A 230,686-nucleotide genomic window follows, 5' to 3' on the forward strand; every position below is an offset into this window, starting at 1 on the left:
ACGCGACCTGGTGGATCCGTCAGGCGATCACTCGCGCCATGGCCGACCAGGCCCGCACGATCCGCATTCCGGTGCACATGGTCGAGGTCATCAACAAGCTCGCCCGCGTGCAGCGTCAGATGCTGCAGGACCTGGGCCGCGAGCCCACCCCCGAGGAGCTGTCGAAGGAACTCGACATGACCCCGGAGAAGGTCATCGAGGTCCAGAAGTACGGTCGCGAGCCGATCTCGCTGCACACGCCCCTCGGCGAGGACGGCGACAGCGAGTTCGGTGACCTCATCGAGGACACCGAGGCCGTCGTGCCGGCCGACGCCGTCGGGTTCACGATGCTGCAGCGTCAGCTGGAGAGCCTCCTCGACTCGCTGAGCGAGCGCGAGGCGGGCGTCATCCGCATGCGCTTCGGCCTCGGCGACGGCCAGCCGAAGACGCTGGACCAGATCGGTGACACCTTCGGCGTGACCCGCGAGCGGATCCGCCAGATCGAGTCGAAGACGATGGCGAAGCTTCGCCACCCGAGCCGCTCCCAGTCGCTCCGGGATTACCTGGAGTGATGGGCGAGAACATGGCAGAGGCGAATCCCAACAAGCACCTCGAGATCACCGTTGACGGCGTCGCGTACCAGCGCATTCCGATCAAGACGCGCGTGGTCATGCCCGATGACGACCTGAACGCGTTCGTCACCGAGTACGTCCCGGCCGGCACCTTGCGCGACGGCGACATCCTCTTCGTCACGGAGAAGATCGTCGGCATCACGCAGGGCCGGTCCTACCTGGTCGAGGACATCCACCCGCGCAAGCTGGCGTACTTCCTCTCGAAGTACGTCACGCGCACGCCCTACGGCATCGGACTCGGCATGCCCGAGACGATGGAGATGGCGCTGCGTGAGTGCGGTACGCCGAAGATCCTGCTCGCCGCCGCGGTCGCGGCCGTCACCAAGGCGTTCGGCCGCAAGGGCGACTTCTACCGCATCGCCGGGCCCAAGGCGCGCGCGATCGACGGCCCCACCAAGGGCACGATCCCGCCGTACAACAAGTCCGTCGTGCTCGGCCCGGATCGCCCGGAGGGCGTCGCGAAGGACCTGCGGTCTCTGCTGTCGACGACCGCCGACATCGCGGTCGTGGACATCAACGACCTGGGCGGCAACATCCTCGGTTCGACACTGTCGAAGGCAGAGGAGGACCGCCTGGTGCGGATCCTCAAGGACAACCCCCTCGGCCAGGGCCACGAGTCCACGCCGATGGGCATCATCCGCCGCGCCTGACCGCACCCACCCCCTCCGCGAATCACCCAGGCACGTCCGAAACCTCCCGCGTTGCGGGGTGTCTCGGACGTGTCTGCGTGTTTCGCGTTACTTCTTGAGGGAGAAGCCGACGGCCTTCTCGTAGTCGGCGAGGAGGCCGGTGCGAACGCCGGACACGGACGGCTTCATCTGGAACACCGACGAGTTGTGGTTCGCCTCGATGATCGCCGGGCCGTCCGGGGTGATCGCGACGTCCCAGCCCACGTACGGCGTGTGGGGCAGGCGGTGCGAGAGCTTCTCGACGAGCTCCACGGACTCGCGGTACATGGGCACGCGGAAGCCCTTGATCGGCACCTTCGTGGCGGGGTGCTCGAGGAACGCGTTGGAGTTCTTGTCCACGGCGCCGTACATCGCCACGCCGTCCTCATCGAGCATCGTGAACATTCCGCCACCGGCGAAGTTGTCGATCACGCCGCCGTTGCCCATACGCAGCACGGCGGCGATGACATGGAACGTCCCCGCCTTGTCGAGGTAGGTGATCAGGCGGATGGTGTTCACGCTGCGGGGGTAGAGGCGGGCGAGTTCCGGGTGCTGCACCAGCACGGCCTCCACGAGCGTCTGCTTGTCCGCGATGAGCTGCGCGCGCCAGGTCGCGACATCCGGGATGTCCGTGGCGTCGAACTTGGCGATGCCCGCGCCGCCGAAGCCGTCCGCGGGCTTGGCGATGACGGACGGATTCCGCTGCAGGAATGCGGTCAGCTCGTCCTCCGAGGCGGCCGCGGCATCGATCCACTCGCGCCCGGTGACGTCGGCGAAGTCCGTGAGGAACTGCTTCTTGTCCTCCATCGCCTGGCGCGACTCGGGGCCGTTCAGCGTCGCGGACAGGCGGTACGCCTTCGGGTGGGTCATCCAGGTGCGGCGCTCCGCGGCCTTCAACGTGCGGATGTCCCAGACCGCGTAGTCACGGAACCCCATCTCGTAGCGCACCGAGCACCAGAGCATGTCGGCCATGATGATCGGCAGCGGCGCCTTGCTCACCCGCTTGGTCTGTTTGGCGAATTCGACCACGTTCGACCCACGGACGTGGAGAGCGCGGTCGACGAGGTACTTCACGCGGAGGGAGAGCTGACCCATCCGCCCAGTCTATCGACGGGCGGAACGTCGCCCCGGTCGCGTCCAGGGTGAGCCGATAGAATCTTCGACGGTCCCCGAAGCCTCGAAAGGCGGCTACTCACCCCATGCAGATCGACGTCAAGGCTCGCGCCCGCTACTTCGCCAACCGGATCGCCCGCTTCAACCCGAAGCGCATCTGGGACCTGGCGAGCAAGATCGGCAAGGAGCACAAGCGCCACACGCTGCCGGTGTTCGTCGACATGCTCTGGTGGGCCGCCTTCCACGACACCGCGTTCATCGACTACTACGAGGCGGACTTCGCGTCCCTCAAGCCGGCCGAGCGCAAGACGTTCATGACGAGTCTGATCCAGCACCACATCGCGCTGAAGGTGAACGACCGCGAGGCTGCGGAGACGTTCGCGTCCAAGATCACGTTCAACAAGACGTTCGAGCGGTTCCTCGGCCGCGAGTGGCTGGACCTGTCCGCATCCGACGCCGCGGGCCTGCAGGCATTCGCCGCCAAGCATCCGACGATCATCGCGAAGGTCCCGATCAGCCGCGAGGGTCACGGCGTCTTCCGCTACGACACCACCGAGATCACCGACTGGCAGCGCTTCTACGACGAGCTCGTCGGCGGCGGACAGCTGCTGGTGGAGGAGCAGATCGTCCAGCACCCGTACCTCGCCGAGTACTGTGCGGGGACGGTGAACACCACGCGCATCACGTCGTTCTTCGACGGCGAGAAGGTGCACCTCCTGGTCCGCGTGCAGAAGTTCGGTCGCGGTTCGGTCTCCGACCAGTTCAGCTGGGGCGGCTTCTTCACCATGCTGGACGAGAACGGCCATTCCGTCGGCCGTGGTCACCAGGGCAAGAACGACACGTTCTACGAGGTCCACCCGGAATCGAAGAAGTCCATCGTCGACTTCCAGGTTCCGCTGTGGGATCAGGTCGTCGCGCTGATCGATGAGGTCGCCCGCGTCATCCCGGAGGTTCCGTACATCGGGTGGGACGTCGCGGTCGGACCGAACGGCCCGCTGCTGATCGAGGGCAACTGGATCCCGGGGCTGTACGAAACCCGCGTGCTCGCCACCGGCATCCGCACCGGCAGCCGTCCGGCGCACGAAGCCGTGATGAGCTGGTGAGCCGTACGCATGACCTCGTCATCGACCACGGCTGACCTCGTCGGCCGGACTCACCCGATCGCGCGCGTGTCGCGCTCCGCGGTGGAACGCAATCTCTCCGGACACCCGCGCGAGGTGTTCGTCGACCTCCGGCATGACGGGTGGGGGCTCGGCGCCGAGCTGCTCGAGAGCGTTGCCCGCGAGAAGGGCCTCGCCGGTGCGATGACGGACGACGGCCCCGTCGCCTTCACCGGCGAGGTGCCGGAGTCCTTCGCCGTGATCACGCCGGGCCTGACCGCCGGCACCCTGTCCGGCGCCGTCCCCGCGCTCACGCTCGTGGGCCGGGTGCTCGGCGTGAAGCCGCTGCTGACGGGCGAGGGGGTCTCCTATGGCTACGTGCACCGGGCGAGCACGGACACGCGCGTCGCGCTGGTCACCGGAGGCTACGCGCAGGGCATTCTGCGCTCTCTCGGCTCGCAGCTCAGCGTGCTGGTCGCGGGGGAGCCGCGTCCGATCGTGGGCCGCGTCGCGATGGACGTCTGCGTCGTCGACATCGGCGACCTCGACGTGGCGATCGGCGACGAGGTCGCGTACCTCGGCGATCCGGAACGGGGTGAGCCGGCCATCCAGGAGTGGGTGGCCCTGACCGGGCTGAGTCCGGAGGAGCTGCTGGTGTCGATCGGCCGCCGCGCGCGGCGGGAGGTCGTGGCATGACCGCCGAATTCATCGTCGACCTGGCCGCATTCGCCGCCAACGTCCGTGCCGTGCGTGAGCGCGTCGCGCCCGCCGAACCGATGCTCGTGGTCAAGGACGACGCCTATCGGCACGGCCTCGCGGCCATCGTTCAGCGTGCCATCGTCGAGGGCGTCTCCTGGATCGGCGCGCTCGATGTGGTCACCGGAATGGCCGTCCGCGAGCTCGCGGGTGCGCAGCCGCGTGTCTTCACGTGGATGCTCGCCGGTCCGGACGACGTGGCGGACGCCCTGTCCGCTGATCTCGACCTCGGCGTCGGATCCTCCGCACTCCTGGAGGACGTCGCGACCGTGGCCGCGCAGCGCGGGACCATCGCGCGGGTGCATCTGAAGATCGACACCGGCCTGCACCGCAACGGAGTCCGACCGGAGGACTGGCCGGCCGTCGTGGCGCGTGCCGTCGAGCTGGAGCAGGACGGCCTGCTGCGCATCGTGGGCATCTGGTCACACATCTCGGAAGCCTCCGACTCTGACGACGATGACGCACGAGTGGCCTTCGACGCCGCGGTGACCGCCGCACGCGCGGCCGGCCTCGCCCCCGACCTGCTCCACCTCGCGGCGAGCGCGGCCGCGTTCGCCCGGCCGGAGTTCCGCTACGACATGGTTCGCATCGGGGCGTTCCACTACGGCATCCGGTCGACCGACGGCCCCTCCGACGCCGAGCTCGGTCTGACGCCCGTGGGGGCGTTGCACGCTCCGGTGCGTCGCGTCGGTCCGGTGGACGTCATCGTCGACGCCGGGTTCACGGACGGCCTGCTGTCCACGGCGGCCGGGAACCTGCACGCGGCCACCGCGGCCGGTCGGCAGCCGGTGACGGCGATCGGAGCGGACACGCTGCGTCTGCCGCTGGCCGAGGGGATCGAGCCGGGCCAGACCGTCACGCTGTTCGGGGCTGACGGGGCGGATTCCGCCACGGACCTCGCCGAGCGCATCGGCACGATCGGCGAGGAGGTCGTGCTGCGCCTCGCGCCGGACGTTCCGCGCCGCTACATCGGCTGACGCGCAGCGCGGAAACGAGAAGAGCCCCGGCAGCGGCCGGGGCTCTTTCACATCTCGGTCGGCTCAGACGACCTCGGCGAGGCGGGCGGTCTCGTCGTGCCAGGTGGTCGCGATCGCGCGGAGCTTCTCCTCGTACTTGCGGCCGTGGTGCGCGCAGAACAGCAGTTCGGAGCCGTTCACCTCGGCGGCGATGTAAGCCTGTGCACCGCAGGAGTCGCATCGATCGGCGGCCGTGAGCCGGTAGGCGGCGGGTTCCGTGGCTGTGGTCATCGTGGTCATCGCAGTGCCTCCTCGGGTCGAAAACTCACGCATCGGGTTCATTCATACAACCACGTGATCATGACAGTTCGGTCCGATGCCGGGGTGTTTCGCTCACCGCGTACGCCTCGCGCGCGCGGGCGCGCCTGCGCAGGCGCGCGAGGCGCCGCACGTAACATGGGAAGACCATGACGAGCGAGTACTCCGCGCATCACCTGCAGGTTCTGGAAGGCCTCGAGGCCGTCCGCAAGCGTCCCGGAATGTACATCGGGTCCAACGGCTCGCCGGGCCTGATGCACTGCCTGTGGGAGATCATCGACAACTCCGTGGACGAGGCCGTCCAGGGCAACGGTGAGCAGATCGACATCGTGCTGCACGACGACGGTTCCGTCGAGGTCCAGGACCGCGGTCGCGGTGTTCCGGTCGACGTGGAGCCGCGCACCGGCCTGACCGGTGTCGAGGTCGTCTACACGAAGCTGCACGCCGGCGGAAAGTTCGGCGGTGGGTCCTACGCCGCCTCCGGTGGCCTGCACGGCGTCGGCGCGTCCGTCGTCAACGCCCTCTCCGAGCGCCTGGACGTCGAGGTCGATCGCGACGGCAAGACGTACGCGATGTCCTTCCACCGCGGCGAACCGGGCATCTTCGCCGACGGTGGTGACCCCCGTCCGGACGCGCCGTTCACTCCGTTCGAGAAGGGGAGTGAGCTGCGGGTGGTCGGAAAGGTCCGCAAGGGGGTCACGGGCACGCGGGTGCGCTACTGGGCGGACCGGCAGATCTTCACGAAGGACGCCGCGTTCCAGATGCCGGAGCTGGAGACGCGCGTCCGCCAGACGGCATTCCTCGTCCCCGGTCTCGGCCTGACCGTCCGCGACGAGCGGGAGGAGAACGTCAACGAGACGTCGTACCGCTTCGACGGCGGGATCTCGGAGTTCGTCGAGTACCTCTCCCCGGACGCGCCCGTCACGGACACCTGGCGGCTGCAGGGCTCGGGGAACTTCCGTGAGACCGTGCCGGTGCTGCAGGCGGACGGCTCGATGCGGGCCACCGAGGTGGAGCGCGAGTGCGCCGTCGACATCGCGCTGCGGTGGGGGACCGGCTACGAGACCACCACTCGCTCGTTCGTGAACATCATCTCGACGCCGAAGGGCGGGACACACCAGCAGGGGTTCGACCAGGAGCTGCTGAAGGTGCTGCGCAAAGAGGTGGCCGCCAACGCCCGTCGCCTGAAGGCCGGGACCGACAAGCTGGAGAAGGACGACGTGCTCGCCGGCCTCACCGCCGTGCTGACCGTCACGCTCCCGGAGCCCCAGTTCGAGGGCCAGACCAAGGAGGTGCTCGGCACCCCGGCGGTGAAGCAGATCGTGGCCAAGGTCGTCGGGCAGGAGCTCGGCGCGCGGTTCTCCTCCAGCAAGCGCGACGACAAGAACCAGGCCAACCAGCTGCTGGACAAGGTCGTCGCCGAGATGAAAGCCCGTGTCTCGGCGCGTGCCCACAAGGAGACCCAGCGCCGCAAGAACGCGCTCGAATCCTCCTCTCTGCCGGTCAAGCTCGTCGACTGCCGCTCCAACGACGTGGAGCACAGCGAGCTGTTCCTGGTCGAGGGTGATTCTGCGCTCGGCACCGCCAAGGATGCGCGCAACAGCGAGTTCCAGGCGTTGCTGCCGCTGCGCGGCAAGATCCTCAACGTGCAGCGGGCGTCGGTGTCGGACATGCTCTCCAACGTCGAGTGCGCCGCCATCATCCAGTCGGTCGGCGCGGGTTCCGGACGCACGTTCGACATCACCCAGGCGCGCTACGGGAAGATCATCCTGATGAGCGACGCCGACGTGGACGGCGCTCACATCCGGACGCTGCTGCTCACGCTGTTCTTCCGCTACATGCGCCCGCTGGTGGATGCCGGTCGGGTGTACGCGGCCGTGCCGCCGCTGCATCGCGTCATCATCATGAACCCGGGCTCGAAGCCCAACGAGACGGTCTACACGTACTCGGAGAAGGAACTCCACGCGCTGCTGACCAAGCTGACCAAGGCCGGTCGGCGCTGGCAGGAGCCGGTGCAGCGGTACAAGGGCCTGGGCGAGATGGATGCCGAGCAGCTGGCGACGACGACCATGGAGAAGGGCGGCCGCCTGCTGCGTCGGGTCCGTCTGCAGGACGTGGAGGAGGCGAACCGCGTCTTCGAGCTCCTGATGGGCAACGACGTCGCGCCGCGCCGGGAGTTCATCATCGATTCCGCAGACCGCCTCTCGCGCGAGTCCATCGACGCCTGACGCGGCCCTCGCGCCGTTCGAGGTACGGTCGATTATCGCGAATCGGTAACGGATCCGACGAATGTCGGTATGTCGTATTGTTTTGGACAGTGTGTATTTTCTAGTCTCATCCCAGACTCACCATCGGTGGGTGCTGGCGCGGTAGCCCCCTCCTCTCCCGCGCTGAGGGAGAGCCATGACCCGTTGGGCCCGTGCGCGCCGCTGGATCGTCGCGTCCGCCGTCACCGCGATCGTCGCGTCCGGCGTCGTCGTCACCGCCACGACCGCCTCCGCGGTGACCATCAACGGCGTGCAGACGCGCTTCGCCATCGATGGGAATCTGTCCGGCGCGAACGACTGGGACAGTCTCCCGTACGGTCCGGACGGGAACTCGACGGGCATCCTCGCGCACGATCGCACGGACGAGGTCTGCGACGGGATCTACTTCACCGAGAACGGTGAAGAGGTCAAGAAGGACGCGACGGCCTTCCCCGGTAGTCAGACCATCGACGACTACGCGTCCTGGACGATCGGCACCGCCAACGTCAACAAGAAGAGCGACCTGTGTCGTTCCGGCAGCGCGTGGGAGATCGTGCGCGTCGGGACCCAGGAGCACGTCATCCTCTACCAGTACTGGACCCGCGCGCCGAAGGCGACGGGTGACATGACGATCTACCAGATCCTGGAGGCCGGGCCGGCCGGTCCGACGGGTGACCTGCTGCTGCAGTACGACTTCAACCCGGCGGGCGCGTCCGTGCTCACCGGGGTGCAGCGCTGGACCGCGCAGGGCTGGGTGAACGATGCCAACGCGATGGCCTACGTGGCCGCCGTGGGCGCGAACCCCGACGGTGGGGGAAACCCGGCGACCTTCGGTGAGGCGGCGTTCGACCTCACCGCGGCCGGGATCCTGCCGGAGAACGCGTGCGCGTCCGTGGCGGCGGGACCTGTCGTGACGCGTACCGGTAACAGTGCCAACGCCCAGATGCAGGACTACCTCGGCCCGAAGCAGCCCCTCACGATCGGCAACTGCGGCGAGCTCTCGGTGACCAAAGCCGGGCCGGACGCGGTCGCCGACCGGGACTTCACGTACGTGATCGACCAGGGCGACGGCGCCGTCGTGCACGATGCGACTCTCGCCGGTGCGGATGCGACCGGAACCGCCGTCAGCGATACCGACTCCTCCACCGCCTCGATCACGGCGACGATCCGGATCGGGCAGACGCACACGTGGCGCAACGTCATCGGCGAGCCGGACTACCGCGTCACCGAGACGGCGCTGCCGGCGGACGTGTTGCTGAAGAGCATCGTCTGCACGTACCAGGACATCTTCCAGGTCGGGACGCCGACGCACGAGGTGGTGCTGTACGAGAACGGTGCCGCGACCGGTGCGACCTTCCCCGTCTTCCCGACCGCGTCCGGAGCCGACGCGCCCGCGTGCGTCATCACGAACCAGACCACCTCCCTGACGCTGGTCAAGGATCTCGAGAACACCTACGACCCGTCCGCCACGGTGGCCGACTTCCCCCTCACGGCGCGGCTCGGCGGCACGGCCGTGATCGACGGCGCGGTTTCCGGTGACGCGGCCGCGACGGCCCTGGTCGCGCCGGGCACCTACGCCCTGTCCGAGACGAATCTGGCGGGCTTCACCGCCGGCGCATGGACGTGTGACGCCGGCACCGTCGCCGGGGCGAATGTCGCGATCGCCGCCGGCGAGAACGTGACGTGCACGATCACCAACACGGCGCGTCCGGCGACCCTCACGCTGACGAAGACGGTCGTGAACGACTGGGGCGGCTCGGCCCTGGACACCGACTTCACCCTCACCGCGAGCGGACCGACTCCGCTGAGCGGTACCGAGGGCAGCACGGGCGTCACGAACGCGCCGGTCGCGGTCGGCACGTACACGATCGGCGAGGATGCGTTGCCGGGCTACACGCTCGACGCGGTCACGTGTGCCGGCGGCACGTTCGACTCGGCGACCAACGAGGTCACCGTCGCCGCCGATGACGTGGTGTCGTGCGAGCTCACGAACACGGATGTTCCCGCGCACCTGACCCTGGTGAAGGTCGTGGAGAACACCGGCGTCGGGCAGGAAGTCGCCACGGCGTGGACCCTGTCCGCGTCACAGGGCGACGCCGCGGTGCTCAGTGGCAAGACCGGCACGAGCGACGTGTCCGGGGACGTCGCGGTGGGCACGTACACGCTCGCCGAGGACGGTCCGAGCGGGTACGTCGCGAGCGACTGGGTGTGCGTGGGGAACGCCACCCCGGTGAGCGGGGAGAAGCTCACGCTCGCCGCGGGCGAGGACGTGACGTGCACGATCACGAACACCGACGTCGGCGCGCGGCTCACGCTCACCAAGACCGTCGTGAACGACTGGGGCGGATCGGCCGTGGACACGGACTTCACCCTCATCGCGACCGGTCCGGCCACCCTGCGGGGCACTGAGGGGTCGGCGAAGGTCACCGACGTGGCGGTGCCGCTCGGGACCTACACGATCGGCGAGGAGGCCCTGCCGGGTTACCGACTCGACTCCGTGACGTGCGACGGTGGGACCTTCGACGCCGAGACCAACCGGCTCACGCTGGCCGCGGACGATGACGTCAGCTGCGAGCTCACGAACAAGGACATTCCGGCGGAGCTGACCCTGGTCAAGATCGTGGACAACGCGTGGGGCGGCACCGAGCTCGAAACCGCGTGGACGTTGTCCGCGTCGCGGAACGGTGACGCCGTGCTGAGCGGCACGACCGGAACGGCGGACGTGACCGGCACCGTGGCGATGGGCACCTACGCGCTCGCCGAGACGGGCCCGGGCGGCTACACGTCCGGCGGGTGGGAGTGCGTCGGGAACGCCGCACCCCTGGTCGGCGCGGACGTCACCGTCGCCGCCGGCGAGAAGGTCACCTGCACGATCACCAACACGCATCGTCCGGCGCACCTGACCCTGACCAAGACGGTCGTGAACGACTGGGGCGGTTCCGCGGGGGACACCGACTTCACCCTCACCGCGGCCGGACCGACGCCGCTGCGCGGTGCCGAGGGCGACGCTGAGGTCACCGACGTCGAGGTCTCCGCCGGGACGTACACGATCGGCGAGGAGGCACGGGACGGTTACCGCCTCGAGTCGATCGCGTGCGATGGCGGCTCGTTCGACGCGCAGACGAGGCAGGTCACGCTGGTGGCTGACGATGACGTCACGTGCGAGGTGACGAACAGCGATGTTCCCGCGAACCTGACCCTCGTCAAGGTCGTGGACAACTCCTGGGGTGGCACCGAACTCGAGACCGCCTGGACCCTGTCCGCCTCCCAGCAGGGTGTAGCCGTGCTGAGCGGTCGGACCGGAACCGCGGACGTGACCGGGGACGTGGCGGTGGGAACGTACACGCTCGCCGAGGACGGCCCCGCCGGATACGTCGCGAGCGACTGGGTCTGTGCGGGCAACGCCACCGCGATCAGCGGTGACGAACTCACCGTCGGCGCCGGGGAGCGCGTCACCTGCACGATCACGAACAGCGACGTCGCGGGAACCCTCACGCTGGTGAAGAAGGTGGACAACGCGTCCGGTGGCAACGCCGCAGCGACGGACTGGACGCTGACCGCGACGGGGCAGAGCTCGCTGTCCGGTACGACCGGTGCCGGCACCGTGACCGCGGTTCCCGTCCTCGCCGGCGACTACGTGCTGGCGGAGCAGGGCGGACCGATCGGGTACACCGCGGGGGACTGGACCTGCACCGGCAACGCCACCGCGATCGACGCCGCCACCGCGACGGTCACCGTCGCTCAGGGTGAGGACGTGGTCTGCACGATCACGAACACCGCGGCCCCCGTGGACCTCGGGATCATGAAGGACGATGGTGGGATCACCGCCGTCCCGGGCCAGACGTTCGACTACACGATCACGGTGCGCAACGTCGGTCGGCGCGATGCCGACCTCGCCGAGCCGGTGACCGTCACCGATCAGTTGCCCGAGCACTTCTCGTTCGCGGGCGGCGACGACCGCTGCTCCGCGAGCGGACGCGTCGTGACGTGCGACATCGATCCGGCGCTGCTGCCCGCCGGTGGCGAGCCGGTCGTCCTGACGATCACCGTGACGGTGGCCGCCGACGCACCGGCCGGGACGTACACGAACACCGCGACCGTGGACACCGAGGACGACCCGGCTCCGCCGACGCCCGAGTGCCCGGCCGGCGAGCCTGCGCCGGGAGCGAACGTCGACTGCACCCACACCCCGGTCGTGCCCGTCGACCCGGTGGCCCCCGGCCTGGCGATCACCAAGGTCGGCCAGGAGGAGCAGTCCGCCGGGGCGTGGACCGACACGGACGGGAAGGTCTCCTACGGGCAGACGATCCGGTATGTCGTCTCCACCACCGCGACCGGTACGGGGGAGCAGACGGACGTCGTCGTCTCCGACGTGCTCGATGACCGCCTCCGCTACAGCGTGGACGCGGTGTGCAGCGGCGTGGACGCGTGCACGACCGGCTGGGATGCCCCGACGCGCACCGTGACCGCGAATGTTCCGGTCCTGCAGCCGGGCGAGACGATCACCCTGATGTTCACCGTCCGGATGCCCGAGGCCCCGGCGCTGAAGCCGGGGGAGTCGGCGTCCGTCACGATCGACAACATCGCGACGGCGCGCTCGACGGAAGTCCCCACGGTGACCTCGCCGCGCGTCCGCGTGGCCGCGGAGATCATCGAGCCCACGCCGTCTCCGTCGCCGACGCCGACCGTGTCGACGTCGCCGACGCCGAGCCCGAGCCCGACGCCGACGTCCACGCCGAGCCCGAGTCCGACACCGACGCCCACGCCGAGCGTGACGCCGACGCCCACCGCTACGGCGACGCCCACGCCGACGCCGTCCGCCACGCCGACGCCGACCGCCACGCCGACGCCGTCCGCCACGCCGACGCCGTCCGCCACGCCGACGCCGACCGCCACGCCGACGCCGACCGCCACAGCGATCCCGACGGCCACGCCGTCCGCGACGCCGACTGCGACGCCCTCCGTGACACCCTCTGCGACGCCCACGGGCACCGCCACGCCCACGGAGGCTCCGGTGCCGACGACGCCCCAGACGCCGAGCGCGACGGCCGGTCCGGCGCTTCCGGACACCGGACAGCACATCGACGGTGCGCTGCTCTGGGCGGCCAGGCGCGGGTGGGGTCAAGCCATTCAGGGCTTCGGACCTCGGGAACGCCGTCGGTCACGCGGATGCTCCAGCCGTTGGTGTCGAGGAACCGGTGGTGGTTCCAGCACAGGAGGACGCCGTTGTGGATGCTGGTGGGGCCGCCGTCCTTCCACTCGGTGACGTGGTGGTATTCGCACCAGCGTGCCGGGGTGTGGCATCCCGGGATGATGCAGGTGCGATCCCGGAGCGCGATCGCACGGCGCTGGGTGGCGTTGAAGATCCGGTCCGTGATCGTGGTCGCCAGCACACGTCCGTTCCTACCGGTGATGACGCGCTGAATCTGACCGATGCACGCGGTGTGGGCGGCGACGGAGACAGGCACGAGGGCGTCACTCCCGGCCCCGTCGACTCCACGGAGCCGGGCGCATCCGGTTCCAGTGGCGAGGTCGTGCTCGGTGACGTGGACGACGAGCGTCGGGGCGGCGCCGCCGATGACGGGCAGGTCGGAGGACGCGGCGACGTTCAGCGCGGTAGCGAACGCGTCGTGGCGGCGCTGCCCGATGGTTCGCGGGTCATGAATGAGTTCGTCGTCGGAGGACTCGGTGAAGCGGACGCCGGCGGGCTTCCCGCGCGGGTTGGTGATCGCGTCGATGACGGTCTGCAGTTGGGCGGCGACTTCGGGGAGGAGCCGACCGTGGAGGGACACGACACCGTCGCGGGTGCGTCCGAAATACAGCACCCGCATCCGCTGGGCGCGATCCTCGTCCGGGACCGCCCCGTCCTGGTCCAGCGCTGCGGCCCACGCCGCCGCGTGGACTCGGAGTGTGTCGACCACCGCCGGCACCGCTCGCCGCATCTGTGCGGCGGGGCCCTCCACCGCGGGGGCACCCCAGTCTCCTGCCGCGGGGGTGGGATTCTCGGTGAGGATGAGGTCGTCCGCATCGTCCGTGGCGACGAGTGCGAGGGCCTGGTCGGCCGCGCTGAGGTGGTCGGCGGGGACGCGGTCGCGGATCGCGTCGAGAGGTGCGGCGGCGGCGCTCAGCCCGTCCGCGCCGATCCGGCCCGACAGCAGGGCCTGACGCAGCGCGGGGAACCGCGCCGGGCGGCGGCCACCGGTCAGCGCGGGCTCTTCGCGGACGTACTTCCCGAGCCGTGACCACTGCGCGACAGTCGCCGGTGCGGCACCAGTGGTCCGTTGCATCAGCTCGTTGACGTTGTGGCATCCGCAGGCGACGCTGATCCGGTCCTTCCCGGACCCGGCCGAGCGCTGATCGGCCTCGGCGGTGGCGACGATCAACGCCGCTTCGGTGGAGCGCAGGAGCGCTCCGGCTTCGATCGCGAAGTCGAGAAACTCGGGGCCGCTCGTCGTGCGGATGGTGTTCTCGTGGAGGACTTCGGTGAGGGCGTCGATGGTCGCCGCCATCAGCGCCCGGGCCCGCTCCATCGAGGTTTCCATACCCCGATTTTACTCCCGAGCAAGGCCTACCTCGAGGTTGATAATCCCAGTTCAGTAGTGTTTTCCGCACCCCGGCAGATCATCGCAGTAGCCCGAGCTATGCCGCCGGTTCGCGGGTCACGAGAAGCCATACTTTCGCCTCTCGGAAGCGTGTCGAGGCCACGCGTCGTGTCTTGTTGCGCTGGGGCGTGGAGGAGGCGAGCCGATGTGTGGGAGGTAGGGATCCATCGTCCACAGCTGTAGGAAACCCGGCGGTCTCGGTTCGTGAGGTGGGAGCGGTGTTCATCTCGCTGGCGCTCGCTGATCGGGAGTCTCCGCCGTCGTCAGCCGCGGAGGTCCTCGGAGGCGATGCGCCACCGGTCTGTGCGCCGGAGGACCGTCCGTCCGCGACCGGAGCCGGAGGCGGGGGAGCCGTCGATCGTCCCCGTCCAGTGGAAGGCATAGGACACGACGGCCTCGTCACCGTGGATCGCCAACGACTCATCCGAGATCCGGTACTCGTCATCCGGAATGCGAGAGAAGACCGCGCCGGTCGCGGCGACGATCGCCGGTCGGCCCCGGTGCGTTCCGTCGGTGAAGTGGAAGACCGCATCCGCGGCGATGAGGTCATCGAGCGCGGCCAGATCGCGCGCGGCGAGCGCCGCGATGTACCGCGCCAGCACTGCGGCCGGATCGCCCGCCATCACTCCTCGACGAGGTGCGCGGCCGTGCCGATCGTGGTGCCGACGAAGCCGACCACCGCCTCGAGCGGGGTGCCGGACGCATCGCGGCGCGCGCCGCCTTCGGGAAGCGTGCGCACCGCGCCGTCGGTGCCGATCGCGCGCGGCGACGGGCCGGCCCAGGCGAGCGTCAGGCGATCCTCACCCTTCAGCAGCGACTGCGCGCGAACACCACCGGTGGCGCGACCCTTACCGGGGAACTCGGTGAAGTCGCTGACCTTGGCCCGTCCGGTATCGGTGCCTGCGAGGACTGTGTCGCTTCCGGAGATCGTGACGACCTCGGTCGGCTCGTCGGGAGAGACGACGCCGAAGAAGATCACCTCCGCCTTGGCGCTGAGCTTCATACCCGCCATGCCGCCGGCCGGCGCCCCCTGCGGCCGGACCGATGCGGCCGAGAAGTGCAGCAGCTGCGCATCGCTGGAGACGAAGACGAGCTCGGTGTCATCCGGAGCGGGAGCCGCACCCACGACGACATCCTTCGGCTTGAGCGCGATGATCTCCAGCTCCGGACGCACGGGCATCGCCGACGGGACGATGCGCTTGACGATGCCGTCGTGCGTGCCGAGGGCGATCGGGGTGTCCTCGTCAAAGCGGAGCAGTGCGATCACGCGCTCCTTCTTGTCCGCGAAACCGAGATAGTCGGTCAGGCGCACGCCGGCGCCGAGCTGGATGGACGCCGGGGGCACCGAGGGCAGATCGACGGGGGAGAAGCGCACGAGCCGGCCGAGGTTCGTCACGGCTCCGATCTCACTGCGGGTGGTCGTCTCCAGCGTCGTCAGAATGGCGTCGTGCTTGCTCCGCCGCTTCGGCGCGATGAGCTCTGCACCGCCCTCGCGGTCCACGCGGACGGCGCGTCCGGACGCGGACAGGAACAGTGTCGTGGGTGCATCGGCGATCTGCAGCTCGACGGGAGCCTTGGCCGAACGGGTCTTCGGCGGCGCCGCGTTCAGCAGCAGCGTGCGACGCGGCGTGCCGAGGGACTCCGCGACCGCGTCGAGCTCCTTCGCGACCTGGCCCCGCAGCAGCACGTCGCTGCCCAACAGTTCCTCGAGCGCGGCGATCTCGGCGCGGAGCTTGTCCCGCTCCGCCTCGAGCTCGATGCGGCTGAACTTCGTCAGGCGCCGCAGGCGCAGCTCGAGGATGTACTCGGCCTGCAGCTCGGACAGATCGAAAACCTGCTGCAGGCGTGTGCGGGCGGTCTCGCTGTCATCCGACGTGCGGATGACCTGGATGACCTCGTCGATGTCGAGGATGGCGATGAGGAGACCATCGACGAGGTGCAGGCGCGCCTGCCGCTGCGCGAGGCGGTACTTGCTTCGGCGCGTGACGACCTCGATGCGGTGATCCAGGTAGACCCGCAGGAGCTCCTTCAGCCCGAGCGTGCGCGGCTGACCGCCGACGAGCGCGACGTTGTTGATGGAGAACGAATCCTCGAGGGGTGTGACCCGGTACAGCTGCTCCAGCACCGCGGCCGGATCGAAGCCCGTCTTCACGGTGATCACGAGCCGCAGCCCGTGCGTGCGATCGGTGAGGTCGGCGACGTCGCTGATGCCCTGCAGCTTCTTGGCGTTGACCGCGTCCTTGAGCTTCTCGATGACGCGCTCCGGACCGACCTGGTACGGCAGCTCGGTCACGACGATGCCGGTCTTGCGCGGACCGAGCGACTCGATCGAGCTCTTCGCCCGCACCTTGAAGGCGCCGCGACCGGTGCTGTAGGCGTCCTTCACGCCGTCCAGGCCCATCACGATGCCCCCGGTCGGGAAGTCCGGGCCGGGGATGAACTCCATCAGGTCCTCGGTCGTGGCGTCCGGGTTCTCCAGGAGGTGGATGGCGCCGGCGACGACCTCGATGAGGTTGTGCGGGGCCATGTTCGTGGCCATGCCGACGGCGATGCCGGCGGCCCCGTTGACGAGCAGGTTCGGGTAGGCCGCCGGCAGGACGGCGGGCTGCTGGAACTGGCCGTCGTAGTTCGGGATGAAGTCGACGACGTCCTCGTCCAGGCTCTCCGTCATCGCCAGCGCCGCCGGTGCCAGGCGCGCCTCGGTGTAGCGGGCCGCAGCGGGACCGTCATCGAGGGAACCGAAGTTGCCGTGTCCGTCCACGAGCGGCAGGCGCAGGGCGAACGGCTGCGCCAGGCGCACGAGGGCGTCGTAGATGGCACTGTCGCCGTGCGGGTGCAGCTTGCCCATCACATCGCCGACCACGCGCGCGCTCTTGACGTGGCCGCGGTCCGGGCGCAGGCCCATCTCGGACATCTGGAACAGGATGCGCCGCTGCACGGGCTTCAGGCCGTCGCGTGCGTCCGGCAGAGCGCGGGAGTAGATGACGGAGTACGCGTACTCCAGGAACGACCCCTGCATCTCCGAGGAGACGTCGACGTCCTCAATGCGCTCGACGATGGGCTCGGTCGCGGTCGACTTCCGTGGCATGCAGTCAGCTCTCCGAAGGCTTCGGTCCAGATCGCGGCCCCCGGCGGGACGCTGCGGGAGCCGCTTGTGGGAGGATGGCCCCGATGTCCTTCATGCTACCCGCCGCCCCCGCGCACGCTCGGAGCATCACCGGGGTGGCGTCGGATGTCGTGCGGGCGCTCCGCGGTGCGGGGCCGTTCGGATCCGCGCGCTCGGCCGTGCTCTGCGTCATCGATGGTCTGGGCGCCCTTCAGCTGCGCGGGAACGCCGGCCACGCACGGCACCTGTCCGGCATGATGCACAAGCGGGACGTGGCTCGCTCGGTCTTCCCGTCCACGACGGCCGCGGCGCTGACGTCGCTGCTCACCGGCGCAGATCCGGGACAGCACGGCCTGGTCGGCTACCGGGTGCTCGACCCGGCCTCCGGCGCGGTGGTCAACCCGCTCTCCGGATGGGTCAGCGACGGCATCGACCCGGCCACGTGGCAGCGTAGCCGCACCGTCTTCGAGGAAGCGACCGCGGACGGCATCCGTTGCTTCGCCGTCGGTCCGCGCGAGTACGACGGATCCGGGTTCACCCAGGCCGTGCTCCGCGGCGCGGAGTACGTCGGGGAGGACGTCGTGAGCGAGCGGGTCCGCGTCGCCCTGGCCCTCGCCGCACAGCATGAGGGTGCGCTGATCTACTGCTACATCCCCGAGGTGGACAAGGCCGGTCACCGGCATGGTGTCGCCTCCCCGCAGTGGCTCGCGGCATTGGAGGACGTCGATGCGGCCTTCGCGGCGGCGGTGCCCGCCCAGGTCGGACTCGTGGTCACCGCCGACCACGGCATGATCGATGTGCCACGGCACCGGCACGTTCTGCTCGGCGTCGGAGATCCGCGCTGGGATGGCGTGGCTCAGCTCGGCGGAGAGCCGCGGATGATGCACGTCTACGCGCGGCCGGATGCGGACATCGAGCGCCTCGCCGCGATCTGGCGGGCGGAGGCGCAGACCACCGCAGACGTTCTCACGCGCGACGAGGCGATCGCGTATGGCCTTTTCGGTGCGGTCGACCCGGAGGTGACACCGCGAATCGGTGATCTGCTGGTGGTCACGCGCGGCACCTGGGCGTACTACGACGACACGCTCACGGATAAGCGCGCGATGCGGATGGTGGGCCAGCACGGCTCGGTGACACCGGAGGAGACGGTGGTTCCCCTCATCCGTGCCGGTGCGTTCACCGGCTGACGCGCGGTCTCAGTCGTCGGAGCGGGCGCCGAAGACGATGTCGTCCCACGACGGCATCGACGGGCGTCCCTTGCGGCGCGCGTTGCGGTCGGAGCGCTCTGCGGCGTGCTTCTCCGCCACGATCTCCTCGTCATCCCCGGACTCGTCCACCTGGAACAGATTCACCGGAGCGGGCGACGGCGTGTGCGTCGGAGGAGCGAGCGGTCCCGGTGCAGCGGTCAGTTCAGATTCTTCGGTCCCGGGGGCGGACTCGCGCTGGCCCCGACGGCGGCGCAGCGCCTCCAGGAGGTCGGCGGTGTCCGGGTTGGCCGTCGCGGCCGGTTCCGGCGCACGGCGGGCGGCGATGTCCGATCCGCGCGCGGCGCGAGCGTCCGCGGCGTCCTCGGCGGCGTTGGTCTCCGGAGCGGGCTCGGGCAGGCGCCGCGGTCCGAAGGCTCCGCTGTCGAAGCGCGAGTCGTCCTTCCACGACGGGGTGTCCAGCGCGCGCAGGCGCGGAATCAGGCCGTCCGGCAGCGAGCCCTGACGGGACAGCTGCGTGGCGGCGGAGTTCTGCGGCGAGAGAGTGCTGCGGCGCGGGTCGAACCCCCAGCGCGCGTCGTGCTCGACCTCGCTCGCGATGAACTCGAGCTTGATGGTCCAGCCGTTCTCGTCCTTCCAGCTCGTCCAGCGCTCTCCGCCGGCTTCGAGCTCGGCGAGCTTGGCGCGGATCGCGGTGCCGAAGCTCAGGGTGCCGTCCGGCTCCACCTCGGTGCCCATCAGGACCGGGACCGCCAGGGCCTGGCCGACGACGTGCTCACGCTCGGCGAGCACGGGGCCTTCGTAGCGCTCGACGTCCTCGATCGAGGTCTCCAGCAGCTCAGCGACGTCGGCCGCGCTCATGCCGGCGCGGATGTGCGACTGGATCTCGCGCGGGCTCGCGCGCGGCGCGTCCGGCTTGTCGCCGCGCAGTCGGGCCTTCTTCAACTCGCTGTGCAGGACGTCATCGATGGCGAGTGTGAAGCGCTCCCCGCCTTCGGCGACCAGGACGAGTCGGGTGTCCTCGGTTCCGATGATTGTGAGCTGTTCCATGAAGGCGCCTCTCGTTTCCGCGTGCCTGTCGTCATCGTCGCATGCGCCGTGGGCGGAACTCGGGAATACCGCGGGCGTGCCGCGAGTTTCACCGGCGATTGACCACAGCGTGAACGCTGGGCGAACTCGCATTTGCGAATCTCGTCCGCGTCATGCAAACTATGGCCGCCTGCATCGCAGGCGCACCCCCACACCAACGGAAGAAGAGATACCAACCGTCATGGCCACCGATTACGACGCACCCCGCAAGAACGAGGACGAAAGCGAGTCGATCGAGGCCCTGAAGGAGCGAGTGCCGGACAAGACGGCGGGCTCGATCGATGCCGAGGACGCGGACAACCCGTCAGGCTTCGAACTGCCCGGCGCGGACCTGTCGGACGTCGAACTCGACGTCGTGGTCCTGCCCGCTCAGGAGGATGAGTTCACCTGCGTGAGCTGCTTCCTGGTCAAGCACCGCTCCCAGCTCGATCACGAAACCGCGGACGGCCCGATCTGTCGGGAGTGCGCTGCCTGAACAGAGGCAGCACGAATGGCCGCTGCAAGGCGGTCCGGTGTCCGGGAGGACACCACCCACACCGGAGTGGGATCGACGGGATCGGTCACTGCGACCGTCACCACTCCGTCGATCCCGCCCCGGATCAGATGCCAAGCCCGCGCATCGAGGTTCTGACCTCGAGCAGCGCGGGCTTCTTCACGCGTGAACGGCTTCGGGTCGGCCAGAAACCGCACCGGGATGTGCGCGCGGCCCGCGCGCAGTTCGCCGCCGGAGACCTCCACGACGGGGGAGAGGGCGATCAGAAGTGCGATCACGGCGAAACCGACCGCGACGCCGATCCCCAACGCGATCGTCGGCTCGACGCGAACGAACACGAGGGTCACCATGGGCACCAGAGCGATGGCGGCGGCCAACATCCACAGCGACGGGGTGAGTCGTTCGCGGTACAGGGGCCTCGTGCTCATCGTGCTCTCCGAGTTCTGCATTACCCTCGTGGGGTGACTGATTCCGTGGACGTCCTCATTGTCGCACCCGAGCCCCCGAGCTACGCCCACCCCGGCGACGCCGGCGCGGACCTGCGTGCGGCCGAATCCGTGCGCCTGGAGCCCGGTGAGCGCCGTGTGGTCGGCACCGGTGTGCGCATCGCTCTGCCGGACGCCCACGCCGCCTTCGTGGTTCCGCGCAGCGGCCTGGCCGCCAAGCACGGCATCACGATCGTGAACACGCCCGGAACGGTCGATGCCGGTTACCGCGGTGAGATCAAGGTCTGCCTGCTCAACACGGACCGCGAGGCGGCGTTCGAGATCGCCCCCGGCGACCGCATCGCGCAGCTGATCATCATGCCGGTCACCCGTGCCACCTTCCTCCCCGTTGACGAGCTGCCTGACAGCGCGCGCGGCGAGGGCGGGTTCGGTTCGACGGGTGTCGGCAGCAAGACTGGAGTGAACGCATGAGTGATGACACCACTGAGGATGCCGGCAAGTCGGCGCCCGAGGACCGCAGCGAGTCCGGACCCTTTGACGAATCCGAGGCGAACCCCGTCCGCCCGTACATCGACCTCGGCGGAATCAAGGTGCTGCCGCGGGAGGGGCTGAATCTTCGCCTGGAGGTGGAGGAGCAGACCAAGCGCATCGTCGCGGTCGGTCTGGACTATGCGGACTCGTCGTTGCAGGTGCAGCCGTTCGCGGCTCCCCGCTCGAGCGGGCTGTGGCACGAGACGCGAAGCCAGATCATGGACCAGGTGCGGGCGCAGGGCGGCCGCGTCGAGGAGCGCGAGGGCCCGCTCGGTCCCGAGCTGCTCGCCGAGGTCCCGGTCATGGCCGGGGACGCCTCGCAGATGCGCCTCGCGCGCTTCGTGGGCGTCGACGGCCCGCGCTGGTTCCTGCGCGGAGTGATCGGTGGCAAGGCCACCGGTGACCTCGAGGCGGCGGCGCAGGTCGAGGACCTCTTCCGCTCCATCGTGGTCGTCCGCGGTGGGACGCCGATGCCGCCGCGCGACCTCATCCCGCTGAAGATGCCGGCCGCGCCGGGCACGGCGTGACCACGAACGAGCCCGCCGACCCACAGGCCGGTGCCGCGTCTGACGCGGTGGCGACCCCACTGGACCCGCCGGCTCCGGCCGACCCCACGGCGTCCGAGGTGCTCGCCGCCGCGCTCGGTGGTGCCGCGCGCAAGGCGGGCCTGGATCCCGCCGCGCATCAGAGCACGGGCCACCTCGTCTGGGCGGCCATCGGCGGCTGGCGCGGCGTGGCCGAGTCGATCATCCCCACGCTCGCCTTCGTCCTGGCCTACACGCTGTGGCCGGGGGAGGGTTGGGGAAAGCTCCTGCCTGCGGTGATCGTCTCGGTGGGGCTGGCGCTCGTGTTCTCGCTGATCCGACTCGCGATGCGTCAGACCGCCGCCGCCGCTTTCGGTGGTCTCGTCGCGGCCGTGGTCGCCGCCACGATCGCGCTGATCACGGGCAACGCCGCGGACACGTTCGTCGTCGGGTTGATCACGAACGCCCTGTACGGCACCGCCATTCTGGTATCCGTCCTGGTCGGCTGGTCGGCGATCGGAATCATCGCCGGGTTCCTCATGGGCGATGCGACCTCCTGGCGGCGTTCCAAGCGCAAGCGCCGTGGCTTCTTCTGGCTCGGGCTGGCGTGGGCGGGTCTGTTCTTCGTCCGCCTCGCCGTCCAGCTTCCGGTCTATTTCGCCTCGCACGCCGACGGTGCGGCGGAGGGGACGGTCGCGCTGCTCGGGACGCTCAAGCTCGTCATGGGCATTCCGCTGTTCGCCGCGCTCATCGCGGTGACCTGGTTCGTGGTGCGACGGCTGTACCACCGCCGTGTTCCGGCGCCCGCCCGGGAGGAATCCGAACCCGCCGAAGGGTGAAGTCCGGTGCACGTCGCGCGTGGTAGATTTATCTTGACGTCAAGATAAATTCGGGACCTGTTGCGAACTCCGTCCGCGGCGCAGACTGTTAGGTGGACCTTCCTGGTCCTCGGCCGTCTCACGCTCCAAGATGGATGCAGCGGTGACGAACGACGCTAAGGAGAGAACCTCGTGTCAACGGTGAACAGCTTCGGTGCACAGAGCACCCTGACAGTCGGCAGCACCGACTACGAGATCTTCCGGGTGGACCAGGTCCCGGGTTACGAGAAGCTTCCCTTCAGCCTCAAGGTGCTGCTGGAGAACCTGCTGCGCACCGAAGACGGTGCGAACGTGACCAAGGAGCAGATCCAGGCCCTGGGTTCGTGGAACCCGGACGCCGAGCCGGACACGGAGATCCAGTTCACGCCGGCGCGCGTGGTCATGCAGGACTTCACCGGTGTGCCCTGCATCGTGGACCTCGCCACCATGCGTGAGGCCGTCACGGCCCTCGGCGGCGACCCGAGCAAGATCAACCCGCTCTCGCCGGCTGAGATGGTCATCGACCACTCCGTGATCGCGGACCTCTTCGGTCGTCCGGACGCCATCGAGCGCAACGTCGAGATCGAGTACGAGCGCAACGGCGAGCGCTACCAGTTCCTGCGCTGGGGCCAGACCGCGTTCGATGACTTCAAGGTCGTCCCGCCGGGAACCGGCATCGTCCACCAGGTCAACATCGAGCACCTGGCCAAGGTCATCTACGACCGCAACGTCAACGGCGTGCTGCGCGCGTACCCGGACACCTGCGTCGGCACCGACTCGCACACCACGATGGTCAACGGCCTCGGCGTGCTGGGCTGGGGCGTCGGTGGCATCGAGGCCGAGGCCGCGATGCTCGGTCAGCCCGTCTCCATGCTCATCCCGCGCGTGGTCGGCTTCAAGCTCACCGGTGAGATCCCGGCCGGCGTGACCGCGACGGACGTCGTCCTCACCATCACCGACATGCTGCGCAAGCACGGCGTCGTCGGCAAGTTCGTCGAGTTCTACGGCAAGGGCGTCGGCTCGGTGCCGCTCGCCAACCGCGCCACCATCGGCAACATGTCGCCGGAGTTCGGCTCCACCGCGGCCATGTTCCCGATCGACGACGTCACGCTGGACTACCTGCGCCTGACCGGTCGCGACGAGCACGCCGTCGACCTCGTCGAGGCGTACGCCAAGGAGCAGAAGCTCTGGCACGACGCCGACAACGAGCCGAAGTACTCCGAGTACCTCGAGCTCGACCTGTCCACGGTCGTCCCCTCGATCGCCGGCCCGAAGCGCCCGCAGGACCGCATCCTGCTCAGCGAGTCGAAGTCGCAGTTCGAGAAGGACATCCTGAACTACGCCACGCCCGACCAGACGGCCGACGTCGTCGACCTCGACAGCAGTGGCTCGTTCCCGGCCAGCGACCCGGGCTCGGTTCCGGGCGAGGAGAACGAGACGCTCGAGGCTGAGGTCTACCTCTCCAGCGGTGCCCCGGCCGCCTCGTCGAAGCCGGTCAAGGTCACGACGCCGGACGGACAGAAGTACGTCCTGGACAACGGCGCGGTCACCCTCGCGGCGATCACGTCCTGCACCAACACCTCGAACCCCTCGGTCATGCTCGCCGCCGGCCTCCTGGCTCGCAACGCGCTGAACAAGGGCCTGAAGCAGAAGCCGTGGGTCAAGACCACGCTCGGCCCGGGCTCGAAGGTCGTCACCGACTACTACGAGAAGTCCGGTCTGGACAAGGCGCTCGAGGGCCTCGGCTTCTACACCGTCGGCTACGGTTGCACGATCTGCATCGGTAACTCCGGTCCGCTGATCGAAGAGGTCTCCACCGCGATCAACGAGCACGACCTCGCCGTCACGGCGGTCCTGTCCGGAAACCGCAACTTCGAGGGTCGCATCAGCCCCGACGTGAAGATGAACTACCTGGCCTCGCCGCCGCTGGTGGTCGCCTACGCTCTCGCCGGTTCGATGCACTTCGACTTCGACAACGACGCGCTCGGCCAGGACGCCGACGGCAACGACGTCTTCCTGAAGGACATCTGGCCCTCGCCGGATGAGGTCCAGGAGGTCATCGATTCGTCGATCTCGCGCGAGCAGTTCATCAAGCAGTACGCCACCGTCTTCGAGGGCGATGACCGCTGGAAGAACCTCCCGACGCCGGACGGCGCCGTGTTCGAGTGGGACGAGCAGTCCACGTACGTCCGCAAGGCCCCGTACTTCGACGGTATGTCGATGGACCTGACCCCGGTCAAGGACATCACCGGTGCCCGCGTCATGGCGACCCTGGGTGACTCGGTCACGACCGACCACATCAGCCCGGCCGGAAACATCAAGGCCGGCACGCCCGCCGCGCAGTACCTCACCGAGCACGGTGTGGCGCAGGAGGACTTCAACTCCTACGGCTCGCGCCGTGGAAACCACGAGGTCATGATCCGCGGCACGTTCGCGAACATCCGCCTGAAGAACCAGCTGGTTCGCGCCGTCAACGACGGCACCGAGGTCGAGGGTGGCTTCACCCGCGACTTCACGCAGGCCGACGCTCCGCAGTCGTACATCTACGACGCGTGCCAGAACTACGCCGAGCAGGGCACCCCGCTCGTCGTCTTCGGTGGCAAGGAGTACGGTTCCGGCTCGTCGCGTGACTGGGCGGCCAAGGGCACCAGCCTGCTGGGCGTCAAGGCGGTCATCACGGAGAGCTTCGAGCGCATCCACCGCTCGAACCTCATCGGCATGGGCGTCGTCCCGCTGCAGTTCCCGGCCGGACAGTCGTGGACATCGCTCGGCCTGGACGGCACCGAGATCGTCTCGATCGAGGGCCTGGAGGCGCTGAACGAGGGCACCACGCCGAAGACGGTGAAGGTCACCGCCGCACCGAGCGAGCACTCGCCGGCCGGCAAGGAGACCGTCACGTTCGACGCGGTCGTCCGTATCGACACCCCCGGTGAGGCGGATTACTACCGCAACGGCGGCATCCTGCAGTACGTGCTGCGCTCGCTCGTCTGAGCCTGACTCACAACGAAACCCCCGGTGCCTCGGCGCCGGGGGTTTCCGTCGTTCTGCGTCCCGTGCGAGGAAGGCACCTCGAGTTCCGGTACGCTGACGCCACCACCATGAGGTGGCCACGTTCGGATCCGGGGACGAGTGCCATGACTGCGAGAAGACGTTTCATGTACGGGCTGGTCTCGATGGCGACGGCGGCGATCGTGGTCGGGGCATCCGCATCTGCGGCTTCTGCCGCGGACGGAGAGTCGCCGTTGCCCGATCTGGGCGCTCGGATGAAAGCCGGCATGTTGCTGCGGGCAGACGACCCCTCCCCGGACGTGAAACCGGGTGTCCTCGAAGCGCTCGCATTCCGCCTGACCGAACCGGGAGCAGCCCTCGGGTACGGGGTCGCCGATGTCACCGGGGTTGCGTACAGCACGGAGACCGGCCGCGCAGTGATCCTCACCTCCGACTCTTCGAGCATCGACGGTCATCGCGGGAAGGACGGGCTCTCGACCATCACCGTCGATGGGGTGCGATTCGAGATCGCGTTCGAGGAAGCAGGAGTGGCACGAGCGGGCTTCCAGCATTCTCGAGACGATATTTCTCCCGACTGGTTCGGCTGAATCCGTCTGCGGCCGACAGCGGCGCGGGGGTTCCGGGTGATCTCGGGCTCCAACGGCTTCGGATGTTTCGCGGCCGCGGCGGCTAGACTGAAGTTTCGTTCCGGGCGCCAGAGCAGGCCCGGGAGGGGAGTAGACGCATGGCGATCCTGCCGTCCATCTCCGGGCCGCGAGACCTGGATGCGCTGTCCAACCGACAGCTGGAACAACTGGCCGGAGAGATTCGTGGATTCCTCGTCGAGAACATCGCGAAGACCGGTGGGCACCTGGGTCCGAACCTCGGTGTGGTGGAGCTGACGATCGCCCTGCACCGCGTGTTCGACTCCCCGAACGACCCGTTCATCTTCGACACCGGACATCAGTCGTATGTCCACAAGCTCCTCACCGGACGCCAGGACTTCTCCGATCTGCGCTCGCGCGGCGGACTGGCGGGCTATCCGCAGCGCTCGGAGAGCGAGCATGACGTGGTGGAGTCCTCGCACGCGTCCAGCTCGCTGAGTTGGGCGGACGGCATCTCGCGCGCCTTCAACCGCACCGGACGGGCCGACCGGCACGTGGTGGCCGTGGTCGGCGACGGCGCCCTCACCGGCGGTATGACGTGGGAAGCGCTGAACAACATCACCGACGACAACGAGCGCAACCTCGTGATCGTCGTGAACGACAACGGCCGCTCATACGCGCCCACGATCGGGGGCATGTCGCGGTATCTGAACCGCGTCCGCACCGCCGCGGCGTACAAGGATCTGCACCACAAGTCCGACCGCCTGTTCCGGCTGTTCGGCCCCATGGGCCGGGCGCTCTTCCGCGGCGTCCGCGGTGGCACGCACGGTTTCCTGTCGCGCTTCACGAACAACGAGGCGCTGTACTCCAACCTCGACATCAAATACCTCGGTCCGATCGACGGGCACGACCTGCCGGACCTGATCGAGACGCTTGAGATGGCCAAGACGTTCGGGGCCCCGGTGATCGTGCACGTGATCACCGAGAAGGGCCGTGGCTACGACCCGGCCCGCAATGACGAGGCCGACCAATTCCACGCCGTCAACCCCATGGACCCGGCCACCGGCGACCCGCTGAAGGCGTCTCGTGAAGGGTGGACCGACGTCTTCTCCGACGAGCTCGTGAAGGTCGGCGCGGCGAACGAGAAGGTCATCGCGATCACCGGTGCGATGCTGCGGCCGACGGGGCTCGCGCCGTTCGCGGAGCGATTCCCGGATCGCGTGTACGACGTCGGCATCGCCGAGCAGCACGCCGTCACCGCTGCGGCGGGCATGGCCTACGGCGGTCTGCATCCCGTGGTCGCTCTGTACGCCACCTTCATGAACCGCGCCTTCGACCAGGCGCTGATGGACGTCGCCCTGCACCACGCCGGTGTCACGTTCGTGCTCGATCGCGCCGGAGTCACCGGTCCGGACGGTCCCAGCCATCACGGGATCTGGGACCTGGCGATGCTCCAGATCATCCCGCGCATCCGCATCAACGCGCCGCGCGATGCGGCACGCGTCCGCGAGGCGTTGCGCGAGGCCGTCGCCGTCGAGGACGCGCCCACCGTGATCCGCTACCCGAAGGGTGCGGTCGCCCCGGAGCTGCCGGCGATCGAGCGGCTCGCCGACGGGGTGGATGTCCTCTCCCGCGGCGATGCGGAGGACGTGCTCCTGGTGGGCATCGGGTCCTTCGCGCACCTGGCGATGGACGTCGCCACTCGTCTGAAGGCCCAGGGAATCGGGGCCACCGTCATCGACCCGCGCTGGGTCGTCCCGGTGGCCGACTCCGTGGTCGAGCTGGCGCGAAGCCACCGCCTCGTCATCACGATCGAGGACGGCATCCGCGTCGGTGGCATCGGCACCCGCATCCGTCAGGTGCTGCGCGAGTCGGGCGTCGACACCGCCGTGGATGAGTTGGGCCTGCCGGACGAGTTCATCGATCACGCCTCGCGCGAGGAGATTCTCGCGGACGCGGGCCTGACGGCCGCCAAGATCGCGCAGGATGTCGTCTCGCAGGTGCTGGGCACCCGGATTCCGGTCGCGCGGCAGAACGCCGACGGGACACTGTGGACCGGTCAGATCCCGACCACGCAGACGGGCTCGCTGCCGACGCAGCCGGGGCAGACCGGTATCGTCCGCTGAGACTCAGCGCAGGACGTCGCCCTCGATGGCTCGGGCGGCACGGACGCGGATCCAATCGCCGAGCAGGCCGACGCTGTCCGGCATGACGTCATCGGGATGCTCGTCCAGCAGCGTGACGAGTTCGTCGAGGGGCATCCACCGGCCCTGGACGACCTCCTCGGCCTGCAGTCGGGGTTCCTGGTCCGAGACGGTCCAGTAGAGGAAGCCGCGGTACGTGGTGTGATCGTCGGCGTAGTCGCCCTCGCCGATCTTGGTCAAGGGTGTGGTGATGCCGAGTTCCTCGGCGGTCTCCCGCGCCGCAGCCGCGTCGGGATCTTCGCCGTCCAGCAGCACGCCGCCGGCGGCGAAGTCCCACCGGGAGGGGTAGAGGTCCTTCGTCGCGGTGCGCTGATGCACGTAGACGCGTCCGGCGGGGTCGAACAGCACGCACGCCGTCGCGCCGTGCCGCAGGTTGTGGCGGCGCATCACCGAGCGTCGCACGGACCCGTGCGGGTGACCGTTCTCGTCGTACAGCGCCACGATCTCGTCCATGTCACCAGTATGCGTGCGTGACGCCCGGTACCAGCCCATCGCGCAGGCCGCCCCCGCCACCCCCCCCCCCCCCGCGGAGCAGGTCCGCGGAGCAGGTCCGCGGAGGTCAGGTGCGGCGAGTCATGACTCGCCGAGGGCCCCGACGTCGGTGAGGAGCTCGCGCAGCGCGCGCTTGACCGGCGGGATGCGCAGAGCCGGCAGACCGAGGCCGAGCAACGACGTGCCGCGCTCGACGAGACGCTTCGTGCGCGCGTGGCCGGGGGAGCGGTCCTGCACCCACGCCAGGGAGGCCAGCAGATTCGCTCGGTAGAGGGCGGCCGGCAGCAGCTCGGCGATGTCCTTCGGGATCTTGTCGGAGGTTCCCGCGACGACGTCGTTGAACGTCGCCAGGAAGGCGTCGCGCGCCTGCGCGGACGGTCCGGACAGCGGGCTGGCGTCGCCACCCGGTTCGATCGCGGCGACGAGGAACTCGTTCGCGTGCTCGCCGTACGGCTCCAGCTGACGCAGGGACTCCAGGATCACGATGCGCACGCGGGCGGCCAGCTTGCCCTTCGCGGCGAGCTGCGGGCGGACGGCCTCGGCGTGGGCGTTCGCGACGTCGACGTAGAGCTCCTGGATCAGGTGGCTCTTGCTGGGGAAGTGGTAGTACGCCGACCCCACGGAGATCCCGAGCTCATCGGCGAGGTAGCGGATCGTCGTGGCGTCATAGCCGCGCTCCCGGAAGGACGCGATCGCCGCCTCCCGGATCGTGGCACGCGTTCGATCGCTCTTGCTGATGTGCTCCTCGGCGCTGGTGTCCTCGCTCATGGGCATCCCTTCGTCACCATAGTGAACGTGTTCAGTTTATCGGAAGGTGGCGCCTGGGCGATATGCCACGCGGACGAACGACACGGGCCGCCTCCCGCAGGAGACGGCCCGTGTCGAGGTTCGGATCAGCGACCCGCGATGCCCCGGATCACCGGAGTGTGGAACGTGCCGTCGAAGACGCGCTCGGAGGCGCCTTCGCGGTCGAGGTACGGCGAGATGCCGCCGTCGATGAACGGGTAGCCGGCACCGAGGATCAGGCAGAGGTCGATGTCCTCGACCTCGGGAACCACGCCCTCGTCCAGCATGACCTTGATCTCCTCGGCCATGCCGTCCTGCACACGGCGCAGGATCGTGGCCTCGTCGACACCGGAGCCGGAGACCGCGCCCTTGAGCACCTTCTCGGCGGCCTTGGTGAAGCCGACGACGCGACCGCCCTTGTCCTTCTCCACGACCTGGTCGAGCTCGGCCAGCTGGTGGAAGTTCTCGTTGGCGTAGAAGCGCTCCGGGAACGCACGCACCATCGTGTCCTGCACGTGGGCGGCGACCTTCCATCCGACCAGGTCGATCAGCTGGAACGGGCCCATCGGCAGGCCGAGGGGGCCGTAGGCCTTCTCCACCTTCTCGACCGGCGTGCCCTCGTAGACGGCACGCGCGGCCTCGCCCATGACCTTGGCCAGCAGACGATTGACGACGAAGCCCGGCGCGTCCGCGGTGAGCACCGCGCTCTTGCCGAGGCCGCGAGCCACGACGAAGGCCGTGGCGAGCGTCTGCTCGTTCGTGTTCGGCGTCTTCACGATCTCGATCAGCGGCATCACCGCGACCGGGTTGAAGAAGTGGAAGCCGACCAGGCGCTCCGGGTGAGCGAGCTTGGAACCGATCTCCTCGACGGACAGAGACGAGGTGTTCGTGGCGAGGATCGCGTCCTCGGCGATGATCGGCTCGATCTCGGCGAACACCTGCTGCTTGACGCCGGTCTCCTCGAAGACCGCCTCGATGACGAAGTCGCAGTCGGCGTACTCGGTCTTGTCGACGGTGCCGTGGATGAGGCCGCGCAGCTTGTTGGCGGTGTCGCCGTCGAGCCGACCCTTGCCCTCCAGCTTGCCGATCTCCTCGGTGATGTACGCCAGACCCTTGTCGACGCGGGCCTGGTCGATGTCGGTGATCAGCACCGGCACCTGCAGCTTGCGGACGAACAGCAGAGCGAACTGGCTGGCCATCAGGCCCGCACCGATGATGCCGACCTTGGTCACCTTGCGGGCGAGCTTCTTGTCCGGTGCGCCGACCGGACGCTTCGCGCGCTTCTGCACCAGGTCGAAGGCGTACATCGACGCGGCGAACTGGTCGCCGGTGACGAGCTCGGCGAGAGCCTCGTCCTCGCGGGCGAAGCCGTCCTCGCGGTTGCCCGACTTGGCCTTCTCCAGCAGCTCCAGCGCCTTGTACGGCGACTTCGGCACGGTGCCGATCTTGGATTCGAGCATGCCGCGCGCCATCTTGATGGCGATCGGCCACTTGGTCAGGCGCTCGATCTTGCCCGGCTCGTTCTTGCGCTCGACCTTCGTCTTGCCGCCGAGGACCTTGTCGGCCCAGGCGAGCGAGTCCTCGAGGTAGTTCGTGGCCGGGAAGATCGCATCCACGATGCCGAGGTCGAACGCCTGCTGGGGCTTGAGCATGCGGTTCTGCTTGAGCGGGTTCGAGATGACCACCTCAAGGGCGTTCTCGATGCCGATCAGGTTCGGCAGCAGGTACGCGCCACCCCATCCGGGGATGATGCCGAGGAAGACCTCGGGCAGGGCGATGGCCGCGGCCGACGCGTCCACCGTGCGGTAGTCCGAGTTCAGGCCGATCTCGAGTCCGCCGCCGAGGGCGAGGCCGTTGATGAACGTGAACGAGGGGACACCCACGTTCTTGATCGAGCCGAGCACCTTGTGGCCGAGCTGCGCGATCATCCGCGCCGCCTCGACGGAGGGGATGTTGGCGACCTCGGACAGGTCCGCACCGGCGGCCAGGATGTACGGCTTGCCGGTGATGGCGATCGCGTCGATCTCCTTCTTCGCGGCGCGCTCGGCCAGACCCTGCAGGACGCCGTCCAGCTCGGTCAGGGTGACCGGGCCGAGCGTGTTCGGACGCGTGTGGTCGCGGCCGTTGTCCAGCGTGATCAGCGCCAGCGTCCTGCCCGAGGGCAACCGGACGTCGCGCACGCGCGAGTGCGTGACGACCTCGTCCGCGGAGAACGCCAGCAACGGGGAGAAATCGATCTTCGCGTAGTCGGTCACTTCTTCTTCCCGTCGTAGTGGGGGTTCTCCCAGATGACAGAGCCGCCTTGACCGAGACCCACGCACATCGCGGTGAGGCCGTAGCGGACCTCCGGGTGCTCGGCGAACTGCGCCGCGAGCTGGATCATCAGGCGCACGCCGGATGCGGCCAGCGGGTGGCCGAGCGCGATCGCGCCGCCCCACGGGTTCACGCGCGGATCGTCGTCGGCGATGCCGAAGTGATCCAGCAGAGAGAGGACCTGGACGGCGAACGCCTCGTTCAGCTCGAACGCACCGATGTCGTCGATGGTCAGGCCGGCGCGCTTCAGCGCCTTCTCGGTGGACGGTACGGGGCCGAGGCCCATGACCTCCGGCTGCACGCCCGCGAAAGCGAACGAGACGAGCTTCATCTTCGGCGTGAGACCCAGCTCGCGCACGGCGGAGCCACCGGCGAGCAGCGACATCGTGGCGCCGTCGGTGAGCGGAGAGGACGTACCGGCGGTGACGCGACCGTGCGGGCGGAACGGCGTCTTGAGCGTCGCCAGGCCCTCCATGGTGGTCTCCGGGCGGCGTCCCTCATCCTCGGTGGCCAGGCCCCAGGCGCCGTCCGCGTCGCGCACGGCGACGGAGACGAGGTCGGGCTGGAACTTGCCGGCGTCGTAGGCGGCCTGCGCCTTGCGCTGGCTGAGCATGCCGTACCGGTCGGCGCGCTCCTTGGTCAGCTCCGGGAAGCGGTCGTGCAGGCGCTCCGCCGTGATGCCCATGTTCAGCGCGTCCGCGGAGACCAGCTTCTCGGTGAGGAATCGCGGGTTGGGGTCGACGTCGCCGCCCCCCAGCGGGTGCCGACCCATGTGCTCGACGCCACCGGCGAGGGCGAGGTCGTACATGCCGTACCCGATCGATCCCGCCATCGTCGTCACCGACGTCAGCGCGCCCGCGCACATGCGGTCGATCGCGAAACCGGGGACGGTCAGGGGGAGTCCGGCGAGGATCGCGCCGGTCCGACCGAGGGTCAGGCCCTGGTCGCCCTCCTGCGTCGTCGCGGCGATCGCCACGTCGTCGATGCGGTCACCCGGCACGCCGGGGTTGCGCTCCAGGACACCCGTCATCGCCTTGACGACCAGGTCGTCCGCGCGCGTGTTCCAGTACATGCCCTTCTCGCCGGCGCGCCCGAACGGGGTTCGCATGCCGTCGATGAAGTAGACGTCCGAATTCTCGGCCACCTTGCCTCCAAGCTCGTGAGATTGAGTCCAGCGTATGACGGAACTCAGGTTCACCGGAACCGGGTGAGGCGTTTCCTACGAATCGGTCGCGGCGTCCTGGGAAGAGCCTTGCACGCTTTCGACAAAGGCACGCGAAATCAGAGGAGCCGTTTCAGCGATCTGCCACGAACGGGCACCGAGATCGGCGAGAGCCTGCGAGATGGCTGTGACGTCATCACCCGGGTGGTCCCACGAGATCCGACGCAGGAAATCCGGGGTGAGCAGGTTCTCCGTCGGCATGTTCAGCTCTTCGGCGTGCGCCTCCACGGCGGGTCGCGCCTGCTTGTAGCGCGCATCGGCCGCCGGGTTCCGGTCGGCCCAGACCCGGGGCGGCGGCACGGAGTCGGAGTGCGAGAGACGGTCCGGCGGGAGGGTGGTGACGGCACGTCCGGCCTCGATGGCGGCCCACCAGCGGTCCAGCTGCGTGCGGCTGGCGCGACCGTTGAACTCCTTGTTGCCGGCCAACTGCGCCTTGCTCTGCGGGTCCGAGCGGATGGCGGCGACCAACGAGCGGTCCGGGACGAGGCGCCCGGGCGCGATGTCCTGTTCCCGCGCGAAGTCCTCGCGGGCCTGCCACAGTGATCGCGCGATGGCGAGATTGCGACGGCCGCGCAGCGTGTGCAGACCGCTCAGCCGCCGCCAGGGGTCCTCGCGGGCGGGGCGTTCCGGTTTGTCCCGCGCCGCGGCGAACTCCTCGCGAGCGAACTCCGTCTTGTGCTGCTGATCGAGCTCGGCGACGAGCTTGTCGCGCAGGTCGATGAGGTGGACGACATCCAGCGCGGCGTACTCCAGCCACGACTGGGGCAGCGGACGGGTGGACCAGTCGTCCGCGGAGTGCGCCTTCGCCAGCACGATCCCGAGCTCCTCTTCGACGATCGCGCCGAGACCGACGCGCTCGTGCCCGAGCAATCGCGCGGCGAGCTCGGTGTCGAAGATGACCGCCGGGTACAGCCCCAGTTCGTGCAGGGAGGGAAGATCCTGGCTCGCTGCGTGGAGGACCCACTCGGTTTCGCCGAACGCATCCTGGAACGAGGTGAAGTCTCCGATCGCCGGCGGATCGAACAGGAACGCCCCGGCGTCACGCCGGAACACCTGCACGAGGTACGCGCGCTGGGAGTACCGGAAGCCGGACGCCCGTTCGACGTCCACTCCGAGCGGTCCCTGTCCGCGCTGCAACGCCTCGATCGCTTCGTGGAACCCCTCGGCCGTGTCGATCACACGGTACTCAGTCACGCTCACCTCGCCTCGCCCCGAACACGGCGATCTTCTCCGAACCGGGAGGGAGGCCCGCCAGCATGCAGACCAGCTCCGCCCACGCTTGCACGTGGCCGTCGACCGCACCGGACGGAGACCATGACGCGCGCAGTTCGATCTGCGCGCCGTCACCCTCCTCGGCCAACGACCCGAACCCTCGGGAGAGGGTCTTCGTGGCCGTGCCCGACTCCGAATGATACTCCGCACCGTGGGCGGCGAGGGCATCGGTCAGCCACGACCAGGCCACTTCAGCCAGCAACGGGTCGGTGCCGATCTCCTGCTCGAGCGGAGCCTGCGCGAAGCAGACGATGCGCCATGGGCCGCCCCAGGCCTCCGGGGAAGCGGGGTCGAACAGCAGGATGAAACGCCCTGTTCCGTACAGCGAATCGCCGTGATCGTCGGGGCGGACATCGCCGGCGAGGGTCATCGAATACGGCGCCAGGCCCCCGGGAGCGGGGATCTCGCGCACGGTGAAGTCCTCGCGGTGCGTCACTGCCCGCAGCATGTCCCGTGCTTGCGCGAAGATCGCGTCAACCGGAGATTCGTCCGCCACGGAGACAGACTAAAGTGAGACAGCGATGAACAATCCCAGGCGCGCCGCTTCCGCTCGCTCGGCGGTCGGGTTCCGGATCGCGATCGGAGCCCTCGCCGGAGCTCTCACTCTCGTGCTCGGCTCGATGGCCGCGCTCACGACGGTGATCGCACGCCGCGTGGTCGTGCCGACCCCGCGCGCTCGCGACACCCGCATCCTCGACCTCGACGTGAAAGCGCAGACGATCACGCTCTCGCGCACCGCGGACACCGAACTGCCCGGCCGGTACGGGCTCTTCACCGGCGGCACCATGCCGTATCTGAAGCTCGGCTCGATCCTCTCCGAGAACGCCACGACGGTCACCCGGAAGCTGCTCACCGAGGTGGACAGCGGAGCCAAGCTCGAGCGCGAGGCGTCCTTCAGCGGGTGGTACTACGACGCGCCGGACCAGCTGCATCTGCCGTACCAACCCGAGCTGATCGGCACCCCACTCGGACCGTGTCCGGCGTGGCTGTTCCCGGGCGGTGACACCTGGGTCATCCAGGTGCACGGCCGTGGAGCGGCGCGCGCGGAGTGCCTGCGCGCGGTCCCGCTGTTCCATGACGCCGGGATCACCTCGTTGGTCGTGTCCTACCGCAACGACGGCGAGGGCCCCCGGAGCCGCACCGGGACCTACGGCCTCGGCGCGACCGAGTGGCGGGATGTCGACGAGGCGCTGGGCTACGCGCGGCGGCACGGCGCGAAGCGGGTGCTGCTGATGGGCTGGTCCATGGGCGGCGCGATCGCTCTGCAGGTGGCCACCCGATCCGCGCACCGCGATCTGATCGCCGGACTCATCCTCGAATCGCCCGTCGTGGATTGGCGTCCCGTGCTGACCTACCAGGCGCAGGCGAACGGCATCCCGAGCGCGGTCGGTGACCTGGCCGTCGCAGCTCTCGGTCAGGACTGGTCAGCCAAGGCCGTCGGTGCCGATCACGCGATCCCGTTCGATGCCCTCGACATCGTGGCCCAGGCGGAGTCGCTGAAGCTGCCGATCCTCATCCTGCACTCCGACGACGACGGATTCGTGCCCGCGACGGCGTCGCACGCCCTCGCCGAAGCCCGGCCTGATCTGGTCAAGCTGGAGACCTACGCGGTGGCGCGGCACACCAAGCTGTGGAACTACGACCAGGCGCGCTGGGACTCGGACATCAGCGGCTGGCTCGCCGCGAACGGCTTCACGCCGAAAGCGTGAGCCGCAGGTAGGAGAACCCCGCACCGTCGACGGCGTGCGAGGCGACCGTGCTGTGCTGCGGGTTCCGCAGACTGACGAACGGCGCATCAGACGGCGTGAGCACGGGAGCGACCGTGATGCACGCCTCCTCGATCACCCCGGCGCGCACGAACGAACTCGCCAGCATCGGACCGCCCTCGCAGACGATCCGCGGCAGGTTCCGCTCCACGAGCGCCGCGACCACGTCGCGCGGACTGACCAGTCCGCCGCCGATGACGGCCGGGAGCGGCACGATCTCCGCGTCCAGGCCCGCCGTGTGCTCGCGCACCCGGGCGGCGGCGTCGGCGGGGCAGAGCCGGGATGGGCGGGGAGCGTCATCGCGTGCCTGCAGGGTGTGGCCACGGAGGTCACCCGACCCGGCACGACCGCGACGGCGTGCGCCGTCGGGGCGACGTACCCCCTCCGCGCCGCCCCCGGCGCGCACGAACGACCTCGCCAGCATCGGCCCGCCCTCGCAGACGATCCGCGGCAGGTTCCGCTCCACGAGCGCCGCGACCACGTCGCGCGGACTGACCAGTCCGCCGCCGATGACGGCCGGGAGCGGCACGATCTCCGCGTCCAGGCCCGCCGTGTGCTCGTCGTCCCGGTCGGCGGCGTCGGCGGGGCAGAGCAGGATGGGCGCGGGAGCGTCATCGCGTGCCTGCAGGTTGTGGCCACGGAGGTCACCCGACACGGTCACGACCGCGAGTCGTGCGGCCGTCGGGGCGACGTACCCCTCCGCGCGGACGGACTGCGCTCCCACGACCACCACGTCCGATGCGCGGCGGATCACGCCGAGCACCGCGCGGTCCACCCGGCTGGTGAGACCGTCGCTGGTGCCGTCCGCGCCGGTGGCGGCACCGGTGAGGCTCGTGATCATGTTCAGTCGGACCCGGGCGGGGGAGTCGTACCAACGCGCCAGGGCGTCACGCGCTCCGTCGGCGGCCAGGTCGATCTCGTCGTGCTCGGGGAGCACTCGCACCAGCGTGCCCGGCGCGAGCATCAGTCGCGTCCGGACTTCTGTCGAACCTGGCGCTTGGCGCGCAGGAGCATTCCGGTCATCCCGGCCAACCGCAGTGGCGAGACCGCCCGAGTGAGTCCGAGCGTGTGCGGAAAGTCCTCCGGCACGCTCAGGACGTCGTCCACGCTCAATCCGCTGAGGCCCTGCACGAGGATGCTGGCGAAGCCGCGGGTCGTGGGCGCCTCCGCTGGAGCGGTGGCGTGCATCCGCACGGTGTCGCCGTCCACCTCGAGCAGGATGTACACCGGGGACTGGCACTCGACGACACGCTCGGCGAGTTCCGGGTGCTCGGCCAGCTCCTCCGGAACCGCCGGCAGGTCGCCGGAGAACTCCAGAAGCAGTTGCAGGCGGTCGGGCTCGTCGAGTTCGAGGAACTCGTCGCGGATGTCGGCCAGGGAAGTGGGAAGCCGGGTGTCACTCACCCGTCGATTCTTCCACGCGCCCCCGGCCGACGGGTCCGGTCAGTGGGTCGGGGCGTCTCCGGCCTCGGGGCCGGTGGCGATCGGAACGCCCACGAGGTTGCCCCACTCGGTCCAGGAACCGTCGTAGTTGCGGGTGTTCTCGAATCCCAGGAGATAGGTCAGAGCGAACCAGGTGTGCGAGGACCGCTCGCCGATCCGGCAGTAGGCGATCACGTCGTCGCCGGGGGTCAGGCCGGCACCGTCCTGGTACAGCGCCTCGAGCTCGGCGCGGGACTTGTAGGCGGCGTCCTCGGCGACCGCGCGGGCCCACGGCACGCTCTGCGCGCTCGGAATGTGACCACCGCGCAGGGCGCCCTCCTCCGGGTACGCCGGCATGTGAGTGCGTTCGCCGGTGTACTCCTCGGGCGAGCGGACATCGATCAGCGGGTTGCCGAAGTGCGCCAGCACGTCGTCGCGGCTGGCGCGGTAGGTGGTGTCGTCACGCTCGACGACGGGGTATTCGGTGGCGGCGCGCTCGGGCTTGGCGGTGGTGAGCTCGCGGCCCTCGGCGATCCACTTGTCGCGCCCGCCGTCCATGAGACGAACGTCCGTGTGGCCGAACAGCGTCAGCACCCACAGCGCGTAGGCGGCCCACCAGTTGGTCTTGTCGCCGTACACCACGACCGTGTCGTCGCGGGAGATGCCCTTGCGCGAGAGGATCTCGGCGAACGCGGCACCGTCGACGAAGTCGCGGCGGACGGGGTCGTTGAGTTCGGTGTGCCAGTCGAGTTTGACCGCGCCGGGAATGTGTCCGGTCTCGTACAGCAGCACGTCCTCGTCGGACTCCACGATCACGAGTCCCGGGGTGTCCAGGTTCGACGCCACCCATTCGGTGGTCACGAGACGTTCCGGGTGCGCGTACTCGGCGAACTTGGCGGACGAGGTGTCGAACTCGACGGACACGTGATCTCCTTTGTCGGGACGTGATGAGGGGCGAACGGCGTAGGGTTGAGCACGTCCCCTCCGAGCCTAGAACCGCTGCGAAGAGCGCGCACGTTTTCGTAAGACAAAGACACAGGAACATATGACGGCCACCGCCCGCACGACCTTCGTGCACCTGACCGACCGGAATCCGCAGCTCTCCGGTGCCGAGATGGTCGCCTCCCTCGTCCCGCCGCCGCAGTTCGACGGTGCGACGTTCGACACGTACCGCACCGATGCCGAGTACCCCTCGCAGCAGGGCGCGAAGGATCTGCTGGTCCGGTTCTGCAGCGGCGGCGGCACGGTCAAGCGCGGCGGTCTGTTCTCCCGGCGCAAGAACGCCGAACCCGAGATGAAGCCGGGCGTATACCTCGACGGCGGATTCGGTGTCGGCAAGACCCACCTGCTCGCGGCCACCTATCACGCGTTCCCGGCGAACCGGAAGTACTTCGGATCCTTCATCGAGTACACCGCCCTGGTCGGCGCCCTCGGCTACCGCAACGCGGTGGATCTGTTCCGCGGCTCGGGCCTGCTGTGCATCGACGAGTTCGAGCTGGACGATCCGGGCGACACCATGGTGATGACGCGCTTCCTCGGCGAACTCGTCGCGTCCGGCACCAAGGTGGCCGCCACGAGCAACACCCCGCCGAACGCCCTCGGTGAGGGGCGATTCGCGGCGCAGGACTTCCTGCGCGAGATCCAGGCGATGTCCGACGCCTTCCAGACCGTGCGCATCGACGGCGTGGACTACCGCCAGCGCGCGATCGACGGCACCTCCATCACGCTCGATCAGGGCGCGTACGACGCGGCCCTGGCTGAGGCCGCCCGCGGCGGGGCGGCCTCGGACGACGTCTTCGATGACGTCATCCGCCACCTCGCCACGGTGCACCCGTCCCGCTACATCCGTCTCGTCGAAGGCTTGAACGCCGTCGGTCTGCGCGATGTCCGCCAGCTCACGGACCAGTCCGAGGCGCTTCGTTTCGTCGCGCTCGTGGACCGCATCTACGACGCCCAGACCCCGGTGCGAGCCACCGGCCTCGGGCTGAACGACGTGTTCAGCGAGGAGATGCTCGGCGGCGGCTACCGCAAGAAGTACCTGCGCGCGGTGTCCCGCCTGAACGCGCAGACGCACGCCTGACCTGCCGGGGCGGCTCTACGCCTCACCCCACCCGTGATCCGCGGTCGTCGGAAGGCGCGGCCGGCGCGTCGAAGGAGAAGGGCATTCCGAGGACCTCACGCAGCCGGGCCGCGTAGGGCTCTCGCTCCTCCGGCGCAACCCATCGGGACTGATCGTGGCGCCGATAGAGGTCGTCGGCCTCGTGGCGTGGGAAAACGTGCACGTGAAGGTGCCAGACGTCTTGATCTCCGGCCGGCTCGTTATGTTGCCGGATCGACGTTCCGTCGCATCCATATGCCGAGCGAATGGCCACCGCCACGCGCTGCGTCAGCTCCCACACGGCCTGCCCGTCCTCCGGCGTGAGTCCATAGATGTTCTCAACGTGCGCGCGCGGAATCACGAGAACGGCTCCCGGATTCCCGGGCCACCACTTCGGTGCGATGCGCGCGAACGCACGCTCCGTCACCGCGACGACGTCAGACGGCACGTTTCGCTCATCGAAGATGCCCCGCTGAAGTCCGCAGAAGGGACAGGGGTAGGCATCTGGTGCGTGAGTGACGGAGAGCACGGACGATTGTCCCACGCGGACCCGCTGCCACCGAGGCTAGCCTCCCCGCGTCATGCGCCCGCCCGAAACCCTGCCGTCTGAATGCGACCCATTACATGAGATCCGACAGCGTGCCGCGAAACACGACGTTCACGTGAGCGTCCGGTTCGTAACGGGCCCGAAATCTGCGTGTACCCGCCCTGGAAATCTGCTGGGAACAGACTGGCGGCATCCCGGCAGGGTAGCCACCCCCGGGAATCACTCCCCCCGGATGGAGCCTGACATGGACAGTGGCAACCTGGCATGGGCGGTCACCGCGACCGCACTCGTGCTCTTCATGACGCCCGGCGTGGCGTTCTTCTACGGCGGGCTCGTGCGGGCCAAGAGCGTCGTGAGCATGATGATGCTCTCGTTCGGCGCCATCGCTCTGATCGCGGTGCTGTGGATCCTGTACGGCGCGAGCATGAGCTCGGTTGACGCGCCGTGGGACTTCTCGGGCAATCCGTTCGCCGACTTCGGTCTGGCCGCGGCGAACTCGGACAGCATGGTGAGCCTCGCGTACGGCGCCACCTTCGCCATCATCACGGTCGCGCTGATCTCCGGTGCGATCGCGGACCGCGCCAAATTCGGCGCGTGGATGATCTTCGTGGGCGTGTGGGGAACCCTGGTCTACTTCCCGGTCGCGTCCTGGGTCTGGGGCGGTGGCTGGGCGATGTCCCTCGGCCACATGATGGGCCTGGACCACACCGTCATCGACTACGCGGGCGGGACGGCGGTGCACATCAACGCGGGTGCGGCGGCCCTCGCCCTCGCCCTCGTGCTCGGCAAGCGCATCGGCTTCAACAAGACGATCAACAAGCCGCACAACGTGCCGCTGGTGATGCTCGGTGCCGCGATCCTGTGGTTCGGCTGGTTCGGCTTCAACGCCGGCGCTGAGGGCACCGCGGGCCTGCTCGGAACGGGGGAGAGCCGCGTCGGACTGATCGTGATCAACACGCTCGGCGCCACCGCCGCCGCGATCCTCGGCTGGCTGGTCATCGAGAAGCTCCGCAGCCGCAAGAGCACGTCCGTCGGAGCCGCGTCCGGTGCCGTCGCGGGGCTCGTGGCCATCACTCCCGCTTGCGCCGACCTGACGCCCGGTTGGGCTCTGCTGCTGGGCGTGGTCGCCGGCGTCCTGTGCTGCCTGGCCGTCGAACTGAAGTGGAAGCTCGGTTACGACGATTCCCTCGACGTGGTCGGCATCCACCTGGTCGGCGGCATGCTCGGCACCCTGTACCTGGGCTTCTTCGCGACCCGCACCGGCCTGTTCGTCGGTGGCGACATCTCGCAGCTGTTCATGCAGTTCGTCACGGCGTTCGCCGTGCTGATCTACTCCTTCGTCGTCGCCTACGCGGTGGGCTGGATCATCGAGAAGACGATCGGTTTCCGCGTGAAGAGCGAGGACGAGGTCGCCGGCATTGACACCGCCCTGCACGGCGAGGAGGGGTACCTCCTCGCAGACCGGGTCTGAGCCCCCCAAGGCCCGGTCCGGCGGGGCGTCGTGTGAGGCGGCGCCCCGCCTTTCTCATGCGCCGGATAGGGTGAGGCGGTGAGTTCGTCCCGTTCCTTCCTGTCCCTGCTCGGCAATCTCGCGGGGCAGGTGATCCGGTCCGTGGTGTCGAACCGCACCTCATCGCCCTCCGGGCCGACCCGTCAGCCGACGACGCCGCGTTCGTCCGGGACGACGACGGCACCGAAGCCGAAGCCGACGTCCGGGGCGAAGCGGCCGTCCGGTGGGACGGCGTCCGAATCCGGCGACCTCATCGCCGCGCACGCCGCGGAACTCGCCGCCCGGGAGCGTCTTCTGGAGGGCGATCCCACGCCGGGCCAGCTCGGCGCGACCGCGACCATCGAGGTGCCGCCGCCGGCCGCGAACGCGCTGACGGTCACGTATGCGCCGGAGAAGGACGGCGATCCGGACGCAGGCGAGGTCGTGTGGACCTGGATTCCCTACGAGGAGGCGGACGGCCGTGGCAAGGACCGGCCGGTGCTCGTGATCGCCCGCCACGGCCGCGACCGCGTGTACGTCGTCCGGCTCACGAGCAAGTCCCACGACGGCGACCGCGACTACCTCTCGATCGGCTCGGGTGCGTGGGATTCGAAGGGCCGCGAGAGCTGGGTCGACATCGACCAGATCTACAGCGTGCACGTCGAGGGAATGCGCCGCGAGGCCGCCGTCCTGGACCGAACCCGCTTCGACACCGTGGCCGCCGCCCTGAAGCGCGCCCACGGTTGGTCCGCCGCCTGAGACACCGGATCGCGTATCGCCCTCCATCCTCGGGTGTGCAGGACATCCCGGGCCGCGCAGGAACGGAGAAGCGCCGGATGCGCGGAGGGCCGTATCGTCTCAGATATGACCCCCACGAAGAGCACGAAGTCCGGATTCACCTCTGAGGAGCGCGCGGCGATGCGTCAGCGCGCGGCGGAGCTGAAGGCGCAGGAGCGCAAGGGCAAGACCGCGGCCGAGAAGGCTGAGATCGATCGCCAGGATCTCCTCGACGCGATCGCCGGGATGGGGGACGAGGACCGGGTCCTGGCCGAGGCGCTCGATGAGATCGTGACGACGTCCGCGCCGCAGCTCGCGTCGAAGACCTGGTACGGCTTCCCGGCGTACACCCGGGACGGCAAGGTCGTGCTCTTCTTCAAGCCCGCCGCGAAGTTCAAGGACCGGTACGCGACGCTCGGCTTCGAGACCAGCGCCGCCCTCGACGACGGCGACATGTGGCCGACCTCGTTCGCCCTCACCGCCGTCGGCGACGCGGAACGCGCACGCATCACCGAGCTGGTCGTCCGCGCCGCCGGGTGACGCCCGTGACCACGGGCCCGGTGGCCGAGCGAGACCCCGGGGGTGGCACAGGCGAGCATGCGCGTGTCGTCGCCTGGTCGACGGAGCTTCGAGCCGTTCACGAACGGCTGCGTCAGGCACTCCGCGTCGCGCAGGAGGAAGCCGCGGCGGGGCGAGCATCGGAGTCCGCCGGCCGGGAGCTCCTCCTGTTCTGCCACGGCTTCTGCGCGGCGTTGACGGGACATCACGAGGGCGAGGACCGGGAGCTCTTTCTCGGTCCGCTCTGACGGATCAGCCCACCGAGCTCACTCCGCCGGCAATCCCACCTTGGGCTTGGCCCAGGACCGACCGCGGGTGTCCTTGAGGATGTCGTACTCGACGTCCACGTGCGGCTCGATCGCGCTGTACTTGTCGTTCGGCGCGCCGATGATCAGCTGGAAGCCGAGGCCGCGCCACGCGCCGATCGCGCGCTTGGTGAAGTGCGCGTCGGCCTTGATCAGCGCCTCATCGAGGAACACCGGGGCGTACCGCGGTCGCTCCGACCCGGCGTCGCCGAGCTGGTAGCGCAGGGCCGCGCCGACGATGAAGGCGATCAGTTCCTGCGACTCGCCGCCGGACTTCTCACCGATGTGGTCGTACAGCGCGACGTGCTCGCCGCTGTCCGCCCGTACCCGCTCCGCGCTGACGCGGACGTGATTGCGCACGTCGATCAGCTCCGCGAAGTCCGGTGCGGAGCGACGGATCCGGTCGATCAGGCGCGCCATGCGCTGGTAGACGACCTCGCGCTCGGTCGGAGTGCTCGCCGTGTCGACCAGAGCCCGGACGGCGCGCAGCTCCTTGCGGAACCGCCGACGCACTTCGGACTGGCTCTCCCGCGGCGTGATCTGCAGTCGGTGGTCATCGTCGTAGAAGTCCAGGTCGCGCATGATCGCGTTGATCGGCTCGATGCGTTCTCGGATCTCCCGCAGGGAGCGGTTGAGCGTCGAATCCAGGAGCGTCAGATCGTTGCCGGACAGCTGCACCAGGCTGTCGCGCCACTCGGTGCGCAGCTCGTGCAGACCGCTGGTCTCAAGGTCGGTGAGGATGCGTTCGAAATCGAGGAAGGACGCGTCCGGGTCGGCCAGCAGGTTGGGATTCGGCCACTGGTCCAGGAAGGACTCGAGCGTGCGGCGCAGGCCGTCGCGCTGCTCACCGAGCGTGTCCTGCGCGGCGCGCTGGTCTTCGATCAGGCGCCGGGAGGCCTGGCTGAGGGCCGCGTCGAAACGCTTCAGCACCTCGCTCGGAGCACCTTCCGCGGACGTCCCCGCGTCGTCGAAGCGCTCGTCGAGGTAGGCGCGCTGATCCAGGCTGAGCGTTCGTGCGGATTCCTCCGCGGACTCCAGCGCGACGACCGCAGCATCAACCTCGTCGGTGATCGTCTCCCATGACACCGCCAGCCGCGCCTGCTCGGTCTTTGCGCTGCCGACCTTCTCCCGCAGCAAGGTGGCGGTCGCCTTCTTCGCGGCGATCTGGCGCTGCAGGTCGGTGATCCGGGGGTTTCCCTCGGCGACCTCGCCGAGCACCGTGTCCCAGCGCGCGATGTCCGCCTCGACCGTGGCCAGGTCCACCTGATCCCACGTCGTCTCTCGCACGCGGGCGTATGCGGCAGTGCGCTCCTGGAGAGAGTCCATGGCCGCGACGGCGACGGCCACCACGTCCTCCGCGTCCGCGAGTGCACCTCGTGCGGAGCGGATCTGCGCGTCCAGCTCGTCCACGCGTCGACTCGTCGAGAACCCGAGGACGTTGGCACGGCCGTGGCCACCGTGCGCGCCGCGGTCGCCCTCGGAACTCTGTCCGGTGATCGTCAGCGCGCGCCGATGGCCGGCGAGCTCGGCGGCGGAATCGACGCAGACGAACCCGAAGCGGTCTGCCAGCTGGCCCTGCAGCCACCCCGTGAAGGGGCTGCGCTTGTGGTCGAGGCGACCGGGGAGGGTGCGCGGGTCGGCGGCCGGGCCGTCCGCGAGTCCGGTGCGGGCGCCGACGTAGTGCAGCCGGTCAGCGGAGCGCACCGAATCGATCGCGGCGCGGAACGCGGGCAGGTCGTCGGTGTCGATCAGCAGCGTGGTGGCGAACCCGCCCAGGGCGAGGTTGAACGCACCGCGCCACGGTTCGAACTCGGTGCGCACCTCGATCAGCTCGGCGACGAAGGGGAGGTCCTCGGACGTCAGCCCGGCGGCGGTCGCGAGGGCGTCGCGGGCGTCGCGCAGGCGCTGGGGGATGTTGTCCTGGCGCTCGGACACGGCCGCCCGCTCGACCTCGGCGGCCGTGAGCGCCGAGCGATGGGCGTTGCGGGTGCCGACGGCGGCGGCCCAGTCATCGCGGACGCGCGCGGCTGCGGTGGCGTCGTCCGCGGCGTCACCGGCGGCGCGGAGCAGGGCGGTGAACTCCGCCTGGGTGTCGATTCGCGCGTCCAGCACGCGCAGGGCGTCGGCGAGGCGATCACGCTCCTGGCGGACGCGCGTCGCGGCGGCCTCGGCGCGGCGGAGTTCGCGACGTGCGGCGTCCAGGCGGTCGCCGCCCTCGGCGCGGATCAGGTCCGTGAGGCCCTCCACCTCCGACTCGGTGGCGGCGGCCAGCGCCTCGTGCTCTCGAACCACGGCCTCGGCGGCCAGAGTGCGCGAGCGCAGCTCGGTCTCGACCTCGCGCAGCAGAGTCAGGCGACGCTCGTCCCGCCAGAGCGAGGCGAGGGAGTCGGCGTCGGCGAACTGGCCGATCGCGTCGATCAGGCGCAGCCGCTCGGCGGCGTCCTCGATGCGGACCCGCATGTCCCGGATCGGGGTGAGCGTGCGCACCTGGCGCTCTGCGGTCAGCATGCGGGTGCGCGTGTCCTCGAGCCCGTCGAAGTGAGACACGACGGAGTCGGCCACGGCGAGCGCCTCCGGCTCCTCCAGCACCATGCGCTTGTAGAGATCATCGACGGTGGTGATCTGCTGGCCGGCCTGAATGCGGGCGAGAAGGCTCATCGCCTTCGCCCCGGCACCGGCCGCGCCGATGCCGAGCACGCCATGCAGTCGGGCGGAGAACTCCCGGTCGGTGGGCATCGTCTCCAGGCCGGTGGCGCGGACGGCGGAATCGGCGAAGTGGTCGCGGGCGGCGCTCTCCAGGCTCGCCAGATCGAACGGCCCCGCGATGGTGGCACGCACGCGGACCGTGTCATCGACCACCCGCGCCGCGGCGGGGATGTACCAGGCGCGCACCGCGGTGAAGCGGGAGCCGTCGTGGTCGAGCCAGGTCATGGCGATGGCCGTCCAGGTGTCGGTGCCGTCGCCGCGCAGCACCCGGACCTTCGTGCCCTCCGCCGTTCGGGACTCGTCCAGCTTGCCGCGACCGTAGGAGAGGATATTGCGCTGCTCCACGCCGCGCGGCTTGCCGACCACGGCGCCGTTGGACGCGCCGTTGAACGGGGTGGTGTGCGGCATCATCAGGGCGATGTACGCGTCCATCAGGGTGGACTTCCCCGATCCGGATCCGCCGCAGAGCAGCGTGGCGGCGGGGGAGAAGCGAACCCGATGCGCGCCGTCGTAGCCGCCCCAGTTCACCAGCTGCAGTTCGTCTGCGACCCACTGCTGGCCCCGGGAGGCAGCCGGGATCAGTCCGAACAGGGTGTCCAGCATCGTCACAGCGCGACCTCGTTCTCGTCGGTGTCGTCTTCTTCCTCAGCGGCGGACGGGTCCGCGGCCTGCTCGGTCAGCCAGTCGCGGAGCTCGCGCAGACGGGTGGCGCTGAGCAGCACCTCCACGAGCGGACTGATCAGGAAGCGTCCCTCGGACTCCTCCTCGAGCAGGCCCTCCTGACGCAGGCGCGCGATCGCGCTTCGGATGGTCTTCTGCCGCCGCGCGGTATTGCCGTGCGAGGCCGGGAAGTAGGTCAGCACGGTCTGCTCGATCTCCTCGACGTCCACGCGCGCGGACCCCTCGCCGGCCGTGGTCTCGCGCTGATGGACCGTGCGCAGGTGCACGAGCACGAGCGTCTCGGCCCGCGAGTACGCCTCGTCGCGGAGCAGGATCGGGATCTCCAGGTCGTCCGAGCGCACCTGCTCCTTATAGGCGACGCCGCGGGCGTGGTCCACGACGAGCCGAATGAACAGGTCGTTCAGGCGCGATTCGATCGTGGTGCGGTGCTCCATGAGCACGTTCCACTCGGGGCGGTTCTTGCTCGCGAGCAGGAACCGGCGCTGCAGGAGACGGACGAGCACGCGCCGGACATCGGGATCCAGGACGCCGCGGTCGCCGGCGAACACCTCGTCGGCGTCGTGCTCCATCGCGACGGGCGCGATGAATGCTTCAACCTCGGTCTCTGTCGTGTCCTCAGTCATCCTCAGGCTCCTTCGTGGTGCGCGCGGTGACGGCCCCGAACGCGAATCGGCGGCTGGTGCCGTCCGGACGGCGGGCCTCGGCGATCGAGACCTCCGCCCCTTCGCTCATGCCGTTGCGGTGCGCGATCTCCAGCAGACCCAGCAGGTCGACCGGGCGTCGAGTGTCCTCGTCGGCACCCGCGAATGCGGCGGCCAAGTCGAAACGGTCGCCGAGCGTCGCGACGTAACGCTCCAGCTCCGGGTAGTGCGGGCCGCCCCACGCGCGACTGTCGTCGTCGGTGAACTCGACCTCGTCGGCCTCGGTCAGGGGCGCCGGCTCCGCGACCGGACGCAGGTCGTGGAGCGTCTGGCGCAGATGCCCGGTGTCGGCGACGGCGAACGTGTGCACCGGATCGACGCGCTCGGTCGCGCCGCCGTGCTGCATCAGGGTCTGCATGCCGCTCATCACGGAGCGGAGCAGGTCGTCGATCTGCCGGTCCCGGACCGGGTCATGCGTACGCACCTGCGCCGTGATGACCTGAGAGGCACGGCGCTGCGCGGTCAGGACCTTCTGCACACCCTGCTCGACGTGGCGGCCGATGGCGTCGAGGTCGGAGCGCTGCGCGGTGTCCAGCAGGCGCGAGAACGGCTGCGTGAGGACGGACTGCAGGTGCGTGGCGAGCCGCTCGATCTGGTCCGGGTCCCCGATCAGGCGGAGCGCACCCTGGAAGGCGCGGCCCTCGGGGGTGGACTGCATGACGTGGCGGCCGCGCTCGAGGTACTCGCGCAGGACGTCGCCCGTGGGGCGGACGTCGCGGCGCAGTTCTGCGACGACGTCGCGCTGCATCGCGGTGATCGATTCAGCGACACGGGCGAAGTCCGCCGGGAGCTCGCGGCCGAGGTGGAGCACGTTCTCGGCCTCTTCGAGCAGCTGCTCGTCCTCGACGGGCTCGGCCTCGTCGGCCTCCAGTCGGGCGATCTCCGCGTCGAGCGCGTCGCGCTCCTCGTGGAGCAGGGCGATGCGGTGCTCCGGATCGGTGGCGGAATCGCGCGCGAGGCGGTCCACGGCCTCCAACAGGGTGCGGACGCGCGAGCGGGAGACGCGGGCGCGTCCGCCGCCGGCGCGTCCGGCGATCTCCAGGGCGCCGACCGCGTGCGCGGTCAGGCGATACGTCTCCACGTCGCCCTCGATCTGCGGCGCGAGCCAGCCCACGCGGACCCAGTACCGACAGATCTCGCGCGCGGTGCCGCTCGGCAGGTGGCGGTCGGCGGCGTCCGTGCTGCGCAGTTCCTCGAGCGCCTCGCCGATCTCCGCGTGCGCATCGGCGACGGCGACAGCCGGTCGGTCCGGCGTGAAGACGACGGAGAGCACGGCGACGACGAACGGCGCGTAGCGACCGTGCAGCAGGTCGAGCATGGGGTTTCGGAACGCGGCCGCCGAACGCTGATAGGCGGCCTCCGCGCGGGTCGGGGGCATCCTTCCCAGTTTATTCGCTCGCGCGGCACGGGCCGTTCCGTCCTCCGGTTCGCTGCGTGGGCTCGCCTCTGCGGGCGGCTGGTACCTATCCCGGGGTGTGCTCGCGGCCGTATCGTGGGCGCACACCCCTGGAGGCACCGATGTCGAGGACGCGCGAGCGGAGTTCCCGGTACCGGGCGGCCACCCTGAGCGGGGCCGTCCTGCTGTTCGGGTTGACGGCGTGCACGGGTCCCGCGCCGACCTCCCCGGAACCGTCGCGCCAGCCCGTCTCGTCGTCGGCGCCGGAGAGCCTCTCCGCGTCCGCCGCGGAGCCAGTAGCCGATGTGCCCGCCACGATCGCGGAGGATCTCGACGCCCCGTGGTCGCTCGCGTTCATCGACGATCGGGCGCTGGTGAGCGAACGGGACTCGGGGCGCATCGTCGAGGTTTCCGCGAGCGGTGCGGTGCGCGAGGTCGGTGTGATCGCGGACGTCGCCGCCGGTGGGGAGGGGGGCCAGCTCGGTATCGCCGTCCGGGAGGGGTTCCTGTACGCCTATCTCACGACGGCCGACGGCAATCGCGTCCAGCGGCAGCGACTCTCCGGCGGTGCGGGGGCGTGGGCGCTCGGACCGCCCGAAATGCTGCTGACCGGCGTGCCCGCCGCGCGGAACCACAACGGTGGCCGCATCGCATTCGGCCCGGATGGGAAGCTGTACGTCACGGTGGGGGACGCCGGGAATCGGGCTGCGGCGCAGGAACTCGACTCCCTCTCCGGGAAGATCCTTCGGATGGAGCCGGACGGCGCGGTGCCTGCGGACAATCCGTTCCCCGGCTCCCTCGTCTACAGCCTCGGCCATCGCAATCCGCAGGGGATCGGCTGGGGTCCCGACGGCACGATGTACGCCAGCGAATTCGGACAGGACACGTGGGATGAGCTGAACGTCATCGCGGCCGGACAGAACTACGGCTGGCCGGTGGTGGAGGGCATCGCCGGAGACGCTCGTTACGTCGACCCCGTGCAGCAGTGGGCTCCGGCGGAGGCGAGCCCCAGTGGCCTGGCGGTCACTGATGAGGCCATCGTCATCGCCAACCTGCGCGGGCAACGGTTGCGGACGGTGCCGCTCGATGATCTGGGCTCATCGGTGGAGAGCTTCGTGGGGGAGTACGGCCGGCTGCGAGATGTCGCCGTGGCGCCGGATGGAACGCTGTGGGTGGTCACGAACAACACCGACGGACGTGGGGATCCGCGCCCGGGAGATGATCGGATTCTCCGCATTCCGGTCCCGAGCGCGTGACGGGGGTGGGACCGTCGGTGCAGACGACGAATCCCCCGGATCTCTCCAGGGGATTCGCGGTGATGGTGGGCGATGCCGGGCTCGAACCGACGACCTCTTCCGTGTGAAGGAAGCGCGCTACCAGCTGCGCCAATCGCCCATCTGTCCTTGCGGACTCCACGATACTAACGTACTTTCCGGGCCGTCCCGTGCACCGTCCGGGCGCCCGGGCGCGTCCTCGGGGGACCTGCTGCGGGACACGCGCGGGGGTGGGTGAGATTTGCGGCCCGCTCGATATCGGGTAATGTAGTTCGAGTCGTCAGGGCGGAAGTTCTGAAGGCGATGCGGATGTAGCGCAGTTGGTAGCGCATAACCTTGCCAAGGTTAGGGTCGCGAGTTCGAGTCTCGTCATCCGCTCGAGTGCGAGTCTCCCTCCGGGGGGAAACGCCACGTGGTTACAACCACAACGGTGGCGTGGCCGAGTGGCTAGGCACCGGCCTGCAAAGCCGTTTACACGGGTTCGAATCCCGTCGCCACCTCGCATGACACAACTGAACAGCCCATTGGGCGCGATTGGCGCAGCGGTAGCGCGCTTCCCTGACACGGAAGAGGTCACTGGTTCGATCCCAGTATCGCGCACAGACGAAAACCCCCGGCTTGCCGGGGGTTTTCTTGTTTCTCGGGTTGCCCAGAACGAACGGACCGACTCGCGCAGCCGCCGGCAACAGGGGCGCCTCGCCGGCGCAGTGACGCGGCAGCCCTTGCATGCGAGTCGGGCAAAGGGTTCCTTCCCCTGGGCCGGTCGCGGTGTAATCTGTAACTACAGATATACCGCGCCACGCAGCGCAGCAGACAAGGAGCCGCACATGTCCACGATCTTCGATGACCACATCATCGGTGCCCCGTACGAGCGTGTGTTCTTCGAGCCGGGCGCGGAGCTGCAGTACGTGCGCAACTACATCGACCTCCTCGGGGGAACGGTCGAGTACGACTTCCGCATCGCTGAGTACTTCAGCCTGCGCGTGATCGGTCTGCAGTCGCCGCTCGGCAACGTCTCGCTCGTGGCGATCGCCGCAGAGGATCGCGCGAAGCTGCCTGCCTTCATCCAGAACACCAACACGATGTTCGTCGTCGACTCCATCGACGCGGTCTACGACAAGGCGCGGGCCGCGGGCATCCCGATCCTGCAGCCGCGTACGGAGAACATCATGGGTGCGCAGGGGCGCCTGGAGATCGCGCCGGGGTACATCCTCGAGCTTGCCGAGGCTACGAACGAGAGCCTCTTCCACCCGGATGTCGAGGCGATGGGACTCCCGGCGTCTCGATGATGTCGACGGCACCTTTCGCGCGATGACGCGGGCCAGCCGTACCTGATCGCAGGGTGGATCAAGACTGCGCCAGACGCTTCGTGCGCATCACCCGCTGGCCGACGACGGCGCTGTGCTCCGCCACTCGGTGGTGAGGTGCGGTCCGTTGATCGTCAGGGGATGAGCAGGATCTTGCCGATGTGGTCGGAGGACTCCATGAGGCGGTGCGCTTCTGTGGCTTCGGCGAGTGGGAAGGTCGTGTGCACGATGGGGCGGATGGAGCCATCGGCGACTCGCGGCCACACGTGCTCGCGCACGTCGGTGACGATCGCCACGCGCTCGGCGAGCGGGCGGGCGCGCAGGCTGGTGGAGCGGATGGTCCCGCGCTTGCGCATCAGGTACCGGAAATCGAGCTCGCCGGGCGACGGGTCCATCGAGGCGATGTTGGCGATGCGGCCGTTCGTGCGCAGGGCGTGGACGTTGCGGGCGAGGTAGCTGCCGCCGACCATGTCGAGGATGACGTCCGCACCTCCGAGGTCGTCCTTCACGCGTTGAACGAAGTCCTCGGTGCGGTAGTTGATCAGCACCTCGGCACCCAGCCGCCGACACGCTTCGAGCTTCTCGAGCGTCGACGCAGTGACGGCCACTCGCGCTCCGAACTCGACACCCATCTGGATCGCCGTCGTCCCGATTCCGCTTGAACCGCCGTGCACCAGCAGGTTCTCTCCGGGTTGCAGGCCGGCGAGCTGGAAGACGTTCGACCACACCGTGCAGACGGTCTCCATCAGCGCTGCGGCATCGGCCAGGGCGACGCCGGCCGGCACCGGCAGAGCCAGCCGGCCGTCGACCACGACCTGCTCGGCGTATCCACCGCCGGACAGCAGAGCGCACACCTCATCACCGACACTGTGGCCGGAACCCGGACCCGCCCACGACACGCGGCCGGACGCCTCCAGGCCGAGCCAAGCCGGAGCACCGGCGGGCGGGGGATAGGCGCCTTGACGCTGGGCGACATCCGCGCGATTGACCCCCGCAGCAGCGACGTCGATCACGATGTCGCCGGGTCCGGGCTCCGGAACCTCGACGTCGACGACACTGAGTACGCTCGCGTCGCCGGGGCTGGTGGCAATGATCGCCTTCATCGGAATCCTCCGGTTTCGAGGGGCGCGCCTGCGCAAATGAGCCGGCGGGCCGATTATCTCGCGCGCCGATGATGCCGTGCCAGCTCCGTCGCGTGGCGGTGACGTGCCACCGAGGAGCGCAGGGTGTCGGGGCGCCGGGCATGGCTCGCGCCAGACCCGGTCAGCCTCAGAAGGGGATCTCGTCGTCGGCGGTGTCTGGGGTGAAGACGACGGTGCGCGGGGGATGGTCGGTGTACGTCGTGCCCAGCGGACTGGTCCATCGGATGATGCCGCCGGGGAGGTTGTCGGCCCTCCACCTCGTGTGGTGCTTGAGCGTGTGATGTCGACGGCAGAAGTGGCCGAGGTTCTGGATGGCGGTGGGCCCGCCCAACGCCGCGTCCACGGTGTGATCGGCATCCGAGCGAATCGCCGGATATCCGCACCCGGGGAACCGGCAGTGCTCGTCTCGGACCCTCAGGATCCGGCGCTGGGCGGCGGAAGGCCGATAGCGGTCCACCGAGAGGACGTTCTGTGAGACGGGGTCGATGAACAGGCGGTCCCAGCCGGGAGCGAGGGCGGCGAGGGAACGGGCCGTGTCGGAATCGATCGGGCCGTGGCCGACGAGCTCGGCACCTGACTCGACGGCACCGGTGAGAACGGGCGTGGGAATGTTCACCTGCACGTGCGCCCGGATCGAAGCGACGGCGTCTCCGGCGGCGGCCGGGTCGGTGGTCAGGAGCAGGTCGGCGAAGACGTCGGCTTCGATCTGTCCGATGGTGCGCTGATCGGGAGCCTCCTCGGCGTCCGTGCGGCGCCGCGTGATGTGACGAGCGAACCGGTTGAGGCGGTCCTTGATGGCGTGCGCGAGAACGCTCGGAACGATCGCGGTGACCTCGCACATGCCGTCTTCGATGTCGCGCGTGAACACGCATCGCTCGTCTCTGGCGGCGCGGTGCCGATCATCGATCGAGCTCGTGCGAGCGCGCTCGGCCGGCATGGCGATCCGCGCGCGGAGCCGGCCGGGGGAATGCTGTTCGGCGATTCCGACGGCGAGTTCGTCGAAGTCCGCCCGCCGAACGTCGTCCTCGATCGGGCCTCCGGCGCGCAGAATCACTCGGGCGTGAGCGAGTGTGATCCGCCCGGCCTCCAGGGCCGCATGGGTGAAGGGGAACCGGTGCACGAGCATCGCCGCGTCGGCGAGCTCGCCCTGGACGTAGCGGTCACTGACTCGCAGGGCGGCCCCGAGCTCGGCGCTCACGTCACGGATGATCAGTTCGTGCTCCTGTGATCGCGCCGACGCCTGCTCGGCGCGGAACTCGGCCAGGTCGAATGCCGCGTCCAGGACGGATGCGCGTCGCGCCTGCAAGCAGGCGATCTGCCTGTCGATGTCCCGCGCGTCCCCGACGATGGCGCCGAGCCGCTCGTCGGAGCCGCGACCGAACTCACCGCCGGAGGGGTGCCATCGGGAGTTGGGATCGGGGGGTTCTGGTTCCCTTGCCATGAGACCATTCTCCCACGACATTCGAATATAAAAACGAACTGCAGTACTCCGCCTTTTTATCCACAGGTCGGCGTCGAGCTCGCTCAATATCCACAGCCGCAACGGTCTGGAGAAGTGAAACGACGCCGGTCGATCTGATCTCCTGGAAGCCGGATTCGGGGTGACGTAACCTGAATCAGGCTCCTTCTCATTCGTAGAGAACTACGAATGAGAAGGAGCCTCGGCGCGCCTTGGTTGCCCGCGACAGCTTTCTACAGCTCGCCGATGACCGCGAGGACGCGCTCGGTGGCAGCGGCATCACCGATGGTGATGCGGATGCCGTCGCCGAGGCGGCGCAGAGAGACCGCGTGGCATGCGGCCGCGGTTTCGACGGCGTCCGGGTCGCGCGGCTCGAACCAGACGAAGTTGGCCTGCGACTCGATCGGCTCTTCGCCCGCAGCGCGCAGCGCATCGGCGATCACGCGACGACCGCGCTGCACCTCGGTGACGTGAGCGGCGAGGCCGTCCGCGTCGGCGAGGACGGACAGCGCGGCCTGCTCGGCGATCGCCGTGACGGCGAACGTCGGGCGGATCCGCCACAGGGCGTCGGCGAGCTCGGGGGAGAGGATCGCGTATCCGATCCGGAGTCCGGCGAGGCCGTACGCCTTGGAGAAGGTGCGCGTCAGCGCGACGTTCGGGTATCGGGCGAACGCGTCGAGGCCGTCGAGCGCGTCCGGATCGTCCACGTACTCGAGGTAGGCCTCATCGAGGACGACCAGCACGTGTTCCGGGACCCGGGCCATGAAGGCGTCGAACGCATCGCGCGTGATGACGGCGCCGGTGGGGTTGTTGGGCGTGCAGAGGATGACCGCGCAGGTGCCCGGTCCGATCGCGTCCGCCATCGCGTCGAGGTCGTTCGCGCCGCCGGTGCTCAGTGGAATCGGACGGCCGCGGGCGCCCGCCACCTCCACGATGATCGGGTACGCCTCGAAGGAGCGCCACGGGAAGACGACCTCGGCACGCTCGCCATCGCGCGGGACGACGGCGTCGAGGATCAGCCGCAGCGCGCCGAGGCTGCCGCTCTCGGTGATGATCTGCGCCGCAGGAACACCGGTGGCCGCAGCCAGGGCGTTGCGGAGTTCGGTCGTGGCGGGGTCCGGGTACCGGTTGAACGCGACGCTCTCGACGAGCGCGGCCCGGGCGGCTGGTGAGAGCCCGTCGGAGCGCTCGTTCGAGGAGAGCTTGAGCGGCGCCAGCCCCGGTACGGCGGGTGCGGGCTTGCCGGCGCGGTACTCCGGCAGGGAAGCGAGCTCCGGACGCGGGGTCGGCGCGGCGCTCATGCAGGGACCGCTTCGCTCTCGAAGTCCTCGTCACCCGTGATGGAGCGATCCGGGACGTACTGGTACTTCTTCGCGAGCGGGTAGTACACCGCGAAGGTGACGATGATCGCGACGATCCAGGAGATGTCCGCCCCTCCCATCGCCGTGGCGATCGGGCCCGTGTAGATGGCCTGGTTCATGAAGGGGAACTGCACCACGACGCCGAGGAAGTAGCAGCCGATCGCGATCCAGTTGAAGGCCCCGTACGGGCCGCGCGCGTCGTAGAGCGCGGGGATGTTCACCTTCTCCTTGGAGACCAGGTAGTAGTCCACGAGGTTGATGACGCTCCACGGCACGAACACGGACAGGAGCGCGAGCACGAAGTTCTTGAACACGGCGAGGAACCCGACCTCGTTGGCGATGATCGCGAGCACCAGGGCGAGCAGCGTGAACGACACGATGACGGCGGTCCGGACGGCCTGCGAGATGCGCACCTGCTTGGTCCAGGCGGTCACGATCGTCATGATGCACATGAAGCCGCCGTATGCGTTCAGCGAGTTGATTGAGAGCTTGTTGATCACGATCACGGCGTAGATGATGATCGCGATGGCGCCGCCGCCGGCGATGCTGCCGAGAGTGCCGACCTGGCTGCCCAGGAACTCACCGGCCCCGACGGTTCCGGCGATCAGGACACCGAGGGTCATCGCCAGCTGCGCACCGATGACCGAGCCGAGGAACGTGGACCAGAACGTCGCGCGGACGGTGGTCTTGCTGGGCAGGTAGCGGGAGTAGTCGGCGACGTACGGGGCGAAGGTCATCTGCCACCCGGCCGCGAGAGCGACGGCGAGCAGGAACGACGACATGCTGAAGTCGACCTGTCCGAACGCGGAATGCACGTCGTAACCGAGGGAGAGGCGGATCGCCACGTACCCGAATCCGAGGGCGCCGATGACTGAGGCGATCTTGCCGACGATGTGGATCAATCGGTAGCCGACGACCGCGACGAACGTGGTGAGCAGGCCGAAGACGATCATGCCGAGGATGGGGATGTCCCACCCGAACATGAGGTTGATCGCCTGGCCGCAGAGCACGACGCCGGTCATCTGGAAGCCCAGGTACATCAGGATCGTGAGGACCAGCGGGAGTGCGGCACCCTTCACTCCGAACTGGACGCGGCTGGAGATCATCTGCGGGACACCGAGGTGCGGACCCTGTGCGGAGTGCAGCGCCATGGTGATGCCACCGATGAGGTTGCCGAGGAAGAGGCCGATGATCGCGGCCGTCGCCTCGGTGCCGAACGTCACGGCGATGGCACCGTCGACGATGGCGGTGATCTGCATGTTCACGCCGAACCAGAGCGTGAACTGGTTGCCGGCGCGACCATGACGCTCGCGCTCGGCACGCGCTCAATGGTGCGGATCTCTCGGGTCAGAACGCCCGGCTCTGGGCTGTTCGCTGCGGTCGTCATCGGCCGGTCCTCCTTGTGGCTGAATGCTCAGCCGTCGCCAGACGTCTCCAAAAAAGGTGGGGGTTGCTGGATATGACGAGGCTACGAATACGCGCGTCCGCCGGGGCTCGAAAACGGGAGGTCCTGTCTGGGATCTCAGACGAACGGACACCGCCTCCGGACGGGGTGTCGGCGGTGCCGCGTAGATTTCCCGCGTGACATCGGTGGGGCAGTGGTGGGCGCGGCGGCAGTGGTCGACGGGGCTCATCGTGCCGTATCAGCAAGGCAGGTTCGGCGAGGCGTGGCGGTCGTATCCGGCCCTCCGGCGGCAGTACCACCCGGAGCTCAACGCCGGAATCGCGCTGTCCCAGATTCCGCCGGCCGCTGACATCCTGGTGCAGTGGGAGTGCGATGCGGGGCACCGCTTCGTCGCGTCCCCGACCGAACAACGGATGCGTCCGGGGCGGGAACGTCGGCGCAGTTCCTGGTGTCCGGAATGTGCCGAGACGGCGGCACCGCGGCGCACGGTCGCGCTACCCATGCGCACGGACGTCACGCGCCCGCGCGAGACCGAACCTCAGGTGCTTCGGGAGCGACGGCCCCGACCGTCACGGCGACTGTGCACCAAGACGCCGGACCTTCCGGCGGGAGAGGCCTTCGTCTCCGCGTGCGCTCCCGCTCCTGCTTCCGCCGTGGAGAGTGAGATGCGGGCGGACCTGTACGCCACCCTGGATCTCACTCCGGGCCTGAACGCGGTGCGCGTCACGCGGCCGTTCTTCGATCACCTCGAGGTGTGGCCGGACCTCGCCCTTCCCGAGCTGAGGATCGCCGTCGAGTACGACTCGACGGGTCGTCACGGGCTGGAGCACGTCGGGAAGAGGGAGGACGCGGATCGGCGGAAGGACCGCGCACTCCGCTGCGTCGGCTGGGAGGTGGTGCGGATCCGCACCGGGGGACTCTTTGCGCTGGGTCCCTTCGATCTCACGGTCGCGGCGTGGAACGCGCGGACCCGCGATCGCCTCATGGACGCGTTCCGTGCGGTCCGGGGCGGGCTCCTCGTGGATGCCTACGTGCGCTGACTTCGGGAGTGATCCCGTCCCGACGGCTCGGCGCACGTCGGGACGGGATGATCTCAGCGGAAGCGGCGGCGGTAGACCAGCTGCGCGGCGACGTACGCGACGACGGTGATGCCGACGGCCCACGCCAGGGCGACCCAGATCGCGGAGCCGACCGGGGTGCCGGCGAACAGGGCGCGAATCGTGTCCACGATCGAGGTGACCGGCTGGTTCTCCGCGAACCACCGCACCGGAGCGGGCATGCTCGCCGTCGGCACGAACGCGGAGCTGATGAACGGCAGGAAGATCAGCGGGTAGGAATACGCGCTGGCGCCGTCAACCGTCGTCGCGGCGAGGCCGGCGACCACGGCGACCCAGGTCAGAGCGAGCGTGAACAGGAGCAGGAGCCCGATGACTCCCAACCAGGCTCCGACGCCCGCGCCGGTCCGGAAACCGAGGGCGAACGCGACGCCGATCACGACCATCAGCGAGACGAGGTTCGCCACGAGGGACGTCAGGACGTGCGCCCAGAGGACGCTGGACCGCGCGATCGGCATGGACTGGAACCGTTCGAAGATCCCGGTCTGCAGGTCCGTCAGCAGGCGGACGGCCGTGTAGGACGTTCCGGTCGCGATGCTGATCAGGAGGATGCCGGGGAGCAGGAAGTCGACGTACGGCACACCGCCGGTGTCGATCGCTCCGCCGAAGACGAAGACGAACAGCAGCATCATCGCGACCGGCATGATCGCGGTGGTGATCACGGTGTCCAGGCTCCGCGTGATGTGGCGAAGAGACCGCCCGAGCAGAACGCCGGTGTCGCCGACGGCGGTGATGGCGCTCATGCCGCCGCCTCCCGCTCGGTCGTGGGGTTCTCGCCGGTCACGGCGAAGAAGATCTCCTCCAGGCTCGGTTGCTTCTCGACGTATTCCACGGTCGCCGGGGGCAGCAGGCGCTTGAGCTCCGCCAGCGACCCGTCCACGATGATGCGCCCGTGGTGCAGGATCGAGATCCGATCGGCCAGCTGCTCGGCCTCGTCGAGGGCCTGCGTCGTCAGCAGGACGGTCGTGCCGCTGGCGGCCAGCTCGCGCACGGCGGCCCAGACCTCGAGGCGCGCCTGCGGGTCCAGCCCGGTGGTCGGTTCGTCCAGGAAGATCACGGCCGGATCGCCGATCAGGCTCATCGCGATGTCCAGCCGCCGCCGCATGCCGCCGGAGTACGTGCCGGCTCGGCGATTGCCGGCCTCCGTGAGCGCGAACCGCGCGAGCAACCGATCCGCCTCGGCGCCCGGATCAGCCAGGTGACGCAACCGCGCCACGAAGGCGAGGTTCTCGCGGCCGGTCAGGATGTCATCCACCGCGGTGAACTGCCCGGTGAGACTGATCGCGGCGCGGACCTCGGCGGCAGCCGTGCGAACGTCGTGTCCGGCGACGAGGGCGGTTCCCGCGTCGGCGCGGATGAGCGTCGCGAGGATGCGGATCAGGGTCGTCTTGCCGGCGCCGTTTGAGCCGAGCAGGGCGTGCACGCTTCCGGGCGCGATCGTCAGATCGACGCCTTCGAGGACGGACACGGAACCGAACGCGCGGCGCAGTCCGCGGGCCTCGACGGCTGCTGCCGTCATGTTCCCTGCTCCTGCTCCGCCTCGGCGACCGCCGTGCGCAGGCGAGCGCGTTTCCGTCATGATCCCTGCTCCCGCTCCGCCTCGGCGACCGCCTTGCGCAGGCGGGCGCGCTCCTTGTCGATCCACACCCGGGCGTCATACGCACGGGCGAATTCCTCCGCGAACGTCACCGGGTCCTCACCCACGACGCTGCGCACGGTCGCGCCGTCCGCGGCGGCGGTCTCCCAGAGGTCCGCCCAGTCCGCGAGCATGCGCACGAGGATGTCCCCGTCGACGATGCCGCTCTGGACCAGGAAGTAGCGCTGGAACGCTTCGGCGGTCTGGCGGTAGGGCTCGGGAAGGGCGGCCAACCGGGCCACGCCTTCGCGGTACTGCTTCTTCTGTTCGAGAGGTCCGGTCAGGGCCTCAATCCACTTCGCGACCATGTCGGTCGACTCCTTCGGTGTCATGGTGCAATTGTGTGATGCGCTCGGAGAGGAAGGCCCAGGTGCGCCAGAACTCTTCGAGGTGGGAGCGGCCGGCGCCGTTGACCGTGTAGACCTTGCGGGGCGGCCCCTTCTCCGACGGAACGCGCTCGACATCGACCAGCCCGCGCTGCTCGATGCGCACGAGCAGCGCGTAGACCGTGCCCTCGGCGAGTTCCGGGAAGCCCTGCTCGCGCAGACGGGCGGTGATCTCGTAGCCGTACGCCGGCCGCTTCGCGAGCACACCCAGCACGATGCCCTCCAGGGTGCCCTTGAGCATCTCGGTCATCTGGTTCGCCACTCTTGCTCCTCTGCGTCACTGAGTACCGGTACAAAGTAACGCTGAGTACCGGGAGGGTCAAGTGATTCGCGAGAAGTCCGACACCTGACGACTCACCCGAGAAGCAGCGGATGCGCGGGGTCGTGCTCGCGGGGCCGTATACTGGGGGAGCTTCCTCGGAAGCGTGCGGATGTAGCGCAGTTGGTAGCGCATAACCTTGCCAAGGTTAGGGTCGCGAGTTCGAGTCTCGTCATCCGCTCCGAAACGAAGGCCCTCGCTCAGCGAGGGCCTTCGGCGTTCCCGGCCTCAGCGGTCGGTCTTCGGGTAGAACAGCCCCGTGCCGTGCTCGCTCAGCACGCGGTAGGCGTCGGCGTAGGTCTTCGGGTCCGGTGAGCCCGGCGCGTACTTCGCCAGGAGCAGACCGAGCAGTCCGCGCCCGGGAGGGGACAGCGGCTTGTCCTTCTCGTCGCCGTCCTTGAGGTCCGACAGCTGCTCCTCCTGCGCCGCCGTGGGGACGTACATCGGGTGCACCTGCGGCCAGCTCGCCGCCGGGCGGGGAGCGCTGAGGTTCGCGACGGAGAGGAAGTCGTTGGACGCGACGTCGCGCTCGGTGAGCGGAAGGAGTCCGTGCAGCCGGCTCAGCGTGGCGATCACGCTGCCGTGATCCATCTGCTCGTGGATGATCGTGCCCGCCTTCGTGTACGCGGACACGGCGACGGCCGGCACGCGCAGGCCGAGCCGGTCGAAGGTGAAGCCCATCTCGCCGGCCCCGGACGCGTCCGGTGGTGTGGCCGCGGGCGGAGGGACATGGTCGTAGGTGCCCCCGTGCTCGTCGAAGGTGATCAGGAACAGCGTGTTCTCCGCGTTCGAGCCGCCCGACGTCGCGGAGGTGCGGATGGCGTCGTAAACGGTGGCCACGAGCTTCTCCCCGGCACGGACGTCGGAGACGGCACTGTTGATCACCGGTGCGCCGTTGACATCCTCGGAGGACACGGTCCCGAACGGCGGGTGGAAGTCATTGTGGTTGTACACCATGCGCGGCTCGATGAACGCGTAAGCGGGGAGGGTGCCGTCGCGGGCGTCGGTGAAGAACTCGTCCATCGTGACGAAGCGGTTCGTCTTCCAGTACTTCTCCAGGCTCGGTGCGTGCAGAACTCCGGTCAGAGACACGAGCTGGGCCTCATCGAAGTAGACCCGCCAGCTGAGCCCGGCGGCCTCCAACCGGTCGAAGATCGTCGGCACGGCGTCAGCGTCGAGCCACTTGGAATAGCCCGCGCCACCGTGGTTGGTCACGAAGCCATGTGAGGTGGACGCGTGGAAGAAGGACCGGTTGGTGTATGTCTGCGACGGGACCCCGCAGAACCAGGCGTCGAACACGGCGAACTCGCGCGCCAGCGTGGACAGCACCGGCAGCTGTTCGGGGGAGAACCCGCCCATGATCTGGTCGACGATCCGCGTCGACGGCTCCGCCCCGCCGGCCAGTCGGCGGCAGTTGATCTCGTAGTCCTTCACGAACCCGGTGAGCTCGGCGGTGTCATCGGCACCCGGCGCGTTGTACGGAGCCTCCCAGGCATGCTTCCAGAGCTCGGCGTTCGCGGCCGGGGACACCGTGCCGTACAGCTGGGTGTTGACGTGCGGGTACTCCTCGCCGGGGTCGGGGTTCGGAGCCTGCATGACCTCGTCGGTGGGTCCCTCGTACACGTGGGCGGCGACGCGGCGTCCACTGCTGCTGACGTTCGCGTGGCTTCCGAAGGCGAGACCGTCGAACGAATCCCCCGCGGGAACGGTCTGCGGCGTGTACAGCCAGCCGAACAGATTGTCGAAGGACCGGTTCTCGCCCATCAGCACGACGACGTGCTCGAAAGCCGGACTGGCGGAGCTGTCCGGAACCGGGGTGGTTCCCGGCGCGGAATCGCTCCTGGTGATCGCGTACGTCCCGAGCCCGCCGACGGCGAGGCCTCCGAGAGCGGCACCGCCGATCTTCAGGAAATCGCGACGACTGCCACCGCGGCGCTCGTCCGGCGCCGGAACGGGTTCTGCCAACGGGGCGTCCTTCCGGGTGACCTGCTCAGTGCAGGAAGATGATCGACAGCGTGGGAACGGCGACCGCCACCACGGCGCCACCGCCCGTCGCCCAGGCTATCCACGCGGGCAGCGGCCGATAGGCACGCCAGTCACGCGCGGCAACGATCGGACTGGTCAGCGGGCCGAGGGGCAGCTTGCCGTCCCACCACATGTAGCCGGCGGCGACGCCGCGGTTCACGTACGCCTCCACCACACCGCGGGCACCCGGTCGGGTCACCTCGTGCCGTTCCAGCATCCGCATGTAGCGCGCATGCAGGGCGTTCAGGTCATCGCGGATCGCGGTGCCGATCGCGAGCGCGTGGGCCTGATGTCCCGCGCGGTCGCGTTTGGTCAGGGTGGGGTCATCGGCCAGGCGCAGCTCTGCGAACGCGCGAGTGAGCAGCGCATCGAGCTGCGCGTGGTACTGCATGAGCGTGTCGCTGTGCGCGCGACCACGCTCGGCCTCGGCGAAACCGGCCGCGAGCCGGAGTCGATCCAACTCGCCGTCGATCGCGGTCAGCATGCCCCGATCGTCCATGCACTCAGTGTACGAACGCGGGCTGTATGGTCGCCAGGATCAGTCGCGTCGGGCGAGGAACCAGTTGATGATCGCGGCGAGCAGCACGAGCGCGGCGGAGATGACCGGGGCGACGAGTGCGACGCCGGTTCCGGCGCGCTCGGCGAGCGCGCCGACGACGGCGGAGGAGATCGACTGGCCGACCACGACGCCGGCGCCGACCATCGTCATCATCGTCGCCGAACGCCCCGGCGGGGTGCGCAGCGTTGCGAACGTGTAGACGGTCACGATGAGCGGGCCGATGCCGATTCCGGCCAGGGCGAGCGCGCCGACCATCGAGGGGACATCGTGCGCTCGGGAGATGAGCACGGCGCCACCCAGCAGAATCGCCGCGAACACCACCCAGCGGTTGCGGATCGTGAAACGCGCCGGCATCAGGGCGACGGACAGCGCGAGAATCGCCGAACCGACGCCCATGACGCCGTAGAAGACGCCCGCGGTCTCGCCCTCGCCGCGGTCGGTCATGAACGCGGTGAGCGAGGTCAGGGTGGAGCCGAAGAAGAAGCCGATCGCCAGCATGCCGAGGATGAGCACCAGCACGCGCGGGCGGAACAGGTCCGACACCGGCGCCGTGACGGTCTCGGGGCTGTGGTGGGAGCGCGGGGTGCGCGCGGTCCGGTGCAGACCGAATGCTCCGACGGCGACGAGGGTGAGGGCGGCTGAGGCGATCAGCGGTGCCGCCGGGTTGAGGGTGGCGGCCAGGACACCGACGATGACCGGGCCGAAGACGAACACGATCTCGTCGACGGATGACTCGTAGGCCAGGGTCGCCCCGAGGGTCTTCGGCTTGCGGATCGTCGAGACGGTGGCGTTGATCATGCCGACGAGCCGGCTGCGCGAGAGGGGTGACACCTGCGGCGCGGTCGCGCCGACGAGCACCGCGACCGCGAGAACCCAGCCGTCGGCCACGTCCGCGTAGGCGATCCACGACATCAGCAGCAGAGCGAGGCTGTTCGCCACGGCGGAGGCCAGAACGACGGGCCGCTGGCCGAACCGGTCCGCGGCCGCGCCCAGCAACGGTCCGATGGCGGCGGTGCCGAGCCCGCACGCGGCGGAGGTGAGACCACCGAGCGCGAGCGAGTCGCGGGCGAACGCGACGAGCGTCAGCACGCCGACGACGTTCATCGCGAACGGCAGACGCGCGAGGAACGCGATCGGGAAGTAGCTGAATCCGGCGGTGCGGATCAGAGACGGCTGCTCCGGTGCGGGCGCGGCATTCGTCAAGGAATCTCCTGGGGATCTCCGCGGCTGTTCGTGCCGCCTTGGCCGCCCGAAGGCGCCAGGTAGATACACCCTGAGGCGCGTGGCCGCGGGGGACACGCCCGACCAGTCTACCGTTCGTCGTGTCGCACGCGCGGGACCGTTCGGCGTGGTCGGGTCCGCGGTGCGGCTCGCGACGAATCGTGGTGAGGCGATGTCGGGGACGAGGTGATCGGCGGAATCTCGAGTACGGTGCGGGTGTGGGCGACCGGGACCTGAGCGAGCGGATCCGTGCAGCGCTGCGCGCGGTGGCGGATCCCGAGCGCGCCCCGGGGCAGCAGGCGTACATGCGCTCGGCGATGCCCTACCTCGGCGTGCGACTCCCGGACGTGCGTCGCGTCACGGGGTCTGCAGCGCACGGCGCAACGCCGGACACGTTGCTGGAGACGGCCGTGGCGCTGTGGGATGCGGCCACGCACCGCGAGGAGCGGTACGCGGCGATGGTGCTCCTGGCGCAGCCGGCGCTGCGGGGAGATGCCCGACTGATTCCGCTGATCGAGCACATGGTGCGCACCGGGGCATGGTGGGACTTCACGGATGACCTCGCGCATCGGATGGCCGAACTCCTGGATGCGGACCCGGACCGGACGGCGGCACTGCTGCGCGGGTGGGCCATCGACCCGGACCACTGGATCCGTCGGATCGCGATCATCGCGCAGCTCGGTCGCCGCGAGCGCGTCGATCACGCGCTGCTCACCACGGCGATCGAAGCGAACGCGGGGGAGTCGGACTTCTTCCTGCGCAAGGCCATCGGTTGGGCGCTGCGGGACCACGCCCGCGTGGCACCGGACTGGGTGCGCACCTTCGTCGCCACCCACGACCTCAGTCCGCTCAGTCGGCGTGAAGCGCTCAGGCATCTCGGGGACTGACCTTGTCCGCGCGCGGCGCGACCGGCACGATGAACGCCGGAGGAGATATGAGCGAACACGTCGACGGCTTCTACCGCCACGGCCTGCGGCGGATGACCGGTCGCAGCACCACCGAGGCCGACCGGGTGGCGTCGCCGCTGGAACTCATCTTCGACCTCGTCTTCGCCGCGGCCTTCGGTGTCCTGGGCGCGCAGCTCGCCGCCGGGATCGCCGCCGGACACGGCGGGTCGGCAGCGGGGGCGTTCGCGTTCGGTGGCGTTGCGATCGTGTGGGCCTGGATCAACTACTCCTGGTTCGCGTCCGCGTTCGACACCGATGACTGGCTGTTCCGGCTCCTGACCATGGTGCAGATGTCCGGCGTCATCGTGCTCGCCATCGGGCTGCCGCAGATGTTCGCTTCGGTCGAGCACGGCGGGGCCTTCGCGAACCAGACCATGGTTGCCGGATACATCGTCATGCGGGTTGCCCTGGTCGCGCAGTGGCTGCGCGCGGCTCGGGCGCCGAAATACCGAAAGGTGGCCCGCACCTACGCCCTCGCCGTCCTCATCGCGCAGATCGGGTGGACCGTGCTCGCCTGGACGCCGCTGACGATCTGGTGGGCGCTCGCGTTCGCGCTGGTGCTCTGGGTGATCGAACTGGCCGGACCGATCGTCGCCGAGTATGCGGGCGGACGTCACGGCGGTGGCTCGACACCGTGGCACGCCCACCACATCGCGGAGCGGTATTCGCTGCTGGTGATCATCACGCTCGGCGAGACCGTGATCGGTACGATCGCGGCCGCCCAGGAGATCACCGCCGAGGAAGGCTGGACCGCGGACTCCGTGGTCGTGATCGGCGCCGGCATCGCGATGACGTTCGCGCTGTGGTGGAGCTACTTCCTCGTGCCGTCCGCTCCCGTGCTCGCGGCGCACCGGGATCGCGCGTTCGTCTGGGGATACGGGCACGCCTTCGTGTTCCTGTCCATCGCCGCGGTGGGCGCGAGTCTGCACCTGATCGGCTACGTCTACGATCCCGAGGTGGCGCTGTCGACGGTCACGGTGATCTCGTGGATCGCCGGATCGGTCCTCGCGTTCGGCGTGTCGATCTACCTGCTGGACACGTGGCTCATCCGTGAGTTCACGTTCAATCCGCTGGTGCAGTCACTGACGATGGGGCTGCCGGTGGTGGCGATCGTGCTGGCGGTGCTCGGCCTGCCGCTCTGGGTGTGCCTGCTGGTGGTGCTGGCCGGTCCGGTGACCATCGTGTGCTCGTACGAACTCGGCGGGTGGCGCGGCATCGACCGGCAGCTGCGGCGCGCGGTGGGGGCCGGTGCGCAGGCGTAGACTGCTGAGATGGATTTCGCCCGGCTGACTCCCGCGACTGCGGTCGCGGTCACCGGCACGCGAACGACCAAGGCCTGAGCGGGCAGGACGCGTGAGCGTCCGAAGCTGAGTCATAACCTTGATCCATCGCCAACCTGGAGAATCTTCGTGTCCGAGAACCCCGCGCCGTCCTATCCCTGCGACGGCTTCGCCCTGTTCACCGACAAGTCCGTCATCGCCATGAGCGTGAACGGTGAGCCGCGCGACCTTGCGACGACCGTCACCGAGCGGGACGTCGTCGAGCCCATCGTCATCTCGAGCCCGGAGGGGATGTCGATCCTGCGCCACTCCACGGCGCACGTCCTCGCCCAGGCGGTGCAGAAGCTGAACCCCCAGGTGGACCTCGGCATCGGCCCGCCGATCACGGACGGCTTCTACTACGACTTCGGCATCGAGACGCCGTTCACGCCCGAGGACCTGAAGGCCATCGACAAGGAGATGCAGCGCATCGTCCGCGAAGGTCAGCGCTTCGTCCGTCGCGTCGTGACCGAGGATGAGGCGCGCGCCGAACTCGTCGACCAGCCGTTCAAGCTCGAGCTGATCGGGCTCAAGGGCGGCGGCGCCGAGGGCGCCGACGTGGAGGTCGGCGAGGGTGAGCTGACCATCTACGACAACGTCCGCAAGGACGGCGAGGTGGCGTGGAAGGACCTCTGCCGCGGTCCGCACGTGCCGTCGACCCGCATGGTCGGCAACGGCTGGGCCCTGACCCGCGTGGCCGCCGCGTACTGGCGGGGCTCCGAGAAGAATCCGCAGCTGCAGCGCATCTACGGCACCGCGTGGCCGACCAAGGACGAACTGCGCGCATATCAGGAGCGCATGGCCGAGGCGGCTCGTCGTGACCACCGCAAGCTGGGCGTCGAGATGGACCTGTTCTCGTTCCCGGACGAGATCGGTTCCGGACTCGCGGTCTTCCATCCCAAGGGCGGCATCATCCGCTACGAGATCGAGGAGAACCTGCGCCGGCACCTGCTGCGCAACGGCTACGACGTGGTCAACACCCCGCACATCACCAAGAAGGATCTCTTCGAGACCTCCGGGCACTTGCAGACGTACGCGGACGGCATGTTCCCGCCGATGCACCTCGATGAGGTCACGGACGAGGACGGCAACATCACGCGGCAGGGTCAGGACTACTACCTGAAGCCGATGAACTGCCCGTTCCACAACCTCATCTACCGTTCGCGCGGCCGCTCGTATCGCGAGCTCCCGCTGCGCCTGGCGGAATTCGGCACCGTGTACCGCTACGAGAAGAGCGGCACGCTGTCCGGCCTCACGCGCGTGCGTGGCCTGACCCAGGACGATGCGCACATCTACGTCGCGCAGGACCAGGTCAAGGAAGAGCTCACCACGAACCTCAACCTGGTGCTCACTCTGCTGCGCGACTACGGCCTGAACGACTTCTACCTCGAGCTGTCCACCAACGAGGTGGGCAACCCGAAGTTCCTGGGTGAGCCCGAGCAGTGGACCACCGCGATCGACACGCTCCGAGAGGTCGCGATCGCATCCGGCCTCGAGCTCGTGGCCGACCCGGGCGGAGCGGCGTTCTACGGTCCGAAGATCTCCGTGCAGGCGCGGGACGCGATCGGCCGCACCTGGCAGATGTCCACGATCCAGCTGGACTTCAACCAGCCGGAGCGCTTCGAACTCGAGTACACCGGGGCGGACGGTGCCAAGCATCGCCCGGTGATGATCCACCGCGCGCTGCTGGGGTCGGTCGAGCGCTTCTTCGCCATTCTGCTCGAGCACTACGCCGGGGACTTCCCGTTGTGGCTCGCGCCGGAGCAGGTCGTCGGCGTTCCCGTTGCGGAGCAGTACGGCGACTACCTGGACGACGTCGTCGCGCAGCTGCGTGCGGCCGGTGTGCGTGCGAGCGTGGATCATTCCGACGACCGCATGCAGAAGAAGATCCGCAATCACACCACCGCGAAGGTGCCGCTGATCCTCATCGCCGGCGAACAGGACCGCGCTGCCGGCACGGTCTCGTTCCGCTTCCGGGACGGATCGCAGGAGAACGGGGTCCCGATCGCTGACGCCATCGATCGCGTCAAGCGCGCGATCGCCGCGCACACGCGCGTGATGACGGGTGCGGACTTCGCATGACCTCTGACGGGGGACTCGAAGACGCCGCCGCATTCGCGGGCGTGCCGGACGAGTTCCAGCGGCTCTGGACCCCGCACCGCATGGTGTACATCCAGGCGGGGCCCGAGCCGCACGTCGCGGACTGCCCGTTCTGCTACGCACCGTCGCAGGACGACGCGAAGACGCTGATCGTGCACCGCGGCAGGACCGCGTACGCGCTGCTGAACCTGTTCCCGTACAACTCCGGGCACCTGCTCGTGTGCCCGTATCGGCATGTGTCGATGTACGACGACGCGACGCCGGAGGAGGTCGCCGAGATCGGTGCGATCACGCAGACCGCCATGCGCGTGCTGCGGAGCGTGGCCAACTGCGACGGGTTCAACCTCGGCATGAATCAGGGGGCGGTCGCCGGGGCCGGCGTCGCCGGTCACCTCCACCAGCACATCGTGCCGCGGTGGGCGACGGACGCCAACTTCTTCCCGATCATCGCCAAGACGAAGGCCCTGCCGCAGTTGCTCGGTGAGATGCGCGACGCGATCGCCGCGGCCTGGCCCACGGACTGAGACGTGCGCGCGATCGCGAAGGGGATGGACCCGGCGATCGTGCGCGCCGTGGACGCACGGCTCGACGGTGTCGAGGCTTCAGCGGGCGTGCGGATTCCCTGGGCGATTGAGAGCGGTTCCCGAGCGTGGGGATTCCCGTCGCTGTTGCGCCAGAGCGAGGCCGCGGCGGACGTTCAGGACGCGGCGGCGGAGTTGATCGCGGTGAAGGCCGTCACCCGGGAGATGGGTGAGGGGACGGTGCCGGGCGTGCTCGATGAGTACGTCGCCGAGATCATCGCGACGGCGGACCCAGAGCCGGGACCCGACCCGCAGCTGGCGCGTCGGAGGGATCGTGCCGAGCACTGGTTCCGCACTGAGATCGCGCGCTGAACGCCTCAGCCCGCAGCGATGTCGTCCGGGAGATGACCGACGTCGAGGCGAGGCCGTCAGTCGCGGAGGAGCGGGCGGGGTGGGGGGCATCCGATCGCGGGCGGCCCCGTAGGAGCTGTCTCTTATACCCCGTAGGATCGAGGGGTTTCCGGCTCACGGGGAGGGTCATGACCGACGAGAACGACGGCGTCGCCGAACCGGTCGAACCGCGGTTTCCGTGGCAGCAGTCCGGTGCGCAGAGCACGTTTCCCTGGCAGCGTGACGCCACTGCCTCGTCGGCGACGTTCCCCTGGCTGGAGCAGTCGAGTGAGGCCGGCCGTCCGCTGTTCCCCTGGCAGCACGAGAGCGAGCCGCCACCGGTGGACCTCGCCGGCGAAGCGGACGATCCCTGGGTGGAGCGCGCGATGCAGACCCTGCGTGAGCACCACCCGTACGCGGGGTTGCCCGACGCCGCGGCGGTGAGTGCGGCATCTGCGGCTTCCGAGCGGGCCGAAGCGGTTCAGCAGGACGCCGCCGCGTGGGCGGCGCGTCAGGATCGAGTCGCGGCGCGCGCGGCCGCGGATCGCGCCGCCGCGGCGCTCTCGCCCGCCGAGGCGCTCTCGCCCGCGGAGGACGCCCGGCCGGTGGGTGCAACCGGCGACTCCGCGCTGGAACGTGCACGCGCTGCCGGGTGCGTGTTCGTCGTCGTGGGGTGCATCATCGCCGGGATCCTGCTCGTGACTTTCCTGAGCAACCGCTTCTTCTGAGCGGGCGCAGCCGATCAGCGGCGGCCCAGTAGGATCGAGGGGTTCCGGCTCACGGGGAGGGTCATGACGGACGAGAGCGATGCCGCCGCGGAGCCCGCCGCACCACGGTTCCCGTGGCAGCAGCCGGGCGCGCAGGGCACCTTCCCGTGGCAGCAGGCGGAGAGCTCACCGCAGCGTCCGCTCTTCCCCTGGCAGCAGGAGGGCGACGCCGCATCCGCCGTGACGCCGCTGTTCCCGTGGCAGACCTCGGGTCCCGCCGCGGCGGCTTCCGAATCGGACGATGCGGCCGCCCTGCCGACGAGCACGACTCAGCAGCAGGCGGAGCACGCGGCGCTGCAGGCTCGGCTCGCGGCCGATGCCGCCGTGCTGCAGGCGCAGCAGACCGCGCAGCAGGCGGCGCAGCGACTGCAGACGCCGGGGCAGTGGACGCCGGAGCAGCTCGCCGCGCAGGCACAGCGGATGGCGCCGCGTCAGGTGCGTCAGGCGCAGCGGCTCGCCGGTGACGTCCAGACACGGACGCGTCAGGTGCAGGCCGTGCGCACTGCGGCCGCGGCGGGCGCGAAAACCGCCGGCACGGTGGGCAAGCGCACGTCCATCGGCTGCGCGGTGTTCCTCATCGTCCTGGTCGCCGCCATCGTGGCACTGCTGGCGGTGGTGCCGAACAGCGGCGAAGGCACGTCGTCCGTGGAGGACACCGACACCGTGGAATCGGAGCCCGCCACTGCGTACACCCCGGTAGCGGCCCCGACGTCCGTCACGCGTGATGACCCGGCGGCCGAGATGCGCTCGGACGCGGAGATCGAGGCGGACCTGGCGGCGTTCCGTGCGGAGCAGGGCATCACCGACGGCGAGATTCTCGTCGAGCCGCGTATGCCTGATCATGAGCAGCTCGTGCAGCGCATCCAGCACTACCCCGACCTCCTGAACCGGCCGGACCAGGTGCTGCCCCTCACCATCGCGGCCTGCGAGATGGGGATCACCGCGGGCGACACGCTGGACAGCAGTGACTACAGCGAGCTCTTCTCCGGCTCGGATGTGGTGGCGGACGCCCTGATGACCGGGTCCGATGAGGATGACACGGTCACGGTCGAGGCGATTGACGCGACCATTCTCATGGGCGTGGGAGCCGTATGCCCGGACTCCTATGAGCTGTGGGAACGGGCCATGGGCTACTGAGGGGAGGCGGACATGGCGAGTGAGGCGGACCGCGACCGGGACGATCCGGATGCGCCACGATTCCCCTGGCAGAGCGCGGAGGCGGAATCGCAGCGGCCCTTGTTCCCGTGGCAGCACGACACCGAAGCCGGTCCGCCGTCGGCTCCGGCCGAAGGGCCTGAGCGTGCGAGCGAGTCCGTGCCGGCTCCGCAAGCCGAGACCGTGGCGGAGCCCGTTGCGGCGTCTGATCGCGAGGTCGAAGCCGTGTCCGCTTCGGAAGCGGAGGTCGGGGCCGAACCTGTCGCTGAGCCGGACTCCGAGATTCCGGAGAGATCCGCGTCCGGGCGGCTCCTTTCCGCGGATGAGCGCGCCGAGGCACGCGAAGCCGTCGACCGGAGGCGGGAGATGGGCGAGCTCTCCCGAGAGGAGATCGACCGGCTGATCCGTGAGGCGGCCACCGCCGAGCAGGAGGAGGGCTCCGAGCCGCGATCGTTCAGCTGGGCCGAGAACCGGAGGTCCGTGACGACATCCGCGCTCGGTCTCGTGCTGGTCGTTCTCGTCGTCCTGATCTCGCGCTGTGACTCCGGCGGGGGTCGGGCCGAGCCCGGGGGTCTCGAGCGGATCGATTCAGCGTACGGCGTCCATCAGGTCATCGATCAGCCGGGCCCGTTCGCGGTCCTCGAGGTCGTGGACCGTGAGTCGCAGGTGGGATGACCCGGCACCCTCCAGATCGAAATCCGCACCGGTTCGCACGAGCCACCCGCGACGCATCAGCCGCTCTGCGACGTCGCGTGACGGCTGGGGCAGGGGGACCCAGAGATTCAGGCCGTCGCCGGCGGTGACCGGCAGTCCCCGCTCCGCGAGTGCGGCGGCGACCGCGGCGTTGCTCGCGGCGTAGTGCCGCCCCGCTTCGGTCAGCTGCGAACGGATCGACGGGTCGGTGAGCTGGGCGTGCACGAGGCGCTGCAGGATGTGACTGACCCAGGTGGTGCCGGGGGAGAGACGCAGCGCCAGGCGGGACGCCGTGTCCGGGTCCGTGGCCGTGACGGCCAGGCACATGTCCGGACCGAGGAACTTCGACACCGACCGCACCAGTGCGAAGCGGCGATGCGCGGGCCCGATCAGCGACTCGTACGGGCGCTGCGACAGGAGCGAGAAGTGGTCGTCCTCGATGATGAGAACGTACGGGTGATCGGCCAGAACGGCACGGAGGTCCGCGGCTCGCGCCGCAGACAGGCTGACGCCGGTCGGGTTCTGCGCGCGCGGGGTGACGATGATCGCGCGGACCCCGGCGTCCAGGGCGGCGCGGAGGCCTGCGACGGTCATCCCCTCGGCATCGACGGGAACGGACACGGCCCGGTAGCCGCCCAGGCGCACCGTGCGGATCGCGGACAGGAAGCAGGGGTCTTCGAGCGCGACGGCATCATCGCGCAGCATCGTGGCCGCGAGCAGTCGCTCGACGGCATCGACCGCGCCGCTGGTGACGCTGATGCGGAGGTCGATTCCGGGGGGAAGGTCCGCCGCCGTCCACTCCTGCGCCCACGCAGCGAGGTCGGCGTCGATGACCGGCTCGCCGTAGAGCACCGGCCGACCGATCACGCGCGGGAGCGCGGCGGACGGGTCCGGGATGAGGTTCGGGTCCGGATTTCCGGTACCGACGTCGTGGAGCACGGTGTCCGCGGCATATCCCTCCTGCGCCACCGGAGAAGGGTCCGCGATCCGGGTTCCGGCGCGCCCCTGAGCCTGGACGATTCCGGCCTGGGCGAGTTGGCGGTACGCCGCCACGACGGTGTTCCGGTTGACGCCCAGCGTTTCGGCGAGCGAGCGGACCGGAGGCAGGGACTCGCCGGCGCGCAGGTGCCCGCGATCTCGGAGATCACGCACGCTGTCCGCGATCTCCGCCGTCGTCGTCCCGGTGATCGTGTCGTGCATGTCTCCGAGTGTACGGCGCAGTGCTATCTTTTGGCCTAGGTCAAACGCAAACTGTGTCTGTCGCGATGCCGCGACACCGTCGAGAGGAAGCCCACCGTGTCCGAATCACCCCGTCCCACCGGCTCGTCGCGCGTCAAGCGCGGACTCGCGGAGATGCTGAAGGGCGGCGTCATCATGGACGTCGTCACGGCCGAGCAGGCGCGCATCGCCGAGGACGCGGGCGCCGTCGCCGTCATGGCGCTGGAGCGCGTGCCGGCCGACATCCGCGCGCAGGGCGGCGTCGCCCGGATGAGCGACCCGGACCTCATCGACGACATCATCGCGTCCGTGTCGATTCCCGTCATGGCGAAGGCGCGCATCGGGCACTTCGTCGAGGCGCAGGTGCTGCAGAGCCTCGGCGTGGACTACATCGACGAGTCCGAGGTGCTCTCGCCGGCCGACTACGTCAACCACATCGACAAGTGGAACTTCGAGGTGCCGTTCGTCTGCGGCGCCACGAACCTCGGCGAGGCGCTGCGCCGGATCACCGAGGGCGCGGCGATGATCCGCTCCAAGGGTGAGGCCGGTACCGGCGACGTGTCCGAGGCGACCAAGCACATCCGCACGATCAGCGGCGAGATCAACGCCCTGCGATCGAAGACGCCGGACGAGCTGTACGTCGCCGCGAAGGAGCTGCAAGCGCCGTACGACCTCGTGCGCGAAGTCGCCGAGACCGGGCAGCTGCCCGTCGTGCTGTTCGTCGCCGGTGGCGTCGCGACGCCCGCCGACGCCGCGATGATGATGCAGCTCGGCGCGGACGGCGTGTTCGTCGGGTCCGGGATCTTCAAGTCCGGCAACCCCGCCGCGCGCGCGGCGGCGATCGTGAAGGCGACGACGTTCCACGACGACCCGGCCGTCATCGCGGACGTCTCACGCGGGCTCGGCGAGGCGATGGTCGGCATCAATGTCGCCGACCTCGCCGCACCGCACCGCCTCGCGGATCGTGGCTGGTAGGCCGCGCGTCGGCGTCCTGGCGCTGCAGGGCGGGGTGCGTGAGCACCTCGACATGCTGCGGGCCGTGGACGCCGAGGGCGTCCCGGTCCGGCGTGCGGAGGAGATCGCGGAGCTGGACGGGCTCGTGATCCCGGGCGGCGAGTCCGGAGTCATCTTCCGGCTGGCGGACACGTTCGGGCTCGTCGCGCCGCTCCGGCACGCGATCGGTGCGGGTCTGCCGGTGCTCGGCACGTGCGCAGGGCTCATTCTGCTCGCGGATCGCATCGAGAATCCCGCGCCCGGCCAGGGGTCGCTCGGTGGCCTCGACGTCACGGTGCGTCGGAACGCCTTCGGCTCGCAGCTCGAGTCCTTCGACGCCGCGGTGTCGGTCTTGGGTCTGGATGCGCCGGTGGACGTGGCGTTCATCCGGGCTCCCGAGATCGTCTCGGTCGGCGCCGGCGTCGAGGTCATCGCCACGCTGCCGGACGGGCGGATCGTCGGTGCGCGATCGGGCCGGGTTACCGGCGTCAGCTTCCACCCCGAGGTCACCGGCGATGCGCGGCTGCACGCGGCGTTCGTCGCGGGGCTCACGGGCCGTCGGGCCGCGGCGTAGGTCCGGCGCCTGCGGTGTCGGCGCGTTGCCCCCTGCGCGGCGGGCGGTGGTGCATACGCTGGCGGACATGCGACTTCCGATCGGTACCCGTGATGTCAGTGCGAGCGGCGGGACGGTCGAGCTCGTCGGCCGGCGGGGTGAGGGCTGGGCGCCGGTCTCCTCCGGCGAGCTGAGCCTGGCGGAGGCCGTCACGCTTCTCGCCGAGGAGGTCCCGGAGACGGTCGATGCCGCGGCGCCGGATGCTCCGCGGTTCTCGCCGGGGGAGGTGGTGCTGTGGAACTACCGGCGCGTCGTGGAGGTGGCACGGGTGATCCGTGACGACGAGCACGCGCTGGTGGTGTGGATTCCGTCCGGCTCCGGGCGCCTGGAGTCCGCACCCGCGGATGGACGCCGAACGCGCGAGGTGTCGTTGGAGGAACGCTTCACAGTGCCATGGGTCATGGCGGAATCAACGTGGCAGGGTCCGGGGCTCGTTCGCGTCGCGCCGCACGGCAAGCCGTGGTCGGTCTGGTTCTTCCGCGATCCCGACGGTGGGCCGGGTGGTGTCTACGTCAATCTGGAGCTGCCGCACCGCCGGGCAGCGGCGACCGGGGATGAGCCCGCGCGGACGTTCAGTCGTGACCTCGTGCTGGACCTGTGGCTCTCGCTGGAGAACCCCGGCTCCGAGGACGTCTGGCTGAAGGACGCCGATGAGCTCGACGCTGCGGTCACGCAGGGGCGGTACTCCGCAGAGCAACGGGAAGCGATCCGCACGATCGCGGACGCGGTCTCCCGCGAGGTCCTCGCGCCGTGGGGGCGGCCGTTGGCGGAGGGGTGGGAGAGCTGGCTTCCCGCGAGGTCCTCGCGCCGTGGGGGCGGCCGTTGGCGGAGGGGTGGGAGAGCTGGCTTCCGACCGCCGCCCTGGACGAGCCCGTGCCGCTGCCCGACACTCCGTCGGTGCGAGCGAACCGGGCGCGCTCGGGGGAGCGGGACACCGACGGCTGACCGTCACCGGCGTGCGGTCGACCCCACGATGGCCGTGGTGCGCTCGATGATCCACGCGCGGTAGCGGTCCTCGGTCCAGCCGGACTGGATGACGAGCTGCTGATAGCCCTCCGGCGAGAGGGTGAAGGACAGCTCGGCGGCAGCCGCGGCGGGGTCGGTCGGGGCCGCGCCGCGAGCGGTCAATTCGTGGACGAGTCGGTCGAAGTCCTGGTGGCGTCGACCGAGGATCCGGGACAGGGCGTCGGCGACGAGCGCGTCGGACAGGCCCGCGCCGACGAGGACGGACCAGAGGCCGTGGCCGCGCGCGTTGGCGTCCGCGATCCGGTCCACGAGGGTCGGCAGGAAGGTGTCGGCCGGGAGGTCGATGACGCCGGTGCCCGTGAGCGTGTCGGCGAGGGAATCGGCGCCCTCGGTGCCGGTGAACGCGAGCTCGAAGCTCGCCACGAGCAGTTCGGCCTTCGTCCCAGCGGCCTTGACGGACTCGGTGGAGACGCCGGCTTCGGTGGCGATCGCAGGCATCGTCGCGGCCGAGTAGCCCCGTGCGGCGAACACCGTGGCGGCCGCTTCGAGGATGCGGAGGCGGGTTTGCGCGGCCTGCTCGTCGCGCAACCGTGAGCGATAGACGCGCGGAGTCTTCTCATTCACTATTGACTACCCCCTGCAGGTGGTGAATACTCGACCAGATCATCCGATCGTAAGAGAGAGTCACCCTGATGTCGAGTCTTCTGATCTGCTCCACCCCCGCGCACGGCCACGTGACGCCCCTGCTCGCGATCGCCCGGCACCTTGTGGCGCGCGGCGACACCGTCAGTTTTCTCACCAGCTCGCGGTACCGAGACCGCGTGCTGGAGACGGGCGCGCGGTTCCTCCCATTGCCCGACGAGGCGGACGTCGATCTCGACGACGCCGCATCGGTGCCGGGTCGGGCCGGGCTGACGGGGACGGCCGCGCTCCGGTTCGACATGCGGAACCTGTTCCTGCGTCCGGGTGCGGCGCAGTACCGGGAACTCGTCCGGCTCCTCGCCGCGGAGCGGTTCGACGCCGTGCTGACCGAGCCGCTGTTCGTCGGTGCTGCGCTGCTCGTCGAGAGGCCCCGCAACGAGCGGCCGCCGGTGGTCGCGCTCGGGATCTTCCCGCTGGGGGTGAAGAGCAGGGACACTGCGCCGTTCGGGCTCGGGATCCCTCCGCGTCCGGGGTGGACGGGTCGCATTCGCAATGCGGTGCTCACGGCTGTGGCGGAGAAGGGTGTGTTCGGCCCGGTCGCTCGCGAGGCCGACGCGTTGGCCCGCCGAGAGGTGGGGCGCGGGTTCGGGCTCTTCTTCCTGGACTGGCAAAGCGGGGCGGACGCCATCGTGCAGTTCAGCGTGCCGGAGTTCGAGTACCCGCGCAGCGACCTGTCGCCGCGGGTGACGTTCGTGGGGCCGCTGCCGGCGCCGTCCGGTCCGGCGCGGGTGCCGGAGTGGTGGGGTGAGCTGGACGGGTCGCGGCGCGTCGTCCACGTCTCGCAGGGGACGATCGCGAACGCGGATCCGACGCAGCTGATGGTGCCGACGATCCGCGCGCTCGGCGATCGGCCGGACCTGCTGGTGGTGGTCTCGACGGGTGGCCGGCCGGTCGCTGACCTCTTGCCGGACCTGCCGCCGAACGTTCGAGCCGCGTCGTACCTGCCGTACGATCGGCTGCTGCCGCTCGTGGACCTGATGGTCACCAACGGCGGGTTCGGGGGCGTGCAGCAGGCGCTGGCGCACGCGGTGCCGCTCGTCGTCGCGGGGCGCACCGAGGACAAGGTCGAGGTGGCGGCGCGGGTCGGTTGGAGCGGGGTCGGCATCGACCTGCGCACGAACACGCCGTCGGCGGCCGAGGTCGGAGGGGCTGTACACCGGGTGTTGAGCGCGCCGCGGTTCCGGGAGCGTGCCGGTGAGGTCGCGGGCGCGATGGCGTCCGCCCCGGGTCTGGCTGGGCTCGATGCGGTGCTTGCGGAGTTGGCGGGGGCGTCGGTCCGGGAGCGGAGCCGGCCGAGCGCGTAGAATGGACGGCGCTGAACGGCCGAGACGAGCGGAGACATATGTCAGGGCATTCCAAGTGGGCGACCACGAAGCACAAGAAGGCCGTCATCGACTCGCGTCGCGCGAAGTCGTGGGCGAAGCTCATCAAGAACATCGAGGTCGCCGCCAAGCTCGGCGGTGCTGACCTCGCGGGCAACCCGACGCTCTTCGACGCGGTTCTCAAGGCCAAGAAGACCTCCGTCCCGAAGGACAACATCGACCGTGCCATCAAGCGCGGCGCCGGAATCGGCGGCGAGTCGGTCGAGTACACCTCGATCATGTACGAGGGCTACGGGCCGAACGGTGTGGCGCTGCTGATCGAGTGTCTGACGGACAACAAGAACCGCGCCGCGGCGGAGGTTCGCACCGCGATGACTCGCAACGGCGGCAACATGGCCGACCCCGGGTCGGTGGCGTACAACTTCGCGCGCAAGGGCGTCATCGTGGTTCCCGCCGAGGGCACCACCGAGGACGACGTCATGATGGCGGCGCTCGAGGCCGGCGCCGAGGAGGTCACGAACGAGGGGGAGACCTTCGAGGTGATCACCGAGGCGAGCGACCTCGTCGCGACGCGTACCGCGCTGCAGGAGGCGGGCATCGATTACGACTCCGCTGACGCCGCGTTCGTTCCGAACCTCAAGGTCGAGATCGACGCGGACACGGCCCGCAAGGTCTTCCGGCTCATCGACGCGCTCGAGGACAGCGACGACGTGCAGAACGTCTACAGCAACTTCGACCTGTCGGCCGATGTTCAGGCCGAGCTGGAGAGCGACGACGCCGAGGAGTGACCGTTCTCTGACGCAGCTCGCGGGCGCCGCCGGACACGTTCCGACGGCGCCTGTGTCGTCTGTGCCGTGCGTCGTGCGCGATTCGTCGATGTCGTCGCGTTCCGCGGTCGCCTCGGGCCTCCGTTGGGTCACGGACGAACGTGGAGTCCCATCGCCGCCGGTGCCGCGTTCCGGCGTGCTCGCCGGTCCGGTCGTTGAGAGGCCGTGAGCGAGACAAGACCTCGCGCCGTGTGGGGTGGAGGTGCCGGCCTCGCGGACCGGCGGGGTCGCCATCGCCGTCGTTGAGTGAGCGTCAGCGGGACCAGACGTCGGTCCGTGGGTGGCGGAGGTTGTCGTGTCGCGTTCCGGCGTTGTCGCGTTCTTTTCGCTTAAGACGACACGGGTTGTCGGGGTGGTTGGGTTCACGTGTCGGCGCACGGATTTCGGGGTGGTTGCGTCGGGTACGCTCGGGATGGCGTGGGTGCGTTGCGTTCGGCGCTGTGGGTTCCGGCGGGGTTGTGTTTTCGGCTTAAGACCGTCCGTCATGGATCGGCTCCCGTCGGCGGGTCGCGTCCGCGAGGCGGTTGCCCTCGCGCCGGTCACGTTCCTGGCGTGGTTCCCTTGCCTGGTCGCGGCGTCAGCGTGCGCGAGTCGAAACGTAAGCGTGGCGGGCGGGGTGGGCGTGGTGTGGGCGGAGTTCTCCCTGGACATCAGGCACCCCGTTTCGGTCGGCCTGCGGCTCTCGGGCCAGTGGGTTGCCAGGATTTCGTGGGGTCGATCCAGTCCGGTGGTCGGACTTCGGGGACGCCGTCGTTCATGCGGATGTCCCAGCCCATGCGGTCGATGAATCGGTGGTGGTGCCAGCAGATCAGCACCCCGTTGTCGACGTCCGTCTGACCGCCGTTGGACCATTCCTTCACGTGGTGGATTTCACACCACCGTGCCGGGGTGTGGCATCCGGGGATCACGCAGGACCGGTCCCGGGCGCTGATCGCTCGGCGTTGGTCGGTGCTGAAGAGCCGCTTGTCGATGGTGAGCTTCACGATCCGGCCGTTGGCGGCGGTGGTGAGGTGTTGGATGGTGCCACAGCATCCGACGTGCTTCGCGGCGGCGAACGGGACCGGCACATCGGTACCCGTCGCATCTGCCCCGGGGATCGTGGCCCAGCCCTCACCGGCACGGACGGTGTCTTCGGTCGCGTGGATCACCAGGACAGGTGCGCCGCCACCGCTGGCCGGCATGTCGGGAGCGTTCGGCACCGCGGCGAGGATGGTGCCGAGAGCATCGTGGTTCCGTTGCGCCATCGTCCGCACATCCGCGTTCTCGTCGGACTCGACGGAGGGCCGGAACTTCTCACCCGCGGGCTGGCCGTGCGGGTTGTTGATCGAATCCAGCAGGACCGAGAGTGCACCTGCAACATCCGGGACGAGTTGACCCGAGACGGGCACGAGACCGTTGCGCTTGACCCCGAGCCGCAGGGCCCGCCCTCGGAACGCCTTCTCCTCTTCATCCTCGGCACCCGTGATGTCCAGGTCTGTGGCCAGGCGGAGAGAAGCGTCGCGGAGGGCGTCGCACATCACCGGCGCACCGGTGGTGGTGGTCATTGCGGCGAGAACCTGGTCAACCTCTGCGAGGTCGGCCGGATCGACGCGGTCCTTGACGTCCCGCAGGGGCCGGGTTGCGGCTTCGAGGCCGTCCGCCCCGATCGCACCAGTGGTCAGTGCCTCGCGGAGGGCGGGGAACTCGGCCGGCTTCTGCTCACCCGAGGACAACACCCGAGCAGGCTTGATGGTCGCGGCCAGGCGGCTCCATCGCTTGACGGTGGTGGGGGCGGCACCCGTGGTGCGTTGCAGGACTTCGTTCGCGGAGCGGCAGTCGGAGGAAACGTCGAAGCGCTCCGCCGTGGCGGAGCGCTTCTCGATCACACCAGTGCCGATCACCAGGGTGGCTTCGACCTGTCGATACAGGTCTCCGACCCCGACCAGGAACCCGAGCATGTCCTCCCGGTCGGCCGTATCGAGGGTGCCGGAAACCAGGATGGAGCGGAGGTCGGCGACGGCGTGAGCCATCGTTTCCCGGGTCCGTTCCATCGTGTTGTTCATAACCCATATTTTACGCCGGGGCACCGACATTCGACGTTGAATATCCCAGGCTGTGGATGGATTTCGGCCCGTGGAAATGAGGTTTCTCTCACCCCGAACCCGCCCCGCAGCACACGCCTTTTCATCTCGCTGACGCTCGTCCAACGATCGTCGGCGCGGCCCCGATATGGAACGCGAGCCGGCGTCCGGAACGCATCCATCCACGGCGCCGTCTTAAGCGAAGGAAGCTGTAGCGACGGCAACGGGAGCCGTGGCGCGAACGGGGGGTGCAGGAACTCTCACGGCTGGCTCCGTCGCTGAGCGGCCGGGGTGGAGAGCGCAAAGGCCGGAGAACACCACATGCTCGACAGCGCCACGGCCTGGATCGCTGCGCGTCGCTGCGCGTCGCCTGCGCGTCGCTGCGCGAACGCGGCGCCCCGCGCGCCTCACTCCCTCTCACCCGGCCCCGCACATACGCTGAATCCGTGACAACGCGCGTGCTCGGAATCGACCCCGGACTGACTCGATGTGGTGTCGGTGTGGTCGACGTCGCCGCGAACCGCAGCGCGCGCCTCGTGCATGTCGGTGTCGTTCGCTCGCCGGCCGATCTCGATCCCGGTCGGCGGCTCTCGATGATCGCGGCGGGCATTCGTGAGGTGCTGGATGAGCACCGCCCCGACGTCGTGGCGGTGGAACGCGTCTTCGCGCAGCAGAACCGCAGCACGGTGATGGGCACGGCCCAGGCCTCCGGCGTGGCGCTGATGCTCGCGGCGGACCGTGGGCTGCCGACGGCGACGCACACGCCGAGCGAGGTCAAGGCCGCGATCACGGGGTTCGGCTCGGCGGAGAAGCTTCAGGTGCAGACGATGGTCGCGCGCGTGCTCGGCCTGAGCGAACTCCCGCAACCGGCCGACGCCGCCGACGCCCTCGCGATCGCGCTCTGCCACGCGTGGCGCTCCGGACCGGGACAGGCCGCGCCGGCCGGCCGTGTCGGGACGCTCACTCCGGCGCAACGGGCCTGGGCTGACGCCGAACGACGCGCGCGCCGGTGACCGGCGGGGGAGTGTCGCTCGAACATCTGTACGACTCCCCGGCTAGGGTGGTCACGTGATCTCGTCCCTGCGCGGCAGTGTGCTGCACGTCTCGTCCGACTCGCTCATCGTCGAGGTCGGCGGTGTCGGCTTCACCGTCGCGGTGCCACCGGATGTCGCGCGCACTTCGCACGCCGGTGACACGGTGGCGCTGCACACGCACCTGATCGTGCGCGAGGACCTGCTCAGCCTTTACGGCTTCGCCAGCCGTGAGGAGTTGGAGGTCTTCACGATCCTGATCAGCGTCTCCGGCGTCGGCCCGAAATCGGCGCTCGGCGTGCTCTCGGCGCTCACCGCCGAGCAGATCGCGGTCGCCGTGGCCAACGAGGACGATACGCCGTTCCGAAAGGTCTCCGGTATCGGACCGAAGACCGCGAAACTCATCACGGTGCAACTCGCCGGCAAGATCGCGCCGCCCTCGCCCGCAGCCGCCGTCGCGTCCGGCGCCGTCGCGCCCGACGTCGCCACCCAGGTCACCACCGCGCTGACCGGTCTCGGCTGGAATGAACGCACCGCTGCGGAGGCGGTCCAGCAGGTCGCCGCCGAGGCGTCCGCCGCCGAACGCGAGAGCGTGCAGGCGTTGCTGCGCCGGACCCTCGCCGCCCTCGGCCCGGGAGCGTCCCGTGGCTGACGAATCTCCGCTCAGCGCCGCCGCGCAGGACGCCACCGAACTCGCGATCGAGGGCGCCCTCCGCCCGGAATCGCTGGATTCCTTCATCGGCCAGCACAAGGTGCGCAAGCAGCTGCAGCTCCTGCTGGAGGCCGCCCGCATCCAGCAGCGCTCGCCCGATCACATTCTGATGTCCGGCCCGCCCGGACTCGGCAAGACGACCCTGGCCATGATCATCGCGCACGAGAGCGGCCGCGCCCTGCGGATGTCCTCGGGCCCCGCGATCCAGCACGCCGGAGATCTCGCCGCCGTGCTCTCGAGCCTCACCCCCGGCGAAGTCCTCTTCATCGACGAGATCCACCGCATGGCCCGCTCCGCGGAGGAGATGCTGTACCTCGCGATGGAGGACTTCCGCATCGACATCATGGTCGGCAAGGGCGCCGGTGCGACCAGCATCCCGCTCGAGCTGGCGCCGTTCACCCTCGTCGGCGCCACGACCCGCTCCGGGCTGCTGCCGAATCCGCTGCGCGACCGCTTCGGCTTCACCGCGCACCTGGAGTTCTACGACGCCGCTGAGCTCGAGCAGGTCGTCGCTCGATCATCCGGCGTCCTGGGTGTGGACCTCTCACCCGAGGCGCGCGGCGAGATCGCGCGACGCTCCCGGGGCACCCCCCGTATCGCGAACCGCCTGCTGCGCCGCGTCCGTGACTATCTGCTGGTGCACGGTGAGGAGCCGGACCTCGCTGCGGTGGGTGCTGCCCTGGAGCTGTACGACGTCGACGCGATCGGGCTGGATCGCCTGGACCGCGCGGTTCTGGACGCCGTGGTGCGCCGGTTCCGCGGGGGACCGGTCGGCCTGTCCACGTTGGCCGTCGCGGTCGGCGAGGAACCCGACACGATCGAGAGCGTCGTCGAGCCGTACCTCGTGCGCATCGGCTTCCTCGGCCGCACTCCGCGCGGCCGGATCGCGACGCCCGAAGCGTATGCCCATCTCGGCGTGCCGCACGCCGAGATGGGGCTGAGGTTCGATGACCTATAATCGCTGGAGGTCTGCGGATCTTCTGCGCACTTCTGCGCCCCCCCAAATCGAAAGGTCTGGCATCCGATGGATTACCTCCTGATCGTTGTCCTCCTCGCGCTCGTCGCGTTCATGTTCTGGAACTCGCGCAAGCGGATGAAGAAGATGAAGGAAGAGCAGGAGGCCAAGGCGCGTCAGACGGTCCCGGGTGTCGAGGTGATGCTCAACGGTGGCATCTTCGGCACGATCGTGTCCTATGACCCCGACGACCTGGACGAGCCGGCGCAGATCGAGATCGCACCGGGTGTCGTCATCCGGGTGCACTCGCAGGCCATCGCGCGCATCATCACCCCTTCTGAGGTCGACGAGACGCCGCTGGATGACGCGGAGGTCGAGCCCGTCGACACGCGCGACACGGCTGCCGATGACCAGACCTTCACCGAGATCGTCGCGGAGGACAAGAAGTACGGCGCGAACACCCCGCCGGTCTCTGAGACCGTCGAGGAGACCCGCCGTCGCCTCGAGGGCGACGACAAGCAGGCCTGATTCCCGCCTCTTCGTGAGGCTCATCCGAGAAAGCTGACCCGTTCGTGGCCACATCCACTCCCGTCCGACACGCCTGGCGTGCGCTCGTCGGACTCCTGGCGATCATCGCCGTCCTTTTCGGCATCAATGCGCTCGGTGTCTACGTGTTCGACAAGAGCTCGTGGGCACCCGAGCTCGGTCTGGACCTGCAGGGCGGCACCCAGATCATCCTGAAGGCGAAGACCGACAGCGGCACACCCACCGCCGACCAGATGAACCAGGCGGTGGACATCATCCGCCAGCGCGTGGACGCGTCCGGTGTCGGGGAGACCGAGATCACCACAGAGGGCGGCAGCAACGTCGTCGTCTCTGTTCCGGGCAACAAGCTGGATGACGCCACGCGCACGCGGATCACCTCGGCGGCTCAGATGGAGCTGCGTGCGGTGATCGCGGCCACCTCCTCTTCGACGACCTCGATCGGCGAGGACGGCAAGCCGACGCCGAATCCGACCGACCCGTCGCTGATCCCGACCCCGACGATCTCACCGACCAACGGCAGCGACATCAACTGGGTCTCCGAGAAGCTGGCGGCCGAGTACGGCGCGTACGACTGCGCGAAGCCGGCCGACGTGTCCAACGCTCCGAAGGACGAGCCGCTGGTCACCTGCGACACCACCGGCACCGAGAAGTACATCCTCGGCCCGGTGGAGATCACCGGATCGGACATCTCCGACGCCTCCAGCGGCGTGAACCAGCAGACCAACCAGAACGTCGTGCAGCTGCGGTTCAACTCGGAGGGCACCACGACCTTCGCCAAGATCAGCCAGCGCCTGTACAGCCTGCAGGACCCGCAGAACCGGTTCGCGTTCGTCCTGGACGGCTCGGTCATCTCCGCGCCGTCGATGAACGGCATCATCACCGACGGCAGGCCCGAGATCTCCGGCAGCTTCACCGCCGAATCCGCGAAGACGCTCGCCGACCAGCTGAAGTTCGGTGCGCTGCCGATCAGCTTCGAGGTTCAGTCGGACCAGACGATCTCCGCCACGCTCGGTTCGCAGCAGCTGCAGATCGGTCTGATCGCCGCGCTGATCGGCCTGGGCCTGGTCGCGGTGTACTCGCTGCTGTCCTACCGCGCCCTCGGCTTCGTGATCATCGCCTCGCTCGCGGTGATGGCCGTGATCACGTACATCACCATCTGCGTGCTCGCTTGGCGAATGGGCTTCCGTCTTTCGCTCGCCGGCGTCGCGGGTCTGATCGTCACGATCGGATTCACCGCGGACTCCTTCATCGTCTACTTCGAACGCATCCGAGACGAGTTGCGCGATGGCAAGTCCGTCACCGGTGCGGTGGAGGACGGCTGGAACCGCGCGAAGCGGACGATCTACATCTCGAAGTCGATCAACATCCTCTGCGCCGTCGTGCTGTACATCCTCGCCGACGCCACCGTGAAGGGCTTCGCGTTCACGCTTGGCCTGACCACCGTGATCGACATCCTGATCTTCATCCTGTTCACCCACCCGGTGATGCAGCTCCTGGCGCGGACGCGGTTCTTCGGCGACGGTCACGTGCTGTCCGGCATGAACGCGAAGGCACTGGGGGCCGTGGCCGCCGAGCGAGCGACGTTCCGCACGGTGGACTCCGCCGCGTCTTCGCGGGGCCGCGCGGCGCGCGACAAGCGCAGCCGTGGTGAGGCCGAACGCCGACAGACGATCGCGGAGCGGAAGCAGGCGGAGGCGCTCGCCGCCCGGAATGCGGGTACGAGCGAGAAGAAGGACAACGACTGATGCGCTCCATGAACCAGCTGGGTAACGACCTCTACACCGGCAAGACCTCGGTCCCGTTCGTCGCGCGCCGCACGCTGTGGTTCGCCATCGCGGCGATCCTGGTGATCGCCTCTGTGCTCGTCGTGGTCATCAAGACGCCGCAGTTCTCCATCGAGTTCACCGGTGGTACGCAGTTCACCGTCGTGGACGTCAAGCACGCCGAAGACCAGGACGTCGCCGAGAAGGCGCTGCAGTCGGTCGTCCCGGACGCGGTCGGCAAGGTGACCACGATCGGTGGCAACTCGATCAAGGTGCAGACCGGCGAGATCAGCACCGCGCCCGGTGCGGACGGCGCCGCGTCGGAGGCTGACCGCGTCAGCGCCGCACTCGCGAAGGCGTACGACGTCCCGGTCGACAACGTCTCCAGCTCCGCCATCGGCGCGAGCTGGGGCGAGGGCGTCACCCGTCAGTCCCTGTGGGGCCTCGGGATCTTCCTCGCCCTCGCCTTCCTGATCCTCGCGCTCTACTTCCGCACCTGGAAGATGTCCGCGGCGGCGATCATCGGTCTGGTGGACGTGCTCGTGATCACCGTCGGCGTCTACGCGCTGTTCGGGTTCGAGATCTCCCCGGCCGCGGTGATCGGATTCCTGACGATCCTCGGGTACTCGCTCTACGACACCACGGTCGTGTTCGACAAGATCCGGGAGACGACCTCGGAGCAGGGGTCGGCCTCGCATCGCACGTTCGGCGAGTCGGTGAACCTCGGTGTCAACCAGACGCTGGTCCGCTCGATCAACACCTCGATCGTCGCGGTGCTGCCGGTGGGTGCGATCCTCGTGATCGGAGCGACCTGGATGGGCGCTCAGACGCTGAGTGACATCTCGCTGTCGATCACCGTCGGCATCATCGTGGCCGCCTACTCGACGCTGTTCGTGGCGGCTCCGCTGTACTCGCTGTTCCGCGAGAACGAGCCGAAGATCCGCGCGCACGACAAGAAGGTTCTCTCCCAGCGTCGCGCCGAAGAAGCCGTCTCCGTCTGATTTCCTCGCCCGCTCACGGGGCCGTAGGATTATCGGAATCGAGCTGGAGGTGAGCACATGACCGAGACGCTCCCTCCCGGCTCCTCGTCACTGCGCTGGACCGTGCCGCGGATCTTCTCGCGGTCGGTCCGTCACGATGACCTGGAGCACCTGCTCCGCACCGTGCGGTCGAATCACCCGAAGGGTGATCTGACGATCGTCGAGCACGCCTACAAGGTCGCCAAGAACCTCCACGAGGGTCAGAAGCGTCAGAGCGGTGAGCCCTACATCACGCACCCGGTGGCGGTGGCGCAGATCCTCGCGGAGCTGGGCCTCGGTCCGCGCGCGGTGGCCGCGGCGATTCTGCACGACACCGTGGAGGACACTGGCTACCCGCTGGAGGACCTCGCCGCCGAGTTCGGCGACGAGGTCGCGATGCTGGTGGACGGTGTCACCAAACTCGACAAGGTCAAGTACGGCGACTCCGCGCAGGCCGAGACGGTGCGCAAGATGATCGTGGCGATGTCCAAGGACATCCGGGTGCTGCTGATCAAGCTCGCCGACCGGCTGCACAACGCCCGCACGTGGGGCTTCGTCCCACCAGAGAAGGCGCGCAAGAAGGCCACCGAGACGCTGGAGATCTACGCCCCGCTGGCACACCGCCTCGGTATCGCGACGGTCAAGAGCGAGCTCGAGGACCTCTCCTTCGCGGTCCTGCATCCGAAGATCTACGCCGAGATCGAGAGCCTGGTCAAGCAGCGCACTCCGCAGCGCGAGCAGCTCGTGCAGAGCGTGATCACCGCCGTCGATGAGGACCTGCGCAACCTGCGCATCAAGGGCAAGGTCATGGGCCGGCCCAAGCAGCTCTACTCCGTGTACCAGAAGATGGTTCTGCGCGGACGAGAGTTCGATGACATCTACGACCTCATCGGCATCCGTGTGCTGGTCGGCACGGTGCGCGACTGCTACGCGGTCCTCGGCGCGATCCACGCCCGGTGGACGCCACTGCCGGGGCGGTTCAAGGACTACATCGCCACCCCGAAGTTCAACCTCTACCAGTCCCTGCACACCACGGTCATCGGCCCCGGCGGGCGCACTGTGGAGATCCAGATCCGCACCCACGAGATGCACCAGCAGGCCGAGTACGGCGTTGCGGCGCACTGGGCCTACAAGGAGCGGATGCGCGGGGGCAAGGGCGACGCCGCGACGACCGCCACGGACGCCGATATGGCGTGGATCAAGCGCATCTCCGACTGGGAGGCCGAGACCGCCGATCCCGGCGAGTTCCTGGACTCGCTGCGGTTCGAGATCGGCGCCAAGGAGGTCTACGTCTTCACGCCGAAGGGACGGGTCATCGGCCTGCCCACCGGCGCGACGACGGTCGATTTCGCGTACGCGGTGCACACCGAGATCGGTCACCGCACGATGGGGGCCAAGGTCAACGGCCGGTTGGTGCCCCTGGAGACCGAGCTGCACTCCGGCGACGTGGTCGAGGTGTTCACGTCGAAGAATCCGGACGCCGGGCCGAGCCAGGACTGGCTGACGTTCGTCAAGTCGACCCGTGCGCGCAACAAGATCCGCGGCTGGTTCACCAAGGAGCGGCGCGAGGAAGCGGTCGAGCAGGGCAAGGAGGCGATCGCTCGCGCGATGCGTCGGCAGAACCTGCCGCTGCAGCGCCTGATGAGCCACGATTCGTTCTCCGAAGTCGCCCAGTCGATGCACTACGAGGACGTCTCCGCCCTGTACGCCGCGATCGGCGAGGGCCACGTTTCGACGCAGTCGGTGCTGGAGAAGGTCACCGCGCTCGTCAACGCGTCCGACCCGGCGACCGGGCCGATCGATCTGCCGACGGTCGGCAAGACCCATCGTCCGCGCAACAGTGACTCCGGCGTGCTGGTCCGCGGTGCCGGGGACATCCTGGTCAAGCTCGCCAAGTGCTGTACGCCGGTGCCGGGGGACGAGATCCTCGGCTTCGTCACGCGCGGCAGCGGCGTGAGCGTGCACCGCGCGGACTGCACGAACGTGAAATCCTTGATGGCTGAGAAGGATCGGCTGATCGACGTGGAATGGGCGCCGACCAGCAAGAGCGTGTTCCTCGTGCAGATCCAGGTGGAGGCGCTCGATCGTGGTGGCCTGCTCTCGGACGTGACGCGGGTGCTCACCGAGTATCACGTGAACATCCTGTCGGCGAGTGTGCAGACCACGAACGACCGTCTCGCGATCAGCCGGTTCGTGTTCGAGATGGGTGACATCGTCCATCTCGACCGCGTACTGAACGCCGTGCGGCGCATCGACGCGGTGTACGACGTGTACCGCGTCACCTCGTCCTGAGCCACTCCTGCAGCGTCTCGCGTGCGGCGCGCGCGCCCGGTCGGCCGGGATTGTCCCGGAACCAGTCCAGCGCCGCGGTGGCGGCCTCCGGAAGGAGGCTCAGCAGCGCGGCGAGCGTCTCCGGATCGCCGGTGTCGGGGCGGGCGAGGTCGGCGACCGTGCGGGCCGGCGTGGTGATGTGCACGCCAGCCATCCGGACGAGGTCGGCCGGGAGGATCTGCAGATCCCGGTAGTCCAGGCGCCAGTCCGGGATCCGGTGCAGGCGGTGGGGACTGCAACGCTGCACCTCCCAGCGCGGCGGCGCTTCATCCAGCGCGCCGTGCACCCACGCGGCGGTGCGGTGGGTTGCCGCCAGCACGTCGCCGAGGACCGGACGGAGTGAACGGGCGCGCATCCACGGGGTGTCGGGGGAGTCAGCGGCGAGGTAGCCCGCGCCGAGCTCGATGAGATGCCCGTCGAGCCGGGCTGCGGCGAGCTCCGTCGCGGAGAGTGCGTCATCCGGGAAGTACACGAAGGTCATCGGCACAGTGTGAGTGCTGCCCGAGGTTCACTGTGCGGTTCTCCACACGGCCGGACACGGCACCGGCCCCGGATCCGAGGATTCGGGGCCGGTCGTCACCGTGGGGTCAGCCGATGGCCTTCAGCCACGCGCGGCGGGCGTCGAGGGCCTCCTGGGCCTCCTTCGCCGCCTTCGCGTCGCCGGAGGCCTTCGCGGCATCGAGCTCGGACTCGAGCTTTTCGATCGCCTCGGCCAGCTGTGCGGCCATGCCGGTCGCGCGGGCCTTCGTCTCCGGGTTGTTCTTCTTCCAGTCGACGTCCTCGCGCGAGCGGAGCGCCTGCTCGATCTTGCGCATGTCGTCGTCGAGGGCACGCTCACGGTCGCGCGGGAAGATGCGGCCGACCTCGTCCCAGCGACGCTGGATGTCGGTCAGCAACTGACGGGCCTTGCGCAGGTCGCTCTCGTCCGGCACCTTCGCGGCCTCGACGAGCAGCGCCTTGCGGGCCTCGATGCGCGGCTCGGACTCGGCCTGCTCGGCGGCGTCGCGCTCAGAGCGTGCGCCGTAGAGCGCGTCTCCGGCCGCCTTGAAGCGGGCCCAGAGGGCGTCGTCGGCCTTGCGTCCGGCACGTCCGGCGCGCTTCCAGTCGTCCAGGAGCGAACGGTAGGCGGGGATGCCCTCCTCGCCGCGGGAGACGAGCGCCTCGGCGCGGTCGACGAGCTTCGCCTTCGCGTCGCGGGCCGTCTTGTGCGTCTCATCCAACTTGGAGAAGAACTCGCGGCGGGCCTTCTCGACCGTGCTGCGGGCGGTGCGGAATCGCTTCCACAGCTCCTGCGCGGACGACTTCGGCAGGCGAGGACCCGTGGACTGGTGCTCCTGCCAGGCGGTGAACAGGTCGTTCAGGTCGGCGGACGTCTGCTTCCATTGCACCGTCTCGGGGTCCCGGGCGGCGAGCGCCTCGGCCTTCTCGACGATGCCGGTGCGGAAGGTGACGGCCTCGGCGACGGCCTCGCGGGCCGCCTGCGCCTCTTCGGCGGTCGCCGTGCTGAGGACGGCGACAAGAGCCTCGAGTCGATCCGTGAGGGTCTTGAGGTCTCCGACGGCCGCGGCGCCGTCGAGCTCACCGAGCAGGTGCTTGGCCTGGCTTGTGAGGTCGGAGGCCGAGCTGCCACCGGCGGAGTGCCGCTGGACGAGGTTGTTGACCTTGAACGCGAGCTCGTCATACTTCCGCTTGAAGTAGGCCAGAGCCTCGGCGGGCGTGCCGTCCGGGTACTGACCGACGACGCGCCATTCCTCGCCCTCGCGGACGGACACGGTGCCCTCGTCGTCGACCCGACCCCACTCCTCGGCGGGAGCGACCGGTGCGGCGCTGCGGGGACGCATCGCGGCCGGCGACGGGCGCGGGCCCGGTGCGGGAGTCGGCGACGGTGCGGCGTCGTCGGCTGCCGGAGTCTCGGCGGCCGGAGTGTTCTCGGCGGGAGCCTCGTCGGGCGGCCGGGGGTCCCCCGCGGGGGGGGGGGCTCCGGGGGGGGGGGGGTCGTCCGCCGGCCGCGGCTCGTCGCCGGGGGGGGGGTCGCCCCCCGCGGGGGGGCGCGGCGGAGTGGTCTCGGCGGGAGCCTCGTCGGCGGCCGGGGTCTCCTCAGCGGCGGGAGTCTCCTCGGTGGCGGGGGTCTCGTCAGCAGCCGGCGTCTCGTCAGCGGCAGGAGTCTCCTCAGCGGCGGGAGCCTCGTCGGCGGCGGGAGTCTCCTCGGTGGCGGGAGTCTCTTCGGTCGCCGGCGCTTCGGACGTCGGCGCCGCGGTCACGTCGTCGGTGCCGGTCGGCTCGGTCTCGGCCGCCGCGGTGTTCGCGGTGGGCTCCTCGGCCGGTTCCGGAGCGGAGTTCGGGGTGGATTCGGTGACAGACAAGGTGTACTCCTTACGCGGCGTGGCCGTGTGGAGGCGGGAAAGGACGCAACCAGCCTAATACGCGCGGACCCCCGCGCGAGGGTCACTCCGCGGTGGACGACTCCGGTTCCGGTGTCGGGGAGCTCTCGGGCGCCGTCGTCGGCGTCGATTCCGGGGTGGGCAGGACCGTGGTCGTGCTCGTCGGTGAGACCGTGGGCACCGGCTTTCCCGGGCCGACACCGAAATACACGGCCTGGCCGACGATGGCGCCGACGACGATCACGCCGCCCACGATTCCGGCGATGATGTTGTCGCGGCGGCGACGGGATACGGCCTCGCTGTGCATGCGCTCCCGGGCCTCGTACACCCGAGCGCGCTCGCGCTGGACGCGGGCCGCGTGCTCCTTGCCCGCTCCCGCCTTGTTTGTCGACGCCACGCGCCACCTCCACAGAGAAGCCTCATGCGCGTGCGCGCACTGCGGACGATCCTACGGAGGCGTCGGGTCCGGACAAAACCGTGGGTTTCCGATGGGACCGGGGTGTCGGCATCGCGGACTAGCCTGGAACGGTGAACCGACCGACCGCGCTGCACCAGGGGCAGACTCCGCTCGCGGTTCGCATGCGTCCGACGTCGCTGGATGAAGTCGCGGGGCAGCAGCATCTCCTGCGCCCCGGTTCGCCTCTGGTGAAGCTCGCGGATCCGGAAGCGGCGGCCGGCGCGGTGTCGGTGATCCTCTGGGGACCACCCGGGACCGGCAAGACGACGCTGGCGCAGGCGATCGCGCGCTCGTCCGGGCGGCGGTTCGTCGAGCTGTCCGCCGTCACGGCGGGCGTCAAGGACGTCCGCGAGGTGATGAAGGAGGCGCTCGACCAGCGCGACCTCTATGGTCGGTCCACGATCCTCTTCCTCGACGAGATCCATCGCTTCACGAAAGCGCAGCAGGACGCACTGCTGCCGGGCGTCGAGAACGGGTGGGTGATTCTCATCGCGGCGACGACCGAGAACCCGTCGTTCTCGGTGATCTCGCCGCTCCTTTCCCGCTCGCTCCTGCTGACGCTGCAGCAGTTGACCGACGAGGACCTCACGATGCTGCTGCGGCGTGCCGTGGAGGATCCGCGTGGTCTGCACGGCACCGTCGCGGTGGACGATGACGCCTATGAGGCGCTGGTGCGGCTCGCGTCCGGTGATGCGCGGCGGGCGCTGACCGGGCTGGAGGCGGCGGCCGCGGTCGCGGAGGCCGACGAGGGGGAGACGCCGCGGGTCACGGCGGACGTCGTCGCTCAGGCCGTCGACCGGGCGTTGCTGCGGTACGACCGCCAGGGCGATGAGCACTATGACGTGATCAGTGCGTTCATCAAGTCCATTCGCGGTTCCGATCCGGATGCCGCGGTGCACTACCTCGCCCGGATGATCGAGGCGGGGGAGGACCCGCGCTTCATCGCGCGGCGGCTGGTGATCTCCGCGGCCGAGGACGTCGGGCTCGCTGACCCGCATGCCCTCACGGTCGCCGTGGCGGCTGCGGATGCGGTTGCGTTCATCGGTATGCCGGAAGGGCGCATCCCGCTGGCCGAGGCGACGATCTACCTCGCCACGACAGCGAAGTCGAACGCGGCGTATGTCGCCATCGACGCCGCGATCGCCGATGTCCGCGGGGGCGGGTTCGGGCGGGTGCCGAAGCACTTGCGGGATGCGCACTATCCCGGGGCGAAGCGGCTCGGGCACGGCAAGGGGTATGTGTACCCGCACGATTCGGAGATCGGCATCTCGCCGCAGCAGTATCTGCCCGACGAACTCGTCGGCCGGCGCTACTACGATCCGAAGCCCCTGGGCGCGGAGCGTGACGTGCAGGCGCGTTTGGAGAAGATCCGCCGCATTCTCGAAGGCTGAGTGATGCGCTCTCGGCGCCGAGCGCGGACGCGGCGTCGGGGTGGTCTGCATCAGGCCCCCGGGACGTTGAGCGGTCCTTCTCGTGCGGCGGCAGAGGACGATGCGGATCACGCGGATGGTGCCGTCGGTCCGTGGGGTCGCGGGTGCCGTTGAGCTGGCGTCAGCGAGACGAAGGGCCGCTCGGTGCGTGGCGGAGTTGTTCGTCTCGCGTTCCAGCGTGGTTGGGTTCATTTCGCTTGAGACGACACGGGCTGGGCGGATGGTGCCGTTCATGCGTCGGCGCGCGGTTCTCGGGGTGGTTGCGTCGGGTGCGCTCGGGGTGCCGTGGGTGGGTTCCGTCTGGCGCTGCGGGTTCCGGCGGCGTTGCGTTTTCGGCTTAAGACCGCCCGTCATGGGGCGGCTCACGTCGCCGGGTCGCTTCCCTGAAGTGGACTTCGTGATGCCGGTCGCCATCTCACCAGCGATCGCCGTCCCGGTTGGTGAGCTGGCGTCAGCGAGACGAAGGGTCGCTCGGTGCGTGGCGGAGTTGTTCGTCTCACGTTCCAGCGTGGTTGGGTTCATTTCGCTTGAGACGACACGGGTTGTCGGGGTGGTTGGGTTCACGCGTCGGCGCGCGGATTGCGGGGTGGTTGCGTCGGGCGCGCTCGGGGTGCCGTGGGCCGGTTCCGTGTGGCGCTGCGGGTTCCGGCATGGGTGCGTTTTCGGCTTAAGGCTGCCCGTCATGGATCGGCTCACGTCGCCGGGTCGCGTCCCTGGGGTGGCCGCAGTGATGGTGGTCGCCATCTCCCTACCGGTCGCCATCTCCCTACCGGTATCAGTCGAGGCTCTTGTCGCCCTCCCAGTACCGCTGGGCGCGCCGATCGCGGTGGTTGAGCGAGCGTCAGCGGGACGAAGCGTCGCAGGGTGTGGGGTGGGAGCGGTGTGGGCGAAGTTCTCCCTACGCATCACGCACCCCGCTTCGGTCGGCCCGTGGCGCGTGGGCCGGTGGGTTGCCAGGATTTCGTGGGGTCGATCCAGTCCGGTGGTCGGACTTCGGGGACGCCGTCGTTCATGCGGATGTCCCAGCCCATGCGGTCGATGAATCGGTGGTGGTGCCAGCAGATCAGCACCCCGTTATCGACGTCCGTCTGACCGCCGTTGGACCATTCCTTCACGTGGTGGATTTCACACCACCGTGCCGGGGTGTGGCATCCCGGGATGACGCAGGACCGGTCCCGGGCGCTGATCGCACGGCGTTGGTCGGTGTTGAAGACGCGCTTGTCGATGGTGAGCTTGACGATCCGTCCGGTGGCGGCGGTGGTGAGGTGCTGGATGGTGCCACAGCATCCGACGTGCTTCGCCGCGGCGAACGGCACCGGCACATCCGTCCCGGTGCCATCGGCTCCGGGGATCGTGGCCCACCCCTGTCCGGCACGAACGGTGTCTTCGGTCGCGTGGATCACGAGGACCGGGGCGCCGCCACCATTGGTCGGCATGTCCGGAGCGTTCGGGACGGCGGCGAGGATGGTGCCGAGCGCGTCGTGGTTGCGCTGAGCCATGCTCCGCACATCCGCATTCTCGTCCGACTCGTCGGTGGGCCGGAACTTCACCCCGGCGGGCTGGCCGTGCGGGTTGTTGATCGAATCCAGCAACACCGAGAGTGCACCGGCAACATCAGGGACGAGCTGACCGGTGATCGGCACGAGCTCATTGCGCTTGACCCCGAGCCGGAGCGCCCGACCCCGGAAAGCCTTCTCCTCTTCGTCTTCGGAACCCGTGAGGTTGAGGTCTGTGGCCAGTCGGAGGGAGAGGTCGCGGACGGTGTCACACATCACCGGGGCACCAGTCGTCGTGGTCATCGCGGCGAGAACCTGGTCAACCTCCGCGAGATCAGTCGCGTCGACGCGATCCTTGATCTCCCGAAACGGCCGTGTCGCGGCTTCAAGGCCGTCGGCGCCGATGGCACCAGTGGTCAGTGCGTCGCGCAGGGCGGGGAACTCGGCCGGCTTCTGCTCACCCGAGGACAACACCCGAGCGGGCCTGATCGTCGCCGCGAGCCGGCTCCATCGCTTGACGGTGGTGGGTGCCGCGCCGGTGGTGCGTTGCATCACTTCGTTCGAGGAGCGGCAGTCGCTCGAAACGTCGAAGCGCTCCGCCGTGGCGGAGCGCTTCTCGATGACACCGGTGCCGATCACCAGGGTGGCTTCAACCTGCCGGTAGAGGTCTCCGACTCCGATCAGGAACCCGAGCATGTCGTCCCGGTCGGCCGTGTCGAGGGTGCCGGAGGCGAGGATGGAGCGGAGGTCGGCGACGGCGTGTGCCATCGTTTCCCGGGTCCGTTCCATCGTGGTGTTCATAACCCATATTTTACGCCGGGGCACCGACATTGGACGTTGAATACCCCAGGCTGTGGATGGATTTCAGTCTGTGGAGATGAGGTTTCTCTCACCCCGATCCAGCCACCCATCTCCCCGTCTTTCGCCTCGCTGACGCTCGCCCAACGACCGAGGCGGAGGGAGCCCGCACTGGCCTCACCCGGCCCGGAATGGGGCACCGAACGCGGATCGCGAGACGGCGTCCGGAACGCATCCATCCGCCGGGCAGTCTTAAGCCGAAACCCAGCCACCCCGACCCTCGAAGCGCGGCGCGAAGAGAACGCGCAGTGACGAGCGCACCCGACCCCGCCACTCTCGGATCCGCGCGCCGACAGGAGAACGCGACCGTCCCGAGAACCCGTGTCGTCATAAGCCAGAAGGAGCCGAGCACGCTGGAACGCGAGGTGTCCACACCCCTGTCCCGACAATCAGAACCCCGGCACCGAGCGCACCCAGCCCGGCCGTTCCGAGATCCGCGCCCCGCAACCATCCACACGACTCGCGCCGTATCAGGCGAAGAGACTCGGCCGTTTCGGCGACGCGACGAACCGCCACATATCTCGGGTGAGACGATCCCGCGACTCTCGACACTGACAAAGAAGAACGTCAAGGCTCGGGGGAGACATGCGACGGTTTGTGATCACATCGCTGGTGCTGGTGACGGCAGGTGCACTCGCCTCAGCATGTGCCGGCGCCGCAGGCGCCGCACACACCGCAGGCGCTGCGCAAGGCCCCGGGACACCGCACGGATCCGAGGCGACGCAGAACGGACTCGTCACGACGCAGTTCCCGGTGATGGTGCTCGACACCGGAGATGGGCCGCAGCTCTGCCTCGGTGCGGTGGCGGATTCCTACCCGCCGCAGTGCGGGGGTCCGGCGCTGATCGGGTGGGATTGGGCCGAGTGGGAGGGCGCCTACACGCTCGTCGACAACGTGATCGACCCGACCTCACGGGATCTGCCGGTCCTGGATGACCGCTTCGGGGAGTTCGTCGTGACCGGAACCTACGACGCGGACGCGTTCGCGCTGACGGTGGTCAGCGCCGTCCCTGCGAAGGAATGGACGGTGCCCCGCCCGTCGCCGGTCCACGCCTTCGAGACTCCGTGCGCGGAGCCGAGCGGCGGCTGGCTGGTGCTCGATCCGGCCCGCACGACATCGCAGACGTTGGACATGGCGGAGCAGATGGTCCGCGCACTCCCGGACTACGTGACCTCCTGGGCGGACGACCGAACGGGCGTCGAAGGGACCTCGGGACCGCTTCGCACGATCTTCAATGTGCGCGTCACCGGGGACCCGGCCGTGGCCGAGGCCGCCGTCCGAGAGGTGTGGGGCGGGATGCTCTGCGTCAGCACGGGGAGGTACACGGCTGCGGAGCTCGAGAGCCTCAGTCAGGAGATGGCGGCCCGGGTGGATAGGCGTGACCTCCTCGGCGTCGGAACCATCGGGACGAACGCCGTGGTCCGGCTCTCTGTCATCATCGACCCGGACCGCGCACTGCAGACCGAACTCGACGAGACCTACGGCGTCGGGGTCGTGGACGTGCAACCGGCGCTGCGCCCGGTCGTTTGACGGCGGCGCGGGCCGCCGCCCGCGCGAACACCTGCGGGTGAGAGAAGAAGGAGAAATCATGCGGAGGATGCTGCTCGCGGTGCTGGTCACGCCGCTCGTGCTCGCAATCGCCGGTTGTGCGACGCTCGCCGCCGCCCCGGGCACAGCTCCGACGACGGCGTCGGCGGAGCCCACCGCACAGCGGCTGACCACGTCCGTACCGGTCACGGTTCTCGAGGCGAATGACGGCCCCCAGCTCTGCACGGGCATGATTCTCGACTCGTTGCCGCCCCAGTGCTCGGGTACCCGGCTCGAAGGGTGGAACTGGGACGACCACGCGGGCCAGTTCTCCACCGCCGGTGGACTCGACGGGGCGACGGCCGTGCCGGACGTCGGTCCCCCGGTCGTGCGGTGGGGCGAGTTCGTCGTCACCGGGACCTACGACCCGCAGCGGGACGTCCTGGCCGTCGACGAAGCGATACCGGCGTCCGAGGCGCCCGCGCCGACGCCCACGTCCGCACCGGCATCACCGGATTCCACCTTCCGCTCGCCCTGCCCGGCGCCGGCGGGTGGCTGGACCCTCGTGGACCCGAAGCGAGCGACCGATGCGGACCTCCAGCGTGCCGAGGAGACCGCGAACGGGTTGCCGAATCTGTCCGTGACCTGGGTCGACACCATCACGCTGGCGGACCCGACCCTCAGCGACCTCGAGGCGACCTACACCGACCCCGCCCGCACGATCCTGAATGTGCGCGTGACCGCGGACCCCGCCGGAGCGGAGGCGGCGATGCGGGCCGTTTACGGCGGCATGCTGTGCATCTCCACCGGCGGACACGCGGCCGGTGAGCTGCAGCGGATCGCCGACGAACTCTGGGCGAACGCGAACAGCGGCACGCTCGGCTCGCCGGGTACGCGCCTGGAGTGGGCCACGCCGGACGACCTGGCGGACCGTGTCGACGTCCAGGTCGTGTATGACGACGGTTCCCTGCAGGCCGATCTCGACGAGCGATACGGTGCCGGCGTCACGGTGGTCTCGTCCGTGCTGCAGCACGTCGGCTGACGACACGCGAGCGCCGGTGCGTCACGCGAGCATCGTGAAGACGGACTCGGCGTTGGTCGCGGCCTTGACGAGGCTCGCGGTGGCCATCGGGGCGAGCGGGGAGTCCTGCGGGCGTCCGCCCCCGGCCAGGAACGCGGCCTGAGCCCGCAACTGCGCGACGACCTCGGTCCGGCGCGGGACGGCCGGTGGCACGAAGCGCTCCACGGCGTCCGCGAGCGCGGTGAGCGCCGGTGGCTCGAGCGCGACGTTCACCCCGGTACTGCAGTGCACCAGGTCCACGAAGACCGTTCCGCCCGAGCCCCGGACACCGAAGACCGCGCGATTGTTGTTGTTCGGGCCGATCGCGATCCGGGTGGCCGAAGCGAGGTCGACCCGGCGACGGAAGACCCACACCCGCGTTGTCGTGATCGACCCGTGGTCTGCGTCCAGCACGGTGCGCGTGGCCAGCATTCCGGCGAAGATCAGGCACAGGACCGGAGTCCCGATGAGTGCCCAGGCGCGATTGGCCGGCTGCGTGACGGCGATGATGACGCCGACCACGATCACGACGCCGAAGATGGCGGCACCGATGAGGGTGGAGGTGCGCGTCTGGGGGAGTCTCAATCGCATGTCCCGTCCCCTCATCCGCCGGCCCTCGTCATTCTCGCCTGATGCCCCGGGACGCGGTAGATGGTCTGCGCTCGGCCTCTGTTAGACTTGATCGGCTCGAACCACAGTTTCGGGCATCCCACACCTTCTGCAGTTCCGTTCGACGCGCCTCGGCGTACGTGTCGTCCGGGCGAGGGAGTGGAGATACGCCCGTGAGTCACGAAAGTCGCGACCACGTCATCGAAAGGAACAACGTCGTGTCGACGAAGTCCCGTACCCGTAGCAAGGCGCGCCTGTCGCGTTCGCTCGGTGTCGCCCTCACCCCGAAGGCCGCCCGCATCCTCGAGAAGCGTCCTTACGCTCCCGGTGAGCACGGCCGCACCAAGCGCAAGCAGGACAGCGACTACGCCGTCCGCCTCCGCGAGAAGCAGCGTCTGCGTGCCCAGTACGGCATCCGCGAGAAGCAGCTTCGCATCGCGTTCAACGAGGCTCGCCGCAGCGAGGGCCTGACCGGTGAGAACCTGGTCGAGCTCCTCGAGGTGCGCCTGGACGCCCTCGTGCTGCGCGCCGGTTTCGCCCGCTCCACCTCGCAGGCTCGCCAGCTCGTCGTGCACCGTCACATCCTCGTCGACGGCCAGCTCGTGGACCGCCCCTCCTTCCGCGTGAAGCCGGGTCAGACCATCCACGTCAAGGCCAAGAGCGAGGGCCTCGAGCCCTTCCAGGTCGCGGCCGCCGGCGGACACGCCGACGTCCTGCCCCCGGTCCCGGGTTACCTCGAGGTCGAGCTGGACAAGCTGCAGGCCAAGCTGGTCCGCAAGCCGAAGCGTGCCGAGGTTCCGGTCACGTGTGAGGTTCAGCTCGTGGTCGAGTACTACGCAGCTCGCTGATCACAGCAACCACAGGAGAGGCGTCGGGGCAACCCGGCGCCTCTTCGCGTCTACGATGGAGGGATGTCGGTGCGTCCGGCATCCTCTGCGAATCGAACGAAGGACGGTCCCATGAAGAAGGTGCTCTGGTTCCTGGTCGGCATGGCCGCGGGATTCGTCGCCGCGCACTTCGTCAACAAGGACCCGCGTGGCCGCGAGGCACTCGCTGAGCTGGACGCACGGATCAACGAGTTCACCGATCGCATCGGTGAGGCCTACCGCGAGCAGGAGGCGACGCTCTCGGCGATCGTCGATGACGCCGCGGCATCGGTCAAGAACGCCGCCAAGACCTCCCTCTGAGCACCCCAGGCCCACGGGCCGCATCACAAGGACACGATCCACACCCATGAAGACCGCGGACATCGCGCAGCGCTATCTCGACTTTTTCCAGCGCAAGAACCACACCATCGTCCCCTCCGCGTCGCTGGTCAGCGACGACCCGTCGATCCTGTTCACGATCGCCGGTATGGTGCCGTTCATCCCGTACCTGACCGGTGTGGTGCCGGCGCCGTACCCGCGCGCCGCAGACGTGCAGAAGTGCATCCGCACCAACGACATCGAAGAGGTCGGCAAGACCGCCCGTCACGGCACGTTCTTCCAGATGCTCGGCAACTGGTCCTTCGGTGACTACTTCAAGGAGGGCGCCATCACGATGGCGTGGGAGTTCCTCACCTCCGCCGAGGAATACGGTGGACTGGGCTTCGACCCGGACCGCCTCTGGGTGACGGTCTTCGAGACCGACGACGAGGCCGAGTCGATCTGGCGCGACGTGGTCGGTCTGCCCGCCGAACGCATCCAGCGTCTCGGGCGCGCGGACAACTACTGGCACACCGGCCAGCCCGGCCCCGGCGGTCCGGACTCGGAGATCTTCTACGACCGCGGCCCGGAGTACGGCAAGGACGGCGGCCCGGCCGCCGACGATGACCGCTACATGGAGATCTGGAACCTGGTCTTCATGCAGGACCTCATCACGAACGTCCGCTCCGGCGTCGACTTCGACATCGTCGGCGAGCTGCCGCACAAGAACATCGACACCGGCATGGGTCTCGAGCGCATCGCGTTCCTCAAGCAGGGCGTCGAGAACATGTACGAGATCGACCAGGTCCGTCCGGTCCTGGACAAGGCCGTCGAGCTCTCCGGTCGCGCGTACGGCGCCGACCACGCCGACGACGTCCGCTTCCGCGTGATCGCCGACCACGTGCGGTCCGCCCTGATGCTGCTCTCGGACGGCGTGACGCCCTCGAATGAGGGCCGCGGTTACATCCTGCGTCGCCTGATGCGTCGCACGATCCGCTCGATGCGCCTGCTGGGCGTGGAGCGGGCGACCTTCCCCGAGCTCTTCCCCGTCTCGCGCGACGCGATGAAGGCCGGTTACCCGGTCGTGGAGAGCGACTGGGAGCGCATCTCGACGTACGCCTATGCCGAGGAGCAGACGTTCCTGCGCACGCTCGCCTCCGGTTCGGCGATCCTGGACGAGGCCGTCGAAGCCACCAAGAAGTCCGGTTCGGCGGCGCTGGCCGGTGACGAGGCCTTCCTGCTGCACGATACCTACGGCTTCCCGATCGACCTCACGGTCGAGATCGCGGAGGAGGCCGGACTCAGCGTCGACCGCGACGCGTTCAACGAGCTCATGCAGGCCCAGCGCGCCCGCGCCAAGGCCGACGCGAAGAGCCGCAAGCGCGCGATCGCCGACCTCAGCGTGTACCGCGACTTCCGTGCGCAGGGTGAGACGGTCTTCACCGGGTACACCGAGCTGGAGACCGGATCGCGCGTGCTCGGCATCCTCGTGGACGGCCTCAGCGTCGACCGCGCCGGAGTCGGCACGGTGGCCGAGGTCATCCTCGCCGAGACCGCGCTGTACGCCGAATCCGGCGGCCAGGTCGCCGACAAGGGCGTCATCGTCGGTCCCGGCTACGAGCTGGATGTCCTGGACGTGCAGAAGCCCGTACCGGGCCTGGTCAGCCACACCGTCGAGGTCATCGACGGTGAGGTCGCGGTCGGCATGGCCGCGACGACCGTGGTGGACGCCGCGAACCGTCACGCCGCGCGCCAGGCGCACTCCGCGACGCACCTCGTGCACGCGGCCCTGCGCGACACGCTCGGCAAGTCGGCGACGCAGTCCGGTTCGCTGAACCGCGCCGGATACATGCGCTTCGACTTCTCCTGGAGCCAGGCGCTGTCCGGTGCCACGAAGAGCGAGATCGAGGAGATCACGAACAACGCGATCGCCGCGAATCTCGAGGTGACCACCCGCGTGATGTCGCTGGATGAGGCCAAGGCCGCCGGTGCGATGGCGCTGTTCGGTGAGAAGTACGGCTCGGTCGTGCGCATGGTCGACATCGGCGGTCCCTGGTCGCGCGAACTCTGCGCTGGAACGCACGTCGCCGCCAGCTCGGAGATCGGGCTCGTCAGCCTGATCGGCGAGTCCTCCGTGGGTGCGTCGAACCGTCGCGTCGAGGCGCTCGTGGGCCAGGACGCGTTCCGCGAACTCGTCGCCGAGCGCACGCTCGTGAACGAGCTGACGGCATCCCTGAAGACGCCGCGCGACCAGCTCACGTCCCGCATCGCGGAGCTGTCCGCGAACCTCAAGACCGCGGAGAAGAAGATCGCCGCGTTCGAGGCGCGTGCCCTGGCGGACCAGGTTCCGGCGCTGGCGCAGACCGCATCCGCGGAAGGCCCGTACCAGGTCGTCACCGCCGACCTCGGCGCGGTCGGCTCCGCAGACGACGTCCGCTCCCTGGTGAACTCCGTGCGTGAGCGCCTGGGCTCCGTGCCCGCCGTCGTCGCTCTCGCGGGTGTCGCCGGTGAGCGTCCGACCGTGGTGGTTGCGACCAACCCGGCAGCCCGTGACGCGGGCGCGAAGGCCGGAGCCCTCGCCAAGATCGCCGCCGGCGTGCTCGGCGGTGGCGGTGGCGGTCGCGACGACATGGCTCAGGGCGGTGGCACCGATGCCTCCGCGGTCGACGCCGCGCTGCGCGCCGTTCGCGACGAGCTCGGGCGGGCATGACGGACTTCCGCCGCGGCGTGCGGATCGGCGTCGACGTGGGCAAGGCCCGCGTCGGCGTGGCACGCTGCGATCCGGACGGCATGCTCGCGACACCGGTGGAGACCGTTCCGCGGGACGATGCCGCGGTGGCGCGCGTCCTCGCCATCGCCGCGGAGCAGGACGCGGTGGCGATCGTGGTCGGCCTGCCCCTGAACCTGCGCGGCGAGGACACCCCCTCGACCGCGGACGCGCGCGCCTTCGCGGCCGCGCTCCGGGCCGCAGACCTGCCGGTCCACATGATCGACGAACGTCTGACAACGGTGTCCGCGCACAGCCAATTGCGCAGCGTGGGTCGAAACCAGAAGCAGTCCCGTGGCATCGTGGACCAGGTCGCCGCCGTGGTGCTGCTGCAGCAGGCGATCGACATCGAGAAGCGCACCGGTAACCCGGCCGGTGAACCCGTCCCACCCCAGGAGCAGGTGTGAGCACACCCTCGGACCCCCGTCCCGACGACGCGACGCCCCGATCACGACGCGAGCTGCGCGAATCCGCGGCGCGCGGCGACTCACCCGAGACCGGACGACGCGTCCCGGTTCCGCCCCCGGTGGTCGCACCGGCTGAGGCGAACGAAGCGACGCGCGCCCTCCCGATTCAGCAGGCGGAGCCGACGGTGGTCTCCGCCTCCTCGTTGCGTGACGGGAACGACGGCACCGGCGAGGAGCGTCGCGCTCGGGGACGCGCCGACGTTCACGGCGACGGTCTGACGGACATGGCCGACCTGTTCAGCGGAGAGCCGGTTCGGCCCGTGGACAAGCAGAAGAAGCGCCGCGGACGTCGCCGCGGCTGCCTCTGGGCGTTCCTGATCGTCCTCGTCATCCTGGGCGCGATCGCCGGCGCCGGGGCCGTGGTCTGGAACGTGTACGGCGAGCAGATCAAGTCCTTCATGGGTGTTTCCGAACCGCTGGACTACGCCGCCGGCCAGGAGGGCGCCGAGACGAGCATCCAGATCAGCAGCGGCGACACGGGACGCGTGATCTCGACCACGCTGTTCCAGGCCGGAGTCACCAAGACCGACACGGCGTTCTACCAGTACCTGGTCAAGTCGGGGAAGAACCCGGACTTCTACCCGGGCGTGTACCGGGTGCACGAGAAGATGACCTCCGCTGCGGCCCTGACGGCACTCCAGGACCCCGCGAATCGGCTGGAGAACTCGCTGCTGGTGCGCGAGGGAGACTCGACCCAGACGATCCTGCCCGCCCTGGCCGAGGTGCTGGGCGTGGACGCGAAAGAGGTCACCGCCGCCGCCGCGAAGCCGAAGGACTTCGGCGTGAACGCGTCGTCGTTGGAGGGGTGGCTGTTCCCGGCGACGTACGAGTTCGACAAGGGCACCTCCGTCCACGACGCACTGCAGAAGATGGTCGACCGGATGAACCAGTCCCTGGATCAGATCGGCGTACCGAAGGATGACCGCCAGCGGATCCTGACGATCGCCTCGATCGTGCAGCGCGAGGGTCGCACGGACGACTTCCCGAAGGTCGCTCGCGTGATCATGAACCGTCTGGCCCCGGACAACACCGAGACCCACGGTCTGCTGCAGATGGACTCCACGGTCGCCTATGGCGTCGGCAAGATGCACAACGGCGTGGTCTCCACCACGGACGAGGACCGTGCCAACGACAACCCGTACAACACGTACCTGCACCCGGGCCTGCCGGCCGGGCCCATCGCGAGCCCGGGCGATGCGGCCATCACCGCCGCCCTGCATCCGGCGGACGGTCCGTGGTACTACTTCGTCACGGTGAACCTCGACACCGGCGAGACGCTCTTCGCCAAGACCTATGCCGAGCAGGAGGCGAACGAGAAGAAGTGGCACGAGTGGTGTGCTGCGAATCCGGACTCGGGGTGCTGAACGCGATGACCCGCCTGGAGGTCTGGGGCGATCCGATCGACCACAGTCGCTCGCCCGCGCTGCACGGCGCCGCCTATCGGGCTCTGGGCCTGGACTGGGAGTACGGTCGCCGGCGGGTGTCGGAGGAGAGCTTCGAGCGGGAGTTCGTCACGGCGCGTGCCGAACTGCGCGGACTGTCGCTGACCATGCCCCTGAAGGACTGCGCCTACGCCGCCGGCCCGTGGCGTGACGCGCGCGCCATTCGCACGGGCGTCGCCAACACGCTGCTGCTGACCGAAGCCGAACCACGGGCGTTCAACACCGACGTCGGCGGACTCGTGCTGGCGCTGGCTGAGCATGACGTGACCGAACCCCGCACGGCCCGCATCATCGGGTCCGGGGCGACGGCGTCCTCGGCCGTGGTCGCCTTCGCGGAGGCGGGCGTGCGCGACCTCGAGGTGGTGGCGCGCAGTGCGCTGAAGGCGGCGGCGATCGCGGAACAGGCCGCCGATCTCGGGATACGAGCGACAGTGCGCGCGTTGGATGAGACCGGCGCGATGACGCCGGTCGACGCCACCATCGCCACCCTCCCCGGCGGCACCGAACTCGCTGCCGACGTGAACAGCGCGCTCGCCGAGAACGGCGGCGCGCTCGTGGACGTCGTGTATGCGCCGTGGCCCTCGGCGCTGGCGCTGGCGTGGCAGAGTGCCGGTCGTCCGGTCGCGTCGGGACTGGACATGCTGCTGCACCAGGCGCTCCTGCAGGTACGGATCTTCGTGACCGGCGAGGTGGCCGAGCCGTTGCCGAACGAGAGCGTCATATTGGCGGAGATGCGCTCGGCGCTCATGGGAGACTAGAGCAATGCTCCGCGTCCTCACTGCCGGTGAATCCCACGGCCCCGAACTCGTCGCGATGATGGAGGGACTGCCGGCCGGCGTCCCGGTCCGTCTCGATGACATCCGCGCCGACCTCGCCCGCCGGAAGCTCGGTTACGGACGTGGATCGCGCATGAAGTTCGAGCAGGACGAGCTCCACCTGAGCGGTGGCGTGCGCCACGGATACTCCCTGGGCGGTCCGATCGCGTTGCGCATCGGCAACACCGAATGGCCCAAGTGGACCGAGGTCATGAACCCGGAACCGACGGAGCTGACCGAGAAGTCCCGCGGACGCGGCGCGGCCCTGACCCGTCCGCGCCCGGGTCACGCCGACCTGGTGGGCATGCAGAAGTACGGTTTCGACGAGGCTCGCCCGATCCTGGAGCGTGCCAGCGCCCGCGAGACCGCCGCCCGTGTCGCGCTGGGTGCGATCGCGAAGTCGTTCCTGTCGGAGTTGGGGATTCGGCTGGTCAGCCACACCCTGTCCATGGGTCCGGTCGCCGTCCCGGATGGCGCGCCGCTGCCGACGCCGGACGATGTCGATGCCCTGGACGCCGACCCGCTGCGGTGCTTCGACGCGGCCACCAGCGAGCGCATGGTCGCCGAGGTGGATGAGGCGAAGAAGACCGGCGACACGGTGGGCGGCATCGTCGAGGTCCTGGCCTACGGCCTGCCGCCGGGGCTCGGTTCGCACGTGCAGTGGGACCGACGCCTGGATGGCAAGCTCGCCCAGGCCGTGATGAGCATCCAGGCCATCAAGGCGGTGGAGATCGGTGACGGTTTCGTCACCACGACCCGTCGCGGATCCGCGGCGCACGACGAGCTCTACGCCGCGGCTGACGGCATCACCCGGTCCTCGGACAAGGCGGGCGGCATCGAGGGCGGCATGTCCACGGGCACCGTGCTGCGTGTGAAGGCCGGTATGAAGCCGATCGCGACGGTTCCGCACTCGCTGCACACCGTTGACATCGCCACGGGCGAGGAATCCGGCGCCCACCACCAGCGCTCCGACATCAGTGCCGTCCCGGCCGCGGGCGTCGTGGCGGAGGCCATGGTCGCGATCACGCTCGCCGACGCCGTCCTGGAGAAGTTCGGTGGGGATTCGGTGGAGGAGACCCGACGCAACCTGCAGGCGTACCTCGCGGCCATCCCGGAGTCGCTGCGCACCGCGACGGCGAGCGATCCGTCGCTGACCACCGGTGCCTGAGGTCTCCCGCGCACTCGTGCTGGTCGGTCCGATGGGGGCCGGCAAGAGCAGCATCGGGCGCAAGCTCGCCAAGCTCATCGGGACGACGTTCACCGACACCGATGCGGTGATCGTGCGCGAGCACGGGGCCATCGCGGACCTGTTCGCCACGCACGGGGAAGCGCACTTCCGTGCCATCGAGGAGCGGACGGTCGCCGAGGCGGTCGCCGCCGGCGGCATCGTGGCACTCGGCGGTGGCGCGGTGATGTCCGCCGCGACCCGTGCGGTGCTGCGGGATCACGACGTGGTGCTGCTCACCGTGCGCCCCGAAGTGGTGGCGCGCCGGATCTCCGGCGCGGCGCGGCCCCTGCTGAACGCGGGTGACGCGATGACCGAATGGACCCGCATCATGCAGGCGCGGCGTCCGCTGTACGACGAGGTCGCCGACGCGACCTTCGACACGTCCACGGGCCACATCTCGGCCGTCGTGGAGAGCATCGCCGACTGGGCGAAGGAGAGGCAGTCATGACCGAGACCACCATTCACGTCAGCGGCGAACCGGGCTACGACGTCGTGATCGGTTCCGGCGTGCTCGCTCGCCTCGGCGCGACGCTCCCGGCCGCGGCTCGCAAGGTCCTCGTGGTGCACCCGCCGACCCTCGCCGCGCAGGCCGAGGAGCTGCGCGCGACGCTCATGGGCGACCGCGAGGTGATCCTCGCGGAGGTGCCCGACGCCGAGGCCGGCAAGCGCATCGAGGTCGCCGCGTTCTGCTGGCAGATCATGGGCAAGAGCGATTTCACCCGGACCGACGCCGTCGTGGGCTTCGGCGGCGGTGCGGTCACCGACCTCGCCGGTTTCGTCGCCGCCACGTGGCTGCGCGGTGTCCCGGTCGTGCAGGTGCCGACGACCGTGCTCGGCATGGTGGACGCATCGGTCGGCGGTAAGACCGGCGTGAACACGGCAGAGGGCAAGAACCTCGTCGGTGCCTTCTGGGCCCCCCACGCCGTGCTGGCCGACCTGGACCTGCTCCGGACGCTCTCGCGCAACGAGGCGGTCGCCGGGTTCGCCGAGGTCGTCAAGGCCGGCTTCATCCGATACCCGGAGATCCTCGACATCGTGCGGGCGGACCCGGAGAAGGCCGTGGATCCCACCACCGCGGAGTTCCGTCGCTGCATCGAGCTCGCGATCCGGATGAAGGCCGACGTCGTGGGGGAGGACTTCCGCGAGGCGGGACTGCGCGAGATCTTGAACTACGGCCACACGCTCGCGCACGCGATCGAACATGCCGAACGGTACGGCTGGCGCCACGGCGCGGCGGTCTCCGTCGGCATGATGTACGCCGCCGAGCTGTCCCGCCTGGCCGGGCGACTCAGCGACGAGGCGGTGGATCTGCACCGGGAGGTGCTGACCCTGCTCGGGCTGCCGACGCAGTACCGCGCCGGCGCGTGGCCGGGCCTGCTGGCCACGATGCAGCGCGACAAGAAGTCTCGCGGCGGCATGCTCCGTTTCATCGTGCTCGACGATATCGCGCGTCCCACCGTGCTGCAGGCCCCGGACGAGTCCCTGCTGTTCGCGGCGTACCAGGAGATCGCCGAGGACCCGCGCAACGCGATCCGCGCCACCGGCGTCAAGCTCGGCTGACGCGCGTCCGGCTCGGTACCCGCTGAGGTCGGGGAGTTCGCGTTCGCGCTCGGGTGAGCGGTTCGCCCGATTCGCGGCTCAGGGGAGGAGCCCCGCAGCGGTGAACGCGCGTCCGAGGATCTCGCGCAGAACCGGCTCCTTCCGGGCGTTGTACTCCATGACGAGCTCGCCGGCGGCGGTCGACTCGGTGGCGGCGGAGCGCTTCGCCTCCGCATAGAGCAGCCGGTCCGCCTCATCGCGGCGGAGATGATCGCGCAGCACGAGGTGCTTGTAGGTCTCCGGGCTGTCCGGACCGAACACATGCAGGTTGACGGCCGGATCGCTGCCGCGGAGCATCCGGTGTTCGTGCCACCAGGGCTCGCGGACTCGGAGCTCGAAGCCGGCGGCGTGCAACGCCGGCAACCAGTCGGCCTCGCGCTCCGGACGGGCCACCGTGAGATCGACATCGATCACCGGCTTGGCCGCAAGTCCGGGAACGGCCGTGGACCCGACGTGATCCACACGCAGCACGCGGGCGCCGAGGACGTCCCGGATGCGCGCCGCGACCTGCCGATACTGCTCGGGCCAGGTCGGATCGGGTGCGACCACGGTGACGGGTACTCCGCGCTCCGGGGCCACGACCCAGGGGGACAGGCCCGGCGGAGGCGTGTCCTCCAGGACGGCGATGATCTGTTCCGGAGTGGGCATCATGCCACTGTAGCCGCGACTGCGGGGCCGGGGTATCGCGAGGGCGGGGGGATCGGCGTAGCGTCGCGAGCGGGCGATGGACGGAGGGACACGTCATGCAGAAGATCATCCCGAGCATCTGGAGCGCCGGCGTCGCGGACGAGCAGGGCGCCTTCTACACCGCGGCCATTCCGCACACGGACTTCACGGTCACCGGTCGATATCCGCAGGCCGGACTGCCGGAGGGCCAAGCCGCGCTCGCGGGCAGGACGCTGGCGGGGGATGTGGTGATCGACGGATACCGCATCGTGCTCATCAACGCGGGCGATGAGTATCGACCGACCCCGGCGACGTCGTTCGCACTGCGCTTCCGGACGCGGGATGCCGAGGAGGCGACGTGGGAGCGGCTCGGGGACGGCGGACAGATCATGATGCCGCTGCACGAGTACCCGTTCAACGACTGGTACGGCTGGGTGCAGGATCGATACGGCGTCAGCTGGCAGCTGATGCTGGACGAGGACGAGCCCGCGCATCCCCGAGTCACCCCGACGCTGGCGTTCAGCGGCCCGGTTCAGAACCGCGCGGCGGAGGCCATGATGTTCTACACCGGCGTTCTGCCGGACTCGGCCGTCGGGTTCGCGGCGACGTATCCCGAGGCGCGCGGTCCCGCGCGCGCGGGAGATGTCATGTACGGCGAGTTCCTGCTGGCCGGCCAGCCCTTCGCCGCGATGGACTCCGGCAATGACCTCGTGCCGTCCTTCACGCCGGGATTCTCGCTCATGGTCGAGTGCTTCGATCAGGGTGAGATCGACCGATACTGGACGGCGCTGTCGGCCGTGCCGGAAGCGGAGCAGTGCGGATGGCTGGTGGACAAGTACGGCCTCAGCTGGCAGATCGTTCCCGCGAACATGGACGCTCTGATGCAGCGGCCGAACGCGTTCGAGCACATGTCGGCGATGACGAAGCTGATCATCGCCGACTTCTGAGCGATCGCGCGAGCGCCCGGCTGGTAGCGTCGCGGCATGACCACCCCGCGCCGCCTGCTGCTCGTCAACGGTCCGAACCTGAACCTGCTCGGGACGCGACAGCCGGAGGTGTACGGCACGGACACGCTGTCGGACGTCGTCGCGCTGGTGCGGGAGACGGCCCGGGCCCGGGGCTTCGAGGTGCGCGACGTGCAGTCCAACCACGAAGGCGAGCTGATCGACGCGATTCACGACGCTCGCGCGGACTGCGCCGGCATCGTGATCAACGCGGGCGGGCTCACGCACACATCCGTCTCCCTCCGGGACGCCCTGGCGAGTGTGGCTCTTCCGGTGGCGGAAGTGCACATCTCGGACATCAACGCCCGTGAGGAATTCCGGCGCTTCTCCTACATCCGCGATGTCGCGGCGGTGCACGTGATCGGGGAAGGCGTTCCGGGATACGCCGTTGCGACCGAACGCCTCATCGCCATGCTGAGCGGGCTCGCGGAGGGCTGAGTCGAGGGTCGGGCACCGGCCTGGCGAAACCGCACGAAGGGGCGCGAACGGACCCGGCCGGGTTGCTTTCGGGCTGATCCGATAGAATCGTGTGTCGGCCATCGTCGACCCACTCTCACACGAACGGAACTCTCACCCCATGGCATCCACCGCGGACATCAAGAACGGCGTCGTCCTGAAGATCGACGGACAGCTGCTGAGCGTGGTGGAGTTCCAGCACGTCAAGCCGGGCAAGGGCGGCGCGTTCGTGCGCACCAAGCTCAAGAACGTCGTCTCGGGTAAGACCATCGACCGCACGTTCAACGCCGGTGCCAAGGTCGAGATCGAGAACGTCGACCGTCGTGACTTCCAGTACCTCTACAACGACGGCGACAACTTCGTCTTCATGGACGTCTCGGACTACGACCAGATCAACGTTCCGGCCGCCACCGTCGGTGACGCCGCGAACTTCATGCTGGAGAACCAGAACGTCACGATCGCGCTGAACAACGGCACCCCGCTGTACGTCGAGCTGCCCGCCTCGGTCATCCTCGAGATCACGTACACCGAGCCCGGCCTGCAGGGCGACCGCTCGTCGGCCGGCACCAAGCCCGCCACCGTCGAGACCGGCTATGAGATCCAGGTTCCGCTGTTCCTCGAGACCGGCACCAAGGTCAAGGTCGACACCCGCACGGGTGACTACCTCGGCCGCGAGAAGTAAGCCTTGAGCGCACGCACGAAGGCGCGCAAGCGCGCCCTCGACATCCTCTTCTCGTCGGACGTCCGAGGCGACGACCTCGCCGTGACGCTGGCCGCCGAGGCCGCCCGCGCCGCGGGGGAGCCGGCCCGCGAGGCGTCCTGGCTCTACGCCCGCGAGATCGTGGACGGCATCATCGATCACGGCGACGAGATCGATGAGCAGATCGTCACGCACGCGCGCGACTGGAAGCTGGAGCGCATGCCCACGATCGACCGAGCGCTGCTGCGCATCGGCACGTGGGAGATCCTGCACAACGACGAGGTCCCCACGGCCGTCGCGATCGACGAGGCGGTGGAACTCGCCAAGGAGTTCTCCACGGACGACTCCGGCTCTTTCGTCCACGGTGTTCTGGCTCGCATCGCGCGCTCGAACTGACGTCATGACCGAACGCCGCTCCCGAGGATACGGGGGCGGCGTTCGGCGTTTCGCCGTGCTCGCGGCGGTGGGGCTGATCACCGTGTTCGCCTGGGCGGAGTGGGAGTCCTGGCGCGCGTCCCGGACGGGGTACGACGCCCCGGCGCCGCAGGGCGGGCGGCGAGTCGTGATCGTGCTCGGCTACGGCAATCGCGGCGAGCGTGCGAACTTCATCAACCGCTGGCGCGTGCACGCCGGTCTGCGCACCCTGGCCGGGGAGCGGGGCGAGCGGTTGCTGATCCTCAGCGGCGGTCCGGTGCACTCCGATCGTCCGGAAGCGCAGATCCTTGCCGCCGAGGCGCGTCGGCGCGGATACCGGGGTCCGATGCTCGTGGAGACCAACAGCCGCAGCACGGTGCAGAACATCGAGAACACGATCCCGTTACTGCGGACGGACGATCGCATCTCCATCGTGTCCGATCCGGTGCACGCCGTGCGGGCCCGCGCCCTGCTGCGCGCACGACGGCCCGACCTCGCCGCGCGGCTGGTGGTCGGACGCGAATATCGCTTCGGCGAACGTCCGGCGGAGAAGCTGGTCGGCGCCATTCGCTCGAAGGCGGCGGGTAGGCCGACCGGGTAGGTCCGGTGTGTTGGGGTACCAATTGTGAATTCTTTCCAATAATCTCTTCCCACACCCGTCTTGTTGTGCGCTCTGGGGAGAGCGCCGCAAGGGCCGCCACCATCTTGGGGAAGATTCGTGCACCCTCACAGCACCTCACGCGCGCGAAAGCGCCTTTTTTCAGCGATCACCGGAATCGCGATCGCCGCTCTCGCTGCGGTCGGACTCGGCGCGCTGCCGGCTTCGGCGGCCCCTTCGGGTCAGCGCGGCTACATCACGATTCACAACGAGACCGCCTCGGAGGACCTGGACCAGGACTTCGGTTACACGGTCTCGCCCGCGGCGGGATCGACGACCTCGTTCACCCTGAACGATCACACGTCGGTCGATCTCAATGTGAACTTCGCCGATATCGCGATCTCTCAGGACAGCGCCGAGCAGTCGACGCTGTGGGCGACCGACCTGCAGTCGCAGGTCTGGACGCGCGCCGGGGGATCGAGCGACTGGGTGGTGGTGCCGGGTGTGACGGGTACGCGCGTCGCTGGTACGGACTCGGCCACCAGCGTGTTCGTGATGACTGCGACCGCGGTCGTGCGCGCAGGTTCGCAGACGGCATCCTTCGGCGCACCCACCGGTTGCACGCTGACGGGTATCGCCAGCAACGGTGCGACCCTGCTCGCGGCCTGCGACAACGGCTCTCTGTACCAGTACAACGGTTCCCTCACCGCCGGCGGCACCAACTGGCGGAAGATCACGCTGCCGAGCAATTACGCGGCGCGTGAGGTCGCGATCAACGCGTCGAACAAGGTCATCACGTCCGGTCGGACCACGACGATCAACACCTTCACGCTGAATGCGGCGACCGGCGCGATCACCGGCGGTGTGACGTCCATGTCGGCCGCCAATGCGGGCGTCGCGGTGTCCAAGGCCGGTCGATTCTATGCAGTCAACGCCCTGAACACGACCCCGACCACGTCGTCCGACGGCACGAACTGGACCCAGCTGCCGAAGGCTCGGCAGAGCAGCCGTGTAGCGGCCGCCGATTCCGGCCGTGTGTGGATGGTGAACCCCCGAGGTCAGAGCGGCAACGCCACCGCCCTGGGAACGACCCTCTTCTCCCTGGGTGCAGACGGCACGTTCTACGATGATGAGCGGATCCGCACGGACGGTGGGCACGGGAACACCGTCCACCTGTCCGTCGCCGCGGGGACGTACCACGTTGCCCAGTCGACGCCGACGTCGTGGGTCAACCAGTCCATCGTCTGTGCTATGCCGGACGGGTCGCAGCAGACCTACAACACGACATCCGACGCCGTCGACATCACCGTCGCCGCCGAACAACATGTGGTCTGCACGTTCAAGAACGTCTATTCCGCGTCCGCGGAGAAGATCTCCGCGTCGTGCACCGAGCCGTACCTCGACACGTTCGGAACGGGTAAGCCGAACGTCGTCAGCGCGCTTCCGCCGGGACTCACGTCCTACCACTACAACCCCAAGAACAACGCCGGTGCGGCGACCAACGACGGCTACTACAACGTCGTGACCAACACCGGAACGTCTGCATGGTTTGCCGGCAATTACCAGGACCACACAGGTCAGGCCGACGATGACGGCAACATGATGTTCGTCAACGCCAGTTACAGCCCGGGCGTGTTCTACCAGAAGCGCTTCACCGGAGCGACCGCGAACACCCCCTACACGTTCTCGGCCTGGATCCTGAACGCGAACAACCTGGACATCAAACCGAACGTCACGTTCCAGGTCATTGACCCCAGCGACGGTCACGTGCTGGAGAAGGTCGACACCGATGAGATCAAGACGACCGGCACCTGGGACCAGTACGGGCTCACCTTCTCGACGGACAAAACCGAGTTCATCCTGCAGATGGTCAACAACGCCGTCGGTGGAAACGGCAACGACCTCGCGATCGACGACGTGCGCTTCGGAATCACGTGTGCGCCGGTGACCTTCGCCAAGGTCCTGGACTCGCCGCGCCCGGCCGACAGCGATCAGTACACCCTCGAGGTGCGCGATGCCGCACCGAACGGCCCCGTCCTCGGCAGCACCACGACGACCGGTACTGGTGACACCCTCGCGCAGGGCAGCGTCACCATCATGCAGCCCATCGAGGCTCCGGTGTACCTCGCCGAGAGCAACGCGGGTACGACCAACTGGGATGACTATCTGACGAGCAAGATCACGTGTGTGGACACGACCGGCGCGACGCCGGATCTGCCGACGAATGCGGACTTCACTGCTCCGGTGCGGGTCGCACCCGCGGCGAACGCGAACGTCGAGTGCACGGTGACGAACATCCCGAAGCGGCACACGCTCACCATCAAGAAGACCGCGATCGACACGTCGTACGCGCAGGTGGGGGACAAGATCCGGTACTCGTTCGCGGTGGAGAACACCGGCAACGAGACGCTGACGAACGTCCACGTCGTGGACACCGTCGACTCGCCGTCCGAGCAGACGGGCCTCTCGGACGAGAGCTGTGAGGTCACGACCCTGGCCCCCGGCGCGACGACGACGTGCTACGCGACCTACACGGTCACGCAGGAGGACATCGACAAGGGCAAGGCGACCGACTCGGCTGTCGCCAAGGGCACGCCGCCCAACCGCCCGGAGGTCACCTCACCGCCGTCGACGGAGGAGGTACTGGCCACGCAGGAGCCGGGTATCTCGGTTGTGAAGACCGCGGTGTCGACGGCCCCGGAGGTGAAGCCGCTGTCGGTGTCGAAGCCGGGCGACGTGATCTCGTACGAGTTCCTCGTGAAGAACACGGGCAACGTCACGCTGAAGAACGTTCAGGTCGATGATGTGCCGGCTGCGCCGGGGAACCTCGAGCGCCTCGGGGACATCACGTGCAAGGTCGACCCCTCGGATGACGGCGAGACGCCGGTCGCCAATGGTGCGGTCACGATTCCGGTCGATGGTCAGGTCACCTGTGTCGCGGATTACACCGTGACGCAGGCCGACATCGACGACCCCGACAAGTCGGTCGACAACACCGCGACGGCGACGGGTACGCCACCGAGCGGCCCCAAGAAGACGTCCGATCCGTCGACGGCGCACGTGCCGGTGGTCCAGAGCCCCGAGCTGACGGTCGTGAAGTCGACCTCGACGGAGTCGGTGTCGTCCACGACTGATGTGATCGCGTATTCCTTCCTGGTGAAGAACACCGGAAACGTGACGCTCACGAAGGTGCGTGTGGATGACCAGCAGCAGGCGCCGGCGGTGAACACGGGTCTGAGCGCGATCGTGTGCCAGGCGACGCCGGCTTCGGCCGAGGTCGCCAACGGCGAGGTGACGCTGGCCCCGGGTGAGGAAACGACCTGCACCGCGACCTACCAGGTCGCGCAGGCGGATCTGGATGACCCGGACCAGCTGGTGCAGGACACCGCGGTCGCGTACGGGACGCCGCCGGTGGGCGACGAGGTTCCCTCGAAGGAGTCCAAGGCAAAAGTCCCCGTGGTCCAGAGCCCCGAGCTGACGGTCGTGAAGTCGACCTCGACGGAGTCGGTGTCGTCCACGACGGATGTGATCGCGTATTCCTTCCTGGTGAAGAACGTCGGGAACGTGACGCTCACGAACGTGCGTGTGGATGACCAGCAGCAGGCGCCGGCGGTGAACACGGGTCTGAGCGCGATCGTGTGCCAGGCGACGCCGGAAGCGGCTGAGGTCGCCAACGGTGCGGTGACGCTGGCGCCGGGTGAGCAGACGACCTGCACCGCGACCTACCAGGTCGCGCAGGCTGATCTGGATGACCCGGACAAGCTGGTGCAGGACACCGCGATCGCGTACGGGACGCCGCCGGTGGGTGACGAGGTTCCCTCGAAGGAGTCCAAGGCAAAAGTTCCGGTGATCCAGGACCCGAAGCTGATCATCGAAAAGTCCACCGCGACGACCTCGGTTTCCGCGGCGGGAACGGTCATCACGTACTCGTTCAAGGTGACCAACGACGGAAACGTCACGCTGTCGAACATCGACGTGACCGACGTCAACCACGCACCGGGCGGCGACGAGACCGTGCCGATGACCGAGTGCGGGCCGTCATCCGTCGCGGGTGACCCGAAGCTGACACTGTCCCCGGGTGCGTCGCTGACGTGCACGGCCGAGTATGAGGTGACCCAGGCGGACATCAACGCCGGCGAGATCGTTGACACGGCGATCGCGCACGGGACGCCGCCCGGCTCGACCGAGCCGATCGACTCCAACGAGGACAAGGTCACCGTGCCGGTCCTGGATGAGCCCGGCTTGTCGATCGTGAAGAAGAACTCGAAGGAGACTCCGGACTACAGCGCGGTCGGAGACAAGATCGACTACACCTTCACGGTGCAGAACACCGGCAACAAGACGCTGACGAATGTCCAGGTCACCGACACGCAGGTCGAACCGGCCGTGCAGGAGGGGCTCTCCGACATCGTCTGCGGGCCGTCCGATAACGCGAACGACACCGTGCCGGGCACGCTGTCACCGAAGGCGATCATGGTCTGCACCGCGACCTACACGGTGACGCAGGCGGACCTCGACCACGGTTCGGTGACGGACTCGGCGATCGCGCACGGCACCCCGCCGACCGGTCCGGAGGTCAAGACGCCGCCGTCCGAGGTCACCGTCCCCGGTGTCCAGGACCCGAAGCTGGATGTCGTGAAGACCGCCAAGCAGGATTCCTTCGCGGAACTGGGCGATGTGATCGACTACTCCTTCGTGGTCACGAACATCGGGAACGTCACGCTCTCGGGTGTGAACGTGACCGACGTGCAGCAGGCGCCGGCTCTGGACGCCAACCTGACCGACATCGTCTGCGGTGCCTCCTCGAACGAGGACGACCCCGCCGGAACGCTGTCGCCGGGCGCGAGCCTGACCTGCACCGCGTCGTACACGACCACGCAGGCGGACCTCGACAACGGTGAGGTCGTCGACGTGGCGACCGCGCACGGCACCCCGCCGGGCGGCACACCGGAGAACCCGAAGCCGGAGACCGACTCGCCGCCGTCGGACGAGCAGGTCCCCGCGACCCAGACTCCGAAGCTGGACGTCGTGAAGACCGCCGCGCAGAAGTCGTTCGCCGCCGTGGGTGATGTGATCGACTACACGTTCGTCGTGACCAACATCGGCAACGTGACGGTGACGGATGTGAACGTGACCGACCAGCAGATGCTGCCGGCCATGAACTCGGGACTGTCGACGATCGTCTGCGGTGCGTCCTCGAACGCGGCGGACCCGGCCGGTGCGCTGTCGCCGGGAGCGTCCCTGACGTGCACCGCGTCGTACACGGTGACGCAGGCTGACCTGGACCACGGCAAGGTGACGGACGCCGCCACCGGCCACGGCACGCCGCCGACCGGCCCGGAGATCGACAGCCCGCCGTCGAAGGTCGAGGTCCCCGGTACGCAGACGCCGAAGCTCGCGGTCGTGAAGACCGCGAAGCAGGACAGCTTCGCTGCCGCCGGTGATGTGATCGACTACACGTTCGTCGTGACCAACACGGGCACCGTGACCGTCACGGACGTGTCCGTCTCGGACGTCCAGGTGGCTCCGGCTCAGGACGCGAACCTGTCCGAGATCGTCTGCGGCGCGTCCTCCGACAAGGCCGACGCCAAGGGGACGCTGTCGCCGGGCGCGAGCCTGGAGTGCACGGCCTCGTACACGATCACGCAGGCCGACGTCGACCACGGTTCGGTGAAGGACGCGGCGACCGCGCACGGCACCCCGCCGGGCACGGACGAGCCGATCGACTCCCCGCCGTCCGAGGTCGAGGTGCCCGGTACGCCGACGCCGAAGCTCGAGGTCGTGAAGACCGCGAAGCAGGACAGCTTCTCGGCGGTCGGTGACGTGATCGACTACACGTTCGTCGTGACCAACACCGGTACCGTGACGCTCACGGGCGTGTCCGTGAGTGACGTCCAGGTGGCTCCGGCGCAGGATGCGAACCTCTCCGCGATGGTCTGCGGTGCGTCCTCGGACAAGGCCGACGTCGAAGGGACCCTGTCGCCGCGCGCGAGCCTGGAGTGCACGGCCTCCTACACGATCACGCAGGCCGACCTCGACCACGGTTCGGTGACGGACGCGGCGACCGCGCACGGCACCCCGCCGGGAACGGACGAGCCGATCGACTCCCCGCCGTCCGAGGTGGACGTCCCCGCGGAGAGCAAGCCGGCGCTGGCGATCGACAAGAAGACCTCGACGACGACGTTCGCTCACGTCGGTGACGAGATCTCCTACGAGTTCGTCGTGACCAACACCGGCAACGTGACCGTCAGCGGCATCGTCGTCGACGATCAGCAGATGCTGCCGGCGCAGAACTCCGGTCTGTCGAAGATCGTCTGCGGTGCGTCCTCCAACGAGGCCGACCCGGCACTGACGCTGTCCCCGGGCGCGTCGCTGACCTGCACCGCGACCTACACGGTCACGCAGGCGGACATCGATCACGGCGACGTGACCGACCGTGCTCGGGCGACCGGTCAGGACCCGGACGGCAACGACGTTCCGTCGAACTTCGACAGCGTCACGGTGCCGGGGACCCCGGTGCCGACGCCGACCCCGACGCCGACGCCGACGCCGACGGAGACGGCCACGCCGACGCCGACGCCGACGGTCACGCCGACCCCGACCCCGACGCCGACGGAGACGGCCACGCCGACCCCGTTGCCGACGTCGACCGCGTCGCCGACGCCGGTTCCGACCGCCACGCCGACGTCCACGCCGCTGCCGACGACCGGTACCCCGGACCTGCGTCCGCTGGGGCTGGCCCCGCGGCTGCTGGTCATGCTCGGCGCGGTCCTGGTCGCGTGCCGGGGACCCCGGTGCCGACGCCGACCCCGACGCCGACGCCGACGCCGACGGAGACGGCCACGCCGACGCCGACGCCGACGGCCACGCCGACCCCGTTGCCGACGTCGACCGCGTCGCCGACGCCGGTTCCGACCGCCACGCAGACGTCCACGCCGCTGCCGACGACCGGTACCACGGACCTGCGTCCGCTGGGGCTGGCCACGCTGCTGCTGGTCATGCTCGGCGCGGTCCTGGTCGTGCGAGCACGGATCGCGAGCCGCCACTGAGCGGGAGGTGATCCCCGGCCCGGTGCCGGGGATCGCCCGATGAACTGAGGCCCACCACTCCGATCGGGGTGGTGGGCCTCAGATCGTTCCCTCGGCGTCTCGCCCAGCTCGCCACCGGCGGGGAGTCGACGGGTCCGATCCGCAGTTCTGCGCCGCCACGAAGGCGTGCGAGACGGTTCGGCCGGGTCTGGCGCTGGCTCAGACGGCCGGCAGCCCGATCCAGCGGGGCGTGCGCGAACGGTAGCGGCGGTAGGAGCGGCCGAAGCGGGAGTCCAGCGCGGCCTCTTCGGTCGGGATCTGGGTCCGGTCGATGACCGCGACGAAGCCGACGACGGGCACCAGCGCGAGGACGGAGCGGCGCACGATCGCGACGGCGACGAGTGCGCCCGTGATCGCGAGGTACATCGGGTTCCGGGTCCACGCGTTCACGCCGGTGGTGACCAGATGCCGAGCACGGTCCGGATGCTCCGGGTCGATCGTGGTCCCGGCCCGACGGAAACCGCCGACCGCGACGAGACCGAATGCGCCGGACGCGATCAGGACCGGTGCGGCGAGGATCCGACTCCCTCGGGTGGACCCGCGGCCGCGGGTGAGGAGCAGCTGCGAACCGGCGGCGATGGCCGCCCAGACCGGGGGAATGATGCGAACCATTCCCGCACCCTACGCCGCTTTCTCACGGCGGTGTTCAGGACCTCCTCACGGGCGACGCCGTAGACTCGTCAGGTTCGACACGCAGGAGGAGCAGCATGCGGATCACGGGACTCGGCCACGCCGGGATGTTCATCGAGACGGCCGGGGGCAACATCCTCGCGGACCCCTGGGTGAAGCCGGCGTTCTTCGGATCCTGGTTCCCGTTCCCGGATAACCGCGGCCTCGATTGGGAGAAGTACGGCCGCGAGGCGGACTTCCTCTACGTCTCGCACCGCCACCGCGATCACTTCGATCCGTGGCTGCTCGAGACGTACGTGTCCAAGGACATCGAGGTGCTGCTGCCGGACTACCCGACCGATGACCTCGAGCAGGACCTGCGCAAGCTCGGCTTCACCAACATCACCTACACGCAGGCCGGCGAGATCATCGAGCGCGGCCCCCTGCGGATCATGGTGACGCCCCTGCGTGCCCCCTCGGACGGCCCGATCGGCGACTCGTCGCTGTCCGTCGATGACGGCACCGCCTCGATCCTGAACCAGAACGACTCGCATCCGCTGGACCTCGAGGCGCTGCTCTCGTTCGGCAAGGTGGACGCCTACTTCACGCAGTTCTCCGGAGCCATCTGGTGGCCGATGGTCTACGACCTCCCGTTGGAGGCGAAGCAGAACTTCGCCCACCTCAAGCGCGAGGCTCAGCACAAGCGCGCGATGTTCTACATCGAGAAGGTGGACGCGCCGCACGTGTTCCCGATGGCCGGTCCGCCGATGTTCCTGCGCGACGACCTCATCGACTCCAACGGCCTCGGCCGCAATGAGTCGGTCGGCATCTTCACCGACCAGGTCGAATTCCTCGCGCGGATGAAGGAGGAGGCCCCGAAGTACGACGGCCACGTCTTCATCCCGGGCACCGTGATCGAGCTGCAGGGCTCGGACATCACCGTCGAGCAGACCTTCTACAGCCAGGACGAGATCGACCGCATGTTCGCGGACAAGTGGGGTTATCTCGAACAGCAGCGCGCCACCCGTCAACAGGAGATCGCCGACGAGGTCGCCTCGCGCGCCGAGGTCCTGGAGCCGGCCGAGATGATGGCGGCCCTGAAGGAGTGGTGGGAACCGCTGATGCGTCGCGCCCGCATCATGCGCAACGGCATCGGGGGCCCCGTCCGGTACACGATCGGCGACCTGGACATGGTGGTGGACTTCCCGAAGGCGAAGATCCGCGAGTACGCGGGGGAGGAGTGCGCCTTCTGGTTCCGCATTCCCGCCGACCTCGTCTCCACGAACATCCGTGATGGCGAGATCGACTGGTCCAACTCGATCTTCCTGTCGATGCAGTTCCAGACCGCGCGCATCGGCAAGTTCAACGAGTTCATCTACACCTTCATGAAGTGCCTCTCGCGCGACCGCATCGAGTACACCGAGAACTGGTACTCCGAGCAGTCCGACCAGACCGAGGACGCTGAGATCGGCGACTGGGTCGTCCAGCGCCGCTGCCCGCACCTGCGCGCGGACCTCACGAAGACCGGCAAGATCGACGAGGACGGCGTGCTCACCTGCTCCCTGCACGACTGGAAGTGGGACCTCAACACCGGCAAGTGCATCACCACGACGGGGCACCCGATCCGCTCGCACCGGATCGGTGACGAGCTGACGCTGGCCGCGACGGCTCCGGCGAACCCCGCCGACGTCTGACCCGGCGCTCGGGCGACGGGGTCAGCCGCGCCCAGCGAGGTGTGCCGCGAGCCAGGGTGCCGTGGGCGTGCTCGCCGGGGTGCCGGCGAGCGCGGCGAGCTCCCGGGGTGAGCCGGCGAAGACGATGCGCCCGCCGTCATCGCCACCGCCCGGTCCCATCTCGATGACGTGGTCGGCGTTGGCGAGCAGGTCCAGGTCGTGATCGATCACGATCACCGTCGCGCCGTGGTGCACGAGGCGGTCGAGGGTGCCGATCAGCGTGCGCACATCGCGGGGATGCAGCCCGATGGTCGGCTCGTCGAAGATGAACACCTCGCCGTCGTGACCTCGGCTGAGTTCGGTGGCCAGCCGAAGGCGTTGGGACTCCCCGCCGGACAGCGACGGCGTCGGTTCGCCGAGCGTCAGATAGCCGAGGCCTACATCCGCCAGGGAGCGCAGGGTGCGCTTCGCTCCGGCGGGTCCGTCCCAGGACCCGATCGCGTCGCTCACGGTCAGTGCGAGCACGTCGGCGATCGAGCGTCCCGCAACGGTGACCTCGAGCGTGGGGTCGGTGTAGCGACGGCCTTCGCACGTCGGGCAGTCGATCTCCAGGTCCGGCAGATACTGCAGGTCCAGGCTCAGGGAACCCAGCCCATCGCAGGTTGGGCACCTCCCGCCACCGGTGTTGTAGGAGAACCATCCGGCGTTCCAGCCGCGCTCGCGTGCCAGCGGGGTGGCTGCGAACTGCGCTCGCATCTTGTCGAAGACGCCGGAATAGGTGGCCGGCGTCGAGCGGGCGTTCGCGCCGATCGGGGTGGCGTCCGAGACGACGACCCGGGTGAGAGAGCCGCTGTCCAGCGCGGTCACACTCGGGGGCAGGGGAGCGTGCTGCTCGCGCGCGGTGAGGGCGGCGGCGAGAGCCTCGATGACGAGGGCACTCTTGCCGGCGCCGGATACACCGGCCACCACCGTGAGGCGCTCGCGCGGAAAGCGCGCGGTGACATCGTGCAGCGTGTGCAGGTCGCCGACCGTGATGGTGATCGCGGGCTGGTCCTCGGTCACCGGAAGGAGGTCGCGCACGGGGTCCGCGCCCTCGCCGCGCAGGCAGGGCGCGATCACCGAGTCCGGGTCCGCGGCGACGGCGTCGGGAGTCCCGTGCGCGATGATCCTGCCGCCGTTCTCGCCGGCGCCGGGGCCGATCTCGATGAGGTCGGTCGACGCCCGCAGGACGGCGACATCGTGGTCGACGACGACGAGCGTGTTGCCGTCACCCACGATGCCGTGCATCGTATCGATGAGGCCGGCGACGGCGGACGGGTGCAGGCCGACCGTCGGCTCATCCAGCACGTAGAGCATTCCGGTCGTCTGGCGCATCGCGGTTCCGGCCAGCTCGATGCGCTGCCGCTCGCCGGTGGAGAGCGTGTCGCCGCGCCGGCCGACGGTGAGGTAGCCGAGGCCGAGCGTCAACGGAGCGGTCGCGGCCTTCGCGAGTTCGTCCGCGAGCGTGAGGGCGGACGGTCCGGTCGCCCGCAGTTCCTCGGCGAATGCCGGGATCTCGCTCAGGGGCATGTCCAGCAGTTCCGGAAGCGATCGGCCGAGGAGCCTCGAGGCGCGCGCGGCCGGCCCGAGTCCGGAGCCGTGGCATTCCGGACACGTCCGTGCGGTGAGAAAGCGGCGCGCCGAGGTCGCGGTGCCGCGGGACCGGCGCGAGTGGCCGAGCGTGCGTGCGGAGTCGACCGCGTTCTCGTACTTCGCATCGAGCGGGAACGCGCGTCCGGCCTTGCTCGTGATGAGCACGTGCTTCTTCACCGGCGGGCCGTGCAGCACGATGTCCTGCTCCTGGTCGGTCAGGTCTCGGAACGGCACGTCGGTCCGGACCCCGAGTTCTCGCACGACGATGGGCATGTGACGTCGTCCGGTCGCGCGCCAGGAGGCGACGGCGCCCTGGTCCAGCGTGAGGTCGGGGTTCGGCACGAGCGCGGTCTCGTCCACGTCGGTCACGGTGCCGAGGCCGCCGCAGCGGGGACACGCGCCGAGTGTCGCGGGGGAGAAGGACTCCGCCGACGGCAAGGGGAACTCCGTGCCGTCGATCGGACAGGTCAGGCGCTCGGTGACCCACGCCGCGGTGGTCGTCTGCACGAGGTGGCCCTGCGGGCACGGGTGCGCGCCGAGCCGGCTCATCGAGAGGCGGAGCACGGCGCCGAGCTCGGTCATCGAGGCGACGGTGGAGCGGGGACCGGGCAGCGGTGGGCGCTGAGGGAGAGCGAGCGCCGCGGGGATGTACTTGATGGAGCGGACCTGCGGCCGGGCGGCCTGCCCGATGCGTCGTCGTTGGTAGGTGGAGAGCCCGTCGAGGTAACGGCGCGACCCTTCCGCGTACAGGACGCCCAGAGCGAGCGAGGACTTCCCGGAGCCACTGACCCCGGTGATACCCACGAACGTCCCGAGCGGAATGTCCACGTCCACGTCCCGGAGGTTGTGCACGCGCGCGCCGCGGACCTCAATGGATCTCGGGTTCATGCGCGCACGTTACCAACCAGGTTCCGGTTGTGCGAGAGGGGGCCGGGGTAGGTTTTCGAGGTCCCAGGGTTTTCTTGGTTGGCCGGTGATTTCGGGGCGGTCGATCGCGTCTCGTTCGCGTCCTGCGTCACGGGGTTCCGTTCGTCCATCGGCGCGCTGCCCTCGGGATGGTGCGGTCCGGCGCGCGTGGTCCTGCCGGGTTCGGACCCTGCTGCGGTTCGAGGGGCAGCGTGGCTGGCGTTTTTTTGGCTTAAGACGCGCACGTGGATTGTTGCCTTCGCGACGCCCTCTCGCGTTCCCGGCGTGCTGGCACGCCGGCTCGCGTTCCGGCCTCATCTCTCGCGCCGTCATTGCGGTCGCCCAGCGAGCATCAGCGAGACGTCGCGTCGTGGGTCCGCGTCGCGGAACGAGGTGAAAAGAAACTCATCTCCACAGGCAAGAAATCAATCCACAACCTGGGGAATACGTCCTCGGATGTCGGAGGTCCGGCGTAAAATATGGGTTATGAACACGTCGATGGAACGGACTCGCGAATCGATGGCTCACGCAGTCGCCGACCTCCGCTCCATCCTCACCACCGACGCCCTCGACACCGCCGCCCGAGACGACGTGCTCCGCTTCCTGACCGGAGTGGGTGATTTGTACCGGCAGGTTGAAGCCACCCTGGTGATCGGCACCGGTGTCATCGAGAAGCGCTCCGCATCTGCGGAGCGCTTCGACGTTTCCAGCGACTGCCGCTCCGCCAATGAAGTTCTTCAGCGCACCACCGGTGCCGCACCGACCACCGTCAAGCGGTGGAGCCGGCTCTCGTCCACCATCAAGCCCGAGCGCACGCTCGCTTCGGGGGAGGTGCGAGCGGCTGAATTCCCCGCATTGCGCGAAGCACTCACCACCGGTGCGATCGGAGCCGACGGCCTCGAAGCCGCCACCCGACCCCTCCGCGAGATCAAGGACCGCGTCGACCCGGCCGACCTCGCGGAGGTGGATGACGTTCTCGCGGCGATGGCCACAACGAGCGGTGCGCCGGTGATGTGCGACACCCTCCGTGACGCCTCGCTCCGCCTCGCGACCGAGCTCGACATCACCGGCCCCGAGCTCGAGGAAGAACAGGCCATGCGCGGCCGGTCACTCCGGATCGGGGTCAAGCGCAACGGGCTCGTCCCGATCCAGGGGAACCTGATGGTCGAGACCGCTGGCGCCCTGAGCGTTCTGCTGGATTCGATCAACAACCCGCACGGCAAGCCCGCAGGTGTGAAGTTCCGCCCCTCCGATGGAGAGGACGACAGCACGGACGTGCGGACGATGGCCCAACGCAACCACGACGCGCTCGCCACCATCCTCGCCGCGGTTCCCGGAGCGCCAGATCTGCCACTCAACGGCGGCAACGCTCCGGTGCTGGTGATCCACGCGACCGAAGAGACGGTGCGTACCGGTGCGGGCTGGGCATCGATCCCCGGCGCCGATGGAACCGGCACGGATGTTCCTGTCCCGTTCGCGGCCGCGGAGCACGTCGGATGCTGTGGCACGGTTCAGCGGCTCGCCAGTGCGGCGAACGGGAAGATCATCAAGCTCACCGTCGCCTCGCGGGTCTTCAACACGGACCAGCGGAGGGTGATCATCGCCCGCGACCGGTCCTGCGTCATCCCGGGATGCCACACCCCGGCACGGTGGTGCGAGATCCACCACGTGACCGAATGGGCCAACGGCGGCAAGACCGACGTGAGCAACGGGGTCCTGATCTGCTGGCATCATCATCGGTTCTTGGAACGGATGGGCTGGGCGATTCGGATGAACGACGGCGTCCCCGAAGTGCGGCCACCGGACTGGATCGACCCCATCCAGGCGTGGCATCCGACTGGCCCGCGGGCCGTTGCCCGGCCGAAGCGGGGTGCGTGATGTCCGGGGAGAGCTCTGCCCACAGCGTGGTCACCTCCGCCAGGCGCCTCGCGACGATTCGTCTTGCTGGCGCTCTCTCATCGACCGCGGCGCGAATGGTGGATGGCGCGCGGGGTGGGGCCGGTGACCGGCTGGGGAACGGGGGAGCGGGAGCGGGGGCTGTGCCTTCGGAACGCGAGACGGCGACGCGAGCCGAGTCGTCCCCAACGGTCATAAGCCAAGAACGCAACCCCGCCGGAACCGGCAGCGCCGGACGGCCGGTGGAACGCAGGACCCCGGCGCACCCGAGGCGACCACCGCAGGGGCCGCGCGCCGATGCGCGAACGGCACCATCTGCATGACCCGTGCCGTCATCAGCAAAGAGAACGCCAGCTCGCTGGAACGCGACGTATCCCGGACGGCGAGCGACGGGGGACCAGCCGGCCGACGGACACCGGTCAGAGTCCACTCCGCCACGGCGATAGGATGGACGACGGCATATGAAGCAACCTTTAACACCGTCCGGAGAGGCGGAGAAGGGAGCGGCACATGGGCACTCGAACCGTGCTCCACGAAGCCGACATCTCGCGGGCGTTGACCCGCATCAGTCACGAGATCATCGAGTCGCATCGCGGCGTTGACGGACTCGTCCTCCTCGGCATCCCGACCCGCGGCGTCACTCTCGCCCGCCGGATCGGCGCCCTCATCACCGAGATCTCCGGCACCACGGTCCCGGTCGGCTCGCTCGACGTGACGATGTTCCGCGACGACCTGGCCAGCCAGCCGACCCGCTCGCCGCGCCCGACCGAGATCCCGTCCGGCGGCGTCGACGGCAAGACCGTCGTCCTCGTCGACGACGTCCTCTTCTCCGGACGCTCGATCCGCGCCGCCCTCGACGCCCTCCAGGTCGTCGGACGCCCCGCCGCCGTCCGCCTCGCGATCCTCGTCGACCGCGGACACCGCGAGCTGCCGATCCGCCCCGATTTCATCGGCAAGAACCTCCCCAGCGCCCGTGACGAGCGCGTCCACGTCCGCCTCACCGAGAACGACGGCACCGAAGAGGTGACGATCGAATCATGAGGCACCTCCTCGACACCGCCACCCTCTCCCGCGAGGACGCCCTGCGCATCCTCGACGTCGCCGAGGACATGGTCGACACGCAGTCCCGCGAGATCCGCAAGCTCCCGACCCTGCGCGGCAAGACCGTCGTCAACCTCTTCTTCGAGGACTCCACCCGCACCCGCATCTCGTTTGAAGCCGCCGCCAAGCGCCTGAGCGCCGACGTGATCAACTTCGCCGCCAAGGGGTCGTCCGTGTCCAAGGGGGAGAGCCTCCAGGACACCGCCCAGACGCTGCAGGCGATGGGCGCCGACGCCGTCGTCATCCGCCACGGCGCGTCCGGCGCACCGCGCACCCTGGCCACGAGCGGCTGGATCTCCGCCGGTGTCGTCAACGCCGGCGACGGCACGCACGAGCACCCGACGCAGGCCCTGCTGGACGCCTTCACGATCCGCAAGCGCACCTTCGGCACTGACAGCCGCGGCCGCGACCTCGCCGGACTCCGCGTCACGATCGTCGGCGACGTCCTGCACTCCCGGGTCGCCCGCTCCAACGTCTGGCTGCTGAACACCCTCGGCGCCGAGGTCACCCTCATCGCACCACCGACCCTGATCCCGCAGAACGTCGCGGGCTGGCCGGTGACGATCGGCTACGACCTGGACGCGGCGATCGCCGACGCTCCCGACGCCCTCATGATGCTCCGGATCCAGGCCGAGCGCATGAATGCCGCGTATTTCCCGAACGAACGGGAGTATTCGCGCCGCTGGGGCCTCGACCCCGCGCGTTTGGCGGCGCTGCCGGAGGGTACGATGGTCATGCACCCCGGACCCATGAACCGGGGCCTGGAAATCTCCGCCGCAGCAGCCGACTCCGCCCGCTCGACCGTTCTCGAACAGGTCGCGAACGGCGTCGCCGTCCGAATGGCCGCGCTGTATCTGCTGCTCGCGGGCGAACGACCCGGTGACAACAGAGAGGAGCAGCGATGAGCGACGCTCTTCTCATCGTCGGAGCCCGCATCGAAGGCGGCGACTCCGCCGACATCCTGGTGCAGGACGGGACGATCACTGAGGTGGGCACGGGACTGTCCGCCGCCGGCGCTCGCACGATCGACGCCGACGGACTGATCGCCCTGCCCGGCCTCGTCGACCTGCACACGCACCTGCGCGAACCCGGCTACGAGGCGTCCGAGACGATCCTCACCGGAACACGCGCCGCGGCCGCGGGCGGCTTCACGGCCGTCTTCGCCATGCCGAACACCTCGCCGGTCGCCGACACCGCCGGCGTCGTCGAGCAGGAACTCGCGCTGGGCGAGGCCGCCGGTTACGCCACCGTGCAGCCGATCGGGGCCGTCACCGTCGGGCAGAAGGGGGAGCGGCTCGCCGAGCTCGGCGCCATGGCCGCCTCCCGCGCCAACGTCCGCGTCTTCAGCGATGACGGCTTCTGCGTCTTCGACCCGCTGATCATGCGCCGGGCCCTCGAGTACGTGAAGTCCTTCGGCGGTGTCATCGCCCAGCACGCGCAGGACCCGCGTCTGACCGAGGGCGCGCAGATGAACGAGGGAGCGGTCTCGGCGGACCTCGGCCTCGCCGGCTGGCCCGCGGTCGCCGAAGAGTCGATCATCGCCCGCGACGTGCTCCTCGCCGAGCACGTCGGCTCGCGCCTGCACGTCTGCCACCTCAGCACCGCCGGTTCGGTGGACATCATCCGCTGGGCCAAGAAGCGCGGCATCAACGTCACCGCCGAAGTCACCCCGCACCACCTGCTGCTGACCGAGGACCTCATCCGCGGCTACGACCCGCGCTTCAAGGTCAACCCGCCGCTGCGCCGCGAGGAGGACGTGCAGGCGGTCCGCGAGGGCCTCGCCGACGGCACGATCGACATCGTCGCCACCGACCACGCACCGCACCCGGACGAGGCGAAGTCCTGCGAGTGGGCCGCCGCCGCCAACGGCATGGTGGGCCTGGAGAGCGCGCTGCGCGTCGTCCACACCGCGATGGTCGAAACCGGCCTGCTGGAGTGGACCGACGTCGCCCGCGTGCTGTCCAAGACGCCGGCCCGCATCGGTGGCCTCGCCGGTCACGGCACGGACCTGGCCGCCGGCCAGCCCGCCGAGATCACCCTGTACGACCCGAGCGCGGGCGGCGTGTTCACCACGGACGACCTGCGCGGCCGGAGCGTGAACTCGCCGTACCTGCAGCGCGAGCTGCCGGGCTCGGTGCGCTGGACGATCCACCGCGGACGACCGACACTGGCCGATGGAGAGCTCGTGGAGATGACCTCGTGACCAAGGAAGGCGCCGTCCTCGTGATGGTCGGCGTCGCCGCACTCATCCTCGTGCTGATGCTCTGGGGCTGGCGACGACGAATCCGGCGCGACGCCGGCCTGACCGCTCCGACCGCTCCCATCGCGGGCGCCTCGCGCGCCATCGCGAACGGGCTCTACGTCGCCACCACCGCGCACGACGCTCCGCTGGAGCGCCTTGCGGTGAAGGGCATGGCGTACCGCGCCAAGGTCGGCGTCGACGTGCTGGACGGCGGCGTGCGCCTGACCATGCCCGGCAGCCCGATCGTCTCGATCCCGGCCGCCGCCCTCGTCGGCGTGGACCGCGCCACCGTCGCCATCGACCGCGTGGTCGAGCGCGACGGGCTGGTCCGCATCTCCTGGCGGATCGCGCCGGACACGATCGTCGACAGCTATCTGCGCCTGCAGCAGACCTCTCCCACCGAACTCATCGCCGCGATCGAGACCCTGATCCCGGCCACCGCAACCACAGGAACGGACGCATGACCCTGCTTCCCACCGAACCCGCCGTCCTGGTGCTCGAAGACGGCTCCCGCTATCCGGGTGCCGCCTATGGCGCCCGTGGCACCACCCTCGGCGAGGTCGTCTTCGCCACCGGCATGACCGGCTACCAGGAGACGCTGACCGACCCGTCCTACGCCGGCCAGATCGTGCTGCAGACCGCACCGCACATCGGCAACACCGGCATGAACGACGAGGACCCGGAGTCCCGTCGTATCTGGGTGTCCGGCTACATCGTGCGCGACCCCTCCCGCGTGGTGTCGAACTGGCGCGCGGACGAGTCCCTGGACGCCGCCCTCGAGCGCGACGGCATCGTCGGTATCAGCGGCATCGACACCCGCGCCGTCACCCGACGCATCCGCGACGTCGGTTCGATGCGCGGCGGCGTCTTCTCCGGCGACGCCGCGGCGATCGACCCGGACGAGCAGGCTCGTCTGGTCCGCGAGGCACCGCAGATGGCCGGACAGAACCTGTCCGCCGAGGTGTCCGTCTCCAGCCCCGAAGTGATCGAGGCCACGGCGGAGAAGATCGGCAACCTCGCCGTCCTCGACCTCGGCGTCAAGCGCGCGACGCTGGAGAACCTCGCCGCCCGCGGCTTCGAGGTGCACGTGCTGCCGCAGGCGTCCACGTTCGCCGAGATCGCAGCCATCGAGCCGGTCGCGGTGTTCTACTCGAACGGCCCCGGTGACCCGTCCGCGTCGGACGCCGCCGTCGCCGTGCTCCGCGAGGTGCTGGATGCGGGCCTGCCGTACTTCGGCATCTGCTTCGGCAACCAGCTGTTCGGCCGTGCCCTCGGCCTCGGCACCTACAAGCTCGGCTTCGGCCACCGCGGCATCAACCAGCCCGTGCTGGACCGCACCACCGGACGCGTGGAGATCACCGCGCACAACCACGGATTCGCCGTGGAGGCTCCGCTGGACGGCCCGTTCGCGAGCCCGAACGGCTACGGTCAGGTCGAGGTCAGCCACATCGGCCTCAATGACCAGGTCGTCGAGGGATTGCGGGCACTCGACATCCCCGCCTTCTCGGTGCAGTACCACCCGGAGGCGGCGGCCGGACCGCACGACGCCAACTACCTCTTCGACCGCTTCCGCGACCTGGTCATCGCGCACCTGAACGACAAGAAGGACAGCAAGTAATGCCGAAGCGCGAGGACATCAACTCCGTCCTGGTCATCGGATCGGGACCCATCGTCATCGGCCAGGCGGCCGAGTTCGACTACTCCGGAACTCAGGCCTGCCGCGTGCTGCGCAGCGAGGGCGTCCGCGTGATCCTGGTCAACTCCAACCCGGCCACGATCATGACCGACCCGGACTTCGCCGACGCGACCTACATCGAGCCGATCACGCCCGAAGTCATCGAGACGATCATCGCCAAGGAGAAGCCGGACGCGATCCTGCCGACCCTGGGTGGCCAGACCGCGCTGAACGCCGCCATGGCGCTGGACAAGCTCGGCATCCTGGACAAGTACGGCGTCGAGCTCATCGGTGCGAAGGTCGATGCGATCGAGAAGGGCGAGGACCGCCAGATCTTCAAGGAGCTGGTCATCGAGGCCGGCGCCGAGGTCGCCGCGTCCGTGATCTGCCACTCGATGGACGATCTGCTCGCCGGTGCCGAGAAGCTCGGCTACCCGCTCGTGGTCCGGCCCTCCTTCACGATGGGGGGACTCGGTTCCGGCTTCGCCTACAACGAGACCGACCTGCGTCGCATCGGTGGCGCCGGACTGCACGACTCGCCGACCGACGAGGTGCTCCTGGAGGAGTCCATCCTCGGCTGGAAGGAGTACGAGCTCGAGCTCATGCGCGACACCGCCGACAACACGGTGGTCGTCTGCTCCATCGAGAACGTCGACCCGGTCGGCGTGCACACCGGTGACTCCATCACGGTCGCACCCGCGCTGACCCTGACCGACCGCGAGTACCAGAAGCTTCGCGACATCGGCATCGACATCATCCGCGCCGTGGGCGTGGACACCGGTGGCTGCAACATCCAGTTCGCGGTGAATCCGGACAACGGTCGCATCATCGTCATCGAGATGAACCCGCGCGTCTCGCGCTCGTCGGCCCTCGCGTCGAAGGCCACCGGCTTCCCGATCGCGAAGATCGCCGCGAAGCTCGCCATCGGCTACCGCCTGGACGAGATCCCGAACGACATCACGCGAGTCACCCCGGCGAGCTTCGAGCCGACGCTGGACTACATCGTCGTGAAGGCCCCGCGCTTCGCGTTCGAGAAGTTCCCGGCCGCCGACGCGACCCTCACCACCACCATGAAGTCGGTCGGCGAGGCGATGGCCATCGGCCGCAACTTCACCACCGCTCTGCAGAAGTCGCTGCGTTCGCTGGAGAAGCGCGGTTCGGCGTTCCACTGGGGTCCGGAGCACCGCTCCGTGGAGGAGCTGCTGGAGATCTCCACGGTGCCGACCGACGGTCGCATCGTGGTCCTGCAGCAGGCCCTGCGCAAGGGCGCGACCGCCGAGCAGGCGTTCGAGGCCACGAAGATCGACCCGTGGTTCCTGGACCAGATCATCCTGATCAATGAGGTCGCCGAGTTCGTGCGCACCGCCGCCGAACTGGACGAGGCCACGCTCCGCCTCGCCAAGGACCACGGCTTCAGTGACGCCCAGATCGCGCAGCTGCGTGGCGACAGCGAGGAGGAGGTCCGCGGCGTGCGTCACGGCCTCGGCCTGCGTCCGGTGTACAAGACGGTGGACACCTGCGCCGGCGAGTTCCCGGCGCTGACGCCGTACCACTACTCGTCCTACGACTCCGAGACCGAGGTCGCTCCGTCCGAGCGCACGAAGGTCGTCATCATCGGGTCCGGACCGAACCGCATCGGTCAGGGCATCGAGTTCGACTACTCCTGCGTGCACGCCTCGTTCGCCCTCGCCGAGGCCGGCTACGAGACGATCATGATCAACTGCAACCCGGAGACGGTCTCGACCGACTACGACACCTCCGACCGGCTCTACTTCGAGCCGCTCACGCTGGAGGACGTGCTGGAGATCCTGCACGCCGAGGCGCAGTCCGGCACCATCCTCGGCGTCGTCTGCCAGCTCGGCGGACAGACCCCGCTCGGTCTCGCGCAGGGCATCCAGGACGCCGGGTACACGATCCTCGGCACCAAGCCGGAGGCCATCGACGCCGCCGAGGAGCGCGGCCTGTTCAGCGACATCCTCGACGCCGCCGGTCTCGTCGCCCCGCGCCACGGCACGGCGGTGGACGTCGATGGCGCCGTCAAGGTCGCCGAGGAGATCGGTTACCCGGTGCTCGTCCGCCCGAGCTTCGTGCTGGGCGGCCGCGGCATGGAGATCGTCTACGACACCGCGAGCCTGCGCGATTACTTCGTCCGCATGGACGGTCAGGCGATCATCGGTGAGGGTCGTCCGCTGCTCGTGGACCGGTTCCTCGATGATGCGATCGAGCTGGACGTGGACGCGCTCTACGACGGCGAGCAGCTGTACATCGGCGGCGTCATGGAGCACCTCGAGGAGGCCGGCATCCACTCCGGTGACTCGAGCTGCACGCTCCCACCGATGTCGCTCGGCCGTACCGAGATCGACCGCGTCCGGGCCGCGACGCTGGGGATCGCGAAGGGTGTCGGCGTCCGGGGTCTGCTGAACGTGCAGTTCGCGATCTCCGCCGACGTGCTCTACGTGATCGAGGCGAACCCGCGGGCCAGTCGCACGGTGCCGTTCGTGTCCAAGGCCCTGGGCATCCCGCTCGCGAAGGCGGCCAGCCGGATCATGGCCGGCTCGACGATCGCCGAGCTGATCGAGGAGGGCCTGCTGCCCGCCCAGGACGGCTCGCGGGTCCCGCTGGACGCGCCGGTCGCCGTCAAGGAGGCCGTGCTGCCCTTCAAGCGCTTCCGCACCGCGGAGGGCGAGACGGTCGACTCCGTGCTCGGCCCGGAGATGCGCTCCACCGGTGAGGTCATGGGCATCGACCGCGACTTCCCGACCGCGTTCGCGAAGAGCCAGACCGGCGCCTACGGCGGCATCCCGCGCGAGGGCACCGTGTTCCTGTCCGTCGCGGACTCGGACAAGCGCGCCGTGCTGCTGCCCGCGCACCGCCTGCAGCAGCTGGGCTACCGCCTGGTCGCCACGGAGGGCACCGCCGAGGTGCTCGCCCGCAACGGCATTCGCGTCGAGGTCGTGCAGAAGTACAGCGCCACCAGCGGCACCGGCGAGCGCAACATCGTCGACCTGATCAACGACGGCGAGATCGACATCGTCGTGAACACGCCGAGCGGCATCTCCGCCCGTGCGGACGGGTACGAGATCCGCGCTGCCGCGGTGGCCGCCGACAAGGCGCTGTTCACCACGATGGCCGTCCTCGGTGCCGCCGTGTCGGCTCTGGACGCCATGGGGGATCCTTTCCAGGTCAAGAGCCTGCAGGAGTACCAGAACGACCGGGTCGCCTCATGACCGACCGCACCTTCGGCACCCGCGTCCGCGACATGATCGCGGAGCGGGGCCGGTTGTGCGTCGGCATCGACCCGCACGCCGAGCTGCTGGAGTCCTGGGGGCTGGAGCAGTCGGCGGCCGGCGTCCGCGAGTTCGGACTCCGCGTCGTGGAGGCGACGGCGGATCGGGCCGGGATCGTCAAGCCGCAGGTGTCGTTCTTCGAGCGCTTCGGCGCGACGGGCTTCGCCGCCCTCGAGGACGTCATCCGGGCGGCGCGGGACGCGGGTCTCGTCGTGATCGCGGACGCCAAGCGCGGCGACATCGGCACGACCACGACCGGGTACGCCCAGGCGTGGCTGGAGCCGGGCGCTCCGCTGGAGTCTGACGCGCTCACCGTGAACCCGTACCTCGGCGTCGGTGCGCTCGCGCCCGCGTTCGAGACCGCACAGCAGCACGGCAAGGGCCTGTTCGTCCTCGCCGCCACCAGCAACCCGGAGGCGGTGGCGCTGCAGAACGCGCGCGCGGCCTCCGGTCGGTCCGTCTCCGCGGAGGTGATCGCGGAGGTGTCCGCGTTCAACGCCGCCCACACGCCGGGGGGCGCGTGGGGGAGTATGGGCTTCGTCATGGGTGCCACCGTCGATCTCGCCGCACGCGGGATCGCGGACGCCATGACACCCCCGGCGCCGATTCTGGCGCCGGGCTTCGGGGCGCAGGGTGCGCGGCCGGAGGACGTGGGGGACATCTTCGGCGCACTCGCGCCGACCGTCATCGCGGCGGAGAGCCGCGGGATCCTGCGTGCCGGACCGGACGGGATCGCCGCTGCGATCCGCACGCGCATCGAAGAACTGGAGGTTGCTCGTGGCTGAAGGACAGCGTCCCCCCGAGGTTGATCGGATCGCGGCGTCGCGGAAGGCGGTGGCGGCTCGGCGCTCCCGAGCCGCGCTGAAACGGGACATCACCATGCGCGTGGCTTCGCCGCAGGAGGTGGTTCGTCGTGCGTTCGCCGATGCCACCAGCTCGGCCGGCACGATGCGCGTGACGGAGTTCCTGACCGCGATTCCGGCCATCGGTGAGGGCAAGCGCGATCGGATTCTGGCGGATCTGGAGATCTCGCCGGTCAAGCGTCTCGGCGGACTCGGGGCGCGTCAGCGTCGCGACCTGATGACGTGGCTGAACGGCCGGCTCCCCGAGCCCGTTGCGCGGGACGGACGCAGCCGACTCCTGGTGCTCGCCGGCCCCACCGCGGTGGGCAAGGGCACCGTCGCTGCGAAGATCCGGGAGACCCACCCGGAGATCCACCTGTCCGTCTCAGCGACGACGCGCGCGCCGCGGCCGGGTGAGCAGGAGGGTGTGCACTACTACTTCGTGGACGATGCGGAATTCGACCGGATGATCGCCGACGGCGAGCTGCTGGAGTACGCCACGGTGCACAACTCGCACCGGTACGGCACGCCGCGCCGACCGATCGAGGAGGCCCTCGCGGCCGGCAAGACGGTGCTGCTCGAGATCGACCTGCAGGGCGCACGCCAGGTGCGCGCCGCCGAGCCGTCCGCCACGCTGATCTTCCTGCTGCCGCCGACCTGGGACGAGCTCGTCGACCGCCTGGTCGGTCGCGGGACCGAGGATGAGGCGGAACGCAGCCGTCGCCTGAAGACCGCGCGGCGCGAATTGGCCGCTCAGGGCGAGTTCGATCACCGTGTCGTGAACGCCGATGTCGCCACCGCGGCGGCCGAGGTCGTACAATTGTCCGAGGCGTCCGCGCGCTGAGTCCACCCGCGCGCGTGTTCGCCAGCGCTCATCCGCCGAATCCAGGAGGCTTCGCCATGGCCGGATCCAACCAGGGCATCATCGACCCGCCCATCGACAACCTGCTCGAGAAGGTCGACTCCAAGTACCAGCTCGTCATCTACGCATCCAAGCGGGCGCGTCAGATCAACGACTACTACTCGGATCTGCAGGAGGGCAACCTCTTCGACAACGTCGGGCCGCTGGTCGACTCGTCCGTCGAGGACAAGCCGCTCACGATCGCGATGCACGAGATCAACGAGGACAAGCTGCGCCTGCGCGCGGCTGAGTGATCCCCGCTGATGCCCGCCGCCCCGGGAATGTCCGAGGCGGCGGGCATCCTCGTTCCCTCAGCACATTCCCCGCACGGAGAGAGACGATGACCGATCTGCGACTGTTCACTTCCGAATCCGTCACCGAGGGCCACCCGGACAAGATCTGCGATCAGATCTCGGACGCCATCCTCGATGACCTGATCTCGCAGGACCGGGACGCGAAGGTCGCGGTGGAGACCCTGGTCACCACCGGACTCGTGCACGTGGCCGGCGAGGTTCGCACCGACGCCTACTCGGACATCTCGGGCCTCGCCCGAGGCGTCATCAACGGCATCGGCTATACGTCCTCCGAGACCGGCTTCGACGGCGACTCGTGCGGTGTCACGGTGTCGGTCGGCGAGCAGTCCAGTGACATCCATGCCGGCGTCACGCACGCGCTCGAGGCGCGCACGGGTTCCGGCGACGCCCGCGACGAGCTCGGCGCGGGCGACCAGGGCATCATGTTCGGGTTCGCGACGAACGAGACCCCGCAGCTCATGCCGGCGGCGAGCTGGATCTCGCACCGCATGGCCGAGCGTCTGGCCGCCGTCCGACACGACGGACTCATCCCGGAGCTCCGACCGGACGGCAAGACGCAGGTCACGCTCGGCTACGACGGCTTCACCCCCAAGACCGTCGAGGCGGTCGTGCTGTCGACGCAGCACAGCCCGGATATCGCTCAGGACGAGCTGCGGGACCTGGTCAAGCAGTTCGTGATCGACCCCGTGCTGGGGGACTCGGGCCTGGACATCGACGGGTACGAGCTGTACTTCAACCCGGCCGGTCCGTTCGTGATCGGCGGACCGAAGGGCGACGCCGGGCTCACCGGCCGCAAGATCATCGTCGACACCTACGGCGGTGCGGCACGCCACGGTGGGGGCGCGTTCAGCGGTAAGGACCCGTCGAAGGTCGATCGCTCCGCCGCGTACGCGATGCGCTGGGTCGCCAAGAACGCCGTCGCTGCGGGGCTCGCGGACCGCCTGGAGGTCCAGGTCGCCTACGCGATCGGCAAGGCCGCGCCGGTCGGGCTGTACGTCGAGTCGTTCGGCACCGGGCATGTTTCCGACGAGGTCATCACGAAGGCCATCACGAGCGTCTTCGATCTGCGTCCGGCCGCGATCATCGAGGAGTTGGACCTGCTCCGGCCGATCTACCGGCAGACGGCCGCGTACGGCCACTTCGGCCGCGATCTGCCCGATTTCACCTGGGAGCGCACCGACCGCGTCGACGCCCTCCGCCGTGCCGCGGGGCTCTGATCCGGCCGACACGATGACACGACGGATCGCTCGCGTGCTGATCGATTCGCCGCTGCCGCAGCTCGATCGGCTCTTCGACTACGCCGTGCCGGCGGAGTTCGTCGAGCGCGCCGTTCCGGGCGTCCGGGTCAAGGTGCCGCTGCGCACCCTCGGCCGCGTCGTGGACGGGTTCATCGTCGAGGTCGATGACGAGGAGTCCACCGAACGCGCGCTGTCGGACCTGGAGGAGATCCCGTCCGACGCCGTCGTCCTCACGCCGGCGACGTACACGTTGGCGCGCAAGGTCGCGGACCGCGCAGCCGGCTCGGCGTGCGACATCCTGCGCCTCGTGATCCCGAAACGGCAGGTGCGCGTCGAGAAGGCCTGGTTGGCGGGTGATGAGGTGCCCGCACCGGTGGTGACGGACGACGCCCGCACCGCGGCGCTGGACAGGCTGGCGGAGTTCCCGGGGCTCGCCGACGCGCTGCTCGCCGATGAGCGCATCCTGATCGACGCCCCGGCTCATCCGGAGGTCACCGCGGACGGGTCGACCGTCGGTGCCTGGGCGCGCCTGCTGGCGGCGGCCGCCGCGACGGTGCTGGCCTCCGGTCGCAGCGTCGTGCTGGTGGTCCCGGACCATCGTGATCAGGACGCGCTGGCGACCGCACTGCGCGAGGTCGTGCCGGAGGACGCGGTCGCGCGGGTGGACGCCCGCCAGACCGGGCCCGCGCGCTATCGCGCCTTCCTGCGCACGCTGGAAGACGCGCCGTGCATCGTGCTCGGCAACCGTTCAGCCGTCTACGCGCCGGTGCGCGCCGGACTCGTCGCGATCTGGAACGACGGAGATCCGCTGCTGGACGAACCCCTCGCGCCCTACGTGCACGCGCGGGATGCCGCCCTCGTGCGTCAGGAGCTGACCGGGGGAGCACTGCTGCTGGCCGGACACACCCGCTCCGCTGACGCCGAGCGGCTCGTCTCGATCGGCTACGTCCGAGAGGTGGTGGCCGCTCGGCGCTACACCCCGCGCGTCGTGCTGTCTTCGACCAGCGAGACCGAGCGACCCGGCGCCCGCGTGCCGTCCGCCGCGTTCCGCGCCGCGCGCGAGGCCCTCGCCACCGGACCCGTCCTGGTGCAGGTGTCCCGGCCGGGATACGCGCCGGTGCTGGTGTGCGCGGACTGCCGCCGACCGGCGCGTTGCACACACTGCTCCGGACCGCTGTTCGCTCGTGCGCGCGGCGTCACGCCCGTGTGCCGCTGGTGCGGCCGCACCGCGCACGCGTGGACCTGCGGGACGTGCGGCTCGGAGAAGTTCCGGCTGGCCTCGTCCGGGTCCGAGCGCACCGCCGACGAGCTCGGGCGCGCGTTCCCGGACACGCGGGTGATCATCTCCGACGGCGACCATCCGGTGCTCGAGGTGTCCGACCAGCCCGCGCTCGTGATCGCGACGCGCGGGGCCGAACCCGTGGCGGCCGGCGGCTACGCGGCGGTGCTGCTGCTGGACGGCGACCGCATGCTGATGGCCGATGACCTGCGCATCGCGGAGTCCTGCCTGCGCTGGTGGTCCGATGCGGCCGCCCTGGCGAAACGGGGAGCTCCCATCCATCTGGTCGCGGTGACGGGTGCGGTCGCTCGCGCCCTCGCGACGTGGACGCAACCCGCGTTCGCCCGCACGGAGCTGGCCGAGCGGGCACCGCTGCGGATGCCCCCGACCGTCCGGGTGGCGGTGATCACCGGCGACGCGGACCGCGTCGACGGTGCCGTCGCCGCGGTCCGAGAGGCCGTGCCCGACCTGCCCGCGGAAGCGGTGCTCGGTCCGGTGCGGATCGATGACCCGGACGTCCCGTCCGCGCGCGCCCTGGTCCGCTTCGACTACGGTGTGGGCACGCGGGTTTCCAGTGCTCTGCGGGGGGCCGTGGTCCAGGCCGCCCTGAAGTCGCGACGCGTCAAGGGACGCGCCGCTCGTACGACCCTGCGGGTGCGACTCGACGTCGCCGACCCGCAGTTGTGAGGAGAGACATGCGCATCGTCTTCGCCGGAACGCCGGAGGCCGCCGTGCCCGCCCTGCGGGCCCTGGCCGACTCGGACCACGAGGTGGCGCTCGTCGTCACCCGTCCGGACGCGCCGCTCGGGCGCAAGCGCGTCCTCACCCCCTCACCGGTGGCCGCGGTCGCCGTGGAGCTGGGCCTGCCGACCTTGAAGACCGCCCGGCTCGACGACGCCGCGACGGGCGAGATCCTCGCCACCGGTGCCGACCTCGGGGTCATCGTCGCGTATGGCGGACTCGTCCGCGAGCCGCTGCTGACCGGGCTCGGTACGGGGTGGATCAACCTGCACTTCTCGCTGCTGCCGGCCTGGCGCGGCGCGGCCCCCGCGCAGCGGGCGCTGATCGCCGGTGCTCCACTCGGCTGGACCGTGTTCCAGCTCGTGGCGGGCCTGGACGAGGGCGACGTCTACGAGCAGCACCCGTTCCTGCCGATGCCGAACGACACCGCCGACATCGCGCTGTCCGAGCTGGCGCGGATCGGCGGCGGCCGGATGCCCGAGATCGTGTCCCGGATCGAGGCGGGCGAGCAGCCCACCCCGCAGACGGGGGAGGCCTCGTACGCGGCGAAGCTCACGTTCGCGGACGGCGCGCTGGACCCCACGCTCTCGGCGGACGAGCTGTTCAACCGGTATCGCGGCGTCACGTCCGAGCCCGGGGCCTACGTCCACGTCGGCGAGGAGGTCCTGAAACTCCGCGAGGTGCTCCGTCCCGAGGACGCCGAGCCCCTCCCGGCCGGGCATATCGCGATGGTCGGCAAGCGCGTGCTGCTCGGTACCGCGACGACGCCGCTGGACCTCGTGCGCGTACAGCCCGCCGGCAAACCGGCCATGGTGGCCGGCGACTGGTGGCGCGGACTCCGCGTCGATGATCTGGAGGTCACCGCGTGACCGCCGTCTCTCCTGCCCGCGCCGTCGCGTATGACGTGATCCGCGCGGTCACGTCCTCCGATGCGTATGCGAACCTGCTGCTGCCGACGGCCATCACCCGAGCCGGGCTCTCCGGCGCCGACGCCGGTCTCGCGACCGAGCTGACGTACGGCACGCTGCGCCGGCTCGGCCTGTACGACGCGGTGATCGAGATCGCCGCCGACCGACCGACGTCGCGGATCAAGCCGGAGGTCCTGGACGCGCTGCGCCTCGGCGCACACCAGGTGCTCGCCACCCGCGTGGCCGCGCACGCCGCCGTGAACGAGACCGTCAATCTCGCTCGTGGAGCCGGCGGACAGAAGGTCGGCGGCTTCGCGAACGCCGTCATGCGCCGCATCACGGAGCGTTCCGCGGACGAGTGGATCGCGCGGCTGGAGCAGGACGCGCGCAGCGACGACGAACGCCTCGCCGTCACGAGTGCGCACCCGGTCTGGATTCTCCGGGCCCTGCGCCGCGCGCTGAAGGCGGAAGGCCGCGCCGACGAGCTCGAGGACCTGCTGGAAGCCGACAACGCGGCCCCGCAGGTGACGATGATCGCCCTGCCCGGTCTCGCCGAGGTTCCGGAGGACGCCCAACGCACGCCGTACTCGCCGGACGGCTTCCGCCTGGCCGGGGGAGCGCCCGACCCGCTGGTCCGGCGCTCGAAGGGCACGCTGCGGGTGCAGGACGAGGGCTCGCAACTGGTCGCCCTGGCCCTGGCGGGCGTGGGTGAGGCCCGGTCCGGGGAGCGGTGGCTGGACCTGTGCGCCGGTCCCGGTGGCAAGACGGCTCTGCTCGCCGCCCGCGCCCGCGAGGTGGGCGCGACCCTGGAGGCGAACGAGATCACGCCGGCCCGCGCGAACCTCGTCCGGCAGGCCGTGGAGCCGGTGCCGGGAGAGGTCCTCGTGCACACCGAGGACGGCCGGGACTACGCCGACGAGCATCCGGGCGCCTACGACCGCATCCTCGTGGACGCCCCGTGCACCGGCCTGGGCGCGCTGCGCCGTCGTCCGGAGGCGCGCTGGCGCAAGCAGCCCGCTGACGTCGGTGACCTCGTCCCCGTGCAGACCGGGCTCGTCGACGCCGCTCTGCGCGCGGTCAAGCCCGGCGGTGTCGTCGCGTACGTCACGTGTTCGCCGCACCTGGCCGAGACGACCGGCGTCGTGGCCGACGTCCTCCGGCAGTGGGACGGCAAGGTCGAGGAGCTGGACGCCCGTGCGGCGATCCAGTCGGTCGCCCGGACGGAGCTGGACCTGCCGGCTCCCGAGGACGGCTCCGGCCACGCCCAGCTCTGGCCCCACCGCCACAACACGGACGCGATGTTCCTGTCCCTCCTGCGCCGCACGTCCTGATCCGCGAGACACCCAGGCACGTCCGAAACCTCGCGCAATGCGGGGTGTCTCGGACGTGCTTGGGTGTCTCGCGGGAGTGCTGACAGGATGGGGGCGTGAGTGACGTGCGCATCAACCCGAGCATCCTGTCCGCCGACTTCGTCAACATGCAGGCGGACCTCGACCGCATCGCGGGAGCGGATTTCGTGCACGTCGACGTGATGGACAACCACTTCGTGCCGAACCTGACGTTCGGACCGCAGATGGTGGAGCGCATCCAGGCGACGAGCCCGGTGCCGCTGGATGTCCACTTGATGATCACGGACGCCGACCGCTGGGCGCCCGGCTACGCCGAACTCGGCGCGGCGAGCGTGACGTTCCACCTGGAGGCGACCGATGAGCCGGTGGCACTGGCGCGGCGCCTGCGGCAGATCGGCGCGCGCGCCGGCGTCGCCGTGAAGCCGGGCACGCCGGCGGGGCTGCTGTACGAGGTGATGGACGAGTTCGACCAGATCCTCGTGATGACGGTCGAACCCGGCTTCGGCGGGCAGTCCTTCATGCCGGACATGATGCCGAAGCTTTCCGGCCTCGCCGCCGAGGCTCGTCGGCGCGGATCGGCGGTCTGGCTGCAGGTGGACGGTGGAATCTCCGCCGATACGATCGAGCAGGCCGCGGCGGCCGGAGCGGACACGTTCGTCGCCGGGTCCGCGGTGTTCGGGGCCGCTGACCCGGACGCCGCCATCGCCGGCCTGCGCACGGCGGCCGCCGGTCATTCGCACTCCTGAGGGCCGGTAACCTGGACGAGTGAAGACATTCGAGGACCTCTTCGACGAGCTGACCGCGAAAGCCGAGGCGAAGACCCCCGGCTCCCGCACGGTGGAGCTGCTCGACGGCGGCGTCCATACGATCGGTAAGAAGATCGTCGAAGAAGCCGCCGAGGCCTGGATGGCCGCGGAGTACGAGACCGACGAGGACACCGCGCTGGAGATCTCCCAGCTGCTCTACCACGCTCAGGTGCTCATGATCGCGCGCGGCATCTCGCTCGCGGACGTGTACCGCCACCTCTGACCTTCACCCCGAAAGCGAAAAATGCTCCGCATCGCCGTGCCCAACAAGGGCGCACTGTCCGAAACCGCCGCCGCCATGCTGCTCGAAGCCGGATACGCCGGCCGACGAGACGCCAAGAGCCTGCACCTGATCGACCCGGAGAACGACGTCGAGTTCTTCTTCCTCCGCCCGCGTGACATCGCCACCTATGTCGGCTCCGGCGCTCTGGATGCCGGCATCACCGGCCGAGACCTGCTGCTGGACTCGCACAGCCCCGCGCAGGAGATCGAGAAGCTCGGCTTCGGCGCGTCCACGCTGCGCTTCGCCGCGCGTCCCGGAACCTTCACCGAAGTCGCCGAGTTGAACGGCCACCGCGTCGCGACCGCGTTCCCGGGCCTCGTCCGCTCGTACCTCGAGAAGGAGGGCCTGACCGTCGAGATCGTCCAGCTCGACGGCGCTGTGGAATCGGCGGTCGAGCTCGGGGTCGCGGACGCGATCGCCGACGTCGTCGAGACCGGCACCACTCTGCGCCAGGCGGGCTTGGACGTCTTCGGTCCGGCCGTGCTGAAATCCGAAGCCGTGCTCATCTCCTCGCCGGACGGACACCCGGCGATCGACACGCTCCTGCGGCGCCTGCGCGGTGTCATGGTCGCCCGTCGGTACGTGCTGATCGACTACGACCTGCCCGCCGATCTCGTGGAGCAGGCCGTCGCGATCGCCCCGGGCCGTGAGTCCGCGACGATCTCTCCGCTGCAGGACCCGTCCTGGGTGGCCGTGCGCGTGATGATCCCGCGCAAGGGCATGAACAAGGTCATGGACAAGCTCTACGCGATCGGCGCTCGCGCCATCCTCGTGAGCGCGATCGCGGCGGCCCGACTCTGATGACCGTCGCCACCCGTGTCATCCCGTGCCTGGACGTCGCCGACGGCAAGGTCGTCAAGGGTGTGAACTTCCAGAACCTCGCCGAGATGGGCGATCCCGTCGAGCTCGCGCAGCGCTATTTCGAGCAGGGCGCCGATGAGCTGACGTTCCTCGATGTCACCGCCACGACCGAGGAACGCGCCACGACGTACGAGGTCGTTCGCCGGACCGCGGAGCAGGTCTTCATTCCCCTCACCGTCGGTGGTGGCGTCCGCTCGGCCGAGGACGTGGCGAAGCTCTTGGCCGTCGGCGCGGACAAGATCGGGGTCAACTCGGCCGCGATCGCCCGCCCGGAGTTGATCGACGACATCGCCGACCGGTTCGGCAACCAGGTGATCGTGCTGTCGCTGGACGTGAAACGTGCGACCACAACGCCGTCCGGGTTCGTGGTGACCACGCACGGCGGCCGCACCGAGACGGCGCTGGACGCCCTGGTGTGGGCCCGCGAGGCGATCGAGCGCGGTGCCGGCGAGCTGCTGGTGAACTCCATCGACGCGGACGGCACGCGCGCCGGTTTCGACCTGGACCTGGTTTCGCTGATGCGCGAGGTCGCCGCGGTGCCCGTGATCGCGTCCGGGGGAGCGGGAGCGCTCGAGCACTTCGCGCCGGCCGTGCACGCCGGCGCGGACGCGGTGCTCGCCGCGAGCGTGTTCCACACCGGTCAGATGACCATTGGCGAGGTCAAGGACGCGCTGCGCGCGGACGGGATCACGGTCCGATGACGGCATCGCTGTTTCCCGAGGTCCGCTACAGCGCGGACGGACTCGTGCCGGTCATCGTGCAGCAGTACGACACCGGCGAGGTGCTGATGCTGGCCTGGATGGACGAGGAAGCGCTGCGACGGACGCTGTCAGAGCGGCGCGCCACCTACTGGTCCCGCTCGCGGGGCGAGTACTGGCGCAAGGGCGACACCTCCGGCCACACCCAGGCGGTGCACGCGGTGTCCTACGACTGTGACGGCGACACGTTGCTCATGCAGGTCGACCAGACGGGTGCCGCGTGCCACACCGGAACGCGCACGTGCTTCGACGGACGCGCGCTTCCGCTCGCGGAGGCCTCCGAGTGATCCGCCGCGCCCGGTCGCTGTCGGTCGTCGCCCTGCTGCTGGCCGGGGCGATCGGTGTCCTCGCGTCCACGCAATCGTGGCTTTCCGTCCTCCTGCGCGACGGGGGAGGGGACGCGCTGACGGTTCTGGGTGCGGCCGCGATCCCCGTGCTCGTGCCGCTCAGCCTCGCCGCCCTCGCTCTCGGCGCGGCGCTGTCGATCGTGGGGCGCATCCCGCGCTATGTCTTCGCGGTGCTCGCGGTCGCGATCGGCGTCTGGCTGACCGTGCTGACCGTGGGGCTGCTGATCGCCGTGCCGGTCTCCGCGTACGCGTCCGCGGTCACCGATCGCACCGGGATCGCCGGAAACGACGCGATCGTCGCGCTGGTGGCGAGCGTGACGCCCACCGCCTGGGCGTATGTGAGCCTGGTGGCCTGGGCGCTGCTGATCGTGGCCGGAGTCTTCGTCCTCGCCACCGCGCATCGGTGGACGGCCTCCGGACGCAAGTACCGCACCGCCGCCGTGCGCGAGCATCACGACGGCCCCCTCGACGCGGTCGACTCGTGGGATGACCTGTCCCGCGGCGAGGATCCCACTGCCGGTCGATCCTGACGATAGACTGAGAAACCCCGAACGCCTTACTGGAGGACACCATGAGCAACCCCATCGCAGACCCCGGCCACGGACACTCGCCCGCGGCGTGGACCGCTGTGGTGATCATGCTCGTCGCGATCGGGCTGGGCACGCTCTTCTTCGCCATGAACATCCCCGCCCTCGTCTGGGTGTGCGCCGCTCTCGTGGTGGTCGGGCTCATCGTCGGCGTCGTGATGGCCAAGGCCGGTTACGGTGTCAAGGGCCCGAAGTACGTCGCGAAGAAGCACTGACGTGGTCCTCGCCGACCTCACGGCCGGCGCTGTCGAGGACGCTCGCACCCGCGAGTTGACGCGCCCGCTGAGCGCGGTGCAGGCCGCCGCCGCGGATCGTGCACCGGCGCTGGACGCCCTCGCCGCGCTGGCACCCGCCGAGCGGGTGAAGATCATCGCCGAGGTCAAGCGTGCGTCGCCGTCCCGCGGCGACCTCGCCGCGATTCCGGACCCCGCGCACCAGGCGTCGCTCTACCGCACCGGTGGGGCATCGGCGATCAGCGTGCTCACCGAGCAGCGCAAGTTCAAGGGCAGCCTGGACGACCTCGCCGCCGTCCGCGCCGCCGTGGATCTGCCGCTGCTGCGCAAGGACTTCATCGCCACCGAGTACCAGGTGTGGGAGGCGCGGGCGACCGGTGCCGACCTCGTGCTGCTGATCGTCGCCGCGCTGGATGACGACACGCTGCGGCGCCTGTACGACCTCGTGCTCGAGCTCGGCATGACGCCGCTGATCGAAACGCACGACGCCGCCGAGCTCGACCGTGCCCTGGCGCTGGAGGCGCAGCTCATCGGCGTGAACGCCCGCAACCTCAGCACGTTCGAGCTGGACCCGGACCTGTTCGGGCGCCTCGCACCGACCATTCCGGCCGGCGTGATCAAGATCGCCGAATCGGCGGTCCTGGCGCCGAAGGACGTGCGCCACTACCGCGACGCCGGGGCGGACGTCGTCCTCATCGGCGAAGCGCTGGTGACCGGGGACCCGGTCGCCACGCTGCAGACGTATCTGGAGGCCGGCTCATGAGCCTGCGTGATCAGCACGGTCCGTTCTTCGGCGAGTTCGGCGGGCGGTACATGCCCGAGTCGCTCATCGCGGCGATCGACGAGCTCACCGCGGTGTGGGAATCGGCGATGGCCGATCCCGAGTTCGACGCCGAGTACCGGGGACTACTGAGCTCGTACGCCGGACGCCCGTCGATCCTCACTGAAGTGCCCCGGTTCGCCGAGCACGCCGGGGGAGCGCGGATCTTCCTCAAGCGCGAGGACCTGAACCACACCGGCTCGCACAAGATCAACAACGTGCTCGGTCAGGCACTGCTGACCAAGCGGCTGGGCAAGACCCGCGTGATCGCGGAGACCGGGGCGGGGCAGCACGGTGTCGCGACCGCGACCGCGGCGGCCCTGTTCGGCTTCGACTGCACGATCTACATGGGCGAGGTGGACACCGAGCGCCAGGCCCTGAACGTCGCGCGCATGCGGCTGCTCGGCGCCGAGGTCGTGGCCGTGAAGACCGGCTCGCGCACGCTCAAGGACGCCATCAACGACGCGTACCGCGACTGGGTCGCGAGCGTCGAGACCACCAACTACATCTTCGGCACCGCCGCGGGGCCGCACCCGTTCCCGGCGCTCGTCCGCGACTTCCAGAAGGTCATCTCGGAGGAGGCGCGCGCGCAGCTGCTCGACCAGGTCGGCCGCCTGCCGGACGTCGTCGTCGCCGCCGTCGGTGGCGGGTCCAACGCCATCGGCATGTTCGACGCGTTCCTGGACGACGAGGGCGTGAAGCTGTACGGCGTCGAGGCGGCCGGTGACGGCGTGGACACGCCCAAGCACGCCGCGTCCATTGAGCGCGGACGCCCCGGAGTGCTGCACGGCGCGAAGACGTTCGTGCTGCAGGACGAGGACGGGCAGACCATCGAGTCGCACTCGATCTCCGCGGGCCTGGACTACCCCGGCGTCGGCCCCGAGCACGCGTGGCTCGCGTCCATCGGGCGTGCCGAGTACATTCCGGCGACCGATGACGAGGCGATGCAGGCCCTCCGTCTGTTGAGCCGCACGGAGGGCATCATTCCTGCGATCGAGTCCGCGCACGCCCTCGCCGGTGCGATCCGGCTCGGCAAGGAGCTCGGGCCGGACGCGCTCATCGCCGTGTGTCTGTCCGGTCGGGGCGATAAGGACATGGACACCGCCGCGCGGTACTTCGATCTGTACGACAACGCGGGGGAGCAGGCATGAGCCGCGTCGAGGCCGCCATCGCGAAGGCGGAGGCCGAGGGCCGCGGTGCGTTCGTCGGTTATCTGCCCGCCGGGTACCCCGATATCGACACCTTCGTCGAGGCGGCGGTGACGCTCGCCGACAGCGGCGCGGACATCCTCGAGATCGGTCCGCCGTACTCCGACCCGGTGATGGACGGCCCGATCATCCAGGAGGCCACCCAGCAGGCGCTGGCGAACGGCTTCCGGCTGAAGGACCTTTTCCCCGCGATTCGCGCGATCACCGCGCGCACCGACGTTCCGGTCCTGGTCATGACCTACTGGAACCCGGTGCTGCAGTACGGCGTGGACCGCTACGCCGATGACCTGCTCGCCGCGGGCGGCGCCGGACTCATCACGCCGGATATCACGCCGGAAGCGGCGGAGGAGTGGATCGCGGCCTCGAAGCGCACGGGCCTTGACCGCGTGTTCCTGGCCGCGCCGACCAGTACTGACGAGCGTCTGCGCATGGTGGTGGAGAGCTCCACCGGCTTCGTCTACACCGTGTCCACGATGGGCATCACGGGTGAGCGTGCCGAGCTCGATGCCGCCGCGCGCACGCTGGTGTCGCGCCTGCGTGACGCGGGCGTCGGACGCGCGTGTGTCGGCATCGGCATCTCGAACGCCGATCAGGTGCACGGCGTGCTGGAGTACGCCGACGGCGCCATCGTCGGCACGGCGCTGGTGCGTTCGCTGCGCGACGGCGGCCTGTCCGGGCTCGCGGACACCGCGCGCGCCCTCGCCGCCGGCACCGTCCGCGACTGACGCAGCGGGGGCACCGTCAGCGACTGACGTAGCGGGGCACTGTCCGGCGAGCTGATCGCGATGCCTCAGGCGTGCTCGGGCAGATCGCGGCGGCGCGTCGGGCTGCCGGCGGTGACAAGCGGCTCATGACGACACGGGTTCTGTGGGCGGTTCCGTTCTTCCATCGGCGCGCGGACTTCGGGATCTTCGGTCGGGTGCGCACGAAGAAGCGTGCTTCGCTGCCTGCCGCGCCTCGAGCTGCTGAGGGGGGCTGGGTTTTCGGCTTAAGACTGCCCGGCGGATTCTCGCGTTCCCGACGCCGTCTTGCGTTCCCCGTTTCCGTCACTCTCTTCCCGCGCCGCCAGCCGCCCGCTCCCGGTCGTTGAGCGAGCGCCAGCGAGACGAAACGGCGTGAGATGCGTGGCGGACTCGAGGTAAGAGAAACCTCATCTCCACAGGTCCGGAATCCGTACACAGCCTGGGGAATACGCCTTCGAATGTCGGCGGTGCGGCGTAAAATATGGGTTATGAACACGACGATGGAACGGACCCGGGAGACGATGGCACACGCCGTCGCCGACCTCCGCTCCATCCTTGATTCCGACACCCTCGACATCGCCGAACGGGACGACATGCTCGGGTTCCTGACCGGGGTCGGAGACCTGTACCGGCAAGTCGAAGCCACGCTCGTGGTCAGCACCGGTGTCATCGAGAAGCGCTCCGCCACGGCGGAGCGCTTCGACGTTTCCAGCGACTGCCGCTCCGCGAACGAAGTCCTGCAACGCACCACCGGTGCCGCACCGACCACGGTCAAGCGGTGGAGCCGGCTCGCCGCTGTCATCAAGCCGGAGCGCACGCTCGCGTCGGGCGAGGTTCGGCCAGCCGAGTTCCCTGCCCTCCGCGATGCACTCACGTCGGGTGCGATCGGTGTTGACGGTCTCGAGGCCGCGACCAGGCCCCTGCGGGAGATCCGGGATCGGGTTGACTCCGCCGAGCTGGCGGACATTGACGAGATCCTCGCCGCCATCACGACGACCACGGGTGCGCCGGTGATGTGCGACACCCTCCGCGACGCGGCCCTCCGTCTCGGCGCCGAGCTCGATCTCACCGGCGCCGAGCTCGAGGAAGAACGTGCGATGCGGGCCGGTCGCTTCGGATCGGTGTCAAGCGCAACGGGCTCGTCCCGATCCACGGGAACCTGATGGTCGAAACCGCCGGGGCCCTCTGCGTGCTCCTGGATTCGATCAACAACCCGCACGGCAAGCCGGCGGGTGTGAGGTTCCGGCCATCCGACGAAGTCGATGATGACAGCTCGGATGTGCGAACGATGGCGCAGCGCAACCACGACGCCCTCGCCACGATCCTCGCCGCGGTCCCCGGAGCTCCGGATCTGCCGATGAACGGTGGCAATGCTCCGGTGCTGGTCATCCACGCCACCGAAGACACCGTCCGCGCGGGTGAAGGGTGGGCGTCGATCCCCGGAGCCGACGGCACCGGCACCGACGTGCCCGTCCCGTTCGCGGCCGCCGAGCATGCCGGATGCTGCGGCACGGTTCAACGCCTCACGTCCGCGGTGAACGGGAAGATCGTCAAGCTCACCGTCGCCGACCGGGTCTTCAACACGGACCAGCGGAGGGTGATCATCGCCCGCGACCGGTCCTGCGTCATCCCGGGATGCCACACCCCGGCGAGGTGGTGCGAAATCCACCACGTGAAGGAGTGGGCGAACGGCGGCAAGACCGACGTGGGCAACGGGGTGCTGATCTGCTGGCACCACCATCGGTTCCTGGAACGCATGGGCTGGCAGATCCGGATGACCGACGGCGTTCCGGAGGTCAGACCACCGGACTGGATCGACCCCACCCAGACCTGGCGTCCCACCGGTCTTCGGGCCGTCGCCCGCCCGAGTCGGGGTGCGTGATGTCCGGGGAGAGCTCTGCCCAGACCGTGGTCGGGTCCGCCATGCCCATCGCGGCGTTCGGTCTCGCTGACGCTCGCCCAATGACCGGGCACGGAGCGAGCGGAGTGCGGGCGGCCGGAGCGGGAACGGTGCTTCGGGAACGCAAGACGGCGACGCGAGGCGAGTTGTCCCCAAACGGTCTTAAGCCAAATACGCTCGCACGCTGGAACGCGAAGCGCCGAACGCGGCCGTGCCACGCAGGACCCCAGCGCACCGGCGGCGACCACCTCGAGACCCGCGCCCCGATGGACCGAGGAAACCATGCGCAGAACCCGTGCCGTCCTAGGCGAAAAGTCGCAACCGCGCTGGAACGCCGGACGAAGTACCATCCCGCCGCGAACGATCCCAGGGCACCGAGGGAACACACGCGACCGACACGGAGGCAGCGGAACAGCACCGTCATGGACCTCGGCTCCGGGGAAGTAGACTTCAGTCCATGCTGCTTTCCGCATCGACCGTGCTCGCGAGCATTCCGAGTCCTCCGATCAACTCCTGGGACTTCTCGATCTTCGGCGTCGGGATCTCGATCAAGTTCTACGCGCTGTTCATCATCCTCGGCATCATCATCGCCGTGATCATGTCGAACCGGACGCTGACCAAGCGGGGCGCGGAGCCGTGGGTGATCGTCGACATCTGCCTCATCGCGGTGCCGCTCGCGATCATCTGCGCACGGATCTTCCACGTCCTCACCCACTACAGCTTCTACTTCGGTCCGGAACAGACCGACCCCTGGGCGTGGGCGAAGATCTGGGAGGGCGGCATCGCCATCTACGGCGCGCTCATCGGCGGCGCCATCGGAGCCTGGCTCGGCTGCAAGTGGACGGGCATCCGCTTCTGGACCTTCGCGGACGCGATCGCCCCGTGGATGCTGCTCGCCCAGGCGCTCGGCCGCCTCGGCAACTACTTCAACCACGAGCTGTTCGGTCTGCCGACCGACCTGCCGTGGGGCCTGGAGATCGAGAAGGACAACCCGGCGTTCCCTGCCGGCCTCGCCGAGGGGACGCTGTTCCAGCCGACGTTCCTCTACGAGATCATCTGGAACGTCATCGGCGTCGTGCTGCTGCTGTGGCTCGGCCGCAAGCTCTCCATGCAGTGGGGGCGCCTCTTCGCGGTCTACCTGATCTGGTACTCCGCCGGACGCATCGTCTGGGAGTCGATCCGCATCGACCCGTCCGACATCATCCTGGGCCTGCGCACCAACGTCTGGTCTGCGATCTTCGGCGTCGTCATCGGCATCGTGATCCTCATCGTCCAGCGCCGCCACCTCGGCCAGGAGCCCTCGCCCTACCAGGACGGGAGAGGTCGCAAGGATGTTGTATCCTCGCAGGACACCCCCGAAGATTTCGTCGATCTGAGCGAGCCAACCGCCACGCTCGATGACGAGAGCACGTCAGCCGCCACCAGCACGGCCGGTGCCGGTTCCGTACCCACGGCCGGCTGACACACACCCTTCCCGCGGGCCGACGTCGTCCCGATCCCACGAGCAGAGAGAGGGACGACGCCTTGTCCTCGAGCCTTCTGAGCCCCGGCGGCGGAACACCCGACCGCCAGGGCATGTACAACCCCTCCTTCGAGAAGGACGCCTGCGGCCTCGCGATGGTCGCCACCCTCCGCGGTGAGGCCGGCCACGACATCGTGAGCCTCGCCCTGGAGGCGCTGCGCAACCTCGAGCACCGCGGCGCCATCGGATCCGACGCCGGCACCGGCGACGGCGCGGGCATTCTCCTGCAGATGCCCGACGCGTTCCTGCGCGAGGTCGTCGACTTCGACCTGCCGGCCGTCGGCGAGTACGTCGCCGGCATGGCATTCCTCCCGCTGGAGGAGGACGAGCGCGCCGCGCAGAAGGCCGGCATCGAAAAGCTCGCGGCCGCCGAAGGCCTCGACGTCCTCGGTTGGCGCATCGTCCCGACCGCGCCGGAGAACCTCGGCAAGCTCGCCTACGACGCCCGCCCGCAGTGCGAGCAGCTGTTCCTGTCCCGCCCGGCGATCGGTGGCGCGCCGGCGATGCACGGCGTCGGCCTTGACCGACTCGCCTATCGACTTCGCACGCGCGCCCGCACTCAGCTGGGCGCGTATTTCGTTTCCCTGAGCTCCCGCACCCTCGGGTACAAGGGCATGGTCACGACGCTCCAGCTGGAGCCGTTCTACCCGGACCTGCAGGACGAGCGCTTCGCCTCCAAGCTCGCCGTCGTCCACTCCCGCTACTCCACGAACACGTTCCCGTCCTGGCCCCTCGCCCAGCCGCTGCGCATGCTGGCCCACAACGGTGAGATCAACACGGTCGGCGGCAACCGCAACTGGATGCGCGCCCGGCAGTCCCAGCTGGAGAGCGAACTGCTCGGCGACCTGACGCCGCTGCTGCCCGTGTGCACCGAAGGCGCCAGCGATTCGGCATCGTTCGACGAGGTCCTCGAGCTGCTGACCCTGACCGGACGCAGCCTGCCGCACGCGATCATGATGATGGTCCCGGAGGCGTACGAGAAGCAGTCCGACATCGACCCCAAGCTCCGTGCGTTCTACGAGTTCCACGCGATGCAGATGGAGCCGTGGGACGGTCCGGCCGCGCTGATCTTCACCGACGGCACGCAGGTCGGCGCCACCCTGGACCGCAACGGTCTGCGCCCCGGCCGCTGGACCGAAACCCGCGACGGACTGATCGTGATCGGTTCCGAGACGGGCGTGCTGGAGTTCGAGCCGGAGCGCATCAAGCGCCGCGGCCGTCTGCAGCCCGGCCGCATGCTCCTGATCGACACCGAGCAGCGGCGCATCATTCCGGATGACGAGGTCAAGAGCGACCTGGCCGAGATGGAGCCCTGGGAGGAGTGGCTGAACGGCGCCGTCCGCCTCGCCGACCTCCCCGAGCGCGAGCACATCGTGCACCCGGTCGCCTCGATCACCCGCCGCCAGCGCACCTTCGGGTACACGGAGGAGGAGATCAAGATCCTCCTCGCCCCGATGGCCCGCACCGGCGCCGAGCCGCTCGGCGCGATGGGCTCGGACACCCCGATCGCCGTCCTCAGCGACCGTCCCCGCCTGCTGTTCGACTACTTCACCCAGCAGTTCGCGCAGGTGACCAACCCGCCGTTGGATTCCATCCGCGAAGAGGTCGTCACGAGCCTGCGGATCGGCATCGGACCGGAGCTGAACCTCCTCACCTGGGGTCCGGACCACGCCCGCAGCGTGACGCTGGACTTCCCGGTCATCGACAACGATGAGCTCGCGAAGATCCAGCACATCCACAAGGCGCTGCCCGGCCGCTCGTCCGCGACGATCCGCGGCCTGTACCACTTCGACGCCGGCCCCGGCACGCTCGGCAAGCGCCTCGCCGAGATCTACGACGAGGTTGACGCCGCGATCGCGCAGGGGGCGGAGTTCCTCATCCTCAGCGACCGCGATTCGAACAAGGACCTCGTCCCGATCCCGTCGCTGCTTCTGACCGCGGCCGTGCACCACCATCTCATCCGCAAGCAGACCCGCATGAAGGTGGGCCTGGTCATCGAGGCCGGCGACGTGCGCGAGGTGCACCATGTCGCGACGCTGATCGGCTACGGCGCGTCCGCGGTGAACCCGTACCTCGCCATGGAGACGGTCGAATACCTCGTCCGCACCGGCTACGTCGAGGGCGTCACCGAGGAGAAGGCCGTCCGCAACCTCATCTACGCGCTCGGCAAGGGCGTGCTCAAGGTGATGAGCAAGATGGGCATCTCCACCGTCCGTTCCTACGCGGGCGCCCAGGTGTTCGAGGCGATCGGCCTGTCCCAGGACGTCATCGACCGCTTCTTCACCGGTACCGAGTCCAAGCTCGGCGGCGTCACGCTCGAGCAGCTCGAGGCGGAGAACCAGGTCCGCCACGACTACGCCTACCCGGAGGACACCGCACCCCTCGCGCACGAGCGGCTGTGGACCGGCGGCGAGTACCAGTGGCGCCGCAGCGGCCCGCCGCACCTGTTCAACCCGGAGACGGTGTTCCGCCTGCAGCACTCCACGAGGACCCGCCGCTACGACGTGTTCCGCGAGTACACCAAACTCGTGGACGACCAGGCCACCGAACTGAAGACCCTGCGCGGCATGTTCCGCCTGCGCACCGGCGTGCGCCCGGCGGTTCCGTTGAGCGAGGTCGAGCCCGTCTCGTCCATCGTCAAGCGCTTCTCCACCGGTGCGATGAGCTACGGCTCGATCTCGCAGGAGGCGCACGAGACCCTCGCCATCGCGATGAACCGCCTCGGCGGCAAGTCCAACACCGGTGAGGGCGGCGAGGACGTCGACCGCCTCCTCGACCCGACCCGCCGCAGCGCGATCAAGCAGGTCGCGTCCGGACGCTTCGGCGTCACGAGCCTGTATCTCACCGAAGCGGACGACATCCAGATCAAGCTCGCTCAGGGCGCCAAGCCCGGTGAGGGTGGGCAGCTGCCGCCGCAGAAGGTGTACCCCTGGGTCGCCCGCACCCGTGGCGGCACGCCCGGTGTCGGACTCATCTCGCCCCCGCCGCACCACGACATCTACTCGATCGAGGATCTCAAGCAGCTGATCTTCGACCTGAAGCGCGCGAACCCGTCCGCCCGCATCCACACCAAGCTGGTCTCGCAGTCCGGCATCGGTGCGGTGGCGGCCGGCGTGGCGAAGGCGCTGAGCGACGTCATCCTGGTGTCGGGCCACGACGGTGGCACCGGCGCGAGCCCGCTGAACTCGCTCAAGCACGCCGGCACCCCCTGGGAGCTGGGACTGGCTGAGACGCAGCAGACCCTGATGCTCAACGACATGCGCGACCGCGTCGTCGTCCAGGTGGACGGACAGCTGAAGACCGGCCGCGACGTCATCATCGGCATGCTGCTCGGCGCCGAGGAATTCGGCTTCGCGACCGCGCCGCTCGTGGTCAGCGGGTGCGTCATGATGCGCGTGTGCCACCTGGACACCTGCCCGGTCGGCGTCGCGACGCAGAACCCCGTGCTGCGCGAGCGCTTCACCGGCAAGGCGGAGTACGTCGTGAACTTCATGGAGTTCATCGCGGAGGAGGTGCGCGAGCACTTGGCCGCGCTGGGCTTCCGCAGCATCGAGGAGGCCATCGGCCACGCCGAACTCCTGGACGTGGACGATGCCCTCCGGCACTGGAAGAGCGAGGGACTGGACCTCGATCCGATCCTGTACGCCGCGAAGCTGCCCGCGGACGCCCCGCGCAAGCACGCCCGCGAGCAGGACCACGAGCTGGACGAGCACTTCGACGTCGAGCTCATCGCCCGCTCCCGCGAGGCGATCGCCGGGGAGGGCACGGTCGAGATCGACCTGCCGATCCGCAACACCGAGCGCGCCGTCGGCACCATGCTCGGCCACCAGGTGACCAAGGCGCGGGGCGAGCAGGGCCTGCCGGCCGACTCGATCGTGGTGAACCTCACCGGCTCGGCGGGGCAGTCGCTCGGCGCGTTCCTGCCGTCCGGCATCACGCTGCGGCTGTCCGGTGACGCCAACGACTACGTCGGCAAGGGACTGTCCGGCGGCACGGTCGTCGTCCGGCCGGTGCCGGGTGCCCGTTTCGATGCATCGCGCAACGTGATCGCCGGAAACGTCATCGGGTACGGCGCCACGAGCGGCGCGCTGTTCCTGCGCGGCGTGGTCGGCGAGCGGTTCCTCGTTCGCAACTCGGGTGCGTCCGCGGTCGTCGAGGGCGTCGGCGACCACGCGCTGGAGTACATGACCGGGGGACTGGCCGTCATTCTCGGTCCGACCGGCCGCAACTTCGGCGCCGGCATGTCCGGTGGCACGGCGTACGTCTATCGCCTCCGTCGCGAACTGGTGAACCAGGACGCCCTGCGCTCGGGCGAGTTGGACATCGCGCCGCTCGGCGCGGGGGACCGGGAGATCCTGCGCGATCTCCTGCACCGCCACGTCGAGCAGACCGGTTCGACCCGCGCCGCCTCGCTGCTGGCGAACTTCCACGACGAGGCTCCGCAGTTCAGCCGCGTCGTTCCGCGTGACTACGCGGCCGTCATGAAGACCCGCCAGGAGGCGATCGACACGGGGCTCGACCCCGATGGCGACGTCGTCTGGCACCGCATCCTGGAGGTGACCCATGGCTGATCCCCAGGGCTTCCTGAAGACCACCGTCCGCGAGACGCCGAAGCGTCGCCCCGTTCCGGTCCGGATCATGGACTGGAAAGAGGTCTACGAGAAGGGTGACGCCGCGGTCCTGAAGCGCCAGGCCGGGCGCTGCATGGACTGCGGCATCCCGTTCTGCCACACCGGCTGCCCGCTCGGGAACCTCATCCCGGAGTGGAACGACCTGATGTGGCGTGGCGAGGGGCGTGCGGCGATCGAGCGGCTGCACGCGACGAACAACTTCCCGGAGTTCACCGGACGCCTCTGCCCGGCGCCGTGCGAGAGCGCGTGCGTGTTGAGCATCAACCAGCCGGCCGTGACGATCAAGCAGATCGAGCAGGCCACGATCGATGACGCCTGGACCAACGGCTGGGTCGAGCCGGAGCCGCCGAGCCGCCTGACCGGCAAGACGGTCGCCGTGGTCGGTTCCGGACCGGCCGGACTCGCCGCCGCACAGCAGCTGACCCGGGCCGGTCACACCGTGGCCGTGTTCGAGCGGGACGACCGCATCGGCGGGCTCCTGCGATACGGCATCCCGGACTTCAAGATGGAGAAGGACCAGCTCGACCTGCGCCTGCGCCAGATGCGCGACGAGGGAACGCGCTTCCGCGCCGGTGTCGAGATCGGTCGGGACATCACCTGGCCGGAGTTGCAGGACCGCTACGACGCGATCGTGCTCGCGACCGGCTCCACCGTGCCGCGAGACCTGGACATCCCGGGTCGGGACCTCGCCGGTGTGCACTTCGCGATGGAGTACCTGGTCGAATCCAACCGCGCGATCGCCGGCGACGAGGTCGCGAACCAGATCACGGCGGAGGGCAAGCACGTCATCGTGATCGGCGGCGGTGACACCGGAGCGGACTGCATCGGCACGGCACACCGCCAGGGCGCGCTCAGCGTGACGAACCTGGCGATCGGCCGGCGTCCGGAGGACGCCCGTCCCGAGCACCAGCCGTGGCCGATGGACCCGCACGTGTTCGAGGTCTCCAGCGCTCACGAGGAGGGCGGCGAGCGGGTGTTCCTGGCCTCCACCGTCGAGTTCCTCAGTAACGACGCCGGTGAGGTGCGCGCGCTGCGTGTCGCCGAGACCGAGTACGTCGACGGCCGCCGGGTTCCGCGCAGCGGCACGGAGCGGGAGATCCCCGCCGACCTCGTGCTCATCGCGATGGGCTTCACCGGTCCGGAGCGGGCCGGCATCGACGAGCAGATCGACGCCCCGTTCACCGCGCGCGGGACGTTCGTCCGCGAGGATGACTTCGCCACGCCCGTCCCGGGCGTCTTCGTCGCCGGTGACGCCGGTCGTGGCCAGTCGCTGATCGTCTGGGCCATCGCGGAGGGTCGCGCCGCGGCCGCCAAGGTCGACGAGTTCCTCTCCGGAAGCACTGTCCTGCCCGCGCCGGTCAAGGCGAGCGATGTCGCCATCTCGGTCCTGCCCGCGTAGGCTGACAACGGCCCTCTCTCAGGCCATCCCATCCCCAGAAACCGGAGCACATACGGAATGAGACGCGCGAAAATCGTCGCAACTCTGGGTCCCGCAACATCCACCTACGAAACGGTTCGCGCCATCATCGACGCGGGCGTGGACGTCGCTCGGCTGAACCTCAGCCACGGCGATTATTCGGTGCACGAGGCGAACGTCGCCAACGTGCGCCGCGCCGCTGACGACGCCGGCAAGGCCGTCGCAGTGCTGGTGGATCTGCAGGGTCCGAAGATCCGACTCGGCAGGTTCGCCGACGGCCCGCACGACCTCGAGGTCGGCGACATCTTCAAGATCACCACCGAGGACATCGAGGGCACGAAGGAGATCGTCGGTACCACGTTCAAGGGTCTGCCCCAGGACGTCAAGCCGGGCGATTACCTGCTCATCGATGACGGCAAGGTGCGTGTCCAGGTCGTGGAGACCGACGGCGTGACCGTGACGACCAAGGTGATCGTCGCCGGCACGGTGTCCAACAACAAGGGCATCAACCTGCCGGGTGTCGCCGTGAACGTCCCCGCCCTGAGCGAGAAGGACGAGGAGGACCTGCGTTGGGGTCTGCGCGCCGGCGCTGACCTGATCGCGCTGTCCTTCGTCCGCGACGCCGCTGACATCACCCGTGTGCACGAGATCATGAAGGAAGAGGGTCGGTTCATCCCGACCATCGCCAAGATCGAGAAGCCGCAGGCCGTGGCCGCGCTCGAGGAGATCGTCGACGCGTTCGACGGCATCATGGTCGCCCGCGGTGACCTGGGGGTCGAGCTGCCGCTGGAGGCCGTGCCGATCGTGCAGAAGCGCGCCGTCGAGCTGGCCCGCCGCAACGCCAAGCCGGTCATCGTCGCCACGCAGATGCTGGAGTCGATGATCTCGAGCCCGGTTCCCACGCGAGCTGAGACGAGCGACGTCGCCAACGCCGTGTTGGACGGCGCGGACGCGGTCATGCTCTCCGGTGAGACCAGCGTCGGCGAGTACCCGGTGATCGTGGTGCAGACCATGGCTCGCATCATCGAGTCCACCGAGGACCATGGCCTCGAGCGCATCGCCCCGCTGGGGCAGAAGCCGAAGACGCAGGGTGGGGCGATCACGCTCGCCGCGGCCGAGGTCGCCGACTTCGTCGAGGCGAAGTTCCTCTGCGTGTTCACCCAGTCCGGCGACTCCGCTCGGCGGATGTCGCGCCTGCGGTCGCAGATCCCGATGCTGGCGTTCACGCCCGAGCCGGGCATCCAGCGTCGACTGGCGCTGACCTGGGGCATCCGCGCGAACCTCGTCGACGTCGTCACCCACACCGACGCGATGTTCGGTCAGGTCGATGACTACCTTCTCGGTGCCGGCATGGCCGAGATCGGTGACAAGGTCGTGGTGATCTCCGGTTCCCCTCCGGGAATCGTCGGATCGACGAACGACCTGCGCGTGCACAAGGTCGGTGACGCCGCGCACGGCGCGGCGCCGGCGTACCAGACGCGCTGACACGTCCGCACAGGGCCGGTTCCTTCGGGAACCGGCCCTGTGTCGTCTCAGAGGCCCAGCAGCACGACCAGCGAGACTCCGAACATCGCCAGGTGGATGACGCCCTGACTCGCGCTCGCCCGCGGGACGAGGAAGGTCACCGCGGACACCCCGACGGTCGCGATGATCACCGCGAGCATCGCCGGGTCCGGCGCGAGGATGACCTGCTGTCCGGTGAGCAGGCCGATCACCAGCACGGACGGAATGGTGAGCCCCACCGTCGAGACGAAGGCGCCGAGGTTGAGGTTGATCACGCGCTGCGTTTCGTTGCGGAGCGCGGCACGCACCGAGGTCAGCGTCTCGGGCGTGAACACGATGATCGCGATCAGCAGTCCGGACAGGGCGACCGGCGCGCCCGCCGCGTCCAGGACGCGATCCAGGAGCCCGGCCATGTCGTGCGAGAGCAGGACGATCGGCACGAGCGTGCCGACGAGCACACCGGCGCGCCACCACAGTTCGGAACGGGGTCCGCGATCGGCCGTGCGTGTCGGGGCGTCGGGGCGGTCCGGATCGCGGTAGTCGGCCGCCTGACGGCCCATCTGCAACCAGAGGAACACGCCGTACGTCAGCACCGTGAGGACGGCGAAGATGATCGCCTGCGCGGGGGAGTACCCACCCCCGGATCCGAGAGCCGCGGGCAGCACGAAAGCGACCACCACCAGGGCGCCGATCATCGCGAGGTAGACGGATGTGCCCGTCCGGTTGTGGGCGGCGACCGTACGGTGGCGCAGGCCCGCGATCAGCAGGCAGGCGCCGACGACGAGGTTCAGGATGATCATCATCACCGCCGCGACGGAGTCCCGCGCGATCGTGGTGTGCTCGCCCGGACCGAGCATGACGGCGGCGATCAGCACGACTTCGATGATCACGACGGAGAGCGTGAGGATCAGCGTGCCGTACGGGTCGCCGAGGCGATGGGCGAGCTGTTCCGCCTGCTCGACGACGCCGAACGCGGCGACGAGGATCACGGCGACGAGCACCACCAGCGCGACGATGACGACGGGGATCGGGGCGTGGCCGAGCCACGGCATGAGCGCCGGGGCGATCGCGACGGCGACCCAGGGCGGCAAGAGGCGGACGAGCGCCGCGGGGGAGAGCACGCGACGCAGCACGGTCGGGGACATCATCACTCCGTTCGGCGGGGTCGTCCTCGCTTCGGTGAGTGCCGCCGGGTCGTCCCGCCGGGTGGTGTCTGCAGACACCGCACGCCAACGATACCCGCGGACATGGAACAACCGCTGGGCAGATGTCCCGGCCTCCATCCGCCCCCGCGTTCTGCACACCCCCGGGTTCTGCAGGACACCCCGGGTTCCGAAGGACCCCCCGGATGGGGACCGGTCCGGCGGCGGCAGAGGAAAGGGGCGCCGACGGCGTAATCTCGACGTATGGAGTTGAACGAGACGCGCGCCTGGAACAAGTTCTATGCGAAAGGCACGCCCGTCGACATCGAACCTGCGACCGGCTCGCTCTGCGACCTGCTGGACGAGCGCGTGGCGCAGTGGAGCGACCACGATGCGATCAGCTTCTTCGACGCCACCATCACCTACCGCGATTTCGGCGATCGGGTCGCCCGTGTCGCCGCCGGGCTCCGCCGGCTGGGTGTGGCGGCGGGGGACCGCGTCGCGCTGATCATGCCGAACGCCCCGCAGCACATGATCGCGTTCTACGCGGTGCTGCGCCTCGGCGCGGTCGTCGTCGAGCACAATCCGCTGTACACGTCCGACGAGCTCGAGGAGCAGTTCCGCGACCACGGCGCGCGCATCGTGATCGCGTGGGACAAGGTCGCGCCGACCGTGCAGGCCCTGCCGAAGGAGCTCGGCATCGCGGTCGTGGTGTCGGTGGACATCACCCGCGCGATGCCCGCGAAGATGCGGCTGATGCTCGCGCTGCCGATCGTGAAGGCCCGCGAGGCGCGGGAGAAGCTCACCGGGAAGGCCCCCGGAACCGTACCGTTCCAACGCCTGGAGCGGGAGAAGCCGATCGAGGCGGCGCATCCGCGACCGTCCGTTCATGACACCGCCTGCCTGCAGTACACCTCCGGCACCACCGGGACGCCCAAGGGCGCGATCATCAGCCATGGCAATCTGTGGTCCAACGCCTGCCAGGGCGCGGCCTGGATGCCGGACTTCACGCGCGGGGCGGGCAGCATCTACGGCCTGCTGCCCATGTTCCACTCGTTCGGGCTGCTGCTGTCGGTGATCTACTCCGTCGAGACCGGCTCTCGCGCGGTGCTCTTCCCGACCTTCGATCCGGCGCTGGTGGCCGATGCCGCTCGGAAGTTCCCGCCGACGTTCGTGCCGGCCGTGCCGCCGATGTTCGACCGGCTCTCCCGTGTGGCCGCTGAGGGCAAGCTCGACCTCAGCCACGTCCAGTACGCGATCTCCGGGGCCATGACCCTGACGCCCGCCGTCGTGCGGCGCTGGGAGACGCAGGCCGGGTCGATGCTCAACGAGGGGTACGGGCTCACGGAGACCAGTCCGGTCGCCCTGGCCAACCCGTTCAACGACGACCGTCGGATCGGTGCGATCGGCATCCCCTTCCCGTCCACGGACATCCGCGTGGTGAACCCGGACGAGCCGACCCAGGAGGTCGCGCTCGGCGAGGTCGGGGAGCTGCTTATCCACGGCCCGCAGGTGTTCCAGGGCTACTGGAACCGCCCGGAGGAGACGGCCGCAACCCTGCTCGAGGGCGGCTGGCTGCGCACGGGCGATCTGGTCGTGCAGGACGAGGACGGTTTCGTCACGGTCGTGGACCGGAAGAAGGAACTGATCATCACCGGCGGATTCAACGTCTCGCCAAGCGAGGTCGAGCGGATCGTGAACGAGACGCCCGGCGTGGCCGAGAGCGCCGTGGTCGGCATCCCGCGTGGTGGCGGTGCTGAGGTCGTCACGGCGGTCGTCGTCCTCGACGAGGGCGCGACCTTCGACGAGGAGGCCGCCCGCGCGCTCGCCCATCAGAGCCTGGCCGACTACAAGCGCCCGCGGTCGTACGTGATCTGGGAAGAACTGCCGAAGTCCCTCATCGGAAAGGTCCTGCGCCGGCGCGTCAAGGACACGCTCGTGGCGGACAAGCACGCCGTTCGCGCCGCGGTGGAGGCTGACGACGAGGCCTGAGCCGAGTACCGAACCCGGCTCGGCGATGAGCTGACGCGGGCCGGCGAAACCACGCACGTCACCGCGGCCCGAACGTCGTCTCCGCACGGCCTCCGCGGGGATGCGGTAGCCGCGCCGACAGGTGCCGCGAGCGGTCGGGCCGAACGCACGGTTCCCGCAGCGGACTCGGCATTCTCGCGCTTCGGCGGAGTTCTCGCTTCGATCGCCGACCCGATCCCGATTCGTTCTACGCTTCCAGTCCGGACGGAGCGCGGGAGGAGCCATGGACCGCAGGGCCGAGAACACCGCACAGGCGATGCGCCTCGTGCCGGTGCGCGCCGGTGGTTTCGCACCTGCCCGCGCCGGAAACGGCCGGATGGATCCCGTGGGGACGAACTCTGCGGGCCGCATCGAGCACCTGCCTGGTGGCGCCTGCTCAGGCGGCGCCGGGACCACACCACGTGTGTGGTCGCCGCCGTCGCGTGAGACGGAGGGCACGTCGCCGGCCGTCGGGGTCGACGACGATCGCTTCGGGTCGATCGTCGCGATGGCCGTGGTGCTCGTCACGATGAGGACGGCGCTTCGCCAGTGGCGACGTCGCCTCGCCCCCGGTCCGTAGCGAGCACCGGTCTGGCCCGGTGCACGGAGAGCCCCGCATCACATGGCAGGTGCGGGGCTCTCGGCCGTCCGGACTCGGCCCCCTGCCTGATCCTCCGGGGCACAGGATATGTTTGTCCCGCGCAGCGGCAACCCTCCGGTGCCGCGGCAGAGGGGACACCATGACAGCGCAGCGCGGCGAGCCGGATCAGCCGGCGCAGGCGATCGACGGCACGCCGTTCCTGGAAGCCACGGCGGAGGCGAAGGCCCGCTACGGCCGGTTCAATCTCGCGATCGTGGGAGCGACCGGAGTGGGGAAGTCTTCGCTCGTGAACGCCGTCTTCGGCCGTGACCTGGCGAAGGTCGGAAAGGGCCTGCCGGTCACCCGCGGCGTCCACTACTACCACGACGAGTCGCTCGGGATCTGGGATCTCGAGGGTTTCGAGATCGGTTCCGCTTCCACACCGGCGGAGACGCTGCGTGGCCACCTCGCGACGATCGCATCCCGTCCGGCGAGTGAGCAGATCGCCGTGGTCTGGTACTGCGTGCTGTCCACGGCGGATCGCCTCACGCCGCCGGACATCGCGATGATCCGCGAACTCGACGCCGCCGGGCTGCCGGTGATCCTGGTTCTCACGAAGGTGGACTGGACGAAGAATCCGCTCACCGGCAAGTACTCCGCACCGAAGGACGTTGAGGAGTTCCGGGATTGGCTCGAGCACCCTGTCGACGCGGACGGCCGACCGGTCGACCTGCGGGTGCAGGGCGTCGTGCTCACCGCCGCGTACAACAAGCACGGAAAGGGCGCGGGGCACGGGCTCGGTGAGCTCGTGACGCAGACCCTCGCGCTGTCGCCGGAGAACGAGAAGGACGCGTTTCGCATCGCGCAGCGACTCAACCTCCCCTGGAAGCGCGAAATGGCGCGGCCGGTCATCAGTGCCGCCGCTTCTGCCGCGGCCGCCGCGGCGGCGGTTCCCATTCCGGTGGCGGACGCCGTGGTTCTGGCGCCGATCCAGATCTCGATGATGGGCCGGATCGCGGCGATCTACGACCTCGAGCTGAAGACCATGATGTCCGCCGGCGCTCTCGCGCAGCTCGGCGTGCAGATGTCCGGTCAGGCGCTTGCCCGGAGTTTCCTCAAACTCATTCCGGGGGCAGGCAGCGTGATCAACGCCGGTGTTGCGCTGGCTGTCACGGCTGCAACGGGGGAGGCCTGGATGCGCCTGTGTGAGGCCGTGCACACGGGCAAGATCGACGTGTCCAAGATCGGCCAGACCTGGTCCTCCTACGCGCCATCCTTCGTCGACGTAGTCCGCAAGATCGCCGACAACCGCCGCTCCCGCCCCGGACACTGACCGCCGCTCCGGTCCGCCGCGTGTCGGGAGCGGCGCGCGACGCTCCGGTGCCTGGTCTGGCTGGGGCTCCCGATTCCATGACGCAGTGAGAACTCTCACCCCTCGACTGTGCCACCCGATGTCGGGCGCTCGGGACGCGCCGGACGGTTCAGGGGCTGCGGGTGGGTCCGGCGAGGCCGTGCTCGTGCGCGAACACGGCCAGCTGCACGCGATCGCGGAGGCTGAGCTTGCGCAGCAGCGAGCCGACATGGCTCTTCACCGTGGCCTCGCTGAGGAAGAGCGCCGCGGAGATCTCCGCGTTCGTCATCCGCGCGGACGAGACGGCGCCGGTGTATGTGGAGGTTTCCGCGGGCGTCGTCGCGCACTCCTATGCGCTGCCGGCCGCGTGGGATCGAACTGCGGTCGTTGCGCGCCGCTGCACCTTCCAGGCGTAGTAGCCGGAGAGGTGCGGGGACAGTGTGTTCACGTTGATCGAGAGGCCATCGAGCCTCCTATGCGCCTGGGCCTCCGCGGTATCGGGATGGGGTCAAAACCGGTGAAGTTGCGCAGGGCGGGATTTCTAACTGAACGTTCGCTGGGTGTTCCCTTTCAGGGCCGTATGAGTATAGGTTCATCTCAGATCTGAGGATCGCTGTGCAGGAACGGGTCCTGCCTGGGGGGTATGAGGGCGATCTCATGCGCGCATGGGCGCTCATTGGCGTGTCCGCAATGCTGGTAGCAGGCATCAGCTATGCAGGGCAAACACCAGTTGCGGCAGCGCCACCTGTCAGCAGCGTGAATCCTGCGGTTGATTCCCCCGATGCAGAAAAGGCCGCGGCTGATGCAGATATCGAGAGCGCGGCGGATATAGCTACCGAAACGGGAGAGGCCGTCGTAGTCGACAGCCTGCTCACCCCTCTCCAGACGGTGACGGCCCAGCCTGACGGTTCGGTGCAGGTTGAGATTTCGACGGTGCCAATTCGTGCAGAGGTAAGCGGAGAGTGGCTGCCTGTTCAGACCGACCTAGTCCTCGAAGACGAGTGGTATGTGCCTACGGTCAGCGCTGCTCCTGTGAGGTTCTCAGCTGGTGGGAGCGACATCATGTCCCAGATCCAGACTGAGTCGGGCGAATGGGTGACGGAGTACTCTGCGACGGGCGATCTCCCCAAGCCTTCTATTGAAGGTGACACGGCGACCTACTCGGAGGTGCTTCCCGGGGTTGACCTCAAGCTCGTCGCCACGAAAACCGGCATGGCTTCTATCTACGTTGTGAAGACGCCCGCCGCGGCGAAGGCGAGCCGTCTTGGAAACCTTGAAGTTGAGATTGAGGGTGCAGAGCTCACGACCCCTGAACCGGGCCGGCTGGAGGCGACGGCTGACGACGGCACGTCGCTGATCTCCGCTCAACCTCTCTGGTGGGACTCGTCTGGTGGAGGGACATATCGAGAGCCTGGACTGGAGAACGTGCCCGCCCCCGTGAGCCACGAGATTGAGGGGCAGCAACTCACTATCGACGTCGCGGAATCTGTTCGTGTGGAGGAACGGCGTGGCGGCGATGAAACCGTTTACCCGATCTTCGTTGACCCGGACTGGAGCACGGGCATCAACACATCCTGGTACACCGACAAAGCCTTCCCAGCGGTTTCATACCTGACGGCTGGTGCTTCGGATGTGCTCCGTGTTGGCGTCTGGGCTGAATACCACTCGAACATGTACTTCGAACTCCCGATGCCGACTTTCCTCGCGGCCGGCGATGTCAAGAAGGCGCTCCTGTCTACGAAGATCGTTGCCATCATGGCGTGCGGACAGCAGTCGATTCAGTCGCGCTACCAGACGACTTACAAGAATCCAGGCTTCACGTGGAACCAGGAGCAGGCTTGGAAGGCCGCTGGGACCATGGGGTGGAGCGCTCCTATGACGACATGGACCAGTCGCGACTGTGGGGGTGTGGTGCCATATTCCACCGGCTGGGATGTCGCGGCAGCGGTGAAGAACCGCCTCAGCGTGAACGCAAGGTCCGTCCAGATCGTCTACTCGCCCACCAGTGCCACAGCGCCATCGCGGTTGCACTTCGACCGTGCAGCGACGCTCACGATCCAGTACAACCGTGCACCATCCACGCCTACTGAGCCGAAGATCATCAGCCCAACCCGCGCTTGCGGAACTCTCGCCGACCCCGCGATGGTCAGTGCCACGAGCGTGACGGTATCTGTGGGCCAGCAGGACCCCGACGGCGGAAATGTGAAGACGAGCTTCCGACTGTTCAAAGCAAACGATTTGTCGGTCGCAATCAAGAACCAGTACTCACCGCTGGAAGCTGGTGGCACTCGCTCGATGACCTTCAGTGGCCTGACCAACGGAACGGCCTACGCGTGGAATGCGCGTGGCGACGACGGCGAACGAGAGAGCGCCGCCGGCTCCACCGTCTGCTACTTCACCGTCGACACGACCAAGCCTCCAGCACCCCAGATCACTGCACCGTCCACGTCGATGACGGTGGGCGTGCCTGTCGCTCCGACGTTCCAGAACGAGCCAGCCGACGTAGCCGGATACGTGTACTGGCTGACCGCAGGTCAACAGACCACAACGCCCGCAATCCCCGTCGATGGGGTGGTGTCGACAACCGCGCTCTTGCCGGCCTGCGATGCAATCACGGTAAACGCCCACCGCATGTGCAAGGGTGCTGCCCCGAAGATCGCTCCGGTAGACGACTACTCGGTGGCTTGGTTCGCGGCGTACGACCGCGCTGGCAACATGTCAGCACCTACAGGTGTCAAGCTGTATGGCGCGTCCGCTCCAGCCCAGCCCGCGGACATCAGCGGTGGGCACGGATGGCACTTGGACAACAATGATGCCGTTCCGTTGCCGGCCTCCGTCGCTGACACGAACTACGGCCTGGCTCCATCTGCTGCCATCGCGTTGACTATCCCGTCCACGCTGCCGCAATCTACCGTTTCGCCTGTCCGGGACAACTCGCCCAACTGGCCGGTCCTGAAGCTCGGAACGACGCCGAACGGAACGGACGCAATCAAGACTGCGTCAACGCCGGCGAACGCCAGCAAGAGCTTCACCGTCAGCGTCGCGGTGAACAGCCCTTCACTGGCGTCCAGCGAACAGATCCTGTTGTCGCAGTCAGGGGCGGGACGTGGCTCCGTGAAGATGAAGACCACGTCAACCAATCAGTATGCGTTTTGCATCGAGGGAGCGTCGGCCGCCGACGATAACGGTCGTCCCGTCAGCACCTGCGTTACCGGCGGCTCGGTGACGGCCAACAAGTGGACTGTCGTCACCGGAATCTGGGACGCGGGCAACGAGGAGATGCGTCTCCTCATTGACAACGACATCGCACCGGTTGCGCGCGCCAGCCATGTGCTCGGATCAGGTGACTGGTCGGCCAATGGCCCGCTGGTCCTAGCACCCGGGCCGAGCACGTCCAGGTTCACCGGCTTGATGACGAACCTCACTGTCATTCCTGCCGTCGTCAACAGCGACCAGCTGTCGATGCTGGCCCGATTCATGTCCCCGTTCGCGAGCTGAAAGTCACGCCGATGACGAATGTGAAAGCTGTATCTCGCTGGTGCCTCACCGCCGCCGCAACGCTGGCCTTGGTCGTACCAGTGGGGGTGGTAGGCCAAGGCGCCCAGGCCCAACAAAGCGCTGAAGCACCCCTCGTGGATGTTCCCGTCTTCGCTGACCCCGTGCCAGGGGAACTCGAGGGCCAGGCCGAACAGTTTGACATCGGGCCGGCGGCTGAGAATGATGCAATCCCGCTTCCAACCGCCGTCGAAACGGTACCTGAGGTTGACCTCGTGCTGTCGACTTCAGACGAGGTGCCAGCGGTGACGACGGAGGGGCCCAAGGAGTCGACTCCAGCAACGACTTCGGGAGAGTGGCAGCCGCTGGGCGACAGCGGTATCGCGTTGGCAGTCACCGACCAGACGGCTCTTACCGACCGGAAATCTGAGGATGCCGGCAGTGACCCAGGTCCATCGCCGGCGCCGACACCCACCGGGCCATACCCGTCTCCTCACCCGTCAGCCACCGCTCTATCTGCGACACCGGATAGCCCCACAGCTTCACCGCCCCCTACCCAAAGCCCGGCAGCATCCGAGACTCCAACGCCGGACGTGTCGGAGACACCACTACCGACCCCTGCGCCGACTGAATCGGCAACACCGAACCCGAGCCCAAATCCCACGCCCACTAAGCCCGAAGAAACACCCGACGCTGCGGGAGATGAGCTCGCGATTGTCGCTGCTGTCCTCGATGCGGGTGCGGCGGAAGAAGCGGGAGGCGAGGGAGTCCTTATTCCGTTGACTTCCGAGGCCGACGAACCCGCACCTGTAGCGGTGAGCGTTCCCGATGAAATTCTCATCGGGATGTATGGCGCGGACTTCTCGCACCGTGTGCGATGGGTTCAAGTGCCGGAGGGCACCGACTCAGCAGACATCGCCGAGACAAGCCTCCCGGTAGCGTCCGCGTCCACCGACGCCGCGACAGTCCTTACACCTGTCGTGTCGAGTGAGACGACCCTGCTGATGGCGGTGGCCGCGGCAGACTCCGGCAACGGAACGGGTTCCTATTCGGCAACGCCCCTTAAGTCCGCCTCAAGCTGGGACGTCTCAGAGCAGACCGGAGCTTTCAGCTGGACCTACGAGATGGCCGTTCCCACGGCGGGCGCTGGTCCGACGCCACAGGTTGGCTTGAACTACAACTCCCAGTCTGTCGATGGGCTGACAGGTTCCACCAACAACCAGCCCTCCGTCGTCGGTGAAGGCTGGGCACTGGGCGCGACGGGGTTCATCGAACGCTCATACGTGTCCTGCGCTTTGGACGATGGCGCATCCGGAGCCGTGAAGACTTCAGGCGACCTCTGCTGGCGTAGCGACAATGCCACCGTCTCGATGGCGGGACACTCCGGGGCTCTCATCAAGGACAAGACCTCCGGAAAGTGGAAGCTCGAGTCCGATGACGGCAGTCGCTTCGAGCAGCTGGTGGGAACAGCCGCGGGTTGCGGCGTCAACGGCACCGAGAGCAACGACTGCTGGCGGATGACGACAACCGACGGCACCCAGTACTTCTTCGGCCTGAATCGGCTCCCGGGGTGGGTTGCGGGCAACGAAGTGACTAACTCGACTTGGACCGTCCCCGTCTACGGCAACGACACTGGAGAGCCCTGCCACGCCTCAACCTTCGCGGCGTCATCGTGCATGCAAGCATGGCGATGGAATCTCGACTATGTCGTGGACGTTCACGGCAACGCTCAGACGTTGTACTACACCGCCGAGTCCAACAAGTACGCCAAGGGCGGTTCGGGCGCGACCTCGTACCAGCGAGGCGGCGTGCTCAGTCGTATCGACTACGGGCTTCGGAACGACGCGATCCTCACCGCGGACGCAGCTGGCTACCGCGTGCTCTTCACCTACGACCCGAATGGTCGTTGCAACGACACCACCGGGGCGAAATGCACCGCCAGCTCACTCGCCACCGCAACCAAGCCAACAACCCCCTCCGCATACCCCGACGTGCCGTGGGACCAGTACTGCACAGCGGCGAGCTGCTCGGCGTCTCAGATCGCGCCAACGTTCTTCACCAACGCGAGCTTGACGAAGGTGCAGACCCAGGCCAAGGTCTCGGGAGCGTACAAGACCGTCGACACATGGTCGCTGGGGCATTCGTACCCAGCTCCCGGCGATGGAATGTCTGCGGCATTGTGGCTTACGAAGGTCCAACGTGTCGGTACCGCTGCCGGCCAAGCAGCGGTCACTGAACCCGCAACTGAGTTCACCGGCACCACGAAGCAGAACCGCGTGTGGGCTATCGACGGCCTTGCACCGCTCGACAAGTGGCGTCTGAGCTCCATCAAGACGAGTCTCGGTGCCGTCATCAGCGTCAACTACAAGGCCCAGCAGTGCACCGTTGAACAGGCCGCTGCAATCATTGCTGCACCAGAGACGAACACCAGGTGGTGTTTCCCAGAATGGTGGATTCCAGCGGGACTCGAACCGAAGAAGGACCTGTTCCACAAGTATCCAGTGACCTCAGTCACGGTGAATCCGAAAACAGGTGGTCCATTGTCGAAGACAATGGTCACGCAGTACAAATACGGGACGCCGAAGTGGCGATACAACGACTCCCCACTTCTGGTCGGCAACAAGGCGACCTGGAACGTCTTCGCTGGCGTCGGGTCCGTTGAGGTTCGTGAAGGCAATACCTCTGCGAGCAGCTCGCAAAAGGTGACCAAGACCTGGTATTACCAGGGCATGTACGGCGACCGTGCAAATGCAGCCGGCGGAACGAAGACCGACGTCGTGAGCGGCACAGCGACTGTCAAGGACTACCGCTACTTTGCCGGGATGGTCTACCGGCAACAGGTGGAACTTGGGGTCGGTGGTTCGGTGGTCTCGAACGTCGTCAATGGCCTGTGGGCCTCGAGCGTGACCGCCGACGATGGCACTCGCACCGCTCGCATGGTCAACACCGCGAAGAGCACCCTGACCGAACCGCTCGCAGACGGCGGGACACGCACGCTGGTGACCGCCACGACGTTCGACGGGACCTACGGATACTCGCTAACAGTGTCCACCCAACCATCGGACGCGGCGGCCACTTGTACGACGACGAGTTATGCAACCGCGAACACCACAGCCTGGGTACTCGGGCTCCCGTCTGAAGAAAAGACGGTGACGAAGGCTTGCGCTGACGTTGCCACCGCGTCCTACCCGGATGATCTCGTCAGCGATGTGAAGACGAACTACGACGGAGCGGCTTGGGGAGCCGCAGCGACGCGCGGCCTTCCTACCCAAACTCAGCAGGTGGACCGCTACGACGGCGCGACTGCGCACTGGGCGACCACTGGAAAGAAGAGCTACGACGCTCTTGGGCGCGTGGTCAAAGTCACCGATGGACTAGGGCGCGCGTCCACGACGGCCTACACGCCGGCAACGACTCAACCAGCGACCAAGACAGTCGCGAAGAACAGCGCACCGTTCTCATTTGCCACGACAACGAACCTCGACCCGACCACCGGTCAAGCAACTTCTGTCGTCGATCCGAATGGGGCAACCACGACGATTCAACTGGACGGTCTCGGCCGGACCTCGAAGGTGTGGTTGCCGCTCCAGCCCAAGGCGTCCAATCCCGACGTGCCATCATTGCAATTCAGCTACACGCTTTCACAGACGGCCCCGAACGCCATCAAGACTTCAATGCTCGTTGCCGGTTCGGTTGTGAACTCGTTTGATCTCTTTGACGGGCTCGGACGAAGTGTCCAGAGGCAGACTGCTGCGAGTGGCGGCGGCACCGTGGTGCGGACAAAGAACTACGACGAGCAGGGACGCCAGTACTTCGTAGACAACGACTACTGGACCACCTCCATCGAACCGGGAGTGACCTTCTTCACCCCGACATCCGAGAACAACGTTCCCTCTCAGGTTGTCACCACGTTCGACGCGATTGGCCGACCGGCCCTCTCAACGCTCAACAGCACAGGTACGAAGCGTTCAGAAACCGCAACGACGTACCTCGGTGCTGACCGCGTCGATGTCCTGCCGCCAACAGGCGGTACGCCGACATCCACATTCACGAACTCGCTTGGGCAGAAAACCACGTTGCAGCAGTACTTGGGTGGGACACTGACCGGTACGCCACAGGCGACGAAGTACGCCTACAACGGCGCTGGGCGGATGACAACGATGACCGACCCGGCCGGGAACGACTGGACCTGGACGTACGACCTTCTGGGGAACCGCGTCAAGCAGACGGATCCGGACTCAGGAGCATCATCGGCGACATACGATCTCGCCGGGAACATGACCTCCACAACCGACGCCCGCGGAAAGACCGTCACGACAACCTACGACGAAATCAACCGGAAAACTGCCATGTACTCCGGCACAGCATCCGGCGCGTTGCTCGCGTCTTGGACATACGACACGGTTAAAAAGGGCTTGGCCACGTCCAGTACCTCCTACACCGGGTCGACTGCAACGGTAATCGGTAAAGCCTACTCGACCACCGTTGAGAGCTATGACGCGGGCGGAAACGCCACGAAGAAGACGTTGTCGATCCCAGCTGGGGCGCCGGCATTTGCAGGGACGTCCTACTCGATGTCGTACAGCTACAAGAGCGACGGCTCACCATCAACCGTGACCATGCCGTCGATGGGCGGCCTGCCGGCTGAGACGCTCTACTACACGTACAACTCGTTCGGACGTCTGTCCGCCCTCGACGGTGCATCAGACGTGCTCTCGAGCACCATCTACTCACCCATTGGACAGCTGTCACAATTCACCCGTTCAAACGGCGCGACAACCGCCTACTCGACATACGGCTACGACAACGCCACCGGTCAGCTCCTCGCCATCAAGGACAACGCTGTATTCGGCGGTGCCGGCCACTACGTCGCAGACCGCACCTTCACGCGGGATCTCGCTGGGAACGTCACCTCGCAGACCATCGCCTCGGCGCTTCCGACGGCCGGGACACAGAAGACGTGCTACGCCTACGACGGCCTGAGGCAACTGACTAGGGCTTGGACACCGAACGCAGCGTCAACGTGCAAGACTACCCCGTCGGCGGCAACCATGGGCGGTATTGCACCGATGTGGAACGACTACACGTATGACACCGCCACGGGAAACCGGAAGTCCATGACTTACCGGACATCCGCAGGAGTCGCCTCGACAGTGTCGTACACCTACCCGGCCGCAGATTCTGCGCGGCCGCACGGTGTCACCGCTGTCGCCGGCCCTGTCGATCTCGGATCTGGTACCTATAAGTACGACGCCGCCGGGAACATGATTGAAATCCCGGGGCAGAAGATCACGTTCAACGATGTCGGGAAGGCAACGAAGATCGTCGCGGGCGCCACAACCCAAGAGAATATCTATGACGGGGACGGTAACCTCCTTCTGCGAACCAGCACAACTGAGGGATCGATGTTGAGCGTCGGGAGCACCACACTCACTCAGGCAAAGGGGTCAACGGTCATCGCGGGGTTCAGAACGTACTCTGCTGCAGAGGGCAAGCCCGTGGCACAGCGTTCTGCGAAGACCGGCACGGCCGGCAGCACCCTGACGTGGTTGTTCAGCAACATGGACGGAACGGTGGATACGCAGACCAACGCCTCAACGGGCGCGACGGTGCGACAATACCGCGACCCGTTTGGTGTACCCATCGGCGGGGCGAGCGGGCAGTGGCAGGACGGCAGGGGCTTCCTCAACAGCTCGGTCACCCAAAACACTGGGCTCACGACTGTTGGAGCTCGGATGTACTTCGCGACGGTCGGCAAGTTCATCAGCGTCGATCCTGTCGTCGAACCACTCCATCCCCAGCAGAACAGCGGCTATGCGTACTCCCACAACAACCCTCTGACCAAGAGCGACCCAACCGGTCTTCGCCCTGAAGAAGGGTGCTGGGCAACAAGCAGCGGTCAATGCTCGCTCGGAGGTGGCGACGTCGTCCAGCCTCCGACGCAACCCTCGGGCGGCGGTCAAGGGGCAGGCGCTTCGAGTGCGAGCACCCCGGGCCCCTATTCGGAAAGTCGTAGCAAAGATGATGACGCATTTTGGGGCGCCTCTGGGCCCTGGACGCAGAAACTGACTAGAGTCGCAAGCCATTGGGGAAAGACCCCAGAGGAGATAAGAACGGCTCTTCATGACCTAAAAGATGAAAATAAAATCGGCAACGGGGCGGGTAAACATAATACCGACCTTGAAGTGAACATTGAGACAGGTGATGTAAGATTCCCTGATGGCGATGGTGAGACCATTGACAACCTCGACAGGTACCTCGAAGAGTCCCATTGGGAGCCGATTAACTCTCGCCCGGAGATTACTGGCTTCCAGGCGCCGGCAATTGATCCAGCCATTGTCGCGCTGGTAGCAATAATCGGTATCGGAGGGTTGATCCTAGTCTCTCCGCTAATTGCGGCTACCGGATGAAAGGTGCATGTAAACCATGGCCCATGTTTGGCTTAATGCTTCAATCAAAAGGGACCTAGCCGACAATGATCGCTCATTGCGTGACATCAATCTGGCCGATCTGACCATACGCAAATCGCGTCGTCTCTATAGTGTTAGCCAAGACCTCACCTTCCGTAGCGATGGGACGCTAATTCCTCCACCGGTCCAGAGTTTTCGGCAGTGGAATGCCGCATTGGCCGCATTAAGTAGCGCCACTCGTCGTCAAGTCAAATGCAGTCTTGTCGTATACCTGACGGGCGAGAATCAAACAGTGATATTTCCTTCTGAATGGTTGACCCAGTGGCGGTCATCTCTTGAGGACATCTGGTTTGAGACCAGCCCCGTTTGCTCGGTTGAAGGTGAGGACGAACTCACATACACGGTGCGAATGGACGACGGTACTGTGGTCAGCGAGATCATCAGTGGGCACGACTCGGGTGTTCGCCAGACTCGCCTGACGAATATTTTCGACCGATTGCCAACGATGCGGCAGATGGGAGCAAAGTCGCAGAGTGAGTTTCACTTGATCTCCCGTGGGGGCATTGTAGGGGTTGTACTGGAAGGCGTGATGCTCGACATCATTCTCGGCCGCGGCGACCGCCTCGTTATCTCAAACGCTGAACGGAGTTAGGTCCCCCTCAATTTTTTGCCTGAGTTTGAGGCGCCCAAGCCATAGACGCGGGTAACGCGCATAGGGCGGTATGACCATCCATGAGAAGATCGCTCGCCTGCGTGCGGCGGTCGCTGACTTCACCCGCCTCCTCGGACGAAAGCCCGTCCTGCTGCTGGACGCCGACGGCGTCATCTACCAGTGGGATGACGCGTTCCCTGCCTACTTCCACGGGCACTACTCCCACCTGCACGTCTTCGAGGGGGAGTTCAACGCGTTCGACCTCACCGAGGGCCTGAGCCCCGAGGCTGCCGCCGCGGTGACGAAGACGATGCACGACATGGACTATAGCGAGCTCGTCGCGTATGAAGCCGCCATCGCCGTCGTCCCGGTCCTCATCGAGGTCGGCTTCGACGTCGCCATCGCCACCTCCCACATGCCGGAGAACGTCTACTCGGCGTCCGCCAAGCAGTACACGCTCACGAGGGACTTCGGGGACCTGCTGGCCAAGCGGGTCCTCATCACCCAGGACAAGACCCGCCTCATCGGCGACTGGCTCCTGGACGACAAGCCCAGCACCGTCGGTCAGACCGACGTACCGCCGGTCTGGGAGCACGTGTACTTCACCCAGCGCTACAACCAGGACCTCCCGGGCGCGCGGCTGGTTTGGGAGACGAGCTTCGATGACCTGTACGACCTCGTGTCCGCGAAGACTGCTGCGTTCGCCAGCACGACCGCCCCGGAGCCGGAGCTGTTCCCGAACACCGGCACCCCCACATACCCGTGGATGACCGCTGAGGAGCCGACCGCGTGAGCATCGACAACACCGAAGTCCGAGTCACCGGCGCATCCGGTGCGTCCAAGGGGCAGAAGGACGCCCGCTTCGACCTCATCCCGCCCGAGCCGCTGCGCCAGCTCGCTGTCCACTACGGCCGTGGCGCGCGCAAGTACAACCCCATACCCAACGCCTATGGTGACGGCCCGGCCATCGACAACTGGCGCCTGGGGTACAACTACTCGTCCAGCCTCGCCGCCCTCCACCGCCACCTGAACGCATGGTCGGGCGGGGAGAACGTCGATGAGGAGACCGGCTCGAACCACCTCATCGCCGTCGCCTGGCACGCGCTCACCCTCGTGCCGGGATTCGCTGACGCGTACGATTACGGGCAGGCCCGGATTCTCACCCCGCCCGGCGCGGCTGTCACCGCGGTCGCAGATCTGGTCGCGGCGTTCGGCGGAAACTGCCGACCGCCCAAGCCGCCGGCCCGCTCGCCCCTCTCTCTGAGGAGTGAGCAACACCCTGCGGGTCAGCTGGGTCGTGGGGCTCTGCATGTGCTGAGCTCACCCCCAAAACCTGTTGGCCTTCCAGCTCCGCCGACGGGGAGGTCTGCCGCTGGATGGGCGGTCTTCTGCGCTCTCGACGCCCTAGACGGGGCGCGGCGACATCACAATCTGTGGGGACGTCGTTGGGACGAGCCCAACCCAACATGTGCCCCCTCCGATCCCAGTGCTGTCTGAAGGACTCGGGGGTTCGATGACGGGTTTCGTGGTGCCGGTGGTGGGACTCGAACCCACACGTCTTTCGACAAAGCATTTTGAGTGCTCCGCGTCTGCCATTCCGCCACACCGGCAAGCTGTGCGACGTGTCGACTTTATCGCACCGCGGGGGCCGCTCCCGCCGGATCGCGGCGCGTGGGGCTGGGGGAATCACCGCGTGCCCTAGGATTGAGCGGTGACCGATCAGGATCAGACCGAGACTCCCAGCGCTCCGGCGCCCCGCCGTGTGGTCGTCGCAGAAGACGAGTCGCTCATCCGCCTGGACATCGTGGAGATCCTCCGCGACAACGGCTACGACGTCGTCGGCGAGGCCGGCGATGGCGAGACCGCCGTCCAGCTCGCGACGGAGCTGCGGCCCGATCTCGTCATCATGGACGTGAAGATGCCCCAGATGGACGGCATCACCGCGGCCGAGAAGCTGAGCAAGAACCACGTCGCGCCCGTCGTGCTGCTGACCGCGTTCAGCCAGAAGGAGCTGGTCGAGCGCGCCAGCGAGGCCGGCGCTCTGGCGTACGTGGTCAAGCCCTTCACGCCGAACGACCTGCTGCCGGCGATCGAGATCGCGCTGGCCCGCTACGAGCAGATCATCACGCTCGAGGCCGAGGTCGCCGACATGGTCGAGCGCTTCGAGACCCGCAAGCTCGTCGACCGGGCCAAGGGCCTGCTGAACGAGAAGATGGGTCTGTCCGAGCCGGAGGCCTTCCGCTGGATCCAGAAGGCCTCGATGGACCGTCGCCTGACGATGCAGGATGTCGCCAAGGCGATCATCGAGCAGCTCGCGCCCAAGAAGGCGTAAACCCCAGACAGAACGCCGAGGGCGTCCGGATCCCCGAGGGAACCGGACGCCCTCGGCGTTCGGCAACCGGTCAGCGCACGTCGCGCAGCATGTTCGTGATGCGGATGGTCGAGTTGCGGCGTCCACGGTCGTCGGTGATCACGATCTCGTGCACAGCCAGGGAGCGACTGACGTGGATCGGGGTGCAGACGCCCGTGACGGTTCCGCTCGTGACCGAGGCGGTGTGCGTGGCGTTGATGTCGATGCCGACCGCGTACCGGCCGGGACCGGCGAGCAGCGTGGCGTGCACGGAACCGAGCGACTCGCCGAGCACGACGTACGCACCCCCGTGCACGAGTCCGAACGGCTGAGTGTTGCCCTCGACCGGCATCGTGCCGACGGCCCGTTCACGCGTGAACTCGACGATCTCGATGCCCATCTTCTCGGCGAGCGCACCCATGCCGTGCTGCTGGATCAGATCCATCGCCGCGTTCTCGTCGTCCGTCATCCTGCTCCGATCGCTCGTGTCCGTCCGGCTCGTTAGGCTGGAACGGTGACGGACTCCGAAAAGCCTACCCTTCTGGTCGTCGACGGCCACTCGCTCGCGTTCCGGGCGTTCTTCGCCCTTCCGGTCGAGAATTTCACGACCAAGGACGGCCAGCACACCAACGCGGTGTACGGCTTCCTGTCGATGTTCGTGAACCTGCTGAAGAACGAAAAGCCCACGCACCTCGCGGTCGCCTTCGACCTGTCCCGGAAGTCGTTCCGCACCGAGGAGTACGCCGAGTACAAGGGCACGCGTGCGGAGACGCCGAAGGAGTTCTCCGGGCAGATCCCCCTGCTGCAGGAAGCGCTCGGCGCGATGAACATCACGGTCCTCACGAAGGAGAACTTCGAGGCGGACGACATCCTCGCGACCCTCGCGGGCCAGGGTGCGGCGGAGGGCTACAACGTCCTCGTCGTCTCCGGCGACCGCGACTCGATCCAGCTCGTCAACGACGACGTCACCCTGCTCTACCCGTCCGTGCAGGGCGTGTCCCAGCTCAAGCGCTACGACCCGGCGACGGTGCAGGAGCGCTACGGCGTCCCGCCGCACCAGTATCCGGAGATCGCCGCGCTCGTCGGCGAGACGAGCGACAACCTGCCCGGCGTGCCCAAGGTCGGCGAGAAGACCGCCGTGAAGTGGCTGAACCTCTACGGCTCCCTCGATGAGGTGCTGGCCAAGGCGGACGAGATCAAGGGCGTCGTCGGCAACAACCTGCGCGAGCACATCGAGGACGTGCGCCGCAACCGACGTCTGAATCGCCTCGTCACCGACGTCGAGCTCGATGTCACGCCGGCGGACCTCGCGGTGCAGCCGATCGACGCGCAGGCGGTCCGCGACGTCTTCGCGCGTCTGGAATTCCGCACGCTCCTGCCGCGCGTGTTCGAGGCCACCGGCACGGACGGTGCCGAGGACCAGGGCCACGTCGAGGTGACGATTCCCGCCCCGAAGCAGGTCAGCGCCGCGGATGCGGTCACCTGGCTCAACGCCCAGGCCGATGTACCGGTCGGCGTCACGGTGACCGTGCAGGACGGACTGCCGGCTCGCCTCGGCTTCGCGAACGCGTCCGACGTGCTGGAGCTGGACTGGACCGACGACGCTGAGCTGAGGGCCTGGCTCGCCTCCGACGCGCCCAAGACGCTACACGATGCGAAGCCTCAGGTGAAGGCCGTCCGGCGTGCCGGGGGAGACCTCGCCGGCCTCGTGTTCGACACGAACCTCGCCGGCTGGCTGGTGCGTCCGGCGTACCCGGACAAGACCCTCGCCGATCTCGTCGATCGCTACCTGGACGAGAGACTCCCGGTCGCTGACCCGTCCCAGCTCGTCCCGGAGACGGAGGGCGCGACGCCCGGCCAGCTGTCCTGGTTCACGCTGCGCGCCGCCGCGGCGATCCGCGAGGCGATGCCGGAGGGCCTCGTGTCGGTGCTCGAGAACATCGAACTGCCGACGCTGTCGGCTCTGGCCGACATGGAACTCGCCGGCGTCGCCGTTTCGCACGAGAAGCTGTCCGGCTTCTCCGCCGAGCTCGGTGCACGCGCGGAGGGCGTCGCGCAGGAGGCGTACGCGTCCATCGACCGCGAGGTCAACCTCGGCTCGCCCAAGCAGCTGCAAGAGGTGCTCTTCGAGCAGCTCGAACTGCCGAAGACGCGCAAGACCAAGACCGGCTACTCCACGGACGCCGCAGCGCTGGCCGATCTGCAGGAGTCCAACCCGCACCCGTTCCTCGACCTGCTCTCGCAGCACCGCGAGGCGACGAAGCTGCGGCAGATCATCGAGTCGCTGGACGTCGCGATCAAGCCGGACCACCGCATCCACACCACCTACGTCCAGACCGGCAGCCAGACCGGACGCCTGTCCAGCACCGACCCGAACCTGCAGAACATCCCGGTCCGCACGGAGGAGAGCCGACGCATCCGCGCGGCGTTCGAGGTGGGCGAGGGCTACGAGACGCTGCTGACCGCGGACTACTCGCAGATCGAGATGCGCATCATGGCGCACCTGTCGGAGGACCCGGGGCTCATCGAGGCGTTCCGCACAGGTGAGGACCTGCACCGCTACGTCGGTGCGCACGTGTTCGGAGTGACCCCGGACGAGGTCACCGCAGCGATGCGCACCAAGGTCAAGGCCATGTCGTACGGCCTGGTCTACGGTCTGTCCGCGTTCGGTCTGTCCAAGCAGCTGCGTATCGAGCAGTCCGAGGCCAAGCAGCTCATGCTGGACTACTTCGCCCGCTTCGGCGCCGTGCGCGACTACCTGCGCGAGTCGGTGACGAAGGCCAAGGTGGACGGCTACACGGAGACGATCTTCGGTCGTCGTCGCCCGTTCCCGGACCTGTCCAGCCCGAACCGCGTGCTGCGCGAGAACGCCGAGCGCGCCGCCCTGAACGCTCCGATCCAGGGGTCCGCGGCGGACATCATGAAGATCGCTCTGTTCCACATCCACCGCGACCTGCGCGCAGCGGACATGCGCTCGCGCGTGCTGCTGCAGATCCACGACGAACTCGTTGTCGAGGTGGCGCCGGGGGAGTGGGACGAGACCGAGCGCATCGTCCGAGAGCGCATGGGCGACGCCGCCGACCTCACCGTCCCACTGGACGTGCAGGTCGGACGGGGCGCGAACTGGGACGAGGCCGCGCACTGAGCGGCATCCGTCGGACACACGGAGGGGTGCCGTGCCCACCGGGCGCCGGCGCCCCTCGGCGTCTAAGCTGGAGGGATGACTGAATCCCGTACCCCCACCGAGATCGACGCTGTCGCGGAGACTTGGGTGGACTCCGTCGCCAAGCGCTCCCCGATGACCGCGACCTACATCGGTCGTGCTGAGTACAACGGCCGGCTCGACGACTTCAGCCCCGCCGGCACCGAGGCGGCGCTGGAGGAGACCCGCCGCACGCGCGCCTCCCTGGCAGCCCTCGAGCCGGTCGACGACGTTGACCGCGTCACGAAGACGGACCTGCTCGCCGAGCTCGACCTCGACCTCGAGCTCCACGAGGCCGGCTGGCACCTGCGCGACGTCAACGTGATCGCTTCGCCGACGCAGAGCGTCCGCGAGGCCTTCGACCTCATGCCGACCGACACCGTGGCGGACTGGGGCGTGATCGCGGAGCGTCTGGGCAACGTGTCCGGCGCTCTGTCCGGCTATGTCCAGACGTTGCGCGAAGGCATCGATCGTGGCGTGACCCCCGCACGCCGCCAGATCGTCGAAGTGCTCGGTCAGATCGACCGCATCAAGGCGGACAACGGCTTCTTCGCCACGTTCGCCGCCGAAGCGGCCCCGGCCGAGGGCGGGCTGCCGGCCTCCCTGGCGCGTGAGCTGCACGACAACGCCAACGCCGCGCGCGTGGCCTACCGCGAACTCAGCGACTTCATGAAGGCCGAGCTGCTGCCCGCCGGCACCGAGCAGGACGCTGTCGGACGCGACCTCTACCAGCTGCTCTCGCGACGCTTCCTGGGCGCCACGATCGATCTGGACGAGACGTACGAGTGGGGCAAGGAGGAGCTCGCGCGGATGGCCGCGGAGCAGGCGGCGATCGCCGAGGAGATCCTTCCCGGGTCCACCGTCGAGCAGGCCGTCGCCTATCTCGATGAGCAGGGCGCGCACACGCTGCACGGCACGGACGAGTTGCGCGAGTGGATGCAGCGCACGTCCGACCACGCCATCGTGGAGCTGGGAAAGAGCCACTTCGACATTCCGGAGGAGATCCGCGCGCTGGAGTGCATGATCGCCCCGACGCAGGAAGGCGGCATCTACTACACCGGTCCGACCGACGACTTCTCCCGTCCGGGCCGCATGTGGTGGTCGGTTCCGGAGGGCGTGGAGACGTTCGACACCTGGCGTGAACTCACCACGGTCTACCACGAGGGCGTTCCGGGCCACCACCTGCAGATCGCGCAGAGCGTGTACAACCGGGCCGAGCTGAACTCGTGGCGTCGGCTGCTGGCCGGCACGTCCGGGCACGCTGAGGGCTGGGCGCTGTACGCCGAGCGCCTGATGGAGCAGCTCGGGTATCTGGCGGACCCCGCCGACCGTCTCGGCATGCTGGACGGGCAGCGCCTCCGTGCCGTCCGCGTCGTGCTCGACATCGGCGTGCACCTCGGCAAGCCCCGCCTGGACGGCGAGGGTGTCTGGGATGCGGACTACGCGCTGGAGAAGATGCGCGAGAACGTGAACATGCCGGACGAGTTCCGCAAGTTCGAGACGAACCGCTACCTCGGCTGGCCGGGCCAGGCGCCGTCCTACAAGGTCGGTCAGCGCATCTGGGAGCAGACCCGCGATGCCGTCGCCGCGGCGGAGGGCACGAACTTCTCGATCAAGGCGTTCCACAAGCGCGCGCTGGACCTCGGTGGCGTCGGTCTGGACACCCTTCGCAGCGCCCTGCTGCCGCGCTGAGGCGCGCTCCGTGGGGCGGACCTGATTCACGGTCCGCCTCACCGACCTTTCTGATCACCGTCCGGCAGCACCGCTGCGCGGACGCCGGCGGCGCGATCAGCTCACGGTGAACCAGAGCGTCGCGACGAGGCTGTCTCCGCGATGCAGCGCGAGGGCCCAGCACCCCGGCTGATTCAGCGGAAGGCCCAGGCCCCACTCGTCACCTGGCCGGCCGTAGGTGCTTTCGGTGTGGGGCACAGGACCCCAGGCGAGTTGTCGCTCGACGCCTTTGGGATCAACGAGGCGAGGATCGAGATCGCCCGATCCGGTGACGCGGACGACGAGTTTCACCTCGTTCTCGTCGGCTCTGAGGGCTGTGGGTGAGGTGCCCTGGAACTCTCCGTATGCGGAGTCACCCTCATGAGCCGGAGTTCCCCGGACCTCCTCACCCGAACTCGGCGACGGCGGATCGCAGCGATCCGCCCCGAGGGCGCCGAATTGACCACTCGACGGCGTCGCCGCCGGAGGCTCCGCCGTGCATCCGGCCAGGAGACCCGCCACGACCAACACCCCGGCGCAGGACCACGAACGCCTCGACATCATCGTCGCTCCCGCCTTCCGCCGAACGGTTGGGCTGATCGTAGTGCGCGCCGCGACCGTGGTGCGCAGCCGTACCGGCTCAGTGAGCTCTAGGTGGGAGTCGGGACGGGATCGTGCATCGTCGGCGGGTGCAGCACCATCGCGCGCGCCGTGTCCTTCTCGAGGTTCGTCGGAAAGAGCTGGGCCGAGAACTTCCCACGAGGATCCTCCTTCGCCCGCGGGATCGCGATGGCCGAGGCGTCGATGACGTCCGTGAGGATTCGGGTCTCGGCCTCCGACAGCGAGAGGGCCTCATGATCGCGCAGGACCACCGGAGCTCGCAGCCGATCGTCATCGCCCAGTACGAGCACCAGCGTTCGCGGAACGCCCTCCCACGGCGGGGCCGAGCGCAGCAGTGCGGTCGTCACCTGATCCCAACCGACCTCGCGTCCCCGCACACGCACCCGTCGTCGTTCGACATGGACCTCGACCTGTGGGGCCCGCAGCCGGAGGACGATGAAGATCACCGCCGCGAAGACCAGCAGCCCCAGGAAGAGCGGTGCCGGTAGCGGCCCGCCGGTCTTCGGCAGGAAGGTCGGCAGCTGCACAGCCAACAGGGCGAGGACGGTCCAGAGCGGCATGGCCGCCGCGGCGTCGCTGCGGGCGGCTCGCGGGCCGAGGGGACGCCACCCGTCGGCGGCGGTCGCGCGGGTGTCCTCCGGGTGTCTGCTGTCCTCGGGCCGCGGCGTCATTCCCTGCTGCGCACGGCGAACGTCCCGGAGCATCCCGATGCCGCCACCCGCGTAGGCCACCGCCACCAGGACGATGAGGACGGACGTCGACCACTCGCCCCGCGCCTCGCGCAGGGACCACGCCGCAAGGCCGAGGAGGACGGGAGCGACGAGCACCAACAGGTACGCGAGCACACGCATGTTCCGCATCATGCGCTCGCCCTTCGTCCGCGTCGGAATCCGCGGCGGCCAGAAATCCTCCGCCCACGACCGCCGACGGGACCACAGCAGGCCGATGGCCATCCCGATCGTGGCGCCGGTGAGGACGATCGCGGCGATCAGCGACCAGCGCGGGTCCGGCATCACGACGCCCGCGGCGATTCCGCCGACGACGCTCAGCACCATCAGCCCGATGCCGGCGACGCGCGGTGTCAGTCCGCTCCCCGGTCCGCTCCCCACAGGTCATACATAGTGCTCGAGTGCGGCGCCGTCAATGCCGTCCCTGCGTCGCGCTCACCCGGTCACCGCGACGAAGACTCGATCATCGAACATCCCCGGCCGGATCGCGAGGACGCCGTCGGCCGCGGTGTCTGCGGGGGCCACCAGCACGAGGTTCCCGTTCGCCGTGCCGCCCGTGTAGAGCGTGCTCGTGGTGTCCAGTGCCGGTTCGGGCGTGACCGGATACGTGGATTGGGTGGTCTCGCCCGTTGCGGTGACGTACTCGACCGTCACGAGCGCCGGCAGCCGAACCTTCGGTCTTGACGTCGGCGGTGCCTTCGGCAGCTGTGCCATCGGCGGTGGGCGCACCCCCGCAGCCGGCGAGGGATGCAGCACCCGCGAGCAGAACCAGGAGGGCGATCGTGCGAACAGACATGATGACTCCTTTCGCGCAGGGCTGCGGCGGCCGGGACCGGTGCGGCGCTCGGGCGGAGTCCCGCGTGCAGGCAGGATCACCCCGCCGGCGCGCACCCGTCCGCACGGATACCGAGAAACCGGGTGATCGGGCCTGTTGAACCGTGAATGCGACGTCAGGATCACGCGACAGAGCGCGGAGTTCGGTATCGGGCCACCGCCAGTGCGGCACCCGGATCGGCGCAACCGGACGACACGTGCGGACTCATGTCTCGCGATGGGCCCCCGCGTCGATACGCTGATCGAATGACCTCAGCCCCTCCGCAGGTGTCCCTTTCGCAGCGCCTGGATCGGCTCCCGTTCACGCGGGCGCACGCACGCATCCTCACCGGCTCCGGTCTCGGCTGGGCGCTGGACGCGATGGATGTCGGACTGATCTCGTTCATCATCGCCGCGCTCGGAGTGCAGTGGCACCTCACCACCGGGCAGGCGGGACTGATCACGTCGATCGGCTTCGTCGGCATGGCTGTGGGCGCCACGCTCGGCGGGCTCCTCGCGGACCGCTTCGGTCGACGCCAGGTGTTCGCGCTGACGCTGCTCATCTACGGCATCGCGACCGGCGCCAGTGCGCTCGTCGGGGGACTGGCCGCGCTGCTCGTGCTGCGATTCCTCGTCGGACTCGGTCTCGGCTCGGAACTGCCCGTCGCGTCCACCTACGTCAGCGAGTTCGCGCCCGCACGCATCCGCGGTCGGCTCATCGTCCTTCTGGAAGCCTTTTGGGCGGTCGGTTGGACGGCCGCCGCACTGATCGGATTCCTCGTCATTCCGGCGAGCCCCGACGGATGGCGCTGGGCGTTCGCGATCGGTGCGATCCCGGCCGTCTACGCCCTGATCGTGCGGTGGGGGCTTCCGGAGTCCCCGCGGTGGTTGGCTTCGCGCGGTCGTGATGCCGAGGCGGAGCGCATCGTCGCCACGATGGAGGAGTCGGCCGGCGTGCGGGACACGGACCTCCCGGTCGCCACGGCTGCCGCACCCGACGAGCCCGCCGCGGCGCTCACCGTGCGCGAGCGTCTGGCGGCCCTCTGGTCGCGGGAATTCGCCGGACGGACAGCGGCCCTGTGGACGGTCTGGTTCTGCGTGAACTTCTCCTACTACGGCGCCTTCATCTGGATCCCGACGCTGCTGGTCGCGCAGGGCTACCCGCTGGCGAAGTCGTTCGGGTTCACGCTGCTGATCACCCTCGCGCAGCTGCCGGGGTACGCGGTGTCCGCCTGGCTGATCGAGGTGTGGGGCCGGCGCATCACGCTGTCGGTGTTCCTCGTCGGTTCCGGCGTCGCCGCCGTGCTGTTCGGGACGGCGTCCGGGCCGGCCGCGATCATCGTGACGGGCATGCTGCTGTCCTTCTTCAACCTCGGTGCGTGGGGCGCGCTGTACGCGGTGTCCCCGGAGACGTATCCGACCTCGCTGCGCGGCACCGGATCCGGATGGGCCGCCGGCGTCGGGCGCATCGCCTCGATCATCGCGCCGCTCCTGGTGCCGATTCTGCTGGGCTGGGGTGGGACGACGCTGCTGTTCATCGTCTTCGCGGCGTTCTTCGCGATCGCCGCCGCCGCGACCTGGGGGCTGGTGGAGCAGCGTGGACGCGCCCTCGATGATCGGTGACCGCGACGCGGGCGTAGGGTTGTCCGGTGACGGATGTGCGTTTTGTGGCGATCGGCGATTCCTTCACCGAGGGCGTCGGTGATGAACTCGAGGACGGCCGAACCCGGGGGTGGGCGGACCTCACCGCCCTGGGCTGGGCCCGTTCCCTGGGCACGCCGATCCAGTACGCGAACCTCGCGATCCGAGGAAAGCTCGCCTGGCCGGTCGTCGCGGAGCAGCTGGAGCCCGCGCTCGCGCTGAAACCGACGCACCTGTCCTTCAACGGCGGCGGCAACGACATGCTCCGTCCCCGCACGGAGATCGAGCACATCGCGGACGCGTTCTCCCGCGTTCTGCGGCGGTGCGATGAGGAGGGCGTGACGCTGCTGCTGCTCTCCGGCGCAAATCCGTCCGCCGGACTTCCGTTGGCGAAGCTCATCCAGCGCCGCGGGGACGAGCTCTCCGACGCCGTGCTCCGCCGTGTCGAGGACCGACCGGACGTCGTGCGTGCCCTGAACTGGCCGGATCGGGAACTCGCCCGACCGGGCTACTGGGCGCAGGACCGTCTGCACATGAACGCTCGCGGCCATCACCGTGTGGCGGCGCGCGTGCTGGAGGCGCTGGGGGAGAGCGTGCCGGAGGGATGGTGGTCGTTGCCGGAGAACGACAGCTCGGACCGGCTGGACGGCCTGGCGTACTACCGCGCGCACGTGGTGCCGTGGGTCAAGCGTCGGGTGACGCGAACCTCCTCCGGTGATGGCCGCAAGCCGAAGTTCGGTGACTGGGTCACCATCGAACCGGGGGAGTAAGCGGCGCTTCACCGGCATCCCCGCTGAGGGTGATCCGCGCCCGGGAACGGCGAAGCCCCGGCACGCGGCCGGGGCTTCGCGGTGTCCGTCAGTGCCAGGTGGTGGCGATCACGATGTTCGCGATCGTGAGCACCATCAGGGTGGGCAGGACCCACGATGCCAACTTGTCCTTCTTCTTGTTCATGAAGGAGATGACGAAGATGACGATCAGCAGGAGCAGCTTCACGCTGATCTTGATGTTGTTCGGCGGGTGGCCCAGCGGGTAGTCCATGCCGACGAGGATGATTCCGGTGGCGAGCATCGTCCACGCGCCGTGGAAGATCGCCGGAACGATCTTCGTGGTGCCGGTCTTCATGGCCTTCATCTGCGTGAGCATGCCGCCGAGGAGGCTGGCCACACCGATGATGTGAAGTGCGAGGACGACGTTCTTGATGACTTCGAGAGCGTCCATGTCCTCAGTTTAGCGACAGTGTGTCGGAATCCCTATTCCCGAAGCCGGACAGCAGCAGGTGCGCTGCGCGATCAGCGGTGGCGACCGGATCCGCCCCAGCGGTGACCTGCGCCATCGCCGCACCGAGGAGGCCGTGCACCAGCGGCGCGTGGGCGCGCGGATCGTCGACCAGGTCCGCCAGCAGGTCCTGCAGAGGATCATCCAGCGCCGCGTGCAGCGCGGCGATGTCGTCGTGGGATTTGGGGGACAGGCGCACCCCGCGCAGCGTCGTGGCGAGGCCGTGGCGTCCGTCGGCGGTCAGACGCAGGGTGGTGCGCACGTAGGCGCGGAGTCGATCCGGGCCGGACGCCACCGCGGAGACGTCTCGTTCCAGCTCGTCCGCCCACTGTTCGAAGGCTTCGCGGGCCAGCGCCACGAGGAGATCGTCCTTGGACGGGAAGTACTCGTAGAACGTGGACCGCGCCAGTCCGGCCTGTTTGGTCACCGCCGCCGGCGATACGGCTTCGACGCCTCCGGTGAGCAGGATCTCCTCCGCCGCCTGCAGCAGCGCGGCGTGCTGCGCCTCGCGGTGCTCGGCGACCGTCGGTGCGGAGATCTTCGGCATGACGACGATTATCGCGTGAACTCGGCCTTCCTGGGCGGAAGCTGTGAGAAGAACCCCGCGCCGTCACGAGGAGCGGACGTAGGCCCAGCCCTCCCACTGGCGCTGGACGAGGTGAGCGATGCCCGCGGGGACGGGGACGAAACCCTCCGCGAGGTCGTCCTCGTCGACGTCGTTGGCGCGCATCGCATTCCGACACACCAGGACACGCACGCCGGGCATGTCGTCCCGCCGTGCCGCGAGTGTCACGGCGGCCGGCGCGCCGCGGGTGAGACCGCTGACCGCCGCACCCTGCACGACGATCTCCACTGGAACGTCGTCGCCGACGACGACGAGCAGGTTCTTCGCATGCTGCCACGCGGACAGCACCAGCGCCGGATCGTCACCCTGCGCCTGGATCACCACGGCACGCGTCATACGCCTTCCGATCCGTCGTCTTCGTCATCGTCGGCGAGCACGAGGTCCGTCAGGCGACGGATCCGATACCCCGGGTGTTCGGCGACGGCATCGTCCGGGTCGAACAGGATGGTCGTCATGCCCACAGCGTCCGCTCCGGCGATGTCGTTCGCAACGCTGTCGCCGACCATCACGGCGGCGGACGCGGCGACGCCCAGCCGGTCCAGCACGGCCCGGAACGCCATCGGATGCGGTTTGCCGCGCTCCAGATCCGATGAGCAGACCACGGCGTCGAAGCCCGCCTCCAAGCCGGTCCGCCGGAGCTTGCGGTGCTGCTGATCGGCGTCACCGTTCGTCAGCAGGGCGACGTGCAATCCCGCCTCGGAGAGCACCCGCAGGGTTTCCGCCGCATCGGGGAACGCCCGCCAGCCCGCTTCGTAGCGGATCAGGTAGCCGTCGAAGATGCGATCAGCCTCGGCATCGTCGACGTCGACGCCGAGGAAATCCCGCACCCGACCCCGCCGCTGCTCCGCGAACGTGACCTCGCGCGCCTGCCATCGGCGGTAGTGCCGCCCGGGCACCCCCGGCCCGCCCCCCCGACCCGTAGGGCCGCGGGGCGCCGGGCCCGGCGGCCCACCGGTCCGCCCCCTTATACACTTCCGCGCAGCCCGGGTTCCCGCCGCATGGGGGACCGCCCGCCAGCCCGCTTCGTAGCGGATCAGGTAGCCGTCGAAGATGCGATCAGCCTCGGCATCGTCGACGTCGACGCCGAGGAAACCCCCCCCCCGCCCCCGCCGCTGCTCCGCGAACGTGACCTCGCGCGCCTGCCATCGGCGGTAGTGCCGCTCGGACACCGCAGCCCAGCGCGCCGAGACGTTCGCGCCGCGGTCGCCGTGCTCGGCCGCCCACGCGATCACGGCGGTGCGGGCAGCCGAGCGCTGGTCGACGAGGGTGTCGTCGAGGTCGAACACCACGGCCGCCGCACGCGACAGGGCGGGGTGCAGGCGCGCGCTCACAGCGAGTGAGGTCAGTCGCGGTCGTCGCGGCGGTGCCGAGGCTTGCGCGCCGGTCCGTCGTCACGGCGCGGACGGTCGTCGCGACGGTAGCCGTCGTCGTGACGGGGCCGATCATCGCGACGGTATCCGTCATCGCGCCGCGGACGAGAGTCGTCCTGGTCGCGGTTGCGCCGGTTCGGCACGCCGCGGTCCGGCTTGATCTCGATCAGTCGTCCGGAGATGCGGGTGTCGTGCAGGCGGTCCAGGACGTCCTGGGACAGATTCGCCGGCAGCTCGACGATGGAGAAGTCAGGTTTGATCGCGATCGCGCCGAAGTCGTCCCGACGCAGTCCGCCCTCGTTCGCGAGCGCGCCGACGATCTGCCGCGGCTCGACGCGGTGACGGCGACCGACCTCGATGCGGTACGGGGCGAGTCCGGCCGAGCTGCGCTCACGACGCGGCTTGCGCTCGCCGTCGCCCGAAGCGGCATCGCGGGTCTTGCGCTTGCCGCGGTCCAGACGAGACAGTTCCTCCTGGAACTGACGGTCCTCGTTCTCGTCGAGCAGCAGCGGGGTCTCGCCCTGCGCGACGATCGCGAGCGCGGCCGCCACGTCCACCTCGGGAACGTTGTGGTGGCGCACGTAGTGATCGATGATGTCGCGGAACCGCTCGACGCGAGAGGTCTCCGACAGGGCGGCGGTGATCGAATCGTCGAAGCGCGCCAGCCGCGTGGAGTTGATGTCCTCCGTGGCGGGCAGCTGCATCTCGGTCGGCGCCTGTCGCGTCGCCCGCTCGATGTGGGCGAGCAGGTAGCGCTCGCGCGGCGTGACGAAGCTGATCGCGTCGCCGGAACGTCCCGCGCGGCCGGTGCGACCGATGCGGTGCACGTACGACTCGGTGTCGGTCGGAATGTCGTAGTTGACGACGTGGCTGATCCGCTCGACGTCCAGGCCGCGGGCGGCGACATCCGTGGCGACGAGGATGTCGAGCTTGCCGGCCTTGAGCTGGTTGACGGTCTTCTCGCGCTGCGCCTGGGCGACATCGCCGCTGATGGCGGCCGCCGCATAACCGCGGGCGCGGAGCTTCTCGGCCAGCTGCTCGGTCTCGTTCTTGGTCCGGACGAAGATGATCATCGCCTCGAAGTTCTCGACCTCGAGGATGCGGGTGAGGACGTCGACCTTCCGCTGCCAGGAGGTGACGAGGTACCGCTGCGTGATGTTCGCGTTCGTCGTGGTCTTGGCCGCAACGGTGATCTCACGCGGCTCGTGCAGGTGCTTCTGCGCGATACGACGGATCTGCGGCGGCATCGTGGCGGAGAACAGGGCGACCTGCTTCGTGTCCGGCGTCTCGGCGAGGATCGTCTCGACGTCCTCGGCGAAGCCCATCTTGAGCATCTCGTCCGCCTCGTCCAGGACGAGGTACTTGAGGTCGGACAGGTCGAGAGTGCCCTTGTCCAAGTGGTCCATGATCCGACCCGGGGTGCCGACCACGATCTGCACGCCGCGGCGGAGGGCGGACAACTGCACGCCGTACCCCTGGCCGCCGTAGACGGGAAGCACGTGCACGTGCTTCATCCGGGCGGCGTAGGACTCGAAGGCCTCGGAGACCTGGAGCGCGAGCTCACGGGTCGGCGCGAGGACGAGGGCCTGCGGGGTCTTGGCGGACGTGTCCAGACGCTGCAGCACGGGAAGTGCGAACGCGGCGGTCTTGCCGGTTCCGGTCTGGGCCATACCGACGACGTCGTGGCCCTCGAGGAGCTCCGGAATCGTCGCGGCCTGGATCTGGGACGGACGCTCGTAGCCGAGGTCACGGATGGCGGCCAGCACCGGCCCGTCGATCCCGAGATCCGCGAATGTGGGTCCCGTCTCGGTGTCGGGTTCGGTCTCGGGCGTGGGGGTTTCGGTGTCGCTCACCCGTCAACGGTACCCGTCCTGAGCCTCCCGCGTCGGCGCGAGTGTTTCCGAACCGCGTCGGCGCGTCGGCGTGTGGGTGCCACAACGTCGCCATCGGGCGTGGAATGCTCGGACGAACAGACAGGGGAGGCGCTCATGACCCGGGAACCGATCGTCGCCGACAGGGCTTGGCAGCAGGACCTGCGCAGCGCGCAGGCGCTCGTGCTTCGGCCCGGTGGAGCCTTCCTGGCGGCCTTCACCGAAGCTCAGGCCGCGGCCCGCGCGGCCATCGGAGACCGCGCTCGGTACCCCGGGTGCCACGTCACGATCGCGAACTTGGCGGCGGGGAACCGGCTCATCGATCTGGAGACGCGCGCCCGGTTCTGGGCCGCTCGCACGGCGCCGTTGCGCGTGGTCGGTACGGCTGTGGAGACGTTCCCGGACCCTTTCCGGGTGCTGCACCTGCAGATCCAGAGCGCGCCGGCGCTGCGCCAGGCGATGTCGGCCGCGCGCGGAGCGGTCAAGGCCGCCCAGCTCACCGACAGTGCCGTGGTGCCGGTGGAGGAGTGGACCTTCCACGCGTCCATCGCCTACGGCGACGGCATTCCGGCCGACGAGTGGGAGCAGCTCACCGCCCCCCTGCGTGCGACGCTGGCGACCCCGGCCGTCGCTGACGTGGACGATGCCGAGTTCGTCTGGTTCGACGAGTCCGGCGAGCGCTCCCTGGCGCTGCCCCTCGGCGGTCTCTGACGCCGCTCAGCCCGCGCTCGGCTCCACGGGTAGCCACAGCTCCGTCGTCGCGGTGCTGAAGTCGGCAGCCCGCTCCAGGACCGCCACGATCGAGGGTCCGGGACGCAGCCGCCAGGGGTTGGACGGAAACCAGTCGGTCGCCGTCGCCGCCCACGTGTCCTGCAGCGCGCCCGGGTAGGCGCCCGCGGTGCGGAACACCGCCCAGGTTCCAGGTTCGACGTCGATGTGGTCCAGCTCGGCCGGTACGGCGGTGTCGGCCGCGATCGCCACGCCGTGCAGGTAGGTGAGGCCGGAGCCCTCCCGGTAGTCCGGGTCGACGTCGGCACTCACCTGCAGCAGGCCGTGCGGCTCGGTCGACGACAGCGCCTTCAGGTGCGCGTGCGCCTCGGGCGGAATCCGGGCGATCAGGTCCTGGATCTGCGGGTTGGCGCCGCGGTGGACGAGGGCGACGCGGGCGGAGTGTCCGACCAAGCGGAAGCCGGGTCGATCGGTGATGCGCGTGTGCATGGGGGTGGTCCCTTCGACGCTCAGGCGGAACCTGAGCTGCGGTTGTGTGCGGAGGGGGCCGCCGTTTTCGCGCGCTGCGGCCGGAACGATGCCGTGCACCGCGCGGAACGCGCGCCCGAACGCCTCGGTCGAGCCATAGCCATACCGGACGGCGATGGTCAGCAGATCGCCCTCGCCACGGATCACCTCGGCCGCAGCCAGGGTCATCCGCCGCCGACGGACGTAGTCCGACAGCGGCATCCCGGCGAGCGAGGAGAACATGCGCCGCAGGTGGTACTCGGTGGTGCCGAGTTCACGGGCGAGGTGGGTCACGTCGGGGGCGTCGGGCCGGGACTCGATGAGCTCCACGAGCCGGTTCAGAGCTGCGATCACGTTGGCCTCCTCCTGGTGCTCTCCAGCATTCCGACTCGCCCGCTCCGTCGCCTGATCGTTCCGGACCGGTTTGATCAGGTGGTTCCGGGTTCCTTGCAGACCGCCTCGATGTTGTTCCCGTCCGGATCGCGGAAGAACGCGCAGTACGCCCGGTATTCGGGCCAGAGGCGAGGCGCATGCCGGGACTCCGCGCCCGCGGCGACGGCTGCGGCGTGGAACGCGTCGACGGCGGCGCGGTCCGGTGCCGTGAACGCGAGGTGGACGCGTCGGGTGGCCTTGTCCGGTGAAGTGGCGCGCTCCACGCAGAAGGAGGGCGTGTCCACGTCCCGGCGCCAGTACTCCACGCCGGTGTCCGTGCGGAAGCCGGGGACGATGTCGAGCACCGTCAAGGCGGCTGAGAAGATGCGCTCGGAGGCCTCGTAGTCCGATGCGTAGAGGACGGTGTGGTGGATCAGCGGGGAGTCGCGCTCTGCCATTCCGGCAGGCTACGCGCCCGCGATGGCACTCACCAGGACAGCGCCACCCCGTCCGGCGTCACGTCGACATCCACACCGGACAGGTCCGACACCGTCCAGGTCGCGTCCTCGAGCGCCTCCGCGTCATGGGAGGTCGCGACGCCGAGAACGCGGGCACCCGCGGTCAGCCCCGCGCGGATCCCGGCCGGGGCGTCTTCGATGACGAGGCACGCCGCCGGGTCGACGCCGAGGAGCGCGGCGGCACGGAGATAGCCCTGCGGGTCCGGCTTTCCCACGGTCACATCGTCGGCGGTCACCATCACGGGCGGCACCGGGAGCCCCGCGGCGCCGAGTCGTGCGGTCATGAGCTCGCGATTGCCGGACGTGACGGCAGCCCAGCGCTGCGCCGGCAGGAGGTCCAGGAGTCGGACGGTCCCGGGGAGGGGGATGACTCCGTCCAGGTCGGCCAGCTCGGCCGCGTCCAGGAAGGCCAACGCCTCCGTGCGCTGCGCCGGCGGAAGGAAGTCGGCGATGGTGTCCTCCGCTCGCCGTCCGTGTGAGACCGCCACGAGGGTGTCGAAGTCGACACCGTACTCGTCGCAGAACACGCGCCACGTCCGCTCCACGGCGGGGGTGGAATCCACAAGCGTGCCATCGATGTCGAACAGGAGTGCCCCCACGGTGATCCGCATGCCACCACGCTACGGATGACCGCGTGTGGGCGCGAATCGGAGGAGGACGTCACGCTATGGTGCAGCTATGAGACTGCCCGTTCTGCCGATCGCCCTCGTCGTCGGTGCCGTCAGCCTGCTCGCGGGTTGTGCCACGCCGACCGCTCTCGCGGCTGCCCCCGAACCGACGGTGACGGCGTCTGCGATGCAGGCCGCGGCAGCCCCGACGGCGTCAGCGGAGGAACCCACGACGTCCGAGGCGATCACGAACGTCCTCGCTGCGGATGAACCGGCGCAGCAGCAGGTGGACACGTGGCTCGCGACCGCACCGGCACCGCCCGGCGCGGTGCGCTTGGAGGCGGCGCCGGCCGTCGCCTTCGGCAGCTACACCGGGTGGCCGTGCCAGCCGACCGCGTCCGCGGTGGCGTTCTGGTCGCTCTCGGGGGTCGACATGCGCGAGACGGTGACATGGTTGCAGGAGCACACGCCGGACGGCCTCGTCACGTGGGGTGGCCTCCCGCCCGAGAACGGTGTGGAGTACAGCGCCGCGAGCGTGACCTACTCGCCGGGGCGGGACTCCATGGACGGAATCGTGTACACCGTGCTGCCGCACGACGACGGCGTGCTCCTCCGTGCCGAGATCGGTGCGGTCCCGGACTGGGCCGACTGCACCGCACCGGAAGGCAGCGTCTGGGGCCCGCCCGGAATGGGTTGAGCTGCCCCCGCCGAGCGCACTCAGCCGAGCTGGTCGGGGTGGGTCAGACGCCAGGCCGCGTCCGGCGGACGGATATCGCCCCGCACGACGACGTCGGAGCTCACCGTGTTCGGCCCCGCCGTCCAGGTGATGGAACCGACGACTTCGCCGTCGCGGAATTCCGTCGGGGGACTGGTGTTCATTTCGACCGTGATCGGTGTGTCCGACCAGACGAGAATCGAACTCTCGTCGCGGATGACGAGGTCCGCCTCGGAACCCCAGGGCGTGGTGACATGGCCCACGTTGCGGCCTGCGGATGACAGCGGAACCGTCTGGAACCCGCTCTGGATGCTCTCCAAGAAGCGTTGCACGGCCGCGTCCAGGGACGTCCGTGTGGCACCGCCGAGGGTTACGCCGATCGCGGTGACGGGGGTGCCGGGGGTCACCTCGAACGCCGCCGTGTACAGCAGGTTGTAGGTCCCCAGGCCGAGATTGCCGGTCTTGAGGCCGGTGATGCCGTCGACTCCGAGCATGTCGTTGGTGTTGGACACACTGAGGCCGGTGGAGAGGACGACGGTCTGGGACCCGGCGATCGACGCGATGGTCTCGTCGGCGGCCGCGAGGCGCGCCAGCGTCATCATGTCGCGCGGCGTGCTGGTGTTCTCCGCGTTGATGCCGGTCGGCTCCACGATGGTCGTGGAGGACAGCCCGTGAGCGCTGAGCCAGTCGGCCGTCGCGCTCCGGAATCCGCTCTGCGAGCCGAACGCCCAGTTGGCGAACGCTTCGGCGTAGTTGCTCGCTGACGGGAGCAGCAGGGCCGCGAGGACGTCGCGCTCGGTCAGCGAGCTGCCTTCCGGCATCTCCATGATGGTGGCGCCGAGAAGGTAGTACTTGTCGTACAGATCCGCGTCCGCTTTGGAGAACGTGATGGTCGGGCCGGAGTCCGACGGACCGGACAGCGGATGGGCGTCGAGCACGACCATCGCCGTGATGAGCTTGCTGATGCTCGCGATCGGACGCCGCTCATCCAAGCCGGCGTTCCAGACGGCCGGGCCGCCCCAGTACGCGTCGGCGCCTTCGATCTCCAGCGCGTAGATTCCGTCCGTCGGCGCGAGCACCGTGACCGGGTCCGCCGCCAGTGCCGGCGGGGTGGCGACGGTGGTCGTCGGCTTGACGACGGGCGCCGTCAGGCACCAGGCGACATACCCGCCGGCACCGAGGACGAGCAGCAGGACCAGAGAACCGGCGACGATCCACGCGATGCGGGCACCGCGGCGCGGCGCGGACGGCGTGCCGCCCGCATCCGGGCCGTCGTCCGGGCGCAGCAGGTCACCGAAGTCCGTCAGCGGGTCCGACCGCTCCATCTCTGCCGCCACCCCGTGCCCCCTTGTCGTCACCTTTGTCTACCAGCGGCCGGCCGGGAAGGCCAGCGCGGAGTGGGGAGCGTCATACCTCGGCCTGCGCTCGCCAGGCATGCTGCACACCCGCGAGCGTGTCGGCGAGGTCCGCAGGGGAGGGGAACAGCGGCCCGTCGGCGATGTCGACGTTGCGCAGCGGATCATCGGTGGAGTGCTGGGGGAGGAGGTGGCAGTGCAGGTGCGGCATGCGGTGGCCCATCACCAGGTAATCGATCTTCCTCGGCGCGAACTGTGCGGCGATGGTGCGTCCGGTCCGTTGGACGTCGGCCCAGAACGCGGTGAGCGTCCGCGCGTCGAGGTCCGCGAGATCGGTCATGTGATCGCGGAGGATGACGACGCAATAGCCCGCGTGCGCCTGATTTCGCACCAACCGGACGTGGACAGTGGCCGTCGTGGCGACCAGGAGACTGTGCTCATTCTCGGGAAGGTGGGCATCCGCGCACATGCCGCAGCCCGCGCGCCGCTGCCGCCGCATCCACTCGTCGTCGCTCCACCATCCCCGCATGCCTTGAATCTACGGGGCCACCACACCCTAGAATGACGCCATGACGCAACTGACGGCGGCGGCGCAGCCGGACGCGACGACGCGGCGAGGCGGTCTCCGGATCCGGCGCGGCTTCCTGCTCCTGCTGGGTCTCGTGGTGATTCCGCTCGCGATCGCGCTGATCACCCTGCCGCACGGAACGCCCACGGACGAGGAATACGTGCGGATGGTGTTCGGAACGGTGGCGGGCTACACGGTGATGGCGTTCAGCGCAGTCATCGCCCTCGCCGACGCGGTGATCCGACGGCAACGGATCGTGCTCTACGCGATCGTGGCCGTCCTGGTGCTCGGCATGGTCTTCCCGTTGCTCGGTGCACAGGTGGACGACCTGTTGCGGTTCCTCGGTTCCTGACGGGACGCAAGCGCCGATCCGTTCGTCCCGCCGCTCACTCTGCGTCCGTCGAGGCGCCGATGGCGCAGATCACGCCGCGATTGCCCTCCGCATCCGCGAGCACCGTCAGTCGTGGTGATTCGCTGTCGTCGACGATCGTGCCGCCCCCGGCGACGGCGTCCGCGATGCGCTGGGCCACCACCTCCGGCGCCACGTACACCTCGACGTGGAACCGCTGCGCCGAGATCTCCGACTCGTCGTCGAACCACAGGTTCGGTACGCGCACGGTGGCGTCACGGATCTCGTCGCCGGGGGTTCCGCGACCTCGTGCGGCTGCGTCTCCGGTGAGCAGTGCCGCCCACATCGGCGAGATGGCGGAGGCGTCGGCGGTGTCGAGACCGATCTCGACCTCGGACACCGACGCCGGCTCCGCCACCAACTGCCGGTCCCGGGCGATCGTCGAGATGATCCGGGCCAGGTCGACGTCCTGCTGGGTCACCCATTCGACCACGTACTCCGTGCCGTCTTCCGTGCGATAGACAGCGTCGGGGGAGACGACTTCAAGATCCACCCAGTGATCGCCGACGGTGAGTCTGGGGGAGTGCCCGTGAGTCTCGACCGCGTCGGCGATGGCGGACGCGAAGTCCGCGCCGGCGCGGAAGTCCGCCGTCAGAAACCGCGCGTGCAGCCCCTGGGCGAGCATGCGCCAGTCAGCCAGACCGGCCGCCGCCACCTCATCGTTGCGCATCATGTCCATGGGGCCAGAAGTTATCAGCCCAGGTCGGAGCGGGAAAGGGGGCGGACCGCAGGGCCGCCGGACCTCGCCCTGATCGACGACACCGTGCGGTGATCAGGCCCCCAGGCGGTACTCGAAACGCCGAACCGCGGTCTGGACCGTCCCGGTCTTTCGTTGCCCGGGTGAGCCGCCGACCAGCACTGTGCCGCATTCCGCGAATCCGAAGCGCTCGTAGTAGGCGCACAGGGCGTCGTTGGACGCCACACAGTCCAGGCGCAGCGCCTCGCGGCCCTCCGCGCGGGCGCGTCCGAACGCCCAATCGATCAGGCGGCGGCCGAGACCGAGTCCGTGCGTGCGCACGGCGAGGCGGTGCAGGTAAAGGGCGGAGCCCGGCCGATCGGACCAGGCCGGATCGGCGTCGTCGACCGTGACCGTGGCCAAAGCTCGGCCCGCGTGGAACGCCAGCCAGGTCTCGTCGGCCTCGATGGCAGGGGAGAGGGACTCCGCGTTGAAGTGGTCGGGCCACTGGCGGACCTCACGCCCACGGAGCCACGCCGCCGCATCGTCCAGGATCCCCCGCACGGTATCGAGTTCCGTCGTCCGTGCGCGTCGGATCGTCCAACCGTCCACGGTCGTACCGAGGAAGTCGTCCGGCCCGTGCGCCTGCGCCATAGGCCGAGTCTCGCACCCCGGGCGGTGGGGCGGAGAGCCAGGCGAATCCCGCACCAGGCGCTACGGGATTCGCATGCTCCCTGTCCTCCGCACGGCAAGTGCCAGCGACGGCGCGGTGATCGGCATCGTCGTCCGACCTTTCGAGGAGTGGCCGACGAGTCTGTGTACGCGGTCGGGGCATCGCGGAATCCAGAGGGCGTCCCGCCCGGTGCCGGCTGCCGTCGGAACCGAGGCCCGCCTATCGCTTCACTGCCGGGCGCGGCGCGCGACGGGCCGACCTGCGGCGCTTCTGTGCGCACGGCGTCCACGATCGCGCATGATGTGGGCGCCGATACGATCGGGGCATGACAGCGCGGTCGGTGCAGAATGCCCGCACGTTGGCCGTGCTCTTCGCGACCATCGCCGTCGTGACTGGATGTACGCCGATGCCGGATACCCCCTCGCCGACTCCGCCATCGGGGGAACCGAGCACCGCGGCGTTCGCACAGCCGCTGGATCCGCCGACTTACGCACCGGTGGACTTCTCCGCGCTTCTCGCGCGAGTGGGTGAGGACACGGCCGCGTCCGATTCCGGAACCGATTCGGTGTACTACCCGGCGATTCAGGGGGAGTGGTCGCGGGTGACCGCCGCGTGGCCCCTTCCGGTGCCCGAAGAGCACCCGTTTCCGGACGACGTGCCGGTCGCTAACGGCGGCACTCTCTACACCCCGGGCTCCGCGACCCACTCCGCAGCCTGGCGGTGGAGCTGTGCCGCCACGGCGACGGCAATCGAGTCCCGAGACGCCGGAGACGATCCGCTCGCGACCTACTGGCTGCACGCGCTCCGACTCTGGTGGACGGAGGGTGCCCCTCAGGTGGGATTCGAAGACGTCACCGGCTACGTCGATGACGCCATCCGACCTGCTGAGGCAGGGGAGTGGGGCCCACTGGCGGCGCAGCACGCGACCGCGTGCCCAACCTTCCCGACGACGGACGCGCAATGATGAGTCGAGCCAACCCCGACATCATGCCAGCGGATCCGGCGGCTCCGCCTGCGACAGGTGCCCCGAGGATCATGGCTGATGAACTGGCGGCGGGGGAGCTGTCGCTCCGGGCTCTGGACGTGAGCGATGCGCCCGAACTGCACCTGATCTTCTCGGACCCGGCGACGCACACGATCGGTGAAGGCCCGAAGTCCAGCATCGCCGACACGCGGCAGTGGCTCCGACGACGGGACGAGCGCCGCCGGGAGTACGGAGTCACGTGGTACGGGGTGCGGGACGATGACGGAACCCTGATCGGCAACGCGGGCCTGTTCATCGGTCGCACGGGCGTGGAGCCTGAGATCGGCTTTGAGATTCGAGCCGTCGATCAGGGAAAGGGCTACGGGACCCGGGCGGCAGCCGCCGTCGTTGCGGAAGCTCATCGGGCGGGATGGACTCGTATTTGGGCGACGGTTCGCCCGACGAATGCAGCGCCCCTGCAGGCTCTCACGCGAGCAGGCTTCGTCAGTGATCGCACGGAGGACGAAGGGCGAGGCAGCCTCGTGTACCTGTATCACCGACAGAACTGATCGAGACAGGGAAGCGTGGTCAGCGCCTTGGCGAACACGACTCGCTGGCTGCATCCGGTTGAACTGACATAATGTGCATTATCGGATGAAACTCGAGCGGAGGAGCCGACGGGTTATCGGGGCGCGTTACGTGCAAGTGCTGGGTTCGCGAGCTGGCGCATTCCGGCGGTCAGATGTCGAGAGCCTCGACCTCGGGAGCTCGTAGCGCTGCCTCGACGGCGGCGATGAGTTCGTCCGGCAGGATGGCGCGCATCGCGTCGGTGTCCGCAAACACGGACAGGGTCTTCTCGCCCGACGCCCACCACTGCGCGCTCCAGGTCGAAGGGTCCTCCCGGATTGGGTTGTTCTCGTCCGCTGACGTCAGCGCGCGCCAGTCGGGATCGTCGCGGCGGTAAACCGCCAGCTGACCCTTCGCCGTCGCGTACACGCGATAAGACGTTCGGCGCAGGCCCTCGCCGTGTTCGTACCTCAGCAACCGTCGCCCGACGAAGCTCTTCACCGTGGCGACGGCGTCGGTCTGAACCTCGACTTCGACGGTCTTCATCTCACCCATCAGGTCCTCACGTTCCCGCTCGGCCACGAAGAGTCGGAGGCCTGCTGCCACAGCGGACGACAACCCGCCCCCGAGCGATGCGGCGCGGTCGAAGAGTTCGACATCGTCGGCCGACACGTACACGTTTCGACTGACCATGTGCATAAGTATGCGCACATATGTGCCGGGGGTCAACCGTCAGAACCTCCGAGGCGACCCGCGAGCATCACGCCCGAATGAGAGTCCACCGCTCTGTTGACGTCGCGGCACCCGTCTCGATGCCGAGCGCGATGCGTGCAGCGTGGGCGCCCTGCTCCGGCAACGACTGCCGGACGCTCGTGATCCCCCGCTCCCGTGCGAGCTCGGAACCATCGAATCCGCCGAGGGGTACGGAGGGGCCGAGAACGTCCTGTGCCGCGAGGGCCTGGCGGTCACTCATCGCCACGAGGCCGTCGACATCCGGACGGGCCGCCCGGATGGCCTCGGCGGCATCCGCCGCACCCTCGGAGTCGTTGTGGGTGCAGACGGCGACCGGAATCGTGTCCCAGTCAAGGCCGAGGAGGTCCGCCGCTTCATGGAACCCGGCAAGGCGGTGACGCGTCACCGGGAAGCTGACGTGCGTCGGGTCGAGTCCGGTGACCACCCCGGCGGCGCGGTCCCGATTCACCGGAAAGGAGATGACTGCCGGTGCCTTGGCGTCCGACCACACGGCCAGGGCGAGCTCGCGAGCCGCCGCGCGGTCGTCGATGCCGACGAGCGCGAACCCTGGAACGGCCGGGCCACCGTGCACGACCGCCGGACGCCGCGTTTCTCGCACGGCGTCGAGCACCGGGTCATCCGGTGTGGTGGTCCAGATCACGAAAGCATCAACCGCCGCGGTCGCGATGTGGGCGCGATCGGGCTCCTCCCCCGTCGTCGGAATGATCGTCAGGCCGTAACCCGCGGCCGAGCACTCGCGCGCCATGCCGCCCACGAATCGGGCAGCCTCCGGATCCTCGAAGACGTACTCGAGACTCTCCCCCAGGACGAGCCCGAGCGAACGCAGTCCCCCGGTCCGCAGCAGTCGACCGCTCGGATCCGGTCCACGGAAGCCGAGACGGTCCGCAGCAGCGAGCACCTTCTCGCGGGTTCGGGCCGCCACCCGATCCGGCCGGCTGAAGGTGTAGGAAGCTGTCATGCGGGAGACCCCGGCTGCGCGCGCCACATCATCCAGGGTCACGCGTTCCTCCGAGCCGGGCACGTTCTCAGTCTAGTTGTGTAGCGTTACACAAGTGTCACTGACCTCCTCCTTCACGCGCGCCCCGTTCTGGGGATTCGCCGCCTTCGGCGCATTCTGGGGCGTCTGGGGTGCCTCGATCCCCCGCCTCCGCGAACTCTCCGGAGTCACTGATCTGCAGCTCGGGGTGGCGCTGCTGTTCGTGGGGGCCGGCGCGCTGCCGGCGATGCTGCTGGTCGGACGCCTGCTGGATCGGTTCGGGCTCTGGCTGACCGGCCCACTCCTCGTCGCCCTCGCAGCCGCCGGTCTCGCCGTCGCCACGACCGCGGGCTTCGGATTGATCGCGCTCTGCGTCGGCATGGCGTTGGTGGGCGCGACCAGCGGCGCGGCCGACGTTGCGCTGAACTCGCTCGCCGGACGGGCGGAAGTCCGTGCCGGCCGCCCCGTCATCACGCCCGCGCACGCCACGTTCTCGGCCCTGGTCGTGGTTGCGACGCTCACCACCGGCGCACTCAACGCCCTCCCGCTCCCCCGCCTGCTGCCGGCGATTCTCGTGGTGCTGGCGGCCATCGCCGCCGCGACCGCCGTCGTGCGCGCCACGCGCGGGGTCGGCTCGCCGGCACCAGCGGGCACCGCGGCCGAACCCGCCACCCGGACGATCGCTCCCGCGCTGCTGATCGGGCTCGGCCTGCTCGGCGCGCTCGCGTTCGCCAGCGAGAACGCGCACCAGAGCTGGAGCGCGGTGTTCCTGGAGGACGAACTCTCCGTCACGCTCGGCCTCAGCTCGTTCGGTCCGGCCGTGTTCGCGGCCGTCGTCGCCGTCACGCGGTTCGCGGTGAGCAGGGTTCCTCCGCGGCACGCCCGGACGCTGCTGCTCGGGGGTGCGCTCGCCGCCACGATCGGTACCGCCGGTGTCGCGCTGGCACCGGCCATTCCGGTCGCTCTGATCTCGCTCGCGGTCGCGGCGGCCGGAACCGCGGTGCTGTTCCCCACGCTGCTCGGAATGCTCTCGCGTGCGGTCGATGAGGGCGCGCGAGGACGGGCGACCTCCCTCCTCACGGTCGTCGCCTACACCGGATTCCTCGCCGGCCCGCCCTATGTCGGGCTGCTCGCCGGCACCGCCGACCTGCGGATCGCCATGCTGGGGGTCGCGGCGCTGACCGCCGTGATGGCCGTGCTGATCCCGCTCATTCTGCGTCGTCGTCCGGCTGCGGCTCGCGTCTGAGGTGCGCGGCTCAGGCGGCCAGTTCCTCGGCGCACGCATGAACGACATCGTCGGGGCGATGCGTCCCGAACTGTCCCGAGACGGCCTCGGCGTAGGCCCGAACTTTCCCGGTATCGCGCCGAACCCGCTGCTCAGCGGCGCGGCCCGCCGTCGCACCGCCGAACTGCGTGGTGGGACCCTCGCACTCGGCGATCTGCTGCGCTGGCATGAGGTCAGTTCGGACGGCAGTCCCCGCGTCGTCCTCGTCTTCGACGTCCGCACGGCCGAGGGCTTCGCCTTCCGCGGCATCGCCGACGAGACGCTCACGATCACCCACCTGACGCGCCTGCGTGAGGGTCAGACGATGGCGGTGCGCTACCGCCCCGCGGTCCAAGACCATTACGTCGCGCTCGCGTCAGACGTGGACGACGCGACGATCCGTCACCTCGTCGAGGTCATCGGGGGCACGGACGGCCGGTGATCCCAAACGTCGGCCGCCGGTAGGATCGTTGCGGCGAGAGGAAACCCCACAGCGTGACCAGCAGGATCGGATTCGACCGCGACAAGTACCTGGCGATGCAGTCGGAGCACATCGAGGCTCGACGGCGCCAGTTCGGCGGGAAGCTCTACATCGAGTTCGGCGGCAAGCTGTTCGACGATTTCCACGCCTCGCGCGTGCTGCCGGGGTTCACCCCGGACAACAAGATCGAGATGCTGATGACCATCGCCGACGAGGTCGAGATCGTGATCGCGGTCAGCGCGAAGGACCTCGCCTCCAGCAAGGTGCGCGCGGACCTCGGCATCAGCTACGAGGCCGATGTACTCAGGCTCGTGGACGAGTTCCGGGCGAAAGGCCTGCACGTCGGAAGTGTCGTGATCACGCAGGTCAGCGACACCGACCGCGCCGCACCGAAGTTCAAGCGCAAGCTCGAACGGCTCGGGCTGAAGGTCTACCGCCACCATCACATCGCGGGTTACCCGAATGATGTGCGGACGATCCTCAGCTCCAACGGGTTCGGTCGCAACGACTTCATCGAGACCACGCGCGATGTCGTCGTGGTGACCGGTCCCGGTCCGGGCAGCGGCAAGATGGCGACCTGCCTGTCCCAGCTCTACCAGGACCACACCCGCGGCATCACGTCCGGCTACGCGAAGTACGAGACCTTCCCGATCTGGAACCTCCCGCTGGATCACCCGGTCAACATCGCGTACGAGGCCGCCACCGCCGACCTCGACGACGTCAACATGATCGACCCGTTCCACCTCGCCGCCTACGGCGAGCAGGCGATCAACTACAACCGCGACGTTGAGGTGTTCCCGGTCCTGAACCGGCTCTTCGAGGAGATCGCGACCACCTCGCCGTACCGCTCCCCCACCGACATGGGCGTGAACATGGCCGGTTACTGCATCAGCGATGACGACGCCTGCCGGGAAGCCAGCGCGCAGGAGGTCATCCGTCGCTGGTTCAAGGCCGCCGTCGAGGAGCGCCGGGAGAGCCTGGACCCGGTCGCCTCGGACCGCATCGCGTTGCTCATGGCTCGCCTCGGTGTGACGCAGGAGGACCGCCCGGTCGTCGTGCCGGCCCGCGAGCTGGCGCGCGCCTCGAAGGCTCCGGCGGCGGCGCTCGAACTGCCCGACGGCACGATCGTGACGGGACGGACCACGGCGCTGCTGGGCGCGAGCTCGGCCGTGCTGCTGAACGCCCTCAAGGCGCTCGCCGGCATCGATGACGCCGTTTCGCTTCTCTCCGCCGACACCATCGGGCCGATCCAGACGCTGAAGACCGAGCACCTCGGCAGTCGGAACCCCCGGCTGCACACCGATGAGGTCCTCATCGCGCTGGCCGTCGGCGCGAACACCGACGAGGACGCCCGCGCGGCGCTCGAACAACTGCCCCGCCTGCACGGTTGCGACGCCCATGCCTCCGTCATCCTGGGGTCCGTCGATGAGGGCATCTTCCGCAGCCTGGGTGTCAACGTCACCAGCGAACCCGAGTACCAGACCCAGCAGCTGTACCGGAAGCGCTGATGTCGCGGATGCCCGCGTCGTGATCGGCGCGCTGACCGGCTTCGCGGTCGTGATCGTCGCGATCGTCGTCGGGTACGTGGTCGCTCGCATTGACATCCTCGGGCCCGCCGCTCGCCAAGTGCTCGCGCGGTTGGTTTTCTCCGTGCTCTCCCCCTGCCTGTTGTTCACCATCCTGTCCACGGCGGACGTGACCACCCTGTTCTCCACGCTCCTGCCGGTGTCCGCCCTCGCGGCCGGCACGATGTTCGTGGTCTTCGCGCTCGTCGCGCGGTTGGTCTGGCGACGCCGCCTCGGCGAGAGCGTGATCGGCTCGCTCGCGTCCGGGTACGTGAATGCCGGCAACGTGGGTATTCCGTTGGCGACATATCTTCTCGGCGATGGCGCGTACGCCGCCCCGGTGACCCTCGTCCAGCTCTTGGTGTTCATGCCGGTCGCGCTCGTGCTCCTGGACGCGGACGGAACCGGCGACCGCTCGATCGGTCGGGTCATCGTGTCCACGTTGCGCAACCCGCTGCTGATCGGCAGCGTGCTCGGCGTCGCGGTCGCGGCGTTCCGGATTCCGCTGCCGACCATCATCACCGAGCCGATCGCGAGCATCGGCCGTGCCGCCGTGCCCATCATGCTGATCGGGTACGGGATGTCGTTGGTCGGGCAGCGCGTGCTCACCATGCGGGGCCGGCGTCGCGACGTCATCCTCGCGTCAGCACTGAGCACACTGGCCATGCCGCTCGTCGCGTGGGCGGCCGGCGCATTCCTGTTCCACCTCGACCCGCAGCAGCTGTATGTCGTGACGGTGCTCGCGGCTCTCCCCACGGCCCAGAACGTGTTCAACTACGCCCAGCGCTACCGCGTCGGCGAGATCATCGCGCGCGACACGATCTTCCTGACCACCCTCGCCTCGCTTCCGGTCCTCTTGGCGGTCACCCTGCTCCTCGCGCCCCGGTAGCGATGACCCCGTGGCGCGATCCCCGTGCGATCGCTACCGTGTGAAATACGTGCAAATCCGCACGATGTCAGAGGAGACCTCATGACTGACACCGATATCCCCACCGGTTCCCCCTCATCCGTCCGGGGCGCGTTGCGGCTGTGGTTGGGCATCGCCAGCGCCTTGGCGCTGATCACCGGAATCGTCGTTCTGGTGTGGCCTGCTCAGAGCCTCACCGCGCTGACCGTCATCCTGGCGGTGTACGCCCTCATCGAGGGACTGCTCTACGTCATCGTCGCCTTCACGAGCAAGATGGGCGGTTGGGCGCGGATCGGCCACATCATCGCCGGTCTGCTGTTCATCGTGGCCGCCATCGTCGCGTTCATGAACCCGGCGTCGACGGCGCTGATCCTGGCCTACTTCGTCGTCGTCTTCCTCGGGATCTCGTGGATCTTCGAGGGCATCGCGGCGCTGACCACCCTGAGCGTGGCGCCGGCCAAGGGCTGGGCGATCTTCTTCGCGATCGTGAGCATCCTCGGCGGCATCGCGCTGCTGTTCGCTCCGATGACCGGGGCGACCGTGCTGCTGATCTGGCTGGGCGTGACTCTCGTCGTGATGGGCATCGTCGGCCTCATCCGCGCGGTGTTCGTCGCTCGCGACTGAGACCGCATCCCCGCGAGACACCCGTACGCGTCCGAAACCCCCCGCATCGCGGGGTTTCTCGGACGCGCATGGGTGTCTCGCGTCAGATCACTCGGCGACGAAGCCGCTGACGTCGCCGGTCAGACGCGTGTTGTCGGCCGGGATCGGCTCGACCGCGGCGCGAGCGACCTCGGCGGCGAACTCCGCCACGTTGTAGAGCTTACCGGCCGACTCGCGACGGGCCTCGATCGCGCCCGGGTTCGCGCGCTCCAGCAGGGTGGCCGTGATGGTTCCCTCGATCATGTCCCCGGAGACGACGACGAAGTCGATGCCGCGCTCGGTGAGCGCCGGGATCTTCTCCCGCAGCGCGTCCTCGCCGGCGCGCTTGGACAGCGCGACGGGCTCGTACTCGGGCATCGTGGGTGTGGTCCGGATGAAGTGCGCCTGGTGGCTGGTGACGAAGATGATTCGTCCGCCCGGATTCAGGACATCCAGCGCGGCGTCCACGGCGTCGACCTGTGCGTCACGATTCAAGCGCAGCGCGTAGTCCTCCCCCATGTTCGACTCCATGCCGCCGGACGCGTTCAGCACGACGATGTCGAGACCGCCGAAGGCCTCCTTCGCCGCGGCGAACATCGCACGCACCGAGGCGGGATCGGTCAGGTCGGCACCCACGACGAGCGTGCCGACACCCAGCTCACCGAGTTCATCGGCGAGCTTCTGCGCGCGCGGAGCCTTGTTGCGGAAGTTGATCACGACGTTCGCGCCGGCCTCGGCGAAGTAGCGCACGGTATCCGCGCCGATGCCGCGCGATGATCCGGTGACGAGGGCGCTCTTGCCGTCGAGGGAACCGGGGGCGAGGATCTGAGACACGGGTACTCCTTGGGTCGGTGACAGCCGTGAGACGGCTTCATCGAGACTACCAATCGGGCGCCTGCGCTCCCGTGCCATACGCGGGTTCTCTGATAGTTTCGCCATAAGGGGAGGGTGATCATGAACATCGACGTGCTTCTGCAGTTCGCCTGGATCGGATGGCTCATTCTGATCGGGCTCTTCCTGGTCATCGAGATGTTCACCCTGGAGTTCACCTTCCTCATGCTGGCGCTCGGCAGTGTGGTGGGCCTGATCGTCTCCTTCCTCGGCGGACCGGCGTGGTTGCAGCTCGTCGCGGCCGCCGTCGCGGCACTCCTCCTGATCCTGCTGCTGCGTCCGCCTCTGCTGCGGCGACTCCGCCGGGGCGGCGATGAGACGCCGAGCAACGTCGATGCCCTGATCGGCATGCGCGGCGTGGTCGTGCAGACCGTGGACGCGAGGTCCGGACAGGTCAAGCTCGCCAATGGCGACATCTGGACCGCCCGCTCGCACGGCTTCACCCTCCCGCCCGCCACTCCGGTGGTCGTGGCGACGATCCGCGGCGCGACCGCGGATGTCGTCCCGTCCGATCGGGAGGGTCTCATCGCATGAACGAGCCGGCGCTGGCGACGGTCGTGGCACTGGCCCTCGTCATTCTGGCCGCCATCGCGGTCGCGCGCTCCGTTCGCATCATTCCGCGGGACCGGGTGGGACTCGTCGAGCGGTTGGGTCGTTACCAGCGCACCCTCGATCCCGGTGTGCACCTGTTGCTCCCGATCGTCGATCGCGTGCGCGTCACGGTCGACATGCTCCCGCAAGAGCTCGTGATCCCGACCCAGCCGGTCATCACCCGCGACGACTACCTGGTCTCCATCGACACCTCCCTGAGATTCCAGGTGGTCGATGCACGGGCGGCCACGTACGAGGTCGTCGACCACGTCGCCGCCATGGAACGGCTGACCATCACGACGCTGCGCGAGCTCGTCGGCACGCTGGACCGCGCAGCGGTCGCAGACAGCCGTACGGCGATCACGTCCCGTCTGAGCACAGCGTTGGCGCGTGGCGCAGCCGCGTGGGGGCTGCGCCTGGTGGACGTCGCCGTCACCGCGATCGACGTGCCCGATCTCGCTGACTCCCCCACTGCCACGCACCCGTCTGCGGTGACGAATTCTTCCGTCCGCGGCGCGGCCGCGGATCCCATTCCGTCCGACAGGGAGGAGCTCACGTCATGAATGAGCTGTCACTCGGCGCGGTGCTCGGCATCGTCGTCGCCATCGTGGTGGTGATCGTCGTGATCGTGGTGATCGCGCGGTCCGTCCGCATCATTCCGCAGGCCACAGCGGGGATCGTAGAGCGGCTCGGTCGCTACCACAAGACCCTCGCCCCCGGCCTGAACCTGCTCGTTCCGTTCATCGATCGCCTGCGACCGCTGATCGACATGCGCGAGCAGGTCGTCTCGTTCCCACCGCAGCCGGTGATCACCGAGGACAACCTCGTGGTCTCGATCGACACGGTCGTCTACTTCCAGGTGACCGACGCGCGTGCGGCGACGTACGAGATCGCCAACTACCTCGGTGCTGTCGAGCAGTTGACCACGACGACCCTGCGTAACGTCGTCGGTGGTCTGAACCTCGAAGAAGCGCTCACCAGTCGCGACGAGATCAACGGCCAGCTGCGCGTTGTGCTGGACGAGGCGACCGGCAAATGGGGCATCCGCGTCAGCCGCGTCGAGCTGAAGGCGATCGACCCGCCCGTGAGCATCCAGGACTCGATGGAGAAGCAGATGCGCGCCGAGCGTGACCGCCGAGCCGCGATCCTCACCGCCGAGGGAACCAAGCAGTCCGCGATCCTCGAGGCCGAAGGTGCGCGGCAGGCCGAGATCCTCCGCGCCGAGGGTGACATGCAGGCCGCCGTGCTTCGTGCCCAGGGTGAGTCGCAGGCCATTCAGAACGTCTTCGCCGCCATCCACCAGGGTGCGCCGGATGACAAGCTGCTGGCCTACCAGTACCTGCAGATGCTGCCGAAGATCAGTGAGGGCGCGTCCAACAAGCTGTGGATCATCCCGAGCGAGTTGACCGAGGCTCTCAAGGGCATCGGCGGTGCATTCGCGGGCAAGGGCGGACCGGCTGCGCCCTGGACGCCTCCGACCGGCGCGAGCGCGCCCACGCCGCCCGCACCGCCGGCCACCCGTCGTTCGGCGGCCACCGCGACGGCCGCGCCGGCGACGCCCGACGTGCTGTCCGCTGCGGACATCATCGCGCAGGCGCGGGCTGTCGAACCGACGACGCCGGCCGCCTCGCGCGCCGACGTGATGCCGGACCTGACGCCGCCGGAGACGCCCCTCCCGGATCTCGAGCAGCTGACCGACCCGGCGCCCGATGTCGACGGACCTCCGCCGGCGGCGCCGCCCGCTCGATGACCCATCCGTATCTCCTCCGAGCGCGCACCCCGCGTGTGCTCGCGCACCGCGGCCTCGTCCTCCCGGACGAGGCCGCGGCCGGTCTGTTCGACAACACCCTCACCGCGATCGCCGCCGCCCAAGCGGTGGGCGCGGAGTACGTGGAGACGGACTGCCACCTCACGGCCGATGGCGTCGTGGTGATCTTCCACGATGCGAAGCTCACCCGAGTCACCGGAGATGATCGGGCGGTGAAGGACGTCACCCATGACGAACTGCGCGCGATCATGTCCGATCGGGGCGGGCTGATCACTCTGGCGGATGCGCTGGAGAGCTTCCCCGCCACCCGGTTCAACGTCGATGTGAAGGCCCGCGCGGCCGCGGAACCCGTCGGCCGCATCGTGGCGGCGCACGAGGACCGGGTCCTGCTGACCAGCTTCGATGACGGCACCCGGCGTCGCGCGCTGGCCGCGGCGGCCCGCGCCGGTGGCGTGCCGGCCACCTCACCCGGCCGGTCAACCGTGGCGCGGGTCGTCGCGGAACTCGCCGTGGGTGCCCGCCGTGCCGCGGTGCGTCTGATCCGAGAGGTCGATGCGCTTCAGATCCCCGTGCGGATGGGGCGCATACCGGTTCTGACCGACCGGCTGATCGATGCCGCCCGCACGGCCGGCGCCGAGATCCATGTCTGGACCATCAACGATCCGGACGAGATGCGCGCGCTGGTCGGCCGCGGCGTGCAGGGCATCGTCACCGACCGCGCCGACCTCGCCCTGCGCGCTCTGTCGGCATGACCGTGGGCCCCCGCTCATTCGCGCGTCACGAATTCCCGCGACCGCCGCAGATCTCGGGAGATTGCCCGGTCAGGGTCCTGAACGCCCGCTGAGAGAACCGACACTCGTCCAGCCCCATGGATGATCCGTCCAGCCCACTGCGTTATACCTGAGTGTCGAGGAGAGGATTCACCATGGCAGAACGCAGCCTGCGCGGCATCCGACTCGGCGCCCAGAGCCTCCAGAGCGAGGACGGCGTCGTGCTGATGGACCGCAAGCAGTATTCCTACGTGTGCACGGAGTGCGAGCGTGAGACCACTCTGACCTTCGCTGCGGACGCTGAGCCGCCCGCGACCTGGGAGTGCCGCACGTGCGGCGCTGAGGCCCGTCTGCACGTCGACGGTCATGCCGTCGAGGTCGAGGCCGTCGAGGAGAAGGCCGCCCGCACGCCGTGGGACATGCTTCTGGAGCGTCGCACGATTCCGGAGCTGGAAGAGGTGCTCGCTGAGCGTCTCGCCTACCTGCGAGCCCGTCGCGGCGACAAGGTCGCCTGAGCGAGCGCACGCGTACACGTCACGAGGCGTCGTCCCCCACTGGGACGGCGCCTCGTCGTCGTACCAGCACCGTGACGCCGACCGCGACGAGGGCGAGGAGGCTGCCGCCGTACAGCAGGATGCTCAGGACGTTGCCGAGGAGCACCGCCGGGGTGAGACCCGTGCGCAGGGGAACGTCCGTCACCATCGCGCCCGGTTCGTCAGCGACCAGGTGGTCGATCGTGGTTCCGTCTGGAGCGATGACCTGGCTCGTGCCCACGGTGGAGATGTTGACGACGCTGCGACCGGTCTCGATCGCCCGCATGCGCGCGAAGGCCAGCTGCTGCAGATTCTCGGACGTGCCGCGGAAGTCGGCGTTGTTCGTCTGGAACATGTAGACCTGCGCGCCATCGCGCGCGCCCTCCTGGATCACCTCGTCGTAGATGACGTCGAAGCAGATGGCCAGACCCACGCCGACGCCCTTGACCGAGACGATCGGCGCATTCGTTCCGGGGGTGTACTCGCGCCCGATCAGGCCGATGAGGTCCGGTGCCAGTGGTTCGAAGAACTTCCGGTCGGGCACGTACTCCCCGAACGGGACCGGATTGCGCTTGTCATGCATCTGAACCGCTCCGGCCGCGCCGTCCCAGAGGATCGAGGTGTTGAAGATGTCGGCGTCGCGCTGCGTCGCCGCGTTCACCAGCAGCGGCGCGTCGATCTGCTCGCTGAGTCGGATCAGGGTGCGCGCGGTGGTCTGGTTCTGCAACGGGTCGGAATCGACGCTTCCTTCGGGCCAGAGCAGTAGGTCGAGCTTGTCATCCATGATCGGCACGGTGGCATCCAGCTGCGCCTGCAGGACCGCGTTCGGCGCACGGTCATCGAAGTAGCCGGCCGGCCCGTTGCCCTGCACGGCTCCCACGCGCATCGTGCCCGCCGGGGTGGTCGGGAACTGCGGGGTCAGGATCAGCACGGCGAGTGTCGCGGCCACCGGAACCACCGAAAACCAGGTGCGGTCAGCGGCGGCGAAGAGGCGAACGGCTTGCACGGCCATCGCCGCGGTGAGCACGATCAGGAACGTGAGTCCGGACACTCCCACCCACGATGCGGTTTCGGCGAGCGGGCTCGAGGACATGCTCATGCCGATCCGCGCCCAGGGAAAGCCGGTGTACGGCCAAGACCCGAACCAGATCTCGCGCGCGGTCCACAGGCCCGCGACCAGCACCGGGAGCGCGACCAGGCGCGCCCATCGGCCGGACGCGAGCCGCGGCAGCCAGCGGTAGGCGAGCACGATCGGAACGGTGCCGACCGCGAACAGCACCGATTCGAGTCCGGTCAGGGCGAACCACGGAATCGGGCCCAGGTAGCGGGTGATCCACACGATCATGACGAGATGGAAGGAGATGCCGAACAGGAACCCGACGAGGACTCCCGCCCAAGCGGACCGGCCGATGTTCGTCACCAGCACCAGCGCCACCGCCACGAAGGCGAGCGGCCACGCGCCGACCGGAGGAAAGGCCCACGCGAGCAGGGGGCCGGCGGCGAGGGCGACCAGGACGGCCGCCCACAGCGGCAGCAGGGGGGCACCACGCCGCTCTCGACGCCGCGCGCGGCGGGCATCGCGCGGTGGGGACGGCACGGTTTCAGGCACGAGGATCAGCCTACGGCGCACTCGCTCGAATGCCGCTGTCAGCCACATCTCGCGTCGCGCTCTCTGTCACGCCGCCCGGGGAGGGTCAGACGCCGCTGTAGGCGACGATCCCGCGGCGCACGCCGTCCAGTGCGCGCCGAGCGACCGTGGCGGTCTCCCCCTCCGCGACCATGCTGATCTGATCGAGCAGGTCGATCGTCTGCTTCGCCCAGCGCACGAAATCGCCGGCCGCCATGTCGGCCTCGGTCAGCACCCGATCCAGTCCCTGGCCCCGGGCCCAGGACTGCATCGCCTTGGACAGCCCCGCCGCCGGCGGCTCGGAACCGGGCAGCCCGTGCTCGCGCTCGAGGTCATCGAGTTCCGCCCAGAGCCGCTCGGTCGTGTCCAGCGCGATGCGGAATCGACCCGACGGCAGTGCGCGGTCGCCGTTGTCGTCACGACGCGGCTCGTAGACCAGAGTGCAGGCGAGCGCGGCGAGTGACGGAGCGTCCAGCCCGTTCCAGAGCCCCTGACGCAGGCACTCGGACACCAGGAGGTCGCGTTCTCCGTAGATGCGCCGCATCGTGCGTCCCGCGTCCGTGAGAACGGTCCGGTGGTCATCGTCGACGCGGACGTAGTCGAGTGCGGTCAGCACGGAGACGACGCGGTCGAACTGGCGCGCGACGGTGCCGACCCGACCCTCGATCTGCTTGCGCATCCGATCGACCTGGGTCTTGAGCTTCCAGTACCGCTCCCCCCAGCGCGCATGCGCCTCACGGTCGGGGCAGCGGTGGCACGGGTGATGCTGCAACGCGGTGCGGAGGGCATCGATGCGCCGTAGACGCTTCTCACGCTTGCCGCGCGGCGCGGAACTGTCGGTGCGATTCTTCTTCTCCAAGTCGCTGAGCTCGCGACGCAGCCGGGAGTACTCCAGGAAGTCACCGCGATCACAGGTCATCGCCTTCGCGTACCCGGCCAGCGACTCTTCGGCCTCGCGGACCTTCGTCGCCAGACCCACCACGGCGCGGTCGGCCTGGAACTGGGCGAACGAGGATTCCAGGATCTCGCGCGCGCGGGATCGACCGAACTGGTCGATGAGATTCACGGCCATGTTGTAGGTCGGTCGGAAGCTCGAATTCAGCGGGTAGGTCCGGCGCGAGGCCAGCGAAGCGACGGCCTGGGGGTCGAGGTTCTCCGACCACACGATCACGGCGTGACCCTCGACGTCGATGCCACGGCGGCCGGCGCGGCCGGTCAGCTGCGTGTACTCCCCCGACGTGATCGGCACGCGGGCCTCACCGTTGAACTTCTCGAGCTTCTCCAGGACGACGGTCCGGGCCGGCATGTTGATGCCGAGCGCGAGGGTCTCGGTGGCGAACACCGCCTTCACGAGCCGACGCTGGAAGAGTTCCTCGACGACTTCCTTGAACACCGGCAGCAGCCCGGCGTGGTGCGCAGCGAGGCCGCGTTCGAGGTTGTCCAACCAGTCGTGGTAGCCCAGGACCGCGAGGTCCTCGTCAGCGATCCGCGAGGTGCGCTCGTACGCGATCTCCCGGATCTCACGCCGTTCCGCGTCGGTGGTGAGGCGGATTCCGGATCGCCGCACCTGCTGGACGGCGGCGTCGCAGCCGACGCGGCTGAAGATGAAGAAGATGGCGGGCAGGAGATTCTCCCCGGCGAGCAGGTCCACGACCTCCCCCCGGTTGACGAAGCGATTCGGGCGCGTGGGTGCATGCCGCTCGAATCGGGGTTTCTGCCGACCGCGGCCGCGCGCCTCGCGGACGCGGCGGTTGTTCTCCACATAGCCGGCGCGGCCCTGCCGGAGAAGGTCGCGGTTGACCTGATGCGCCACGGTACCGGCGCGCTCGTCGAACAGCGGCACCAGGTCACCGTGGAACAGCACGTGCTGCTCGAGCGGCACCGGACGGATCTCCGAGACGATCACTTCGGTGTCTCCCCGCACCGTGTCGAGCCAATCGCCGAACTCCTCCGCGTTCGAGACGGTCGCGGACAGCGCCACGACCTTGACCTCGATCGGGAGGTGGATGATCACCTCTTCCCACACGGCGCCGCGGAACCGGTCCGCGAGGTAGTGGACCTCGTCCATCACCACGTACTCGAGGCCGGTCAGGGCGTCCGAATCGGCGTACAGCATGTTGCGCAGCACCTCGGTGGTCATCACGACCACGCGAGCGTTGCCGTTGATGTTGGTGTCGCCGGTGAGGAGACCGACCTCGTCCGGCCCGTACTCCTCCACCAGTTCGCGGAATTTCTGGTTGGACAGCGCCTTCATCGGCGTCGTGTAGAAGGCCTTGCGGCCCGGGGTGCGCATCGCGAGGTGGATCGCGAACTCCCCCACGATCGTCTTGCCGGCGCCGGTGGGTGCGGCCACGAGCACACCGTGTCCGTCCTCGAGCGCCTGACAGGCGTCGATCTGGAACGGATCCAGCGTGAACCGACGGGTGGCGGCGAATGCCGCGGTCAACGGGTGGGAGGCGGCGGACTGCGCCGCAGCGTAGCGCTCGGCGGGTGAGGTCACGTCGCGGGCTCCGCCGCCGCGGGAGGCAGGATCGCGGCCTCGCGCTTGCGCTTGCGACGGTCGAACAGCAGCGACAGTGTGGCGGCGGCGAAGTAGAGCACGACCAGGATGCCGGCCAGCATGAGCATGGAGGTGATGTCGGCGGCCGGAGTGGTGATCGCAGAGAACACCGTGGCGATGATGACCGCCCAGCGCCACCCCTTCAGGATCGTCCGTCCGGACATCACACCGGCGAGGTTCAGCGCCACCAGGAACAGCGGCAGCACGAATGAGATGCCGATGATCAGCATGAGCTTGAAGACGAAGTCGTAGTACGAGACGCCGTCGTACAGGGCGTCGAACTGCTCGGGCAGGAAGGACGCCATCAGTTCGATGATGTGCGGGGTGATCCAGAACGCCACCGCGCAACCGCCGAAGAACAGCGGGATCGCAGCGGCGGTGAAACCGATCGTGTACCCCTTCTCCCTCCGCGTCATCGCGGGCATGATGAACGCCCAGATCTGCCACAGCCACACCGGAGCTGACGCGAAGAACGCCATCGTGAAGGCGATCTTCATTCGCAGGTCGAACGGTCCGGTCACGGTGGACAGCACGATCGAGGTCGTGCCCGTGGCGCCGGCCGCCTCACGCGAGGCCTTGACCAGTTCCAGCGGCAGGGTGATGAATTCCAGCACCGGTTTGGTGACGATGAATGCGGCGATCGCGAACACCAGGAGCACAGCCGCGCAGATCATCACGCGTCGGCGGAGTTCACGCAGATGCTCCCACAGCGTCATGCGCTTGTCGTTGCGCGTCCCCTCCTCTGCGGGCTGAGGGTCAGCCGTCATCGTCGTCAGGACGCGTCAGTGGGCTTAGCCGGCGGCACGATCGGCGTGGCCGGAGAGCCGGGAACGGCTGTCGAAGCGTCCGCGACGTTCTGCGTCTGACCCTCGGCGGCGGCCGCTGCGGCGTCATCCGCCTTCATCGCCTTCATCTCCCCCTTGAAGACGCGGGCCGACTGGCCCATGCTCTTTGCCAGCGCCGGAAGCTTCGCGGCACCGAAGACGAGCAGGATGACGGCGAGGATCAGCAGCAGATGCGGCCATCCGAATGCATTGCCGAAGATGCCCATTTGTCACTCCTGACGTTTGAGGTGGGATTCCAGTCTAACCGCTGCGTCCTGAGGGATCGTCAGATGACGCGGGCGGATAGGGAGTCCATAGGTCCCCGGACGGCTCAGAGGTCGTACTGCGCGAGACCCGCGCGGGCCCAGTGCACGACCGCGTCGCGCGCGGCCGTCGGTGCCGTGACCTCGACGGCTCCCGCCAGTCGCGCTGCGAGCCGCTTCAGCGAACGCGGATCACCGACCCGCAGATGGGCGGTCGTGACGGCGCCGACCGTGTCGGCGTCCGCGCCGCGCAGGAAATCACGGAGCAGCGGCGCCAGGTCGGCCGCGAACTGCACCGTCGCGGTGGCGTCCGCGGACGACGGTCCGAACAGGTCCGGCGCCGCATCATGACCGTGCGTGCTCTCCAGCCCGGACACCACGGCGTCACTCATCCGGGCGACGTGGAAGGTGCGCATCGCTCGGCGGAGGTGGCACCACCCCTGCAGATACCACTCACCGCTCGTGAGGTGCACGGTGACCGGGTCGACCGTACGACGCATCGCGTCGGCGTCCGGGGCCCGGTAGGTGAACTCCACGGCGTGACCGGTGCGTACAGCCTGAGCGATCGCGGTGCGGACGTCGTCCGGTGCATCGGCGGCGACCACCACGTCCGCGGGCGGGGCCGAGACACCCCGGGTCAGCTTCGCGATGAGAGCCGAGACGGCACCCTCGTCGTCGACGCCCGGCACCGCGCGAGCGAGACGAAGGCCGGACAGCAGGGCGGCGGCCTCACGTGCGGTCAAGCGCGGCGCGCGACGGAGGGCGACCGTGTTGGTCAGCTCGATGATGTCCTCGGTGTCCAGCAGATCCCAGTTGATGTCGAAGAGATCCTGGTCGAGCTGCCAGAATCCGGACTCCCCGGGCAGGCCCATGACGGTGAGCTTCTCGACCATGCGTCGCATCTCGACCGGCGTCACACCGAAGTCCGCGGCCGCCTCGGCGACCGTGACCTCGCCGCGCTCGGCGAGATACGGCACGAGCGTGAGGTAGAGCTTCGCCCGATCCGGGGCCAGCATGCTGCGGCGCCGCGCGGTCACTGCGCACCCCCGGTGTGGGATGCGAGCGTGGCCTGCAGTCGACCGATGACGGCCTCGCGCAGGCTCTCCGGCGCCAGCACCCGCACCTCGGGGCCGTAGGAGGCCAGTTCGTCCGCGAAGATCTCCGGGTCGAGGTAGTGCACCGCGATGCCGCTGCCGGACGGGTCGGCGCGCCGGGCCAGGCGCAACGCGGCCTCGCTGCCGGCGTGCACCTCGAGCTGAGCGACCGAACGATCCAGGACCGCCTTCAGCCCGGCGAGCGCTCGTTCTCCGGCGCCGTCACGAAGCGCGGGATCGAACGTCTCCCCGTTCGCGATCACATCACCGACGACGCGCGAGAGCAGGAACGTCCGCTCCGCATCGCGGTCGACATCGATGCCGTACACGTGCCACCGGTTCTCCATGTCGACCAGGGCGAGCGGACTGACCCGGCGCAGCAACGGCGCGTCCTCCCCCGGCTTCAGGTAGGGGAACGACACCACGCGGGCGTGCTCGATGGCGTCCTGCAACGGGGCGAAGGACGGGTGCGTGAGCTCCAGACGAGGGGCGAAGCCGATGATCGGCTCATCCACGTCGATCCCGAGAGCGCGGATCTTGCGCAGACCGGACTGCGCGTCCTGCGAGAAGGACTCCTCGCGCCAGACCGAAGCCGCCAGCGTGAGCACGGCGAGATCGGCGGGCGAGAACGTGATGTCCGCGGGCAGGTCGTACTCGGCCTGCGGGATCCGGTAGCGCGCCTCGCGCAGATCATTCGGGTCAGCGAGGTCCCCGATCGTCTCGATCGGGATGCCGAGAGCGCGCAGATCGTCCTTGTCGCGCTCGAACATCTTCTCCAGGGCGTCCGCCTTGGCGCCGGTTCCACTGCGCTGCCGGTAGCCGGAGACGTTCTCCAGGATCTGCTGCTTGGTGAGCCCGATCTGCGTGGCCATGAGGGCGACGGCGAGGTTCGTCAGTCGCTCCTCGGGCAGGATCTTGTCAGGCACCCGACCATCCTATGGCTCGGCGATGCGGCATCGCCGCAGGAACCACCGGCACCCTCGGGCGTCCGGTGCAGGGAATCTGACTCAGCTCTGCGGGAGCACGCCGAGCACGTCGATCACATAGACCAGCGCCTGGTCGGTGGGGTGCTGGTAGGTGCCGGAGGAGCTCTTCGCGGCGGCCTCCGACTTCGGCACCACGACCATGATCTGGGAACCCACCGTGGCGCCCTTCAGCGCGTCGGCGAATCCGGGAGGCATCTCCGCCCCACCCTTCAGCGCCGCGGGGGACTTGTTCTCCCACGTGCTGTCGAAGACGGTCTTGTCGGTCCAGCCGACGCCGGTGTACTGGACGACGAGCGTGTCCTTCTTCTCGTCGATCTTGGCGCCGTCGCCGGCGATGAGCGTCTGCGTGGTCAGCGTCGTCGGGGCGGACCCGTCCGGCACGATCACACCGGGGCGTCCGTCGGGCGCGCGCACCACCGAGGGCAACCGGTTCGCCGAGTTGAACACCAGTGATCCTTCGGCGGACGGCAGCATCGCGCTGACGACGTCCATCACGGCGATGATGCCGTCGCTCTTGTTCAGCCCGGCGCCCTGCGCGACCGACGGGTCCAGCGCGGACACGGGCACGGCCGCGACGATGCGAGCACCCTCACGGGCGCACATCAGGTCCGTGGCGAGAGGCGGAACGGACTGGAACAGGCTGCTCAGCGGCGCGTATCCGGCGCCTTGGCCGGAGGTGCTGCCGAAGGTCGACCCGAGGACCGCCCCGGTGGCGGATGACATCAGGGTGTACTCGACCTTGACGACCTGCTCCGTGGAGGTGATCTGTCGCCCGGTGCCCTCGACCAACTGGTCGCGCTCGGGGGTCGTGACCTGCATCGGTGCGGGTGCCTTCACCTTCGCGTCCTTCCCGACGTCCCCGGTGACGGAGACCGCGCGGAGGATGTCCCCGCTTCCGGTTGACGCGGGCGTGCACCCGGCCGAGGACGCGGTACCCGGAGCGGGCGCGCAACCGGCGAGGCCGAGGGCGGCGAGAGCGGTCAGGGAGACGACAGCGGTGAACTTACGCACGGATGCAGTCTACGTGTCCGCTCCGGTGTCGCCGGACGCGCGCCACGATCCTCTTCCGTCAGGACTCGAGCGCGTTTTGCGACGACGTTCCCGCCTCGCGCACGCCCTCGGCGGCCTTCTCGGCTTCGCGCAGACGCTTGCGCAGATTCTTGTCCGTGATCTCGCGGTCTCCCACCGCGCCCGGGGTCCACAGCTCCACATCCTCGTCGGCGAAGGAGGTCTTGGACGCTCGACGACGGATCTCGGGGGTGACGGAGCCGGGAGCGAGCCGTCGTGCGGTGAGCAGGAAACCGGTGTGCGCCACCATGCGGTGATCGGGTCGCACCGCCAGGCCCTCCACATGCCAACCGCGGACCATCGTCTCACTGGCCTCGGGATCGGTGAACACACCCATACCGCGGATGTACTCCGCGACGCGGGAGAGCTGGGTCGCCGTGGCGATGTAGCAGATCACCACACCGCCGGGCGTGAGGGCGTCAGCGACGGCGTCCATGACGTCCCAGGGGGCGAGCATGTCCAGCACGACACGGTCGACGCTGGCAGGCTCCGTGGCCGAGGGCAGTTCCTCGGCCAGGTCGCCGAGGGTCACGGACCAGGTCTCGGGCACCTCACCGAAGAACGTCTCGACGTTCGCACGGGCGACGTCGGCGAACTCCTCACGGCGCTCGAACGACAGCAGGCGACCGTCCGAGCCGATCGCTCGCAGCAGAGACAGCGACAGCGCGCCGGACCCGACGCCGGCCTCCACGACCACCGCACCGGGGAAGATGTCGGCCTGCGCGACGATGGCGGCGGCGTCCTTCGGATACACGATCGCGGCGCCGCGGGGCATCGACATCACGAAGTCGCGCAGCAGCGGACGCAGGGCCAGGTACTCGTGGTCGGAGCTGTTGCGCACCACGGACCCGTCCGGCAGCCCGACCAGGTCGGCGTGGCGCAGCACGCCGTGATGCGTGTGCAACTCGCCGCCCTCACGGAGCGTGATGGTGTGCATGCGGGCCTTGGGGCCGGTCAGCTGGACGCGGTCGCCGACGCGGAACGGTCCGCTGGGTCGGGCAGAGGTCATCGAAGGTGCCTTTCGTGGACGGCGCGGAGGTCTTCCGCGGTCCGGTTCTGCAGAGTGGACCAGATCTCCGTGGCCCCGACCCCCTCCAGGGGAACCATGTGGGGCACGCCGATCGTGGTGATCTTCGCGGCGATGCCGGATCGAACGCCGTTGGGCGAATCCTCGATGGCCACGCATGCGGTGGGGGCGACGCCCGCGGCACGCGCGCCCTGCAGGTACGGGTCCGCGAAGGGCTTGCCCCGCGTGACCTCATCACCGGCGACGACGGCGGTGAAGGTACCCGCCGGCAGGAGGTCGGCGACCTGGGCCGCCATCGCTCGGTACGACATCGTCACGATCACGTTGGACAGGCCCGCCGCCGTCGTCGAGGCCAGCAGCTCGCGTGCGCCCGGTCGGTACTCCACGTCCCCGGCCGCGATGCGCTTCATCACCTCGCCACTCAGATGGCGGATGATTTCCGGCACGGCCAGATCGACACCCGCCTCCTGGAACAGCCGTGCGGACGCGTCCAGGCTCAGGCCGACGCAACGCAATCCGTCCTCGTGGGTCCACGTACCGCCGTGGCCGCGGATCAGCTCGATCTCGGCGGCCATCCAGAGTGGTTCGGTGTCGACGATCGTCCCGTCCATGTCCCACAGGACGGCCCGGAGTGCGGAGTCTGTCACTTCTTCAGCCTATCGGCGCGGCGGCCCTGCTCCGCGCGCCTGCGCCTATCCTGGAGGGACACCACGGGAGGTCTGGCTTGCAGGGACTCGGTCGACGGATCCTCGTCGCAGCATTCGACGGGTGGAACGACGCGGGCGAAGCGGCGTCGACCGCGCTCGCCGCGGTCCGTGATGCGCTGGCGGCCACCGAGATCTGGCAGGTGGAGCCGGAACTGTACTTCGACTTCCAATACACGCGGCCGTCCATCGGTTTCGATGAGTCCGGTGCGCGGGTGATCACGTGGCCGAGCACGAAGCTCTGGCGTGCGGCTCCCGCGGACGAGGGCGGCACCGAGCTGTGGCTGCTCACGGGCGTGGAACCGGCGCGAGCCTGGCAGGCGTTCTGCGCGGAGATCGTCGATCAGGCGCTCACGCACGACATCTCCGGCTTCATCGCGCTCGGCTCGATGATGTCCGACGTGCCGCACACGCGACCGATCCGCGTGCACGGTTCCAGCGACGATCCGGAGATCCGTCGCGCCGGCAACCTGGAGCGCAGCGAGTACGAAGGCCCGGTGGGCATTCTCACCGTCCTCTCCGAGGCGCTCGCCGCAGCCGAGATCCCCACCGTCAATCTCTGGGCCAGCGTGCCGCACTACACCGCCGGTCATGCTCCGGCGCCGAAGGCGACGCTGGCCGTGCTCGATGCGCTGATCGAGTACACCGGCCGCGAGGTGCCGCGCGCGGAGCTCGTGCAGGAAGCAGACCGCTGGGAGGCCGCGGTCGACGCCGCCGTCGCGGAGGACGAAGAGCTCGTCGCCTACGTCGCGGAGCTCGAGCGCGCCCGCGATGAGTGGGACGCGCTGGAGGCCTCCGGTGAGTCCATCGCGCAGGAGTTCGAGAAGTACCTGCGCTCGGACGGCGACGGACCGCCCCGCCGCTGACGCTCTCGCATCAGACGGCCGGACGCGTCAGACGGCCGGGATGACGTTGAAAGCCAGCAGGACGATCAGCACCAGCCCGAGCGCGACGCGGTACAGCACGAACGGCAGGAAGCTGCCCTTGCGCAGATACCGCATGAGGTACGCGATCACCGCGAAGCCGACGACGAACGCGACGATCGTTGCGACCGCGGTGTCCAGCGCACCATAGACGCCGGCCGGCTCGTCGAAGCTCTGATAGAGCTCGTAGAGTCCGGACCCGAACACCGCCGGAATGGCGAGCAGGAACGAGTACTCCGCCGCGGCCGAGCGTGTGTAGCCCAGGGCCAGGCCCATCGTGGTGGTCGCGCCCGAGCGGGACACCCCGGGGATCAGCGCCAGCATCTGAGCCAGCCCGAACAGGATGCCGTGCGGATAGGTGAGGTCCTTCAGCTCACGGTTCCGCTTGCCCAGCGCATCGGCTGCGCCGAGCAGCAGACCGAACACGATCAGGACGATGGCCACCAGCCACAGGTTGCGGAAGGCGCCGCGGATGTAGGACTGCGCGACATAACCGACGATGACGATCGGGATGGTGCCGATGATCACGAGCCAGCCCATGCGGGCGTCCGGATCGTTGCGCGGAACCTTGCCGGTCAGCGACTGCCACCAGCGCACGATGATCCGCACGATGGTCTTGCGGAAGTACAGGATCACGGCGAGCTCGGTGCCGAGCTGAGCGATCGCGGTGAAGGTGGCGCCCGGGTCCGGGTTGCCCGGGAACAGCAGGCCGACCAGCCGGATGTGAGCGCTGGAGGAGATCGGAAGGAACTCGGTCAGTCCCTGGACGAGCCCGAGAATCAGGGCTTCGAAGAAGTGCATGGGTGTCAGTTGCTCCGCAGAAGGTCCGTCAGCACGCGCTGTCCGAATACGAGCGATTCGACGGGCACGCGCTCGTCGACACCATGGAACATACCCGTGAAATCCAGGTCGGCGGGCAGGCGCAACGGCGCGAAGCCGTATCCGACGATTCCGAGCCGTGACAGCGCCTTGTTATCCGTTCCGCCGCCCATCAGGTAGGGCACCACGGGCGCGCCCGGGTCGTGCTCGCCGAGAACACGCACCATCGCATCGACGAGGTCACCGGCGAACGGCGTCTCCAGGCCGATGTCCCGCGTGACGGTGGTGATCTCGATGTCGTCGCCGACGATGTCCTGGATCGCGGCGAGCACATCGTCCTCGGTACCCGGCAGAGTGCGGACGTCGATCAGCGCCTCCGCGTGGTCCGGGATGACGTTGTGCTTGTAGCCGGCGGTCAGCCCGGTCGGGTTCGTCGTAGTGCGCAGGGATGCGCGGATGAACCGCTGTGCGGGGCCCGCCAGCGCGGCGAGCGCATCCGGGTCGGTCTCATCCGTCTGCGCGATCTGGCGGAACCGCTCCAGCAGCGCCGCCGTGGTGCCGGTCAGCTGCACGGGCCACGGAGTGCGGCCGATCTTCACGACCGCTTCGGCGAGAGCCGTGACGGCGTTGTCCGCGTGCACGGCGGACCCGTGCGCGGCGACGCCGCGGGCGGACAGCCGCAGCCAGAGCAGGGCCTTCTCCCCCACCTGCAGCAGATACGTTCGGCGTCCCGCGACCTCGACCGAATAGCCGCCGACCTCGCTGATCGCCTCCGTTGCGCCGGCGAACCACTCCGGCCGCTCCGCGACGACCCGCGCGGACCCGCGCTCGCCCCCGGCCTCCTCGTCGGCGAAGAACGTCACGATGACATCGCGGGACGGCTTCTCGCCCGCGCGGTGCAGCTCGGACAGCGACGAGATGATCATCGCGTCCATACCCTTCATGTCAACGGCACCTCGGCCCCAGAGCATGCCGTCGCGGACCTCGCCGGCGAACGGATCGACACTCCAGTCCGCGGCGACCGCGGGAACGACATCCAGGTGTCCGTGCAGGACGAGCGCGGGACGGTCGCGATCGCGGCCCTCGACTCGCGCGCACACGTTGGTGCGGCCCGGCTCGGCCTCGAACGTCTGCACGTCCAGCCCCAGGTTCGACAGCAGCGCCGAGACGTAGTCCGCGGCAGGGCGCTCGGGGTTCGCTCGGCCCTCCCCCCAGTTGCTCGTGTCGAAGCGGATGAGGTCGCGGGCGATGCGGGCGACCTCGGGAAGTTCGGCTACGGTCATCCCCCAACGCTACGGCACGCCCGGGGGCCGGGCCGATGTGCGGAAAGGGGGCGGGCGCGTGCTAAGCTCGATCCTCGTTGGGAAGAAGGTTCGACCGGACTCCCAGTCACCTGCGCGGGTGGCGGAATAGGTAGACGCGCTAGCTTGAGGTGCTAGTGCCCGAAAGGGCGTGGGGGTTCAAGTCCCCCCTCGCGCACAGAAAAGGCCCCGGATTCATCCGGGGCCTTTCACGTTGTCGGCTGAGGTTCCGGCTTATTCGGAACGTCGATGGAGAAAAACCGGACAGCGGCGCTCAACGATGTTATTGTGAATCATTGACCGGACACGCCTGGGGAGGTTGCCGGTCAATCATCACCGTCCGCCAGGAACCGAGAGGTTGTGCCGAACCGCGCCCGCTGCGCACGCGACCGGAGAAATCCGATCGCGGCACTCCCCCCACCGCGGCTGACGGGCAGGTGGTCGGAAAGGCCCCGGATGCATCCGGGGCCTTTCCTGATTCCACATCGGAGCGTGTCAGGCGCGGGGCGCAGCCTTGCCTGAGGTCAGCCGGCGGACACGCCGAACAGCAGCCCGAGGACGTAGGTGACGGCCGCCGCACCGAACCCGATCGCCAGCTGGCGCAGAGCGCGCTTCAGGGGCGAGGCGCCGGAGAGGACGCCGACCGTGGCGCCGGTCAGCATCAGGGCTATGCCCACGAGCACGAGAGCCAGCACGACGGCGGCCGTCCCGGCGAGCCCGAACAACCACGGAATCACCGGGATGACGGCGCCGGAGGCGAAGAACAGGAAACTGGAGATGGCGGCACCCCAGGCGTTGCCGACCACCTCGTGGTCTTCGGTCGCCGTGCGCTTCGGTGCGGTGCCCCCGTGGGCGGCGGTGACGACCTTGTGCGCGCGCTCCATCGCCTCATCCGCAGGGATGCCACGCGTGCGATAGATCAGCGCCACTTCGTTCGCGTCGAGGTCCAGGTCCGGAAGCGCCTTGTCGGCGTAGTCGCTCGGCTCGGTGGCGGCCAGCAGCTCGCGCTGCGAGCGGACTGAGACGAACTCCCCCGCGCCCATCGAGAGGGCGCCGGCGAGCAGGCCCGCGACGCCCGAGAAGAGGACGAAGTGCGGGGCGACGCCGGTCGCGCCGATGCCGAGCACGAGGGCGAGGTTGGAGACCAGGCCGTCGTTCGCGCCGAACACGGCGGCGCGGAAGGTCCCGGACAACTGACGTCGCCCGCGCGCGGCGAGACCGCGGACGACCTCGTGGTGCACCTTCTCGTCCGCGCGCATGGCGGGGGTCGCGGCTTCCTCGCTGTCGTACGGCGAACGAGCCTCGGCCTGCTGGGCGAGAGCGAGAACGAAGATCGAGCCGAACCGGCCGGCCATCCACCCGAGGATCCGCGTGCGGAGCCCGGCCGCGGGCAGGCGTTTCGGCTCGCCGCCGAGGAGGTCCAGCCAGTGCTGCTCGTGGCGTCCCTCGGCGTTCGCCAGCTGGAGCAGGATCTCCCGCTCCTCGCCGGCGCGACGGCCGGCGAGCCGCTCGTAGATGCGGGCCTCCGCGCGCTCGTCAGCGAGATACTTCGCCCAGCGGCGACGATCAGCGGGGGTGGGCGCGGACACGCTCAACGGAAGGCTCCTTCGGTTCGGGGGGGGACCTCCCGAAACTATCGGTCGGCACGCCCGAGAACCGCGAGTTCGCCGCGATTGCCAGGATTTCGGCCCTCCGAACGGGAGATCGATCAAGCGCGAACGCGGCGGCGGAGGAACTCGATGCGCTTCTGCAGCTGCGCGACCGTCGCCGTCGCCACGGCCGGCCCACCGCACGTCCGGCGAAGCTCGGCATGCACGGCGCCGTGCGGTTCGCCGGTCTGTCGTGCGTACAGGCCGACGAGGCTGTTCAGCAGCTGCCGCTGCTCCCGGAGCGTGCGGTGCAGCGGTTCCGGCAAGGAGGTCTCGGCCTCCCCCGACTCCGCCTCGCGTGCCTCGCGCGCCTCGCGGTGCCGGGTCTGGCGCGCCTGATGCTGACTGAGGAGCTCGTGCACATGCTCGGGTTCGAGCAGTCCGGGCAACCCGATGAACTCGCGCTCCTCATCCGTGCCCGGCTCGGCGAGCTGGCCGAACTGCTTGCCCTCGAAGACGATCGAATCGAAGTGCGCGGTGGAGGCGAGTGCCTGGAAGGAGAACTCCTCCGTGAGGGCGTCCTCGGCCTTCTCCTCGCGGTTCGCCGCATCCAGCAGGGAGTCCTCGAGGCCGTCTTCGTCCTTGGTCTGCCGATCCAGAGCGTGGTCGCGCTGCTTCTCCATCTCGTTGGCGAGCTTGAGCAGCGGCGGCACGTTCGGCAGGAAGACGCTGGCGGCCTCGCCGCGGCGGCGGGCGCGTACGAAGCGGCCGATGGCCTGCGCGAAGAACAGCGGGGTCGAGGACGAGGTCGCGTACACGCCGACCGCGAGGCGCGGGACGTCCACCCCCTCGGACACCATGCGCACGGCGACCATCCAGCGGGATGCGGATCCGGAGAACTTCTCGATCCGCGCGGACGCGTCCGCCTCGTCGCTGAGGACGATCGTGGCGCGCTCTCCGCTGATCGCGTGCAGGAGCTTGGCGTAGGCGCGGGCGACGGTCTGGTCCGTCGCGATGACCAATCCTCCGGCGTCCGGGACGTGTTTGCGGATCTCCGTCAGTCGTTCGTCGGCGGAGCGCAGCACCGCCTGCATCCACTCCCCCTCGGGATCCAGCGCGGTGCGCCACGCCTGCGCGTTGACGTCCTTCGTGTTGTCCTGGCCGAGGTTGGCTTCCAGCTCGTCGCCCATGGTCGTCTGCCAGCGCATCGTGCCCGAGTAGACGTGGAAGAGCACCGGACGGACCACGCCGTCGGCGAGCGCACGGCCGTAGCCGTACGAGTAGTCGGTGGTGGACACGAGTCCACCGCTCTCATCCGGGTGGTACTCCACGAACGGGATCGGAGCGGTGTCACTGCGGAACGGGGTGCCGGACAGGGACAGGCGCTTGATCGCCGGGCCGTAGGCGTCCCGGATCGCGTCGCCCCAGCTGAGGGCGTCACCGCCGTGGTGGACCTCGTCGAGGATGACGAGAGTCTTCGCCGACTCCGTGAGACGGCGGTGCACGGGCGCACGTGCGGCGACCTGCGCGTACGTCACGACCACGCCGTGGTAGTACCGCGCGGGTGCCGTGTGCGAGTTGCGGAACGCCGGGTCGAGGCGAATGTGCAGCCGCGCCGCGGCGTCCGCCCACTGGGTCTTCAGATGCTCCGTCGGTGCGACGACGATGATGCGGTTGATCTCGCGCCGACGCAGCAGCTCCTGCGCGAGGGTGAGAGCGAAGGTGGTCTTGCCGGCGCCGGGTGTCGCGGCGACGAGGAAATCGCGGTGCTCGCGCTCGAAGTAGAGATCCAGCGCCTCCTGCTGCCACGCCCGGAGTTTGCCCGCCGTCCCCCACGGGGCTCTTTGCGGATAGGACGGTGACAGCACTCGGTCAAGGATAGTCGCCGTGACCGACACGGCCGCCCCTCGTGGCGGACCTCGTCCGCGCCGATTAGGCTTCCGGTGGCCGCTGGGGCGCGACCGTGTCGACGAGAAGAGGATTCCGATCACGATGACCGACAACACCGCCGAGATGCGTCGTCAGCGACCGGACAACGAGGGACCGCACCCCTGGCGGCGCTACGTCGCGATCGGTGATTCCTTCACCGAAGGCGTCGGGGATCCGGACGCGGACTCGCCGAACGGCCTGCGCGGCTGGGCGGACCGGCTCGCGGAGGAACTCGGATCCAGCGTGGAGGACTTCGCCTACGCGAACCTCGCGGTGCGCGGCAAGCTCATCCGGCAGATCATGGACGAGCAGATCGAGGCCGCGCTGGAGTTGCAGCCGGACCTCATCACGTTCTGCGCCGGTGGCAACGACGTCATCCGCCCCGGCACCGATCCCGATCACATCGCCGAACTGTTCGACGAGTCGGTCGCCCGGCTGTCCTCCGCCGGGGCGACGGTCGTGGTCTTCACGGGGATCGACGTCAACTTCACCCCGGTGTTCCGCCCGTTCCGCGGCAAGGTGGCGATCTACAACGAGAACATCCGCGCCGTGGCGGAGAAGTACGACTGCATCGTGGCGGACCAGTGGGCTCTCAAGGAGATCCAGGACCCGCGCTTCTTCGATGTCGACCGCCTGCACATGAACGCCCTCGGCCACCACGAGGTGACGCGGATGGTGCTGCGCGCCCTGAACGTTCCCAACGATCTTCGCCCGATGGAACCGGGCGCCCTCGCCCCGCGGACCTGGCGGGCGGCCCGTGTCGAGGACCTGTCCTGGGCCCGCGCCCACCTGGTGCCCTGGGTCCTTCGCCGTCTCCGGCATGAGTCCTCCGGTGACCACATCGCCGCCAAGCGCCCGGAGCCCGGCCCCGTCCACCACCCGGCGCCGCCGACGGAGGACTGAACCTTCGATCACAGACCGGAGGTGCTCCGCAGGTGCCAGAGGGCGACGGCGGCGGCGCTTGAGACGTTGAGCGAGTCCACTCCCCCGTCCATCGGGATCGTGACGACCGTGTCGGCCGCATCCACGGCCGTGGGGGTGAGTCCCGGTCCCTCTGCGCCGAGGACGAGAGCCACCGGAGCGGTGGGGCGGTAGTCGGCGAGATCCACCGCGTCCGGCGCGAGCGCGAGGGCGGACACCGTGTAGCCGGCAGCGTGGAGCTGTCCGGACAGCTCAGGCCACTCGCCGGTGCGGGTCCACGGGACCTGGAACACGGTGCCCATGCTCACCCGCACAGAGCGGCGGTACAGCGGGTCGCCACAGCGTGGGGTGACCAGCACCGCCGAGGCGCCGAGGGCGGCCGCGGCGCGGAAAGCGGCTCCGACGTTCGTGGTGTCGGTGACGTCCTCCAGCACGAGCACGGTGCCGCCGGTGAGCAGCTCGGCGACCGGAACGGGCACGGGCCGGTCGAAGGCGGCCAGAAGTCCGCGGTGTACGTCGAATCCGGTGATCGATTCGAGGATGTCGTCGTCGGCGACCAGCACCGGAGCCTCCCCCGCCGAGGCGGCAGCGCGCTGCGCCCAGCGGCGCTGGGTGAGGACGGCCCGCAGCGTGTGCCCGGCAGCCACGGCCCGTTCGAACACCGGGAAGGACTCGGCCACATAGAGCCCGTGCACGCTTTCGTGGCGCCGACGCCACGCGGCGTCGGTCAGAGAGCGGAAGTCGGACACCCGCGCGTCGGCGGCGTCGGTGATCTCGAGGACGGGCACACCCCATGCTGTCACGCCGTGAACGGTCGGCGATCCGGACGTGACGGAGGGCGGGCGCCCCCCAGGCCGCCCGCCCTCCGCAGAAGCGCCGTCTCACTTGCGCTTCTTCGACCCCCGTTCGCGCACGGTGGACACACCGGTCGTGGACAGCCGCCCCCGCTCGGGTTCGGGGTGCTCCTCCTCTGACTCGATCTCCAGGTCGACCGTACGGATCGTGGACGTCGTGTACGTGTCGTCGAAGGCTTCGACGGTCGCCTCATACCGCGCACGGCGGCGACGCAGCCAGAGCGCCAGGATAACGACGACGATCAGCAGCACGTACACGGTGATCGCGAATCCGCTGTGCACCAGGTACGCCGGGTTGCCCATGCCGATCTGCATCGACTTGCGCAGCTGCTCCTCCGCCATCGGGCCGAGGATCGCTCCCACGACCATCGGCGAGACCGGGAAACCCTGACGACGCATGAAGAAGCCCAGCACGCCGAAGACCGCGATGATCGCGATGTCGAACACGGTGAAGTTCGCCGCGTACGCGCCGAGCCCGGCGAACACCAGGATCCCGGCGTACAGGTAGGGCCGCGGGATCTGCAGCAGTTTCACCCACATGCCCACCAGGGGCAGGTTCAGCACGAGCAGCATGACGTTGCCGATGTAGAGGCTGGCGATGAGCGCCCAGACGAGGCCGGGGTTGGTGTCGAACAACTGCGGACCGGGCTGGATGTTGTACGTCTTGAACGCGGACAGGATGATCGCGGCGGTCGCCGTGGTCGGGATGCCGAGCGTCAGCAGCGGCACGAGCACACCGGCTGCGGCGGCGTTGTTTGCCGCTTCCGGACCGGCGACGCCCTCGATGGCGCCCTTGCCGAACTGGCTCTTGTACGGCTCCTTCGCGAGGGACCGCTCCGACGCGTACGACAGGAACGTCGCGACGTCGGCGCCACCGGCCGGGATCGTTCCGATCGGGAAACCGATGGCGGTGCCGCGCAGCCACGGCTTCCATGAGCGCTTCCAGTCCGACCGGCGCATCCACGTCTTCCACCCACGGG

Annotated in this window: 197 protein-coding genes, 7 tRNA genes and 3 pseudogenes (2 of these 207 running past the window's edge); 127 read left to right on the plus strand and 80 right to left on the minus strand. The window is 68.9% G+C overall.

The window, feature by feature from the left end; translation table 11 throughout:
* Together BN1193_RS04335 and BN1193_RS04340 are read left to right on the plus strand one after the other, a co-directional pair.
* A protein-coding gene (locus tag BN1193_RS04335) for an RNA polymerase sigma factor (RefSeq protein WP_040164316.1) crosses the window boundary here: on the plus strand, window positions 1–551 show its 3' end. 730 nt of this gene lie to the left of the window's left edge; only the last 551 of its 1,281 coding nucleotides appear in the window; its start codon lies beyond the left edge, outside the window; the stop codon is at window positions 549–551.
* 11 nt (window positions 552–562) lie between these two features.
* Window positions 563–1,261, plus strand: coding sequence for a coenzyme F420-0:L-glutamate ligase (locus BN1193_RS04340; RefSeq protein WP_040164675.1), 699 nt, complete (start codon window positions 563–565; stop codon window positions 1,259–1,261).
* Between the two features lie 87 nt (window positions 1,262–1,348).
* Here BN1193_RS04340 and BN1193_RS04345 read toward each other — a convergent pair whose 3' ends face one another.
* The gene (locus BN1193_RS04345) at window positions 1,349–2,374 is read right to left on the minus strand and encodes a sugar-transfer associated ATP-grasp domain-containing protein (protein ID WP_040164317.1); all 1,026 of its coding nucleotides are present in this window, start codon (window positions 2,372–2,374) and stop codon (window positions 1,349–1,351) included.
* Between the two features lie 104 nt (window positions 2,375–2,478).
* Here BN1193_RS04345 and BN1193_RS04350 point away from each other — a divergent pair, with 104 nt between their 5' ends.
* Genes BN1193_RS04350 through BN1193_RS04360 form a run of 3 tightly spaced genes read left to right on the plus strand, consistent with a single transcriptional unit; the run spans window position 2,479 to window position 5,225 of the window.
* The gene (locus BN1193_RS04350) at window positions 2,479–3,495 is read left to right on the plus strand and encodes a sugar-transfer associated ATP-grasp domain-containing protein (RefSeq protein WP_040164318.1); all 1,017 of its coding nucleotides are present in this window, start codon (window positions 2,479–2,481) and stop codon (window positions 3,493–3,495) included.
* Between the two features lie 9 nt (window positions 3,496–3,504).
* A complete protein-coding gene (locus BN1193_RS04355) occupies window positions 3,505–4,188 on the plus strand; it encodes an alanine racemase (RefSeq protein ID WP_040164319.1) in 684 nt (227 codons plus the stop codon).
* Window positions 4,185–5,225 (plus strand): alanine racemase, encoded by a 1,041-nt coding sequence (locus BN1193_RS04360; protein WP_040164320.1) that lies wholly within the window; start codon window positions 4,185–4,187, stop codon window positions 5,223–5,225. Before BN1193_RS04355 ends, BN1193_RS04360 begins: the two co-directional genes overlap by 4 nt.
* Window positions 5,226–5,288: 63 nt before the next feature.
* Here the strand turns inward: BN1193_RS04360 and BN1193_RS04365 are convergent, their stop codons facing one another.
* Window positions 5,289–5,504 carry a DUF7455 domain-containing protein gene (locus BN1193_RS04365; protein WP_052460419.1) on the minus strand — a complete coding sequence of 72 codons (216 nt, stop codon included), beginning with the start codon at window positions 5,502–5,504 and terminating at the stop codon, window positions 5,289–5,291.
* Between the two features lie 167 nt (window positions 5,505–5,671).
* On the opposite strand from BN1193_RS04365, the gene BN1193_RS04370 reads away from it, so the two are divergent.
* Both BN1193_RS04370 and BN1193_RS04375 read left to right on the plus strand, forming a co-directional pair.
* Window positions 5,672–7,750, plus strand: coding sequence for a DNA gyrase/topoisomerase IV subunit B (locus BN1193_RS04370; RefSeq protein WP_040164321.1), 2,079 nt, complete (start codon window positions 5,672–5,674; stop codon window positions 7,748–7,750).
* A gap of 961 nt (window positions 7,751–8,711) precedes the next feature.
* On the plus strand, window positions 8,712–13,034 hold the full coding sequence (locus tag BN1193_RS04375) for a MucBP domain-containing protein (protein WP_407662088.1): 4,323 nt from the start codon (window positions 8,712–8,714) through the stop codon (window positions 13,032–13,034).
* Here BN1193_RS04375 and BN1193_RS18555 read toward each other — a convergent pair.
* From BN1193_RS18555 to BN1193_RS04390, 3 genes and pseudogenes are all read right to left on the minus strand, one after another.
* Window positions 12,997–14,310, minus strand: a pseudogene (locus BN1193_RS18555) (DUF222 domain-containing protein); the annotation flags it as partial. The gene BN1193_RS04375 and the pseudogene BN1193_RS18555 sit on opposite strands and share 38 nt — an antisense overlap.
* Window positions 14,311–14,633: 323 nt before the next feature.
* Complete coding sequence (locus tag BN1193_RS04385; protein ID WP_040164323.1) at window positions 14,634–14,993, minus strand: DUF4440 domain-containing protein; 360 nt, start codon at window positions 14,991–14,993, stop codon at window positions 14,634–14,636.
* Window positions 14,993–17,458, minus strand: coding sequence for a DNA gyrase/topoisomerase IV subunit A (locus BN1193_RS04390; RefSeq protein WP_040164324.1), 2,466 nt, complete (start codon window positions 17,456–17,458; stop codon window positions 14,993–14,995). Before BN1193_RS04390 ends, BN1193_RS04385 begins: the two co-directional genes overlap by 1 nt.
* Before the next feature lie 83 nt (window positions 17,459–17,541).
* Here BN1193_RS04390 and BN1193_RS04395 point away from each other — a divergent pair, with 83 nt between their 5' ends.
* Entirely contained in the window at window positions 17,542–18,663 is a 1,122-nt protein-coding gene (locus tag BN1193_RS04395; protein WP_052460423.1) for an alkaline phosphatase family protein, read from the plus strand.
* Window positions 18,664–18,672: 9 nt separating this feature from the next.
* Here the strand turns inward: BN1193_RS04395 and sepH are convergent, their stop codons facing one another.
* Complete coding sequence (gene sepH, locus BN1193_RS04400) at window positions 18,673–19,731, minus strand: septation protein SepH (RefSeq protein WP_040164325.1); 1,059 nt, start codon at window positions 19,729–19,731, stop codon at window positions 18,673–18,675.
* Window positions 19,732–19,951: 220 nt separating this feature from the next.
* Between sepH and BN1193_RS04405 the strand changes: the two genes are divergently transcribed.
* On the plus strand, window positions 19,952–20,245 hold the full coding sequence (locus tag BN1193_RS04405; protein ID WP_040164326.1) for a DUF4193 domain-containing protein: 294 nt from the start codon (window positions 19,952–19,954) through the stop codon (window positions 20,243–20,245).
* Here the strand turns inward: BN1193_RS04405 and BN1193_RS04410 are convergent.
* Window positions 20,200–20,691: a DUF3093 domain-containing protein gene (locus BN1193_RS04410; RefSeq protein ID WP_230206407.1), complete on the minus strand. Its 492-nt coding sequence runs from the start codon at window positions 20,689–20,691 to the stop codon at window positions 20,200–20,202. The two genes, BN1193_RS04405 and BN1193_RS04410, sit on opposite strands and share 46 nt — an antisense overlap.
* A gap of 33 nt (window positions 20,692–20,724) precedes the next feature.
* Here BN1193_RS04410 and dut point away from each other — a divergent pair, with 33 nt between their 5' ends.
* The 6 genes from dut (at window position 20,725) to dxs (ending at window position 28,340) form a co-directional block, all read left to right on the plus strand.
* Window positions 20,725–21,180, plus strand: coding sequence for a dUTP diphosphatase (gene dut / locus BN1193_RS04415; protein WP_195907797.1), 456 nt, complete (start codon window positions 20,725–20,727; stop codon window positions 21,178–21,180).
* The gene (locus BN1193_RS04420; protein WP_040164328.1) at window positions 21,177–21,767 is read left to right on the plus strand and encodes a DUF3710 domain-containing protein; all 591 of its coding nucleotides are present in this window, start codon (window positions 21,177–21,179) and stop codon (window positions 21,765–21,767) included. Before dut ends, BN1193_RS04420 begins: the two co-directional genes overlap by 4 nt.
* Window positions 21,764–22,603, plus strand: a complete 840-nt coding sequence (locus tag BN1193_RS04425; RefSeq protein ID WP_326845043.1) for a DUF3159 domain-containing protein — start codon at window positions 21,764–21,766, stop codon at window positions 22,601–22,603. Before BN1193_RS04420 ends, BN1193_RS04425 begins: the two co-directional genes overlap by 4 nt.
* Window positions 22,604–22,774: 171 nt before the next feature.
* A complete protein-coding gene (locus tag BN1193_RS04430; RefSeq protein WP_040164329.1) occupies window positions 22,775–25,612 on the plus strand; it encodes an aconitate hydratase in 2,838 nt (945 codons plus the stop codon).
* Between the two features lie 164 nt (window positions 25,613–25,776).
* Window positions 25,777–26,217 carry a hypothetical protein gene (locus BN1193_RS04435; RefSeq protein WP_040164330.1) on the plus strand — a complete coding sequence of 147 codons (441 nt, stop codon included), beginning with the start codon at window positions 25,777–25,779 and terminating at the stop codon, window positions 26,215–26,217.
* 137 nt (window positions 26,218–26,354) lie between these two features.
* Window positions 26,355–28,340: a 1-deoxy-D-xylulose-5-phosphate synthase gene (gene dxs, locus BN1193_RS04440; RefSeq protein WP_040164331.1), complete on the plus strand. Its 1,986-nt coding sequence runs from the start codon at window positions 26,355–26,357 to the stop codon at window positions 28,338–28,340.
* Window positions 28,341–28,343: 3 nt separating this feature from the next.
* Here dxs and BN1193_RS04445 read toward each other — a convergent pair whose 3' ends face one another.
* The 6 genes from BN1193_RS04445 to BN1193_RS04470 all read right to left on the minus strand — a co-directional run bounded on the left by BN1193_RS04445 (window position 28,344) and on the right by BN1193_RS04470 (window position 34,999).
* Entirely contained in the window at window positions 28,344–28,871 is a 528-nt protein-coding gene (locus BN1193_RS04445) for an NUDIX domain-containing protein (protein ID WP_040164332.1), read from the minus strand.
* A gap of 120 nt (window positions 28,872–28,991) precedes the next feature.
* Window positions 28,992–29,678, minus strand: coding sequence for a TetR/AcrR family transcriptional regulator (locus tag BN1193_RS04450; protein WP_040164333.1), 687 nt, complete (start codon window positions 29,676–29,678; stop codon window positions 28,992–28,994).
* 125 nt (window positions 29,679–29,803) lie between these two features.
* A complete protein-coding gene (locus BN1193_RS04455; RefSeq protein ID WP_040164334.1) occupies window positions 29,804–31,951 on the minus strand; it encodes a 3-hydroxyacyl-CoA dehydrogenase NAD-binding domain-containing protein in 2,148 nt (715 codons plus the stop codon).
* On the minus strand, window positions 31,948–33,153 hold the full coding sequence (locus BN1193_RS04460) for a thiolase family protein (RefSeq protein ID WP_040164335.1): 1,206 nt from the start codon (window positions 33,151–33,153) through the stop codon (window positions 31,948–31,950). The genes BN1193_RS04455 and BN1193_RS04460 overlap by 4 nt, the downstream gene beginning before the upstream one ends.
* Before the next feature lie 75 nt (window positions 33,154–33,228).
* On the minus strand, window positions 33,229–34,425 hold the full coding sequence (locus BN1193_RS04465) for a ribonuclease D (protein WP_040164687.1): 1,197 nt from the start codon (window positions 34,423–34,425) through the stop codon (window positions 33,229–33,231).
* Window positions 34,418–34,999, minus strand: a complete 582-nt coding sequence (locus BN1193_RS04470; protein WP_094770269.1) for a DUF3000 domain-containing protein — start codon at window positions 34,997–34,999, stop codon at window positions 34,418–34,420. The genes BN1193_RS04465 and BN1193_RS04470 overlap by 8 nt, the downstream gene beginning before the upstream one ends.
* A gap of 25 nt (window positions 35,000–35,024) precedes the next feature.
* Between BN1193_RS04470 and BN1193_RS04475 the strand changes: the two genes are divergently transcribed.
* The gene (locus tag BN1193_RS04475) at window positions 35,025–36,212 is read left to right on the plus strand and encodes an alpha/beta hydrolase family protein (protein ID WP_040164336.1); all 1,188 of its coding nucleotides are present in this window, start codon (window positions 35,025–35,027) and stop codon (window positions 36,210–36,212) included.
* Here BN1193_RS04475 and BN1193_RS04480 read toward each other — a convergent pair.
* From BN1193_RS04480 to BN1193_RS04490, 3 genes are read right to left on the minus strand one after another with little or no spacing between them, the layout of a single operon-like run.
* Window positions 36,196–37,233: a dihydrofolate reductase family protein gene (locus BN1193_RS04480; protein WP_052460425.1), complete on the minus strand. Its 1,038-nt coding sequence runs from the start codon at window positions 37,231–37,233 to the stop codon at window positions 36,196–36,198. The genes BN1193_RS04475 and BN1193_RS04480 overlap by 17 nt on opposite strands.
* Complete coding sequence (locus BN1193_RS04485; protein WP_040164337.1) at window positions 37,233–37,673, minus strand: SufE family protein; 441 nt, start codon at window positions 37,671–37,673, stop codon at window positions 37,233–37,235. Before BN1193_RS04485 ends, BN1193_RS04480 begins: the two co-directional genes overlap by 1 nt.
* 39 nt (window positions 37,674–37,712) lie before the next feature.
* Entirely contained in the window at window positions 37,713–38,615 is a 903-nt protein-coding gene (locus tag BN1193_RS04490; protein WP_040164338.1) for a sulfurtransferase, read from the minus strand.
* A gap of 121 nt (window positions 38,616–38,736) precedes the next feature.
* Here BN1193_RS04490 and zapE point away from each other — a divergent pair, with 121 nt between their 5' ends.
* Entirely contained in the window at window positions 38,737–39,771 is a 1,035-nt protein-coding gene (gene zapE / locus BN1193_RS04495) for a cell division protein ZapE (RefSeq protein WP_040164339.1), read from the plus strand.
* A 22-nt stretch (window positions 39,772–39,793) separates the two neighbouring features.
* On the opposite strand, the gene BN1193_RS04500 is transcribed toward zapE, so the two are convergent.
* Window positions 39,794–40,318: an HIT family protein gene (locus BN1193_RS04500; RefSeq protein ID WP_094770270.1), complete on the minus strand. Its 525-nt coding sequence runs from the start codon at window positions 40,316–40,318 to the stop codon at window positions 39,794–39,796.
* A gap of 262 nt (window positions 40,319–40,580) precedes the next feature.
* Here BN1193_RS04500 and BN1193_RS04505 point away from each other — a divergent pair, with 262 nt between their 5' ends.
* The 3 genes from BN1193_RS04505 to BN1193_RS04515 all read left to right on the plus strand — a co-directional run bounded on the left by BN1193_RS04505 (window position 40,581) and on the right by BN1193_RS04515 (window position 43,142).
* Window positions 40,581–41,807, plus strand: coding sequence for an ammonium transporter (locus tag BN1193_RS04505; protein WP_040164340.1), 1,227 nt, complete (start codon window positions 40,581–40,583; stop codon window positions 41,805–41,807).
* A 78-nt stretch (window positions 41,808–41,885) separates the two neighbouring features.
* Window positions 41,886–42,584: a type II toxin-antitoxin system PemK/MazF family toxin gene (locus tag BN1193_RS18465; RefSeq protein WP_326845044.1), complete on the plus strand. Its 699-nt coding sequence runs from the start codon at window positions 41,886–41,888 to the stop codon at window positions 42,582–42,584.
* A gap of 105 nt (window positions 42,585–42,689) precedes the next feature.
* Window positions 42,690–43,142: a DUF1801 domain-containing protein gene (locus BN1193_RS04515; protein WP_040164341.1), complete on the plus strand. Its 453-nt coding sequence runs from the start codon at window positions 42,690–42,692 to the stop codon at window positions 43,140–43,142.
* Between the two features lie 284 nt (window positions 43,143–43,426).
* Here the strand turns inward: BN1193_RS04515 and BN1193_RS04525 are convergent, their stop codons facing one another.
* From BN1193_RS04525 to BN1193_RS04535, 3 genes are read right to left on the minus strand one after another with little or no spacing between them, the layout of a single operon-like run.
* Window positions 43,427–46,780: an ATP-binding protein gene (locus tag BN1193_RS04525; RefSeq protein ID WP_040164342.1), complete on the minus strand. Its 3,354-nt coding sequence runs from the start codon at window positions 46,778–46,780 to the stop codon at window positions 43,427–43,429.
* Complete coding sequence (locus BN1193_RS04530; protein ID WP_040164343.1) at window positions 46,777–47,475, minus strand: DUF4194 domain-containing protein; 699 nt, start codon at window positions 47,473–47,475, stop codon at window positions 46,777–46,779. Before BN1193_RS04530 ends, BN1193_RS04525 begins: the two co-directional genes overlap by 4 nt.
* Window positions 47,468–48,931: a DUF3375 domain-containing protein gene (locus tag BN1193_RS04535; protein ID WP_040164344.1), complete on the minus strand. Its 1,464-nt coding sequence runs from the start codon at window positions 48,929–48,931 to the stop codon at window positions 47,468–47,470. Before BN1193_RS04535 ends, BN1193_RS04530 begins: the two co-directional genes overlap by 8 nt.
* Before the next feature lie 140 nt (window positions 48,932–49,071).
* On the opposite strand from BN1193_RS04535, the gene BN1193_RS04540 reads away from it, so the two are divergent.
* Window positions 49,072–50,205, plus strand: coding sequence for a PQQ-dependent sugar dehydrogenase (locus tag BN1193_RS04540; protein WP_040164345.1), 1,134 nt, complete (start codon window positions 49,072–49,074; stop codon window positions 50,203–50,205).
* A gap of 63 nt (window positions 50,206–50,268) precedes the next feature.
* Here BN1193_RS04540 and BN1193_RS04545 read toward each other — a convergent pair.
* A tRNA-Val gene (locus tag BN1193_RS04545) sits at window positions 50,269–50,344 on the minus strand.
* 184 nt (window positions 50,345–50,528) lie between these two features.
* Here BN1193_RS04545 and BN1193_RS04550 point away from each other — a divergent pair.
* The 4 genes from BN1193_RS04550 to BN1193_RS04565 all read left to right on the plus strand — a co-directional run bounded on the left by BN1193_RS04550 (window position 50,529) and on the right by BN1193_RS04565 (window position 51,512).
* Window positions 50,529–50,601: transfer RNA gene (locus BN1193_RS04550), tRNA-Gly, on the plus strand.
* Between the two features lie 51 nt (window positions 50,602–50,652).
* Window positions 50,653–50,723 (plus strand) — tRNA-Cys (locus BN1193_RS04555).
* Between the two features lie 28 nt (window positions 50,724–50,751).
* Window positions 50,752–50,823: transfer RNA gene (locus BN1193_RS04560), tRNA-Val, on the plus strand.
* A 227-nt stretch (window positions 50,824–51,050) separates the two neighbouring features.
* The gene (locus BN1193_RS04565; protein WP_040164346.1) at window positions 51,051–51,512 is read left to right on the plus strand and encodes a VOC family protein; all 462 of its coding nucleotides are present in this window, start codon (window positions 51,051–51,053) and stop codon (window positions 51,510–51,512) included.
* Between the two features lie 152 nt (window positions 51,513–51,664).
* On the opposite strand, the gene BN1193_RS04570 is transcribed toward BN1193_RS04565, so the two are convergent.
* The 4 genes from BN1193_RS04570 to BN1193_RS04585 form a co-directional block, all read right to left on the minus strand.
* A complete protein-coding gene (locus tag BN1193_RS04570) occupies window positions 51,665–52,633 on the minus strand; it encodes an NAD(P)H-quinone oxidoreductase (RefSeq protein WP_040164347.1) in 969 nt (322 codons plus the stop codon).
* Between the two features lie 166 nt (window positions 52,634–52,799).
* Entirely contained in the window at window positions 52,800–54,113 is a 1,314-nt protein-coding gene (locus BN1193_RS04575) for an HNH endonuclease signature motif containing protein (protein WP_195907799.1), read from the minus strand.
* Window positions 54,114–54,364: 251 nt separating this feature from the next.
* Window positions 54,365–55,432: an aminotransferase class I/II-fold pyridoxal phosphate-dependent enzyme gene (locus tag BN1193_RS04580; protein ID WP_040164348.1), complete on the minus strand. Its 1,068-nt coding sequence runs from the start codon at window positions 55,430–55,432 to the stop codon at window positions 54,365–54,367.
* Window positions 55,429–56,751: a purine-cytosine permease family protein gene (locus tag BN1193_RS04585; protein WP_230206421.1), complete on the minus strand. Its 1,323-nt coding sequence runs from the start codon at window positions 56,749–56,751 to the stop codon at window positions 55,429–55,431. The genes BN1193_RS04580 and BN1193_RS04585 overlap by 4 nt, the downstream gene beginning before the upstream one ends.
* Before the next feature lie 331 nt (window positions 56,752–57,082).
* On the opposite strand from BN1193_RS04585, the gene BN1193_RS04590 reads away from it, so the two are divergent.
* A complete protein-coding gene (locus BN1193_RS04590) occupies window positions 57,083–57,937 on the plus strand; it encodes a zinc-ribbon domain-containing protein (RefSeq protein ID WP_052460428.1) in 855 nt (284 codons plus the stop codon).
* 53 nt (window positions 57,938–57,990) lie between these two features.
* Here the strand turns inward: BN1193_RS04590 and BN1193_RS04595 are convergent, their stop codons facing one another.
* From BN1193_RS04595 to BN1193_RS04610, 4 genes are read right to left on the minus strand one after another with little or no spacing between them, the layout of a single operon-like run.
* Window positions 57,991–58,755: an ABC transporter permease gene (locus tag BN1193_RS04595; protein ID WP_040164350.1), complete on the minus strand. Its 765-nt coding sequence runs from the start codon at window positions 58,753–58,755 to the stop codon at window positions 57,991–57,993.
* A complete protein-coding gene (locus tag BN1193_RS04600) occupies window positions 58,752–59,531 on the minus strand; it encodes an ABC transporter ATP-binding protein (RefSeq protein ID WP_040164351.1) in 780 nt (259 codons plus the stop codon). Before BN1193_RS04600 ends, BN1193_RS04595 begins: the two co-directional genes overlap by 4 nt.
* 56 nt (window positions 59,532–59,587) lie before the next feature.
* On the minus strand, window positions 59,588–59,956 hold the full coding sequence (locus BN1193_RS04605; RefSeq protein WP_040164352.1) for a DUF1048 domain-containing protein: 369 nt from the start codon (window positions 59,954–59,956) through the stop codon (window positions 59,588–59,590).
* Window positions 59,937–60,296 (minus strand): PadR family transcriptional regulator, encoded by a 360-nt coding sequence (locus BN1193_RS04610; protein ID WP_094770271.1) that lies wholly within the window; start codon window positions 60,294–60,296, stop codon window positions 59,937–59,939. Before BN1193_RS04610 ends, BN1193_RS04605 begins: the two co-directional genes overlap by 20 nt.
* 165 nt (window positions 60,297–60,461) lie before the next feature.
* On the opposite strand from BN1193_RS04610, the gene BN1193_RS04615 reads away from it, so the two are divergent.
* Window positions 60,462–60,534, plus strand: a tRNA-Gly gene (locus BN1193_RS04615).
* A 47-nt stretch (window positions 60,535–60,581) separates the two neighbouring features.
* On the opposite strand, the gene BN1193_RS04620 is transcribed toward BN1193_RS04615, so the two are convergent.
* The 3 genes from BN1193_RS04620 to BN1193_RS04630 are packed head-to-tail and all read right to left on the minus strand — an operon-like array spanning window position 60,582 to window position 64,140.
* On the minus strand, window positions 60,582–62,318 hold the full coding sequence (locus BN1193_RS04620; RefSeq protein ID WP_052460429.1) for an alkaline phosphatase family protein: 1,737 nt from the start codon (window positions 62,316–62,318) through the stop codon (window positions 60,582–60,584).
* 25 nt (window positions 62,319–62,343) lie between these two features.
* Window positions 62,344–62,877 carry a hypothetical protein gene (locus BN1193_RS04625; RefSeq protein WP_040164353.1) on the minus strand — a complete coding sequence of 178 codons (534 nt, stop codon included), beginning with the start codon at window positions 62,875–62,877 and terminating at the stop codon, window positions 62,344–62,346.
* A gap of 39 nt (window positions 62,878–62,916) precedes the next feature.
* Complete coding sequence (locus tag BN1193_RS04630) at window positions 62,917–64,140, minus strand: MFS transporter (protein WP_040164354.1); 1,224 nt, start codon at window positions 64,138–64,140, stop codon at window positions 62,917–62,919.
* Between the two features lie 236 nt (window positions 64,141–64,376).
* Between BN1193_RS04630 and BN1193_RS04635 the strand changes: the two genes are divergently transcribed.
* The 8 genes from BN1193_RS04635 (at window position 64,377) to BN1193_RS04670 (ending at window position 72,032) form a co-directional block, all read left to right on the plus strand.
* Window positions 64,377–65,045, plus strand: coding sequence for a DNA alkylation repair protein (locus BN1193_RS04635; protein WP_040164355.1), 669 nt, complete (start codon window positions 64,377–64,379; stop codon window positions 65,043–65,045).
* Between the two features lie 47 nt (window positions 65,046–65,092).
* Window positions 65,093–66,367, plus strand: coding sequence for a low temperature requirement protein A (locus BN1193_RS04640; RefSeq protein ID WP_040164356.1), 1,275 nt, complete (start codon window positions 65,093–65,095; stop codon window positions 66,365–66,367).
* A gap of 219 nt (window positions 66,368–66,586) precedes the next feature.
* Window positions 66,587–68,506 carry a threonine--tRNA ligase gene (gene thrS / locus BN1193_RS04645; protein WP_230206422.1) on the plus strand — a complete coding sequence of 640 codons (1,920 nt, stop codon included), beginning with the start codon at window positions 66,587–66,589 and terminating at the stop codon, window positions 68,504–68,506.
* The gene (locus tag BN1193_RS04650; protein ID WP_040164358.1) at window positions 68,503–69,048 is read left to right on the plus strand and encodes an HIT family protein; all 546 of its coding nucleotides are present in this window, start codon (window positions 68,503–68,505) and stop codon (window positions 69,046–69,048) included. Before thrS ends, BN1193_RS04650 begins: the two co-directional genes overlap by 4 nt.
* Window positions 69,049–69,051: 3 nt before the next feature.
* Window positions 69,052–69,417, plus strand: a complete 366-nt coding sequence (locus tag BN1193_RS18245) for a DNA polymerase beta superfamily protein (protein WP_040164359.1) — start codon at window positions 69,052–69,054, stop codon at window positions 69,415–69,417.
* Between the two features lie 167 nt (window positions 69,418–69,584).
* Complete coding sequence (locus BN1193_RS04660) at window positions 69,585–70,163, plus strand: hypothetical protein (protein WP_052460430.1); 579 nt, start codon at window positions 69,585–69,587, stop codon at window positions 70,161–70,163.
* 63 nt (window positions 70,164–70,226) lie between these two features.
* Window positions 70,227–71,339, plus strand: coding sequence for a hypothetical protein (locus BN1193_RS04665; protein ID WP_040164361.1), 1,113 nt, complete (start codon window positions 70,227–70,229; stop codon window positions 71,337–71,339).
* A 12-nt stretch (window positions 71,340–71,351) separates the two neighbouring features.
* Complete coding sequence (locus BN1193_RS04670) at window positions 71,352–72,032, plus strand: hypothetical protein (protein ID WP_040164362.1); 681 nt, start codon at window positions 71,352–71,354, stop codon at window positions 72,030–72,032.
* Here BN1193_RS04670 and BN1193_RS04675 read toward each other — a convergent pair.
* The gene (locus BN1193_RS04675; protein WP_040164363.1) at window positions 71,946–73,250 is read right to left on the minus strand and encodes an aminotransferase class I/II-fold pyridoxal phosphate-dependent enzyme; all 1,305 of its coding nucleotides are present in this window, start codon (window positions 73,248–73,250) and stop codon (window positions 71,946–71,948) included. The genes BN1193_RS04670 and BN1193_RS04675 overlap by 87 nt on opposite strands.
* Before the next feature lie 96 nt (window positions 73,251–73,346).
* Between BN1193_RS04675 and pdxS the strand changes: the two genes are divergently transcribed.
* From pdxS to BN1193_RS04690, 3 genes are all read left to right on the plus strand, one after another.
* Complete coding sequence (pdxS, locus tag BN1193_RS04680; RefSeq protein ID WP_040164364.1) at window positions 73,347–74,243, plus strand: pyridoxal 5'-phosphate synthase lyase subunit PdxS; 897 nt, start codon at window positions 73,347–73,349, stop codon at window positions 74,241–74,243.
* Entirely contained in the window at window positions 74,233–74,835 is a 603-nt protein-coding gene (gene pdxT, locus BN1193_RS04685) for a pyridoxal 5'-phosphate synthase glutaminase subunit PdxT (RefSeq protein WP_326845045.1), read from the plus strand. Before pdxS ends, pdxT begins: the two co-directional genes overlap by 11 nt.
* 67 nt (window positions 74,836–74,902) lie before the next feature.
* Window positions 74,903–75,883 carry a DUF402 domain-containing protein gene (locus BN1193_RS04690; protein WP_052460432.1) on the plus strand — a complete coding sequence of 327 codons (981 nt, stop codon included), beginning with the start codon at window positions 74,903–74,905 and terminating at the stop codon, window positions 75,881–75,883.
* On the opposite strand, the gene BN1193_RS04695 is transcribed toward BN1193_RS04690, so the two are convergent.
* Entirely contained in the window at window positions 75,823–76,464 is a 642-nt protein-coding gene (locus tag BN1193_RS04695; RefSeq protein WP_040164365.1) for a TetR/AcrR family transcriptional regulator, read from the minus strand. The two genes, BN1193_RS04690 and BN1193_RS04695, sit on opposite strands and share 61 nt — an antisense overlap.
* Window positions 76,465–76,532: 68 nt before the next feature.
* Between BN1193_RS04695 and BN1193_RS04700 the strand changes: the two genes are divergently transcribed.
* Window positions 76,533–77,846: a glycosyltransferase gene (locus BN1193_RS04700; RefSeq protein WP_040164366.1), complete on the plus strand. Its 1,314-nt coding sequence runs from the start codon at window positions 76,533–76,535 to the stop codon at window positions 77,844–77,846.
* A 38-nt stretch (window positions 77,847–77,884) separates the two neighbouring features.
* A complete protein-coding gene (locus tag BN1193_RS04705; RefSeq protein ID WP_040164367.1) occupies window positions 77,885–78,652 on the plus strand; it encodes a YebC/PmpR family DNA-binding transcriptional regulator in 768 nt (255 codons plus the stop codon).
* Window positions 78,653–79,341: 689 nt separating this feature from the next.
* On the opposite strand, the gene BN1193_RS04710 is transcribed toward BN1193_RS04705, so the two are convergent.
* Window positions 79,342–80,733: an HNH endonuclease signature motif containing protein gene (locus BN1193_RS04710; RefSeq protein WP_195907801.1), complete on the minus strand. Its 1,392-nt coding sequence runs from the start codon at window positions 80,731–80,733 to the stop codon at window positions 79,342–79,344.
* Window positions 80,734–81,197: 464 nt separating this feature from the next.
* Here BN1193_RS04710 and ruvC point away from each other — a divergent pair, with 464 nt between their 5' ends.
* The 7 genes from ruvC (at window position 81,198) to BN1193_RS04745 (ending at window position 89,069) form a co-directional block, all read left to right on the plus strand.
* The gene (gene ruvC / locus BN1193_RS04715; RefSeq protein WP_040164369.1) at window positions 81,198–81,764 is read left to right on the plus strand and encodes a crossover junction endodeoxyribonuclease RuvC; all 567 of its coding nucleotides are present in this window, start codon (window positions 81,198–81,200) and stop codon (window positions 81,762–81,764) included.
* 55 nt (window positions 81,765–81,819) lie between these two features.
* Window positions 81,820–82,434, plus strand: coding sequence for a Holliday junction branch migration protein RuvA (gene ruvA, locus BN1193_RS04720; protein WP_040164370.1), 615 nt, complete (start codon window positions 81,820–81,822; stop codon window positions 82,432–82,434).
* On the plus strand, window positions 82,427–83,452 hold the full coding sequence (ruvB, locus tag BN1193_RS04725) for a Holliday junction branch migration DNA helicase RuvB (protein WP_040164371.1): 1,026 nt from the start codon (window positions 82,427–82,429) through the stop codon (window positions 83,450–83,452). The genes ruvA and ruvB overlap by 8 nt, the downstream gene beginning before the upstream one ends.
* Window positions 83,453–83,518: 66 nt before the next feature.
* Window positions 83,519–83,977: a preprotein translocase subunit YajC gene (locus BN1193_RS04730; protein ID WP_040164372.1), complete on the plus strand. Its 459-nt coding sequence runs from the start codon at window positions 83,519–83,521 to the stop codon at window positions 83,975–83,977.
* A 44-nt stretch (window positions 83,978–84,021) separates the two neighbouring features.
* Entirely contained in the window at window positions 84,022–85,740 is a 1,719-nt protein-coding gene (gene secD, locus BN1193_RS04735; protein WP_040164373.1) for a protein translocase subunit SecD, read from the plus strand.
* Window positions 85,740–86,759, plus strand: coding sequence for a protein translocase subunit SecF (gene secF / locus BN1193_RS04740; RefSeq protein ID WP_040164374.1), 1,020 nt, complete (start codon window positions 85,740–85,742; stop codon window positions 86,757–86,759). Before secD ends, secF begins: the two co-directional genes overlap by 1 nt.
* A 57-nt stretch (window positions 86,760–86,816) precedes the next feature.
* Window positions 86,817–89,069, plus strand: coding sequence for a RelA/SpoT family protein (locus BN1193_RS04745; RefSeq protein ID WP_040164375.1), 2,253 nt, complete (start codon window positions 86,817–86,819; stop codon window positions 89,067–89,069).
* On the opposite strand, the gene BN1193_RS04750 is transcribed toward BN1193_RS04745, so the two are convergent.
* From BN1193_RS04750 to BN1193_RS04760, 3 genes are all read right to left on the minus strand, one after another.
* Window positions 89,056–89,589, minus strand: a complete 534-nt coding sequence (locus BN1193_RS04750) for a type IV toxin-antitoxin system AbiEi family antitoxin (RefSeq protein WP_052460433.1) — start codon at window positions 89,587–89,589, stop codon at window positions 89,056–89,058. The genes BN1193_RS04745 and BN1193_RS04750 overlap by 14 nt on opposite strands.
* A gap of 106 nt (window positions 89,590–89,695) precedes the next feature.
* Window positions 89,696–91,471 (minus strand): DUF349 domain-containing protein, encoded by a 1,776-nt coding sequence (locus tag BN1193_RS04755; protein ID WP_230206408.1) that lies wholly within the window; start codon window positions 91,469–91,471, stop codon window positions 89,696–89,698.
* Between the two features lie 82 nt (window positions 91,472–91,553).
* Entirely contained in the window at window positions 91,554–91,886 is a 333-nt protein-coding gene (locus BN1193_RS04760; protein ID WP_040164376.1) for a hypothetical protein, read from the minus strand.
* A 182-nt stretch (window positions 91,887–92,068) separates the two neighbouring features.
* On the opposite strand from BN1193_RS04760, the gene BN1193_RS04765 reads away from it, so the two are divergent.
* Window positions 92,069–93,337 (plus strand): replication-associated recombination protein A, encoded by a 1,269-nt coding sequence (locus BN1193_RS04765; RefSeq protein ID WP_040164706.1) that lies wholly within the window; start codon window positions 92,069–92,071, stop codon window positions 93,335–93,337.
* Between the two features lie 944 nt (window positions 93,338–94,281).
* On the opposite strand, the gene BN1193_RS04770 is transcribed toward BN1193_RS04765, so the two are convergent.
* The gene (locus tag BN1193_RS04770) at window positions 94,282–95,673 is read right to left on the minus strand and encodes an HNH endonuclease signature motif containing protein (RefSeq protein ID WP_195907802.1); all 1,392 of its coding nucleotides are present in this window, start codon (window positions 95,671–95,673) and stop codon (window positions 94,282–94,284) included.
* A gap of 642 nt (window positions 95,674–96,315) precedes the next feature.
* Here BN1193_RS04770 and BN1193_RS04775 point away from each other — a divergent pair.
* Window positions 96,316–97,260: a hypothetical protein gene (locus tag BN1193_RS04775; protein ID WP_141396620.1), complete on the plus strand. Its 945-nt coding sequence runs from the start codon at window positions 96,316–96,318 to the stop codon at window positions 97,258–97,260.
* Window positions 97,261–97,318: 58 nt separating this feature from the next.
* Window positions 97,319–98,299, plus strand: coding sequence for a hypothetical protein (locus BN1193_RS04780; protein WP_141396621.1), 981 nt, complete (start codon window positions 97,319–97,321; stop codon window positions 98,297–98,299).
* Window positions 98,300–98,320: 21 nt separating this feature from the next.
* Here the strand turns inward: BN1193_RS04780 and BN1193_RS04785 are convergent, their stop codons facing one another.
* On the minus strand, window positions 98,321–98,908 hold the full coding sequence (locus BN1193_RS04785; protein ID WP_040164380.1) for a hypothetical protein: 588 nt from the start codon (window positions 98,906–98,908) through the stop codon (window positions 98,321–98,323).
* Window positions 98,909–99,144: 236 nt separating this feature from the next.
* Here BN1193_RS04785 and rpsD point away from each other — a divergent pair, with 236 nt between their 5' ends.
* From rpsD to aroB, 9 genes are all read left to right on the plus strand, one after another.
* Window positions 99,145–99,774, plus strand: a complete 630-nt coding sequence (gene rpsD / locus BN1193_RS04790; RefSeq protein ID WP_040164381.1) for a 30S ribosomal protein S4 — start codon at window positions 99,145–99,147, stop codon at window positions 99,772–99,774.
* Window positions 99,775–99,885: 111 nt separating this feature from the next.
* Complete coding sequence (locus BN1193_RS04795) at window positions 99,886–100,113, plus strand: hypothetical protein (RefSeq protein ID WP_040164382.1); 228 nt, start codon at window positions 99,886–99,888, stop codon at window positions 100,111–100,113.
* Window positions 100,114–100,159: 46 nt separating this feature from the next.
* Window positions 100,160–102,820, plus strand: a complete 2,661-nt coding sequence (gene alaS, locus BN1193_RS04800; RefSeq protein ID WP_040164383.1) for an alanine--tRNA ligase — start codon at window positions 100,160–100,162, stop codon at window positions 102,818–102,820.
* On the plus strand, window positions 102,817–103,284 hold the full coding sequence (ruvX, locus tag BN1193_RS04805; RefSeq protein ID WP_040164384.1) for a Holliday junction resolvase RuvX: 468 nt from the start codon (window positions 102,817–102,819) through the stop codon (window positions 103,282–103,284). The genes alaS and ruvX overlap by 4 nt, the downstream gene beginning before the upstream one ends.
* The gene (mltG, locus tag BN1193_RS04810; RefSeq protein ID WP_052460434.1) at window positions 103,281–104,708 is read left to right on the plus strand and encodes an endolytic transglycosylase MltG; all 1,428 of its coding nucleotides are present in this window, start codon (window positions 103,281–103,283) and stop codon (window positions 104,706–104,708) included. The genes ruvX and mltG overlap by 4 nt, the downstream gene beginning before the upstream one ends.
* A complete protein-coding gene (locus tag BN1193_RS04815) occupies window positions 104,666–105,544 on the plus strand; it encodes a shikimate dehydrogenase family protein (RefSeq protein ID WP_230206409.1) in 879 nt (292 codons plus the stop codon). The genes mltG and BN1193_RS04815 overlap by 43 nt, the downstream gene beginning before the upstream one ends.
* A 4-nt stretch (window positions 105,545–105,548) precedes the next feature.
* The gene (aroC, locus tag BN1193_RS04820) at window positions 105,549–106,769 is read left to right on the plus strand and encodes a chorismate synthase (RefSeq protein WP_040164385.1); all 1,221 of its coding nucleotides are present in this window, start codon (window positions 105,549–105,551) and stop codon (window positions 106,767–106,769) included.
* Window positions 106,762–107,277: a shikimate kinase gene (locus BN1193_RS04825; protein WP_040164386.1), complete on the plus strand. Its 516-nt coding sequence runs from the start codon at window positions 106,762–106,764 to the stop codon at window positions 107,275–107,277. Before aroC ends, BN1193_RS04825 begins: the two co-directional genes overlap by 8 nt.
* Window positions 107,274–108,389, plus strand: coding sequence for a 3-dehydroquinate synthase (aroB, locus tag BN1193_RS04830; protein ID WP_052460435.1), 1,116 nt, complete (start codon window positions 107,274–107,276; stop codon window positions 108,387–108,389). Before BN1193_RS04825 ends, aroB begins: the two co-directional genes overlap by 4 nt.
* Window positions 108,390–108,467: 78 nt before the next feature.
* Here the strand turns inward: aroB and BN1193_RS04835 are convergent, their stop codons facing one another.
* Window positions 108,468–109,076 (minus strand): GrpB family protein, encoded by a 609-nt coding sequence (locus BN1193_RS04835; RefSeq protein WP_052460480.1) that lies wholly within the window; start codon window positions 109,074–109,076, stop codon window positions 108,468–108,470.
* Window positions 109,077–109,171: 95 nt separating this feature from the next.
* Between BN1193_RS04835 and BN1193_RS04840 the strand changes: the two genes are divergently transcribed.
* The 6 genes from BN1193_RS04840 to BN1193_RS18005 all read left to right on the plus strand — a co-directional run bounded on the left by BN1193_RS04840 (window position 109,172) and on the right by BN1193_RS18005 (window position 119,358).
* On the plus strand, window positions 109,172–110,041 hold the full coding sequence (locus BN1193_RS04840; protein ID WP_040164387.1) for a VOC family protein: 870 nt from the start codon (window positions 109,172–109,174) through the stop codon (window positions 110,039–110,041).
* Between the two features lie 36 nt (window positions 110,042–110,077).
* A complete protein-coding gene (locus BN1193_RS04845; protein WP_040164388.1) occupies window positions 110,078–110,536 on the plus strand; it encodes a type II 3-dehydroquinate dehydratase in 459 nt (152 codons plus the stop codon).
* A 139-nt stretch (window positions 110,537–110,675) separates the two neighbouring features.
* Window positions 110,676–111,236, plus strand: coding sequence for an elongation factor P (gene efp / locus BN1193_RS04850; protein WP_040164389.1), 561 nt, complete (start codon window positions 110,676–110,678; stop codon window positions 111,234–111,236).
* A 3-nt stretch (window positions 111,237–111,239) separates the two neighbouring features.
* Window positions 111,240–111,650 (plus strand): transcription antitermination factor NusB, encoded by a 411-nt coding sequence (gene nusB / locus BN1193_RS04855; RefSeq protein WP_040164390.1) that lies wholly within the window; start codon window positions 111,240–111,242, stop codon window positions 111,648–111,650.
* 4 nt (window positions 111,651–111,654) lie between these two features.
* Window positions 111,655–112,269, plus strand: coding sequence for a YdcF family protein (locus BN1193_RS04860; protein WP_040164391.1), 615 nt, complete (start codon window positions 111,655–111,657; stop codon window positions 112,267–112,269).
* Window positions 112,270–112,386: 117 nt separating this feature from the next.
* A complete protein-coding gene (locus BN1193_RS18005) occupies window positions 112,387–119,358 on the plus strand; it encodes a DUF7507 domain-containing protein (RefSeq protein WP_052460436.1) in 6,972 nt (2,323 codons plus the stop codon).
* A gap of 155 nt (window positions 119,359–119,513) precedes the next feature.
* Here BN1193_RS18005 and BN1193_RS04900 read toward each other — a convergent pair whose 3' ends face one another.
* Window positions 119,514–119,966: a methyltransferase family protein gene (locus tag BN1193_RS04900; RefSeq protein WP_040164392.1), complete on the minus strand. Its 453-nt coding sequence runs from the start codon at window positions 119,964–119,966 to the stop codon at window positions 119,514–119,516.
* 95 nt (window positions 119,967–120,061) lie between these two features.
* Between BN1193_RS04900 and BN1193_RS04905 the strand changes: the two genes are divergently transcribed.
* Window positions 120,062–121,657 (plus strand): Rieske 2Fe-2S domain-containing protein, encoded by a 1,596-nt coding sequence (locus BN1193_RS04905; RefSeq protein ID WP_040164393.1) that lies wholly within the window; start codon window positions 120,062–120,064, stop codon window positions 121,655–121,657.
* A gap of 21 nt (window positions 121,658–121,678) precedes the next feature.
* Here the strand turns inward: BN1193_RS04905 and BN1193_RS04910 are convergent, their stop codons facing one another.
* A complete protein-coding gene (locus tag BN1193_RS04910) occupies window positions 121,679–124,156 on the minus strand; it encodes an excinuclease ABC subunit UvrA (protein WP_040164394.1) in 2,478 nt (825 codons plus the stop codon).
* A 504-nt stretch (window positions 124,157–124,660) separates the two neighbouring features.
* On the opposite strand from BN1193_RS04910, the gene BN1193_RS04915 reads away from it, so the two are divergent.
* The 30 genes and pseudogenes from BN1193_RS04915 (at window position 124,661) to pyk (ending at window position 159,548) form a co-directional block, all read left to right on the plus strand.
* The gene (locus tag BN1193_RS04915; protein WP_040164395.1) at window positions 124,661–126,052 is read left to right on the plus strand and encodes an HNH endonuclease signature motif containing protein; all 1,392 of its coding nucleotides are present in this window, start codon (window positions 124,661–124,663) and stop codon (window positions 126,050–126,052) included.
* A 525-nt stretch (window positions 126,053–126,577) separates the two neighbouring features.
* Window positions 126,578–127,111, plus strand: a pseudogene (gene pyrR / locus BN1193_RS04920) (bifunctional pyr operon transcriptional regulator/uracil phosphoribosyltransferase PyrR); the annotation flags it as partial.
* Complete coding sequence (locus BN1193_RS04925) at window positions 127,108–128,076, plus strand: aspartate carbamoyltransferase catalytic subunit (RefSeq protein ID WP_040164397.1); 969 nt, start codon at window positions 127,108–127,110, stop codon at window positions 128,074–128,076. The pseudogene pyrR and the gene BN1193_RS04925, both read left to right, overlap by 4 nt.
* Window positions 128,073–129,374: a dihydroorotase gene (locus tag BN1193_RS04930; protein ID WP_040164398.1), complete on the plus strand. Its 1,302-nt coding sequence runs from the start codon at window positions 128,073–128,075 to the stop codon at window positions 129,372–129,374. Before BN1193_RS04925 ends, BN1193_RS04930 begins: the two co-directional genes overlap by 4 nt.
* Entirely contained in the window at window positions 129,371–129,877 is a 507-nt protein-coding gene (locus BN1193_RS04935) for a PH-like domain-containing protein (RefSeq protein WP_040164399.1), read from the plus strand. Before BN1193_RS04930 ends, BN1193_RS04935 begins: the two co-directional genes overlap by 4 nt.
* Window positions 129,874–131,031 carry a glutamine-hydrolyzing carbamoyl-phosphate synthase small subunit gene (carA, locus tag BN1193_RS04940; protein WP_040164400.1) on the plus strand — a complete coding sequence of 386 codons (1,158 nt, stop codon included), beginning with the start codon at window positions 129,874–129,876 and terminating at the stop codon, window positions 131,029–131,031. Before BN1193_RS04935 ends, carA begins: the two co-directional genes overlap by 4 nt.
* On the plus strand, window positions 131,031–134,315 hold the full coding sequence (gene carB / locus BN1193_RS04945) for a carbamoyl-phosphate synthase large subunit (RefSeq protein WP_040164401.1): 3,285 nt from the start codon (window positions 131,031–131,033) through the stop codon (window positions 134,313–134,315). Before carA ends, carB begins: the two co-directional genes overlap by 1 nt.
* A complete protein-coding gene (pyrF, locus tag BN1193_RS04950) occupies window positions 134,312–135,160 on the plus strand; it encodes an orotidine-5'-phosphate decarboxylase (protein ID WP_040164402.1) in 849 nt (282 codons plus the stop codon). The genes carB and pyrF overlap by 4 nt, the downstream gene beginning before the upstream one ends.
* Entirely contained in the window at window positions 135,153–136,061 is a 909-nt protein-coding gene (gene gmk, locus BN1193_RS04955; protein ID WP_040164403.1) for a guanylate kinase, read from the plus strand. The genes pyrF and gmk overlap by 8 nt, the downstream gene beginning before the upstream one ends.
* 56 nt (window positions 136,062–136,117) lie before the next feature.
* Window positions 136,118–136,372, plus strand: a complete 255-nt coding sequence (rpoZ, locus tag BN1193_RS04960) for a DNA-directed RNA polymerase subunit omega (RefSeq protein ID WP_040164404.1) — start codon at window positions 136,118–136,120, stop codon at window positions 136,370–136,372.
* Window positions 136,373–136,458: 86 nt separating this feature from the next.
* Entirely contained in the window at window positions 136,459–137,649 is a 1,191-nt protein-coding gene (gene metK / locus BN1193_RS04965) for a methionine adenosyltransferase (protein ID WP_040164405.1), read from the plus strand.
* A 13-nt stretch (window positions 137,650–137,662) separates the two neighbouring features.
* Window positions 137,663–139,636, plus strand: a complete 1,974-nt coding sequence (locus tag BN1193_RS04970; protein ID WP_040164716.1) for a primosomal protein N' family DNA-binding protein — start codon at window positions 137,663–137,665, stop codon at window positions 139,634–139,636.
* Between the two features lie 8 nt (window positions 139,637–139,644).
* On the plus strand, window positions 139,645–140,559 hold the full coding sequence (locus BN1193_RS04975; RefSeq protein WP_040164406.1) for a methionyl-tRNA formyltransferase: 915 nt from the start codon (window positions 139,645–139,647) through the stop codon (window positions 140,557–140,559).
* A complete protein-coding gene (locus BN1193_RS04980) occupies window positions 140,556–141,929 on the plus strand; it encodes an RsmB/NOP family class I SAM-dependent RNA methyltransferase (RefSeq protein WP_040164407.1) in 1,374 nt (457 codons plus the stop codon). The genes BN1193_RS04975 and BN1193_RS04980 overlap by 4 nt, the downstream gene beginning before the upstream one ends.
* Before the next feature lie 95 nt (window positions 141,930–142,024).
* Window positions 142,025–142,693 (plus strand): ribulose-phosphate 3-epimerase, encoded by a 669-nt coding sequence (gene rpe, locus BN1193_RS04985; protein WP_040164408.1) that lies wholly within the window; start codon window positions 142,025–142,027, stop codon window positions 142,691–142,693.
* 19 nt (window positions 142,694–142,712) lie between these two features.
* Window positions 142,713–142,976, plus strand: a complete 264-nt coding sequence (locus BN1193_RS04990) for a phosphoribosyl-ATP diphosphatase (RefSeq protein WP_040164409.1) — start codon at window positions 142,713–142,715, stop codon at window positions 142,974–142,976.
* 21 nt (window positions 142,977–142,997) lie between these two features.
* Window positions 142,998–143,837 (plus strand): ATP phosphoribosyltransferase, encoded by an 840-nt coding sequence (gene hisG, locus BN1193_RS04995; RefSeq protein WP_040164410.1) that lies wholly within the window; start codon window positions 142,998–143,000, stop codon window positions 143,835–143,837.
* A complete protein-coding gene (gene hisF / locus BN1193_RS05000) occupies window positions 143,837–144,598 on the plus strand; it encodes an imidazole glycerol phosphate synthase subunit HisF (protein WP_040164411.1) in 762 nt (253 codons plus the stop codon). The genes hisG and hisF overlap by 1 nt, the downstream gene beginning before the upstream one ends.
* Window positions 144,595–144,942: a phosphoribosyl-AMP cyclohydrolase gene (gene hisI / locus BN1193_RS05005; RefSeq protein ID WP_040164412.1), complete on the plus strand. Its 348-nt coding sequence runs from the start codon at window positions 144,595–144,597 to the stop codon at window positions 144,940–144,942. The genes hisF and hisI overlap by 4 nt, the downstream gene beginning before the upstream one ends.
* Window positions 144,939–145,532: a Trp biosynthesis-associated membrane protein gene (locus tag BN1193_RS05010; protein ID WP_040164413.1), complete on the plus strand. Its 594-nt coding sequence runs from the start codon at window positions 144,939–144,941 to the stop codon at window positions 145,530–145,532. The genes hisI and BN1193_RS05010 overlap by 4 nt, the downstream gene beginning before the upstream one ends.
* A 41-nt stretch (window positions 145,533–145,573) precedes the next feature.
* The gene (locus tag BN1193_RS05015) at window positions 145,574–145,804 is read left to right on the plus strand and encodes a DUF6704 family protein (protein WP_040164414.1); all 231 of its coding nucleotides are present in this window, start codon (window positions 145,574–145,576) and stop codon (window positions 145,802–145,804) included.
* A gap of 1 nt (window position 145,805) precedes the next feature.
* Window positions 145,806–146,585 (plus strand): indole-3-glycerol phosphate synthase TrpC, encoded by a 780-nt coding sequence (gene trpC, locus BN1193_RS05020; protein ID WP_040164415.1) that lies wholly within the window; start codon window positions 145,806–145,808, stop codon window positions 146,583–146,585.
* Window positions 146,582–147,793, plus strand: coding sequence for a tryptophan synthase subunit beta (trpB, locus tag BN1193_RS05025; protein ID WP_040164416.1), 1,212 nt, complete (start codon window positions 146,582–146,584; stop codon window positions 147,791–147,793). Before trpC ends, trpB begins: the two co-directional genes overlap by 4 nt.
* Complete coding sequence (gene trpA / locus BN1193_RS05030; RefSeq protein ID WP_040164417.1) at window positions 147,790–148,575, plus strand: tryptophan synthase subunit alpha; 786 nt, start codon at window positions 147,790–147,792, stop codon at window positions 148,573–148,575. Before trpB ends, trpA begins: the two co-directional genes overlap by 4 nt.
* A gap of 506 nt (window positions 148,576–149,081) precedes the next feature.
* Entirely contained in the window at window positions 149,082–149,756 is a 675-nt protein-coding gene (locus BN1193_RS18250) for a hypothetical protein (protein ID WP_040164418.1), read from the plus strand.
* Window positions 149,711–150,475 (plus strand): HNH endonuclease signature motif containing protein, encoded by a 765-nt coding sequence (locus BN1193_RS05035; RefSeq protein ID WP_230206424.1) that lies wholly within the window; start codon window positions 149,711–149,713, stop codon window positions 150,473–150,475. Before BN1193_RS18250 ends, BN1193_RS05035 begins: the two co-directional genes overlap by 46 nt.
* Window positions 150,476–150,950: 475 nt before the next feature.
* The gene (lgt, locus tag BN1193_RS05040; protein WP_040164420.1) at window positions 150,951–151,955 is read left to right on the plus strand and encodes a prolipoprotein diacylglyceryl transferase; all 1,005 of its coding nucleotides are present in this window, start codon (window positions 150,951–150,953) and stop codon (window positions 151,953–151,955) included.
* 113 nt (window positions 151,956–152,068) lie between these two features.
* Complete coding sequence (gene gltB / locus BN1193_RS05045; RefSeq protein ID WP_052460437.1) at window positions 152,069–156,586, plus strand: glutamate synthase large subunit; 4,518 nt, start codon at window positions 152,069–152,071, stop codon at window positions 156,584–156,586.
* Complete coding sequence (locus BN1193_RS05050; protein ID WP_040164421.1) at window positions 156,579–158,045, plus strand: glutamate synthase subunit beta; 1,467 nt, start codon at window positions 156,579–156,581, stop codon at window positions 158,043–158,045. Before gltB ends, BN1193_RS05050 begins: the two co-directional genes overlap by 8 nt.
* A gap of 57 nt (window positions 158,046–158,102) precedes the next feature.
* The gene (gene pyk / locus BN1193_RS05055; protein WP_040164422.1) at window positions 158,103–159,548 is read left to right on the plus strand and encodes a pyruvate kinase; all 1,446 of its coding nucleotides are present in this window, start codon (window positions 158,103–158,105) and stop codon (window positions 159,546–159,548) included.
* A gap of 47 nt (window positions 159,549–159,595) precedes the next feature.
* Here pyk and BN1193_RS05060 read toward each other — a convergent pair whose 3' ends face one another.
* Window positions 159,596–160,789: a calcium:proton antiporter gene (locus BN1193_RS05060; RefSeq protein ID WP_230206410.1), complete on the minus strand. Its 1,194-nt coding sequence runs from the start codon at window positions 160,787–160,789 to the stop codon at window positions 159,596–159,598.
* Between the two features lie 183 nt (window positions 160,790–160,972).
* Between BN1193_RS05060 and BN1193_RS05065 the strand changes: the two genes are divergently transcribed.
* From BN1193_RS05065 to BN1193_RS05075, 3 genes are all read left to right on the plus strand, one after another.
* On the plus strand, window positions 160,973–162,700 hold the full coding sequence (locus BN1193_RS05065) for a long-chain-fatty-acid--CoA ligase (protein ID WP_040164423.1): 1,728 nt from the start codon (window positions 160,973–160,975) through the stop codon (window positions 162,698–162,700).
* A gap of 262 nt (window positions 162,701–162,962) precedes the next feature.
* The gene (locus tag BN1193_RS05070; protein WP_040164424.1) at window positions 162,963–163,298 is read left to right on the plus strand and encodes a hypothetical protein; all 336 of its coding nucleotides are present in this window, start codon (window positions 162,963–162,965) and stop codon (window positions 163,296–163,298) included.
* A gap of 160 nt (window positions 163,299–163,458) precedes the next feature.
* A complete protein-coding gene (locus tag BN1193_RS05075) occupies window positions 163,459–164,631 on the plus strand; it encodes a GTPase family protein (RefSeq protein ID WP_052460438.1) in 1,173 nt (390 codons plus the stop codon).
* Window positions 164,632–164,779: 148 nt separating this feature from the next.
* Here the strand turns inward: BN1193_RS05075 and BN1193_RS05080 are convergent.
* Window positions 164,780–164,938: pseudogene (locus tag BN1193_RS05080) on the minus strand (response regulator transcription factor); the annotation flags it as partial.
* Window positions 164,939–165,264: 326 nt separating this feature from the next.
* On the opposite strand from BN1193_RS05080, the gene BN1193_RS05085 reads away from it, so the two are divergent.
* From BN1193_RS05085 to BN1193_RS17845, 5 genes are all read left to right on the plus strand, one after another.
* Complete coding sequence (locus tag BN1193_RS05085; protein ID WP_094770277.1) at window positions 165,265–168,147, plus strand: LamG-like jellyroll fold domain-containing protein; 2,883 nt, start codon at window positions 165,265–165,267, stop codon at window positions 168,145–168,147.
* A gap of 134 nt (window positions 168,148–168,281) precedes the next feature.
* The gene (locus BN1193_RS05090) at window positions 168,282–174,554 is read left to right on the plus strand and encodes an RHS repeat-associated core domain-containing protein (RefSeq protein ID WP_141396623.1); all 6,273 of its coding nucleotides are present in this window, start codon (window positions 168,282–168,284) and stop codon (window positions 174,552–174,554) included.
* Window positions 174,555–174,630: 76 nt separating this feature from the next.
* Window positions 174,631–175,206 carry a hypothetical protein gene (locus BN1193_RS17840; RefSeq protein WP_141396624.1) on the plus strand — a complete coding sequence of 192 codons (576 nt, stop codon included), beginning with the start codon at window positions 174,631–174,633 and terminating at the stop codon, window positions 175,204–175,206.
* A 70-nt stretch (window positions 175,207–175,276) separates the two neighbouring features.
* Window positions 175,277–175,999, plus strand: coding sequence for a 5' nucleotidase, NT5C type (locus BN1193_RS05100; protein ID WP_052460439.1), 723 nt, complete (start codon window positions 175,277–175,279; stop codon window positions 175,997–175,999).
* Window positions 175,996–176,703, plus strand: a complete 708-nt coding sequence (locus BN1193_RS17845) for a dATP/dGTP diphosphohydrolase domain-containing protein (RefSeq protein WP_040164428.1) — start codon at window positions 175,996–175,998, stop codon at window positions 176,701–176,703. The genes BN1193_RS05100 and BN1193_RS17845 overlap by 4 nt, the downstream gene beginning before the upstream one ends.
* Window positions 176,704–176,732: 29 nt before the next feature.
* Here the strand turns inward: BN1193_RS17845 and BN1193_RS05105 are convergent.
* Window positions 176,733–176,816, minus strand: a tRNA-Leu gene (locus BN1193_RS05105).
* A gap of 101 nt (window positions 176,817–176,917) precedes the next feature.
* Between BN1193_RS05105 and BN1193_RS05110 the strand changes: the two genes are divergently transcribed.
* Complete coding sequence (locus tag BN1193_RS05110) at window positions 176,918–177,538, plus strand: ANTAR domain-containing response regulator (RefSeq protein WP_040164429.1); 621 nt, start codon at window positions 176,918–176,920, stop codon at window positions 177,536–177,538.
* A gap of 70 nt (window positions 177,539–177,608) precedes the next feature.
* On the opposite strand, the gene BN1193_RS05115 is transcribed toward BN1193_RS05110, so the two are convergent.
* Window positions 177,609–178,025, minus strand: coding sequence for a hotdog fold thioesterase (locus BN1193_RS05115; protein WP_040164430.1), 417 nt, complete (start codon window positions 178,023–178,025; stop codon window positions 177,609–177,611).
* A gap of 45 nt (window positions 178,026–178,070) precedes the next feature.
* On the opposite strand from BN1193_RS05115, the gene polA reads away from it, so the two are divergent.
* Entirely contained in the window at window positions 178,071–180,701 is a 2,631-nt protein-coding gene (polA, locus tag BN1193_RS05120) for a DNA polymerase I (protein WP_040164431.1), read from the plus strand.
* Window positions 180,702–180,776: 75 nt separating this feature from the next.
* Window positions 180,777–182,450 carry a DUF885 domain-containing protein gene (locus BN1193_RS05125; RefSeq protein WP_040164432.1) on the plus strand — a complete coding sequence of 558 codons (1,674 nt, stop codon included), beginning with the start codon at window positions 180,777–180,779 and terminating at the stop codon, window positions 182,448–182,450.
* 96 nt (window positions 182,451–182,546) lie between these two features.
* Here the strand turns inward: BN1193_RS05125 and BN1193_RS17850 are convergent, their stop codons facing one another.
* From BN1193_RS17850 to BN1193_RS05140, 3 genes are all read right to left on the minus strand, one after another.
* Entirely contained in the window at window positions 182,547–182,780 is a 234-nt protein-coding gene (locus BN1193_RS17850) for a hypothetical protein (RefSeq protein WP_141396625.1), read from the minus strand.
* Between the two features lie 338 nt (window positions 182,781–183,118).
* Complete coding sequence (locus tag BN1193_RS05135) at window positions 183,119–184,198, minus strand: hypothetical protein (RefSeq protein ID WP_040164434.1); 1,080 nt, start codon at window positions 184,196–184,198, stop codon at window positions 183,119–183,121.
* 54 nt (window positions 184,199–184,252) lie between these two features.
* Window positions 184,253–184,531, minus strand: coding sequence for a hypothetical protein (locus tag BN1193_RS05140; protein ID WP_141396626.1), 279 nt, complete (start codon window positions 184,529–184,531; stop codon window positions 184,253–184,255).
* A 366-nt stretch (window positions 184,532–184,897) separates the two neighbouring features.
* On the opposite strand from BN1193_RS05140, the gene BN1193_RS05145 reads away from it, so the two are divergent.
* Together BN1193_RS05145 and BN1193_RS05150 are read left to right on the plus strand one after the other, a co-directional pair.
* Window positions 184,898–186,253, plus strand: a complete 1,356-nt coding sequence (locus BN1193_RS05145; protein WP_040164436.1) for an MFS transporter — start codon at window positions 184,898–184,900, stop codon at window positions 186,251–186,253.
* 26 nt (window positions 186,254–186,279) lie between these two features.
* Complete coding sequence (locus tag BN1193_RS05150; protein ID WP_195907804.1) at window positions 186,280–187,041, plus strand: SGNH/GDSL hydrolase family protein; 762 nt, start codon at window positions 186,280–186,282, stop codon at window positions 187,039–187,041.
* A gap of 88 nt (window positions 187,042–187,129) precedes the next feature.
* Here the strand turns inward: BN1193_RS05150 and BN1193_RS05155 are convergent, their stop codons facing one another.
* From BN1193_RS05155 to BN1193_RS05175, 5 genes are all read right to left on the minus strand, one after another.
* Window positions 187,130–187,492 carry a hypothetical protein gene (locus tag BN1193_RS05155; RefSeq protein WP_040164437.1) on the minus strand — a complete coding sequence of 121 codons (363 nt, stop codon included), beginning with the start codon at window positions 187,490–187,492 and terminating at the stop codon, window positions 187,130–187,132.
* A gap of 4 nt (window positions 187,493–187,496) precedes the next feature.
* Window positions 187,497–188,096: a TetR/AcrR family transcriptional regulator gene (locus BN1193_RS05160; RefSeq protein WP_052460440.1), complete on the minus strand. Its 600-nt coding sequence runs from the start codon at window positions 188,094–188,096 to the stop codon at window positions 187,497–187,499.
* A gap of 63 nt (window positions 188,097–188,159) precedes the next feature.
* Complete coding sequence (locus tag BN1193_RS05165) at window positions 188,160–188,510, minus strand: DsrE family protein (RefSeq protein ID WP_052460441.1); 351 nt, start codon at window positions 188,508–188,510, stop codon at window positions 188,160–188,162.
* Complete coding sequence (locus tag BN1193_RS05170; protein ID WP_052460442.1) at window positions 188,507–189,505, minus strand: HAD family hydrolase; 999 nt, start codon at window positions 189,503–189,505, stop codon at window positions 188,507–188,509. The genes BN1193_RS05165 and BN1193_RS05170 overlap by 4 nt, the downstream gene beginning before the upstream one ends.
* An 11-nt stretch (window positions 189,506–189,516) precedes the next feature.
* Window positions 189,517–191,397 carry a DEAD/DEAH box helicase gene (locus tag BN1193_RS05175; RefSeq protein WP_040164438.1) on the minus strand — a complete coding sequence of 627 codons (1,881 nt, stop codon included), beginning with the start codon at window positions 191,395–191,397 and terminating at the stop codon, window positions 189,517–189,519.
* 135 nt (window positions 191,398–191,532) lie between these two features.
* Between BN1193_RS05175 and BN1193_RS05180 the strand changes: the two genes are divergently transcribed.
* The gene (locus BN1193_RS05180; protein ID WP_040164439.1) at window positions 191,533–192,126 is read left to right on the plus strand and encodes a 2'-5' RNA ligase family protein; all 594 of its coding nucleotides are present in this window, start codon (window positions 191,533–191,535) and stop codon (window positions 192,124–192,126) included.
* 6 nt (window positions 192,127–192,132) lie between these two features.
* On the opposite strand, the gene BN1193_RS05185 is transcribed toward BN1193_RS05180, so the two are convergent.
* The 3 genes from BN1193_RS05185 to BN1193_RS05195 all read right to left on the minus strand — a co-directional run bounded on the left by BN1193_RS05185 (window position 192,133) and on the right by BN1193_RS05195 (window position 194,152).
* Window positions 192,133–193,005: an AraC family transcriptional regulator gene (locus BN1193_RS05185; RefSeq protein ID WP_040164440.1), complete on the minus strand. Its 873-nt coding sequence runs from the start codon at window positions 193,003–193,005 to the stop codon at window positions 192,133–192,135.
* Between the two features lie 74 nt (window positions 193,006–193,079).
* Window positions 193,080–193,481 carry a VOC family protein gene (locus BN1193_RS05190; RefSeq protein WP_040164441.1) on the minus strand — a complete coding sequence of 134 codons (402 nt, stop codon included), beginning with the start codon at window positions 193,479–193,481 and terminating at the stop codon, window positions 193,080–193,082.
* A gap of 29 nt (window positions 193,482–193,510) precedes the next feature.
* Window positions 193,511–194,152, minus strand: a complete 642-nt coding sequence (locus BN1193_RS05195; RefSeq protein ID WP_040164442.1) for an HAD family hydrolase — start codon at window positions 194,150–194,152, stop codon at window positions 193,511–193,513.
* Window positions 194,153–194,219: 67 nt separating this feature from the next.
* Here BN1193_RS05195 and BN1193_RS05200 point away from each other — a divergent pair, with 67 nt between their 5' ends.
* Window positions 194,220–194,846 (plus strand): hypothetical protein, encoded by a 627-nt coding sequence (locus tag BN1193_RS05200; RefSeq protein ID WP_040164443.1) that lies wholly within the window; start codon window positions 194,220–194,222, stop codon window positions 194,844–194,846.
* A 20-nt stretch (window positions 194,847–194,866) separates the two neighbouring features.
* Here BN1193_RS05200 and BN1193_RS05205 read toward each other — a convergent pair whose 3' ends face one another.
* Together BN1193_RS05205 and BN1193_RS05210 are read right to left on the minus strand one after the other, a co-directional pair.
* Entirely contained in the window at window positions 194,867–196,201 is a 1,335-nt protein-coding gene (locus BN1193_RS05205; protein WP_230206411.1) for a D-alanyl-D-alanine carboxypeptidase family protein, read from the minus strand.
* Between the two features lie 70 nt (window positions 196,202–196,271).
* Window positions 196,272–196,748, minus strand: a complete 477-nt coding sequence (locus tag BN1193_RS05210) for an HIT family protein (protein WP_094770280.1) — start codon at window positions 196,746–196,748, stop codon at window positions 196,272–196,274.
* Window positions 196,749–196,788: 40 nt separating this feature from the next.
* On the opposite strand from BN1193_RS05210, the gene BN1193_RS05215 reads away from it, so the two are divergent.
* Entirely contained in the window at window positions 196,789–197,139 is a 351-nt protein-coding gene (locus BN1193_RS05215) for a hypothetical protein (RefSeq protein ID WP_040164445.1), read from the plus strand.
* A gap of 34 nt (window positions 197,140–197,173) precedes the next feature.
* On the opposite strand, the gene BN1193_RS05220 is transcribed toward BN1193_RS05215, so the two are convergent.
* Both BN1193_RS05220 and BN1193_RS05225 read right to left on the minus strand, forming a co-directional pair.
* Window positions 197,174–197,875: a VOC family protein gene (locus BN1193_RS05220; RefSeq protein ID WP_040164446.1), complete on the minus strand. Its 702-nt coding sequence runs from the start codon at window positions 197,873–197,875 to the stop codon at window positions 197,174–197,176.
* Window positions 197,876–197,968: 93 nt separating this feature from the next.
* Window positions 197,969–198,526, minus strand: a complete 558-nt coding sequence (locus BN1193_RS05225; RefSeq protein ID WP_052460444.1) for a GNAT family N-acetyltransferase — start codon at window positions 198,524–198,526, stop codon at window positions 197,969–197,971.
* A 344-nt stretch (window positions 198,527–198,870) separates the two neighbouring features.
* Here BN1193_RS05225 and BN1193_RS05230 point away from each other — a divergent pair, with 344 nt between their 5' ends.
* Window positions 198,871–199,509 (plus strand): hypothetical protein, encoded by a 639-nt coding sequence (locus BN1193_RS05230; RefSeq protein ID WP_040164447.1) that lies wholly within the window; start codon window positions 198,871–198,873, stop codon window positions 199,507–199,509.
* Between the two features lie 71 nt (window positions 199,510–199,580).
* Window positions 199,581–200,078: a GNAT family N-acetyltransferase gene (locus BN1193_RS05235; RefSeq protein ID WP_052460445.1), complete on the plus strand. Its 498-nt coding sequence runs from the start codon at window positions 199,581–199,583 to the stop codon at window positions 200,076–200,078.
* A gap of 169 nt (window positions 200,079–200,247) precedes the next feature.
* On the opposite strand, the gene BN1193_RS05240 is transcribed toward BN1193_RS05235, so the two are convergent.
* Together BN1193_RS05240 and BN1193_RS05245 are read right to left on the minus strand one after the other, a co-directional pair.
* Window positions 200,248–200,769, minus strand: a complete 522-nt coding sequence (locus BN1193_RS05240; protein ID WP_052460482.1) for an EXLDI protein — start codon at window positions 200,767–200,769, stop codon at window positions 200,248–200,250.
* Between the two features lie 67 nt (window positions 200,770–200,836).
* Complete coding sequence (locus BN1193_RS05245) at window positions 200,837–201,850, minus strand: LacI family DNA-binding transcriptional regulator (protein WP_052460446.1); 1,014 nt, start codon at window positions 201,848–201,850, stop codon at window positions 200,837–200,839.
* A gap of 31 nt (window positions 201,851–201,881) precedes the next feature.
* Between BN1193_RS05245 and BN1193_RS05250 the strand changes: the two genes are divergently transcribed.
* The 5 genes from BN1193_RS05250 to BN1193_RS05270 all read left to right on the plus strand — a co-directional run bounded on the left by BN1193_RS05250 (window position 201,882) and on the right by BN1193_RS05270 (window position 206,646).
* Window positions 201,882–203,051, plus strand: a complete 1,170-nt coding sequence (locus BN1193_RS05250) for an MFS transporter (RefSeq protein WP_052460447.1) — start codon at window positions 201,882–201,884, stop codon at window positions 203,049–203,051.
* A 37-nt stretch (window positions 203,052–203,088) separates the two neighbouring features.
* A complete protein-coding gene (locus BN1193_RS05255; protein ID WP_040164747.1) occupies window positions 203,089–203,511 on the plus strand; it encodes a hypothetical protein in 423 nt (140 codons plus the stop codon).
* Between the two features lie 53 nt (window positions 203,512–203,564).
* Window positions 203,565–205,058, plus strand: coding sequence for a DUF1846 domain-containing protein (locus BN1193_RS05260; protein ID WP_040164449.1), 1,494 nt, complete (start codon window positions 203,565–203,567; stop codon window positions 205,056–205,058).
* Window positions 205,059–205,077: 19 nt separating this feature from the next.
* Complete coding sequence (locus BN1193_RS05265; RefSeq protein WP_040164450.1) at window positions 205,078–206,004, plus strand: AEC family transporter; 927 nt, start codon at window positions 205,078–205,080, stop codon at window positions 206,002–206,004.
* Between the two features lie 81 nt (window positions 206,005–206,085).
* Window positions 206,086–206,646 carry an HdeD family acid-resistance protein gene (locus BN1193_RS05270; RefSeq protein ID WP_040164451.1) on the plus strand — a complete coding sequence of 187 codons (561 nt, stop codon included), beginning with the start codon at window positions 206,086–206,088 and terminating at the stop codon, window positions 206,644–206,646.
* An 87-nt stretch (window positions 206,647–206,733) separates the two neighbouring features.
* Here the strand turns inward: BN1193_RS05270 and BN1193_RS05275 are convergent, their stop codons facing one another.
* Entirely contained in the window at window positions 206,734–207,498 is a 765-nt protein-coding gene (locus BN1193_RS05275; protein WP_040164452.1) for an SDR family oxidoreductase, read from the minus strand.
* A 120-nt stretch (window positions 207,499–207,618) separates the two neighbouring features.
* Between BN1193_RS05275 and BN1193_RS05280 the strand changes: the two genes are divergently transcribed.
* From BN1193_RS05280 to BN1193_RS05300, 5 genes are all read left to right on the plus strand, one after another.
* Window positions 207,619–208,089 carry an NfeD family protein gene (locus BN1193_RS05280; protein ID WP_040164749.1) on the plus strand — a complete coding sequence of 157 codons (471 nt, stop codon included), beginning with the start codon at window positions 207,619–207,621 and terminating at the stop codon, window positions 208,087–208,089.
* On the plus strand, window positions 208,086–208,709 hold the full coding sequence (locus tag BN1193_RS05285; protein ID WP_052460448.1) for an SPFH domain-containing protein: 624 nt from the start codon (window positions 208,086–208,088) through the stop codon (window positions 208,707–208,709). Before BN1193_RS05280 ends, BN1193_RS05285 begins: the two co-directional genes overlap by 4 nt.
* Window positions 208,706–209,896 (plus strand): SPFH domain-containing protein, encoded by a 1,191-nt coding sequence (locus BN1193_RS05290; protein WP_195907806.1) that lies wholly within the window; start codon window positions 208,706–208,708, stop codon window positions 209,894–209,896. Before BN1193_RS05285 ends, BN1193_RS05290 begins: the two co-directional genes overlap by 4 nt.
* A complete protein-coding gene (locus tag BN1193_RS05295; RefSeq protein ID WP_040164453.1) occupies window positions 209,893–210,666 on the plus strand; it encodes a glycerophosphodiester phosphodiesterase family protein in 774 nt (257 codons plus the stop codon). The genes BN1193_RS05290 and BN1193_RS05295 overlap by 4 nt, the downstream gene beginning before the upstream one ends.
* Before the next feature lie 173 nt (window positions 210,667–210,839).
* The gene (locus tag BN1193_RS05300) at window positions 210,840–211,199 is read left to right on the plus strand and encodes an RNA polymerase-binding protein RbpA (protein WP_040164454.1); all 360 of its coding nucleotides are present in this window, start codon (window positions 210,840–210,842) and stop codon (window positions 211,197–211,199) included.
* A gap of 19 nt (window positions 211,200–211,218) precedes the next feature.
* Here the strand turns inward: BN1193_RS05300 and lnt are convergent, their stop codons facing one another.
* The 9 genes from lnt to BN1193_RS05345 form a co-directional block, all read right to left on the minus strand.
* Entirely contained in the window at window positions 211,219–212,826 is a 1,608-nt protein-coding gene (gene lnt / locus BN1193_RS05305) for an apolipoprotein N-acyltransferase (RefSeq protein WP_407662085.1), read from the minus strand.
* Between the two features lie 85 nt (window positions 212,827–212,911).
* Window positions 212,912–215,344: a DEAD/DEAH box helicase gene (locus tag BN1193_RS05310; protein ID WP_040164455.1), complete on the minus strand. Its 2,433-nt coding sequence runs from the start codon at window positions 215,342–215,344 to the stop codon at window positions 212,912–212,914.
* Window positions 215,341–216,171, minus strand: coding sequence for a twin-arginine translocase subunit TatC (gene tatC, locus BN1193_RS05315; RefSeq protein ID WP_230206412.1), 831 nt, complete (start codon window positions 216,169–216,171; stop codon window positions 215,341–215,343). Before tatC ends, BN1193_RS05310 begins: the two co-directional genes overlap by 4 nt.
* 5 nt (window positions 216,172–216,176) lie before the next feature.
* Entirely contained in the window at window positions 216,177–216,455 is a 279-nt protein-coding gene (tatA, locus tag BN1193_RS05320) for a twin-arginine translocase TatA/TatE family subunit (RefSeq protein ID WP_040164457.1), read from the minus strand.
* Between the two features lie 104 nt (window positions 216,456–216,559).
* Window positions 216,560–217,528: a helix-turn-helix transcriptional regulator gene (locus BN1193_RS05325; protein WP_230206413.1), complete on the minus strand. Its 969-nt coding sequence runs from the start codon at window positions 217,526–217,528 to the stop codon at window positions 216,560–216,562.
* A complete protein-coding gene (locus tag BN1193_RS05330) occupies window positions 217,525–218,511 on the minus strand; it encodes a helix-turn-helix transcriptional regulator (RefSeq protein WP_040164459.1) in 987 nt (328 codons plus the stop codon). The genes BN1193_RS05325 and BN1193_RS05330 overlap by 4 nt, the downstream gene beginning before the upstream one ends.
* An 81-nt stretch (window positions 218,512–218,592) precedes the next feature.
* Window positions 218,593–219,582 (minus strand): FKBP-type peptidyl-prolyl cis-trans isomerase, encoded by a 990-nt coding sequence (locus BN1193_RS05335; RefSeq protein WP_040164460.1) that lies wholly within the window; start codon window positions 219,580–219,582, stop codon window positions 218,593–218,595.
* A 58-nt stretch (window positions 219,583–219,640) separates the two neighbouring features.
* Window positions 219,641–220,648, minus strand: coding sequence for a tRNA (adenine-N1)-methyltransferase (locus BN1193_RS05340; RefSeq protein WP_040164461.1), 1,008 nt, complete (start codon window positions 220,646–220,648; stop codon window positions 219,641–219,643).
* Window positions 220,645–221,313 carry an HAD family hydrolase gene (locus BN1193_RS05345; protein ID WP_040164462.1) on the minus strand — a complete coding sequence of 223 codons (669 nt, stop codon included), beginning with the start codon at window positions 221,311–221,313 and terminating at the stop codon, window positions 220,645–220,647. Before BN1193_RS05345 ends, BN1193_RS05340 begins: the two co-directional genes overlap by 4 nt.
* 77 nt (window positions 221,314–221,390) lie before the next feature.
* On the opposite strand from BN1193_RS05345, the gene BN1193_RS05350 reads away from it, so the two are divergent.
* Window positions 221,391–222,236, plus strand: a complete 846-nt coding sequence (locus BN1193_RS05350) for a PAC2 family protein (RefSeq protein ID WP_040164463.1) — start codon at window positions 221,391–221,393, stop codon at window positions 222,234–222,236.
* 27 nt (window positions 222,237–222,263) lie between these two features.
* Here the strand turns inward: BN1193_RS05350 and BN1193_RS05355 are convergent, their stop codons facing one another.
* Together BN1193_RS05355 and BN1193_RS05360 are read right to left on the minus strand one after the other, a co-directional pair.
* Window positions 222,264–223,094, minus strand: a complete 831-nt coding sequence (locus tag BN1193_RS05355; protein WP_040164464.1) for an undecaprenyl-diphosphate phosphatase — start codon at window positions 223,092–223,094, stop codon at window positions 222,264–222,266.
* Window positions 223,095–223,099: 5 nt separating this feature from the next.
* Window positions 223,100–224,395, minus strand: coding sequence for a M20/M25/M40 family metallo-hydrolase (locus BN1193_RS05360; RefSeq protein WP_040164465.1), 1,296 nt, complete (start codon window positions 224,393–224,395; stop codon window positions 223,100–223,102).
* Between the two features lie 112 nt (window positions 224,396–224,507).
* Between BN1193_RS05360 and BN1193_RS05365 the strand changes: the two genes are divergently transcribed.
* Window positions 224,508–224,591: transfer RNA gene (locus tag BN1193_RS05365), tRNA-Leu, on the plus strand.
* 346 nt (window positions 224,592–224,937) lie between these two features.
* Here BN1193_RS05365 and BN1193_RS05370 read toward each other — a convergent pair.
* Entirely contained in the window at window positions 224,938–226,008 is a 1,071-nt protein-coding gene (locus BN1193_RS05370) for a VIT1/CCC1 transporter family protein (RefSeq protein ID WP_040164466.1), read from the minus strand.
* Between the two features lie 113 nt (window positions 226,009–226,121).
* On the minus strand, window positions 226,122–227,870 hold the full coding sequence (locus tag BN1193_RS05375; RefSeq protein WP_195907807.1) for a DEAD/DEAH box helicase: 1,749 nt from the start codon (window positions 227,868–227,870) through the stop codon (window positions 226,122–226,124).
* A 124-nt stretch (window positions 227,871–227,994) separates the two neighbouring features.
* Between BN1193_RS05375 and BN1193_RS05380 the strand changes: the two genes are divergently transcribed.
* Entirely contained in the window at window positions 227,995–228,834 is an 840-nt protein-coding gene (locus BN1193_RS05380; protein WP_052460450.1) for an SGNH/GDSL hydrolase family protein, read from the plus strand.
* 8 nt (window positions 228,835–228,842) lie between these two features.
* Here the strand turns inward: BN1193_RS05380 and BN1193_RS05385 are convergent, their stop codons facing one another.
* Both BN1193_RS05385 and BN1193_RS05390 read right to left on the minus strand, forming a co-directional pair.
* Window positions 228,843–229,640 (minus strand): TrmH family RNA methyltransferase, encoded by a 798-nt coding sequence (locus BN1193_RS05385; RefSeq protein WP_040164468.1) that lies wholly within the window; start codon window positions 229,638–229,640, stop codon window positions 228,843–228,845.
* 93 nt (window positions 229,641–229,733) lie between these two features.
* Window positions 229,734–230,686 carry the 3' portion of a tripartite tricarboxylate transporter permease gene (locus BN1193_RS05390; RefSeq protein ID WP_094770283.1) on the minus strand. Its footprint extends 709 nt past the window's final position, so the window shows 953 of its 1,662 coding nt (coding positions 710–1,662); its start codon lies off the right edge, out of view; the stop codon is at window positions 229,734–229,736.

Source organism: Microbacterium gorillae, assembly GCF_000826185.2.
GTDB classification, from domain to species: domain Bacteria; phylum Actinomycetota; class Actinomycetes; order Actinomycetales; family Microbacteriaceae; genus Microbacterium; species Microbacterium gorillae.

Excerpts from the sequence above, each read along its gene's own strand:
- BN1193_RS04340 (WP_040164675.1), top strand. The coding sequence starts at position 563 with ATGGCAGAGGCGAATCCCAACAAGCACCTCGAGATCACCGTTGACGGC.
- BN1193_RS04345 (WP_040164317.1), bottom strand. The coding sequence starts at position 2,374 with ATGGGTCAGCTCTCCCTCCGCGTGAAGTACCTCGTCGACCGCGCTCTC.
- BN1193_RS04350 (WP_040164318.1), top strand. The coding sequence starts at position 2,479 with ATGCAGATCGACGTCAAGGCTCGCGCCCGCTACTTCGCCAACCGGATC.
- BN1193_RS04355 (WP_040164319.1), top strand. The coding sequence starts at position 3,505 with ATGACCTCGTCATCGACCACGGCTGACCTCGTCGGCCGGACTCACCCG.
- BN1193_RS04360 (WP_040164320.1), top strand. The coding sequence starts at position 4,185 with ATGACCGCCGAATTCATCGTCGACCTGGCCGCATTCGCCGCCAACGTC.
- BN1193_RS04365 (WP_052460419.1), bottom strand. The coding sequence starts at position 5,504 with ATGACCACGATGACCACAGCCACGGAACCCGCCGCCTACCGGCTCACG.
- BN1193_RS04370 (WP_040164321.1), top strand. The coding sequence starts at position 5,672 with ATGACGAGCGAGTACTCCGCGCATCACCTGCAGGTTCTGGAAGGCCTC.
- BN1193_RS04375 (WP_407662088.1), top strand. The coding sequence starts at position 8,712 with ATGCAGGACTACCTCGGCCCGAAGCAGCCCCTCACGATCGGCAACTGC.
- BN1193_RS04385 (WP_040164323.1), bottom strand. The coding sequence starts at position 14,993 with ATGGCGGGCGATCCGGCCGCAGTGCTGGCGCGGTACATCGCGGCGCTC.
- BN1193_RS04390 (WP_040164324.1), bottom strand. The coding sequence starts at position 17,458 with ATGCCACGGAAGTCGACCGCGACCGAGCCCATCGTCGAGCGCATTGAG.
- BN1193_RS04395 (WP_052460423.1), top strand. The coding sequence starts at position 17,542 with ATGTCCTTCATGCTACCCGCCGCCCCCGCGCACGCTCGGAGCATCACC.
- sepH (WP_040164325.1), bottom strand. The coding sequence starts at position 19,731 with ATGGAACAGCTCACAATCATCGGAACCGAGGACACCCGACTCGTCCTG.
- BN1193_RS04405 (WP_040164326.1), top strand. The coding sequence starts at position 19,952 with ATGGCCACCGATTACGACGCACCCCGCAAGAACGAGGACGAAAGCGAG.
- BN1193_RS04410 (WP_230206407.1), bottom strand. The coding sequence starts at position 20,691 with ATGAGCACGAGGCCCCTGTACCGCGAACGACTCACCCCGTCGCTGTGG.
- BN1193_RS04420 (WP_040164328.1), top strand. The coding sequence starts at position 21,177 with ATGAGTGATGACACCACTGAGGATGCCGGCAAGTCGGCGCCCGAGGAC.
- BN1193_RS04435 (WP_040164330.1), top strand. The coding sequence starts at position 25,777 with ATGTACGGGCTGGTCTCGATGGCGACGGCGGCGATCGTGGTCGGGGCA.
- dxs (WP_040164331.1), top strand. The coding sequence starts at position 26,355 with ATGGCGATCCTGCCGTCCATCTCCGGGCCGCGAGACCTGGATGCGCTG.
- BN1193_RS04445 (WP_040164332.1), bottom strand. The coding sequence starts at position 28,871 with ATGGACGAGATCGTGGCGCTGTACGACGAGAACGGTCACCCGCACGGG.
- BN1193_RS04450 (WP_040164333.1), bottom strand. The coding sequence starts at position 29,678 with ATGAGCGAGGACACCAGCGCCGAGGAGCACATCAGCAAGAGCGATCGA.
- BN1193_RS04475 (WP_040164336.1), top strand. The coding sequence starts at position 35,025 with ATGAACAATCCCAGGCGCGCCGCTTCCGCTCGCTCGGCGGTCGGGTTC.
- BN1193_RS04480 (WP_052460425.1), bottom strand. The coding sequence starts at position 37,233 with ATGCTCGCGCCGGGCACGCTGGTGCGAGTGCTCCCCGAGCACGACGAG.
- zapE (WP_040164339.1), top strand. The coding sequence starts at position 38,737 with ATGACGGCCACCGCCCGCACGACCTTCGTGCACCTGACCGACCGGAAT.
- BN1193_RS04505 (WP_040164340.1), top strand. The coding sequence starts at position 40,581 with ATGGACAGTGGCAACCTGGCATGGGCGGTCACCGCGACCGCACTCGTG.
- BN1193_RS04515 (WP_040164341.1), top strand. The coding sequence starts at position 42,690 with ATGACCCCCACGAAGAGCACGAAGTCCGGATTCACCTCTGAGGAGCGC.
- BN1193_RS04530 (WP_040164343.1), bottom strand. The coding sequence starts at position 47,475 with ATGACTGAGGACACGACAGAGACCGAGGTTGAAGCATTCATCGCGCCC.
- BN1193_RS04535 (WP_040164344.1), bottom strand. The coding sequence starts at position 48,931 with ATGCCCCCGACCCGCGCGGAGGCCGCCTATCAGCGTTCGGCGGCCGCG.
- BN1193_RS04540 (WP_040164345.1), top strand. The coding sequence starts at position 49,072 with ATGTCGAGGACGCGCGAGCGGAGTTCCCGGTACCGGGCGGCCACCCTG.
- BN1193_RS04565 (WP_040164346.1), top strand. The coding sequence starts at position 51,051 with ATGTCCACGATCTTCGATGACCACATCATCGGTGCCCCGTACGAGCGT.
- BN1193_RS04570 (WP_040164347.1), bottom strand. The coding sequence starts at position 52,633 with ATGAAGGCGATCATTGCCACCAGCCCCGGCGACGCGAGCGTACTCAGT.
- BN1193_RS04575 (WP_195907799.1), bottom strand. The coding sequence starts at position 54,113 with ATGGCAAGGGAACCAGAACCCCCCGATCCCAACTCCCGATGGCACCCC.
- BN1193_RS04580 (WP_040164348.1), bottom strand. The coding sequence starts at position 55,432 with ATGAGCGCCGCGCCGACCCCGCGTCCGGAGCTCGCTTCCCTGCCGGAG.
- BN1193_RS04585 (WP_230206421.1), bottom strand. The coding sequence starts at position 56,751 with ATGCAGATCACCGCCATCGTCGACGGTGCCATCGCCGTGACGTTCGGC.
- BN1193_RS04595 (WP_040164350.1), bottom strand. The coding sequence starts at position 58,755 with ATGAGCGCCATCACCGCCGTCGGCGACACCGGCGTTCTGCTCGGGCGG.
- BN1193_RS04600 (WP_040164351.1), bottom strand. The coding sequence starts at position 59,531 with ATGACGGCAGCAGCCGTCGAGGCCCGCGGACTGCGCCGCGCGTTCGGT.
- BN1193_RS04605 (WP_040164352.1), bottom strand. The coding sequence starts at position 59,956 with ATGGTCGCGAAGTGGATTGAGGCCCTGACCGGACCTCTCGAACAGAAG.
- BN1193_RS04625 (WP_040164353.1), bottom strand. The coding sequence starts at position 62,877 with ATGGACGATCGGGGCATGCTGACCGCGATCGACGGCGAGTTGGATCGA.
- BN1193_RS04640 (WP_040164356.1), top strand. The coding sequence starts at position 65,093 with ATGAGCGAACACGTCGACGGCTTCTACCGCCACGGCCTGCGGCGGATG.
- thrS (WP_230206422.1), top strand. The coding sequence starts at position 66,587 with ATGAGCGTGAACGGTGAGCCGCGCGACCTTGCGACGACCGTCACCGAG.
- BN1193_RS04650 (WP_040164358.1), top strand. The coding sequence starts at position 68,503 with ATGACCTCTGACGGGGGACTCGAAGACGCCGCCGCATTCGCGGGCGTG.
- BN1193_RS04660 (WP_052460430.1), top strand. The coding sequence starts at position 69,585 with ATGACCGACGAGAACGACGGCGTCGCCGAACCGGTCGAACCGCGGTTT.
- BN1193_RS04665 (WP_040164361.1), top strand. The coding sequence starts at position 70,227 with ATGACGGACGAGAGCGATGCCGCCGCGGAGCCCGCCGCACCACGGTTC.
- BN1193_RS04670 (WP_040164362.1), top strand. The coding sequence starts at position 71,352 with ATGGCGAGTGAGGCGGACCGCGACCGGGACGATCCGGATGCGCCACGA.
- BN1193_RS04675 (WP_040164363.1), bottom strand. The coding sequence starts at position 73,250 with ATGCACGACACGATCACCGGGACGACGACGGCGGAGATCGCGGACAGC.
- BN1193_RS04690 (WP_052460432.1), top strand. The coding sequence starts at position 74,903 with ATGCGACTTCCGATCGGTACCCGTGATGTCAGTGCGAGCGGCGGGACG.
- BN1193_RS04700 (WP_040164366.1), top strand. The coding sequence starts at position 76,533 with ATGTCGAGTCTTCTGATCTGCTCCACCCCCGCGCACGGCCACGTGACG.
- BN1193_RS04705 (WP_040164367.1), top strand. The coding sequence starts at position 77,885 with ATGTCAGGGCATTCCAAGTGGGCGACCACGAAGCACAAGAAGGCCGTC.
- BN1193_RS04710 (WP_195907801.1), bottom strand. The coding sequence starts at position 80,733 with ATGAACAACACGATGGAACGGACCCGGGAAACGATGGCTCACGCCGTC.
- BN1193_RS04730 (WP_040164372.1), top strand. The coding sequence starts at position 83,519 with ATGGATTACCTCCTGATCGTTGTCCTCCTCGCGCTCGTCGCGTTCATG.
- secF (WP_040164374.1), top strand. The coding sequence starts at position 85,740 with ATGCGCTCCATGAACCAGCTGGGTAACGACCTCTACACCGGCAAGACC.
- BN1193_RS04745 (WP_040164375.1), top strand. The coding sequence starts at position 86,817 with ATGACCGAGACGCTCCCTCCCGGCTCCTCGTCACTGCGCTGGACCGTG.
- BN1193_RS04750 (WP_052460433.1), bottom strand. The coding sequence starts at position 89,589 with ATGACCTTCGTGTACTTCCCGGATGACGCACTCTCCGCGACGGAGCTC.
- BN1193_RS04765 (WP_040164706.1), top strand. The coding sequence starts at position 92,069 with ATGCGTCCGACGTCGCTGGATGAAGTCGCGGGGCAGCAGCATCTCCTG.
- BN1193_RS04770 (WP_195907802.1), bottom strand. The coding sequence starts at position 95,673 with ATGAACACCACGATGGAACGGACCCGGGAAACGATGGCACACGCCGTC.
- BN1193_RS04775 (WP_141396620.1), top strand. The coding sequence starts at position 96,316 with ATGCGACGGTTTGTGATCACATCGCTGGTGCTGGTGACGGCAGGTGCA.
- BN1193_RS04780 (WP_141396621.1), top strand. The coding sequence starts at position 97,319 with ATGCGGAGGATGCTGCTCGCGGTGCTGGTCACGCCGCTCGTGCTCGCA.
- BN1193_RS04785 (WP_040164380.1), bottom strand. The coding sequence starts at position 98,908 with ATGCGATTGAGACTCCCCCAGACGCGCACCTCCACCCTCATCGGTGCC.
- BN1193_RS04795 (WP_040164382.1), top strand. The coding sequence starts at position 99,886 with ATGAAGAAGGTGCTCTGGTTCCTGGTCGGCATGGCCGCGGGATTCGTC.
- alaS (WP_040164383.1), top strand. The coding sequence starts at position 100,160 with ATGAAGACCGCGGACATCGCGCAGCGCTATCTCGACTTTTTCCAGCGC.
- ruvX (WP_040164384.1), top strand. The coding sequence starts at position 102,817 with ATGACGGACTTCCGCCGCGGCGTGCGGATCGGCGTCGACGTGGGCAAG.
- aroC (WP_040164385.1), top strand. The coding sequence starts at position 105,549 with ATGCTCCGCGTCCTCACTGCCGGTGAATCCCACGGCCCCGAACTCGTC.
- aroB (WP_052460435.1), top strand. The coding sequence starts at position 107,274 with ATGACCGAGACCACCATTCACGTCAGCGGCGAACCGGGCTACGACGTC.
- BN1193_RS04835 (WP_052460480.1), bottom strand. The coding sequence starts at position 109,076 with ATGCCCACTCCGGAACAGATCATCGCCGTCCTGGAGGACACGCCTCCG.
- BN1193_RS04840 (WP_040164387.1), top strand. The coding sequence starts at position 109,172 with ATGCAGAAGATCATCCCGAGCATCTGGAGCGCCGGCGTCGCGGACGAG.
- BN1193_RS04845 (WP_040164388.1), top strand. The coding sequence starts at position 110,078 with ATGACCACCCCGCGCCGCCTGCTGCTCGTCAACGGTCCGAACCTGAAC.
- efp (WP_040164389.1), top strand. The coding sequence starts at position 110,676 with ATGGCATCCACCGCGGACATCAAGAACGGCGTCGTCCTGAAGATCGAC.
- BN1193_RS04860 (WP_040164391.1), top strand. The coding sequence starts at position 111,655 with ATGACCGAACGCCGCTCCCGAGGATACGGGGGCGGCGTTCGGCGTTTC.
- BN1193_RS04900 (WP_040164392.1), bottom strand. The coding sequence starts at position 119,966 with ATGGTTCGCATCATTCCCCCGGTCTGGGCGGCCATCGCCGCCGGTTCG.
- BN1193_RS04905 (WP_040164393.1), top strand. The coding sequence starts at position 120,062 with ATGCGGATCACGGGACTCGGCCACGCCGGGATGTTCATCGAGACGGCC.
- BN1193_RS04910 (WP_040164394.1), bottom strand. The coding sequence starts at position 124,156 with ATGAACCCGAGATCCATTGAGGTCCGCGGCGCGCGCGTGCACAACCTC.
- BN1193_RS04915 (WP_040164395.1), top strand. The coding sequence starts at position 124,661 with ATGAACACGTCGATGGAACGGACTCGCGAATCGATGGCTCACGCAGTC.
- BN1193_RS04925 (WP_040164397.1), top strand. The coding sequence starts at position 127,108 with ATGAGGCACCTCCTCGACACCGCCACCCTCTCCCGCGAGGACGCCCTG.
- BN1193_RS04930 (WP_040164398.1), top strand. The coding sequence starts at position 128,073 with ATGAGCGACGCTCTTCTCATCGTCGGAGCCCGCATCGAAGGCGGCGAC.
- carA (WP_040164400.1), top strand. The coding sequence starts at position 129,874 with ATGACCCTGCTTCCCACCGAACCCGCCGTCCTGGTGCTCGAAGACGGC.
- carB (WP_040164401.1), top strand. The coding sequence starts at position 131,031 with ATGCCGAAGCGCGAGGACATCAACTCCGTCCTGGTCATCGGATCGGGA.
- pyrF (WP_040164402.1), top strand. The coding sequence starts at position 134,312 with ATGACCGACCGCACCTTCGGCACCCGCGTCCGCGACATGATCGCGGAG.
- rpoZ (WP_040164404.1), top strand. The coding sequence starts at position 136,118 with ATGGCCGGATCCAACCAGGGCATCATCGACCCGCCCATCGACAACCTG.
- metK (WP_040164405.1), top strand. The coding sequence starts at position 136,459 with ATGACCGATCTGCGACTGTTCACTTCCGAATCCGTCACCGAGGGCCAC.
- BN1193_RS04970 (WP_040164716.1), top strand. The coding sequence starts at position 137,663 with ATGACACGACGGATCGCTCGCGTGCTGATCGATTCGCCGCTGCCGCAG.
- BN1193_RS04975 (WP_040164406.1), top strand. The coding sequence starts at position 139,645 with ATGCGCATCGTCTTCGCCGGAACGCCGGAGGCCGCCGTGCCCGCCCTG.
- hisG (WP_040164410.1), top strand. The coding sequence starts at position 142,998 with ATGCTCCGCATCGCCGTGCCCAACAAGGGCGCACTGTCCGAAACCGCC.
- hisF (WP_040164411.1), top strand. The coding sequence starts at position 143,837 with ATGACCGTCGCCACCCGTGTCATCCCGTGCCTGGACGTCGCCGACGGC.
- hisI (WP_040164412.1), top strand. The coding sequence starts at position 144,595 with ATGACGGCATCGCTGTTTCCCGAGGTCCGCTACAGCGCGGACGGACTC.
- BN1193_RS05015 (WP_040164414.1), top strand. The coding sequence starts at position 145,574 with ATGAGCAACCCCATCGCAGACCCCGGCCACGGACACTCGCCCGCGGCG.
- trpB (WP_040164416.1), top strand. The coding sequence starts at position 146,582 with ATGAGCCTGCGTGATCAGCACGGTCCGTTCTTCGGCGAGTTCGGCGGG.
- trpA (WP_040164417.1), top strand. The coding sequence starts at position 147,790 with ATGAGCCGCGTCGAGGCCGCCATCGCGAAGGCGGAGGCCGAGGGCCGC.
- BN1193_RS18250 (WP_040164418.1), top strand. The coding sequence starts at position 149,082 with ATGAACACGACGATGGAACGGACCCGGGAGACGATGGCACACGCCGTC.
- lgt (WP_040164420.1), top strand. The coding sequence starts at position 150,951 with ATGCTGCTTTCCGCATCGACCGTGCTCGCGAGCATTCCGAGTCCTCCG.
- gltB (WP_052460437.1), top strand. The coding sequence starts at position 152,069 with ATGTACAACCCCTCCTTCGAGAAGGACGCCTGCGGCCTCGCGATGGTC.
- BN1193_RS05050 (WP_040164421.1), top strand. The coding sequence starts at position 156,579 with ATGGCTGATCCCCAGGGCTTCCTGAAGACCACCGTCCGCGAGACGCCG.
- pyk (WP_040164422.1), top strand. The coding sequence starts at position 158,103 with ATGAGACGCGCGAAAATCGTCGCAACTCTGGGTCCCGCAACATCCACC.
- BN1193_RS05065 (WP_040164423.1), top strand. The coding sequence starts at position 160,973 with ATGGAGTTGAACGAGACGCGCGCCTGGAACAAGTTCTATGCGAAAGGC.
- BN1193_RS05070 (WP_040164424.1), top strand. The coding sequence starts at position 162,963 with ATGGACCGCAGGGCCGAGAACACCGCACAGGCGATGCGCCTCGTGCCG.
- BN1193_RS05075 (WP_052460438.1), top strand. The coding sequence starts at position 163,459 with ATGACAGCGCAGCGCGGCGAGCCGGATCAGCCGGCGCAGGCGATCGAC.
- BN1193_RS05100 (WP_052460439.1), top strand. The coding sequence starts at position 175,277 with ATGACCATCCATGAGAAGATCGCTCGCCTGCGTGCGGCGGTCGCTGAC.
- BN1193_RS05115 (WP_040164430.1), bottom strand. The coding sequence starts at position 178,025 with ATGACGGACGACGAGAACGCGGCGATGGATCTGATCCAGCAGCACGGC.
- BN1193_RS05125 (WP_040164432.1), top strand. The coding sequence starts at position 180,777 with ATGACTGAATCCCGTACCCCCACCGAGATCGACGCTGTCGCGGAGACT.
- BN1193_RS05140 (WP_141396626.1), bottom strand. The coding sequence starts at position 184,531 with ATGGCACAGCTGCCGAAGGCACCGCCGACGTCAAGACCGAAGGTTCGG.
- BN1193_RS05145 (WP_040164436.1), top strand. The coding sequence starts at position 184,898 with ATGACCTCAGCCCCTCCGCAGGTGTCCCTTTCGCAGCGCCTGGATCGG.
- BN1193_RS05155 (WP_040164437.1), bottom strand. The coding sequence starts at position 187,492 with ATGGACGCTCTCGAAGTCATCAAGAACGTCGTCCTCGCACTTCACATC.
- BN1193_RS05160 (WP_052460440.1), bottom strand. The coding sequence starts at position 188,096 with ATGCCGAAGATCTCCGCACCGACGGTCGCCGAGCACCGCGAGGCGCAG.
- BN1193_RS05165 (WP_052460441.1), bottom strand. The coding sequence starts at position 188,510 with ATGACGCGTGCCGTGGTGATCCAGGCGCAGGGTGACGATCCGGCGCTG.
- BN1193_RS05180 (WP_040164439.1), top strand. The coding sequence starts at position 191,533 with ATGACCCGGGAACCGATCGTCGCCGACAGGGCTTGGCAGCAGGACCTG.
- BN1193_RS05190 (WP_040164441.1), bottom strand. The coding sequence starts at position 193,481 with ATGGCAGAGCGCGACTCCCCGCTGATCCACCACACCGTCCTCTACGCA.
- BN1193_RS05195 (WP_040164442.1), bottom strand. The coding sequence starts at position 194,152 with ATGCGGATCACCGTGGGGGCACTCCTGTTCGACATCGATGGCACGCTT.
- BN1193_RS05200 (WP_040164443.1), top strand. The coding sequence starts at position 194,220 with ATGAGACTGCCCGTTCTGCCGATCGCCCTCGTCGTCGGTGCCGTCAGC.
- BN1193_RS05210 (WP_094770280.1), bottom strand. The coding sequence starts at position 196,748 with ATGCGGGGATGGTGGAGCGACGACGAGTGGATGCGGCGGCAGCGGCGC.
- BN1193_RS05215 (WP_040164445.1), top strand. The coding sequence starts at position 196,789 with ATGACGCAACTGACGGCGGCGGCGCAGCCGGACGCGACGACGCGGCGA.
- BN1193_RS05220 (WP_040164446.1), bottom strand. The coding sequence starts at position 197,875 with ATGGACATGATGCGCAACGATGAGGTGGCGGCGGCCGGTCTGGCTGAC.
- BN1193_RS05225 (WP_052460444.1), bottom strand. The coding sequence starts at position 198,526 with ATGGCGCAGGCGCACGGGCCGGACGACTTCCTCGGTACGACCGTGGAC.
- BN1193_RS05230 (WP_040164447.1), top strand. The coding sequence starts at position 198,871 with ATGACAGCGCGGTCGGTGCAGAATGCCCGCACGTTGGCCGTGCTCTTC.
- BN1193_RS05235 (WP_052460445.1), top strand. The coding sequence starts at position 199,581 with ATGGCTGATGAACTGGCGGCGGGGGAGCTGTCGCTCCGGGCTCTGGAC.
- BN1193_RS05240 (WP_052460482.1), bottom strand. The coding sequence starts at position 200,769 with ATGGTCAGTCGAAACGTGTACGTGTCGGCCGACGATGTCGAACTCTTC.
- BN1193_RS05255 (WP_040164747.1), top strand. The coding sequence starts at position 203,089 with ATGAACGACATCGTCGGGGCGATGCGTCCCGAACTGTCCCGAGACGGC.
- BN1193_RS05270 (WP_040164451.1), top strand. The coding sequence starts at position 206,086 with ATGACTGACACCGATATCCCCACCGGTTCCCCCTCATCCGTCCGGGGC.
- BN1193_RS05280 (WP_040164749.1), top strand. The coding sequence starts at position 207,619 with ATGAACATCGACGTGCTTCTGCAGTTCGCCTGGATCGGATGGCTCATT.
- BN1193_RS05285 (WP_052460448.1), top strand. The coding sequence starts at position 208,086 with ATGAACGAGCCGGCGCTGGCGACGGTCGTGGCACTGGCCCTCGTCATT.
- BN1193_RS05290 (WP_195907806.1), top strand. The coding sequence starts at position 208,706 with ATGAATGAGCTGTCACTCGGCGCGGTGCTCGGCATCGTCGTCGCCATC.
- BN1193_RS05295 (WP_040164453.1), top strand. The coding sequence starts at position 209,893 with ATGACCCATCCGTATCTCCTCCGAGCGCGCACCCCGCGTGTGCTCGCG.
- BN1193_RS05300 (WP_040164454.1), top strand. The coding sequence starts at position 210,840 with ATGGCAGAACGCAGCCTGCGCGGCATCCGACTCGGCGCCCAGAGCCTC.
- tatC (WP_230206412.1), bottom strand. The coding sequence starts at position 216,171 with ATGACGGCTGACCCTCAGCCCGCAGAGGAGGGGACGCGCAACGACAAG.
- tatA (WP_040164457.1), bottom strand. The coding sequence starts at position 216,455 with ATGGGCATCTTCGGCAATGCATTCGGATGGCCGCATCTGCTGCTGATC.
- BN1193_RS05340 (WP_040164461.1), bottom strand. The coding sequence starts at position 220,648 with ATGACCTCTGCCCGACCCAGCGGACCGTTCCGCGTCGGCGACCGCGTC.
- BN1193_RS05355 (WP_040164464.1), bottom strand. The coding sequence starts at position 223,094 with ATGCACTTCTTCGAAGCCCTGATTCTCGGGCTCGTCCAGGGACTGACC.
- BN1193_RS05360 (WP_040164465.1), bottom strand. The coding sequence starts at position 224,395 with ATGACCGTAGCCGAACTTCCCGAGGTCGCCCGCATCGCCCGCGACCTC.
- BN1193_RS05380 (WP_052460450.1), top strand. The coding sequence starts at position 227,995 with ATGACCGACAACACCGCCGAGATGCGTCGTCAGCGACCGGACAACGAG.